A 230,686-nucleotide genomic window follows, 5' to 3' on the forward strand; every position below is an offset into this window, starting at 1 on the left:
ATCATATCTAGTCAAAGCAACGGCCAAATCCGTTTTAGTACACTGACCGTTATTATTCAGAAGCTCTTTAATTATGACTGGCTGGTAAACTTCAGTCATTGACATTTTATTTAACAAGAATTCACTTAATTTTGAACTCATAATTACTCCTCGCTGATTTGATTCACTATAAGTTATTACATTTAGCTGACTCTGACATAAGATAAAAATAAATCAATCATTACCTTTCTTAATTACTGGTCTTACAATTGACACTTTAGATTTACCAATATCCTTTTCAGATAATATTATTGGTTCTATATTTTCAATCTTTTCTAGCTCTGTGATTAACTGCTCAAAAAGGTGATCGTGATATTTAGATTCCTCTACATGATCTTTTATATTTAGCTTTTCCTTCAATTTAGAATAAATATCTTTATTTACTGATATTGTTATTCTTTTATTATTGAACTTTAACTTTCTTATTCTAGATAGATAATTATCCCAAATACTTTTATCTAGTGTTCTTAAAAGAGGTGTAACCCGGTTAAAAATATTTTTTAACCCAGTTATATTTTCTTCTAATTCATTTTCTAATGATTCATTCTGGGTTTCTAATGATATAAATTTTTCAATTAAATCGTTTATGTTATTTTTTTTTGATTTTGAGTATTTTGATATTATTTCTTTTGTATTGATTATTTCAATTTTTAACTCTGGCTCAATGTTCTTATTGTATAATTCATTATGTGAAATGTACCATTCCCAAATTTTAATGCTCTTTCTATTCATTATAAAACTCCAATTTCATTATTATATTTTTTCGTTCTGGAACTTTTATGTGTTTCTTTTCGTTTCGGAACGAATGAGGTTAAGTTTAGTTCTGGAACGGTTTTTGTCAAGTGTCTTTTAGTTACGATTATTTGCAAAGGTGACGAAACAGTGCCTGTAATCTTAATAATTTAAATCTGTAAAAAGTAAGTCCACATTAAAGGTTAGGACTAAACATGAAAGATACAGATGAATTGCTCAATGATAACATCAGGTTAGTTGGACATAATGAGGTAGGTGAACATTCGATTAGTTTATCGTTAATAGATACTGTTATTGAGTATAGTAATAAAATATATACCTATTCTATAGGTAGAAGTGAAGTTAAAGAGTTCTCAATTGATCAGTTTATTTCGAGATACGGTTATGATTATCGGGAAATTGACTGTGTTTTTTGTAGCTTAAATACCTACAAATACTTGAAAAAAGAAAATTCATTTAAGCATCCAAAGATAAATAATCTTATAAAAACTAAAGCTGAAAACAAAAAGACAGTAAAAGACTTCTGTGGTGTTGAGTCTTCAAGTCACCTTGATTTTTTTGCTATAACCTTAAATGTAAAAAAAAGGCATGTTAAAAAATTAATTAAAGAGCTTTCAAATGAAGATTTAATAGAAAAGAGATCTAAGAAAAAACATAAGTGTCGGTATTATAATCGAAAAGCTTTTAACGAAAATGAACACTTTTATATTTATTACTCTCCAAAGGGAAAGGCGCGTAATTATTTAAAGGTAAGGTGGAATCCTGCATTTACAAGTGAGAAATATCTCAGGTTTTTTTTCTCTAGGCTAAAGTCATTAGTAGGTAAGAATTATAGTGAGATAGTTAATGAGTCCTTAATTTCTAGAGTTGATTTTGCATTAGATTTTAAAGGTGATTCAGTTAAAGATACCATATTAAATATAAGTGGTTCTTCTAAGTTAAATAACTATTTTAATAGTGATTCAGTTATGGAAACAAAGATAGTTGGTGCGAGTGAGTTTAGATTGCAAGTATATAATAAATCTTTACAACAAGGATCTAATTGCTCTGATTCACTTAACAGAATTGAAGTTCAATTAAAAAGACCTAAGATAGACAAATTAAGGGTTCAGCTAAAAAACATTTGTAGTATTCTTGAAAAATCAAATAAAGTAAGGATGTATAGTATTACCGACAATAAATACTTTAGTGATGATGAAATTAATATTCTAAAATATTTAGGCGTGGTTGGATTAAGATCTACTCTTAATAATTCTAATGAGAAGAAGAGGCTATCTCGAAATCTTGCTAAGGTTGAAGTAAAAGGTTTTGGTGATAAATTAATGGGCGGATCATTAGCTGAGTTACAAAAGCTCAAAAGGCTTTTATTAAAACCTTAATACGTAATTGGAATTGTGCCAAATAGTGTGCCAAAATCTACATTTACGTTTGCTGCAATTAATATAACGTATTGATTTTTATATTTATATTTAAGTCTCCCTGTTAACTTATAGGCTGACTCACTCATTCAATAAAAAGCCCGCAGTTAACACTGCGGGCTTTTTTGTGTCTAAATTTTATTAATCTAAATAATATTTTTCCCTTGCTCTGGATCCCTTGATTGCTCTGCCTGTTCGCGTATTTCGTCGGTATCGCTGCTTACATCGTTGAGCGTTAAGGTTTGTTCGTGTGTTTCAGACCTTACCTCAGTATTTGAATCTTGCTTGGGTATTGAGTTTATAAAATCTGTACTTGAACTAGTTAATAAAATCCGTTCTCGGGCATCATCCGGCATACTAATATTTTGCTCGGTAAACTCATTGACTAATTCACGCATTATTTGAGAGCTTACTTTTAGGGGGCTGTGCTGTTGCCCATTTACCCAAAAATATAAAATAAAGTTTATGGTTGATGAGCCTAAATTCTTTATAAGTACTTGTGCTGGGGGATCGCTTAATACCGCGGCTTGTTGATTTATTATATTTAGGGCTAGCGTTTGCGCGCTGCGTATGTCGTTATCGTAACCTATACCTATTTCTACTTTACCGCGCATTTTTGGGTTGGCAGTTAAATTTTTTATGGTGTTTTTATATACTGTAGCATTAGGAATTTGAATGTGGTTTCCATCGTAGTCAACAAGCGTTGTTGCGCGGGCTGTTACTTTTTTGATAACGCCTAAACGTCCATCTACTTCAATGACGTCGTCTATTTTAAACGGGCGCTGCACACTTAAAAGTAAGCTTGCGATAAAGTTCTCAGCAATGTCTCTAAAAGCAAAGCCTAATATTAAACCTATTAAACCGGTCCCGCTCATTATAGCTACCGCAAACTCAGTGAGCCCTGCTAAACGTAAAAATAGATACAGGCCTAATAAAATGATTAAAGTGCTAATACCGCGCCTTGCGACAAGTAACACTAGTTTACTATCGGTTACAAACGAGATCGGCTTTGTGAGCAAGCGTGAAAGAGGGCCTGCTGTAAAATAGCTAATAGTGAGTAAGAGTAAACCTAGTAACAAGGTGGGTAATATTTGCGCTGTAGCGTGAACTAATTGCATGGTTTGGTCATAAAAAAATTGCCATGAAAATACATTTTCATCCATTACGGGGTTTAATGACGGTGTACTGGCAGCCGATTGCACGTCTGATGTTATTGTAGGCATTGGGTTTCTTCCGCGTTTAGTTACTTTTACTTTAACAGCAAGTTTAATACCAAACACCTTTTTTAAGTTGGCAGTTATTTTGCTTCATTAAAGTACTAATTATAGTGAGATTAAGTATGAAAAAGCCAAAAAGAGGTCAACATGCAGAGCAACCAGCTCATATTCCAATTAAAGGCTGGTGGGATATTGCAAAGCGTATTTTTGCGCGCATGAGTAAAGACAATTTATCTTTAGTGTCTGCAGGTGTGGCGTTTTATGCGCTACTTGCTATTTTTCCAGCCATTGCTGCTTTGGTTTCTATATACGCTTATTTTGCTTCACCTGTGGAGATCAGTGAGCATCTCAGGCAGTTTACATCCTTAATACCAAGTAGTTCACGTGAGCTGATTTTATCGCAAATCTCAGATCTCACACAAAGCTCTCAAACACGTTTAACCTTAGGGGCGTTAGGCACACTATTACTCACTATTTGGAGTAGCTCTAAGGGAAGCCAAGCATTAATTACAGCCTGTAATATAAGTTATCATGAATACGAAAAGCGCTCTTTCTTTAGGGCGCAGCTTGTTCGTTTTATGTTTTCGGTAGGCGCTATTTTAGTCGCTATTTTTGCGCTGTTGATTATTGGTATCTTGCCCATAGTACTCAATTTAGTGGGCCTCAAGGACAGTATTGATTTGTTGATCAAGGTTGTGTCGTGGCCAATACTGGCACTTACGTTTAATTTTGCATTAGTGCTTTTATACCGTTATGCACCGCATAGAAAAGCCGCTAAATGGCGTTGGATAACGCTTGGCTCTGTTATTGCAACCGTATTTTGGATTGTGGCATCTATTGGCTTTTCATTTTATGTATCGCGTTTTTCAAGTTATAACGAAACTTATGGATCGCTGGGTGGGGTGGTGATCATGCTTATGTGGTTATATATAAGTGCGTATATTGTAACCTTAGGTGCCGTTATTAACGCAGAGACAGAGCAGCAAACGGCGAAAGACAGCACAATCGGGCCAGAGAAAGAACTAGGTGAACGCGGCGCTTATGTTGCTGATCATCTGGGTATCAAAAACGATTAATTAACCGCTATTCTGCAGCTATTATTACTGCAAGTTGCTCTTTAAATTCTTGTGCTGCAGGGCCCAATCTATCTGCGTCGTTACACATTAAATATAAGTTAAGAGGACGCGTAGTGCCTTGTTCAAGATTAAGCACTTTGAGGGTATGATCATCAATTAGGTGAGCGACTTGATTGAACGGAAGCCACGCGTAACCTAGGTTTTGGCTCACCATATCAATTGAATTGCGTAAATGGCTGACTGTCCAACGCATATCTGCGCCTAGCCACCCTTCGTCTTGGCTAGTGTGTGTTGCAGAGTCGCGCACTACAATTTGTCGATGTTGTTTTAAATCTCGAAAGCTTAATTGATCTTCGCGCTGGTTAAGTGGGTGATTTGTATGTGCGACAGCAATAAATTCAATGTCTGTTAATTTACTGCAACTAATACCATAAATAGGAACTGATGAAATAGCTAAATCAACAACTGCATTGTTGAGTAATTCGTTGGCACCGGTTAACACGCTTTCAATTAAATCTATTTTTAGCAATGGATAAAGCTCACTTGTTTTAGCAAGCGCTTGGTACAAAATAGGTAGAGGGAATACTTCATCAACTGCTATTTTTAATGTGCTTTCTACACCTTCACTTAGTGTATTTGCGACTGATTCTATTTTATTCGCTTCTTCAATTAAAAACTCTGCGCGGCGCAATATAAGTTTCCCACTTTCAGTTAAAAACGCTTTACGACCTTTAACCTCAAGTAACTTTATTTGCAAAGCAGCTTCTAATTTTTGAACTGCATGATGAACCGTTGACTGGCTTTTGAAAACTGCGGCGCTTGCGCCTGCAAACCCGCCATGGTCCACTACGGCTTTAAACATTCGCCATTGATCTAATGTGGGTTTTGCCATTGAAATTCCTGTTAATGCTTTATTTGCCTACGTAACTTGACCGCTCAAAGCGATTATTTATTGCATAACAACAGTGGTTTAATTAAACTCAGGTTTGAGATAAGTTTATTATTCAGCAATCAGTTAACCTAGAAAGCATTACTCTTTTATTAGTGATTAGCGTCATAAAGTCATTTTTATTAAGCGGTTTAGAAAATAAATAGCCTTGTCCATAATCACAGCCAGCTTCAGTTAGTAGCTGGTACTGTAATGGTGTTTCAATGCCTTCTGCTATTACTTTTAAACCAAGCTGATGAGCCATTACAATAATTGCCTCGCAAAGCGAGAGCTCTTGGCTGTTGGCTTTAATATTATCAACAAAGCGTTTATCAATTTTTAAATAATCAGTGTCCATTTCCTGCAAGTAGGCCAGTGAAGAGTAGCCAGTACCAAAATCGTCAAGCGCCAATTGCATCCCCGATTTCACAATTTGTTTGAGGCGCTTTTGTGTAAGTTCCTCAGGGTTAACCATTAAGCCTTCCGTTATTTCTGCAACAATAGACGAGGGGGGAATTTTAGCGGCATCAAGCATGGCATACCAATCATCAATGCCACTATTAGCAGTAGATAGTTGTATGGGCGAGACGTTTATACTTATTTGAAAATCGTTATCTGTAATTTTTTTTATTTCGGCAAGCGTTTCTATTGCTTGCGAAAATACAAATTGCCCAATGGCATTAATTTGTCTTGTTTCTTCAGCAAGTGGAATAAACGCAACTGGGCTTATTAGCCCCTTTTGCGGGTGTTGCCAGCGTATTAAGCCTTCGGCCTTGTGTATATGTAAATCGTTAAGCGACACGATAGGCTGATAAAATAATTCAAACTGGTTATATTCTATTGCACAGCGCAAGTCTTTCAGTAAATGCATGCGAGCCTGTGCGTGCTCTCTCATATCCCGAGAGAAAAACTCAAAGCCATTTCGACCATTACTTTTTGCTTTATACATAGCCTGATCGGCTGCTTTTAGTAATTGCTCAGTATTTTCACCATCATCAGGTGCACAGGCAATACCCATACTGGCACTTATAAACACTTCTTCATTATCTATATGTAATGCAGACGATAAGCTTTGCAAAATATTACTAGCAATCTGGTTGATATGGCGGGTACTTTTAACCTGATTAAATACAATAACAAATTCATCGCCGCCAATTCGCGCAACAAATTCGGCATTTTTAGCTGAATTGACAATACGCTGTGACACTAGCTTTAATAAGTTGTCTCCGTAGTGGTGGCCTAAAGTGTCATTGATATCTTTAAAGTGATCAATATCTAAAAGCATGACCACAAAGGTTTCATTTTCATTCTTAGAATTAGAAAACTGTTTATTAAGTCTTTTTTTAAGCTCTAATCGATTTGGCAAATCGGTTAAATGATCAAAATGAGCTTGCCGCCAAATTGTTTTATTTGCTTGAATTTTTTCAGTTAAATCAGTAAAAATAGCGATTCGACGGGCAGGGTTATTATTTTCATCGTAAACCGTGTCTATGTTTAACCATTCAGTGAACAGCACCCCATCTTTTTTACGATTTATAATTTCACCTTGCCAACGGCCTGTCACATTTATTGATGCCCAAATTTTTTCATAAAACTCTTTTGAGTGCTCCCCTGATGAAAGTATGCGGGTAGAGTGGCCAATCACTTCGTCTTTAGAATATTGTGTTGTTTCACAAAAAGCAGGGTTTACATCAAAAATAATACCGTTGGCATCTGTAATTGCCATACTTTCACTACTATTGCCGTAAACAAGAGATGCTAAGTGAAGCGAGTCTTCATTTACTTTTCGTTGGCTGATATCACGTAGCACAAGTATTAACTCATCGTTCTTTTCAAGATGATTGATATGAGCTTCAAAGTAATGAGTGGTTATGCCTGTACTTATTTTAAAATCAAATGTGATGACATCTTTGCGAGTAGATGCTTCATTTAAAATTTGTTCAGTGATGTCGGTTGGTAAAATATCTAATAATTTTTTCGGTGATTTATTGTTAGCTGAAAATAGCGGGATAATAGTGCCACTAATATTAAGTACCTTACCTAGGTTATTTAACCTAAGGTACATATCGGGGAGAGCATTTAATAACCCCGTTAGTTCGTCGTGTTTATTTTTTAAATCGGCTTCTGTTTGCAAACGAGTCTCAGCCATTACTTCAAAGCGTGAATATAAAGCGGACAGCTCGGGACTATTAGGCTTAATTTTTTTAGTTGGCATATTGCCTTGTGCTAATAGGTCGGTTGCTTGGGCAAGTTCTTCAATGGGGTAAAAAATACTTTTCCTGATAATACGATGCCCAATAAAAGCAATAGTTAAAATAGCGCTAAAAAATAAAATAATAGTTTCTAAAAAGTGTGTATTTGCGCGAGCAATATACTTATCAGTGGGTGATGTAATGTAAATTTCTAAATTATTGTTATTAATATCGTTATAAATAGTCGCGCGATGAAAAATTTGATTGACGTTGTTTGCGTCTTTAAACATAGCCAGTGAGTTATCGCTATGTAAAAAGTCTTTGTTGTTTATTTTTTCTCCCAAAGGGAGCAATGAATTCGGGTAACTTGCCAGCACAAGGCCATTAGAGTCAGCAATAACAGCCTTAGAACCGTTTGGAAACTCGGCTTTGTTCAAGGCTATATTCCACCAGTTAAGCGCAATAACTGTAACAACAACCCCCTTCAATTGCCCTCGCTCACTAATAATAGGGGAAGCAAAGTTAACACTGGGTGCTTGAATGCTTCGATCGTATTGAAAATATCCAATTGAAAAGCTTTTATTCGCTATGGCATTTTTAAAGTATTGCCTATCACTAATAGAAACATTTTTTACTATGCCATTGGTTACACACATTAAGTTTCCGTTAGCATCTACCACACCAATGTTGGCAACGTTATTATAGAGAGAGTGTGTTTGGTGAAAATATTCAGGGCAGGTTGAAGGGAGGTTTGTGTCGTCAGCAATCGTGTTTGCTAGAAATTGAGTGAGCTGCTCAGTTTCGCTAATCATTGCGGTTTGCTGGTGGGTTAAGTGTTTTGCAATATTAACGACTCTCTCCTGGCTTTTTTCTATTGCAGCCTCACGCTCAGCCCATAGAGCTAAAAATGTCACAACGATGCCCGGAATACTAATAACAATAAGTAGTCGATAAAGTTGGCTTTTGAGAGATGAAGTTAAGATACCCTGTCCCTTTTTTGAGTAAATTTAGTGGTGATTGTAGTCAATAAATTATAAAAAAACCATATTTTATAAGTTGTTATAAAAAAATATTTCACCATTAAAAAATTCTATATAAACGAACGATTAGCTCGATATAAAGACATGGTTGTTTTATTTTTTCAGTGCTTTAATGAGTATAGATAATATTTCATATAGTGATTTAAAAAATGAATATAGCAAAAATATTAACGTCTTATGCAACACAAGATGGCGATGGTGTCAGTATAAGTCGTATACCTGGCTTCGATGGTAAATACCTTGACCCGTTTTTAATGATCGATGAGCTTAAGTCAGATAACGAAGCTGATTACATGGGTGGTTTTCCTGCACACCCGCACCGAGGTATGGAAACGTTTACTTATATCATTAAAGGTGGATTTGAGCATCAAGATCAAATGGGTAATAAAAAAGCGATCAGAGCAGGCGATGTGCAATGGATGAGCACAGGCAAAGGGGTGATCCATAGCGAAATGCCTTTAGCTGATGCCAAAGATGGACTTCATGGTTTTCAAATTTGGATCAATATGCCAAGCACAGAAAAAATGCGCGATCCAATTTACCAAGACACAACGCAACATCCGGCTCCAACGTTTAAAAATAAAAGTGGCGTAACACTGACTGCCCTTGCTGGTTCATGGCAATTTGAAGCTGTGGAATTAACATCAAGTATTCAAAAGCTTTCAGCAAATGCCGCTTTAGCTGATGTAACTTTACCTGACGGTCAGCTGTTAAAGCTAGCCCCGTTAAAACAGCAAAATGTGATGCTTTACGTACATTCTGGGTCGCTTATTACGAAAGATAATCAAACACTCAAGGCGGGTAAGTTACTAATTTTAGAGCCTGGTAGTGATATTGATATAGCAACACAACATGGCGCAGGTGTATTAATTTTAGCGGGTGATCCGCTTAAGCAACCCATTGCACATATGGGGCCATTTGTTATGACTACACAGGCCGAAATACATCAAGCCGTTCGTGATTATCAAAATGGTGAATTTGGCACACTTATTTAATTTTTGAGGAGCAAATAATGGGATTACTCGTTAATGGTCAATGGCAAGATAAATGGTATGACACAGATTCAAGCGACGGTAAGTTTGAGCGAGAGGCCGCGCAATTACGAAATTGGATCACGCCTGACGGTAGCGCAGGAAAAACGGGTGAAAGGGGGTTTAAAGCTGAGGCTGGGCGTTATCATTTATATGTTTCGTTAGCGTGCCCTTGGGCACACCGTACGCTTATTTTTCGAACTTTAAAAAAACTTGATGAGCTCATATCTGTATCGGTTGTAAGCCCCGATATGTTAGCTAATGGCTGGGAGTTTGATCAAAATAACTACAGTACCGGAGATGCCTTGTTTGCTAGTGATTACTTATATCAAGTTTACACTAAAAATAATTCTAGTTACTCAGGGCGAGTAACCGTTCCTGTATTGTGGGACAAAAAACAAAACAAGATAGTGAGTAATGAATCTGCCGATATAATACGTATGTTTAATAGTGCATTTAACGAAATAACAGGTAACAAGGACGATTACTACCCTGAATCGCTTCGCAGTGAAATAGATGAACTAAATGCATTAGTCTATCCAAATATTAATAACGGTGTATACCGAGCTGGATTTGCAACAGCAAAACACGCTTACGAGCAGGCATTTGACGATGTGTTTAATGCACTCGACAATGTTGAAAAAATATTGAGTAAAAAACGCTACCTTGTGGGCGACAAAATAACGGAAGCAGATTGGCGTTTATTTACAACGTTAATAAGGTTTGATTGTGTATACGTAGGGCATTTTAAATGCAACTTGCGCACAATTGAGAGTTACCCTTCGTTAAGCGGGTACCTAAGGGATTTATACCAAGTTGAGGGGGTTGCAAATACGGTTGATTTTTATCATATCAAACGACATTACTATTTTAGCCACACTATGATCAATCCAACCCAAATTGTACCAAAAGGGCCTAAAATTGATTATTTACAGGCGCATGGTAGAGGTTAATTAGCCAATTAACCTAAGCAGCCAGCCGTATTTTCTTATAAGGCTGGTTTCGCTTTTGCCTGACTGAACGGCAACGCCAGCTATAAATGCGCTGCTTAAGCCCACTTTGCTAGCAGCAAAACGCTTTAATCGATATACAAAAGCGGCTTGATGTTGTCGTTTTAGCTCGCTTTGTAAATCCATCTGTTTAGTCAGCGCTTTTACACACTCATCGGGGTTTTTAATTAATATATCAACTAACATATTAATATCCTTATAAGTTTAACAATTGCTTAATACTTCGAATTGTTTTGCTAAACCCTATTTTGTTGCTTAAATAAACGGTGCTTTTCCATAACCAAATCAAACACGCCACTTGCAGAAATGTCGCGGTTGCAATGCTAAGCCATACAGAACCAAATAAGTCATATATTCCATAGCCAATCGCGCCAAGCACTCCCGCCCACAACAAAACCAAACCACTGGCAAAACAGCCTAAAAATATAGAGATCAGTGCAAGCGATCTTAACGATAAGCGCCACTCAGCTTTCGCAAGTTGGTGGGTGATCTTTCCTTGAGTATGATAATCATCCTTGAGCTGTTTTGAATACGTTAAAAGTTTTGCGATGTGATCTTGCCAATCATCCTTTTGATACTGTTGATCAGTAGTTTGGTTTTGCGCTGTACCGTCCTTGGTTGTGCTTGAGTGGAAATCTTCCATCAGATCTTACTTACGACGAAACAGTGAAGTAATTAACATACCCGCTGCAAACGCAATACCTGCAGTTGCTAGGGGGTTTTCAGATGCAAAAGCACGTGTTTTAGCTGTGCACTCACTCAGTTTTTCGCGGGCAATTAACTGCTTTTCACTCAGTGCTTCAGCTGAACTTGATGCACCTTTCCTTACACTACTTTCAGCTGTTGCTGCTTTTGTAGAAAGTGCATCAACAGCATCATGAGCAGCTGATGTTGCTTTTTCTGTCAGTGGGGCATCGGTCGTTTGTGCCTTAGTGTCAGACTTAATATCTGTAGTCGTATTTTGCTTATTTGTTGCAGTAGCCATAATCAATCCTTAATGAGTAAAAGTATTTAAGTAGTGTATTGATAGAAGCAACAATCAAACCACACTATGTAATTTTCTTAATCCATTGATTTTAAGTACTATTTTGTTTTTTAGTGAACCACTTTAAATATATAATAAAAACGAAGCAGTAACTCTTACCACCAACCTAAGTAAATATTACAAAGTGGGTAAAACCCACTAAAAAATTGTAATTATTCATTGTTTATTCAGTAATCAAACCATGTAAACAAAAGGTTATTAAAGTAGATAAAAATATTTTTTTGTTTGTATCTCCACTTTTTCCCACGTAATTCAACCGCTTCGCCTGAACCCTTATTTTTTCTAGCTTAGAGACTCGTTAAAGGAGGTCAGCTTACTTGACAAAAAGGCTTGTCAAGCCCTAAACTGGAGCACTGTGGTAAAAAGTGGTTTTTAGTGGATCAAACTGGATCAGCATAGTTCATAGCTGATTAAAATAATTTAAAGCAGGCTAATTATGTTCCGTGGCGCGAGTTCACTGAGTTTGGATGATAAAGGACGTTTTGCGGTGCCGACCAAGTACCGAGAATCTCTGCTATCTGAAGATCAGGGTACAGTGATTTGCACCGTCGCGTTAAATGAGCCGTGCTTATGGTTGTATCCATTGGCTGAATGGCAAGAAATAGAAAGTCGTTTAGCTAAAATTTCCAACATGAATCCACGTGCCCGTCGAATGCAACGCATGTTGCTAGGCAATGCGACAGAGTATCAACTTGATAAAAATGGTCGAATTTTGTTAGCGCCGTCGTTGCGTGCGCATGCAGACCTTGGCAAAAAGATAATGCTAGTAGGGTTAATGAATAAATTTGAAATTTGGGATGAAGCGTGTTGGAACGAACAGATGCGCCAAGACACTGAGCTTGAAAGGCTAGGTGATTTTGAGCCTAATTCAGATTTAGATAACTTTACACTCTAACGGCACAAAAAAAAGGCAAACAATAGCTAATGACAGCGCAATTTGAACACGTATCCGTTTTGATGGACGAAACCATTGATGCCCTAGCAATTAAGCCAGACGGCATTTACATGGATGGCACATTTGGACGAGGCGGTCATTCAGGTCAAATACTTGCACGTTTAGGCGATGCAGGACGCTTACAAGCGATAGACCAAGATCCACAAGCTATAAAGTCGGCTGAAAAATTTGCTGATGATGGCCGTTTTGCTATTGCACACACTCGATTTTCAAAACTATACGATGTAGCAGAGCAAAACGATCTTATTGGTAAAGTGGATGGCATTTTATTAGATATTGGCGTGTCATCTCCACAGCTTGATGACGCTGAGCGTGGTTTTAGCTTTATGAAAGATGGCCCACTTGATATGCGTATGGATCCAACAAGTGGCCGAAGTGCTGCTCAGTGGTTAGCAGAGGCTGAGTTAGACGATATTACCCACGTGATTAAAAAGTTGGGTGAAGAAAAGTTCGGTAAGCGTATTGCACATAAAATTTTAGAAACGAGAGAGCACACACCCATTACTACCACTAAGCAGCTTGCAGATTTAGTTGATGAAGCTGTACCGGTAAAAGATAAGTTTAAGCATCCTGCAACACGCACTTTTCAGGCTATTCGTATTTATATAAACAGTGAACTTGAAGAGATTCAAACAGCATTACAGTCTGCCGTTAAAGTGCTTAAACCAGGTGGTCGCTTAGTGGTTATTTCGTTTCACTCGCTAGAGGATCGCATAGTAAAACAATTTATTCGAAAACAGAGTAAGGGAGAAGCATTACCCAGAGGTCTGCCTTTAACCGACGCACAAATAAATCAAAATCTGACGTTAAAAGCATTGGGTAAAGCTATTAAACCAAGTGTTGAAGAAGTTGCACGTAATCCGCGTTCGCGAAGCTCTGTACTTAGGATTGCTCAGAGGTTGGGATGAATACAAAAGCAAATCATCGTCAACCTCCCAATTTATTTTTCGAAATAATTAAAGGCCTGGGTGCTAATAAGCTGACCTTGGCCTTGTTGGTTACGATATTTGTTTCTGGTTTTAGCGTAGTGCAAGTTACGCATTTAGCGCGCGGGCAATTAATTGAACAAGATATGTTACTGCAAGAGCGTGATGAACTTGATTTAGAGTGGCGATACTTACTAGTTGAGGAGGAGTTTTACTCTCAACATGCGCGTATCGAAGAAGTAGCAACCTCGCAACTAAAAATGAAAAGACCGACAAGTCAGGATGAACAGGTAATTATATTAAAATGAGAAATCGAGGCAAAAAACCAGTTAACAACTTAATTACATGGCGCTTTATGCTCGTGTGCTCGGTTGTACTTTTGGTGTTTGTAACGCTCGTATCTCGTGCTGCTTATTTACAAGTAATTGAACCTGATAAAGCACGTTCAGAAAGTGATAAACGCACAGTACGTGTTGAAAAACTACACGTACAACGCGGAATGATTTTTGACCGCAATGGCAAAGAACTCGCGGTAAGTGTACCTGTTGTGAGTGTATATGCTGACCCTAAAGCGTTGCATAAATCGCTTGTATCTAAAGTTGTTAGACAAGCGCGTAAAAATGGCGAGGATAAACAAGCACTGTTAGATAATGCGGTAGAGCTAAACAAGCGCACCGCGCAGTATTACAAAAACGATTTACGTTGGCGCGAACTAGCTGATGTATTACGTATTGACCAGAAAAAAATTAACGCCCGCCTTTTAAATGATCCAAGTCGTCGCTTTGTTTATCTAAAGCGACAGGTAACCCCTGCAGTTGCTGATTATATTGGCAGCTTACGTCTTCCTGGTATTCATTTATTGGATGAGTCTAAACGTTATTATCCGGCCGGCGAAGTAACTGCGCATATTATTGGTTTTACCAACATCGATGGTAAAGGAATTGAAGGCATTGAAAAGCTCTACGAAAACGCTTTAACTGGTGAAGAAGGTCGTCGCACAATTAGAAAAGATGCTCAAGGCCGTGAAGTACAAGTGCTAGATGAGCGTGAACGTGTAGAGCCCGAAAGCATTCAACTAAGTATCGATCAACGTATTCAGGCAATTGCTTATAAAGCCGTAAAGTCAGCGGTTTTATCTTATAAGGCTACATCGGGTTCAGCCATGGTGGTTGATGTTAAAACCGGTGAAGTACTGGCCATGGTTAATAGTCCATCTTTTAATCCAAATAACTTAACCGATGCAGCTCCACATAAACGCAGAAATCGCGCTATTACTGATTTGTTCGAACCGGGTTCAACCGTTAAGCCACTGGCCATTTTAGCTGGGCTAGACTACGGCGCAATTCAAGCCGATGAACAAATAGACACCTACCCAGGTTGGATGCGTTTAGGCGGAAGTTTAGTCCAAGATACGCGTAACCATGGTGAAATGTCACTGCGAGAAATACTAAAATATTCGTCAAATATGGGGGTGACTAAAGTCACTCAGCTGGTACCAAAAGACTACCTGGTAGGTTTATTCCAAAAGGTTGGGTTCGGATCTGATTCAGGCACCGGTATGGTTGGTGAAAGCAGTGGTTTATTTTACCCAAACCGTCGTTGGTCTGATCACGAAATTGCTGCATTGTCATTTGGTTACAATATTGCTGTTAGTACTGCGCAAATGGCTCGCTTTTATGCCATGTTAGGTGCCGGAGGGGTCAATAGGCCACTCACTGTGTTAAAGCAAGATTCCGTCCCTGAAGGGGATCGTGTGTTTCAACAGCAAGATGTTGAAGCGGTAGTACACATGATGGAAAGCGTATTTGAAAGTGGCGGAACAGCACACAACGTTAAAGTTGATGGTTATCGTGCTGCAGGTAAAACGGGAACTTCTAAAAAAGCCGCAGTAGGTGGCTACGGTGATGAATATGTTGGTTATTTTGCGGGCGTGGCGCCAGCAAGTAATCCGCGTTTAGCTGTGGTAGTAATGATCAATGAACCTGGCGGTGATGTGTACTATGGAGGTGCCACTGCAGGCCCTGCATTTGCAGAAATCGTTTCTAACGCATTAAGAATATTAAACGTCGCACCCGACAAGGAAGAAGTTGCGTTCGTAAAAGGCAAAAAGAATGATGCGTGATTTAAAAACCATTTTAAAATATATCGAAATAGATGCACCCTCGCAGTTAGTTAATCATTTGCGATTGGATAGCCGAGACGTCAACCCAGGCGATGTATTTGTAGCAATAAAAGGCCATGAGTTAGATGGCGGGCAGTTTATAGCTAAAGCAATTGAAAATGGTGCAGTGGCAGTTATTGCTGATAGACTTTGCGAGTTCGAAGTTGAATTTGAGCCGCTTTACTTAGTGTCTGAGCTTGATAAAAAACTGGCTGAACTTGCAAGTCGATTTTACAACCAGCCTAGTCATAGTCTTGATTTAATTGGAGTAACTGGTACAAACGGTAAATCGACCACCACGGCTATGATTGCTCACCTAGCGCAGTACTGTAATACGCAGTCAGCAATTATTGGTACGCTAGGTTTCGGTCATCCAGAGAATTTAACGCCGCTGATAAACACCACGCCTTCGGCAGTCGATTTACAACACATCTTAAGTGACTTACATCAAGCGGATAAAAAATTGGTGGCAATGGAGGTATCGTCGCATGGTCTCGTGCAGCATCGTGTAGAACGGTGTCTGTTTAAAGCCGCTGTGTTTACTAACCTTTCTCGCGATCACTTAGATTACCATGGCGATATGGCAAGTTATGGTGATGCAAAGCTCATGCTATTTCGCGATTTTGATCCACAGCTTGTCGTACTAAATCAAGACGACAACCAAGCAGAGCAGTGGCTTGAAAAATACGATTTTAATCATTTAATTTGCTACGGACGAAAAAATTTAGCACCTAAAAATGCACAGTATGTGTACTTTTCAGATGTTGATTATTCGGCTGAAGGTATTTCGGCGCAATTATCTACAAGCTGGGGTGATATTAAGGTAAAATCGCCGCTGTTTGGTGAATTTAATCTTTATAACCTAACGGCTGCTTTAGCAACATTACTTGGTTTGGGTTATCCACTAAAACAGCTTATTGCAGGTTGCTTACAACTTCAACCTGTAGCAGGAAGAATGCAGGCATTTAGTGCTGTGGGTAAACCAACCTGTGTAGTGGATTATGCGCATACGCCAGAAGCACTTGCTTTGGCACTACAAGCGTTGCAAAAACATGTACCTGGTGGTGTTAGCTGCGTGTTTGGTTGTGGTGGTGATAGAGATAAAGGCAAGCGAGCTTTGATGGCACAAGCTGCTGAAAAAAATGCTAACAAAGTTATTATCACCAGTGATAATCCTCGCTCAGAAGAGCCTAATGCAATAATTGCAGATGTGTTGGCTGGTTTAGAGCATCCTCAAAAGGCCCATTCAGACGCCGATAGAGCACGTGCAATAAGCTATGCAATTAATAATGCGCCCTCGGATGAGGTGGTTTTAATTGCCGGTAAAGGCCATGAAAATTATCAAATTATAGGCAATGAACGTATCGACTTTTGCGATCGTCAATTTGTACAAAAACAACTAATAAAAACAGGTAGAGGGACTCAAACATGATCCCGATGGATTTTGATTGGTTAGCCAATGTACTAACAACTGATTATCAAGGTGATAATCAGCAAGTGCTTAACATAAATACAGATACTCGCACAGTATGCGAAGGTGACGTGTTTTTAGCACTGAAAGGGCCAAATTTTGATGGTCACAAATTTATCACTGAAGCAAAACAAAAAGGCGCTATAGGCGTTATCGTCGATCATAAAGTCGATGTTGATATTGCCCAGTTTGTAGTGAAAGACACACGTATTGCATTAGGAGTTATTGGCACCGCTGTTATGGCCCAAGTGGCACCTAAAACAATCGCTATTACCGGCAGTGTAGGTAAAACCACTGTAAAAGAAATGTGCGCGGCTATTTTATCTGTACATGGCGATGTGCTGGCAACAAAAGGTAATTTTAATAACGATATTGGCGTACCTCTAACGTTATTGCGTTTAGAGCCGCAGCACCGTTTTGCTGTAATAGAGCTTGGTGCAAATCATTTAGGTGAAATTGCATACACAACGGCAATGGCAAAGCCAGACGTAGCGGTAGTGTGTAACGTAGCACCAGCACATTTAGAAGGCTTTGGTAGCTTAATGGGGGTGGCCAAGGCAAAAGGCGAAATTTTTGATGGCCTAAAAGAAGATGGCGTAGCCATAATTAATTGCGATAGTGAGTTTAGTCAATATTGGCTAGATAAGCTTGAAGGACGAAATATAAAGCGTTTTTCAACGTCTGAAAAACTTGATATTTGGGCTGAAGATATAAGCTTGGATGCCAATGCTCGTGCAAGCTTTACCTTGTGTACAAAACAAAAAAAGGTACCTGTTACCCTAGCACTACCGGGCAAACACAATATTGGCAATGCGCTGATTGCTGCTGCACTGACAAGCGAGCTTGATGTAACTTTAGAAGATATTGCCAGCGCTTTGGCGACAATGGGCGATGTAAAAGGACGTGTTAACTTAATAGAAGTGTCTGATCTGCTCACCGTGGTTGATGATACTTACAATGCTAATGTTAAATCAGTTAAGGCTGCCATTGACTTACTGAGTGATATGCAAGGTCACCGTATCTTAGCGTTGGGCGATATGGGAGAGCTTGGCGAAGATGCACGTAAATACCATCAAGAAGTGGGTGAATATGCGCTTCAAAAAGGCATTGATGAGTTATTTACTTTAGGTGTGTTGAGTAAGTGTGCCAGCGATGTGTTTGAGCTGCCTAATCGTCACTTTTCAAACCGCGATCAGATGCAACAACAAATTCAAGCCACAATTAATCACGTAAATAAAAAAACAACCATCGTCGTGAAGGGATCACGCAGTTCTCGCATGGAATTATTAGTAACCGATTTAGTAAATGGCCAGCAACAAGCCATCAATGGAGTATCATAATGTTAGTTTGGCTGGCTGAGTATTTAACACAGTATTATAGTGGTTTTAATGTTTTTTCGTATTTAACACTGCGCGCTATTTTGGGTATTTTAACTGCGTTGGTTATGTCGCTTTATTTGGGGCCAAAGTTAATTCGTGGTTTGCAAAAAATGCAAATAGGGCAAACCGTGCGTGACGATGGTCCGCAATCGCATTTATCTAAATCGGGTACACCTACAATGGGTGGCTTACTTATTTTAGCGGCAATATTTACCAGTACATTATTATGGGCAGATCTCTCTAATAAGTATGTGTGGGCAACATTATTTGTAATTGGTTCTTTAGGTATTGTGGGCTTTATTGATGACTACCGTAAAGTTATTCGTAAAGATCCCAAAGGACTAATAGCTAAATGGAAGTACTTTTGGCAGTCAGTAATTGCATTAGTGGTTGCAACTGCATTGTACTTTTCAAGTACACACGCTGTTGAAACCTCATTAGTTGTTCCGTTTTTTAAAGATGTGTTGCCACAGTTAGGCTTGTTTTACATTGTTATTACTTATTTTGCATTGGTAGGAACATCAAATGCTGTAAACCTGACCGATGGCTTAGATGGTCTTGCTATTGTGCCTACTATTTTAGTGGCTGCGGCACTTGCCATTATTGCTTATCTAACAGGTAATATTAATTTTTCTGCTTATTTACATATTCCTCATTTGCCATTAGCCAGTGAGCTTGTGGTTGTATGTACTGCCATTGTTGGTGCAGGCCTTGGTTTTTTATGGTTTAACACCTACCCGGCGCAAGTATTTATGGGCGATGTAGGCTCATTAGCGTTAGGGGGCGCATTGGGTATTATTGCGGTGTTGGTCCGTCAAGAACTGCTACTTATTATTATGGGTGGGGTATTTGTAATGGAGGCGCTGTCGGTAATTTTACAAGTGGGCTCGTATAAGTTGCGCGGCCAACGAATTTTTAGAATGGCACCTATTCATCACCATTACGAATTAAAAGGTTGGCCTGAGCCACGCGTTATTGTCCGTTTTTGGATTATATCTATTGTGCTTGTTCTTGCTGGCCTTGCGACATTAAAGATAAGATAAATGCAGTATTTAAACGAGATAAAAAATAAACAAATAACAGTGCTCGGACTCGGTGTAACCGGTCTGGGCATTGTGCGTTTTTTATTATCTCATGGTTTGTCACCAAAGGTTGTCGACAGCCGGGCAAATCCACCAGGGATTGAATGGCTAAGTAATCATGCGCCTAGTTTAAACACACATTTTGGTAATTTAGATACCGCAGATCTTAATTGCAGCGATATGATTATTATCAGCCCCGGGCTTAGCTTTAAAACTCCAGCTATTGCGAGTGCTATTAATTCGGGTGTTGAAGTAATAGGTGATGTTGAGCTATTTGCGCGCATTAATACTAAGCCTGTCGTGGCAGTTACTGGCTCAAATGGCAAATCAACAGTGGTCACACTGGCGTACGAAGTGTTAAAAACTGCTGGCTTTAATGTGGCACTAGGCGGGAACATTGGTACCGCAGTGCTTGATTTATTGAGTGATGACTTTGATATATATGTTCTTGAACTTTCGAGCTTTCAATTAGATACCACAACAAGCTTAAAGTCGGTGAGTGCTACCGTATTAAATGTATCTGAAGATCATTTAGATCGTTACGACAGCTACCAAGCTTATATCGATTCAAAGCTGACTATTTACAACGGTGCCGAGTGCATTGTTGTAAATGAAGATGACAAACAAACACACCCCGTAAGTACTTACTCAGCGCCTAAGGTAAGTTTTGGTGCATCGCAAGGTGAATACCACTTAGCAGAGCACAATGGCAGTACTTACTTTACAGCTAAAAATGAGTTGCTTTTACCTGTAAATTCGTTAGCTGTTATGGGTAAACACAATTATTTAAACACGCTTGCGGTTATGGCGTTACTAAGCCCTTTTAATATTAGTAATGAGGTGTATAAAAAAGCACTTGGCCACTTTAATGGTTTAGCTCACCGCTGCCAATTTGTTGCACAGTTAGGTGGCGTTAAATATTTTAACGATTCAAAGGCAACTAATGTAGGCGCCACTATTGCAGCCATAGATAGCCTATCAACAGGCATTGAAGATCTCATTGTTATAGCAGGTGGCGATGCTAAAGGCGCTGATTTAAACCCACTTAAGCCTTACTTAAAAAAACACGTAAAAGCGCTAATTTGCTTTGGTAAAGATGCAAAAGATTTAATGGCACTAACCAGTAAAAGTCACTTAACACAGAATATGAGTGAGGCGGTTACTTTAGCAAAGCAGTTTAGTTTGCCAGGTAATGTCGTTTTACTAGCCCCTGCGTGTGCAAGTATTGATATGTACAACAACTATATGCAACGTGGCGATGACTTTGTTACGTGTGTTTTGGCAGAGCAAGTATGACTGCCTTTGCGCAAATAAAAGAGGCGTTAATACCTAAGCCATCGGCGCAGCTTTACGATGTGCCTTTGCTTTATTCAATGCTAATGCTAATTGGCGTTGGATTTATTATGGTGATGAGTGCGTCTATGCCAACGGCAGAACGCCTTTTTGATAACTCACATCATATTGCTATTCGTCACGGGATGTTTTTGGCCGTTGCGTTTGTGCTTTTTTGGATTGCTGTATGTGTGCCAATGGACTGGTGGAAGCGATCCAATGCTTATTTATTGATATTGGGCATGGTATTGCTCATTGCTGTACTAATTATTGGTCGCGAGGTTAATGGTGCCAAACGGTGGATCCCAATAGGGCCTATTGGTTTTCAAGTGGCAGAGGCTGCAAAGCTGTACTTTTTTAGTTACATAGCGGGTTACTTGGTTCGAAAGCGTGAAGAAGTACAAGAAAACATAAAAGGCTTTGCAAAGCCGATCGCGGTGTTTGCCGTGTATGCATTACTTATTTTATTACAACCTGATTTAGGCACCGTGGTGGTTATGTTTGTAACCACTGTTGGTTTATTGTTTTTAGCCGGCGCTAAGTTATGGCAGTTTTTTGTACTTATCCTGACGGGAATTGGCTTAGTTGTTTTGTTGATTATTGTAGAGCCCTATCGTATGGCACGTGTTGTCGGTTTTTTAGATCCCTGGGACGATCCATTCGGAAAAGGGTACCAGCTTGTTCAATCGTTAATGGCATATAGTCAAGGTGGTTGGTTTGGCCAAGGGTTAGGTAATAGTGTACAAAAGTTGCAATATTTACCTGAGGCACATAATGATTTTATTTTTGCGGTTATTGGCGAAGAGCTTGGTTTAGTTGGCGTGGTAAGCATTTTAATGGTGCTCGCTACTTTAGTATTTAGAGCACTATTAATTGGCCAGCAAGCCTTAAAATGCGGCAAAGAGTACGAAGGCTATTTTGCTTTTGCAATTGGTATTTGGTTTGCGTTTCAAACCATGGTTAATGTGGGCGCTAGTGCGGGAATTTTACCGACTAAAGGCCTTACGTTACCGTTTATTTCTTATGGTGGTTCTAGTTTGATGATTATGACCATAGCAACTGGAATATTATTACGCGTTGATTTTGAAACTAAAATGGCAACTAAACAAGCGACCTCAGGTGGAGGTAAACGATGAGTAAAAAGTGTGTTGTAGTCGCAGGTGGTACTGGCGGGCATATATTTCCGGGTATTGCAGTTGCTGATTATTTAAAAGAACAAGGCTGGCAGGTTACTTGGATTGGCACACCCGATAGAATGGAAGCAAGCGTTGTTCCTAAACACAATATAAATATTGATTTTATTAATGTAAAAGGTGTTCGCGGGAACGGATTAAAACGCCTCATTAAAGCACCATTCATGGTAATTAATGCAATATTGCAAGCGCGTAAAGTATTGAAACATCAATGTCCGGATGTCGTTTTAGCTATGGGAGGCTACGTCACTGGCCCAACAGGCATTGCTGCAAAAAGTTTGGGTATTCCGTTGGTTATTCATGAGCAGAATGCGGTTGCGGGTATGAGTAATAAATGGCTTTCACGATTTGCAAATCGTGTTTTGGCTGCATTCCCAAGTGCATTTGACTCGGGTAAAGCCGAACTTGTTGGCAACCCAGTGCGTCAAAGTGTAATTGATATACCAACGCGTGATGTTTCAAGCCCTATCAATATGTTGGTTGTAGGGGGATCGTTAGGGGCTCAAGTGCTTAATCAAACGCTACCCGCTGCATTTAAAGCCCTTAATAAAACCAGTGAAATAAAGGTATGGCACCAAACAGGTAAAGGGCATTTAAATGGTGTTGAGCAAGCATATAAAATGCAAAATTTTTCAAGCGACAATGTAAAGGTTGCTGAATTTATTGATGATATGGATGCAGCGTATGCTTGGGCCGATATTGTTATTTGCCGAGCAGGTGCATTAACAGTAAGTGAAATTGCAGCAGCGGGAAAAATGGCTGTATTTGTGCCGTTTCCTCATGCAGTTGACGACCATCAAACGGCTAATGCCCACTACTTGGTGAAGGCTGAGGGGGCGTTAGTTATGCAGCAAAGCGTGTTTAATGAGCAATCGATTGTTGAGCTATTAACCCTTTATTTAGTAACCCCGAGTCTAATTAATAAAATGGCTAGTAATGCAAAAAAACAAGCCATTTTAGATGCCACAGCAAGCGTAGCCGCGCACTGTGAGCAAGTATCGAATAAGAGAGCGTAAGTGAAAGAAGCATTAGTACAAAACAAAAACATACGACCTGCAATGCGTCGAATAGAAACCATCCACTTTATTGGTATTGGTGGAGCGGGTATGGGCGGTATAGCAGAAGTGCTTGCTTTTGAAGGTTACCGTATTACAGGTTCAGATATTGCGCATAGTGCAATGACAGAACGCTTAATTAAAGCCGGTGCAGAAGTATTTATTGGTCACCACGAAAATAACGTAAAAGACGCCAATGTTGTTGTAGTTTCAAGTGCAATAGATGAAACAAATCCTGAAATAATTGCCGCAAAAGCCGCAAGAATTCCCGTTGTGCGTCGTGCTGAAATGCTTGCGGAATTAATGCGTTTTCGCCATGGTATTGCCATTGCTGGTACCCATGGTAAAACCACAACGACCAGTTTAATTGCCAGTATTTATGCGCAAGCAGGGCTTGATCCTACTTTTATTATTGGTGGCTTATTGAACAGTGCGGGTAGTAACGCAAAGGTGGGCAAAAGCGATTTTTTAATAGCAGAAGCAGATGAAAGTGACGCGTCGTTTTTACATTTACAACCTATGGTATCGGTGATCACTAATATTGAAGAAGATCACATGGATACCTATGGCGGCAGCCTCGAAAAAATGAAAGACACCTATGTGGATTTCATACATAACTTACCTTTTTATGGACTGGCTGTTGTGTGTATAGATTCTCAGGTAGCTGCCGAACTTATTCCTCGCTTTGGTCGTCCTATTATTACGTATGGCGAGTCGCCTAGTGCTGATTATCGTATGAGTGATTTTAGTCAATCAGCGAACACCTGTACGTTTACAGTCACCAATAAACAAGGTGAGTGCTTAACCGCAACGCTTAATATGCCAGGTAAACACAATGCACTCAATGCAACTGCGGCGATTGCAGTAGCAAAAGATCAAAATATTGCTAATCATGCAATTTTAGAAGCCTTGCAAAAGTTTGAAGGGATTGGTCGTCGTTTTCAGCATTATGGTGAATTTGAGAACGAGCGCGGTAATGTAATGCTTGTTGATGATTACGGTCATCACCCGTCGGAAGTAGCGGCTACCATAGCGGCTGTTCGTGAAGGGTGGCCTGATAAGCGTTTGGTAATGGTTTATCAACCACATAGATTTAGCCGAACTCGTGACTTATACGAAGACTTTGTAAAAGTACTCGCTGATGTTGATCAGCTTTTGTTGCTAGATGTTTATGGTGCAGGCGAAGAACCGATTGTAGGAGCTGATAGTAAAAGTTTATGTCGAAGCCTTCGCCAACGCGGCAAAGAGCCATTGCACGTAGCGTCAAGTAAAGAGCTTGCAGGTGTATTAGCCGATAACCTACAAAATAATGACTTAGTGTTAACGCAAGGTGCGGGTAATATAGGTCAGTTAGTAAAAACATTAGCGGCGACAGGTATGTCGGTAGAAAAATTAAAGCAAGGTGAAGTATGACCCAAGTAAATGCACAATTTGGTAAAGTAGCGGTACTGCTTGGTGGAAACTCAGCAGAGCGTGAAGTGTCTTTACGATCGGGTCAGGCTGTTTTAAACGCGCTACAAAATAGTGGTGTAGATGCAATCGCATTCGACCCTCAAAATCGATCGTTATGGGAATTAAAAGAATTAAATGTAGAGCGAGTTTTTATTGCGCTGCATGGCCGAGGTGGTGAAGATGGAACCGTCCAAGGTGCATTAGAGTTTATGAACTTACCTTATACAGGTAGTAATGTACTTGGCTCGGCTTTAGCAATGGATAAAATTCGTTGTAAGCATCTGTTTAAATCTGCGGGTTTAAGCACAGCACCTTATGCCGTTGTTGATGCTAAAAAGGGTTTTGATGCACACGCCATTATGGCTGAATTTAAAAAAGTGATGGTTAAGCCCTCTCATGAAGGGTCGAGCATTGGTATGGCGCAAGCAACTACTACGCAAGAGCTTGAAGATGCATTAATAGATGCATTTAAGTTTGATAGCCAAGTGTTAGTAGAGCAGTGGGTAACCGGGCGCGAATTTACAGTGACTGTTTTAGGTGATGAAGTACAGCCCGTAATCGAAATGACAACACCGAATGGCTTTTACGATTACCAAGCAAAGTATCAATCAAACACAACACAGTATCATTGCCCAGCAAATTTATCGGCGCACGACACACAGCTTTTACAGGCTATGTCGTTAGAAGCATTTGAGTTAGTCGGTGCAAGCGGTTGGGGTCGAGTAGATGCAATGCAAGATGAGCAAGGCAATTTTTATTTATTAGAGGTCAATACCGTACCCGGAATGACAGAAAAATCATTAGTACCAATGGCAGCAAAAGCAAATGGGGCAACTTTTGAGCAATTAGTTGTTCGCATTTTGGAGCAAACGCTTTAATATGCATCCCTTTTTAGAAAAAGCTCATAAAATCAAACAGAACCTAAATTGGTCGCTGATTTTTGGCGTGAGTTTTTTTTTAGTGGTTGTTATTGGGTTAGTGCAAATTACAACGGGTGTATCTGATTGGTTAGTAAAAAACAAAGATGCGCAAATAAAGCACTTAACTGTGCAAGGACACCCTAAATACACAGATGAAACCGCGATTATAACAGCAATAAAAAAAGCGGATCTTAGTAGTTTTTTTGAGCTTGATGTAAAGCACGTGCAAAAGCTTGTACAAGATTTACCTTGGGTAGCGACAGTGTCAGTGCGAAAACAATGGCCAGATACGATTCAGGTCTATGTTGTTGAACACGAGGCGGTGGCGCATTGGAATAGTGATTTATTAATTAATCACAATGGTGAGGCTTTTCAAGCGCGCAGTGACAAATTAAGTAAAGATTTACCTCAGCTATTTGGCCCAGAGGGCAGTGAACAAGAAGCATGGATTGCCTTTAAACAGTTTGACGAAATGCTTAAAGTAAACGCGTTAACGCTTAAAAGTTTAGCGTTATCAGAGCGTTTTTCTTGGCAGCTTTGGCTTGATAGCGGGGTGCGCTTAAATTTAGGGCGCAGAGATAAAGCCAAGCGTGTGCAGCGTTTTATAGACGTGTATCCACGCATGGAATACCCAGAAAAAGCACAGATAGATGCAGTAGATTTACGGTATGATACCGGCCTTGCAGTGAGCTTTAAGCCAGTGCAAGAAGAACAATTACAAAATAAGAGTAAGGCATGACTAAGTCAGCAGAAAGAAACCTCGTGATTGGATTAGACGTTGGTACCTCGAAAGTGGTAGCCACGGTAGGTGAAATCACCGCAGATAACAAGCTCAGCATTGTGGGTGTAGGCAGCCAAGTATCTCATGGTATGGATAAAGGCGGCGTTAACGATTTGAACTTAGTGTCTGAGTCTATTCGCCGTGCGATTGACGAAGCCGAACTAATGGCCGATTGTCGAATTAGCTCAGTGTACTTGGGGATTTCTGGTAAACATATTCAATGTCAGAACGAAAGCGGTGTTGTTGCTATAAACAACACTGAAGTGACAGATGAAGATATTGAAAATGTTATTCACATTGCACGCTCTGTGCCGATATCGGCTGAGCGTAAAATGCTGCACGCATTGCCGCAAGAGTACAGTATTGATATGCAAGAAGGGATTAAAAATCCTTTAGGTATGAGCGGTGTGCGTATGGAAGCACGTGCACACATTATTACCTGCTCCAACGACATGGCTAAAAACATAGAAAAATGTGTTGAACGTTGCGGCCTTGAGGTCGACCAACTGATATTTACAGCATTAGCTTCTTGTTATTCAGTTCTTACAGACGATGAAAAAGAATTAGGCGTAGCGGTACTTGATATTGGTGGTGGTACAATGGACATCACTATTTATATTAATGGTGCGCTGCGTCATTCAGCAGTCATCCCTGTGGCGGGTAATCAGGTAACGGGAGATATTGCAAAAATATTTCGTACACCTATATCGCATGCTGAGTCACTCAAAGTACAATATGCATGTGCAAGCAGCCAATTGGCAAGCAGCGAAGACACGATAGAAGTGCCAAGTGTAGGCGGACGACCAGCAAGGTTAATGTCGCGTCATACGCTGTCAGAGGTTGTAGAGCCTCGCTTTAGAGAATTGTTTGAACTGGCGATGGAAGAAATTCGTCGTTCAGGTTTAGAAGACCAAATTGCGGCGGGTCTCGTTATAACAGGCGGGACTGCCAAAATGACTGGTGCAATAGAAGTGGCGGAAGACATTTTTCAAATGCCAGTAAGAATAGGTAAGCCAATCGGGATGGTTGGTTTAACAGACTATGTAGATGATCCTTCGTACGCAACCGCTGTTGGTTTGTTACAATACGGGCGTACTATGCAATCGATGAATGCACAAAAGTCGAAAGCAGAGGATAACAATAATTGGTGGAACCGCATTACTAAATGGTTTCAAGGCGAGTTTTAAGACTCAAGTCGGAGAGTGAACATGTTTGATATAATGGAACAACACAGCGAAGAAGCTGTAATAAAAGTAATAGGCGTGGGCGGTGGCGGCGGTAACGCTGTTGAGCACATGGTAAAACAGCAAATCGAAGGCGTACGCTTCATTGCCGCAAATACAGATGCGCAAGCACTACGCAATTCAGCCGCCGATGTAACCGTTCAACTGGGCACACAAATAACCTCTGGGTTAGGTGCGGGCGCAAACCCTGAAGTGGGCCGTGAGTCAGCTGAAGAAGATGCAGAAACTATTCGCGCTAGCCTAGAAGGTGCCGACATGGTATTTATCGCAGCCGGTATGGGCGGCGGTACAGGTACAGGTGCTGCCCCAGTGGTTGCTAAAATTGCTAAAGAACTCGGTATTTTAACCGTTGCTGTAGTAACGCGTCCTTTTGACTTTGAAGGCAAAAAGCGCGCAGCTGCCGCAGAGCAAGGTATTAACGAACTATCAGAAATTGTAGATTCACTTATTACAATTCCTAACAATAAATTACTTAAAGTTTTAGGCAAAGGCACTACACTGCTAGATGCATTTGCTAAGGCAAACGACGTGCTATTTGGCGCAGTACAAGGTATTGCAGAGTTAATTACGCGTTCTGGTTTGATCAACGTGGATTTCGCCGACGTACGTACAGTAATGTCTGCCATGGGAACTGCAATGATGGGCACAGCGTCTGCATCGGGTCCTGATCGTGCGCAAGAAGCTGCAGAAGCTGCTATTTCAAGCCCGCTTCTAGAAGATGTTGATTTAACGGGTGCTAAAGGTATCTTAGTTAACATTACTGCGGGTATGGATATTGCGATTGAGGAATTCGAAATTGTCGGTAACCACGTTAAAGCACTAGCCTCTGAGAACGCAACGGTTGTTGTGGGTGCGGTAATTGACCCTGAAATGACCGACGAGTTACGTGTAACTGTAGTTGCAACAGGTTTAGGCGGCGATCGTCGTCCACAGTTTGGTATTGTTGATAACGGTTTTAAAAAGGCATCAGGTTCTGATGTTGCGAGCACGTCTAACCAAGCAAGCAGCATGTATGTGCCTAGCTTTGCAAGCCAAGACAGCACTGATGAAGCTGCAGCTAAAGCGCAAACTGAAAGCGCAGAAAAAGCGAGTTCTAAAAGTTCAAGCAATGCAACAAGCTCGTCGTCGCAAGCGAGCAAAAAAGCAGATAAGTCAGAGGGTGGTGATTACTTTGACATCCCAGCTTTTTTACGTAAGCAAGCTGACTAACAAAAAAGCGTTATATTGCTGTTAAATTGAACGAATATTGTAAGGCGCGCGTACATATGTTACTATCCGTCGTCTAACTGTAATAAATTTAAGTGAGCGAACCTATGATTAAACAGCGTACGATTGCAGAAGTAGTCAAAGCCATAGGAATTGGACTTCATAAAGGTGAGAAGGTCACAATAACTCTCCGACCTGCGAGCGCAAATACTGGGATTGTATTTCGTCGTGTCGACCTTGATCCGGTTGTTGAATTTGAAACAACACCTGAAGCCGTTGGTGATACGCAGTTGTGTACCTGTTTAATTAACAAAGATGGTGTTCGTTTATCTACTACTGAGCACCTTATTGCTGCAGTTGCAGCAATGGGCATAGACAATCTAATTGTTGAGTTAGATAGCTCAGAAGTGCCTATTATGGATGGTAGTGCATTACCATTTATTTATTTATTACAAAAAGGCGGCATTGAAGAACAAAATGCGGCTAAACGTTTTATTCGTATCAAAGAAAAAGTACGTATAGAAGAAGGTGATAAATGGGCCGAAGTAGAACCATACGACGGTTTTCACATCGACTTTGAAATTGCCTTTGATCACCCGGCTATCAATGAGAGTCGCCAGCGTGTTGGTTTAGACATAACCGCGCAGAGCTTTACAGAAGAAATTAGCCGGGCTCGTACGTTTGGTTTTATGAAAGACATTGAATACATGCATGCTAATAACCTTGCACTAGGTGGCAGCATGGACAGTGCAGTAGTGCTCGACGAGTTTAAAGTACTAAACCCAAATGGTTTACGCTACAGCGATGAGTTTGTTAAGCACAAAATACTAGACTGTGTAGGTGACATGTTTATGACAGGCCACAATATTTTAGGCAAGGTCACTGCGTTTAAGTCGGGCCACGACTTAAACAACAAGTTACTTCGTAAAGTTATGGCAACTGAGTCAGCATGGGAGTGGGCAACATTTGAAACGCCTGTAACGATGCCTGCACCCGGTCTTGAGTTAGCAACTGCCTAACCAAGCATTTAAAATACACACTTAAAACAGTTCCAAAAAATGACGCTTATTAGCGTCATTTTTTTGATTTGCACTTATCCTTTAAAGTAGTAAATTTTAAAAATTAAATGTCTAATATGGCTTGTAACTGTTCTAATTTAGTTATTGTGTAAGTGGGGGATATTCCCTCTGGCAATTGTTCGCCAGGGTGTTGTAACCAACACGTATCAATGCCTACATTATTACCGCCGAGTATGTCGCTTGATGCGGTATCACCTACCATTAATATTTGGCTTTTATTTGGGTTGCCCATCAGCTCAAAGGTATGTTCAAAAATAGCTTTGTTAGGTTTTGCTATACCTACAAGTTCAGATATAACCAACCACTCAAACATATCTTTCAAACCAGTATGCTCCAAACGAATTGTTTGTAGGCGGGCAAAGCCATTAGTAATAATGCCCAACCTAGCGTGGGGTTTTAATTTATTAAGTAACTCTATAGCACCTGGTAATGGCTCACAAATTTGCGCCATTGCATCTAAAAATGCACCGTTCAACTCTTTAGCTGGCACATTCAATTTTGCTGACCATTCGTTAAAGCGGGTTACTTGTAGGTAATCAGCACTAATCGCACCATTTTGATAATCAACCCACAGTTGTTTGTTGGTTTTTTGATAGTGAATGTAATCGTCTTGCGTAAAGTTAACGCCGTAATTTTTAAACATACGGGTCATACCGGCTAAAATATCAAACCTAAATAAAGTTTCGTCTGCATCAAACAACACGTAGCTGTATTTCATTCAATTTCCTGTTTTTTATGTGCGATAAAGGTTGCTATGTAAAAAGGGGGCCATGGCCAAGGTAAGCGCTTGGGTATAGGTGCTTTCGCGTGTTGCATGGTTATTTGTAAGCAGGCCTATGGCGCCGCCTTTTTGTTTTATGTTAGTTGTATTAAATGCTTTATCCATTACATCGCCGAGCTCTTCGCCATTAAGCAGGGCTTTAAAAAGTATATTGGGTAATGGAAGGTTGCTACTACGTCCTACAACTTGCTCTGTGGCGTTATCAATAACAACATAGGCAAAGGTCGCTGCACCATAACTAAATTGCTCTGCACCGCCTTCCATTGCCACGTAGTAATCGGCTTGATGATGCTTTTTGCAATAGTTAACGCGGTTTTGCGCGCCAATGCGTGTTTCGTCTTCACCAATAGGTTGTTCAGGCACGTTTGAAGGGGCGTCAACACCTAGGCAATCAATGGTGTTATTTGGAAAGTACATAGTAAAAATGTGCTTTGCTGCATTTATTTTTACAGGGTTTTTAGACCCAACTATAACTTTTAACAAAGATGACATGCTGATCTCGTATTAAGTAAAATCAGCAGTGTACGTTAGTTCTGTTAAACAAAAAAGAGTACAAAAGCCATAATGCTAAATAGGTAAATCAAGCGGAGCGAGGTTTTCTAATGCACGCTTTTTCAAAATAATATCTTTAATAAGTGGCGTTAATACTAGCTCCATTGCAAGGCCCATTTTACCGCCAGGTACTACAAGCGTATTAATACGCGACATAAAGCTGCCTTCAATCATTCTTAAGTAATAGGGGAAATCAACATCTTCAATGCCTCTAAAGCGGATCACAACGAAGCTTTCATCAAGTGAAGGAATATCTTTTGCACTAAATGGGTTTGAGGTGTCTACGGTCGGGACGCGCTGAAAGTTAATATGGGTTCGTGAAAACTGAGGTGTAATATGATTTATGTAATCGTCCATACTACGCACAATTGACCCCATCACGGCTTCGCGAGAGTGGCCACGCTCTGAAGTATCGCGTATTAGCTTTTGTATCCACTCAAGGTTAATAATAGGCACCATGCCTATGAGTAAATCAACATGTTTGGCTACATCTACATCTTGGTCAACAACTCCGCCATGCAAGCCTTCGTAGAATAAAATGTCGGTATTATTATCAAGGTCTTGCCAGGGAGTAAATGTACCAGGCAGTTGGTTATAAGGGACCGCTTCATCAAAGGTGTGCAAGTACCGGCGTAATTTTCCTTGGCCGGTTTCACCATAGTTACTAAATAACGATTCAAGCGCCCCAAAGTCGTTAGCTTCTCGGCCAAAGTAACTAATGTGTTTACTTTCTTGTTGGGCTTCGCGTATTTTTTTGTCCATTTCGGGGCGCGTGTAACGATGAAAGCTATCACCTTCAATGAATGCTGCATGGATATTAAGGCTACGGAAAATATGCTTAATAGCATTAGTTGTGGTTGTAGTACCCGCACCTGATGAACCAGTAATTGCAATGATAGGATTTTTAGCTGACATGTTAATTCTCTTTTTTAGGACCAAGCTACATAACCAGACTCAATTTAACACTTTTTTAAGTCATTTGGGTATCTTACGTGTTGACTGACTAAGCTCGAGTGACGCCATCAGCAAATAACGTTATCATGAGGTGCTTAAAATTAAAACGAGAGAAAGCATGAAACTTTTAAAACCATTACTTAGCTTCTTTTCATTAAGTGCGATAGCCGTAGGTTATGCACATGCTAACATGCCCAAAAGCCAAATATTACTTGCCGAATTAAATACGCCATATGGTGTTCAAGTGACCATAGTAAGCGACAAAACAAGTTATAATAATCAGCCTTACTTAATTAACAACGATTTATATTTTACCCATGAGGTTATAACTAATAACCAAAGCCAAACCGATATTGCTCATTACAATTTAACAACGCGTGAAATAACTAACTTAACAAATACGCCTGTGAGTGAGTATTCGCCAACATTAATGCTTAATAAAACGAGCTTGTCAGCCATAGTCGTAGAAGCCGATTCAAAACAAAAGTTGTGGCAATATCCACTTGATACGCAAAGCCCGCCTAGTCGTATTTTTGATTGGATTGAACCTATTGGCTACCATGCTTGGGGTATAAATAACGATTTAGTGATGTTTATTTTAGGTCAGCCGCATACGCTTCAATATACCTCAGTAGACGCTGCTAAAGGTGAAATAGCCGCCAGTGATATTTCTCGCACACTGATTTATAACCATAACGCAGCGACGTTTTTATTTAGTTACACCAAAAGCGATGAACATATTTTAGCGAGCTTTAATCCTCAAAATAAACACGTAGACGATTTATTAAGGCTGCCCTCTCAGGTGCAAGATTTTATTTTAAAAGATGATAAAACAATTGCCTATGCCATTAAAAACCGTGTTTATCAGCGTAAACTAGATGGGAGTAATGAGGTATCGCAATGGCTTGATTTAAGCACATACTGTGAAACTAATATCACTCGAATGAGTTACAACAACGATAAGCTAGCATTTGTATGCGACGTAACACAATAAAGTAAGACTTCATATCGCGTATGCGATAAGGTTATACGCAAATTAACGGATAGGGATAAACATGGCGTACAGTGCAGATGAGTTAACAGAGCAACTTATAAAATTACAATGCAGAAGTAATTTTAAAATTAAAAACATTGCAGAATACATGTTAGTTAATTCAAAAGAGGCCTTTTACACTCACAGTGAAAGCGGTAAAGGCAAAATAGTAATTCGCCCTGCGTTTGAAGTATTCAGTGATGACTTTAACGATATAGATGGCGTAACTCGCGCACAAGGGTATTTTCATAGCAGTGAGATGACTCGCTTCCCAACGCGAATATATAAAAGCGCTCAACCAATTCATTATGGCGTGGCATTTAAAATAAACTCAGAGCAAGCTGCAAAAGATTTTATTGCTAAATTGACGATGATCATTGGCAATTAATCTATACTTTACTCAAGAGACTAATTATTAGTTCAGCCCTAAAAATGTAAAGCCGCTAAGTGAATACTTAGCGGCTTTTTATTACTTAATTAAACAGGTTTATTTGCTGTTTAAGAAGCTATTGACCGAATCAAGCTCGCGGTTTTTTAGTGCTATACAATCAAGTGTACTTTCTTCTAGTTTACTCAATGTACGGCTGTACCCAGGTACGTCTGAGATTTTATAGTTAAAGAAGTTTTGAGTGGTTGCTAAGCTTTTGGCATCACAGCCTACAGTTGTAAAGTACGGTAAGTTAGGAATAAAAAACGGCGGTAAACTTGCTGTTACTTTATCGTAATTATTATAAACCCAATCTATGAATAATGCTTGGCGCTCTTCTGTGTAACTTTGCCCAGATAAAATAGTACGCATATCAGATGCGGTTACTTCATCAGTTAAGCTGTAAGCGAGCACTGTATTTTGTAACTCAGACTCACCAAAAAAGCCCATTGCCGCTAGCATGTTAGTGCGCACTTGTGGATCTTTAGTCGTTTTAAATGTTGTCATGAATTGATTAAGCAAGGCTTTATCACCATGAAAAGCAGCAAGTCTCAAATAAACACTCGCTAAGTATGGATCTACTTTTTGTGGATTAGTTAAATACACTTGCGTTTGTTCTTTGGCTTTATTGATTACGTTTTGGTCCTCGCCATCAAAACCTAAGCGAGATATAACGGCTGCACGAAGTTGTGACACGGCACCATCTTCGTCAATTTTTGCCTCTAAACCATACTTTTTAGCTGCAGGGGTAACCGCATCACGTATAAACGCAGGCCATAGGTCTTTATTGCTCTCATCTTTGAACGTACGTTGCTGCGATACCAAGTAACCCAGCGCCGTATTTGCTACGCGAGGGTGGCCGTCGCTCACAAAAACTTCAAGTGTTTGCATTAATTTAGCGGCAGAGATAACACCGGCTTTAAGCAGTGCATCGGTTGCCGATAATAATGCTAAGCGTTCACGGTCAGTTAGTACCGTTGGTGCGTTTTCAATTAATGCGTTAAATTGCGCGTCGTCCATTACCCAGCGATAGTAGCCAAGAGCGCCTTGGTCAGGGTAAATCCACTCTGGTGCAAAGTCTAAATCAAGTGTTTGGCTTTGCTTGTTAAGTAAAATACTGGCTGTTTTAACTTTGTCGCCTGCACCGTATTTAATCGTTACTGGCACATTCCAAAGCTGTGCTGGCGCATCAACACCAGCATTTACAAAGCGGCTTTGTGAAATAGTTACTTTTTTACCTTGTTGCTTAACATTTACAAGAGGGAAAGAAGATTGCTCAATAAATGATTTTAAAACACTGGCTACATCTTTGTTTGACGCTTTACCCAGTGCCTGCCATAAATCAGCCGCTTCTGCATTTTTATAAGAGAAGTCTTTTAAGTAACGTTGAATTCCTTTTTGGAACGCCTCTTCGCCAATCCAATTTTCAACCATTGCCAGTACTGAGCTGCCTTTACTGTATGCAAGGCCTAAACCGTCCATAATGTCAGCTTCAGTTTTAATTGGCTTACGAATCGGCTTAGTGCTCAAGCGGGCGTCTAATGCCATTACGTTGTTTTGCGGTAAGTCTAAATGTGATTCAAACTCAGGATTTAGCTGCTTGGTCATTTTAGCTGCCATCCAGCTTGCAAACGCCTCGTTTAACCACAAGTCATTCCACCATTTCATGGTGACCAAGTTACCGTACCATTGGTGAGCAAGCTCGTGAGCAATAATAGAGACGTTACGTTGTTTTTTACTGCGTGTTGCCGCGGCTAAATCAACTAACAAAATATCTTCGCGGTAGGTTACTAAGCCTGAATTTTCCATTGCACCAAATGGGAATTCAGGTACGGCAACCGAATCGAGCTTTTTATATACATAAGGAATACCAAAGTACTCTTCTAATGCTGCAAGTACGCGCGGCATATTATCTTTTGCGTATTCGGCTAAATGAATTTTACCTTGAGGAGTGATAACACGTCCAGGAATTGGCATACCTTCTATGTCTATTTCTTCAAACGGACCAACTGCCATTGCTACTAAATATGATGGAATAGGCGGTGTTTTATCAAAAAAGTGCGTTGTCATATCACCATTTGTTGTTGTTTTTAGTTCTGGTGTATTGGCATATACTTTTTGTGAGCTAGGGGCCGTTATTGTTAACTGAAAAGGAATTTTATAGCTTGGTTCATCAAAAACAGGAAAGGCACGACGTGCATCACTCATTTCAAATTGGGTAAATAGGTAAGGCGTACCTTGATCTAAGGTTTTGTATAAGCCCACACTTTGGCGATTGTAGGGTGCCGAAAAATCAATTTTAAGCGTGTATTTACCCGGTTGGATTTTTTCATCACAGCTAAATTTCACTTTACCTGTTTTAAGCATTTCGTTACTTAGGTCACAGTTTTCTTTACCCAACAGTTGTGCCACTTTAACAGCGTAATCAACACCATTGAGCTCAATATAATGGGTTGGTTTTAATACTTCTAATGCAATTTCAGTCATTCCTGAAAATGTATCTTGGCTAGGGTCGAGTGTTAGCGATACATGTTGAGAACTTGGTTTTGCGAGTTTTTCTATAACGAATTCGTTAGCGTGTGCAGCATTCATTGCTAGCGCAACGCTCACTGTTAAGAGGCTTTTAAGAAACATAATGATCCCTTGTTTATTGTTAGAAACGCCCAGATTTTATGGGTACAGTTTATCCTACCAGCTTTTGTGGAGCGCGTAATTGATTTAAGAAGTCGCTTTGAATGTAAATAGTAACAAAGTTTGTCAGTGACTTTCGCGAGATAAAAAACGTTGCCAATGTAGTTGAGTATTTATAATGCGTACTTGTTGAATAACCGTATTTAATAAGTTGATGTCATCAAACTGGCTGTTTGAGTACTCGTTAAAACCCATTAAATAATTAAATGCGTTTTTAGAGTCAGCTTGTAGCGCATAAATACGAACTTGTTGTTCAAAGTTAAGACGCAGGCTACTTATGGCCGTTTTCATACCGAGTTGGTCAACGTTGGGGATATCACATTTTTGTAAGTAGCCGGCACGCTCACCTTCACCTGAAAACCAAATACGCACTTTTTCACTGTATCTGCCGGTTTTAGCCGGAAGATCAAACATAAGCCGTTGATAATTTTTTGATTTTATAAATTCAATATACTCATTAAATCCGGCATTAATCAATGCATTGTGTACAGGGACTAAACGCGGCTTTATTTTACCGTGAGTATGGAAGTTAAAACATAAAATATCATTATGAATACAAAGGTCATCAAGGGTCAAACAGCCAATTTCATCACTGTAAGCACCACTGTAGTAGGCTATTAGTGGCAGCCAAAAATGCCAATGTTTTGCTTGTTCACGGGGGAGTCGAAAATCACCGTATATATATCCATTATAAAGAGTGTGCAGTTCCATGGCTGAAAAAGAGCGGCGACCAAGATGGGTTTTCAACGTAATACCTTGAAAATAATAAGATGTTTTATTTTATACCCAACTAGCATTGGATGCTAGTTGGGCTACCAGGCTTTTATGTCCTGTGTGTAAACTATTATTCACTCAATGCGCGAGCTAAGCCGGTCGGTTCAATCTCTACACATACTTGGTCATCATTCCAATTAATGCCAACTAATGCGTCATCTTCATTTAAGTCTTCAACCCATGCATCTAAAAATTCATCAAGGCTAATTTCTACTGGGCTGTAATCTTTCCATTCTTCTTTACACTGCGCTTTAGCCGCTTCTTCACTTTCCCAAAGCAGTAAAACATCAGTGTCGTCAAATTGGTTTGAGTCGCACACTACAAAGCCATTATCTTCTGCGCCCAGTGCCCAAATGACTTCGCTAACACGTACTTTTTCTACGAAGTTAACTAGTTGTGATTCAATTTCAATATCGCTCATGTGTTTACCTTATTAAGTTAGTGACGAGGATTAGTTTCTATTGCTGATTGACGTTCGCTAAATTGCGCATGAAATACAACAAGTTCACTGTACTGACTAAAGTCAGTTAATTCACGAAAGCTAATCCAATCAAGCAGGCAGTATAAACTGATGTTGAGGTATTCACAGCTTTTAAATTCTTCATCGTTTAAATGGTTGCTTAAAAAGCTTAATGTTTGCTCTATTCGCTCATTTTGAAGATTAAAAAATAATGCATCGCTTTGAGTATCTAAGCCCGAGCGTTTACATAACAACATTTCAACTAGTGAGTCGTTACAGGCATTAATAGTGGTGAGAAGGTGTTCTTGTGGCCACGTTAGTTTTGCTTGGTCTGTTTTGTCTAATAAGTAGCGTATTATTTAGTTTGAGTCGCTCAGTGTTAAATCATCATCAATTAAAATAGGGATTTTTCGCGCAGGGTTTTTACTGGCCATTTTTGGGCGGTCTTGCTCAGAAAATATATCTAAGCTTACAAGTTCAATATGACAGTTATTTTGCATAGCCCACATTCTAATTCGGCGAACATACGGTGATGGGACAGAACCAATTAATTGCATAATCACTCCAAAAAAAAGCCGCTAATGCGGCTTTTATTAAACGTTAATAGCAGTAAAGCTCAATTTATTCTGAACGGCTTGTAACTTCAAGTAAATGATAACCAAATTGTGTTTGCACAGGGCCTTGTACTTGGTTAATAGGTGCAGAAAATACCACCTTGTCAAACTCTGGTACCATCATACCCGGGCCAAACTCACCAAGGGCGCCGCCGTCTTGCCCTGATGGGCAATTAGAATGTGCTTTTGCTAATTCAGCAAAGTCTTCGCCTTGTTCAATTTTTGTTTTTAAGTCTAAACATTGTGCTTCGCTGTCTACCAAAATGTGTCGTGCGCTTGCCACTGTCATAAAATCTCCTGAGTATAAGTGGTGTTTTTTTAACCTAGTGTATTGCCATACTAGTTAGTTTCAACAAATTGTACCAGTATAAATTTAGATTTTAGACAGCGAATTTCCTACTGCCTTAATCATTTTTGGTGAATCTGGTTTAACTTTACTGTTAAATCGTAAAATTGTTTTACGATCAGCAGATACTAAATATTTGTAAAAGTTCCAATTTGGCGAACTTGTTTGCTCATTTAAATGCTTAAATATAGGGTTTGCATCACTGCCTCTTACTTCGCTGGTGGCGAACATAGGGAAGGTAACCCCATAATTAATAAAACAGACTTTAGCCGTTTCTTTTTCGTTATCTTCTTCTTGAAAAAAATCATCAGAAGGAAAACCTAGGACTACTAGTCCCTCGTCTTTGTATGTTTTGTGTAGTTTTTCTAAGCTTTCAAACTGAGGGGTAAAACCACAGTTACTGGCAGTATTAACAATTAATAGCGGTTTATTTTTGAATTCGCATAGGTTTATTGATTCTTTAGAGCGCAGCTTTCGAATATCAACGTTGGTAAAATCGTCACAGGTGTGTGCCTCAATAGGTTCATTGTTTGGCAGTGTTTGTGCTGTAACCGCACTATTTATCAATAAAGAAGATAACCCTATTATTATTCTTTTTAGCATTATATTACCTAACTATCCGATTGTTTGATTGGCTGATCATACGCTAATATGGAGAAAATTGATCAACCACTTAAATTAACTATGACAACTCGCTTAGCTACTATTGACGATCTTAATGAAATTGTTGCCATTTATAATGAAACCATAGAAGGGCGAATGGTAACGGCAGATACCGAAGAAGTAACCGTTGAAGAAAAAAAAGATTGGTTTAATAGTCATACCCCAAATCGCCCAATTTATGTTTACTGTGAAAACAATACCGTTCTTGCGTGGGTGAGCTATAAATCGTTTTACGGACGCCCAGCTTACGATGGAACTGTAGAAATGAGTATTTACATAACTAAAAATGCACAAGGTAAAGGCCTTGGTAAAATGTTAATGCAGTTTGCCCAAGTTGAGGCTAAAAAACTTAAAATCAATGTGCTACTTGGTTTTATTTTTAGCCATAATTTGCCAAGTATTAAGCTATTTAAGCACTTTGGTTTTGATGTGTGGGGCGAGTTACCAAACGTTGCTGTTATGGATAATAACTTATACAGCCTAACAATATTTGGTAAGCATTTAGAATAAGTTACAACAATTAATTGGTCATATTTGTTTACAAATAACATACAAGGAATGTGTGTTATTTAGGCATTTTTATACTACGCTAATAACATATAAATTTAATTGATTTAAAGTGTAGTTTAATGGAAAGAAAAATATTAATCATAGACAGTAGCACCATCATAGCAATGAGGGTAAAAGTACTCTTAGAGCTTATAGGGTGTCATGTTGAGTTGATCCATTTTTCTATGCTTGAAATGTACACTCATGCCAACAGCTTCGATTTAGTTGTTATATCTCATGGCGTTCCGGTAAGCCCTGTAAAGCCTATAATCGATAAACTATCTCACGGGCGGTTATTACTTCTAGCTCCAAAAACAGAAAATACTGAGCAGCTAACTGCATTTGCAGGCCTTAATAAAATAGTGCCTGAGGCAACGGTTGTTTACCCTTTTTTTTCTAATAAAGAGATCACCTCTCTTTTAGAGAGCTTATTAGAATTAGACTCAAGCCATATGTTGCAGCTACCCACTATTTTGCTGGTAGATCACATTCAAGAGCGACTTGAGAACATGCAAAGCAATTTGCTTGGTGCTCATATAAAAACCTTCACTGCAAGTAATTTGACTGACGCTCTTGGCATTGCACAAGACAATAAAATTGACATTTTAATAAGTGACTTTAGCTTAGGTGATGTCACCGGGTTACAGATATTTTCAAAGCTAAAAGCGAGGCAACCCAATACAAGGTGCTTACTTTTTACCTCTCGGCCTGACCAAGTTTCAATGATAGAAGCTATTCGCCAAGGTGTAGAAGATGTTCTTATTAAACCACTTAATGAAAATATTTTACTGCAATCAGTGCACAAGCTTTGGCAAACCGAATTATTAAAACGCCGAAATGCCGAGTTAGTTGACCGACTTCAAGAAACTGTCGATGCATTAATAGAAAAAGACAGTCTGCTGCAAGTTATTTATAAACACACCCCTGACGCGATCATGCTATTTGAACGCAGTGGCCAAATTATTGAAGCAAATGACGCATGTCTTAAGTTGTTGGGTCTACCCTTTAGTGAGCTGGCAGGGAGATCATTATTTGATTTCTTAGATGATGACTCTGTTGCTGGGATCAGAGATAAAATTTCAACATTAAACAGTAATCGCCAGTTTAGTTATGATTTACGCCTCCCCATTCAGAGTGGTGGCACAGTCCCACTATTTGGATCTTTTAATGAAATAGACCACCATGGCGAAATTGCATTAGCAGTAATTTTTAAAAATGTGACGCATTTAAAGCAAAAAGAAGAACTACTTCAAGAAGCAAAAGGCTTACTTGAAGAAGAAGTTAAAGCCCGTACATCGCAGTTAGAGCATGCTAAAAACGTAGCTGAAGCGGCAAATTTAAGTAAATCAGACTTTTTAGCTAATATGTCGCATGAGCTACGAACGCCTATGCACTCAATTTTAAGTTTTGCTCGCTTTGGGCTAGACAAATTAGAAGCGGGTGATTTTGAAAGAGAAAAGCTATTAAAGTATTTGTCACGCATTGAATGCAGCGGCGATAGGCTACTATCGTTACTAAACAACCTGCTAGATTTATCAAAGCTTGATGTTGGTAAATTTCCATTTAATCCGCGCCCGCATAATTTTGAAAGCATTATTAAAACCAGTATTGATGATGTGTCGGGCACGGCTATGGAAAAACAAATTAATATTATTTTTCCGGCGCCAGATTCAGCAGTCATTGCGCAATGTGATGAAGAGCAAATTAATCAGTTATTACGCAATGTATTGGGTAATGCATTAAAGTTTAGCGAACCGAAAAGCAATATTACGATCACGCTTGCTACAAATGATGAATATGCTGAAATAAAAGTCATTGATAGCGGTATTGGTATTCCTGAAGATGAGCTTGATCATATTTTCACAAAGTTTGTGCAAAGCAGTAAAACAAACAGTGGTGCAGGTGGTACTGGATTAGGGTTGGCACTTTGCAGAGAGTTTGTATCGTTACACCAAGGTCACATTAATGCCTATAATAATGCCTGCGGCGGTGCCACAGTGCATATAAAACTACCACTCAAAATAAATTTAGAAGAACACCTAGTTAACGAATAAAAGTACGCTAAAACAGTAGGTTGCTTTTTTAAGTGATTTATTTTCGAATTTAAAAGGATGATTTAGTTATGGCTTTAACAAAAATACTAGCAGTAGATGACGAGCCTTTTAATCTTGAAATAATAGAAGAGATTTTAGAGGAACTGGATTTTGAGCTGAAGCTCGCTACCAGTGGCCCTGAATGCTTGGATATGGTTGAAGATTATATGCCGCAGGTTATTTTACTTGATGTAAGCATGCCGCAAATGAGTGGTTACGAAGTATGTAAAATGCTTAAATCTAACCCCAATACAGCACATATTATTGTTATGTTTGTATCAGCAAGAGGAACGGTAGAGGAGCGAATGGAAGGCTACTCAGTCGGTGCTGAAGATTACATTGTAAAACCGTTTGGACACGACGAGCTTAGGTCTAAATTAAAGAATCTAAATCAAGTATTAGTCGAAAAACAAAGCCTGGAAAAACAAGTGGAAGTGGCCACATCTACCGCTTTTAACGCGATGGCTAACAGCAGTGAAATGGGGCAAATAGTTAACTATGTCGAAAATATTGCGCTAATTACTAATCCAGATGATCTAGCAAAAGCACTCATTGATTGCCTGCAATCGTTTGATCTTCAGAGCAACGTAGAATTTAGATACGACTCTATTGTTAAGCATTATGCTTTGCATGGAGTGTGCTCGCCTATTGTTATTGAGTTGTTTGAAATGCTTAAAAATAAGGGGCGGCTACATGAATTTTCGCAGCGTTTATTGGTTAATTATGAACTAATAAGTTTACTTATTTTAAATATGCCAGGACATGATCCAGATAAACACGGCAGAATACGTGACCACGTTTGTTTTATAGTAAGTGTTACAGAGCAGCAGTTACGCGCCATAATAACTAAAAATTTATTAGATGCGCAGCAAGTAAAACTTAATGCAGTGGCAAGTACTGTGCACACCAAGTTTCATGGTTTGATAGATTTACTAAATGAAAGCCGAATAAATAATGAACAGGTGTTTAAAAAGCTACAAGAAGACCTTGAAGTAAGAATTCCAACGATGGGGTTAGATGAAGACCAAGAAATTTTTATCTATAAAAAAGTAGATGAAACAATTCAAAATTCAGTTGCCCGCGAGGAGTCTGTTGTTCAAGTAAAAGAAGCGTTTGCAGATATTGAAAAAGAACTTTCAATTTTACTAAACCACAGTCAATAATGTGAGCTTTTGCGGATTAAGGTTTGTTAAAGCTTGGTCTTTTTAATCACTGCGTAAGATTTGTAACTAAGCGGGCTCTACATTACTTAGGTAGCAAATAGGTTACTGTAATTTAAACCCTTATAAAACCAACAGACCTTGAGGCTACCATAAGTTTTATGCATCTCGTGGTAAGCCTTTTTCTACAATCCTAATCAGCCTTTGCGTTTTTCTAAGTGAGGGTTGTTTATTGTTTTGCTGCTTCAGGGCCCACTCAATATGCTCTTTTACTAGGTCACTACAACCATCTATTTTTTGCTCTAGTGCATCAATAATATCTGGGGCAAAGTTTGCATTACCTAAACCAACCGCTAAATTACGTAACCAACGTTCGTGACCAATTCGGCGGATCGGACTCCCTTCGGTATTTTTTAAAAATGTTTCTTCATCCCAGCTAAATAGCGCTAGCAAGTCTTTGTCTTTTAGCTGCGTGCGCGGGTGAAAGTCTTGTTCGTCGGTGATTTGTCCATAACGGTTCCATGGGCACACTAGTTGGCAGTCGTCGCAGCCGTAAACACGATTGCCTAATAAAGATCTATACTGCTCAGGGATAGGCCCTTGGTGCTCTATTGTCAGATATGAAATACATTTTCGCGCATCAACCACATAGGGTTCTACAATTGCACCTGTAGGGCATAATGTTATACAGGCAACGCATTTTCCACAGCCTTCAAAGGTGTTTTCACTATCAATAGGCAAAGGTAAGTCAATAAACAGCTCGCCTAAAAAAAACCATGACCCTGCTTCTTTATTTATAAGTAACGAATGTTTACCGCGCCAACCTAGCCCCGCTTTTTCTGCCAATTGGCGCTCTAGAACAGGGGCTGAATCAACAAAGGGCCTAAAACCATATTCACCCACTTCTTGTTCTATTTTTTGACCTAACTTTTTTAATCGGTTACGTATTAATTTATGGTAATCACGACCAAGTGCATAACGGCTAATATACGCTTTTTGTTTATTTTTTAATGTTTTAGCAAAGCCTGCATCAGGTGGGAGGTAGTTCATTTTTACTGATATGACTCGCTGTGTACCAGGTATGAGTTCAGCTGGTCGTGCGCGCTTCATGCCGTGTGTTGCCATATAATCCATTGAGCCATGAAAGCCGGCATCAAGCCAGCGTTGAAGCTGTTGCTCATGCTTACTCAAATCTATATCGGTAATGCCCACTTCGCTAAAGCCAAGTTCTTTTCCCCATGCTTTTATTTGCTGGGCTAATTTAGGGTAGTCAGGAGTTAGGTTACTCACACATTTTCACGCACGTTAAATAATCGCCCAGTAATTTACCATATTTACAGGGCGGTGTTGAGTTTAGCGCGTTAATGTAGCGCAAACTAAAGCACAAAGCGCTTTAATTGCTGCTGAGTTTGCATGCTTAACTCTTGTGATAATTGGCTATCGGCAAGGGCGGTGTCTATTTGTTGTTTGGCTTGCTCACCAAGCTCAACAATTTGCTCTACCGATTGATGGGTTAAATTTTGCGTATCTTCTAGTAAATGCACGGCGCTGGCAATTTGCTGTAATTGCTGTTGATTACTCTCAAATTCGTTAAGCATTTTACTAAAACCATCTGAGGTTGCACTTATTGAATTTTGTGCATTTTTAGAGTGGCTAATCAGCTGCTCTGACTCTTTGTTGGTTTCACTGACCAAATCATTCATTTGATTAATAAAGTCACTAATTTGGCGAGTTGCACCGCTTACCTTAATTGAAAGTGTGCGTACTTCATCAGCAACAACAGCAAAACCACGTCCGGCTTCACCTGCTCGTGCAGCTTCTATTGCGGCATTAAGAGCGAGTAAGTTAGTTTGATCAGAAAATTCCTCAACCATTTTTAAAATGCTGCGAATATTTTCACTGTTTTCTTTTAACCCCTCCACTGTGCTTGCAAAACTACCTAGCATATTAGTAATTAATTGAACTTGCTCAACGAGGGTACTGAGCTCTTTATCTGAGAGTTTAACAAAGGCTAAATGTTCATTATTTACAGTGTGGACACTGTCGGTGTTGCCCACAATATTTTGCAAGCTTTGAGTAATTTGGTTGCTGGCATCAATGATGGTGTGGCTCAAGTGTATTTGCTGCTGGCTAGAGTTTTCAGTATGCTTCATCGACTCTGTAACCGCTTTATTACTTTGCGCACTTGCCTCTGCACTGGTGTAGGTTGTGTTAAGCAGTTCACCTAAATGGCTAGTGAAATCGTTATATTGGGAGCTTAACGTTTTAAATTCGTCGAATGAAAAGTGCGGGAGTTTGGCGTTTAAATTGGCATCTTGTTGATTAATTTTAATGAGCGTATCGCACATTGCTTTTACAGGACGCACAATTAAAAATCGCATATAAAAAAGGGTAAACGCAAAGCCAGCAACAATAACCAAGGTTAGCAGCCAAAAAAGACCAAGACTTTGTTGCTCACTTAAGCTGTCATAAAGCCAAAATAAAGTAATAGCCTGAAACAAAAAAACAAAACTCAAGTTACCAACAATTTTACGCGTTAAAGTAAAAAAGAACGTTTGTTCGATATAATTATAAATTTTCATTAAGCCACTCATCTTGCTTAAACCTATGTTTGAACGCTTTTACGCAGGCATTAGCAAGGTATAAGCGAATCTATTTATTAGCTTACGATAGCAAATATGCTTTGGATTGCATGGGAAAGTTGGTAAAAATTCCGTCTAAACCGTAGTCACGCATAAGTGCGATATCTTGTTGTTTATCCACAGTATAAGCGTAGATTTCTAGCCCGCGTTTTTTAGCATCATCTACAAATGCCTTGTTAATAAAGTTTTTATCTACATGCACGCTAAATGCATTTAAATCTTGGGCAAACTTAGCATAATTAATTGGAATAGAAGACGTCAATGCGCCTATTTTTAACCAAGGTAAACGTTTTTTAAGCCATTGTAATTGATGGTGATCAAACGATGACACTAAAATATTAGCACATGAAATTGTTCCCGCACTGATATTACGCTCAAGCTGGTTAGCAAACTTTTCAAGCTCAAAGGCATGTTTAAGTTCTAAATTAAGTAAGGTTTTATTATCATTCCAATCAAATAACTGCTGAAGCGTGGGTATATATTCGCCATTACCAGCATCAAGCTTTGCTAGAGTTGCGGCGTCAAACTCGCTAACTTTACCTTTACCATTAGTGGTTCGATCTAACCACGAGTCATGTATGATCATGTAATCGTCGGTGGCACTTTGAATATCAACTTCAATACCATCTACGCCAATATTCAACGCTTCTAAAATGGCACTTTTGGTGTTTTCGGGAAAGTGGCCGCTTGCGCCTCTGTGTGCAAAAATTTTCATTGTCGCGCCTTTTTAGTAATCGACCAAGTTTCAAAGCATGCCGCGCTTACAATAAGTGCGCCGCCAATAAAAGTCATTAATGTTGGGCGTTCGTGAACAATAATAATAGCCAAAATAGTACCGTACAATGGTTGTAAACACGAAATTAACCCTGCCGTTGCAGCCGATAAATGTTTTAAACTTGCCGCAAATAGCGAATGTGGTGTAGCGGTAAATATAATACCAGCAACGGCAATTAAAATAAGGTCATGGTTACTCACTTCGTACACGGGCACTTCAATAAATACGCACAGCATTAAGCTTGCCACTAAGGTTTGATAAAACATTGTTTGTGGGCCGCCATATTGGCTAAAGTAGCGTTTATGGGTAATGTTTCTAATAGAGAAAAATAACGCCGATACCACACCAGTAATAACACCGAGCGTTACATCGTCACCTAAATCAGCACTTGGCACTAATAAATAAATACCAAGTACAACTACGCCAGCACTTATTATGTCTTTTGCTTGAGGCTTATTTTTATTAAATAACGGCTCTAAAAAAACCGTCATTACTGGGTAGCTAAAAAATGCAAGCATACCAATGGTTATGCCTGCCATTTGCATCCCCGCAAAGTAAGTCACCCAGTGTAATCCCACCGCAACACCTAAAAATAGGGCAATAAAGTAGTCTTTTGGCTTATTTAGCTTTATTTTTTTTTTTCCTAATAAAAGCATTGTCAATATCGCCATACCAGCAATGGCTGTTCGGTAAACGGTAATATCCAGCGCATTTAAACCAATGAGTTTGGCAAATAGGGCCGTTCCTCCAAAAAGTAACACGGCAATATGTAAGTAAAATAAACTTTGCTGTTGTGGCTGCATTTAAACGTCATCTCCTTTTTTTAGCATGTTATCACTGGGCGAGCGTCTACAAGATGAATTTTTTGAAATATGACAAATGTCAGCAAAGTTAATGACACTTCACACTCTTATTATTTTTACGTACTGGCATAGTTACTCTACTTAATAGGAGAGCGCTATGAATAGTTTAGTTTTAATGAGTCTTGATATCAGCGAATTTTTTGATTCGCTCAATTTTACTATCACTTACATTGATTATTTTATGCTGATAAGCATTTTTGTGGTATCTATATTTATTAATAAAAATAGTGCTTTAAATAAAAATAATACACCTGAGGTATTAGCATGAGTTCGCTAAGTAGCTTTTCTCAACAAACGGATAAAACGTTTTGGAAATATGGCCATTTAATTTTTACAGGCTTTTATTTATTGCCATTAATTATTAATTTTGACCAATTTACAAAAAGCCAAATGAGTCTATGTTTAGCTTTTTATATTGCTTTTATTATTTTGTACATAAAAGCAATTAACTGCGATAACACAAAAATTACCCCCTTATTTTTAGCTTTGCTGGCCATTTGTTTTAGCGCTACATTTTTTACCTCTGGCACACCTACTTTGTATGGTTTTGTTGCCTATGTGGCAGGGTATAGTTATACCCAAAAGCAGCGGTTTTATGCTGCATTAGCCATTATAGTCGCGCTTTTTGCAAGTTCGTATTTAAGCGATATGGGAAAGCTTCAGTACTTTTTGGCTGTCGCATTAATATTATGTGCCGCCTTATTTAGTTACGGAATTGCAGCAAAAAGAGAACGCGACCATAAAAAGCGTGAGCAAGAAAGCGCAAACCAATTAGAGCAATTAGCTGCTATTGCTGAGCGAGAACGTATAGCGCGTGACCTACACGATATTTTAGGCCACTCACTTTCATCTATTGCATTAAAGGCCGAGCTGGCTAATAAGCTAAACCAAGGGGAGCGCTACGAGCAAGCTAATAACGAAATAGCCCAAGTAGCCGACCTTGCAAGGCAGCTATTAAGTGATGTGCGCAATGCCGTAAGCGACTTAAAAGAGCTCAATCTAGTAAGCCAAGTTGCACAGTTAAAACAACGGTTATTAGAGCAGGACTTTAATGTCACGTTTAACGTTGAGTTATCTGTGCTACCTGCCAAGGTAGAGGGCATTGCTAGTTTAATAATTAAAGAGTCAGTTACTAACTTATTACGCCATAGTGCAACTAAAAACTGTGTAATAACAATTAAACAAACACCCCAGCAACTACTCATTGAAGTGATAGATAATGCTCATTGCATCACACTTAAAGCAGGCAATGGTTTAAATGGGATCAAAGAGCGGGCAGAGCAAATAGGAGGCAGTGCAACGTTTACCTGTGGCGAACGCTTTACATTAAACGTAGCGCTGCCAATTTCATCTGAGGATTTACAATGATCAAAGTATATTTAGTGGAAGATCAAGCGCTAGTGCGTGACGCTGTTAGTGCATTACTTAGCCTAGATTTTAATATTGATGTAATTGGCCAAGCAAGCAACGGGCAAGAGGCCCTAAATGCTATTAATGCGCTTGATGAAGATGCGATGCCAGATATTATTTTAACCGATATAGAAATGCCTACTATGAATGGTATTGAGCTTAGCGAAAAAATAGCAACGCAATTTCCGGCTATAAAAATGGTGATCATGACCACGTTTTCACGCGCTGGATATATTAGGCGCTCGTTAAGTGCCGGTGTTAAAGGGTTCATATTAAAAGAAGCTCCGAGTGACGAGCTAATCAACGCGCTTAAAAAGGTAATGCAAGGTCAAAAGGTAATTGACCCAGAGCTTGCCATTAACGCCCTAGACGACGCCGACCCACTTACCGACAAAGAACGAAAAGCATTAAAGCTTGCAAGCGATGGCCTTAAAACGAGCGAAATAGCCACACAGTTATTTATAAGTGAAGGCACAACGCGTAACTATTTGTCAGATGCCATTGCCAAACTTAATGCAACAAACCGAATCGACGCAGCACGTATAGCTAAACAAAAAGGGTGGTTATAAACACATGTGATTAAGGTTTATAAATTTAACACAAACCCTTACTATATTAGCCATAACAATAAAGAAACGAACAGCGCTTAAAACAAGCTTAAAATGCGCTTAAAACAAGCTTAAAATGCGCTAAAAGAGGGTTAAATGGCAAACTTAATAGATTTAACAGTAAAAAACAGTGTCGCAATATTAACGATGAACACCGCAGAAAATCGACACAATCCAGCGTTTTTGGCTGAATTTAATTTACACCTTGATCATATTGAGGCTGATAAAAGCATTCATTCGGTTGTGCTCACTTCGGCAAGCGACAAAAGCTGGTCGTTGGGTATCGACCTTGAGTGGATGGCAAATCCAAGCATTTTACCAGCGGCTATTTCTGACTTTATGTTGCAAATAACACAGTTACTACAACGTATTGTTACGTTTCCTATGCCTGTTATTGCAGCCCTTAACGGACATACGTATGGTAATGGTGCTGTACTGGCTTGTGCCTGCGACTTTAGATTTATGAAGTCAGACAAAGGCTTTTTTTGCTTTCCAGAGGTTGATGTATTGGTCCCTTTTGTACCGTCTATGTTTCCTATTATTAATAAAGCGATACCGCAAACCTTTTTTAATAGGCTAGCAATGACGGGCGAACGCGTGGGCGCGCAACAACTGTTTGAAAATAACATAATAGAAGCGGTATTTAACGATAACGACGAACTACAAGCCGGCGTTTATGAGTTTGCAGCGCAGTTTAATAAAAACCGTTGGATTTACGCTCAAAACAAATCGCAAATGAATAAACACATTTTACACACTATAAAAGAAGAAGACCCTGCCTTTATCAATAACGTGAGTAAAATGTTGTACAAAAATTTGCATAAAACTAAGTAATAACTGAGTTAACGGATGCAGCTTAATCACAATGACATAATTAAGCTGCATAATTAAGCACGCATTAAGGCCCGGTACGCTAAGTTTTCTAAAACTAAATAACCGATAAATGCGCTTTGTTTAAAGATTAAGTGCTTTTACCTGTCTCATTTTACGTATATGGGTTAAAATACTTCTATAACCAACTAACAAGATAGTGAATGTCAAACCAAGATCCAAATCTCAGTCGAGAACAAGAAAAGTACGAAAACCCCGTCCCTAGCCGTGAGTTTATACTTACTCATCTTCAAGAGCGTTCAAAACCTGCTAACTACGCACAGTTATGCGAAGAACTAGCCGTGAATGACGAAGAGCGTCAAATTGCATTTAAACGTCGCCTTCGTGCCATGGAGCGCGATGGTCAGTTATATTTTAATAAATTTAAATGTTATGCACTTATTGACGAAGCCGGTTTAACCAAAGGCAAAGTAATAGGCCACAGAGACGGTTTTGGCTTTTTAGAAGTTGAAGGCGAGAACAAAGATTGGTTTATTGCCAAACATCAAATGAACATGGTGTTACATGGCGACATTGTACTAGCTAAAGGCACAAAACGTGGCTCTGGCTCAAAATGCGATGCCCGCATTATTAAAGTGCTTACCAACGAGCGCGCACCTATTGTAGGGCGTTACTTTGTTGAACATGGTGTTGCAGTTGTAGTCGCTGAAGACCCGCGTATTACGCAAGACATCATGATTTTACCTGGCAACGAAAACGGTGCCCGCCACAACCAAATGGTGCAGGTTAAAATTACTCAAAACCCTAGCCGCAATATGAACGCGGTAGGTAAAGTTGTTGACGTACTGGGTGAACATTTGGCGCCTGGTATGGAAATTGAAGTTGCCCTTCGTAATCACGATATTCCGCATGTTTGGCCAGAAGAAGTGGACGCACAAGTGGCTCACTTAGGCGAATTTGTCGAAGATGCAGACAAACAAGGCCGCGTAGATTTACGTAACTTACCGCTTGTAACCATAGATGGCGAAGACGCACGCGACTTCGATGATGCAGTGTACTGTGAGCCTAAAAAGTCAGGCGGTTGGCGTTTATGGGTTGCCATTGCTGATGTATCGCATTACGTAGGTATGAACACGCCATTAAATAAAGAAGCCATAGCACGTGGTAACTCAGTTTATTTTCCTGAGCAAGTTATTCCGATGCTGCCAAAAGTACTGTCTAACGGGTTGTGTTCACTCAATCCAAAAGTAGACCGTTTATGTATGGTTGCTGAAATGACCGTATCAGCGGCAGGTAAGTTGTCGGGTTATAAATTTTACGAAGCTGTGATGAATTCGCACGCGCGTTTAACGTACACCAAAGTCAACGCCATTTTACAAAACGACGAAAAGCTTCGCGACGAATACGCCGCCGTAGTGCCACATTTAACTGACTTACAGCAAATGTACATGGCGCTTAAATCAGCACGCCAAGAGCGCGGTGCTATTGAGTTTGAAACACTCGAAACACGCTTTGTATTTAATGCGCAGCGTAAAATAGAGTCTATTGTGCCTGTTATTCGTAACGACGCGCACAAACTTATTGAAGAATGTATGATTTTAGCCAACGTGTCAGCGGCTAAGTTACTCGAAAAGCACGAAGCCAGCGCACTTTACCGTGTGCATGACGAGCCCGACAGCGAAAAACTAGGCAACTTTACTCAGTTTTTAACTGAGCTTGGTATTCAAAGCACGTTAAGTGATGAACCAACCCCAAAAGAAATAACCCAAGTATTAGCTAAATTAGGTGAGCGCCCAGAAGCCGAGCTTATTCAAACTATGCTGTTGCGTTCAATGAAACAAGCCGTTTACCAGCCAGATAACATAGGCCACTTTGGTTTAGCGCTTTCGGCTTATGCGCACTTTACATCGCCAATTCGTCGTTACCCAGATTTAGTTGTGCATCGTGCAATTAAAGCGGTACTAAAAGCACAAGGTCAACAAACATCAGGCGCGTATGCTTATACCGACGACGAAGTAGATCAATTAGGCGAGCAGTGTTCAACCACCGAACGCCGTGCAGACGATGCAACTCGCGAAGTAGCCGATTGGCTTAAATGTGAGTTTATGCAAGACCACGTTGGCGATGAGTTTAACGGGGTTATTTCATCGGTAACTAATTTTGGTTTGTTTATACGCCTAGACGATTTACAAATTGACGGGCTTATTCATGTTACTAATTTAGGTGATGAATACTTCCAGCACGACGCTGCAAAACATACCTTAATAGGTGAGCACACACATAAAGTTTACCGCCTTGGCGATAAAGTGACAGTGCAAGTTGCCTCAGTTAGTTTAGACGATCGCCGTATAAACTTAGTGCTCAAAGGCGATGTAGCACAAGATAGATATTCACGCCGTCGTGGACCAAAAGGTAAAGCGCCAGAGAGTGTACGCTCACAGTTAAAAGCAGGCAAAGTACCGGGCAAAAAGTCAGACGACAAGCCCAAAGGTAAAAAAAAGCCAGCTAGTAAAGGCAAAGCTGCTGGTAAGTCGGCGGTTAAAGCTACCGACGGCACCACAAAGAAAAAACCGAAAAAGAAATCGGCTAAAAAGCCTAAAAGACCAGGCAAAAATGCCCGTAAACGTACAAGCCCAGGAGCATAAAATACGTGAGTAATGAATTAATTTTTGGCTTTCACTCTGTTGAAGCAATTTTAGCAAAAGAGCCTGAGCGATTTTTAGAAATTTACGCCCTTAAAGGCCGTGATGATAAACGCTTAACACCGATTATTGATGAAGCACGTAAATTTGGTATTTCAGTACAATTTATGCAGCGTAAAGCGCTTGATAACAAGTCGAAAGACGAACAGCATCAAGGTATTATTGCTAACGTAAAAGCGGCGCCAACGTACAACGAAAAAGATCTAGATGTGATCATTGCCCGTGAAGAAACCCCATTTTTATTGGTACTTGATGGCATAACCGATCCGCATAACTTAGGTGCATGCCTACGTAGTGCAGATGCGGCAGGTGTTCACGCGATTATTGTTCCTAAAGATAAGTCGGCAAAGCTTAACGGCACAGCGCGTAAAGTAGCGTGTGGCGCAGCAGAAACAGTCCCTCTTATTCAGGTTACTAACCTTGCACGTACACTTCGTGAAATTAAAGATGCGGGTGTATGGGTAGTTGGTACCGCTGGCGAAACCGACACACACGTATTTGATGCAAGCTTAACAGGCCCAATGGCCATTGTTATGGGCGCAGAAGGCGAGGGGATGCGCCGTTTAACGCGTGAGCATTGCGATGTATTGGTTAAAATTCCAATGGCAGGTTCGGTGTCTAGCTTAAATGTATCGGTTGCAACCGGTATTTGTTTATTTGAAGTATTACGCCAACGTAACGCAAACAATTAAATTGCCCTAGCTTAAAGCTTAAGCATTAAAAAAGCCGAGATTAAATAATCTCGGCTTTTTTGTATCTATTATTTGCTTAGCATATCGTAAGTAAAACGGTTCAGCTAACGAGCCGTTTTACTCAGCAATTACTTAAAAGCTATATGTGTAGCCCATTTGAATACTACGAGGCTTACCTGGCTGAATACCGCCATTAGCACGGTTAGCGATGTACGTTTTATCAAACAGGTTATCAACCGTTAAGTATACTTTTTGGTTGTCGTCGATTAAGTATTTAGCTGCTAAATCCCACACTACACGACTGTCAATTGCATTTAAGCCTGAGTCAGATAGGTCGGCATGTGAATCAGACACGTAACGTATTTGGCTGTTAACAACAAACGATGCAAACTCAGCGCCTAGCGATAAAGCAACTTGGTTTTCTGGTACGTAAGGCATTGCGTCGCCTATTTCTACTGAGCCCCAAATTTCTGAATTAAACGTGTTTTTAAACTCAGAGTCAGTGTATGTGTACGTTAATTTAACTGGGAATTGTGCTGCGTCTGTTGCAAATGTACGACCCGCACTAAATTCAAAACCCGACACTTCTACTTCACCGTAGTTGTATTGGTCGCCAATGTTCTCGTCGCTACAACCTACTGCCGCAGTACAGTTACCGTGCATATTGTCGTAATCAGAGAAAAACGCAATCACTTCACCGTTAAAGCCATCCATATTAAAGCGAGAACCAAACTCAAGGTTTACACTTTCTTCTTCTTCTTGGTCAGCATTACCCGGTGCCGCTGGAGCATAACCTTTTTGAATACCAGCAAGTAACGTTACGTTGTCGTTAAGTGTGTAAGTGGCACCTAACGATGGCACTAAAATTTCAGTATCGTTCGAAATATCTTTAGTTAAGCCATTGCTACGCGTTGGATCTGATTTAGACCATTCTTCACGTTTAATGGTAATGTCTTCGTAACGAAGGCCCGCATTAATAACTAACGCGTCTAATGTCCATTCGTCTTGAACAAATAACGTGCTTGCTTTAGCGCTGTCTACACGGTTGCTATCTGAGCCAGGAATACCTTGCGATGTTAGCGTCATGCTTAGGTCTTGATTAAGCGTGTAAGTGTCTTGCCATTGGAAACGATCCATTTCGTCTTCGTGGTAACGCACACCAACAGTAACGTAGTGATCGCCTGCAGGAATATGTAATTCAGACTGAATGCCTTTTGCTTGGTAATCACGGTTGTTAGCTTTAACACCAATACCTTCAATACCTTCGCTTGTTGGGTTTGCTTCAAAATCGCTGTATTGTTCAAGTGTGCTTGTGCCTACACTGCTTGCTTTATACCAGTTACGATGAAAATCGTTTAGGTAAGCGGTTGCAAGTAATTCGTAGCCTTCACCAAAACGATACGCGTAGTTTAGTTGGTAAGCATTGTGGCGAGTATTCATTTCATCGTTTTGTGATGCAGCGTAACGGCGATTAGGGTTTGCTTTGTAATCTTCGTCAGTTAAGCCCATATAAGTTTCGTCTGATGTTTCGTCAGAGTATTTTACTTTTAGCTCAATGTTATGCGCATCGTTTTGACCAAACGTATGGCCAAATTTTAATAGTAAATCTGTTTTTTCAAAGCCCGTATTGTCGTTGCCAACAGGAAGCTCTTTAAAGCCATCGGCGCCGTAAGTAAATACTTCAACCAAGCCAGACGTGTTGTTTTTTTCTTTACCAAAGTATGCGTGGCCTTTGTAGTAGCCATCGCTACCAAGGGCTGCATCTACCATACCTTTAGAGCTATTTGGCTCGGTTGGTAAGCTACGAGAAAGTAAGTTTAAAACACCACCTGTAGTACGAGGACCGTACTTAACAGAGGCCGCGCCTTTTAATACTTCTATTGTTTCCATACGACCCATAGTAGGGAAATAATAAGCAGAAGGTGCGGAATAAGGCGCAGGTGCGACTAATACACCATCTTCCATCACAGAAATTTTATCGTTACGGCCGGTACCAGTACCGCGCATACCAATATTAGGGCGAAGGCCGTAGCCATCTTCTTCTTGAACGTAAACACCCGGAACAGACGCTAAAACACGCGAAATATCGGTAAACTCAAATTTTTGAAGTTCTTCGTCAGAGATAAAAGTAGCCGAACCAGGAATGTCGTTTATAGCTTGCTGTGAGCCAATAACTGTAATTTGTTCAAAGCGCTGTTCTTTATCGCTGGTGTCTTTAGCCATTGCAGTGGCTGTAAAAGACAAAGCAACCGCAGTTGCAAGAGTAGATACTAAAAACTTAGTGTTCATTTTTGTCCTAATCACATTGATTTTCTGAATTGGCGTAATTTGAACACGTTAACGAATGCGAATCAATATTATTTAGTATAAAACTATTCATTTTTTTAGAACTAAAAACACAGGGTTATGCAACGTGGTTAACTTTTTTATATCTTTTGTATTGTTTTGTAATCGTGAAGCTAAGCATAAAGTTGAGTGTGTGTTTTATTAGCCTAAACGCAAGGCAATAAACTCAGCAAGCTTATCAACCGCATTTTCAGACTCACCTGAACTTTTAACCAAGCTAATACCAATGTCGCCCAGTGCAGGTAGGTATTTAGTTTGTACTTGGTAATTAAGCTCACTGGGTACGGTACTTTTTGCAAGTACTGTAATGCCAAGCCCTTCTTTTAAAGCCGCAATAAGCCCAGTTAAGTCGGCGTTACTATATACAATACGGTATTTTATGCCGGCACTTTTAAGCGCATCGGTGGCGCGGCGGCGATAAATGCATCCCTCTGGCGCGGTTACCAAGGTAACTACTTGGTTTTGTGCTTGGTTTAAGTCGCCCACCCATACCAGTTGGTCTTTCATAAAAATTGGAAATTTACTTGAGGTAAGTTGCTCGTTTAGCGCAAGAACTAGATCAAATTGGTCTTGCCTAGAAGCCGATAGCAAATGCTTACTTAAACGCGATTTAACTTCAAGTGATACCTCTGGGTAAAGCGCCACAAAGTCGCCAATAATAGAAGGGAGTATACGCGCTGCAAATTCGCTCGGTATGCCTAAGCGCACTTTTCCGGCAATGCTCTCTGAGGTAAATTGCTGCAAAATGGCGTCGTTGTATTGCATCATCTGTTTTGCCATGGGCAATAATAGTTCGCCGTACTGGTTAAGTACTTGGCGCTGACCTTGCTTTTTAAATAGTTTATAACCCAATACATCTTCTAAGCGCTTTATTTGTAAGCTTACCGCAGGTTGCGAAAGCCCTAAAAAGTCACCTGCTTTGGCAAACCCGCCTACATCTACAATCATTACAAAGGTACGTAAACTGTCGGTTGATATATTTTTCATATTTAAAATTACAATTTATGTGGCCACATATATAAGTATTATTTATCAATTGATAAATAATTACAATTTGTTGTTACAGACCCCGCGCAATATAATTTTAAGATTAAAAATACACAGGTGTTTGTTATGACTTTTAACCCAATAATGTTTGCCCGCCACAGCAACGCCAACAGCGCGGTTATTAACGCTTTGCAAGCAAATAACAGCACAGTTGTAATGGATTTTAGCGGCAGCGAAGCTTCTGTATTTTTAAGCAGTATTTTAGGCCACGATTTAACAAAATTAACGGCCAGCGGTTTAGGCTTAAAAGGCTCGCTAGACGGCGATTTCAATTCTGACTTTAGCTACGCCGTGTATTATTTCAGCGAAACTGCCTTTCGATTTGTATTACCTTACAGCGCAAGCCTTCAATTACAGTCACTTATAAACGAACAACAGCTTCGTTTTGATATTGACTACGTTATTCGTACCGACTTAACCAGCTTTACCTTAAGCGGCGAAAACGCCTTTGATACGTTAGTTGATGCCTTTAAGTTAACACCCGGTTTACGATTATCTGACGCGCAATTATGCTACGGTGCGCAAAGCGGTGAGGTATTTATTACCGCAATTGATAACAAAGATGAGCAGCATTTTGTGCTCATAGCTAAAGCGCCAGAGCTACAAAAATGGCAAAGCTATATGCAAACGCAGGGTTTTGCTGTCATGCAAAATCAGGCCGCATAACAAAACAATCAACAGGTAAACATAGCTATGTTTGCCTGTTTTTAATTTAAGCCACGCCCATTAAGGGTTAATTTAAAACGTGAAGGAATGTTATGACTTCTAAAACTGTACTACATGCTAAGCACCTAGAAGCGGGCGCAAAAATGGTTGATTTTCATGGCTGGGAAATGCCAATCAACTACGGCTCACAAATAGAAGAACATAATGCAGTGCGTAACGATGCAGGTATGTTTGACGTATCACATATGACCATTGTTGATATTGAAGGCGACCAAGCTAAAGCATTTTTACGTAAGCTTGTAGCAAACGACGTGGCTAAATTAACCGTACCGGGCAAAGCACTTTACACGGGCATGCTTAACGCGCAAGGCGGCGTAATCGACGACCTTATAATTTACTTTTTCAGCGAAACGTTTTACCGCCTAGTGGTTAACTCGGCTACGCGCGAAAAAGACTTAGCGCATTTAGCTAATGTATCGAGCGATTTTGCCGTTTCAGTGACTGAGCGCCCAGAGTTTGCAATGATTGCAGTACAAGGCCCTAACGCACGCGAAAAAACAGGCACGCTTTTAAATGCAGAGCAGCAAGCAGCAGTTGAAGGTATGAAGCCGTTTTTTGGTGTTCAAGTGGGTGATTTATTTATTGCTACAACGGGTTATACTGGCGAAGACGGTTACGAAATTGTAGTACCAAACGACCAAGCAGCCGATTTATGGCAACAACTGCTAGATGCAGGTGTAGCGCCAGCTGGTTTAGGTGCACGTGACACGCTACGTTTAGAAGCAGGTATGAACCTTTACGGCCTAGATATGGACGAAAGCGTATCGCCACTTGCTGCTAACATGGCATGGACAATTGCATGGGAACCTGAAGATCGTGACTTTATTGGCCGTGACGTACTGGTTAAACAACGCGCCGAAAAAAGCACCGACAAACTTGTTGGTTTAGTACTTGAAGAAAAAGGCGTTTTGCGTAGCGGTTCAAAAGTAATTGTTGACGGTGGGGAAGGGGTTATTACCTCAGGTACTTTCTCACCTACACTTGGTTTTAGTGTAGCCCTTGCGCGTGTACCACGTTCAACAGGCGACACAGCTCAAGTAGAAATGCGCAAAAAATTAGTTAACGTTAAAGTAGTGAAGCCTAGCTTTGTACGTAACGGTAAATCAATAATTTAAATTTGGTGTTATCACCCAATAATACCAATCATGTTGAGTTATTAACCACTTACAGCGACGGATAAATAGAGTGATAACAAGGCATTAATTTTGATATGTAGTTGTTCTACCTGAGAAATTAATAACGATGTTAGCGCTTTATTTAGACCGCTAGAGTGGTTAAATATTTAAGTTGATTGGTATCATAACCAAAGGAATATAAAAATGAGCAATATCCCTACTGAATTAAAATACGCTTCTTCACACGAGTGGGTTCGCAACGAAGGTGACGGTACCTTTACTGTAGGTATTACAGAGCACGCACAAGAACTACTTGGTGACATGGTATTTGTTGAATTGCCAGAAGTGGGCGACGAAGTAGACGCAGGCGAAGATTGCGCAGTAGCAGAGTCGGTTAAAGCGGCATCAGACATCTACGCACCAATTAGCGGCGAAATTGTTGCCATTAACGAAGAGCTAGAAGACGCACCTGAAACAGTAAACAACGACGCGTACGGTGATGGTTGGTTATTCCGTGTTAAAGCATCTGATGAGTCTGAACTAGACAACCTATTAGACGCTGAAGGTTACTCGCACACTATCGACGAAGAGTAATCACTCTTTATTGATACTTAAAAGCCCCGTTTTATGTTTGATGGGGCTTTTATGATTTTATCGCCAACTTTCCATACCATTTTGACGTTAAATCATCATATATTTTAATTAATACTAGTTACCCATTAGTATTTAGGATCATAGGAATCTAGACACATGTCAAACGCCAAATCTCTTGAGCAGTTAGAGCAAAAGCAAGATTTTATTCGCCGCCATATTGGGCCTAGCCCAGCACAAGTAAGCGATATGCTAAGTGCTTTAGAAGTATCGAGTGTACAAGAGCTGATCGATCAAACTGTACCGGCTAACATTCGCCTAGAGCAACCGCTAAGCATTGGCGAAAGCCGTACTGAAGTTGAAACACTAAGCTACTTAAAGTCAGTAGCAAGCAAAAATAAAGTTTTCAAATCGTACATTGGCCAAGGCTACCACCCAACACATGTACCGCACGTGATTTTACGTAACGTACTAGAAAATCCGGGTTGGTATACAGCGTACACGCCGTACCAGCCAGAGATTGCACAAGGGCGTTTAGAATCGTTACTAAATTTCCAAACTATGACCCTAGATTTAACAGGCCTTGATTTAGCAAGCGCGTCGTTACTTGACGAATCAACCGCTGCTGCCGAGGCAATGGGCCTAGCAAAACGTGTATCAAAAGCTAAAAAAGCCAATGCCTTTTTTATTGCCGACGACGTACACACACAAACTATTGACGTAGTAAGCACGCGTGCAGAGCAGTTTGGTTTTGAAATCATTATTGGTAAAGCGGCCGACGCCGTTAACCACGACATTTTTGGTGCATTATTCCAATACCCATCTACATCGGGCGAAATAGTAGATGTAACCGACCTAATTGCCGGCGTACAAAGCAAAAAGGCCATTGCCTGTGTTGCTGCCGACATTATGAGCTTATTACTATTAAAAGCACCGGGTAAATTAGGTGCCGACGTAGTACTAGGTTCAGCGCAGCGTTTTGGCGTACCTATGGGTTACGGCGGCCCACATGCTGCATTTTTTGCAACACGTGACGCATACAAACGTTCATTACCAGGGCGTATTATTGGTGTATCTAAAGACCGTTTAGGAAACGACGCACTGCGTATGGCTATGCAAACGCGCGAACAACACATTCGCCGCGACAAAGCTAACTCAAACATTTGTACAGCGCAGGTACTGCTTGCCAACATGGCCGCGTTTTACGCGGTGTACCACGGCCCGCAAGGCTTAAAAACTATCGCGCAGCGCATTCACCGCTTTGCTGATATTTTAGCAACTGGCTTAAAAGCTAAAGGTGTAGCACTTAAGCACAGCACGTGGTTTGATACGTTAACAGTAGTAAGCGACAACAAAAACGATGTAATAGCACGTGCCATTGCACACGGCGTTAACTTTGCTACAAACCACGACGGCGAGTACTCAATTTCGGTTTCAGAAACCACAACACGTGCCGATGTAGCTGAGCTATTTGATATTGTACTAGGTGAAGGCCATGGCCTAAGCGTAGATGCCATTGCAGCCGATATTGAAGCAAACGGTAGCGACTCTATTCCAGCAAGTTTAGTGCGTGATGACGAAGTATTAACGCATCCAAACTTTAACAGCTACCACAGCGAAACAGACATGCTTCGCTACATTAAGCGCCTTGAAAACAAAGATTTAGCGCTTAACCACTCAATGATCTCGTTAGGTTCATGTACCATGAAACTAAACGCGACCGCTGAGATGATCCCAATTACATGGCCTGAATTTGCAAACCTTCACCCATTCTGCCCGCTAGATCAAGCAGAGGGTTACCAAATAATGATTAACGAGCTGCACGACTGGCTAGTTAACATTACCGGTTACGATGCGGTTTCACTACAGCCAAACTCGGGCGCACAAGGTGAATACGCAGGCTTAATTGCCATTCGCAAATACCACGAGTCACGCGGCGATGCGCACCGTAACGTATGTTTAATCCCAAGTTCTGCGCATGGTACTAACCCTGCATCAGCGCAAATGGCCAGCATGAAAATTGTGGTGGTTAACTGTGACAAAAACGGCAACATCGACATGGCCGATTTAAAAGCGAAAGCTGAAGAAGTGTCGGAAAACTTGTCGTGTGCCATGATCACGTACCCATCTACCCACGGTGTTTACGAAGAAACAATTCGTGAACTATGTGACATTATTCATGAGCACGGCGGCCAAGTTTACATGGACGGCGCAAACATGAACGCACAAGTAGGCGTAACAAGCCCGGGCTTTATTGGTTCAGACGTATCGCACTTAAACTTACACAAAACGTTTTGTATTCCGCACGGTGGCGGCGGCCCAGGTGTAGGCCCAATTGGTGTTAAATCGCACCTTGCGCCATTTATGCCAAACCACAGCGTAATAAACGTACCAGGTACCAACATTAACAACGGTGCCGTATCAGCAGCGCCTTACGGCTCAGCGGCTATTTTACCTATTTCATGGGCTTACATTACCATGATGGGCTCAGAAGGCTTAAAACAAGCCACCGAAATGGCCATTGTGAACGCTAACTACTTAACGCATGAGCTAAGCCAGCACTTCCCAATTTTATATCGTGGACGCAACAACCGCGTTGCTCACGAATGTATTGTTGATTTACGCCCATTAAAAGAAGCGTCAGGCATTACTGAAATGGACGTCGCTAAGCGCCTACAAGATTACGGTTTCCATTCACCTACTATGTCGTTCCCAGTAGCGGGCACATTGATGATAGAGCCAACTGAGTCTGAGTCAAAAGGCGAAATAGACCGCTTTATCGAAGCAATGGTGTCAATCAAAGGCGAAATCGACAAAGTAATCTCTGGCGAATGGTCAATCGAAAACAACCCACTAGTGTTTGCACCGCATACACAAGCTGACGTGTTAGGTAACGAATGGGACCGCGCGTACGACCGTTTTTACGCAGCATTCCCAGTGCCTTCGGTAGCTAAAGACAAGTTCTGGCCAACGGTTACACGTATAGATGATGTATACGGCGACCGTAACTTAGTATGTTCATGCCCAGCGGTAGAGACTTACCGCGACTAAGAGTTGAGATTAATTTTTGAACTTTAATGGGTAGTAAGCTCCATTATAGTTTGAAAATTTATCAAAATTATAAAAGCCGTTGCAGCAATGCAACGGCTTTTTTGTGTGTTTAAACATTGTAGACGGACAGCTTGCTGGCGTGTTGGGCGCAGCCCAAAAGGTGTTTAATTGTTTTTGCGCATATTTCGATTACTTTTGGTTCATTCAGGGATTAGAAACCTTATTCAAGGTTTTATCGCGCTGGCGATAGCAGCCAAAGAGGGGCTGCCGCTGGTCCCTCTCTGGACACTCTCAGCGCCACCCGAGCATCAGGCTTAATCTTTCAAACCACAATTGATGTGAACGTAAACGCCATGAAAGCACATCCATGTGCAAGCATAACTTTCATTTCATCCATGAAATGCATTACTCTTTCAGGGCGTGATGACGGAGAAGGTCGTTAAACGTGAGAGTGGTGTTTAGTCTAGGAAAAAAATGCAAGACCCCATCTGCTCTAAGAAAAACCTAATCTACTAATTCAGTCATTGTATCAATTAGCATTTTAGTGGAATTAATGAGCTTAGTGATAGGTGCCAGTATCATCGGATTATGACCCCATGGGAACTGAGTACGATCGTCAGTTGAATAGCCAATGATTTTTTTTTGGTTGGCTGCAGCAAAACCAATTTCTACGCAAACACCTTCATCAATACTTCTCCCATCAAGTATTGCAAAAATCAATTTACTGTTAATAATAGCTTCAGTATCGCACGCCCATGTTTTATTTGAAATAAAGCCCCAGTTCGTAGTGCTTGTGATTTCTTCTTTTGCGACTAGACCGTCTCTTGGCGGATAAAAAACCTTGTATCCCAAGTTTTCAATTTGAGTTAAAAGTTTTAAGTTGAGCTCTTTTTCTCCTTGACAAAAAAATGGAGCGGCAAAGTAAATGTCGTAGTTACAATTATTTTTCACCAGCAAGCACCTCTAATTTATTATGAATATCTTGTTCATGGTATGGGTCTAAGTGGATTATTTTACTAATACATTTAACAACTTCATCTACTGAACGACCGCTAGTTGAAAGCTCAGTAATTTTCAACCCAGCGTAGAGTTTGCGAATAGTTTCCTGTTGATTTTCTAAATAATCAGGAGTTGCGTTCTCATGCCTATGTTTTGTTCTAGAAAAGAGTTCTTGGCCAGAGGCTGAGAGTAAAATAATATGACCTTTATTGAGCCTTTTTGTTGATACATGTGGTGAAATAATATTCAAATGCTCTTTTGCTCTAGAGCTTAAATTATCAATTTTAGAGAAAGCTAATGGATCTAAAGGTGAGCGGTCACTTATTATTAGGCCGCACTTTACTTTTTCAATTTTAAAATCTTTTTTTCTAAATTGATCTGAAACCCACTTATCAACACTTTGTCTTTCCTCTTGGGTTAAATCAGTATGTGGCTTAGCTAATTCATCTGGTTTACTTTCAATCCATTCACCAAACCATTTTAAGCTTTTCATTTTATTTACAGTAGTAGTTTTACCAGCGCCTACCGCTCCGGTAATGTAGTATGTAAATTTAGTATGCAACCCGTACCTGTCAGCTAACTCATCGTATGTTTCGTCTTCGATAGATAAAAGCTTTCCAAACTCAGCAAATTCATCTCCAGTTAAATGAAGTGTGACTACACCAAAAACTTCAAAGTTTATAGCTTTCTCTGTTTCCATTTCCTCTTCAGTAGGCAGTTCGTCGCAATACTTCAAATAATAGTGAACATGACCAGGGTTTATATTTGTATTTTGTCTCAATAGGTTTTTAAGTGTTGGATCATTTAAAGACAACCCAATAAATACTGAAGTGTATCTTGTTAGGTGTGAGACTAAGGTTGAATAATGATTTTGCATAGATAATATTAGTTGATCAGCAAACTCAGACTCAGTAAAAACTATATGATCGCTGTACCCTTCAACTAATTTAAGTGGAAGAAACCCATTAGGGTGATAGATTACTCCTTTACTTCTTTGATACTGCGTTGAAGGTTCCCATACGGTTTCGAAAACTTTTTCTCTGCTGTCATTTTGCTCTTGCTTATATTTTTTAGAAAGCATTCGTTCAACACAGTCATCAAAATTATAATTCACTGTTAATGGGGATTCTTTTATCACTCCTAAGAAATTAGATAAATAAGGATGCTCGTAACTCTCGTCTTCAACGTTGGAGCCAGAGTATAGATAGCGGTGTACTATTTTCAACCACTTATGTTTGGCTATGCGTTCTGAAACTATATCTATAGCATCATTCAGAGAACTTTCTTTTTTTATAAGATACTGAATCAGTCTCTGGCTCCTGATGTTAAGGTCTTTAACTTGTTCATTTGGCTGGTAGCCATCAAATTCAGGAGCTTGCTCAATTTTTGATATAAGTTCAGCCCAATTAGGTAATCTAAATGGTTTTGATACACCAGCACCTAAAAAGAGGGCTAACCTATCTGCTTTTTTTCTTTCTCTCAGATGGGAAAGTGCTTTGTAATGTCTTTTTAAAACATTTCTATCTATTGGTGACATGCTAATCCATTTTTTGATGTTAGTTATACTTATTTTTATCGCAAGATATCATAAATATAAGGAAATTTCTGATGTCAGATATTCATTTTTCTTCGCAATCACCAACAAAGAACTTAAATGGTCATCTATTAAAGAACCAAAGAGAACCAAAGGGGTCAAATCTTGACTTCATACATCAAAAGAGAACCAAAGGGGTCAAATCTTGACTTCATACATCAATGGTCTAGATTTATAGTTTACTGCTTATTGAGTGAATTGCTATGTCTAGAACCAAAGGGGTCAAATCTTGACTTCATACATCAATGGTCTAGATTTATAGTTTACTGCTTATTGAGTGAATTGCTATGTCTAGACCATTGCGAATAGAGTATGAGAATGCGTTTTATCATGTGATGAATCGTGGAAGAGGGCATGAAAATACCTTTTTGAGCGATGACGACTTTAAGTATTTTTTATATTGCATTGAGCAAGCAAGCCTTCGTTTTAATATTGAAGTGCACTCATATTGTTTAATGACTAATCATTACCACCTGTTAATAAAAACCCCCGATGCTAATTTAGGCCGAGCCATGAAGCATATTAATGGCCTTTACACTCAATACTTTAACCGAACCCATAATACAGATGGTACGCTGTTTAGAGGGCGCTACAAAGCGGTGTTGGTGGATGCTGATAATTACTTATTGCATGTTAGCCGGTATATTCATCGTAACCCAATTGAAACGAGCACCCCGTTGGTAGATGACCTTGCTAAGTACAAATGGTCTAGCTATTCAGCTTTTATTAAAAGTGGTGCGACACCTAAATGGCTAGTTAGAAATTTTATATTTTCGCTGCAAGGTAAAAAGCGTAAATATGCGGCGTACAAACAGTTTGTTGAATATAAGAGCAATGAAGAGATAAGCGCTTTTTATGGTGCTAAAAAGTTACTGTCGGTGTTAGGCTGTGAAGATTTTATTGAAAACATAAAGGGCTATATTGCAACATCAAACAGTGAAAGTAAGCTTATTAGTAAAAGGTATTCTGCGAATGATGTAATTACTTACTTAGCTAAACACTTTAATGTTGAGGTAGATGATATAGTTATGGTTAAAAAGGGGCGAAAAGAGAAAAACTTACCCCGTTGGTTTGCTATTAAATTATGCCAAGATTTAACGGGATTAGATTTGCAGGCATTAGCAAATGTTTTTAATGTTAAGCACTATTCGGCAGTATCAAAAACTGTTGGTAGATTAAATGCATTAATGGTCGAAGATAAGAAGGTTAAATTACAGTGGGAAGAGCTTCGAGATTGCTTGATGTCTGAAGTCAAGATTTGACCCCTTGTTGACTTTAGCAAATGTTTTTAATGTTAAGCACTATTCGGCAGTATCAAAAACTGTTGGTAGATTAAATGCATTAATGGTTGAAGATAAGAAGGTTAAATTACAGTGGGAAGGGCTTCGAGATTGCTTGATGTCTGAAGTCAAGATTTGACCCATTGTTGACTTATACCTTACAAATTCCCTTTTAAATAAGAGGTTACTATGGTTCGTAGAGCGCTCATTCTACTTTGCATTTTATGTTTTAATATCAGCTCGTTACATGCCAGCGAAAAGGATAAAACCATTACGTTTGCGGTTGGTCATGATCATGACAAAATGTTGATGGAGAATTACCCAATCTATCGTGCTAGTTGGCAATTTTTAAATCAAAGTTTAGCCAAACTAGGGTATAAAGTAGACGCCATTGTTTTACCTTGGGCTAGAGCGAACTATTATACTCAGTCAGGAAAAGCTGACGGTTTATTTTTAGCAGCTAATCTGCCAGGACGAGAGCAGTGGGCAGTTTTGTCAAAGCCAATTGGAGTGGGGGCGTTTGGTGCTTTTTATCATAAGGATAGAAAAGACGAAGAAAATATTATTGCGGGTGTTCGTTTAGGTGTGCACGATAAAATATTAACGGGTTATCACACTTATGAGCTGTTAGAAGTTGCCACGGCTCAACAAGGATTTAAATTACTTTTTAATCAAAAAGTAGACCGCTTGATTATGTCAGAAAGCTATGGCAAGTATTTGTTAAGCACTGAGTTGATTGAATTTAAAAACGACATATTATTTGACTCTAACGTGATTGAGAAACGTTCTATTCATGTTGCATTTGCAAAAGACATTGCTGAAAGTTTGAAAGCTATGGCGGTAGTGAATAAAGCGATTGATTTGGGTATAAGCGACGGTACATACCACGATGTTATGATTAAAAATAAAGTACCTGAAAGTATGTTTTTGTCTAGCCTTGATAAATAGTTTTTATATTTTATTTATTTTTAAGGGCAGCCTGTAGAGAGTGTTTTATTTCATATTTGTGAGTGAAAAAATGCAAAATTTGTCTTAAATAACTTCGTTTTATTATTCCGTTAAAGTAAGCGTTTGATGAAGAGGCAAATAAAAATTTCTCTCCACTTACCAATCATAAAAAGCCATATTCAGCTGGTTATAAAAAAGGGCAATAATATTGCCCTTTTTTACGCGCTTAAATTTATTTTTATAAACTATATCGCGACTAAGCTTTGCTCTAGCATTGCCTTTATTTGTTTTACTATTTTAGCTTCTGTTTCAGGTTCGAATTGTTGTATACGTGGGGTATGAATATGCCCTGTAGGTATACTTGAATTAAGCGCATCGCGTAGGCGAATACTTCTATACGATATTTCGTTAGACAGGTAACCACCGCCGCCGCCATTTACCGCAATACTATTTTTAAGCTCGCCGTACGAAGGCGCTTTATAGGTTTTTTCAAGCGTGGTGACTTCACGGTTGTCGATAACTTTATAAGGGCCTTTGGCTTGTTGCATGTAACTTACAGGCAAGCTAAATTCTACAAATTCGTTGCCCGGGAGTGGCCGGCCATTAAGTTTTGGTATTACTGGGCTTGTTTGCGTGCCGCCATACACAATATTGGCATTATCGGGGGCGGTTACACTGCGGCGTTTACCCGGGAAGTGCTCTAAGTCAAATTCTGTTCTGCCCATACTTACGGTTACTACCATGTCTACATTATTAAGTGCGTAGTAGGGGGCAAGTAGTGATTCTATTATGCCTTGATCAAAGTCTTCGTAGCGCACAGGCACCATAACGGTGTTAATTTCTGCGCTTATGCCGTTGTAATTAATAACTTGGCCGTCGAGTAATAACGCTGCAACACCTGAGGGGTTACTTTGGTTTATGTTTCTATCGAGTAAAAATGGGTCAAAGCCCGTTAGTAATATTTTTTTAGTGCTGCCTGATGAATAATCAAGATCGGTGCGGCCTCTGCTGCCTTCCTCAAGTAGGGTTAGTAAAGTATTTAGTTGAGCCTGTGTAATTGAAAACTTAGGTGATGTTGTGCGTATTACTTTGCTTGAAAGCAGGCGCGCCCAGTAAAGTGCTCGGTCGTCGTAATTATTGGTTTTTATTATGCGATGCTTGGCGCTTTCCCACAGTTCAAAGCTAAAGCGTTGTACTAATGTTTTTGCACTTTTAAAGTTGTTAAGCTCTTTAAATTGCTGCTCAAAACTTGATACTTGTGGGGTAAATGCTTTTAAAACATGTGGCATTGCCGATTGGGCTTTGTTGATGCGCTGTTCTTCAACAGTTGAAGGATTACTTAAAGCAGCGAATGAAGAGGCAATTAAGCTGGTCGCTAATAATACTTTGATCATAATATTCCTAAGATAAAGCGATTGTTTTATATGTATTTTACTATCCTATTATTGTTAACTTACAGCAACCCATTAACGTTGAATCGACTGATATTTGCTTTTTTTAATTTATTTTTTATTTACAAAGCTAATATTAAGCTTCTTTTACAGGTGAACAAAGTTAGAATATTTAATAAACTTCCTCCACTTCTAACATGTATTAAAGAAGTGGAGAATAAAAGGTTTAGGACCTTATTTATCAGCTGTCGCTTTACCATCTAGTTTATAAACTTTACCGTTTTTCATGACTAGATCAACATGCTGTAAAAGGTTTATATAACGCAATACATCACCTTTAACAGCAATAATATCTGCATATTTTCCTTCGCTTACCGTTCCCACTTTATCGTTTACTTTCATTAGCACTGATGGCCAATAAGTCGCGGCACGAATTGTATCCATTGCAGAAATATCCATTTCGTTTACCCATACAGCTAATTCGTTCCATGTGCTTTGACAGTGAAATTTGGTTGGTATTCCGCTGTCGGTACCTACCAATAAAACTACGCCAGATTCTTTTAATTGTTGAATTTTTCGTTTTAACGTGGGTTTGCGCATTGGTGTTAGTTGCATATATTCAAGCTCGCCTACATTTTTTAATGAGCCGCGAATATCATCAATAGTGCTTTTTTCTAGTCCTCGGTGCCAGCATTTATTATCTAAACGCTCAGGGTTGGCAACGGTTAAGTCATAATTCCAAAGTCCTTCTACCGTTGGGGTCCAATAAAGTGGTCCGCCGGCAATTCTGCCTTTGGCTGTGCGCTCTCTGAGTAAAGCAATCACATCATTTGGAAATTCGGGAGCTGTGGTAAGTCCTGTGTGCTCAAAATTATCCACCCCTATTTCTAAGCCTCGTCTAATTTCGTCAGGTTTATGTGAGTGAGCAACCACGACTAAATTGCGTTTATGGGCTTGGTCAACAATAGCTTGTGCTACCTCAAGTTTCATCATGTCGTGGTCAATGAGTTTGATAATATCAACACCTGCATCAGCCAATTTGTTGACCTTTTTTTTGGCATCTTCAACGTTTTTAACACCCCACCTATACAGCTCGGTACCAGGATAGGCTTCGTGTTGCAAAAAGGGACCCGAAACAAACAAGCGTGGACCTGGAATTTCACCATTCTCTATTTTATTTTTTATTGTAATGGAGTCTTTTAATGGTGCGCCTAAATCGCGGGCACTGGTGATCCCAGCTAACAATAATTGTTCAGCGCTTGCAGGCATTATTTCGCTTGTTAGTTTAGGAGTATATTCTTTATGCCAGTGCTTGTAATCAGCATGACCATTTAGCATTAAGTGTGCATGGTTTTCCCAAAGGCCAGGAAGTACATCCATGCCTTCTGTTGAGACAATTTTGTACCCCGTAGGTACAGGTAACGTATCAACTGTTCCAACTTTTTCAATGAGTCCGTTTTTTACTAATATTACGCTGTTGGCAAGTGGCTGATTACCAAAGCCATCTATCAGTCTTCCGCCTACTAATGCGGTGGGTTCAGATTGCTTTGCAGCACTTGCTATGGGTACTACTAAAATACTTAATAAAGATAAGCAGGTTAAAACTGAGAGTGCAGATCTATATAAACTTGTTGCTGTAATATTCAACATCGGTACATTCCTTTTGTTTAATTATTATCTGATAGTTATAGTTGCTCAGTTAAGATAACGTCAAAATACATAACTTAGCAAAACAAAACGTTGAACCTATAATTTAACTAAAGAGAAAGGGTTCCTAAGTGCTTGAGCAGTCCTTAAAAATGTATTGTCTTTTGCTCTGGTTTTAATAGTTATATGGGGAATCGGACACGGTCTATTGCAGGAATACGCTTACATATTCATAACGGTATTGTTTTGGGGAATTATTGGCTGGGTAAATGATAGGTAGGTTAAACCTCCTGTAACAAATGACAAGAGGCTTTATTATTAGCCTACTTAGATTGGCGCTTGTCGAGTAAGTAACGTACGGCCATTCTTGCAACGCCCGCTCCAATACCTGAGACGACTGCCCATGTTACGGCTTCTTTGATCTCTGTATTTTCACTTGGCTTGTCTTTTGGGGCGGGCTCGTTGGTAACCTTTTCCCACGATTTTTGTAAAGTTTTCCTTGTTAACATACCAGCAGAAGCTGCGGCCAAGCCTATACCTATCGTCGTAATTAGTTGTTTATTACTCATAATGTTCTCCTTTTAATACATATCAATAGGGGTTATTTATGTTTAATTTTTAAAGTAAGAATATGAGTAACAGCAAGTTACATACCGAAAGGTGACAAAGCCCTAATTAAGCCGCTATTTTAAATATAAAACCATGAGGCTGAGCTTTGTATTCATTTTTAATTTGACTAACCACGAAGCGTTTTTAACACTTTTTTGGTTAATCTTTCATTGAGCGCCATGCAAATGTTGATGCGGCTATAACAATGGCAATGGCTATTCCTAGGTAAAGGGTTTCTATTGTGCCGCCAAATTCCACTGCATGTTCTAAAAATAATATAACGAGTACAACAGAGGTGACTTGTACGAGAGTTATTTTTAAATCATGAAAGTCCTTGATATTAAAAGCGGCTAAAAATTTACTTTCTTTTGATTTAGCAGGCGATATAAACAAGCGGTATAAGCTAATGGCTATAACTTGCAAGGTAATACCTATTAAAAGTAAATCGAGTATTTTAAGTAGTTCAACTATGAGGGCTTTACCTGCTTTGGCTGAGTCGGGCAGGTCGAGAATGGTTGAAACCACTATATTAAAAACAATATTAACGCATGAAACATAAACAAGGAGCGATGATACTGCTGCGGTGATAACCGCAATGACAACTAAAAAACGGCTAGTTTGAAATATATTTTCCATGTTGCTCAACTTCATAATTAGACTAAATTTATACGAAGCATAGTATATGTTAGATCCCTAAGTTACTATTTAAACAGAGTAATAAACTTGTGAACACTTTGAATTATTTAGCTCACCTTTATTTTGCAAAGCCAACGGCTGATTCCCACTTTGGAAATTTACTAGGCGATTTTGGCGGCCATAGGCATGTGGCACAGCTGTCAGAGCCTGTAAAAAATGCGTTAAATAATCACTATCTAGTTGATAAGTTCACAGATGCACACCCCGTTGTTAAAGAGGCTAAACAGTATTTTTCGCCAGCGCGAAGGCGCTTTGCAGGCGTGGTAATAGATGTGGTGTTTGATCACTTTTTAATTACGCATTGGCAGCAGTTTAGCGAGCAACCTTTGAGTGATTTTAAACGTAACAGTTTTGGGCTTTTAAATCAGCGGTTGGCGCACATGCCACCGCGTATGCAGCGCGTAGTTACTAGCATGACTAAAAACGATTGGTTTAAAGATTACGAAACTATTAATGGTGTGGGGACTGCGCTAGACAACATTGCTAATCGTATTCGCTTTGCCAACCAATTTGCTGGCGCTGCCCAAGATATAAAACGCCATTACTACCAGTTGGATGAGGCTTTTTTAGCGTTTTTTCCACAATTAATAACGCATGTAACAGAGTTTAATGCAGAGGAGATTTAAATCTTTGTTAGTAAATATTAGGCGACTTTTTTGCTAACGCGTTTAGTCTTCTGGGCCATTTAATGTGAATTTTAGGTGTTTGCGCATGTCTTTTAAAATAACGCCTTTTTTAAGCATGGCGCCGCTTAATCGTTTTTGCCATTTTAATATGTCGGGCTCTGCGGCATCAAGGGCTTGCTGGTTTTCAAACTGAAAGCACATAAGTAACGAGCCCGGAAATAAGTGATACTCCACGTCAAACCAACATTGCAGCATACCGGGTAGTTCAGCGCGGCCTTGCTCTTCTATTTTATCGGCAACGTTAAGCACAAGCGCTTGTTGTTTTTCTTGTACTTTAGATAGTTTTTTCATTCTAGTGTTCCACTTGAGGGCATAATAATAGCCAGATTGGGTCATTATACATCAGCTTTTAGTGCCCAACACCTTAAAGCTAAGTTAATAGTTATTTTCTAATAAACATAAGCTTAAACGCAGTAACTTTACTCGTCGCTTTTAGCATGGTTAACTTGGCGAGGGTTTTATAGCGTTTGGTTAAATATGCAAACATAAGAGTCAATTTATTACGCCCAGTTTGTGTATAACAATAATAATTGCAGTCACTAAAGTGTTATTAATTAATAACTAAGTGACGTGATGATGCAAGTGATACGTACAAGTAGGCTTGCAGTTTAATAGGCGCAAGATGCTATTTTTAAGATTTAAAAAGGAAGTTGTGTTGTGAAAAATACGGTTGTTTTACTTTTAGGTATGTGGATTTTAAGTGGGTGTACGACTAACAACAACATTGAGTTTCCTGTTGTTGAAAACAACGTTGCTTATTCTAAAGTGGCGTCGCTCGGTTTTGTAAATGCTAACGAAAAAATACACTATGGCAGTGACGAATCACAATTTGCATTACTTTGGCGAGCCACGCATGCTGAACAAACTAAATCAAAGCCGTTGGTGGTATTACTGCATGGTGGTTGTTGGTTAAGTGCATACGACATAAAACATACTTATGCGTTAAGCACGGGCTTGGCACAGGCAGGGTTTAATGTATGGTCGGTGGAATATCGCCGAAGCGGCAAAAGCGGTGGCGGTTGGCCAGTTACATTTAACGATATAAAAGCCGGTATTTTAGCATCAAGTACTTACAATAGTGGTGAGTTTAAACTTAATAATGCTGTTGTTGTGGGGCACTCGGCTGGTGGGCATTTAGCGTTACTTGCGGGTGGGAAAATAAGTGAATTAAAAGGCGTAATTGGCCTTGCTCCCATTACCGATATTAAAGCCTACGCGACAGGTACTAATAGTTGTCAAAAAGTAACTAAAGATTTTATGCAAGGTATGCCAAACGATAAGCCCGAACAATACACTCAGGCCAACCCAAGCGAGCAACCCTTGCATGCGCAAAGCATAATTTTACAAGGTGCGAATGACAGCATTGTCCCGGCGTATAAGTTAGAGCAACTTAATCGGCCGGTAGATTTACTCAAAGGGGTGGGGCATTTTGATTGGATACACCCAGGTTCTGCTGCTTTTAGCACGTTAGTTGAACATTTAAACGGAATAGATAAATGAATTTTGATGATATTGTAGCGCTTGATAAAGCCGATGTACTTGCAAGCAAGCGTGATGAATTTGATTTACCCGCAAATACTATTTATTTAGACGGTAATTCGCTAGGAGCTTTACCCAAAGCGGTTAAAACCAGAGTAGCGGCAGTAGTGAGCGATCAGTGGGGGAGTCATTTAATTAGAAGCTGGAACGATCACCAATGGATTGATTTACCTACGCAGGTTGGCGAAAAAATAGCGCCCATAGTTGGTGCCGAAAAAGGCCAGATAATTTGTTGTGATTCGATTTCAATAAATTTATTTAAGCTTTTGAGCAGCGCGCTTATGTTAAACACGGGCCGTAGTAAAGTGTTATCAACGCAAGATAATTTTCCGACCGATTTATACATGGTGCAAGGCTTAAGCGACTTATTAGGCACTGATTTATGTCAATTAAAACTAGTTGAAGAGCAATGTATTGAGCAAAACTTAACTGACGACATCGCTGTATTGTTACTTACCCAAGTTAACTTTAGAACCGGTAAGCTTTTAAATATGCAAAAGCTAACAAAGCTCGCCCAGCAAAAAGGTATTTTAGTGATATGGGATTTAGCGCACAGTGCAGGTGCATTGCCGGTTGAGTTGGATAAATGCAACGTTGATTTTGCAGTCGGCTGTGGCTACAAATATTTAAATGGTGGCCCAGGGTCACCCGCCTTTTTATATGTTGCCAAGCGCCACCAAAGTACAGTTAAACAGCCATTAAGCGGTTGGATGGGGCATGCAAAACCATTTGCATTTAATGCCCATTACGAGCGGCCAGAAAGTATTAATCAGTATTTATGTGGTACGCCAAGTGTTATTGCTATGAGTGCGTTAGATGCTGCGCTTGATGTATGGGAAAACGTTAAAATAAGCGATGTGAGGGCTAAGTCGATTGCTTTAGCCGATATGTTTATTACCCTTGTGCAGTCGCATGCTAGCTTGGTTGATTTGCGCTTATGCTCTACTGAGGATTCCATCCAGCGTGGAAGCCAATTGGCTTTTTCGCATAACCAGGCATTCGCTATTTGCCAAGCATTAATAGAAAAAGGCGTTATAGCTGACTTTAGAGCGCCTAACATTTTACGGTTTGGTTTTACGCCTTTATATACCTCATTTGAAGATGTATGGAACGCAGTGAATATTTTAGTTGATGTAGTAACAACAAAGCTATACGCCGAGCCAAGGTTTAACTTACCGGGCAAAGTAACTTGATAAAGTTGGCCAATTGCTTTGGTTTATTTTGCTTAAGCAATTGGCCTTTAGCTGTACTTACAAGCTTGTTATTAACTACTGAAACTTAAAGTTTTTCATTGTATGTTGTAGGGTTGCAGTATTAAGTCGCATTTCATTAAAAATTACTTCTTGCTTACGTGCGGCTTCAACTTCGTGATTTGCGTATTCAAATACGCTTGCAGCATCCACTGCTATATTCGACGCAACTGCCGACTGTTGTTCTGCGGCTGATGATACGTTCATGGCTAAGTTTTCGAGTACTTTACTTTGTGCATGTACTTGCTCAGACACTGTCCTTGCTTGATCAAATCGCTCTAAAGTGGCTTTTGATAATTTAGAACTTACTACAATTGAGCTTACCACTTGCTCGCTAATGGTTTGTAATTCACCTAGTAAGGTCGAAATTTTTTCTGATGATTCTTTACTGTTTCCAGCAAGGCTTCTTACCTCGTCAGCAACAACGGCAAATCCTCGGCCGTGCTCGCCGGCTCTAGCGGCTTCAATTGCGGCGTTTAGTGCAAGTAAATTGGTTTGTTCAGCTATGTTACTAATTGAGTCTAAAATGGACGATATGCTGGCTACCTGCTGATCCATTTTACTCACTACTTCCTCTACATTTGACATGCCTGTAGCAAGCTCACTAATAGAGCTTTGGCTCAGTTTGTTATCTTCAATTAATAGGGTTGCTTGTTTGTTTAATTCGTCACTCGAGCTGAGTGTTTCAGAGGCTGAGCCTGCTATTTCGCGGCTTGTTGCGGCCATTTCTTCTATTGCGGTGGCTATATTACTCGCCATGGCCAATGTTTTGTTTGAATCATCAAGTACTGTTTTGGTTGCATTGCTCATATCATCGCTGAGTTTTGAGCCTGAATTGATGGAATGGTCGAGCCCCAATAACAGGTCTTTAAAAGCGAAAATAGTATTGTGAATGGCATTTGATATTTCGCCGAGTTCATCTTTACTTTTAAGCCTTATGTCTATTGTTAGGTCGCCTTTTTCGGCTTTAAGTAATAGTGACGTTAGCTGGCTCAACTCTTTTTTGAGGGTACTTAATAAATGAAAGTTTAGGTACGCTATGATAGCTAACGTAACTAAAAAGTAGGCAATAGTGAGTGTAAGCGTTGTATCGGCCGCTTCTTTTAATTCAAGGCCATCTTTATCAACCGTATTCCATTGGGTGTCTAGTAATTGTTTAATTTGAGTTATTTGCTGTGTTGCCATAGGAAACCACTCCGACGCTGCCGGCAAAGTCTTAAAGTTTGGGGAGTTTGTGCTGAGTAATGTATTTGTTATTGCATTAATTTTACGTGAGTCATCGCTTTGTATAATACTGTTAAAGCTTTGCAATTGTTGGCCTTGTAAGTTAGCTATTAAGTATTGATTGAGCAAATCTATTTCTGAATTGTATAAGGCAATATTTTGCTGCGTAACACTCGTTAATTGCTTTTTAGCTAGAGTGCCGTTTATTTTCCCTCGGTTTTGACCTAAGCGCTCTTTATAGTGAGCGAGTAAAAAAGCAATATTGAGATCTTTAGATAACACAGGGTGCTTTATTTGGCTGCTCAGGTTTGCCGCTACATCAAGTGAAATTTGGTTTAGTTTACTGTAAAACGCGAATGCACCAGGGGCTGCTTTATTATCAACTTGAGTGCGTAATGCCGCTTTTTCAGCATTGAGATCAAAAAGAATACTTAAATTTTTAGAGACCTTTGTAGAATTTTTAGTGAGTTGAGCACTTACCGACTTTAAATGCTGTATTGAAGCATCTGCTTTTTGGCGTTGCGCGAGCACTTTGTTTTTTGCTGCGTCTGAGCCACTTCCTAAAAATCCTGCTGTTAAACCGCGCTCTACAGCATGATTATGTGCCACTTTTTCAAGCGCATCGAGAAGGCTAATTAACGTTATATCTTGCTGTAGTGTTTGCGACTCTTGCCATTTATTTGTGATGTTTTGTATTAAAAGTATAAAAATAAAAACCATTAATATTATTGAGGTCAGCAAAGAGAGTTGAATAATAGATAGTCGCCCAAGTAAGCGATTCATAAGGTCAGTCCTATAGTGTATTTATCTCAGTATTTTGGCTAAGCAATGGTTGAGTAAGTAAACGGCTATTAGCTATTTAATACATAAAGCGTAGTGTAGTTTTTAATAAATTCACTTGAGTAAGCGAGTTAATTTGATGAACAACGTTGTTTGTGATGTATTTAACAGTGCTTTGTTTACAAACTATTGCAATTTTGTAAGCATTTTGGTGGTGGTTACCTTGTTATTGTTTTGTTTAAGTTGAGATAATCGTGGTGAACCAATTTAACGGACTAATTAAAATGAATAAATTTATACTTACCCCGCTTGCTATTACACTTTCTTTAACGCTTAGCGCATGTGGTGGCTCTTCATCAGAGAGTAGCTCTGGCAGCTCGTCAAGCGGTGGCAGCACAGTTCAACTTCAAACTATTGCCTTACAAACATTAACACGCGAATGCGGGGCTGATTCTGCGTATCAAGCAGATGTTGTTTTTCATAGTGATGATGGCGATGCTATCGGTTCTGTTAAAACCGATGCAGAAGGTAAATTTTCAGGTGAGTTACCCTCAGGTACAAAACATGTATCAGTACTAGGTGATGTGTTTGATGAAGAAGACGGCGGTTATAAGCAAATTATCACTGAGCTTGATATTGAAAATAGAACTAATTTAGGCACCTTTTATTTTAATGACTTCACAGGTGATTGTGGATGTACTGAATATAGTGTTGATACAACAGCGCTAAGCACGATTTCGTCTGATTACACAATATATCAATCACAAGGTAATGAAGTTTCAGGGTCTGTAAATATTTGCCCGAATGATAACAAGCTTTATTTAACGGCGCTTTCTAGGTACTCAGTTGATGCGAAAGCTGCCGTTATTGATATACCGGTAAACTCATCAGTTATTACTCTCACGGATGAAGACTTTATTCACGACGGTGTTGAAGTTCCAGTTCAATTAGATTTTGATGCTGATTATGCTAGTACTCGAGGTTACATAGAAGCTGATAATACGTATAGGTTTGTTCAATATAGTGGCTCTGATATATCAAGCACGCTTTTTGTATTCCCAACAGTGACTGAGCATAATTTTTATGTGCAGCTTGATTTTATGTCAGACCTTATGAATGTAGAGGGTGTTGACATTGAGATTCAAAGCTATGCCCGAAGCGCAATAGACAGAAATGGTGATTATCAGCTGACCACGCTTCCGAGCGTTACTGATGATTTAGGGTTTAGTTTACTTCAATTTACTGAAAACAGTGATTCAAGCTTTGACTTTGGTAATGTTGACAACCGATTTGCTCGCACAATATGGGGTTACAGCTTTTTAGTTGATGATGCAGCAGAAAGCCGATTTGATTGGACAATAAAAGCGGGCATAAGTGGTCAAATTCCAGATCTGTCTTTTGGTAGTGTATTCCCTGAACCTACCAACGAGGTTATTTTAGAAGAGTTAACGGTATTACTTTATGGCTATGCTGGAAATGCAACCGATGCAAACAGTTATACAAAACTTTTAGATACGATTTCTGAAGGTGGGCATTTAACTAAGCCAGAGTTTAGTAACTACGTGTATACATTTGTAAGTGCTGAAATATATTAGGCTTTGCGTTTGGTTACTTTTATAAGGCCACACTTGTGGCCTTTTGCTTTTTAAATTTACTCACACTAAATTTTACCTACCAATACTTCCTTCTTCCTGCTCTTTTTTACTGCATCAATAACAATAAAAGAGCGCCTACTTTAGTTAAATTAAACTTATTATTAATAAAATGTAAAAACTGATTGTTTAAATTTAGCAATAATAAATTATTTCAAAGTAATCTAGACTGTAAATCACTCAATTGGCAAGCATATGCGGTGTTACTGAGTTTACATAACAACAGATAATTTTAGAGGAATTTATTATGAAGTATGAAGGGTATAAAACGTTCACAACATCGCAAGATGAGGGCGTACTCACCGTAACATTCGATTATGGAACAGTAAATGTGCAAGGGTTCACCATGCTTGCAGAGCTCAACAGCTTAGCTATGAGATTGGAGCGTGACCGCAGTACAAAAGTGGTTGTGTTTCAATCTGCAAATCCAGAGATTTGGGTTTGCCACTATGACACTGAGTTACTTAAAGATATGTCTCAAGAAGCGTTGTCACGCGATGATGTTAAGTTACTTGACTTGCAATCTGTTTGTGAGCGCATTAGTAAAGTACCTCAAGCAACTATTGCAAAACTAGAAGGGTTTGCACGCGGGGGCGGCCATGAACTTGCACTTGCTATGGATATGCGTTTTGCAGCTCGTGGTAAATTTAAGTTTATGCAAATGGAAGTGGGTATGGGGATTTTACCTTGTGGCGGTGGTGCATCACGTATGGCACGCCAAGCAGGGTTAGGTAGAGCACTTGAAATTATATTAAGTGCACGTGACTTTGATGCTGATGAAGCGCAAGCATATGGCACAATTAACAAAGCTCTAGAGCCAGATGAAATTAGCCCTTATGTTGATACCCTAGCAAAGCGAATTGCACAATTTCCTGCAGAATCAATTAACGCATGTAAGCAAGCTGTTTATGAATCAATAGATAAACCAATTGATGAAGCACTTAAGGCTGAGGCGTACTGGCTATATCAAGCAACTAGCAAAACACCAGCAATTAAGCGTTTTGCGGCCGCGGATGAACAAGGCTTAGAGCACGACATTGAAAACCAACGTAACTGGAATGAGTTAGTGATGAAGGTCCAGGAGATAAAGTAATAACTCATACAGTCAAATTGATTAAAGTCATACTTAATTACAATAGATAGGAGTTAGTATGTTAGGCGAAGATCATTCACTTATTAATGAATTTCCATCATATAAAGAAAAAATTATCGCGTTAAGTTCGACTAATGCGGAGTTTGGAAACGATGCAAAGCGCTATCATGAGCTTGATAAAGAAATTAGAACACTTGAGCTAGATAATGCGCCCATTGGCGATGAGGCTTTACATAAATTAAAGCAAGAGCATGCAATATTAAAAGATGCGTTATATTGCCAATTGTTGAAAGCTTAATAGTGAGTTATGAATAAACACACTATTAATACCTTAGCTGAGTATTAAATGAGTGTGGAACTGTATAATGAGCAGCCTTATGGCTGCTTATTTGTATTGGGTATAATTAAAGTACGTATTAGTTTACTGTGTGTTTTCCCAATATGGGATTTCACCATAATGCTTTATAAAAAAGTCTATAAACGCACGCACTTTTGGCGCAAGCAATCGAGAGCTTGGATATACCGCCCAAATGGCAGGGTTTGAATCCATGGGGTAGTCTTTTAATATTTGAACTAGGGTCCCTTGTGCTAATGCTTGGTGAACACACCATATTGATGAGATGGTAATGCCGGCTCCATCAATGCATGCATCTCTTATTGACTCTCCATTATCAATACGAATATTGCCTTTAACTTTAATTTTTTCAATGCCGTTTGCTGTTTTAAAATTCCAATGATCGATACCAATTAAGTTAATACAATTGTGGTTAAGAAGGTCGTGTGGTGTTTTAGGTTCTCCGTGTTCTGCTATGTAGCCTGGTGAGGCGCATATAATTCTATGGTCGCGGGCTAACTTCCTGGCTACGAGGGTTGAATCGTTAAGCTCGGCATTTCTGATAGCGATATCAAAACCACCTTCTACCATGTCTACAATACTATCACTTTGTCTTAAATCCACTTTAAGCTCAGGGTGCTGATCAACAAAAGCTTTAAGTGCGGGCACTATATGCATACGACCAAATGAGGAAGGGGCTGCAACACGAATCGTGCCTTGGGGGGTAAAAGAGCCTGCGCCTACAGCTGCTTTTGCACTATTTATAGCATTTAATATTTCTTCGGCGTGAGGTAAAAATTCACGGCCTTCCTCTGTTAATGATACTCGTCGTGTAGTGCGATGAATAAGTTTTACACCAAGCGATTCCTCAAGCTTAATAATATGCATGCTGGCGACCGGCGGCGACAGACCTAGTTCAGCGCCTGCTGAACTAATATTGTGTGTAGAGGCAACACGAACGAATAACTTGAGGTGTTCATTGTTCATTATTAAAGCCTATTATTAATGAAATTTTAAAACTGATTATTCATTTCAGTGTATTATCATATATATGGTTTGTAAATATACTCTATGCACAAACTAAATAAGGGGGTTACCATGAAAGCGATGATTATTAATGAGTTTGGCGCAAGTGATGTATTTAAAGCTGCAGATATTGCTAAACCAGTTGTAAAAGAAGGCCATGTAGTCGTTAAAGTAATGGCTACGAGTGTAAACACGGTTGATATGATGATTCGTCAAATGGGTGACGCATTAGCTCCCTTATCGCCAGCATTACCGGGTGTATTAGGTATGGATTTTGCCGGTGTTATTGATGAAGTTGGCGATGGGGTAACCGGATTTGCTGTAGGCGATGAGGTATACGGTTGCGCTGGTGGGTTGGCAGAGTTACAAGGCGCGTTAGCAGAATATATGCTGGCCGATATTAAGTTAATAGCACACAAACCCAAAACATTGTCTATGCGCGAAGCGGCAGCTATTCCTTTAGTAGGTATTACGGCTTATGAGGGCTTAATGCGCGCTTCAGTAAAGCCCGGTCAAAAAGTGTTAGTGCACGGTGGATCTGGTGGCGTTGGGCATATTGCTTTGCAGTTAGCTAAGTATTTTGGTGCTGACGTATTTGCGACAGGTGGTGGCGATAAGCAATCAGCACTAATCGAAAAACTAGGTGGCACTGCCATTAATTATAAAACGCAGAGTGTTGCCGATTATGTTAAGGCACACACTCAGGACGCGGGTTTTGATGTTGTTTACGATTCAATTGGTGGTGCAAACCTACTAAAATCGTTTGATGCTGCTGCCTTAAATGGTCATGTTGCTACTACGGTATCGTTGGCAGAAATAGATTTAACTCCTGCTCATTTTAAAGGGCTGTCGTTACATGTTGTATTTATGCTTATACCTATGCTGCACAAACATAAACGCCAGCAGCATGGTGAAATATTAGCTAAGCTTGCAACAATTATTGATGAAGGGCACCTTATGCCTGTGTTAGATAATATTGAATTTAACCTTGAGGATGCCGGTAAAGCGCATGATCGCCTTGCGAGTGGTGAAGGTATGGGAAAAGTGGTTATTTCACTATAAATTGTCGTGTTGATTTTAACCGAGCACTTATTAAATGTGCTCGTTTTTTTTGATTATTTATCGGTAAAATCACTCTATAAAGATTTACGGTTGAATAGCCGTAAATTCAATTGAGATCTATTTGTTTCGATAAAAATAATGTAGTTAAGTCTGTTATTTTTATCAGAGCTTCTTTATCTGCATGGGTCCATGATATTTTCGACCCAATACTTTCGCAGCAAATCACGCCTAGTGCTTTATTATCTTTAAAATAAATGTAGTCAAGTAGTGAGTAAATATTGTATGGCTCAAAATAGCTTTTGGTAAAGCCTTTTGTAACTTCGTGATTTCTTGCATCGGGGGCATCAAGTATTTGGTGGCTTAGTATGTAGTTAAAGTAATCTGGGTAGTCTTTTGCTGTTAATACTGAGTCAAGAATGACTTCATCGTTCTCATCAAGGCACATTAAGCAATTTATCTCAGAGTATTCTTCATTAAACAACCATAAGCTGACTCTGTTGGCCGCAGGTATTAATCTTTTTAGTTCACTGCATGTTTGTTTGAGTTTGTGTTCTCTTTTAATGCTCGGATCACTAATTTTTATTGCTAAGTCTTTTAGGTTTTCATTGTTTGGGTTGTAAACATTAAGCAAGCTGTTCAAGCTATCTTTATTAAACGGCTTAGTTAAATAACCGTCCATGCCAATATTTAGGTAATGCTCAATATCTTGTTTCATTGTGTTGGCAGTCATGGCTATTATAGGTATTGATTTGCCTTTGTCTTGCGTTCTTATGGCCTTAGTTGCTTCAACCCCATCCATTACTGGCATCTGAATATCCATAAAAATTAAATCAACGTGGTTGGTAATAAAGTAATCAACGCACTCTTTACCGTTTTCACTAAAAACCACTTTTGCATTATGTGCTTGTAACATTTTACTGACGACGATTTGATTTATTTTATTGTCTTCCGCCACTAAAATAGTACAGCCTTGTAAATTAGTTACTTCTTTGTTTTTCTTTAATAAACTGTCTAATATCGATGCTTCAAAACTTTGTTGGTAAATAAATGTAGAGCCTTCTTTTTCTTTACTGGTAAAACTGATTTTGCCATTCATTAAATGACTTAATCTATTACAAATGGAAAGGCCTAACCCTGTACCACCAAATTTACGAGAGGTAGATGAGTCAGCTTGATGAAATTCTTTAAATAAGTTTGCTTGTGCTGCTTTGTTTATGCCTATACCAGTGTCTATAACTTCAAATACTATGTTCTGTGTATTTAAAGAATGACCTTTTAGATTGATTATTAAATCAACGTGTCCAGCTTGAGTAAATTTAATTGCATTTGAGCATAGGTTATTTAATATTTGCGATATTCTTAGTGGGTCACCTTTTAATGTTTTAGCCACTTTTTTATCTATTGATACATTAAACTTTATACCTTTATCAGAGGCTTGTTTTTTTAGTGGCTCAATTACGCCATAAACAACGTCTTTAAGGTTGAAGTCGATATGCTCAATGTCTAACTTTCCGGCTTCTATTTTTGAAAAGTCTAAAATATCATTCACTATATTGGATAAAATATTGGCTGAGTTTAGAATGCTTTTTAGCGCAATATCTTTTTCATTATTACTGCTATCAGATAAGCCAAATTCGGCTAAGTTTAAAATACCATGAAGTGGGGTTCTTAGCTCATGCGACATATTAGCTAAAAATTTACCTTTTAAATCATTAGATGTATCTGCTTCAGTTTTTAGTTTTTCAAGCTCTTGATTATGAACTTTTTGCTGTTCTAATGCTTTACTTAGCTCTCTATTTTTTAGCCTTAACTCTAACTGGGCTATTACCTCTTTACCTAAAATAGTTAATGCGCTTATTTGCTTTTTGGTTAGTTTTTTGGGTTTATCACTAATTACACATAAAGTACCAATTGTACTGCCATGCGGTGTGATAAGGGGCGCGCCTGCATAAAAGCGAATGTTGGGATCGTTGGTTACTAAAGGGTTGTCGTGAAAGCGCTCATCAAGTAATGCATTTTGTATTTCAAATACTTGGTCTTGCAAAATAGCATGAGAGCAAAACGCTATATCACGCTCTGTTTCACTAGCATCAATACCGTACTTTGATTTAAACCACTGTCTTTGCGGATCGACAAGGCTTATAAGTGATATTGGTGTATCACATATATCTGAAGCTAGCTGAGTTAAATCATCAAATACTTTTTCTGCATCGGTATCTAATATTTCATACTCATATAAGGCTTTTAATCGAGACTGCTCATCTTCAGGAATTCGTGCTTTTTGCATAGTAATACCTAATGTTTATATAGCGTTACTATAGAAGTAAATTAGTAGTAATAGCAACTTTTAGCTGCAGATTACAAAAATAGATAAATACCTGTTAGCTTTATTATAGACAGCCTGCAATTAACAAGAAGTTATTGATTCATATTAAGTTAAATATAATAAGTTGAATAGTAATTTATAAATTATGACAAATTTAATGGCTCACTGTCAGTGACTAAAATGGTAAGCGCATCACCTTTTAAAATTAAAACAACCAACTATATCTTGTTTATTTTAATGGGTTTTAAATATCATAACGTGTTTTATTAGTTTGTTTGCAGCTTTGGTGAAACACTTTATTGAGTAGCTCAAGCTGTGAAACCTACTTTAAATTTTCAATTAGCGTGAGCTTTTTTTTAAAATTTAATTTTAGATGAAGGTAGCGAGCTAATGTTGCAATTAGCACCAGGGTTCCGATACAAATTTGCGTAAGCCATATTGTTGAGTGGTTGTACATTAAAACGCTCACGGCCGCTGTGATGCAAAGTGCAGCCCACAAAATGGAACAGCCTATAAGGTTTAAACGCCAATAGTTTATTTGATTAATAAGCTGCTGCTTTTTAAAAAGTAGCAAAGCATTAACATCTAAGGTATTGGATTTAATAAGTTTTTTACGTTTTAGAAATGCCCATATTGAAAACCCAATTGGTAACGGAGTTAAAATTGCGTATAACACTTGCTCAGGAGTACTAGTTGCTTCAAAAATTAATGCATAGATACAAAATAAGCTAACAAATGTGCCTGCGACTAAGTCGAACCATGCTTTGATTGATTGTTTTTTTCTTGCCGATGTAATTTGGCTAAGTAGTGCGGCAGTATCCAGTTTTGGAGTAGCATTTTTATAGTCTTTTTGCCATTGTTCTAATAGTGGATCCATAATTATTATTGCTCCATTAGCTTTTGAAGTTGCACACGTGCGCGGCTAGCGCGCTTGGCGACGTTCGCTTCGTTTATACCTAGCGTATGTGCTATTTCGGCTTGGTTAAAACCTTCTAATTGAAGAGAAATAACTTGCCTAAATTTTAATGGTAGCCGTCTCATCGCTGTCATTAAATCATACGTGTTATCGCTGTGTTGGTGAGAGTCAGTACTAACCAAGTCAAGTAAAGGGTCGCTTAAATTATGACGATCTTGGCGACGTGTTTCTTTTAAAACATGATCGACGGCACGGTTGTGTGCGACCTTGGCAATAAAGGTCTTCATACTTGAATCGCCTCTAAAGTTTTCTACTGAATGCCAAACAGCTAATGATATATCTTGCAGTAGGTCCTCTCTAAGTGCTTGGTCTGCTTCATGTGTTGCAGCAATACGCGCCATTAAAGGTGCGTATTGCAGTAGTACCTCATGAATATGATCCTTTTTACTCACTATGCTTCCTTGTGTTTTATGAATATATTGCTGTAAGCAATATAGCTTATACACATGAGTATAGGACCCGTAATAATTGCACTTAATAAAAAAGTGTAAGGAGCTAATAATAGGCTTAAGAAAGAAATCAGCGCAATTAAACACATTGGTTTAAACGCATAGAAAAAAGCATTGAGGCTACTTTTTAATGCTTGCAGTACATTTTTATCACCTAGTAAAACACAATAGCTTGCAAAGCTGACTGGCAGTGTAACAGGAATAATCGACGCAAAAATAATACCCAGTTGCCATTGAGACACTTCAGTAGGCTGCGAAAACAAAAGTAAATTGATGCCATCATTTCCTAGTAAAAGCTTTGCTACAAATAACTGAATAAAAAAAGCAGATGCTAAAATTGCTGAAAGCGGAATCATACTTAGCCAGTTTTTAGCTTTAAAAATCGACTTTAATGAAAATACTTTTTGAGTGGCCAAGTGATGAATTACTATTACAGCGCTACTGCCTACAAAAGTGGCGACCCATTTAGAGGCTAGCATGCCATAAGGGGCGGGTAGTATTTGAAAAATACCTTCAATAATTAAAGGAAGCAGTAAAAATAAAAAAAGCTTTACAGGTGCGCGTTTAAATAGTGAAAAACCGTCTTGAAACCATTTATTAGCTTTACTAGCGGGTAAATTATGTAGTGAGCTTACTGTTAATGTACTCATTGTTACTCTCCTTTTGATTGTTATGTTATTAGTCGATAACAATGAGAATAACCTGACATTTTATTTTTCATTAAAGTAAAAAATATTTTTAAACATAAAAATAAATTTAGATTAGCTCGCACCACAAGCAGGGTGTAAATCAAGTACCTCAGTAACTACTTGACCGAATAAAGCTTGTTCTTGCTCAGATAAATTAATAGTTGGGTCAAACTTCATGGTGTCGGCGGGTTGTGAAGTAATTATTTCTGAAAAAGTCATGGCTGTTAATACATTGCCTGCGTAAGAGGCATGGTTACCATCATCCATATGTAGTTTTGCATTTGGCATTAACACTAAAAACCTGTTCCAAACAAGGCCAATGGGAGCCACGCAGCTAGGTTGTTTAGCGCTTATTGATAAGTGTAAGTCGTATACACGCAGGCCCTCTTCAGGGTTGCCTCTTTGTGGATGTTCTGGGAATAAAATAGGTGTAATGTTGTGTGTTTTGGCTGATGAAATTAAATGCTCAGCGGCATCGGTAGAGTACGTTGTTAAACCAGACTGAGAGTATTTTTGGCCTTGAAAAATAGCATGGCTTAGGTTGTTGTTTTTAAGCTTGTCTACATTTGCCCTAATACTCACAATATTATCTAAAAAAGGTCCCGATACGGTGGTTGTATGAACTGATTTATCTGGGTATTGGTTTTCGATTATATGCTCAATGATCCGCCCTAACTGACTGCTGTGACTATTGCCATAAATAATAATGTTGTAATTATCTTCGGTAGTGTTTTGCGTAATTGGAGTAAGACTTACACTTGTATTTGATTGCGGAACTTTGGTATTACTGCTGCCTGAGCCACAGGCTGATAAAAATATTAAAGAAAAAAACCAAAATTGTTTAGGGTATTTAAAATTCAGCATGCCAATTTGTACCAATAATAAGAACTATTTACTGATATTAGTAGGTCGATTCATATGCCGCAAGTTCTTGCACGGTTCAAATATCTTAGTGATATTTTGTTTTATGATTTAAACAAAAAGCCCAGCAAAAATGCTGGGCTGAGGTATTTACGTAATAAACGCATTATTGCGTTAATTCACCAGTAGATGACTCGATGTGTGCTCTTACAAACCATTGAAACTGCTCAAGGTCAGCAAGTTGGCTTACTAGCATATCTTCAGATACTGGATCTAAATCTGATACCGTTTCGATGGCTTTACGGTGATCGGCATTAATGCCGTTGTACACCTTATCTAACGCGCCTAAATGCTCGGTAACAAGTCCTTTACCTAGTGAATATTCGTTCCATGTACGACGGTCTACAATTGACTTAGGTGTACCTACTGGTACGCCGCCTAAAGTGGCAATACGCTCGGCTATTGTATCTGTCATTTCACGCACAGCTTCAACCTGCGGGTCTAGCATTTCATGTACACCTATAAAATTAGGGCCAACAACATTCCAATGAATATGTTTTAGTGTTAATTGAAGGTCTATAAGTGCAACCATACGGTTTTCTAGGGCTGCGATAGTTTTATCAGCTGATTCATTACTCATACCTGGTGCAGTAAATTTAGCTTGCTTATTTGTGTTACTCATAACTTCTCCTACTTAACTATTTAATATTTTTATGTAGATCCTTTACATAATAAATACGTGATAATTATATAAAGCAATCAATATGCCGGAAGTTAAATTTAATAAAGTTATTTAAATTCAATGGTTTGTATTTTGTTTTTTTTGATTTTTTTTTAACAGTATGAGGTGGTTATGAAAAGTCTGCATTTTTTTGTAAAATTTGCAGACCAAACAGATTTGTTGAAACTAAACTAAAATATTTTTAACGGGTGTATTCATGTGCCTTTAATAACTCAAGCGGTATTACTTCAAGCGACATCTTATTTGTGGCCTCCAGTATTACTGGCGGCGCAAGGTTTGCTTGTTGCGCATGAAGCCACCTTATCGCGCATAAACACCACTTATCACCCGCTTTTAAGCCTTTAAAATCGTAAAGTGGATTGGGCGTTATTAGGTCATTACCTTGTGACTTCGAAAACTGTAAAAATTCCTCGGTCATAACTGCACACACACTATGATTACCGCGATCAGAATCCGGTACATAGCAAAAACCCTCGCGAGTATACCCGCCATTTCCGCAACATAACTGTAACCGCGTATCGAGAACGTTAAATTGGTTTGCCATTAGGTGCCTTAAGTGACTGTGTTTAATAAAATAACAATAACCTTATCAGGCACTAAAAAGTATAGCTACTAAAGTAAGGATGTTTGATTACAACTTTTTAAGAAATCGAGATACTTTAATGGAGAGTAGGGTGGAAAAGTATGATTTGTGCCACAAGATAGATTAACTAGATTGTGGCACAAGTTAAGTTAAAGTTTGTTTATTATTCGTATTTTCTGGCTTTTTTAGTTTTGATTACTGCAATGTATGCATGCCAGCTTGCGTAGCTAAGTAGTGGCATAATTACAATAAACCCAACAGCACCAGTTACAAACCCAAGCGCAACCAGCAGAAAAATACATATTGACCAAACAACCATCGGCGCAAAGTTATTTTTCACGGCGTTAATAGATGAAACTATAGCTGTCATTATGTCCACACGTCTTTCCATCATTATTTGTGGTGTGAAAGCCGATACAGAGAAAACAGACACAAGTAAAACCCCACCTGCAATTGTCCCGAGCGTTAAAAATGCTGACAGTTCTTCAAATGTTGGGTTAGCGTAGTTAGGGTACAAAGCGTGAACAAGAGCGGCAATGCGCATCCATGCTATCATTATTACAAGTAATAATATTGCAAAGCCCCATTCACCAACAGGATTTCTAAACATTGATTTTAGTGAATGTTTTAACGTTGGTTTGTGACCTTTTTCAAGTTCCCATGCTACGTCGTATAGGCCAGCTGCAAAAGCGGGTCCAATTAATACAAACGCAACGGTGGCGGGTAATATTACAAATACGCTTTGTGCAAAAAATGCAGAGTAAATAATAGCAGCAGGAATAATACTAAACACTAGGCCATAAATCACAGTGAGTAATGGTGCGCTGGTCATATCTTTAAACGCAAGTGCCAACCAATGAAAAGCAGCGAACGTATCTACTTTGTTGCATTCTATACAGCGGGCAAATTCGGTATTTTTATCAATTGTTTTTGTTGTAGGCATAAGTGGAGCTCCTCTATAAAGCCTCTATTTAGGTTTAGGTCATAAATGCTTTATTTACAAATATTAAACATAGATACGGAGCTAAAATTAAAATTGTTCACTAAATAAACGCTGTATATTTATTAGTCGCGGGTATTTCATAATAAAAATTGCACAAGGGGATTACGCAAATCAATATTAATAAGGTGCTACTTTACCTGCGGCAGGTTAAGTAGCTAAAGAATATTCAGCCCAAACTTATTGCTAAATACTTTATTTCATCACCACTTATTTGTGGTAAAAAATAAATGTCATTGTATTTAAAATACTGCTGAGAATTTATAGTAATAGGCTCAGCTGAGGTTGGTAACTCATCATAAATTTGTCCCAAACTGTAATCGTAAGCATTGCCTATTTTAATTGCTTTGTTGCGCTGTATTATTGGTTTATCAACGACTTTATAGCCTCCTCTATCAGCAATATAGTAAACATTTTGATAAGTATAATACGTGGATTTGTGGTGCTTAATACGCGAATAATGCCTTGGAAGCTTTTTAATTCGTAGCCCATGAGGTGGCATTACAGTATGGTAGCCTTTTTTAGCTTTTCGGTAATAAATACCGTCATTAAAACTAAACGAAATTCCATTAAACCAGATAGAAGTACTTTTTCTAGGTAAGTGCCTTATATATTTATTTTCTTTGTAATAGCGTGGTTTATATCTATTAGTTAGGTAGTTATATTTATGGTTGTCGTAACGTAAGTGTTTACGCTTGTCTTGCTTCTTTTTTTGTTTGTTTTTTTCTTTTTTGCGGTCTTGACGCTTTTCTTTTTTTTGCTCTATTCGTAGCGTTTTTTCATAGCGGCGTTCATCGCGCTTATATTCAATGCGTTTAGGATTTTCGCGCTTATAGTTTATATGGTTTTCTCGCTCGTTGGGTGCTGAAATAGCTGGGCTTGAAAGCGCGCCAATGGCAATTATGCCCGGTAGTAAAAAGGAAAGTTTCATAGTGTGCCTCGTTTATGTTGTTACATAACTAGACTTAATATTACCCCTTGAAACTGAACATTAACTGACCTACTTACTTTTTGGCGTTCCCTTTACAATGCTTTACGTAGACCACACAGTTTCTTACCGTTTATTACAATTTTAAACAGGGCGCTTTAAATAATAATGCGTATGCGATGATAAAGAGAATAGGATAAATTTAAAGGCTGGCTTTTTGAGCCAAACTATTAAAATTTAGATGATTTTAATAGTTTGTTCGTTATTGTTTAGCTGTGGTTAACTAATCTCATCAAGTAAATGCATTACGCGTTCGCTGGCAGCTTCCATTTTATGAATATGCTTAATTGCAGATTCTTTATCGCCATTTTGAATAGAGCGCAGAGCCGCAACACCATTTTTATGCACTTCACTATGTGGGTTTTCTAATTGTTTAAACGCATTGGTGTGTTTAAATTCAGCAGATTGTTCTGAACTATACCACTGACCTAATCGGCACATTGTGTGATCGCTAAAGTCATTAATCGATTTATTACTTTGGCCATTTGCAACAGCATATACGTCACCTTTCCACACAACATGGTCAAGTTTAACGGTTTGTATAAATGACAAGGTCGCTGCTTGAGATATTGTGTTTTTCATATTGTTGCAAAAATCAATAATTGAAGTGTAATCGGTATTGAGTGCATCAAAATTGTCACTTAAGTGCGAACTATTTTCTTTAATACCTTCCACAGAGACCACTGTTTCGTCTGTTTTATTGATTATTTCTTTTACAAGGTCAGCTACTTCTTGCGCCGATTTATTTGTGTTTGTTGCCAATACTCTTACTTCGTCTGCTACAACGCTAAAGCCTCGACCTGCTTCACCAGCTCGTGCAGCTTCAATAGCAGCATTTAGTGCTAGTAAATTGGTTTGATCAGATATTTTACTAATGGTCGAAACAAACGTGCTAATTTTTCCAGCCATGCTGGCTAAGCCTGAAATGTTTTCAGTCATGCTACCCATTTTGTTTGTCATTAAATCCATTTCTTTAACAATATGATTGAGTGAACTATTTGATTTTTCGAGCAGGGTATTAATTTTATCGCTTACTTTGTTTTCTTCATCAATTTTGGTGTAAGAGCCCAGTACGGTTTGTCTTATTTCATCAATTTGATTAACACCATTAATTGAACTCGATAGTAAAGAGTGAGTGAAACTATGATCTTCATTACTATTAGGGTTGTTAAGCTCTTCAATGAGTGATGTATTTTCACTAATTAACGATGTATTTTTATTGCGTAAACTCTCAATTTCTTTTTTTAGTTGGTCATTTTCGTTTTTCAATATCGAGTAGGTTGAACTTAAAACAAACATATTTAGACCTTGATTTTTAAATAATAATTTACATTTAGTTATCATTATAGAGGTAAAATTTTATTGAGCCTATATTTATCATCACTGTTTTCCTTAAATAAGCCCATACGGTGAAAAATGTTCTGTTAGTTTTCATCGTGTATCATTAAATTCAAAATTCTTGTTCAAAGGCTGCTTTTATAAAGTCCGTAAAAATGTGACTAGGTCGGCTTGTTCTTGCTTGGTTAAATTAAGCTTAATAAGCAGGTTGGTGGTTTTAGGGAAATGCGGGTCGTTTAGTTGGTTTTTCCGTGGCTTTGGTCTAGCCCCACCATGGTTATACATACTCACAATGCCTGCTAAATCTTCAAATAAGCCATTGTGCATCCACGGAAATGTTTGCATTAAGCCTAGTAAAGAGGGGGTTCTAAATTGCCCTATGTGATCAGGGTTATTTGTGGCATCAAAGCGGCCTTTATCTTCAAAGTGTCGACCATAGTAATGCAGCCCAGTGCCATGAAATTGATTGTCACTCAGTAGTGCACCGTTATGGCAGGTCATGCATTTAGCTTTAGTTCTAAATAGGTGCAGGCCATTTAGCTCACTATCGCTTAAGCTACTAATTGCGTGTTGTGGGTTTTTATTAAGCTGCGTTAAAAACGTTTTATAGCGACTATTTGGCGCGGCTAATGTTCGCTCAAACGCAACTAAGGCTTTTGCCATTTGCTTTGAAGTTAGGGTATTACTGTTAAAAGCACTTTGAATAAATACATTGTAGCTTTTATCTTTATTTACCCGCGCTAAGGCTACTTGGGGGTCTAGGTCCATTTCAATTGGATTTGCTATGGGCATAAGTGCTTGCTGCTCTGCAGTATTTGCGCGGCCATCCCAAAAAAAGCTTTGCCATTGATCAATACCAAAAATAGCAGGGGTGTTACGTGTGCCTATTTGCTCATCAATACCCACTGCGGTTGTGCGGCCATCATGAAAGCCTTTATCACGCTCATGGCAGGTAGCGCAGCTAACGGTATTATTACGCGAGAGCTGTACATCATGAAAAAGCTTGTCACCTAAAGCAACATGCTCATGTTTTGGCGATGCTACAGGCAAAAGCGACATGGGCTCAACGCTTCTGCCATCACTAGTTTGAATAGTAGGCCAATGTGCTTGGCCTTTGCTATACAAAGCACGCAAGCCTTCATTGTTTAAAGCTTTAGAATCAGCTGTAAATAATAACACAGCAAGGGCTACAAAAATAACTTTAATCATATTTGTAGCTCAATTCTAACCAAAATACTCGACCAGGCTCAATACCTGATGCGCCCTCTGCAACTGTATATGTTCTCTTATTTAATAAATTGGAAATATCAGCTCGTAACTCTAAGGTTTGGCTATTGGTCAGTTTATGTTTGTATTTTAAACTTAGGTTTAGCATTGTCCTGGCACGTATAGTCTGTTCCTGGTAAACATCAAATAGAGTGGAAACAACTGGGCAGCTAGCACAGACATCCCCTATATCAATACTTTCGCTCCCTCCTGTACTTACAGCTGTATCGTAGCTACCTGAATATGAGATATTTAATCCAGTGCTAAATGAATCGACCCAATCTACGTTCCAGCCAAAGGCTGCTGTGATAGGTGATCCAAAATTAGTTCGTATCTGAGATAGTTGACTTAATGTGACCAGTGAACCTTCATCTTTTGCATTAACATAGTAAACGAGTTCATCAAGAGGGGTGTTATCTACGGTTGCATTATAATTGTCATTTGATACTTCGTTCTCGGCATACGACGTATTTGCCCATACAGAATGGGCACCAAATTGTGCGCTCCATGCTAGTGAAATACGTTCTGAACTTCCCGTTCCTTCGTTACTAATATCAATATAAGTGTACCCATCAAGATCGGTTTCGTCTGAAGTCGTGCGAGAAAACTGCTGATGTTTTTTACGCTTTACGTATTTTAAAGAAATATTACCCATTGTTTCAAATGCGTGAGCGATACCCAGTGCAAACTCATCATCGTAAGGGGTATCCACGTCATTAAATCGATATTTAAAGCTGCCAGTGTAATTTGAATTTAACCAGCTTTGTAAGTAGCCACTTTCGATAGGCCTATATTGTAGATAAGAAAATTTTTGTTGTTCTTTAATTTTATAACTGATAATGGCAGAGTCGTAATATCGGTTTAGGCCGCCACTGATAATGGTTTTTTGATTATCAAATACGTCGTACCCTATTGAAATTCGCGGTGCTACATCATGGTTTTGCAAAAAGTCATCATAGCTGTAGCGCATGCCTAAATTTACATCAAGTTTACCGTACTTGATGTGGTCGGTAATGTAGAGTGCATTGCGATTTAAATTTACATCTATGTATTCAGCAGGGCTAACAGTTCGGCCATTAAAAAATTGCGCAGTAGTAGTTATATTATTACTGTATGCGGTGACGTGCTCCGAGTTGTTAAAGTCAATCTCCCCACCTAATTGCTCAGCTAATTCTTCTATAGGGATGAGAGTTTCAAGTGCCTGACAATCAAGTGAATAACCACTGCAATTAAGGGGTGTAGTAGCACTAGACCATATAACAGGCGAACTGTAGTTATAGCCATCTTGAAAACGCTCACGCTCTATTTGCTGATATTTAATTTCTGCACCAGCCACAACAGAGTGCGTTAATCCTAAAAATTTAAAAGTTTCTAGGTTAAATGTATTTTTCCAATTGGTGGTGAATTGGCGGTTATCTAACGCCCCATAACCACCTTGGCGTGAAAAGCGTTCGTCTGCATCGCCTTGGTTAGCGTATTGTCCCCAGTCTTTTCCTTTTGTTTGTAGCCAATTATAAAAATGCGCTGGGCCGTCACGGCTACTATCACTTATGTTTAAGCTTAAATTACTTGCCCATGTTACATATTTAAAATCTTGCTTTAATTGTATTGCGCTACCATAAGCGCCACCTTCTAACTGATAATCACTATCAAGTGCATCAGTAATAAAACCATTCACCTCATAGGGAGAATAGATCATACTTATCGTAAAATTATCAACCCAGCCGTTCTTATAACCATATTTAAATATAGCGTTAATGTTACGGCGGCTTTGGGTTTTTGTTTGCCCCAGTGATAAGTCACTTATATCACTATTAAGGTAATTTAAACTAAACATTACACCGTGGCGTTTATTAAGTTGTTTTTTACCGCTCAATGAATAGCTTATTTTTTCGTATACTGGAGCCTCTAATTCAGCTTCATCTGTACTGCTTTGCTCAGTTTCATCGTCGGCTTGAATATAATGATAATCAGCCCAATCACTGTGATTACCGCGTACAGTAAAGCTAAAACTATCTTTGCCAAATGTTTCTTTTGTTTTGGTATCAACAACACCGCCAGAAAAACCACCAAATTCAGCCGGAATATTATGATCGTACACAGTGATTGATTCGACTACATCAGAGTTCACATTCATACTTTGCACACCGCCTGACACATCATTGCTTGATGATGTTAAGCGGCTACTACTGGCGGGATCAATACGATTATTGTAGTTCATACCATCAAGTGAAAAACCTGTTTGCCAAGGCTGGGCACCTGAGATGGATATTTCTGGAGCACTGATCTCTGCTAGGCTTTCAATGCTGAACGCCTCATTGCTTAATTGTACGCCTGGTAAAAGTGCAATTAGCTCATTTATGTCGCCATTTCCTTTGGCTGTTACATCAATAAAACTGCGGTCTAAATACGAACGACCAATAACTTCAGGAACTTCTATCCCTATAAATTGGCCTTTGACTTCAATGTGTTCGATAGCTTCACATAAACTTTTTTTTTCATCAGTGAGTGTGCTGCAATCTTCAGGTGGGGGAGGAGTCTGTTTTTGCTCGGTCGCACCATATGAATTATGGGCAAGCAAAAACAGACACGCATAAATATAACGTGTCTGCATTTTTTTCTCTTATTTAGTTGCCAATTGGAGTGCTGTCTTCGCTATCAGCAATACCATCGTTATCAGCATCTTCATCGGCTGTTAAACCCGAAGCGGCAATATCTTCATCAGTTACGTTTGCTAAGAAGAAGTTAGGAAGCCCATCGTTATCAGTATCAACACTGGCAACACGGTTATCCCTAAAGTCATCTTTGCTTGCAATTAATTCAGCCATTGTGGTGTAAAGGTCAAGTTGGTCGGCTTCACCATTTACCTCGTTAGTGACAAGCGCTGTCGCTTGCTCGTATTCGCCAAGTAAGGTATGCGCTTCGACTAAATCTTCCATGGCATCAATAATGACAGTATCGGCTTGTGTTAAAATAAGCGTTTCAATATCAGCGATAAGTGCTGAGGTTTGTGTTTTCACACTACTGTAAGTGCTGGCAAAGTCAGTAATACTGCCGGCGTTAGCCCCCATGCTAGAAAGCATGCTGTAACGTTCCCAAAAGCCAGTTGCAGACGGACTAAGTAGTATTGTTTCGTTTTTTAGTGATTCGAGTACTTCAAGAAGTTGGTCGCTTGTTAATGTACTTAAACTTTCGTTTACTTCAGTTATTGCATTATTAAATGTAGTTAAGGCTAAGTCGGTAAAGCCTGCATTTATTAAATAACCTAATGTTTCTAAGCGGTATTCAAATCGGTCTTCAATATCTTCTAGTGCACTAATTTTACTTAGTAATTGCGTATTTATTGCGGGGATTTCGTCAGTTAAGCCTGCGCGGTCAAGTGATACCATTACATTGCTATGCACAGTAATTGCAGAAGTGTCGGTTAAAGTTCGTAATGTGCCTGTATTTAGTTTATTTAACATGGTTAAACAGCGATTTGCGGCAGCAGCAGTATCTGAGCCGACTTCTCTACTAATGGTGACTAGTAAACCACAGCCTTTATAGCCAGCTAAGAAAGAAGCAGATGACTCTGCACTTATGTACTCATCAGATGAAATAAACTCACCCGCATACGTTAATACCTCTTTCGCTTGTTCGGTATACCCGTACTGATATAAAATTTGCGCTGTGCCTGCGTTGTTGTCTGTTTCGACTAAACTTCTGAAAAATTCGTTATAATCACCTTCCTCAGTAAAAAAGGTAAAGGCCTCATCGGCTGCATCGGCCACTGAAGAGCCCGACATAATGCTTTTAGCTACGCTAAAGCTATACATAATTTGATTAGCACCACTGATATCAAAATCAGATGAAAGTAAGGCAAACGCAGGATTTTCTTCGAGGTCATAAAGGCCTTCAAGTAATCCGGCCAGAGTTTGTAGTGGATAGGTATAAGTACCTAAATTGGCCTCAGTGTATTCTGAAGCAGCAAAGTCATAGTTGCTATCTATGCCCGTTACACCATAAAACGACAGCGCTAGGTTTACGTATTCTCGAGCTAGCTCAAGCGAGTTTGCGCGAAATAAAACCTCTGCTGCCCATGCGGTATAAAGCGCTTTTAGTCTTTGTGTTTTTTTACCTTTAAATTCGCCGGTTTTTTGAATTTGGTAACCGGTGTTACTTGAAATATTTACTAGCGCAGTAGCAAACGTTTGTGCTGTGAGTTGATTGGCATCAGTTGGGTTGGCAGCATATACCTCTAATGCACCTTCGGCTGCATTTTTAAACGCTGTTTGAAAGTAACCATATGTTTTTGTGTACTCTTCTTCACGTACAATCTCTGCGTAGCTGTTAATGGTATTTAGCAGGGTTTCTGCTTCATCGGTTTGGCCAACATCCATATAGTCATTTACTAAACCAAGTAACCAAGACGCATCGCTACTATTTATATTTTCAAACCCTTTTTCAGCTAAATACTGGTTGTAAGCAGCTAAAGCACGTGAGCGATATTGCGCACCTTGTTCTATTTCGTTGATATTATCTAAAGCAACGGCAACATCTTGTAGGCCACTAGCCAGTGCCGTTTGCTCGTTAATCAGTAATAAATAATCTTCGGCGGTATCTAAAAATCCAGCACGTGCATAAGCGGCAGCTTGCGCTTGGTAAACGGTATAGCGTGAAATTTCATCGTTAATGCTTTCGTTTACAATATCGGCTTGTTTTAAGTGTGATTTACTAGAGCTGTAGTAAAAATTACGTTTGTCTTCATTTGTTACATAAGAAGGGCTTAGTGTAATGCTGGCCGTAATTGGTTCATCAATTACGCCATCGGTGTAGCTAATTTCGAACACTTCATTAACTGAACTTAATGTTTGCGCTTCAAAGGTAAACTCGCCCGTGCTTTCGTTTATTGTAATTACACCATTTTCAGGGGAGGTTACCAGCGTAAATGTTATTTCATCTCCATCGGCATCAACTACATTAATAGTCCCCTCTGTTGTTGATGATGAGGTAACAAATACGTTTGTTGTTTGTAATATCGGCGTATCATTAACATTTTCGACCGTAAAGTTAAGCGTTACATTTGAACTAAGAGAACCATCGCTAGCTGAAATTGAAGCACTATCGCTACCAAAGAAGTCGGCATTAGGTGTGTAAGTAAACTCACCATTTGCTTCTACCGCTATAGTCCCATTACTTGGCGCGTTTGCTAATGTGTAGCTAAGTGCCTCGTCGTCGGTTGCCGTTACTTGAGCAGTAAATGAAGTGTCTTCGTTTACAGTAAAATTTAAATTAGGTTGTGCAAATTGTGGAGCTGTGTTGCCAGAGCCACCACCACAGCCCGCTAAAGCAAGGGCGCATAATATTGGGGTATATTTAATAAACGTGTTCATTATTGTTAATATATAAAGTTAATGATGTTGCGAATGATAACGCATATCAATTAGATTTAAAAGTGTGATTTGTATTTGTATTATAAATAGTGAGTATTCAATTGAGGTTAAAAGTGCGCCTAAAAAGCAAAACCCTGCGCTTAACAGGGTTTATATTGCAAATAAGAGAGCGTTACTAAAATAAGGGGGGATGTAACCAATTATCTAGTTAAGATCGTTAATAATAAGAAGAGGGAAGTTTTTAGCTGAACGCGGCTGCCATTTACCAAAATCAATATTGCGAACTTTGAAATACTCAAGCACTTTAGGTGAATACGTCCAGCCACGGGCGCGCTGTTTTGTGGCTGCGCTGCGTAAACTTGCGCCAAGCCCCACCGTTAGTAGATCGTGATTTACATTTAGCTTTTTATAAAAGGCTTTTTCGCGCAGGCTTGCTTTATTTATCACCTCATCGTAATGAGCACGTAAAGTTTGCCACTTTTGGCTTTTTTGCGGCTCTTTTAAATGTTTAACCATGGCGTCAATATCGCTATCTAACCATTTTGCTGAGGCTGCATCACCATGCCAACCAATAATTGTATTGGGCTCAATTGTAGTAGGGTGCCCGGCAAATAACACATAATTAGCACACGATGAAAAACAAAACTGTTTTATATTTACGGTTAACTTATAAGCCAATATTAGTTCGGCTAAATCCATTCCTAAGTCAATATTTCCGCCGCCGCTGGTAATAGTAAAGGTATTAATTGTGGGGTTGATTTTTAAAATCTCAGCTGCTGTATTGTTATTTTGTTTATTGATTTCGCCACTGTATATAATGGTTTTATCACTTAAGGTTACTTGAGCCTGCAATAACGTGGGGAGTATTAAAAAAAGGGTAAAAATTAATTTATGCATATGAGTTTTAAATGAGTATTTTTGCCAAAGGCTACGTAATTTGGCTAAACGTGGCAAATACTAATTTGGCTAAAGTAGTTAACACCTTTTGACCACTCTTAACTTTGCCCTAATAAACTATCTGTAATGATGTAAATTAGGCACAGTTAAATGGTTTATTTTAAAAAGCGGCTTTACGTAGTGAACGTTAAGCCGCTTTTTATGATTATTAGTAGGGCGTATTCCTTATAATACCAATCTGCAATAATACTTAATCATTTTGAGGGGCTAAACGTGTCGCTATCTGCGTTAAAAAACTCTCATTTACGACTGTATGGATGCAGAAGGTAGAGCAATGCATGAGCAATTGCCGAGAACAACTAAATAGCCAATTTTTTGCCTAGCTATCACCACGGTTTTCCATCCTCAAAATAGATCACTTAATTAAGCATATTGGCTTTGCCATAACTTTGCTGGGTATTTATGCGCCATAAATAAATCATCAATTTGCGCTTGTAGCTTAGGGTACATGGTATCTAAAGTGCTGTCGCCATAATCAAAATAAACCTTTTGGTTACTTAGCTTTGCGATGTTGTTGGCAATGTACTGTTTAAATTGTGCAAATACTTCGTCGTCGTGGCTAAAAATACCTGGCCAATGGGTCGACATACTAATAGCATCCGCAAATTCGTTAGGGTAATTAAGTAGTGTGTACCACGATATAAGCCCACCCATGCTAGAGCCACCAATATAACGGTACTGCGCGCCTTTTTTTACGTTGTAGTTAGACTCAATGTAAGGAATAACTTCTTTAACTAAAAAACGTGAGTAGTTATCTGAGTAAACGTAAGAGGCAAATAGTTTATGGCCTGGCTATTTTTCTAACTGGGAAAGGGCATTTTGCTTTTGCTTGCTTAAGGACTCAAACGGTTTTTGCGGGTAGTATTCGCTGTGGCGGTTTTCTACGGCGTTAGGAATGCCGACCACAATAAATGGACGCACTTTTCCTTGCTCTATTAATGTGCCGGCTACTTCATCTACGCGCCATTCTTGCTTGTTCCATGTGCTGTTGGCATCAAATAGCATGCGGCCATCGTGCATGTAGAGCACATCGTAGGTGGTGTTTTTGTTGTAACCTGGTGGTAGCCAAACATTTAAAAAACGGTTTTTTACAAACTGTGATTCTATATTGTCGATTACTTCAATGTGTCCTTTGCTTACTTGCACGTTAGCTGTGCTTGCATAGCAGGTATGCACTACAAATATTGATAAGCTAAACAGTAAAGCAATTAATTTCATGGTGGCGCCTTAGCATACAAAAAGTACACTATTACAATCTATCATTGTTAATACAATGTGAATACGTATGCACTGGTTAGGGGGGCGTAAATGTAAAAGCCACTTTTTTATTAATTATAAAGTGGCTTTGTTTGGTTGGACTAACGCATAGTAAGTTGTTGATTTATTTCTTCAAAAATACTCGCGTCGTCTATGGTTGAAGGGATTTGTAGTTCGTCGCCATCTATAAGTTGACGTAAATTTTTACGTAGTATTTTTCCGGAACGAGTTTTAGGTAAGCGCTCTACGCTAACTATATTTTTTAAACATGCAATGGCGCCAATTTGATTACGTACGGAGGCAACAAGTGCTTTTTCGACTTCTTGGCTTGACCCTGTGAAGTCATTTTTAAGTACAATCATGCCCATTGGAAGCTGGCCTTTTAGTGGATCGTTTACACCAAATACAGCGCATTCGGCAACCGCAGGATGAGCCGCTACAATTTCTTCCATTTCGCCGGTAGAAAGCCTGTGGCCTGCAACATTTATAACGTCATCAGTGCGGCCCATTATGAATAAGTAGCCGTCTTCATCTATATAACCGCCATCGCCAGAGAGGTAGTAGCCCTTGTATTCACTTAAATAACTGGCTTTAAATCGGGCTTTATCTTGCCAAATAGTGGGTAAGCATCCGGGCGGTAAAGGAAGCTTTATAACTACAGCCCCTTGTTCGTTAGCGGCGCATTCATTACCGTTCATGTCGAGTATACGAACATCAAACCCGGGTGTTGGTACGGTTGAGCTGCCTGGTTTGGTTGTTAATGTTTCTATTCCTATTGGATTACAGGCAATCGCCCAGCCTGTTTCGGTTTGCCACCAATGATCGAGTACCGGAAGTTGAGTTTTCTCTTTTAGCCATTGATAAGTGGGTGGATCGAGGCGTTCGCCTGCTAAAAATAACCGTTTTAAGCTAGAGGTATTATATTTTTTAAAGCCTTCAGCATTAGGATCTTCTTTTTTAATGGCTCTAAATGCTGTGGGTGCGCTAAATAACGCACTCACTTTATATTCTTCAACTACACGCCAAAAAGCGCTGGCATCGGGAGTGCGAACAGGTTTTCCTTCATACAAAACGGTTGCACACCGGTACATTAGTGGTGCATACACAATATAAGAGTGCCCAACTACCCAGCCAATATCTGATGCCGCCCAAAACACCTCACCAGGCTCCATACCATAAACTGTTTTCATGCTGTAGTTCATTGCAACGGCGTGCCCGCCATTTTCACGCACAACGCCTTTTGGAGTACCTGTGGTACCTGATGTATATAAAATATAAAGCGGGTCGTCACCATTTACTGGTATTGGGTCGGCTGCTTGTGCTGTTTGCATGGCATGCGTCCAATCTATATCGCGCAGTTTCACCATGGTTGCAGTGACCTGTTCACGCTGGTAAATAATACAGTGATTTATTTTGTGATTGGCAAGTTCTATGGCGTTATCAATCAGTGGTTTGTATTCAATGATGCTATCGACCTCTACACCGCAAGAAGCACTAAGTATCAGTTTAGGTTTAGCATCGTCGATACGCACAGCTAGTTCGTGCGCAGCAAAGCCGCCAAACACCACTGAGTGTATAGCGCCCAAGCGAGCACAAGCTAACATACCAATAACAGCTTGTGGGATCATAGGCATGTAAATCACTACGCGGTCACCTTTTTGTACACCGTATGATTTCATTACACCTGCAAACTTAGCCACTTGATGTTGTAGTTGGTTGTAAGTATAAATTTGCTTTGTATTGGTGACAGGTGAGTCGTAAATCAGTGCAGTTTGTTCGCCAAAGCCTGCAATAATATGCTGGTCTAGGGCTAAAAAGCTGCTATTTAGTTGTCCATCACTAAACCAATGGTAAAGGCCGTCGTTATCTTTTGTGTAGGCTTGTTTTGGCGTTTTATACCAGGGTATGTTTTTGCTTTGTTCAAGCCAAAACTGAGCTGGATTTTGCTTAAAGGTAGTGTATTGCTGGTTATAAAGGCCTGGCATAACTGGCTCCTAAAACTAATATGTGTGAGAGACCTTACAAAAGGTAGGCTTTTTTATCCGTGTAGGCTATTCGACCTTGGTCGGCTAAAAGTTAATCACATGGTTAGTATGCGTTGCAGTAAGTTTGACAAATAAAGACGCGCGGCTCAGCATTGCCTTATATTTGTAAAGGGTTAATTGTATGAGTAACGAAGTGAGAGTAGGCGTGGCGGTTATTATTATGCGCCAAAACACTATTTTATTAGGTGAGCGTATTGGTGCACATGGTGCAAATACATGGGCAACACCCGGCGGGCATTTAGAGTTTGGCGAGGCAGTTGAGCAATGTGCAATACGCGAGGTATGTGAGGAAACAGGGTTAAATGTAAGTAAAATAACTAAGCTTGATTTTACTAACGATATTTTCAGTGCTGAAAATAAACACTACATTACATTATATGTAAAAGCAGAGTATGAAGGTGGTGAGCCAACTCTTAACGAGCCTGATAAATGTATTCAGTGGCGCTGGTGTGATATTAATAATTTACCTTCGCCACTGTTTACATCACTTAAAAATTACTTAGCTACAGCAACTCTCACGGTTTAGTTGATGGGCTTAATACTAATTTTTTAAAGCTCACTTGTGCGTAATCGCCATTTTGCTTGTCGAGTGCCCATTCGCCTGTACCTAAGCAGCCAGGGTACCAAATACCTTTAGATGATTTAGTGCTACATTGGTTATAAGCACCGGCTTTAAAATAGTGCCAGTCGGCAGCATAACCATGTGGATGATCTTTATAATCCACCTTGCCATATGCATCAACATTGTTCCCTAAGTTAATTGAGTAATTAACGTCTTTTTTACCCTGTGCGGTAAAGGTTAGGTGCATTACATTTCCATGCACGTTCACGGTGTAGCTAAACTCATCACCTAGTGCAATACCTAAAGCCGCTGGGTCATCTGGGTTTTCCCAGGTGTTTCCCCATACTGGGTAGGTAATGTCTGTACGGTTAGGATCTGTTTTTGGTAAGTTACGCTCGTAGTTCCAAAAAACGGAGCCTTTTTTATGACCTGGCCATTTTTTATAGTAAATTTTTAGCGGTTCGTTGCCCCACCCATAACCCAGTTTTGTATCAATTAATGCTTGGTCTTTACCTGCATGAATTTGCCCAACAACAACAGAGTAAGCTGCTTTTTTATTAGGATCTGTAGCTCGAAGTGCTACATGATCAACCTTCAACGTGGCTTCCATTTTTCCACCTACAGAGCCAAAACGCTCTGAAAGGGGATGGACAGCCAATGCAAAATTATTTTTTGAGTTTTTTGTTTTAATTTTGGTATTTGACCCGCGGATCATTTGTCTTAATTCACTACGTGTATTGGTAGAGTTGGCGCTGGTAAGTGCTTTATTTGGCGAGGTAAATACCATATAGCCTTGCTCATCAAGATAGAAAAAATCAGGGTGAGCGTAAGTTTGAATTTCTTCAACGTCGATTGTATCTATTTTTCCATCGTTGTTTAAATCGACCGGTACGTTTATTTTCCATTGCGATAAATCAAATTTTGACGCAGGGACTGCTGCATTATTTTCAACTTTAGTATTTGTACTAGCGCAGCCCATAAATAATAAAGGAGTAACAGCGGCAAGTACTGCGAGTTTAAAAGTAGATGTGTATTTTTTCATGGTTGTCTCTGTGTGATGATTTTAAAAGTAAACGATATTAACTTCGCTTAGCTTTAATTTAACATACCAATTTAAAATATCAACATTACCAATTCTTGGTTTTTATTATTTCAAATAAGATTATTGGTTATACCAATGTGTTTTTTTGCTGTTTTTTGCGCTTTTTATTTAAGTGTTTACGCTGCGCTTTTTTTATGTGCTTAGTTAGCCACTTTGTCATTTTAGGCATTAGCTCAGGGGCAAAATTATGGCCCATACCAGGGACTACTCTTAGCTTGGCCTTTTTTATAAGTGCGGCTGTATTTTTACCTGCATTAAGCGGAATAACCACATCGTCACTGCCATGAATTACGAGTGTTGGGGTTTTAATTTTACGTATTAAATGTTGCCTGTTTTTACTTGCGGCCATTGCAACTAATTGGCGTTTATAACCATTGGGATTGTATGAACGCTTAACTATTTGCGTTGCATGGTGGCGAAGTGTGTCTTCTGTTTGAGGGTAAGCAGGGCTGCCAATTAGTTGGTTCAGCTTAATGTTGTAATTTATTGCTTCATCAAGATTTGGCGTTTTAGGCCTTAATTTTGCTAGTTTTATAAATACACCAATGCTCTTAGCACTTAGCCTTGGTAGGCTAGAGCTCGACATAATTGTTGTTAAACTGAGTACCTTTTTTTTATGTTGCGCTGCGATTAACTGGGCAATCATCCCACCCATAGATGCGCCAACAAAGTGGGCTTTTTTTATTTTAAGTGCGCACATAAGTGCTAAAACATCGTTTGCCATATCATCGAGTAAGTAGGGAGTTTTAGTCGGGATGGAGAGCCGTTTACTTAACCACGATTTAAATAAACTTGCAGGCGGTGCGTGATCACAATGAGTTGACAGACCACTATCGCGATTATCAAATCGAATTACCCTAAAACCGTTTTTAACTAAACCATAATATAACGTGTCTGGCCATACGGTCATTTGAGCGCCAAGCCCCATTATTAGAATGATTGGCGGAGATTTTTTATTGCCTTCGTCTTGATAATGAAGCGTTATACCGTGAGGTGTTTTAATTGTGCGCATAGCCAAGAGGTGTAGTTAGCTTTGCTAAATTGTAGCGAGTATTTATTACAACTTATTTGCAGTATTAGGCAGTGGCAGTTGCCATTTATTTAAAATAGCATTGTATTCGCCACTTTGTTTAATTGCTTCAAGAGCGTCTGATAGTGTATTGGCTGTTTGCGCGTCGAGCATTTTATTCGCCGCAAAATAAAGCGTAGAAGGGAAATCTTCTAGGTGGATCCGCTTAGTGATAAGGCTTGGATCTAACCCCGACATTTTTAGTTCGTTATTAAGGGTGAGTGTATTCATTAATACAAAATCAATACGCTTTTTATACAGCATTTGCCACAGTTGTTGATAGTAGCTCACTAGCACTAAATTTTTGTCTTCTGTAAAGCCCATTTGCTGTAAATATTTAGCACTGGAGTAACCGCGAATTGTGCCTATTTTATAAAACTTAGTGTGGTTTAAGTGTGTTGCCTCTGCTTTACTACTTTTTAAGCTAACTACGTAGGCGTCGGTAAAATATACGTCGCCTAACCATTTAAAGTTATTTGTGCGTGTTGGGGTTTTTAACAAAGAAAGTAAAATAGTGTTTGGGTTGCTTTCAAGCTCGTGAAATGCGCGCGCCATGGGCATTATTTCAAATGAAGCACTTAACGTTGTGTTTTTTAAAACTGCTTTGGCTAAATCCACAAGCGCGCCATCGGCTTGGCCGTTTTCATTTTTAAAATGATATGGGTGTAGGTCTTCTGCAATAAAGTTAAGTGTACTCGTTGCATTTACCGCGGTACAAAACATTAACATAAAGGCGATAATTACAACACGAGGGTGCATAAAACAATCTTTTATAACTAATATGCTTCGAGTTTAAAGAATGTTGACTGAAATATAAACTTAAATGTTTAATAAAAGTAAATAAGTGTGGCTTATTTATCTTTCGAGGTTAAATTTACATCAGTAAGCTTGGTACTTAGGCAAGGTAGAGCCTTTTTAATGTGGTTACGTGTGTTTAGTTTTAAAGTATTCGAGTGGACTGCATGAGTACCAGCGTTTAAAAGCACGATTAAAAGAGCTTTGGTCTTTAAATCCGAGTGCTAAAGCCAACTGCGCTAAATTGGGTTTATTGCATAACTCATTTATACGTCGTTTTCGCTCGGTTTCAAGAAGAAGTAAAAATGTTGTTTCTTGTGATTTTAAATGTCGCTGCAAGGTCCTTGGGGTCATGCTTAAGGCATTTGCAGTGCGTGCTAACGTACAATGTTGTAAATCGAGCTTTGCCATTAAAATTTGACTAACATTTTCAGACATATTTTGCTGGCTAGTAAAAAGACTTAATTGCTGATCAGATACCTGCTTAAGTGCTAAATGTATAGCAGCATTATCGGTTTTAAAGTTTAGGCTTAAGTAACTACTCGGAAAACAAATTTCGTTGTGTTTAGCATGAGTTAAAATTGGGCAATTAAACCATGTTGTTAGCGTATTTATTTGCTCATGAGTGTAGTGATATTTAAAGCTTACTTGGGTTGGTGATAATTCGGTCTTGAGTAATTGGCGCACCACACTCACCCAAGCTGTCATGTTTCTTAACACTACTTGTTCATTGCAGTGGGCATGGGGAAACCAGCGTATAGTGGCTAGGTTTTTGTGTTGTTCAAATTGTGCTTGACCTATATCTGCCACCAAACGGTCGTAATTTAAAAGTGCTTGTATCGCGTTACCTAACCCATTACTCGATTCTACTAAATATCCCAAAACGCCATAGTCAGCGGTGCGAATATGTTGGCCCAGCCGAAACCCAAATAAAGGGTCTTTAAGTGTTTTTTGACCATAATCAAGCAATGAATTATAGCTTTTAAGCGTTATGCGTGGTGACAGCTGTTGTGTTGCACGATTACTGTATTCGTTAAAGTTAATTGCTTTTAAAGCAGCTGCGCTATTTAATCCTCGGCTTTGTAGGTAGTCAAGAATACTCGAAAAGTAATGATCGGCAAGAGTTTGCATTTGTCGCCTAAAGCTAAAAAATGGTCGTGTAAGAGCAAGTTTGCCACGTTAAATTTTATTATGCTATAGGTCCTATTTTTAGTAGTAGTAGCTTATGGTTTCTGTAAATTTAAAATGTACTTTACTTGCTCCACCAGAGAAAGTGGCTGCTGTATTACTTGAACATGCCTATTTAGGACGTTTTTTTAATGCCCAATTTTCACAATTAAAATCACATAATAAAGGTGAAATGAAAGGTGGAGCAGGTGCCATAAGGCAAGTTAAAACCCCGCTTGCTATTTTTAGTGAACAAATTATAAGTGCCAGCAATAAGTATATTTGCTATCGCATAATGGGTGATAAGCCGGTGGCCAATCATCAAGGAGACATATATTTAACTCCCATTGAGCATGAAGGTAATACAGCTACAGTGCTCAGGTATTGCATTACTTTTAAGCCACCATGGTGGATCCCAAGTAGCCTGATTAAGTTATTTGTTAGACATGACATTTCGCAAGCGCTTAATAAACTAGCGCGGTATTTTAAGGAGCATAATGTATGACCATTGAGATGATTTTACTCGCGCTTAGTCCTGTTTTTTTAGTGTTTGTTAGTGTTGAATTTATTAAATACAGGCGTTTTTACGATATAAAAGACAGCATGGCGAATACGGCCTTGGCGTTATTGCATCAAGCTGCCGATGCGCTTTCTTTAATATTACTGATGCCATTATTTAATTGGTTGTATGAATATCGCGTGTTTGATATTGAGCTGTCGGTACTTGGTGTTTTTTTCGCCTTTATTTTGCAAGACTTTTTATATTATTGGTTTCATAGGGCGTCGCATCACATTCATTGGTTGTGGGCTGCACATGTCGTGCATCATAGCTCTACAAAAATGAATTTTACAACGGCATTTAGGCAAAGTTTAATGTACCCCTTAGCCGGTATGTGGGTATTTTGGTTGCCTATGATTTTAATCGGCTTTAACCCTATAACTGTGCTTAGCGTTGTTGCGTTAAATTTGGCGTATCAGTTTTTTGTGCATACACAGGTAGTAAATAAGCTTGGGTGGTTTGAATTTATATTTAATACACCGTCACATCATCGGGTTCATCATGCTATTAATCGGGGCTACTTAGATAAAAACTTTGCTGGCGTACTTATAATTTGGGATAAGTTATTTGGTACCTTTGTAGAAGAAGATAAAAACCAGCCGTGTAAGTATGGCATTGTGGGGCAGCTAAATAGCAATAATCCAATCACTATTACATTTCATCAATGGTGGTACTTAATTAAGCTAACTTACACAACTAAAGGATTTGAAGCTAAGTTAAAAGTTTTGTTTGGTTACCCAACTAGCTCGCAAAAGAAGAATGATAATAGCGTGAAGTATAAAAGTTAAGAGGGGTTATCCACTCTTAACTTTGTTGTCTAAGGAAAGAAACTATTGTGCAGTAGTAATAACCGTATCAATTAAATGTACCACGCCATTACTTGTGTATATGTCGGTGGTTGTTACATTGCTTCCTGCAACTTGTAATGACGTTGCAGATAAACTCACCTGCCACCAAATGTTGCCAACACCTTGACCGTTTTCATCACCAGGGGCCGTGTCGCCAGAGTAGGTATACAGTGGACGACCGAGGTACGCTACCTGCATAGTGCTATCTGCGCGAGCAATAAGTGATAAACCTGGGGTGTTTTCGGTGGAATCAGCGGTGCCTAACACAGGTGGCCACGTTGTTGCACAGGTATCTTCACATACGCTCATCGACTCGCCTAAGTCGTTGTCAAAAACGTAAACTGTTTTACCCGGTGTTGTATCAGCCATGCCTGTTACTAAACGCGCATTGTCTGCATCGTATGCAACACTGTCTGTTTCAGCGTTAGTGGTGTTAGTAAAGTCGACAATATTTACACTTAGCATATTTTCAGCAAGGGTGGTGACCATTTTACCATTAGCTGCAAATGCATCCGTGCTGCCTACTTGAACGCCTAATACGTGCTGTGTTAATACGCCGGTTAATGCATCTTTATCGGCTAGTAGCGCGTTTAAGGTGTCGGTTGGGATTTTGCTGAATGCGGCGTTTGTTGGAGCAAATACGGTGAACGATTTTGTTGTATCGTTAAACGTATCAACCAAGTCGGCAGCTTGTAGGGCAGTAACTAATGTTGAAAGAGCGTCTGTTTCTGTCGCAACGGTGGCAATTGTTTTAGTAGGTGTACCTACTTCAGTGGGTGGCATAATTACCTTATTGAGCACATGAATTACACCATTATCAGCTGTTACATTTGCAGTGGTTACTGCCGAGTCGTTGATGAATAATGCGCTATCTACATATGAAAGGGCAGCCATATCGCCATTTGCCATTTCAACTTTATTGTTTTCGCTATTTGCAATGGCGACTGCTGCGTCAGACAAAACACTTGCGTCGGCAACTACATGGTAAAGTAAAATATCGCGAAGGGTATCAGTGTCTGCAAGTAGCGCATCAATGGTGTCTTGCCCAAGCGCTGCAAAAGCATCATCGGTAGGAGCAAATACCGTAAAAGTATTAGTAGGATTTGCGACTAACGTGTCCAAGCCAGTTGCACCGAGCGCAGCAATTAATGTTGTAAAGTTACCATTTTCGCTGGCAACGTCGGCAATTGTACCAAAGCTTTCAGGTAGTGTTACATCAGCCACAATGACCGAATCTATTACATGAATCACTCCGTTGGTTGTAGCAATATCTTTAACCACAATATTGGCACCACCAAACATAAGCATGTCTGTTTCAGTATTAATTGTAATTGGAAGAGAGTTGCCTAGCAGCGTTTCTGCAGATTGACCATTTAATGACATAGCCGTTACCGAATCAACCGCGCCCGTTAAAACATGCTGCTTTAAGATGTCGGCTAGTACCTCTGGGTTTGCTAAAAGTGTGTTAATCATTTTGCTACCAACAGCATCAAAAGCTGCATCTGTAGGTGCAAAAACGGTGAACTGCGCTGACTCATCGCTCAATGCCGATGTTAAACCCGCAGCGTCTAATGCGGCAAGTAAGGTAGTGAAGTCGCCTGCTTGATTCGCTGTTTCTACAATATTAGCGGTAGGAGCTGATTCAGCAGTGGCAATAGGCATAAGTACTGCGTCTATCACATGGATAATGCCATTGTCTGTTGTAATATCAGTCATGGTTACTGTGCTTGTATTAATTAACAAACTCTCGCCGCTTAATGATAATGCAACTTTTCCGCCGTTTACCGTGTCGACGGTCGTACCTGCAAGGCCTATAGCTGCTTCTGCGTTAACACTTCCTGATACAACGTGGTAGGTTAATATTGAGCTTAGTGTATCTGTGTCGGCTAGTAGGTCATTTATTGTGTCTTCGCCGAGGAGTGCAAAGGCATCATCTGTTGGTGCAAAAACAGTAAATTCTTGACTCGTATCGGCAAGTGTATCGTCCAAGCCTGTTGCCTCTAGCGCTGCAACTAGGGTAGTAAAGTTACCCGCATTTCTTGCTACATCAACAATGGTTGAAGATGCTTCGGGTTCAACTTGTACTGGTATGTTATCGTCATCATCGTCACTACAACCTTGTGCTAATAACAAGGGAAGTGTTATGAGGCATACCTTCAGTAATTTGTTCATGACCTGATCCTTCTGTGTGAGATGTAATTAACAATCTCGTAACGTTACGGGAGTACTTTTACAAGAGATCAGATTTATTTGAGTGTTTTTTAAACTTCTGAATTTTAAATTTGAAAGGTATTCGTATTATTTATTACTTTTTACTACGTGGTGCCCCAAATAAAATAAATATATGACAAGCACATACAGATAAAAATGCACTTATACCTAGTGCTCCACCATAGTTACTTATTTTAGGGACTAAATATTCAAATAGAATCGCAAAAATCACTGCAGCGCAGGTTATTGTATACAAACCAAAACGCTTAGGTGCACTCATACCAATAAACGTACCACCAAAAAAAATGGCACTGTAAAGCTCGGGGTGTAAATTAAAACCATAAAAAATGCAGTAAGCAATTATAGATAAACTCGAAGAGGCGCTAATAGCGCTAAAAAGCCTATGTTTGGCGAGTAAAAATGTTAATAAAGCGCCAAAAAATGCAATTGCCGGGTATTCTATTGTCATACAAATATTCCTTTTGCTAGCGCAAAGACAGCAACGCTTACAAATGCAATACTCCCTAACTTCCCTCCAAAGCCAGAAAATAAATTTAAAGTAAGTACATACAAACAAGCACCTAAGAGTGAAATAAAACCCAGTTCCCAGTAACTGTTAATTAAACTAGAAGAACACATACCAGCAAAACTTCCTGCGTAAATAGCAGCGTTTGGATGAATATTAAGAGACTTTGGAAAAGAAATAAAAGAACCAAAAAGGCCAACCATAGAGGCAGCAATAACAGCAGGAAAATTAAATTCAGTATGCATCACAAAGCACAGCAAACAGCCTGAAAAAAAAGCACCGAATTTTATAAAGAAAAATTTAAGCATAGCTAGTCAGTTTAAAGTAACCGGGGAGTGTTTAACAGCAGCGCTTAACATTGCGGGCAAATAGTTAAAAAGATCATATGAAATGTATGAAGGCTTAAATATGCTCAAAAAAAGTGTTTTGTGTAATATAAATTACAATTTATGTATAATATAGAAAACTTATTAAAGATTAAGAAATAACCAAAGGTAATTTATGTCTAATTGTTTGCATTTGGCAATTCCGGCCGGCGACTTAGAAGTAGCTAAAACATTTTATTGTGACGTACTCGGTTGTAAAACCGGTAATAGTGAAGAGGGTCGTTGGGTAGATATCGACTTTTGGGGTAACGAGCTTACATTACACCAAAGCGTTGAACGATTACCTACTGTTCGCCATGATGTAGATATGGGGGCAGTTGCGGTTCCTCATTTTGGTATTCACTTATCTGAGGATGAATTTAACAATTTAAAAAAACGTATAGAAGACGCTGGTTTAGAATACCTAGATAAGCCATATCGTCGATTCATTGGCGACGAATTTGAGCAAGAGACATTTTTTATCGAAGATACTAATGGCAACGTGCTCGAAATGAAGACCATGGTTAACCCCGAGGTTTTATTTAAAAAAGTATAACTTTTATAAAAAGCCACTTTTTAGTGGTTTTTTTATTTGTAAAATTTGACGATTTTATAAATCGACTAACGTAAGTGGTGTTGCTTTTCTTTTTAGTTTTTCATGGTACATAGCAGCATCGCCAGCTTTTAAAAGGTCATCAATATTTCTAGGTGGATCACTAAATACAGCACTACCAACACTCGCTTTTATGGCTAATTGTTCAGTATTATGATCAATAAAGAGTTTGGCTAATTCTGTTTTAAAAAAATGAACTTTTGGACTTACCTGAGCCTTAGTATAAAAGTGCGCTAGCACTACAAATTCATCACCTCCTAAACGTCCTATGGCATCGTTACTGCGCACAATAGCTTTTAAATGGTGAGCAACTTTACACAGTGCTTGGTCTCCAACGGCGTGACCGTGAGTGTCATTTATTTGTTTAAAGTCATCTAAATCTATATAAATTAAACAGAGCACACCGCCACTTTTTATATGATGTTCTATTAAATTTGCCGATTTTTTACACCATCCCCTGCGGTTTAGAATACCGCAAAGGTGATCATAATCGGCTTCGGTTTCGGCGCGTTTTTTTGCAATCCTCATCCGACTAATACGCCTTGAAACCGCCACAGCGAGTAAAAACGACTCTACAGCAAAAGCTATAATTAACCCGTAGCGACGCATAAATGGACTTTCGTCTATTAATAATATTCTAAAAACCATACTGACAAATACAAAGCTTAAAGCAATAAACACCAGCGTTGCTTCACGAATGCCTTTGCGTGCTTGTAAAGCGGAAAGCGCAAAAACACACCCTACAATACAAAGCGTTACATAGCCTGTAGCTTTACTTGAAAGAGCCCATACTTGAGGGGTTTTAAACAGTATTTGTAAAACGCTAAATAACATGACAACTACAGCTAAACACTTTAAGGCAGTATCTACTTTTGGCCAGCTTGTTTTGATTTGTAAAAGAGCGCAAATAAACCATGTCGCGCTTAGAACACATAGGCCAATAAATAAAAGGTATATATTAAATAAACTGCTGCTGTGCTGCGAGGTTAAAAATAAATACAGCTGCCCTTCTTGCATAAGAATAAAGCCACCAATACAAAAAATGTATAAGCTGTAGAGCTTAAATGTATCGTCGTTAAGGCGGCTCCCCATAATTAATACATACAATATAAGCGTTATACACAAGCCGTAAAACAGCCCTAAAATTAGGTTTTGTTGTTGGCTTTTTTGTATAAATACAGGCATTGGTTGCCACTTAAATACCGGGCGAAACTCGACTGGAGAATACAAAGTTAATAGGGCGGTTGTTGCACCTGAGTCGATAAAATAAGCTGGTTTGTTGTATCTAATTGGATTGTGTATTTCATCGTTTTGACGCCACTCAAAGCGCTCAAGGGTAGAGCGGTTAAAGCTAAGAACACCAGCTTGCTGTAACTGGCAATTTACAGCGTATTGAACTCTGCCAGACTGAATTTTTAGTCTTAAAGGCGTTTGTTTATTTAATGTGTTTACTGAAGTGATTTGTGGACTAATTTGGTTAATTTCACAATGTTGATTTGCAAATGCAGACTTATTAAATAAAAGATTAGAAAAAACAAAAATAACACCTAACAGCAAATACCTTTTTAGTTGCGTTTTAAGAGTGTTAGGTAGGAAAAGTGCATTAAACTTTTTGTAAGCCATAGGCGCAAGATAAAAATACTACATAATTTTATATTAGCAGAGCCCACTCATTTAGCTATTTAATTGAGGTACGACCTCGCTTGGTGTTTTATTAAAGTGGCGCTTAAACTCACGGCTAAACTGCGAGGGGCTGGTGTAACCTACCTTCAATGCGGCCTCATTTGCTTTACTACCGTTGTTTGTAATGAGTTCTTTTGCTTTTGCTAAGCGTACTTTTTTTAAGTATTGCAATGGCGATTCAAAGGTCACTTGTTTAAAGGCGCGATGAAATGACGACACACTCATGTTTACCTCTTCAGCTAAGCCTTCAACAGTAATTTGATCTGCATAGTTTTTATGCATAGTAGACAGTGTGCGTGCTATTCGGGCGTAGTGCCCATCGTGCATGGCAAGGCCAATTAAAGTATGGCCCTGAGGACCACAAAGTACACGGTATACCAATTCTTTAATTATATCTTCACCAAAAATATCGGCTTCTAGCGGGCTATTTAGTGCGCTTAATAAACGATGAGTTACTTGCTCCATAGCACCATCTACTTTTGCTGATTGCACACCGCTCATTTGCCCAGAAGTAAACGGCGTATGTTCGCCCATTTGGTTTACTAACTTATGTAATGTTGCTGGGTTAATATCAACAACTACGCCCATTACAGGTAGGCCATTATCAGTAAAGGCTTCGCATTCAAGTGGTACGGGTACACCTAAAACCAGGTAGTCGCCAGCACCATATTTTATTTGATGATCAGGGAAATGAATTATTTTATGCCCTTGGCCAACTAAAATAATACCAGAGTTGTAAATGAGTGGCTGACGAGGTGAACTTTTACTCGCACGATGAAAGTAAACCCCGGGAATAATCGTTTTCTTAACGCCCTCAAAATTGAGCAAATCATTGTGCTCGGCGTATTGCTGCAACATGCTGGCTATAGTGGGCATTAAAAAACCTTTTATCGTACAAATTTTGCGTAAAATAACAATGTTGGCAGTATTAGGCAAACTTTAGGCATTTATTAGGCTTTTTTAATGTTTGTTTTGCCACTAATATGCACTCATTGGAATTTAGCTTAGTGAGTAACTAAGCATTTTATTCAGGGCGTGTTGATCTTTGATGGTTGAATTTGCAGCAGTATGTTTGGTTTTTAGGCAAGGCAGAGCCTATGAAGTGTGGTTACTCCCCATAAATAGGCGATAACGCAGCATAAATGCCAAACATGCGCTGCCCTTCGGGTTCTGCCTAGGGGCGATAAACTCTTTGTTACTCGGTTTTTACTTAGCCCACTAGGTTACAAACCTCGCGCCGCGATTTAATCGCCCCTAGATTGAACAAATTTCAATCCGCAAAGATCAACACGCCCTAGTATTTAACCGTTACCTAGGAGCAAAATAATGAAATTTAGCTACGTAAACCCAACACTTATTCAGTTCGGCCAACAGCAAATTGCATCAGTAACCGATTTGATCGCAAAAGATCAAAAAGTATTAGTAGTGTACGGCGGCGGTTCTATTAAAAAGAACGGCGTGTACGACCAAGTTGCAGCGGCACTTGAAGGTTTTGATTGGGTAGAGTTCTCAGGTGTTGGTGCCAATCCAACAATTGAAGTGTTAGACCAAGCAGTAAAAATTTGTAAAGAACAAAATATCGACTTTGTATTAGGTGTAGGCGGTGGCTCTGTAATTGACGGCGTTAAATACATTGCAGCGTCGGCAGTTTATGATGGCGAAGGTTGGGATATCCCTACTGGTAAGCATACTATTACTAGCGCATTACCAATCGGTGCAATATTAACATTACCTGCAACGGGTTCTGAGTCTAATCAAAATTCAGTTGTGAGCAAAGAAGCAACGAAGCAAAAACTACCGTTTGCATCACCAAAAGTGCTACCAAAGTTCGCGATTATGGACCCTGATGTAATGAAAACATTACCGCAGCGCCAACTTGTGAATGGTTTAGTAGATGCATGGGTTCATACGTGTGAGCAGTACCTAACATTCCCTGAAACAGCATTGGTTCAAGAAGGTTACGCAGAGGCACTTTTAAGAACGCTTAAAACGCTGGGCGATAACTTTGAAAACCAAGGCGATGCATGGCGTGCAAACCTTATGTGGGCAGCAAACCAAGCACTTAATGGTTTAATTGGTTCTGGTGTATCGCAAGATTGGGCAACACACATGATTGGCCATGAGCTTACAGCTGCTTACGGTGTTGATCATGCACGTTCACTGGCTATTGTTCAGCCTTCTTTACTACGTAACCAATTTGCAGTTAAAAAAGCGAAGCTAGAGCAAATGGGTAAAAACGTATTTGGTCTTGCGCAATCGGATGATTTAGCAGAGCAAACAATTCAAGCAATTGAAGCGTTTTACCACAGCTTAGATGTAGCCACTGTGCTTACTGAACATGGCAGTGACAAAGCAGCTGCAGTAGAAAACGTACTTGCTAAGCTTGAAGCTCACGGCATGGTAGCCCTTGGTGAAAACCAAGCAATTACACTTACACAAAGCCGCGAAATTTTAGAGCAAGCAATTGCTTAAGCGCTAAAAGTAATACAAAACTAAAAGCCGCTAGCGTTTACGTTAGCGGCTTTTTTATGCATAAAATAAATTAAAAACACTGTGTTTATAATTAACCAATAATATCGGTATTAATGTTTTAAAATGATGATAGTAAACTGTGTTCATCGGTTAGCAAAACTAACACCTTATAAATTTACACAGGATAAAAACTCATGACACTACTACAAAAAATATTAAACTCTAAAGCAGGCGCAGCAGCACTTATTTTACGTGTACCAGTCGGTTTAATTTTAGCAGCGCACGGCGCGCAAAAATTATTTGCTTGGTTTGGCGGTTACGGCCTTGAAGGCACAGGGCAGTGGATGGCAAGTATTGGCTTAGAGCCAGGTTACTGGTTAGCTTTAATGGCAGGCAGCGCTGAATTTTTTGGCGGCATTGCATTAGCACTTGGTTTATTAACACGCCCAGCAGCCGTAGTTACTGCGTTTACAATGTTGATTGCAATATTTAGTGTACACATTAACAATGGTTTATTTATGGCTAACAACGGTTACGAGTACGCACTTACGTTATTAGTTGCAACTGCAGCGCTTGCTATTCAAGGTGCAGGTAGCTTTTCGGTTGATAGTGTTATTGCTAAAAAACTAGCTGATAAATAACGTTTATAGTTAAAAAAATAGCGGCTAATTTAGCCGCTATTTTTGTATGGATTAAGCATTATTTTACTTAACCGAAAAAGTTAAAGAGTAGTTGTGCTGTGTTTGCTCAAGTAAATATTCTTTATGGGTACTTGGGCTCCACGAATCATCGCCGCCAACCCCCATATGTTGATGATCAATATGGACATGTAAGCAATCATCAGCTACTAGCTCATTGGTGTGCTTTGCTTGCGTTAACATGCTTTGAGAGTATTCACTGGCGGCAAATAAAAACGCACCGGTTACGGTCAAATTATTAATGCTAAGTAATTGGCAATCACTACGCACGCCGTTATCGGTTGGGAATATATACGGTGTATGTAGCTCATTATGTTGCGCGCTGTAATAACCTAAACGCGCAGCCGCTTTGCGATCTGGGTAGTTTTCAAATGGCCCTAAACCAAGCCAATTTACTTGTGTATCGCTTTGTTTATTAAGCGTTGTACTTAACCCTATGCGTGGCATGGGTGGCAAAGTGTCGTTGAGTTGTACATCAACATTTAAGTTAATTTCACCTGTATTATTAAGTGTATAAAGCCAAGTTGTTTTTGCTTGTACTGCGCCATTAAATTCATAACTAAACACACAGGTAATACGTATATCTTTGTTTGATTGCACGACTTCAAACAAGCGACATGTGCGCTGCCACTTGCCAATACCCGCTCTTAGCCAGCGCGCTTCCCATGCGTTAGGGTCTAGATTGTCTACTTCGCTTACGCCTATGTCGTTATCAAGCGGGGCGCGGTAAAAATTATCAACTAGTGGACTTTTAATAACGTGGGTTTGATTGTGTAGCCATTGCTCAATAAGGCCTGATTGGCTATTAAACACGAGTTTAAAGGTATCGCCTTCAATACTTAGCTGTGTATCGGTCTCACCAATATTTAGTGTGCCATGTGCTGAAGCGTTTAGAGTGGGCTTAAATGTATCAGCGCTTAAACTTTGGCTATTTATAAGTTTAAATTGCTCGGTGTTTAATACATGCTCGGCACTTGCAAAGCTTGAGTCGTTAAGCAGTGCTACATCTAAATTAAGGTGATATTGCGCACCGGCTTTAAACACCGTTTTTGTATTAACAGTTAGCGTTTGCGTACTTTGCGGGGCAATATTAATGATTTGCTCGCCTTGCTCTATACATTGGCCATTTTCTATTAACTGCCAAACCAGTTTTTCGTTATCGGTTGCCCTAAATACATAATCACTAAATACATCAACGGTATAGTGGTTTTGAGTTTGCTCGCGCAGCGTAAATTGTAAATGTTGTTGGCTGTATTTAGCTTCAAACAGGCTAGGGTGCGGCGTACGATCTGGAAATAATAAGCCGTTTATACAAAATTGGCGGTCGTTTAGTTCATCACCAAAATCGCCACCGTAAGCCCAATAATGCTTACCGTTTTCATCAGTTTTAGATAAACCTTGGTCTACCCAATCCCAAATAAAGCCACCTTGCAGGCGCGGGTACTCTCTAAATGCTTGCCAGTAATCGTCAAAGCTACCTAGGCTGTTACCCATTGCGTGTGCGTACTCACATAAAATGAGAGGACGGGTTTCGCCTGGTAGGCTTAGCCACTTTTTAATAGAGTATTTAGGTACTGCGTCATCGGCAAGGTGGGTATCTACACGGGCATACATAGGGCAAATAATATCGGTTGCGGTGGTATTTGCGCCGCCACCTTCGTATTGCACTGGACGCGATGTGTCAAAGCTTTTTGACCAACCGTACATAGCATCGTGGTTGGCACCGTGCCCGCATTCGTTCCCCAGTGACCAAATAAGAATAGAGGCGTGGTTTTTATCGCGCTCAACCATTTGTGTATAGCGCGACATAAATGCACCAGCCCACTGCGGATCGCTTGCAAGCCTACCCATAGGAAACATACCGTGGGTTTCTATATTGGCCTCGTCCACTACGTATAAACCTAGCTCGTCGCACAGCTCGTAAAAACGCGGGTGGTTAGGGTAGTGAGCAGTACGTACAGCATTAAAGTTATTTTGCTTCATTAGCTTAATATCTTCAATCATGTCGGCGGTGCTCACTGTGTGGCCGTTTTCAGGGTGATGTTCGTGGCGGTTAACACCGCGAATTAGTAGCGGTTTGCCGTTTAAGCAAAGCTGCCCGTTAAGCATTTCTACTTTTCTAAAACCAATGTTGTAGGCTTCTGCATCTACGGTTCTGCCTTGCTCATCTAACAGGCTTACAACGCAGCGGTATAAGGTCGGGGTTTCAGCGGTCCATTTTTTAGGGCTTTGTATATCAATTGTTTGAAATACGACATCGCTCCAACCGCCTTTTTCATCAACGCGTTTATTGTTAGTGCTTTGTATTTGTGGCTCACACAGTGCATGTTTACCATCAAAAACCTGTACTGCTACTTGGTAGTTATTTGGCGCATCTATTGCGGTTTTTATATGCAAAGTCGCATCGCGGTAGCATGCGTCTAAATCTGGGGTTATAAATACATCGCGTAATTGGTGTTGCGGTTTAGTAAGTAAATTAACATCGCGGAATATACCACTTAGCCACCACATGTCTTGATCTTCTAAGTAACTGCCATCGCTCCAGCGAATGACCATAACCGCAATGCGGTTGGCGCCAGCCACTAAGAGTTCGCTTAAATCAAATTCGCTTGGTAAGCGGCTATCTTGCGAGTAGCCCACCCATTGACCGTTACACCAAAGGTGAAACGCCGAGTTTACGCCTTCAAAAATAATATGGTTTCGCTGAGCTAATTGATCCGCCGTAATAGTAAACTCAGTGCGGTAGCAACCCGTTGGGTTATCGCTAGGAACAAAAGGCGGGTTTACGGCAAAGGGGTATTTAACATTGCAATAAATAGGTTTATCAAAGCCGTGTAATTGCCAGTTAGAAGGCACAGGAATACTTTGCCAGTCGCTGTCGAGTGTTTCACTTAGTAATGACTCATCAACCGCTTCGGGCTTATCAAATAATTTAAAATTCCATTGGCCGTTTAAACTTTGTTTTTGTGATTGCGTGTTTGTACGGGCATGGTCAACGCTTTTAAAACCATTAAGTGGGCTGTGCGCTTTTACTTGATTAACTTGCACCGAAATTGGGTTTTCCCAATCGCGGCGGTTAATTATGTGCTGTAGTGAGTTCATTAGTGTCCCATTGCATGTTTGGCAATTATAGTGGCTTAAATATAGCTAAAATAATACGTTGAGGTTATGCTTAAAGCTCTCTTTTATTTATCCAAAACTATCATTTTAAATTATGCGCAACACCATTAAAGATGTACTCGATATTGGCCCAGAGTGTACAGAGCGGTTTATTGATTTAAACACGCTTTCGCAAATGCCAAGCCTTGAAATAGAGCTGGCAGGTTGCTCAAATTTACTGGGTGATTATTGTGTTGCGCGTACTAACCCGCTTGAACACACTTTGTTTTATACTTTGGGTGGTCAGGGCACGCTTAAAACTATTAATAACCTATACCCATTAATCGAAAATAGCTTAGCTATATTGCCAGCACGGCAAAGTTTTGAGGTTCAAATAGCAAGCGAAAAGTGGGATGTGATTTGGCTAAATCTTGCAAATACCAAGCGTTGGCAGCATTTAAATTTAGCGCACGCGAAGGTATTAACTAATCAGCAGCTAGGGCCATTACATTTAGCAATGGAGCTTTTATACAGCGAAGGAAATGCGACTTTGCGTGAAGGCGTAATGCCTATTTTAAGTCATTACTTAAATACTACGCTTCAAAGCGAGCCACAAATAGGCGGGCAAAACAGATTAACCAGCTTGTTTTTAGAGGTAGAAGAGCGCCTGCAATTTGATTGGACAATAGAGGCTATGTGCAAACAAGTACATTACTCAGCACCGCATTTACACCGGTTATGTCAGGCACAATTTGGCAAAAGCCCTATGCAGCAGCTTATTTATTTACGTATTAAACGGGCTAAAAACTTGCTTTTAAATACCCGCTGGCCAGTCGCCCATATTGCCGCTTACGTGGGGTACCCTAATATATTTAATTTTTCAAAACGGTTTAAAAAATCAGTGGGCGTGTCACCCACTGAGTTTAGAAAAAAGTTTGTTTAAACATTTTAATTATATTGAAACAGGTTATCCCAGCGCTCATCCAAAATAGTTTTTGCATGGTCTAGGCTTATAGCGCTATACACATCGTTAGTGCAGGTTACTAAGCGCATTCGGGTGAGCTTTTCAAGCGCATCGCTAATTTCAAAGTCGAGTTCGCATTTATACTTTGTTTTAAACCACGCCTCTATTTGCTCATCAAGCATTTGTGCGCTTAAGCCACTTTTAGATTTTAATAAAAACGTATAGGCAAGCAGAGCTTCTTTTATGTCTTCTTCTTCGGCGGCGTCTATAAGGGTATGAAAAACACCAGCGTTGTTATCAAGATTTTTAAAGTAAAGGTTATCACTAAGGGCTTTCATAAATTTAATTTTACGGTTTTTAAATTTACTCCACTCTTTAAAAATAAAGCTGCCAAATACTCCCATGCCAATGGCAAAGGTAATAAAGTGTTGCTGGGTCATTTCTACGGCTTTATCTGTAAAGCCCCCCCAGAAAGCAAACAAAGCAAATAATAATAATATTGATGCGCCTAGCTTTGTAATTAAAACCACGGCACCGCCAATTAAAGCCGATGAGCCAATAATCACCTTATCAATAGGGCGCATACGTACTTCGCTATTAGGAAATAGCATTTCAAGGTCGGCTTTTGGTACATTTTGAAACAGCTTAACGATGGTCGAGCTTGGCTCAAACCCTAAAGGCGTTTTATTTTTAGCGTCAAAGTGGGCTTTATCTTTAAAACGAATAAACACCGCAACGCGGTCGTAATTAGTAAAGTGCAGTGGCTTTTTACGAAGCCCCCAAAAGCTGGTTATGGTTTCAGTGAGCTGCGACTCGCCGCGGCGATAAAAAACCACTTCTTCAAAGTCGTCAAACTCCACCTCAAGGCGCACTTTAAAAAGTGACTCTTCGTTGAGCGCATCTTGTAAATCTTGATTCGTAATTACTTCAAAGTTAGCGGCGTTTAAAACTTTAGCAAAATCTTTTGCAAATTCGCGTTGGCATTGGGCTTTTTGATTGTTTGATACCGGCGCTAAAGAGCGTGTATCGCTATTAGGATCAAAGGGGGCGTAGTTATTTTTAAGCGATTCAAGTGTTGCGTGGTAATCGTAATGGATAAGGCTTGCTAATAAATCACAAAACTGTTTAAACGAGGTTTGTTGTGTGTTGTTTTCAAGCTCATTGCTACACATTTCAATAATGTCTTGCTTGCGAAAGGGAATAAAACGCGCATTTTGCATAAATTTTTAACTACTTAAATAGGGCTTAACGTTATTAACACATAGTAAAATATTCTTATAAATATTGCTATTTTGTTAACCTATTAAGTGGGTATTGTTTATATCAAGTTTTAATAGTTTCAGGGTGTATTAACTTAACTGTGTCATTATTACTATGTAAATACAGGATAATTAAGCATAGGGCAGGAGTTAATTGTGGCTTTACAAAAAAAATTAAAACAAAAAACACGTAATTTTATAGAGTCTAAACATATGCTCAGCGGCATTACGGTTGCGTCGTTTTTAGAATCCACAATTGTCCCTATTCCTTTAGAAGCGGTTATGGTGCCACTTATGCAGGCACAACGAGAAAAACTATGGTTGATTGCATTAATGGCTACGCTGGGCTGTGTTGTCGGGGCATTATTTGGTTATGCCCTTGGCTACTATTTATTTGATGCAGTTGGGGATTGGGTGATCAGTGCTTTTTCAAGCCCTGAACAGTTCGAAAATGTAAAACAAAAAATGGACAACCAAGGTTTTTGGTTTGTTATTACTTTAGGAATAGTACCTATTCCATTTCAAATAGCGATGCTTGCAGCAGGCGCTACCAAATATTCACTTGGCCTGTTTTTATTGGCCAGCGCAATTGCTCGTTCAATTCGTTACTTTGGACTTGCTATTGTTGTGTTTTATGCAGGAAATCAAGCTGAACGTATAATTAGTAAGCATAAAGTTAAAGCTATGATTAGTTTAACTATTTTGGTTTTACTGGGGTGGGGGATCAGTACCTTACTTTAAGGCTAAATTTGTAAGGTGTGTTATAGTTATTAAAGATGATTTATAAACTCAAGTGTAATCTATTTATATGATGAATGTTGAAACTGTCAGTCTTAAGTTGACCCGCTTTACTCGTATAACGCGGTTAAATAAATTACTTATGTTTGCGCTGCTAGTATTTATAGTGGTATTCACCATTTATAACTTCACTTATTTTCCTCTGTTAGGTGCAAAAAAAAGCATCCCTGACTTTGCCAGTGAGCTCATCAATCTTATTGTCATAATGACTGTTTTTTGGGTTGTGCAGTGTTCCAAATTAGCTAAAAAAGCCTACCAGTATGTCACCATTGGTTTAATGTTATGGATAGTGGGAATGACGGCCGATGTGCTTGACGAACTTGTTGTTCAGCCTGCGTGGGTTAACTTGTATATAAAAGATTTTTGCATTTCTGTAGGGGTCGTTATTACGGCTTATGGCTTATTTAAAACCATGTTGTTTATGCAAAAAATGCACAATAGGCTAGCCCAAGAGTTTATAATTGATGATCTCACCCAAGTTTACAATCGGCGATGTTTTTACGAATACGTTGAAAACGAAACCGATGAATCTTACGCGGTAATCATTATCGATATTGATCACTTTAAATCTATTAACGATACCTATGGTCATAGCAAGGGCGACAAGGTGCTTAAAGCTTTTGCTAGCAAAATAGACGCTCTGTTTGAAGATGGCAATATTTTTGCGCGTATTGGAGGTGAGGAGTTTGCAGGCTACCTACCAAATTGCACTCTAGAACAAATGCAGGCGTTTGCTGAGTCGGTGTTAGCGAGTGCTCGTACTATTGAGGTTACCGATAAGCTTTATACTAGTGCAAGTGTTGGGGTAGCTAAACGCTTTAAAAATGAATCATTTGATAGCGTAATGAAACGCGCAGACCAAGCTTTATACAAAGCTAAAAACAATGGCCGGAATCAATTTGAAATCGCAGCAAAGCCGTAAATAGCGGGTCCTTATTATTTGCACATTTGCTACACTTTTTTACGTTTTCGTAAATAAATGTCAGCTTAGGTAATGCTTTGTAAAGCATGAAATTAAATTAAAATGCAAAGGTCGTAGAGGGGATATTAATAATAAGGAATCCCCTTGATGACCAACTCTCTTTTAAAAGTGGCTTTACCTCTTAGTTTACTTGGTGTTTTATCTGGCTGTGGCTCTGATGATAGTGCAAGCTCTACAGGCTATATTCAAATGTATAATGGCTCGTACAACAGCCCTTATACGCGCTTATTTGTTGAAGAAACAGAACGTTCAGGTGCCGACTTTGCCGACGTAACCACGCGCCATAATTACAGTACTGGCATATTTGATGTTAGCTTTGAATATTTAGACGCTAACGATAGCTACATCACTATTAGCGATCAAGAAATTTCAATTAAAGGAGATAAAACGCAATTAGTCGTTATGAGTGGCGATTTTGCAGAACCCACTTTTACTGAATTAAGTGTGCCTATTAGTAGTGACACCGGCGAGTTTAACCTTGGCTTTTTTAACATCACGGGTGAGGACACCAGCTACGATATTTATCTGGCAACAGACGATGGCGTATTTGAAAGCGCAACATTGTTTGCATCTGCACAGTACTTAAATGAATTAGATTTACAAAGTGTAGATGAAGGTTATTACACTATTTTTATTACCCCTGCGGGCAGTAGCGATGTGGTTTACGAGTCATCGTCAGTTTATTTGTATGATGAGGCAAGCTACGTAGCCATTATTCGCCCAAGTTATGCCACCGAGTTAAGTGGTATCACGCTTGATGTAGTAACCGACAATAACTATGTTACTGAACTTAAGCATCAATCTGCATTAGGTCAACTGCGTTTTATTAATACTATTGATGACTACTCACCAGTTAGTTTTAGTGTAACGCGTGGCACTACAGCAACCCCAACTAATTCAGTTTCAAGTGACAGCTATACCGACTACGTTGAGCTATTACCAAACAGTTATAGCGTGGCGATGTTTGATGAGCAAGGTAACAAGCTGGCCGATAACTTTTTAATGACCCTTGAACGTGAGCAAAGCGCGGTGGGTATTTTTTACAACGATGCAGATAATGGCTTGCGGATGATGAGTGTTGAAGAGCATTTAACACCAAGCAGTTATAGTCATACGGTGTCGGTTATTAATCTTATTGAAAGTTACGCAGGACAGTCGGTAACTGATATTGATGTGTACTTTACCCTTAACGGTGAAACTGTTGAGGACACCAGTAATGTAGTTGATGGCTTAGACCGCTACGATCAAGAAGAGCAAGTAGTCGATAACGAAATTTATACGGTGTACGCTGTTTTTGAGGATAACGGTCAGCAAATTGTACTCATTCAACAAAGCGATATGGACTTTACCCAAGAGGGAAATTACATACTCATTTTAGAGCATGATGAAACCACGGCATCGGGTTATAAAATGTCTTTAGAGCGCACAATTACAGACAGTGTTGAATAATAAAATGAGAGTTAAAAGCCTAAATACAGAGTGTATTTAGGCTTTTTATTGAACAAAATTTAACGGCTTAGTAATAATTAGGTACACTCATGGCATAATAAATAATAAGAGTGTGCCATGGATGATTTTATTGGGTTAATAGTGATAGTCATGCTGATTATTGCAACCGGTGCTTTGTGTGGATTAATTGCATTAATACAAGTAAACGGATTAAAGCAAGAAGTTGCAGTATTGAGGGCTAAAGTAACTAAATTACAAGCCTCTAAAGCAGCGTCATTTAATAATGTACAGAGTGAAGTAAAAGCCCCTGACTTTAAACCTCATGCCACTACTATAAATACCGAGCCAACTTTAGCCGTGCAAAGCGCTCCCATTGGCGCGGCAAAACAAAAGCCTGTAGCGCCTAAAAAAGCTAAACCAGCCACGCCTTCATTTATTACCACATTGTTTGAAACATTACGCACTGGCTTTGAGCAAAACTGGATGACGTGGATAGGTGCAATAGCACTTGCCTTTGGTGGCATATTTTTAGCTAAGTATAGTTTAGAGGCAGGGCTTTTATCACCCGTAATGAGGCTTAGTTTAGGAGGCTTATTTGGTCTTGGCTTAATTAGTGTTGCAGGTTACTTACATTATAAACGTATTGTTTTTGAAGGCTTTAACAATTACATACCTGCAGCACTTGCCAGTGGTGGTTTTATTACCTGCTTTGCGTTAACGCTTTTAGCTTACAGTAGCTATCAAATGCTTAGCCCAACAACCGCGTTTATTTTGTTAGCTATTATTGCCATAAGTGCGAGTGTGATGGCATTAACACTTGGCCCATTGCTGGCAGTGCTCGGAATTATTGGTGCTTACAGTGTGCCTATTTGGGTTAATACCGGCAGTAATAATGTATTTGCGTTATTTATGTATGTGGGCTTTGTTAGTTTGTCTGCCTCGTTGGTTGCTCAAAAAGTGCAGCGAGCTTGGCTTTGGTACTTATTATGGGCAGGGCACATTGGTTGGTATTTAGTCGGTTTTATTATTATGCAGATAAAAAGCGACACACCATGGCTGTTTGGTACTTTTGCGTTACTCAGTATTATAGGGCTGATTGTCATACCGCGTTTGGGCTTTAAATTAAGAAACATTGAACATCGTCCGCACTCTTTAAAACGCCTTGTAAAAGTATTACCCGATCACCTCTTATTATTGGCTTTTATAGTCCCGTTAATTTTTACCAAGTGTATAAGCTACTACAATTTAGAATGGCAAACCATTGGTGTGTTAAGCATTGGATTGTTGTTATTTTTAGTGCTCAAAAATAGTCGCTGGGATTTATGGCAAGGGCTATCACTCGTTATTGCTACGCTAATGGTTATAAGTGCAGAGCAAACAAGTTCTTTATCCGCTTTTTTTGATGATGGATTATTTATATTCAAAAGCGAATACGGCTTAGGATTATTGCTTGGTTTTAGTTTTATGGCCTACGGGCTTTATTTTGGTAAAAAACAGGTGAAACGATTAGCGTTTCATATTAGTGCGGCGTTTAGCGTTTTTGTAATGATAAGTACCTTGTATGTACTCATTCCAAATAGCGCATTAAGTACTGCCTACCCTTTTTGGGCTTTTGTATTATTTGTTGTAGCGGCTATTTTAATTAAGTGTGCGCAGCATAATACAACGTTGTTTCAGCGATTTACTTATTGGGTAGGGGCAAATGCTAATATTACCTTAGCTATCACCATGCTATTAAGCGACAGCGGTTTAACCATTGCATTAGCAATTCAAGTACTGTTAATTAGTGTGCTTATAAAACGTTTTAATGTGCCTATGCCGCATTGGCCAATTAAGGCGTTAGTGGCTGCATTATTACTGCGTTTAACGCTCACGCCATGGACACCAAGTTACGAAGCGCTTACATTATTTGGCTTGCACTGGAGCATTATTGTATATCCGCTGTGTACCGCATTATTTTTTGCCGCCGCTAAATGCTATAAAACATCACAATTAAAAGTGTGGTTAGAAGGGGCCGCTCTTCATTGTTTTGCGTTATTTATTACTACCGAAACCAGTTACCAGCTAGTAGGGCATTACCCACAATTTGACTCGCTTAGTTTTTATGAGCAAGTATTACTTACGTGTAATTGGCTTGCGCTGGGCTGTGTTTATTTGCATCGCGCACGTGTTGCGGGGAGCTTAGCAAAACTGTATCAAATTGCAGGGTGTGTATTAGCAGGCGGGGCGGGTTTTATTTCAGTTAAAACAATACTCGACGATAACCCGTTATTAACCTCTATCAATATTGGTGAACTCCCTGTACTAAATTGGCTGTTTTTGCTTTGGTTAGTACCTGCAGGCTTAACGGTGTGGTTATATTCACTTATAAAATCTATAAACGCTAAGGTAGCGCCGTTTGTACTGGGTGTGGCAGGTTTACTTGGCTTAATTGCTATTAATAGTTTTATTCGCCAATACTGGCAAGGGCCTTATATTTATCTATCAAAAGGAGCCACTAATGAAGAGCTGTATAGCTACTCTATTATTTGGCTAATACTAGGCGCCGGTACGGTTATATTAGGGCACCTTAAAAACCAGTTACTCATTCAAAAAATAGGCTTAGGGTTACTTGCAGCGGTAATTGTAAAAGTGTTTTTAATTGATATGGCTAATTTAACTGGGCTGTTAAAAGCGTTTTCGTTTATTGGTTTAGGGCTCTCTTTAGTGGGGTTGAGTTGGTTATTTCAAAAGCTTAGAAGCCGCTCAAAAGTTATATAATATTGATATTTTATAAAGCAAAGCCCAGTAAATATACTGGGCTTTGCTTACTCAGCTCTGAGTAACTAACAAAATTAAGTACTGTGATTAAGCAGTGCTTTTAACTTTCCTGGTTTAATAGGTTTACTTAAGTAATGAATATTAGCCGCTTTGGTTTCTTGTTTTAGCTCGGTGTCGCGCACTGCGGTAATTAAAATAGCCGGAATATCGCCTTGCCATATTTCTCTAAGCGTTTTAATTAAAGTGATGCCATCGCACTCATTGCCTAACTGGTAGTCCATTAAAATAACATCGGGTGCGCTATGTGCTTTAGCATGCGACATTACACTTTCTACATTATCGAACAGGGTATAATTGGCTTGCCACTTTTTAAGTAAACTTGCCATGGCTGCTAGGTTTTCTGGATCGTCGTCAACGGCAATAATATTTATTGCTGTGCGGTTTTCTATTAGGTTACTCGCTGCACTTTTTTGCTGTACAAACTGGGCGTCGCCGTAAGGTACGTCAATACTAAAGCGGCTTCCTTTATTTGGTACAGAATGCACGCTTAGCGGCAAGCTAAGCAGGTCGGCCATACGCTTTACTACCCCAAGGCCTAGCCCAACACCTTTGTTATCGCCCGACTCGACACGGTAAAAATCATTAAATATTTTGGCTTGTTCAACGTCGCTAATACCAGGCCCTGTATCCCAAACTTCAATCCGTAAGCTGTGTTTTCGGTTTCTACATGCAACTACTACACGGCCCGAATCTGTATATTTAACAGCATTAGACACTAAGTTTTGGATAATTCGGCGAAGGTAGGTAATGTCGCTATGTACAACTTGCGCCTTAGATCGCACGGTGAGCTTAAGGCCTTTATCGCTTGATAAAATAGCGTACTCACTTTTTAGCGGCGCTAAAATGTCTTCAATGTAAAAGTGGCGCGGTGTGGGGGTCATTGCGCCTTGTTCTAGTTTGGCTATTTCAAGCAAGGCTGACATTAAATGTACAGTTGAATCGAGGCTGTCGCCAAGCTTGTTAAAGTTATTAGCATTAGTGGCATCAAGCTGTTTGTCGTCAATGGCAGCAAGGTATAAACGTGCAGCATTAAGCGGTTGTAAAATATCGTGGCTAGCGAGTGCTAAAAAACGTGTTTTACTGTCGTTTGCTTGTTCTGCCTCTTTTTTTGCTAAAGTGAGTGCTTCCTCCGTTTGTACTCGGCTATCTATTTGCGCTTGTAAGTCTTTATTTATTGTTTGTACTTCTTGGGTTCGGGCCTCAATACGGTTTTCTAGATCCATATTGATTTCTTCAAGCGCATTTTGCGTGCTTATGTGAGTTGTGATATCGGAAAAGCTCGTTACAAACCCGCCATCAGGTAGCGGATTACCTATCATCTCAAACACTTGGCCATTACGGCGATGACGAATAAAGTGATGAGAGCTGCCGTTTTTTAAATGCTGCACACGTTTTTCTATTTGGCGTTCTATTTCGCCAGGCCCACATTCACCGCGTTTAGCGTTATACCTAATAATATCTTCTATAGGTTGGCCAACTTCTAAAAAACCCTCAGGGTAGTTAAACATGGCACTGTAGCGCTTATTCCATGCCACGAGCTTTAAGTTTTTATCAACAACCGAAATTCCATGGCTTAAGTTTTCTAAAGAGGTAAATAATAGGTTTTGGTTAAATTGCAGCGCTTGTGTGGTTTCATCAAAAAAGTTAACAACCTCTTCAAATGCCATACGTTTTCCCGACGATACCGTATGAATAAGGGCTTGTGCAGATGACGCACCTAAAACACCGGTTAACGCGCGCTCGCAATAGGCAATAAATTCGGGCTCTGGGTGGGCGTTGTTGTCGTTTAAATGATGTGCAAGTGCATAATGTGCCAAAATCTGTTGGCTGCGTTGTATGCCCAAAAAGGTTTGCAGTAATATTTTAAAGTCGTAAACCGTGGCTTTAACATTTTTGTTTAAGCGGCGCGATAAAATGGCCTGATCTTTTGGGTTTACAAATGCTGCGGCCTGAATTTTGTCAATAAGACGCTCTTCAGCTCCCAATGAAAAGCTAATGTAGCAGCCAATATTTGCAAATAATGCTATTAGTGTTCCTCGGGTTATTAATGTTTGCTGTAGTTCACTATTCAACGTATTACCGGCGTCTAAAATGGGGAGCATTAAAAACAGCACCCAGCAAGTTATACCGGCTAAAAGGCCTGCATACACGCCATAGGCATGGCCTTTTCGCCAGTATAACCCCCCCACTATTGAGGGCAATAATTGAGTAACCAACGAAAAGGCAACTAAGCCCATACTGGCCAGTGCGCTGCTATGGCCAAACCATTGCTGATAAAAGTAAGCCAAAATTAAAATACCGGCAATGGTAAAGCGCCTAACTAATAAAATTTGTGCTTTATAGCTGGTGGTAATTAAATTTCGCTTAAACTTTCGGCGCAGTATTAATGGCAGTACAACATCGTTAGAGATCATGGTACTTAGGGTCAGTGTTGCAACCACAATCATGGCCGTTGCAGCCGATAAGCCACCAATAAATACAAAGGTCGTTAAAAAGGCGTTGTCGTTAATTAATGGCAGTGCCAGTACAAAGCTATCTGGCGAATAGCCAATACCAATGCTTGGGTGAATAGCGGCAGTGGCTATAGGTAAAATCATTGCTGCGGTTAGCAATAAATAAAGCGGAAACGCCCAGCGAGCGGTGTTTAAATGGCGCTTATTTTGATTGTCGACCACGGTTACATGAAACTGGCGTGGTAAACAAATAATAGCCGCCGCTGCCATGAGCGATTGGCCAATAAAGTTAAAACTAAAAAAGTTAAAGTTGCTCCAGTGCGACCAAGCAGATTCAGTCAACTGGGACGATGTAGCCTCGGGTAGATTAAACAACGTATAAATTGCTAGCCCTGCCACAGCCATTAATGCAAAAAGCTTGATTAAAGATTCGAATGCAACAGCGAGCATTAACCCAGAGCGATATTCGGTTACGTCTACTTTGCGGGTGCCAAAAAATATTGCAAATAATGCCATGATGAGTGTGGCAGAAAGTGCCAGCATATCGCCTGATATTTTATTGCTGTTTTGCAATAGCAAAAAGCTAGTGCTTAGGGCTTTAAGTTGTAACGCAATGTAGGGGATTGTTGCCAGCAGGGCAATAAGAGTAACCATAATAGCGGTGGTTTGGCGTTTGCCATACCGCGCTGAAATGAAGTCAGCAATGGTGGTAATGTTTTGTTTTTTACTCACCAAAACGAGTTTACGCAAAAATCCTTGCCCGAAAAAAAACAATAAGGCAGGCCCCAGTAAAATAGGTAAGTAGCTCCAACTGCTGGTGGCCGCGGTACCTACTGAGCCGTAATAGGTCCAAGAGGTACAGTAAATACCAATTGCAAACGAATACACAAAAGGGTGATGACTAATACGCTTCGCCAAAGGCGTGGTTTTATCACCCCAGTTAGCGAGCCAAAACAGTACCCCTATATACCCTAACGCAACAATTATCAGAACGGCAGTCATGTTGTTATTAACCCTTATTATTTTTAAATGCCCCTCAACCCAAGAGGCCATTACACAATACCAGAACTGAACTTAAGTGTGAGGGCTGATTTTATATTGTTTAATAAAACTTAAATTTATCTTACTGAATAATAACAATAAAAAATAAAGTCGGCCGCGTATTAGACTAATGTCGCATTTGTGAGTTGCTCGGTAAATAGGCAACAAACATAGCAGGTGCTATGAATGTAACATGCTGATATTAAATAAAAAGAACAGCTTTCATCAAGCAGGTTAAATACAGTTTACGTAAACGTTAATTAGCTGTTACGACTATGGTCTCAATTCAATATGTGAGCTGCGTTGCTAAATTGATTAGCGAAGATAAAAAACCACCCATCGCGATACTGCGGTGCTTAAAGGGGAAAATAAAAATGGCTTTTAAAGACGAAGAACAAGCAAAAGCTTATTGGGCAGAAAACATTTCACTACTGTTTAAACTACTAGCAGTGTGGTTTGTGGTCTCATTTGGCTTTGGCATATTACTGGTTGATGTACTTAATGAAGTACGTTTTTTTGGGTTTAAACTTGGCTTCTGGTTCTCCCAGCAAGGCGCGATTTACACCTTTGTTGCTTTGATTTTTGTGTACGTTTTCAAAATGAATACGTTAGATAAAAAATACGGCGTAGACGAATAGGAGCTAAGCAATGGATGTTCAAACACTCACATTTATAATTGTCGGTTTAAGCTTTGCGCTTTATATCGGCATTGCAATTTGGGCCCGTGCGGGTTCAACTAACGAATTTTACGTAGCGGGCGGCGGCGTGCCTCCACTTGCTAATGGTATGGCAACCGCAGCCGACTGGATGAGCGCCGCGTCATTTATTTCTATGGCAGGCATTATTTCGTTCGCAGGGTATGATGGCGGCGTTTACTTAATGGGGTGGACAGGCGGCTATGTATTGCTCGCTATGTGTTTAGCGCCTTACTTACGTAAATTTGGCAAATTCACAGTACCTGACTTTATTGGCGACCGTTACTACTCGCGCACAGCACGTTTAGTCGCAATTTTATGTGCCATATTCATTTGTTTTACTTACATTGCAGGGCAAATGCGCGGCGTAGGCGTTGTGTTTTCTCGCTTTTTAGAAGTAGAAATTGAAACCGGTGTTTACATTGGCATGGTGATTGTATTCTTCTATGCGGTTCTTGGCGGCATGAAGGGCATTACCTACACGCAAGTAGCGCAGTATTGTGTACTTGTATTTGCCTACCTTGTACCGGCTATTTTTATCTCGATGATGATGACGGGTCACTTTTTCCCACAAACAGGCTTTGGTGCCACATTGAGTGACGGTTCGGGTATGTATGTGCTTGATAAGCTTGATGGGTTAAGCGCAGAACTTGGTTTTGCTCAATACACCGAAGGTTCAAAAAGTATGATTGACGTATTTGCTATTACGGGTGCATTAATGGTGGGTACTGCAGGTTTACCACATGTAATTGTTCGCTTTTTCACTGTACCACGCGTGAAAGATACGCGTATCTCAGCAGCATGGACGTTAGTATTTATTGCTATTGTTTATACTACCGCACCAGCAGTTGCTTCGTTTGCACGTGTAAACATGATTGACACAATCAATGGTAAAGACGGCAGCGGTACAGCGTATGCAGAAGCGCCAGCATGGATCAAAAACTGGGAACGCACAGGCCTAATCACGTTTAATGATAAAAATGGTGACGGCAAAATGTTCTACACAGCGGGTAAAATCGAAGATCCAAATAGCGCAAATGAAGTAAAAGTAGACCGAGATATTATGGTGTTGGCTAATCCTGAGATAGCTAATTTACCTGCATGGGTTGTTGCACTTGTAGCCGCAGGGGGGATTGCTGCAGCACTGTCGACAACAGCGGGTTTACTACTGGTTATTTCGACTTCTGTTTCGCACGATTTACTCAAACGTACTCTGAAACCCGATATAAGTGATAAACAAGAGCTACTGGCCGCACGATTAGCCGCGATGATTGCCATTGTTATATCTGCTTACTTTGGTATTAATCCGCCTGGCTTTGTAGCGTCGGTGGTGGCCTTTGCCTTTGGTTTAGCCGCGGCGAGTTTCTTCCCAGCAATTATCATGGGAATATTCTCTAAAACAATGAACAGAGAAGGCGCTATTGCAGGCATGATAACGGGTATTGGTTTTACCGCTGCGTATATTATCTTCTTTAAATTTGTGAGCCCAGAGCTTAACAGCCCAGAGAACTGGTTCTTATGTATTTCGCCTGAAGGTATAGGTTTAGTCGGTATGGTAATTAACTTTGTTGTTGCTGCCGTAGTACTGAAATTCACTCAACCAACACCTGTTGAAATACAAGAAATGGTAGAAGGTATTCGTAATCCTAAAGGGTCGGCAGAAGCGCACGCGCATTAAGACAACTTATATGTAAAGTACCAAAAGCCCGACTTTAGTCGGGCTTTTTATTTGTATAAATAATGAGTACATTGGTGCTGTGTATACTTTTTAGTGAGTGTAACAATGAGTGTAGAACAACAAGAAGTGGCCCAATATGTTTATCTTCAGGCGCCATTTAGTATGCTTGATAGCAGTGCTTGCGACTATTTTGTAAATCATCTCGATGTTATTTATTTAACGCGAGAAAATCAGGCGCAGTGGCTGCAAAGTGAACACCCAAAGCTTTTTTTAATTCGTTCAGGCCTTTACGATTTAGTTGATGCAAAAGGCAATGTGGTGACGCGTTTAGCGCAAGGTGATTATTTTGGTTTTCCTTCGCTTTTAACTGGCGAGGCCATTCAAAATAAATTGGCAGTTCAAAAAGAGGGCATAGTGTATATGCTCAACCAAGAACATTTTGATTTTTTACGCCGAGAGTACAAACCGTTTGAGCAATATTTTGTAAGAGCTCACGCAAACCGTTTACTCTCATCACATTATAAAAGTAAAAACGACAGTTGGTCAGAGCGCAGAATATCTGAACTCATGACCCGCACAGCCATTACACTTTCGCCCGATGCGAGTATTCGCCAAAGCGCTAAAAAAATGAAAGAGCACGGTGTATCGTCAATCATGGTTATTCAACATGCCCATTTAGTTGGCGTGGTAACAGACCGCGATTTGCGTAATCGTGTGCTTGCCGACGAAGTAGACCCACAAGATGCTGTTAGTAGTATAATGACCACAAATCCTAAATTTATATTTGAAAACAACCGCGTGTTTTCTGCACTGCATTTAATGCTCAAATATAATATTCACCACTTGCCAGTCCTTGATGAAAGCCATAATCCTATAGGTATGCTTACTAGCACTGATTTATTGCGCCAACAAAAAAGTGACCCTGTGCAACTCATTGGCCGCATTTATAAAGCGCATAACGTGACCGATTTAAAACGTTACGCCAAAGAAGTACCCGATTTACTTAAGAGCTTTTCTCATAATATCGACGATATTTCACTTATTGGTAAACTACTAAGTGGATTAACCGATGCGCTAACATCGCGCTTGATCAGGTTATTTCAAGAAGATCATGGTGCAGCGCCAACCAGTTTTAGCTTTATATGTTTTGGTTCACAGGCACGAGAAGAGCAAACGCTGCACTCGGATCAAGATAACGGCCTACTGCTTCCCAACGATTTAACCCAAGAACAACATGCTTATTTTAAAAAAATGGGAGAGTTTGTTTGTGAGCATTTAGTTGAATGCGGTATTAGGCGTTGCCCTGGTAACATTATGGCAAGTAGTGATTTATGCCGCATGAGCGTAAACGATTGGTCGGAGCGTTTTTTTAAATGGATAAAAAGCCCAACTCCCGAAGCCATGCTTAACTGTAAAATATTTTTTGATTTACGTTTCATTGAAGGATCAAATTCGTTATACACCGCATTTTGTGAGCAATTAGTGCGTATATCGCGAAACGATTTATTTTATGCTGCCATGGCGACCGATATAAATAACAACAGTGTGCCCATAGGGTTGTTTAACAAGTTTAAAACACAAAAAGATGACAACAACCATAAATACATAGACTTGAAAAAACGCGGTGTGGTGATTATTAACGACATTGTGCGTTTATACGCATTAAAAGCCGGTATCAAACGTGCTAACACTCAAGAGCGCCTAGAAGCATTATTAAAGTATAACCTCATCAATAAAGACGATATTTACAACTTAAAAGACTGTTGGCGTTTTTTAACCCAACTGCGCTTAAGTACACAAATAAATGAAGAGGGGCTCCCAAGTAACTGCATAAACCCTAACAAGTTAAACTCATTAGAGCGTCATCAGCTTAAAGAGGCTTTTTATCTGGTAAAACAAGCACAGCAAGGCGCGGCGTTTAAATTTGCGCGAGGCAGTTTGTGAGGCTCTCATGGTAAAAACGCTACTTACGCGGTATATAAAACGCCGTCAACTACTGGCACAAAATGCATTATCGCAGCGCTATTTAGTGATTGATTTAGAGCTTACGGGGCTTGACCCAAAACAGCACGAAATAGTATCGGTTGCATGGGTTGTGATTGATAATCAATGTATAAAAATGAGTGAGTCGCAGCATTTTATTAATAAAGACGTAAAAAGCCTAGAACAAAGCCCTGTTTTTCATGGCATTAGTAACGAGGCCATTACTAATGGGCGTAGCTTAAACAGTATTTTAAAAAGCTTAAGTGCCCATTTTAACGATTGTATTTTAGTGTTCCATAATGCAGCTCTTGATTGGGGGTTTTTAAAAGTTGCTTTAAAACAAGCTAATATAACCACCCGCCCTAAACTAATACTCGACACCCTCCACATAGAAAAAAAGCGGCTACTTAACCAACCAACTGAAATAAAACAAGACGATTTAACCCTAAACGCATGCCGCACTCGCTATGAGTTACCAAGCTATCATTGCCATCATGCGCTTACCGATGCACAAGCGACAGCTGAGCTGTTTTTAGCCCAATGTCATCAAATAAGTTGTGGTAAAAAGCTAAAAGTAGGTGAGCTGACGTAGGTTGGCTGAAGGCGGGGGGATGCCGCGCGAGATAAACTCCCGCTTACAATAAAGAGCAGTTTACTTTTATAGTTATTAGTATGACTATAGGTACAGTTATATCGTCATTATTTAACTGATTACTCCAAGTTACTCCAAGGAACGAATATGAAACTTATTATTACTATTTTTCTACTCTTTTCACCACTTATCACTTTTGCTAATTCAAGCGTGCCTGCTAATCGTCATATTGCAATGCAGGGTACTGCAGAGGTATTAGCAAAGCCCGATATGGCTCAAGTTTCTTTTGAAGTAATAAGCTTTAAGGACAAATCACTTGATGCTAAACGTGATGTTGATAACCGAGTGAATTTGTTACTTAAAGGGTTAAGCAAGTATGGTGTTAAGGAGACTGATGTTTCTGCTTCGAGCCTGTTAACTCATAATGATGACGATATGTTTAATGTTGAGAGTGGTACAGCAATTAATGCAGGGTATGTAGCAACAAGAACACTTAAAGTAACATTAAGAGATATTGAAAAAGTGAACGATTTTATCGATTTTGCACTAAGTGTAAAAATTAATGAAGTGACGAATATTGAGCTTATGTCTTCAAAAGCTGCGCAATTAGAAGCTGAAGCAACACAAGGCGCAATAGAAAACGCTATAGTTAAAGCAAGCGAACTTGCTAAAGCATTTGGGGCAGAACTTGGACAAATTTACAGTATTAATTCAAATTTTAACCGTTCAAGTTATGGTTATGGCGCAGATAGTTTTGAGCGAATAGTTGTGACCGGCTCTAAAGTTACTAGAAATCCATTCGAGCAAGGTAGATACCTGCAAGAAACGATTACATTTAAATCATCTATAAACGTGGTGTTTGATTTAGAGATAAAATAACAATTAGGGTAGGAGGCATTAGAGTAATGGAATTAAATTATTTTTATATTGGGTTTGGTATCATTGTATTACTGAACGTCATCGTTAGTGTTCTTCTGATAAAGCGCGATGATTTAGAGGTGTTTCAAAAAGTAGTGCAAGTAATATTGGTTTGGTTAATTCCGTTTTTTGCTGCGGTTGGCTTATGGTTATTTTATCGCTCACAGGATAAGCCCAAAAGTCCGCCTAAAAGCTTTGGTGGAGGAACATCTTCTGGTACGAGCACATACAACGGCAGCGGGCTATGAACAAGTTTTAATGTGAGTGATAGGGGGTTATTTTAAACGTTAATTTAAAGTTTCTGATCGCCCCCTCTTATAATCAGGCGCAAGGTCGATTACAATACAACCATCTAAAAGGCACATAGCCTTTATCTGCACGCTAAAAGAGTGGATTTTATATTTCATGGCAATCAAACTTGCAATTAATGGTTTTGGTCGTATTGGTCGAAATATTGTCCGCGCGTTATACGAGTCAGGTTTGAGCAACGAGATTAAAATTGTTGCGATTAACGAACTTGCTGACCCTGAAGCTATTGCTCATTTATTAAAATACGACACGTCCCACGGTCGTTTTTCTTTTCCTGTAAAACTTGGTGAAGACACCATTAGTGTGGCAGGCGATACCATTGCACTTTTTTGTGAAGAAAACCCAGTAGAGTTACCTTGGCAAACCCTTGATGTAGACGTTGTACTTGAATGTACCGGTGTTTATCACTCGCGTGAGCATGCACAATTACACATTACCGCTGGTGCTAAAAAGGTGTTGTTTTCGCATCCGGCTGATAACGACGTAGATGCCACTATTGTTTACGGCATAAACGACGATGAGCTTAAAAGCGAGCACACTATTGTATCTAACGGCTCGTGTACTACTAACTGTGTAGTGCCAGTTATAAAGGTTTTAGATGATGCGTTTGGTATTGAGTCGGGTGCTATTACCACTATTCATGCATCGATGAACGATCAACAAGTGATTGACGCGTACCATCATGATTTACGCCGTACCCGCGCTGCGAGTCAGTCTATTATTCCGGTAGATACAAAACTTGCGCGTGGTATAGACCGCATATTACCTAAATTTGAAGGCCGCTTTGAAGCCATTGCTGTGCGTGTACCAACAATTAATGTTACTGCGATGGATTTAAGTGTAACGGTTAACGCCGATGTTGATTTAAATGCAGTAAATAATGCACTCAAAGCACAAGCGAAAGACCGCTTAGAAGGTATTTTAAGTTACACCGAAGAGCCGCTTGTATCGGTTGATTTTAATCACGACCCACATTCTTGTATTATTGATGGCACACAGACACGTGTTAGTCACAAACGGCTGATAAAGTTACTTGTTTGGTGTGATAATGAGTGGGGATTTGCAAACCGTATGCTCGACACTGCGCGTGCGATGGTTGCAGTAACTCAGTAACTTTTTATATTACTATAATAATTTAAAACGTATTTTTCAGGTTCAGTATCGTTAACTAAGGAGATATTCATGTCGGTCATAAAAATGGCAGATTTAGATTTAAACGGCAAACGCGTATTAATTCGTGAAGATTTAAATGTACCAGTTAAAGCAGGTAAAGTGACGTCAGATGCGCGTATTCGCGCTGCACTACCTACTATTAAATTAGCGCTTGAGAAAGGTGCTAAAGTAATGGTTATGTCACACCTAGGCCGTCCTACGGAAGGGGAATACGATGAAGAATACTCGCTTGCCCCTGTAGCTGACTATTTAAACGATGCCTTAGAGCAAACAGTACGTCTTGAAAAAGACTACTTAAATGGCGTAGATGTAGCTGATAACGAAGTGGTTGTATTTGAAAACGTGCGCTTTAACAAAGGCGAGAAGAAAAACGATGAAACGTTATCAAAACAACTTGCAGCATTATGTGATGTATACGTAATGGATGCCTTTGGTACAGCTCACCGCGCACAAGCCTCTACGCATGGCGTTGGCTTATTTGCAGATGTAGCCTGTGCTGGCCCATTACTATCTGCTGAACTTGAAGCACTAGGCAAAGCACTTGATAACCCAGCTCGCCCATTAGTGGCTATTGTGGGTGGTTCAAAAGTTTCAACTAAACTAACAGTATTAGACTCGCTTTCTAAAATTGTAGATCAGCTAGTAACAGGCGGCGGGATTGCGAATACCTTTATTGCAGCTGCAGGCAACCCGGTAGGTAAATCACTTTTTGAAGCTGATTTAATGGATGAAGCAAATCGTCTATGTGCAGCAGCTAAAGCAAACGATGGTGAAATTCCAGTTCCTACCGATGTAGTTGTAGGTAATGAGTTTTCAGAGTCAGCAGTTGCTACGCTTAAAGATGTAAGCGAAGTGACTAGTGACGATATGATTTTTGATATTGGCCCAGATACTGCCAGCCAACTTGCTAAAATTATTGCAAATGCTGGCACGGTGGTATGGAATGGTCCTGTAGGTGTATTTGAGTTCGATCAGTTTGGTAACGGCACACGTGCTATTGCTCAAGCAATTGCTAACTCAAAGGCATTTTCAATTGCGGGTGGCGGTGATACCTTAGCTGCAATTGATAAATACGGCATTGCCGATAAAGTTTCTTACATTTCTACCGGTGGTGGTGCGTTCTTAGAGTTTTTAGAAGGCAAAAAACTCCCAGCAGTGGAGATGCTAGAGTCGCGCGCTAAATAAATTTATTTAGCCGTGTAAGGTGAGGGGAAACCCTCGCCGACAATTAGTTATTAAATACCTCTCACCCTAATTTAATAACTGATTTTGACGGAACTTTGCTGCTGAGCAGTGATTTTTCGTGGTGTTATTAAAACGCCAAACTAACATATCCGTTCAAACTAGATGGCAGTGAAATGCTGTCGATAAATTGGAGAATACCCAATGGCTTTAATCAGTATGCGACAACTTTTAGATCATGCAGCTGAGCATGGTTACGGCGTACCCGCTTTTAACGTGAATAACCAAGAGCAAATGCGCGCAATAATGGAAGCGGCTGACAAAACAAACAGCCCAGTAATCGTTCAAGGATCAGCGGGCGCACGTGCTTACGCCGGTGCACCATTTATTCGCCATATGATTTTAGCAGCCGTTGAAGAGTGGCCACATATCCCCGTAGTAATGCATCAAGATCACGGCACCTCACCGGGTGTTTGTCAGCGTTCAATCCAACTTGGTTTTTCATCAGTAATGATGGATGGCTCGTTAATGAGTGATGGTAAAACGCCTTCAAGCTATGAATACAACGTTGAAGTTACTCGCGAAACCGTTGCTATGGCACATGCCTGTGGCGTATCGGTTGAGGGCGAGTTAGGTGTATTAGGTTCACTTGAAACAGGTGAAGCCGGTGAAGAAGATGGTGTTGGCGCAGAGGGTAAATTAACGACCGACCAAATGCTAACTGACCCTGAAGAAGCAGCAGACTTTGTAAATAAAACCCATGTTGATGCCCTTGCTATTGCATGTGGTACATCGCACGGGGCTTACAAATTTACACGCCCACCAACGGATGATATTTTAGCAATTGATCGTATTAAAGCGATTCACGCTCGAATTCCAAACACGCACTTAGTAATGCATGGATCGTCGTCTGTACCACAAGAATGGTTAGAGATCATAAACCAGTACGGTGGCGAGATTCCTGAAACCTACGGTGTGCCAGTTGAGCAAATTGTTGAAGGTATTAAGCACGGTGTTCGTAAGGTAAATATTGATACCGATTTACGTTTAGCGTCTACAGGTGCTATTCGTCGTCATTTGGCGCTTAACCCATCTAACTTTGATCCACGTAAATATCTAGCAGAAGCCACAAAAGCGATGACAGAGATTTGTGTTGCGCGTTACAACTCGTTTGGAACGGCAGGGCAGGCAGGTAAAATTAAACCAATTTCTCTAGATGACATGCATCTTAAGTACTTAAGCGGCGAGTTAGCACCACAGATCAAATAATCGACCGATTAAACTGATCAATGTATAAAGGCCAGTAATAGTATTGCTGGCTTTTTTATTACCTGCCTATAGCAGATCATTCAATTACCAACTGTGTTATTAGGGATCACTCATTTACTAACACAGGCTTTTTGGGATCATTACTTTACTAAGTTAATTAAATTTTTCTTTTTATTTAGCAGTAAAAGTAATCAGATCTTTTTTAATTTGCACAAACAATCAACAGCTTAACTTTTTGAGTAGGTAGAGCGTTGATCTCAAAATTGATCACCTTGGTAAAAATCTGATCTTTGAAGTTAAGCTTAGTAAAATCAAGATCTATTCAAACCTGAGTAATTGCAAACATAGGCAGACTTAGTAAAGTAATGATCTCAGTATTCGATCATATTAAAAAGTTAGTTTTGCAAAGTGCTAACACGAGGGTTTATCTAGTTTTTTGTTACCTACATAGATGTAGGTGAGTGGCGTGAGCAGGACGCGGAAGCTTTACCTAGTTTACCTATTCTTCTATGTATGTAAGCCACTAGAATAACGCAGAAGCAGTTATCGAGCCCACTAGGTTACAAACCTCGCACCGCGATTAAATAGCCCTAGTTTGAACGAATTTTAATGCGCAAAGAACAACAGACCCTAATAACGTTAATCAATTTTAAAATATATAAATTTGTGACAGGAATGAGGTTTTTATTATTAATTTGGCTTTTTTTTACCCCGATTTTAATTTACACGTTACACTTTCATAAAAATGTAATACTTAGTCATAATAATGAAAACTTATTCGATAGCTTAAGAGATAAATTGGAATGTCACGTAAAGTACTAGTCGTAGACGACGAAGCGCCTATCAGAGAGATGCTTGTTTTTGTATTAGAGCAAAATGGATTTCAGGCAATTGAAGCCGAAGATTATGATTCTGCTATTGCTGCAATGGTTGAGCCTTACCCCGATATGGTATTGCTTGATTGGATGTTGCCTGGCGGAAGCGGTATTCAAATTGCTAAAAAGTTTAAGCAAAACGAACACACGCGCCAAATACCTATTATTATGCTTACAGCCCGCGGCGAAGAAGAAGACAAAGTACGTGGCTTAGAAGTAGGCGCTGATGATTACGTGACTAAACCGTTTTCGCCAAAAGAATTAATGGCGCGTATTAAAGCGGTTATTCGCCGTGTGTCACCAACGTCTTTAGAAGAAGCTATTGAAGTGCATGGCTTGCGTTTAGACCCAATTTCTCACCGCGTTACCTCTGAAGGTAATGAGCTTGATATGGGGCCAACAGAATTCAGGCTCCTTCACTTTTTTATGACTCATCCTGAACGGGTTTACAGCCGTGAACAATTGTTAGATCATGTGTGGGGAACCAATGTGTATGTTGAAGATCGCACTGTTGATGTTCACATTCGCCGTTTACGCAAAGCAATTGGCCCATTAGGACACGATCGTCTGGTTCAAACCGTTCGTGGTGCAGGGTATCGTTTTTCAAGTAAACTATAACCTACTTCATCACCAGATTAGTTTTATACGTGTATGACTACTTTAAGGTAAAGTGAGTGTATGTATCGAGTTGTTAATAAACAGGCGTTAATTAAACGCCTGTTTATCTATTTTTTGCCCTTACTATTAATTGGTGTGCTTGTTGGCGCACCTTTTTTGCTTTTATTTTTAGGCTCTTTTTCACTTCTTGTTTGGCATTATCATCAATTATACCGTTTGAGCGATTGGCTTTTAAATCAGCGTAGTTTCAACCCGCCTGAAGGAGAAGGGGCATGGGAACAGGTGTTTGAAGGTATTTACCATCTGCAACACCGTAACCGTAAAAAACGAAATGAACTGGCCGATTTAATTAGGCGATTTCGTGATGGGGCCGAAGCGGTACCCGATGCCGTTATTGTGCTTCAAAACGATTTAAGCATTGTGTGGTGTAATCAACTGGCGCTTAAAGTGTTAGGACTTCAGTGGCCAACCGATCATGGACAACGTCTTGATAACTTAATACGCGAACCTAAGTTTGCAAAATATATGCACAAGGGGAATTTTGACGAAGCACTAGAGCTTGATAACGGTCATGCTATTGAACAAGTACTTGAGTTTAGGGTAATGCCTTATGCAACCACACAGCTAATGGTTGTGGTGCGCGACGTAACCCGTTTAAAGCAGCTTGAACAAATGCGTAAAGACTTTGTTGCCAATGTATCGCATGAGCTGCGTACGCCGCTTACGGTGGTTACAGGTTACCTTGAAATGATGGACAGCGATAACTTACCGCCCCCAGCAATGTGGAATAAAGCACAAACGACCATGCTTGAGCAGTGTAAACGCATGGATAGCTTGGTAAGCCAGTTATTATCTCTTTCCCGCATAGAAGGCTCACGCCGACAAGATAAAGATAAAGCCATTAATGTGCCCCAGTTACTGGGTTATATTCAAACTGAGGCCCAGTCAATCAACCAAGATAAAGGTCACGAATTAATATTTGATATAGATAGCACACTAGACATTAAAGGCTCTGAAGATGAACTACGCAGTGCGTTTTCTAACCTAGTATTTAATGCTATTCATTACACTAAACCAGGTGGGAAAATACAAGTTAGTTGGCTTCGTAAAAATAATATAGCTTGTTTTACTGTTATTGATAACGGTGATGGTATTGCTGCAGAGCATATTAACCGACTTACTGAGCGCTTTTATCGTGTTGATAAAGCACGAAGCAGAACCACCGGTGGCTCAGGTTTAGGGTTAGCAATTACAAAGCATGTATTAACACGACACGATAGTAAATTAAATATTACGAGTGAAGTGGGTAAAGGCTCTTGTTTTTCTTTCTATTTTTCAACAGATAAGATTGTTGATTTGATAAATAAACAACAAGATTCAGTAAAGTCATAAAAGTGTCATTTAAGAGTCATATCATTGTCATGTACTCGCTTTAGAGTGAGCAGCAGTTAGAAAATGGGACGAACAAATCGGAGAACCCACATGAAATTTAAAAACTTAGTTGCCGCAATGGGTGTGGCTGTTACAACTTTCGTATCTGCTCAAGCAGTGGCTTTAGATCAAGACATTCCTGAATATCAAAAAATCAGCGGCGTATCAGGCAACTTTTCATCAGTAGGTTCTGACACTTTAGCTAACATGATGACTTTTTGGGCTGAAGAGTACAAACGTATTTACCCAAATGTAAACATTCAAATTCAAGCGGCAGGTTCTTCTACAGCACCTCCAGCATTAACCGAAGGTACAGCTAACCTTGGTCCAATGAGCCGTGCAATGAAATCAAAAGAAATCGAAGCGTTTGAAAAACGTTACGGTTACAAACCAACGGCAGTTCGCGTAGCTATTGATGCACTTGCTGTTTACGTACATAAAGATAACCCAATCGAAGGTCTTCGTATTGACCAAGTTGATGCTATTTTCTCATCAACTCGTAAATGTGGTGCGCCAGAGCAAGTTAACCGTTGGAGCGATGTGGGCCTTGAAGGTAGCTGGGCAGCTCGTGATATTCAATTATACGGACGTAACTCTGTATCGGGCACTTACGGTTACTTTAAGAAAAAAGCACTGTGTAAAGGTGACTTCCGCAACAATGTAAACGAGCAACCGGGTTCTGCGTCTGTAGTACAATCAATTTCGTCTTCATTAAATGCAATTGGTTACTCAGGTATTGGTTACAAAACGTCAGGTGTACGTACAGTTCCATTATCTAAAAAAGGTACTAACTTTGTTGATGCAACACTTGATAACGTTGCGCAAGGCAAATACCCACTTTCTCGCTTTTTATACGTATATGTTAATAAGCACCCAAATAAAGCCTTGTCTCCAATGGAAGCTGAATTCTTAAAAATGATTCTTTCAAAAGACGGTCAACAAATTGTAGAAAAAGACGGTTATGTGCCTCTTTCTGCAAAGTTAGTTGAAGTAGAGCTTAAAAAGCTAGGTTTAAAATAATAAATCCAAGCAATAAAAAAACCGCTCATTGAGCGGTTTTTTTGTGTCTAAAATTTTAAGCTTGGGGGAATTAAATACCACCTAACTTTTCAGCGCGTGCTTTACATTGATTGTATGTTTCTACACATTTTGCAGAGCACACTTGTTGCTTAAGACCTTCAGCCGTTGTTTGCTGATCACAGGTGCTTTCACAGCGAAAATTTTGTTGAGCACATTGGTTCATCTCAGCATTTTCAACGTGATTCTGACAACCCGCTAAAACAAAAAAAGTGAGGGCAACTACGCTTGTTTTTATTAATATATGCATTTTTAATCCTTAAAGTGAGCTCAATAAATTAAATATCGACCTGCATGTTGTCAATTAATCTAACAGAGCCTAAAAAGGCTGCGGCTAAAATAACAAAATGGTTATCATCGAGTGTAGCAGTTTTTAAGGTATCTCGTTGAGCTATCTCAAAATAGTCTGGTTTTAAGCCAGCTTGCTCTAGGCTTTGTTTAGCGCGAGTTTTAAGCGCGGTGAAATCTTTATTGCCTTGCTTAAGCTGCTCGGCACAATGGGTTAGCGCTTTAAATAAAGCGGTGGCTGTTATTTTTTGCTCGTCTGATAAGTAGCCATTACGTGAACTCATTGCCAAACCAGATATTTCACGCATGGTAGGTACGCCAATAATTTCAACTGGTATAGATAGATCGCGAGTCATCGTTTTAATCACTTGAAGTTGCTGAAAGTCTTTTTCACCAAAGCAAGCGTAGTCAGGTTGCACCAAGTTAAATAGCTTAGTAACAACCGTAGCTACGCCTTTAAAATGCCCAGGGCGCGAACCGCCACAGTACCCAAGTGACACGCCAGGCACGTCAACAAAGCTCTGCTCGCCAAGCCCATTTGGGTAAATTGTGTCTACGCTTGGGGTAAATACTATATCAGTGCCTAACTCTGCAAGGCCTTGTTTATCTTCTGATAATGTACGGGGATAATTATCTAAATCTTCGTTAGCACCAAACTGCATCGGGTTTACAAAAATACTAACAACCACTTTATCGGCTACGTTTTTTGCTTTTTCAACGAGTGAAAAGTGTCCTCGATGTAAGTTGCCCATTGTTGGCACAAACGCCACACTTAAGCCTGCTTGTCGCCAGGCTTTAATTTGACTACGTAGTGATTTAATTTCAGTAATTGACTGCATTATTTAAACTCATGTTCAGCGCTTGGAAAAGCGCCACTTTTTACATCAGAACAATACTTTTGAACAGCCGCTGGCATGTTGCCAGTTTCTAATAAAAAGTTTTTTGAAAATTTTGGAATATAACCTGCCGAAATACCGACTAGGTCGTGCATTACTAATATTTGACCGTCGGTCACATTACCAGCACCAATGCCTATGGTTGGAATACTAAGCGCATCAGTAATGCGCTTTGCCAATGCACTCGGGATACACTCAAGTACTAATAATTGTGCGCCAGCAGCTTCTAATGCTTTTGCATCATCAATCATTTTTTGTGCTTTGTCTTCTTCGCGACCTTGGATTTTAAAGCCGCCAAATACATGCACAGATTGAGGGGTAAGGCCTAAGTGCCCACACACAGGAATACCTTGTTGAGTAAGCGCTTTAATACTGTCGTAAAGCCATTCGCCACCTTCAAGCTTTACCATGTTTGCACCAGCGCGCATAAGTTCTGCGGCATTTTTACAGGTGTCGTTAACGCTTGAATATGTCATAAATGGCATGTCGGCAATAACAAATAATTCACGGCTTCCTGCACGTACACAGCGAGTATGATAAGCAATATCCTGGTTGGTTACGCCAAGGGTGTCATCACCGCCTTGTAGCACCATACCCAACGAGTCACCGACTAAAATAACGTCAACGCCATTATCATGAAATAACTTTGCAAAGCTCGCATCGTAAGCGGTTAATGCCGTGATTTTGTTATTTTCTGCTTTCATTTTATTTAAAGTAGAAACGGTTATTTTAGACATAATATTCCTCGCAGGCATAAGCCTAGGTTAATTACAGAGGTAATTGTTGTAAGTCGTTGAGCGGTAAATTAGTTGCAATGGTTTTTAGTGCAATTCCGCCAGGTAAAATAAGTTCAGGCGCAAGTTCAAGCAACGGATACACAACAAACTCGCGCTCATTCAAGCCATAATGGGGCACAGTCAAGCGTGCGGTATTAATAATTTTATTGCCAAACAAAAGCGTGTCTATGTCTAGCGTTCGTGGACCCCAACGTTCGGCTTTTCTTACACGGCCATGCTTAAGTTCTATTTCTTGAGTTAAATCAAGTAGCTGTTCTGGTTCAAGGTGGGTATTAATACAGGCAACAGCGTTAATATAGTCTGGCTGGTCTTGTGGCCCCATGGGCTTACTTGCGTAATAATGAGACACGCTTACAAGCTCGCTATGCGGCAGATTTTTAAGTGCCGCAACCGCATTATCAAGCTGCTTTTTAGGTGAGTTTAAGTTTGCACCTAATCCTAAATAAACACAGTTCATGTTATTACTCTGCTTGCTTTCTTGGTGCGCGGCGACGAGAACGTTTACGCGGTTTTGGACCACCTTGATGACCTAAGTTTTTAACCATGTCTTTTTGACCGTTAATATCTTGGCTAAGGTATTGAGTCCACCACTGTGCAAGTTCTTCATGCTCAGTTTCACCCGCATCTACGCGCAACAATAAAAAGTCGTAAGCGGCTTTAAAGCGTGGTTGTTGCGTTAACCTGTATGCACGTTGGCCTGCACGTTTATCTAGACGATGTTGAATGTGCCAAATATCGCGAGCACCCAGTGTAAAGCGTTTGGGTACAGCAATATGTTGGGCACTTTCGCTGAGTACTTTATTCATTGCTTGTGCAAAGGCATCGTATTCGCTAAGTTGTTCTTCTGCTTGAAGCTTTTTGGTTATTGCTAAAAGCGGGAACCACAGTAGTGCGGCAAAAATAAATGCAGGTGTTACTTTTTTATCAGCATTTATGCGTTTGTCGGTATTTTGAAACATTTGCTGAACAAAGGTATGCTCTAGCCCATTAGGGTTAGCTTCTAAAATTTTATCAAGCGCAGGAAATAATGCACGGAAAAGCCCGTATTGGCGAAGCATTAAAAAGTTAGCTTCGGCTTTACCGTTTAAAAACAGTTTTAGCACTTCTTCAAACAAACGCGCCGGCGGAATATTATCAAGTAAGCTGGCAAGCTCGCTAATCGGTTTTTCGCTATTAGGCGCAATGCTCATATCAAGCTTTGTTGCAAATCGTATAGCGCGTAACATACGCACTGGATCTTCACGGTATCGTGTTTCGGGATCGCCAATAAGCTCTATTTGTTTTGCTTTAATAGCGGCCAAACCATTGGCGTAATCGTGAATGCTAAAGTCGTTAATTGAGTAATACAAAGCATTAATTGAAAAATCGCGGCGCTCGGCATCTTCTTCAATGCTACCAAATACGTTGTCGCGTAATAATTGCCCTTCAGTACTTGATTGGCTTATTTGGTTTTTAGACTCAGGCGCTTCGTGATGGCCACGCATGGTTGCCACTTCAATAATTTCGCGGCCAAAAACAATGTGCGCTAAACGAAAGCGGCGACCAATTAATCGGCAGTTCCTAAATAGCTTTTTAACTTGGTCGGGTGTTGCGTTAGTGACTACATCAAAGTCTTTAGGTTGTTGGCCTAACAATATATCGCGAATACAACCACCAACCAGGTAGGCATCGTAGCCACCGTCTTTTAATCGGTATAACACTTTGATTGCATTTGGGCTAAATTGTTTACGAGAAATACCATGCTCACCGCGTGTGATTACTAATGGTTCGCTGCTTACAGAGGCATTTTCAGCACTCGTATTTGGGCCGATTATCTGTCGGCAAAATTGAAAAAGCTTGGAAATAATAATCCGTCTCCTAGAAGGTGTTGATTGGCATGTCATCGCAATCAAAAACAACCGCAAATAGTGGTATTAAACCCCAATACTTACTGTCTTACTCAATTAGCATATATTTAGGCGGCTATCATATACCAGCAGGGTTTAAAAATTAAGTTGATGTGTTGAAATTAAGCTGTTTTTCGCGATTTTATTTACATAGTTTAGTAAATTAGTTGACTTGAGTTGTTTGCTACTGAGAAATTTGTATTTCAGCAACTTTAGGTACTTGCTTTAACTCAAAGGTATTTACACCCCATTCAACCAGCTGCTCGGTGGTTAAATCCATTAAATCAGCATGAGTTGGCAAGCCTAAAAATTCAAAGGCACTTATTAATGCGGGTTTTGGCTCTATTTTACTAATTGCAGGGGCGTAGTTTTGTTTAGATAGTTTAAAGCCCGGCTTGGCAACGGCTAAAGGTAAGTGGGCAAACTCAGGGATAGGATGATTGAGCTGCTCAAATAAACTGATTTGTCGTGCTGTGGGTTCTATTAAATCGGCGCCTCTAACAATGCGATTTATGCCTTGATCAATATCGTCAACAACAACCACTAATTGGTAGGCAAATAAGCCATCACTTCGTTTTATTATGTAATCTTCGTGGGCCAGCTCACTACAAACATTGATATCACCTTGAATCAGATCGTTAAAATATGTGGTTGCATGGCATTGTGTTAAACGAAGTGCGCCTGAATCGGTTGAGTGCCCAAGATTTTTACACTGGCCTTGATAAATTCCACCCAATGCTTTTATTTGTTTTCGGCTACATTGGCAGGCATAAACACATTTTTGATTTTCAAGTGAGCTGACGACGTCTTGGTATAAATCGAGCCGTTTGGTTTGATAAACAACCGGTTCATCCCAGTGGAGGCAATAGGCTTGTAAGGTATTTAGGATATCGGTGTCGGCATCTTTTACCACTCGAGTGGTGTCTATATCTTCGATACGGACGAGCCAAGACCCTTTATTTGATTTTGCATCAAGGTAGCTGCCTACAGCCGCAACAAGTGAGCCAAAATGAAGTGGCCCAGAAGGAGACGGTGCAAAACGACCGCGATAGTTGCGCATAGGCGCAGTAACGGCTGCAGGTGACATGCTAATTAATGAGGTTAATTAGCCGCGTCCAGCTTGTTTTTCTTTAATTTCTGCAAGTGTTTTACAGTCTACGCATAAATCAGCAGTTGGTCGCGCTTCTAAGCGGCGAATACCAATTTCGATTCCACAAGACTCACAAAAGCCAAAATCATCTTCTTTAATTAAAATAATTGTTTTTTCAATTTTTTTAATTAATTTGCGTTCGCGGTCACGAGTGCGAAGTTCTAAAGAGAACTCTTCTTCTTGTGCAGCGCGGTCAACTGGGTCAGGAAAGTTAGCAGCTTCGTCTTGCATATGCGACTTTGTACGATCAACTTCGTTACGTAAATCGTTACGCCAAGTTTCTAAAATCGTTTTGAAATGAGCACGTTGTGCTTCATTCATATACTCTTCGCCTGGTTTTTCTTGGTATGGTTCTAAACCGGCTTGAGCCAATAAACCATGTTTCTTTTGGTCTGGCATAACTCTCTCCTAAATCCTTAATTTAATGCCTCAGCATTAGCCGGCGGTATAAATAACAGAAACTTATACCCTAGGCAAATTTATTTTTAATTATACGAATTAGCTTCAACCATGCTTTGCGAGTAAAAAGTGCGTTAATGATGGTGCTTAATTAACTAACTTACTGGTTTATAAAACTTGCCTTTACATATGGGCAAAATTTTAAAAAACAAGGCTAACTCTGGAATTGATTTTTATTGCATCAATCATTTTCATCGCGTTGTTTGTTCTAATTACCTGATGTAATTGTTTGGTTATACATTACTTTATAAATGCTATTTTTTTATGAAGCACCACTTCATTCTCACAAATGAGTGCTTTATACACTACTACTTCAACACCGCTAGCAATGGCTTTTTGTAAAAGTTGTGCGTATTTTTCATCGATATGCGCTGCTGCGCTCACTGCATTTATACCTTCATGTAAAACAGCGAACAGTAGTACGGCGCGATGGCCTTGTTCGACCACTTCAATGAGCTCGCGAAGGTGTTTTTGTCCACGTAATGTTTGTGCATCAGGAAAATAGCCTTGGCCGCTATGCGGTTCATCTTGGCTTAGCAAGGTGACTGATTTAACTTCAACGTAGCAGTTTTTAGTATTTGGGCTTGTGAGTAAAAAGTCGATGCGACTGTTTTCACTGCCATATTTAACTTCACTTTGAAGTTGCTCATAGCCAGTTAGTTCATTAATTACATTATGATTAATTGCTTCTTCTACCACTTTATTAGCGACCGCTGTATTAACACATATAAGGTGCCCTAAATCATTTTGGGTCAGCTCTAATGAATGTGGATACTTTCGTTTTACGTTATCGCTTGTTGAATAAAAAGCAGTAAAGCCTGGCTCAGCGCAGCCTGTCATTTTTCCTGTGTTAGCACAATACGCGGTAAACTCAGCGCCATCACCGAGTTTTAAATCAGCCAAAAACCGCTTGTAGCGTTTAATTAATGTGGCCGATTGCAATGCTGGTGTGTACTTCATGGTATGTCCAATGTGGTTAATAGTGTGATGAGTGTTATTTATCTCAAGCTGTTGGGAACTTAGGCGCACTATAGTAAACTCAACAGCACATTTAAGTGCAAGGATATTCTAACATGAGTGAAAAATTTGTTGTTCAACTAAGCGAACACGCAGCACCGAGTCATTGGGGCGAAAGCGCAACGTTGTCATTTAACGAACGTGGTGCAACCGTTCATTTATCTGAGCAAGAAACATTAAAAAATGTTCAAAAAGCAGCGCGTACTATTGCCAATCAAGGCGTTAAACACGTTGAACTTGCGGGCGATACATGGTGCACAGAAAGTCAATGGGCTTTTTATCAAGGTTTTGTCACACCTAAACTATTAAATGGTGTTGAGTTTGTTGATAACGCACAATCTGATCTGCAAGAACTTGCGCATTTAAAAAGCTCAGCAACGTGGGCGCGTGAAATGGTTAACGGCACTGCAGACGATATTTACCCTGAAAGCCTTGCAGAAAAAGCCGCTGAGTTTATTCAATCACTGGCCCCTGAGCACGTAAGCTACCAAATAATTAAAGGCGATGCGTTATTAGAGCAACAATGGATTGGTATTCATGCTGTTGGTCGTGGGAGTGTTCGCCCACCGGTATTGTTAGAGCTTGATTACAACCCTACAGGCGACGATAACGCACCAGTCAGTGCAGCCCTTGTGGGTAAAGGTATTACGTTTGATTCGGGCGGTTATTCAATTAAGTCAAGCGAAGGCATGCTAGGGATGAAGTGTGATATGGGCGGTGCTGCAACAGTAACGGCTGGTTTAGCACTTGCTATTAATCGTGGTATTGAAAAGCGTATTAAATTATTTTTATGTTGTGCTGAGAACTTAATTTCTGGCCACGCTTACAAATTAGGCGACATTCTTACTTACAAAAATGGCACAACCGTTGAAATTGTAAACACGGATGCAGAAGGGCGTTTAGTGCTTGCCGATGGCCTAATGGCTGCTGGCGAAACGGGCGCACCTTTAATTATTGACGCAGCAACATTAACAGGCGCTGCATTGGTTGCTGTTGGCCAAGAATATAATGCGTTGTTTGCACTTGATAAAGAGCTGGCACGCGAAGTTGAAGGCTTTGCTTCTCAAGAAATGGAAGCCGCTTGGCCATTACCACTTGAAAAGTGGCACCAACAAAACTGTCCATCACCTTATGCTGACACGGCTAATAGCCGCGCGCAAAAAGGTGGCGGCTATGGCGGTGCATCAAATGCTGCAGGCTTCTTATCACGCTTTGTACCAAACGATGGCAAAGGTTGGGTACACATTGACTTAGCGGCTGCATTTAACATGGGTAGCACAAGTCAGTGGGCTGCCGGCGCAACAACACAGGGTATGCGTACAGTTGCTCGTACGCTGCTTGAAAAAGCGTAACGCTAAAAAATACGCTATTGAGAGAAATTAGGCACCGTTTGGTGCCTTTTTTGATCCACAAGCAAGCAATTTTATTTAATTTACGGTAAAATCCCTCGCCAATACCTGTTTGAGTGACTAATTTGGTTTTACTCTAAACTACACTCAAATATTATATCCACCACTGGGGTTTCTAACTATGTCAGATAAGTGCTATATCACAGCTCAACAGTTACTTGAAGATTCATTCCGCGTAGCGGCACAAGTATACAAAGACGGCTTTCGTCCTGATTTTATTATAGGTATTTGGCGAGGTGGTGCACCGATTGGTATTGCGGTTCAAGAATATTACGATTACAAAGGCATTGAAACTGACCATATTGCAGTGCGTACATCGTCTTATTACGGTATTGGCCAACAATCAAAAGAAATTAAAGTACATGGTTTACATTACATTGTAGAAAACGCCAATGCGGGTGATTCACTGCTTATTGTTGACGATGTATTTGACTCAGGACGCAGTATTGTTGCGTTAAAGGAAAAGCTTTCAGAGCTAATGCGCTTAAACTTACCGCGCGATATTCGAATTGCTTGCCCATACTACAAACCAAAAAATTCAAAAGTAGATACCGTACCTGACTACTACATTCATGAGTCGGAAGAGTGGTTAGTATTCCCGCATGAGTTATCGGGTTTAACACCGGATGAAATTATTGAAGGTAAATCTGACTTAGTAAAAATTCACGACATTTTACTAGAAGACTAATACACATAACACACTTAATATACATTTAGCCTTATGAACTGATTATTCGTTTTTAGGGCAATAAAAAAGGCCTTAATTGGCCTTTTTTATTGCGTGTTTAAAGCTGTGCAAAGCTATCTACATATTCACTAAGCATTGGAATGTCGACCGCTTGTAAACCTGTTGTGCTTCTTTGCACTAGGCCCTTTTCGACTAATTCTGTCACAACACGCCTGTAAGCTCGCTCAGTGGTCGCAAAGCGTTCAGCCTCAGCGTTAACCGTTGGGTAGGCTCTAAGCAGTGTAGGGTTATTGTTCTCGGCTCTCAGTAAGCAGTCTTTGGCTATGTTATAGCTAAGTGGCAGTAATAACTTATCTAAGTTGATTTTTTGGTTTTCTTGAAATTTAGCAGCAATAGTTTGTGCCGTGTATAAGCTAAGCTCTGGTTTTTCGAGCAATAATGCACGCCAGTGTCTTAATTCAATCAGGTTGTAAGTTACATCGCTAAAGCAGGTTACCGTATAAATACACGGATTGTTGTTGAGCGCTTCTATTTCGCCTATGAGGGTATTATTACAATCCAGTTGTCCTAGCAGCAGGCGTCGTCCGTTTCCTACGTCATAACTAAATGACACAGTGCCGCTGCGAACAAGCACAAGCTTGCTTAAAGGCTGATCTTGATGGATCAGCACTTCTTTTTTTGATTGTTGATAACTACTACCGGCAAAGGTGAGTAATTGTTCAACAAGATAACTAGAAAAATGGTATTGAAACATCAATATGCTCTTCGGACATTTGTCCTATTTATTATGTTTTAATGACGGTAGCATTAACACATTAAGAATTTACGCTAACTTGCTACTAATACTTTTAGCTTTGCTATGGGTATTATTTTACCTTCATTTCCCGTGTAATGATTTAAGAATTTGTTGGTTTTTTTGCCGGCAAACTTTTTCAGGTTTTTAAGCAAGTTAGCTTTTTATTTACGTATGTCACTTCGCTTAATTATTAATATAAGAGAGCTACTCTCTTAATAGCCAATTATTTTCAAACTCTAAATAACGCTCATAATTAAGCAAAGTGCTATTACTTTGCAATACTTACAACTGTAATAAGTTAGCATTAGTGTAATGCTAACCCAAAGGTTAGGAGAGAACAATTGAGTTGGGAATATTTAGGCTATATTGCGTCAGCTTTATTGGTTGCATCACTCACTATGACCGATGTAGTAAAGCTTCGTTGGTACAACATGTTAGGGTGTATTGTGTTTACGGCTTATGGCGTAGCTATTGGTGCTGTTCCCGTTGTTTTTACCAACGCGCTACTGGCATTGGTTAACTTGTATCACATTGTAAAATTATATCGCCAGCCAAAAGTTGATCAGCCCGAGGCACAGCAGCCAAAAAGTTAAATGACATGGTTTGTATTAAAAAAGGGTTAACTTGCGTTAACCCTCTTTTTGTTTATTTAGCTGCGCTCTCTTTGTTATCGAATCGCTTCATACCGGCAATCCATGTTTGTAGTACTTGAGTTTTGTAAATATCTTCAACGGGTACTTTAAAATAATCTTTATCCACTAAAATAAAGTCGGCCCATTTACCTTGCTCTAAGCTCCCTATTTTAAACTCTTGATGGGCGGCATAAGCTCCGCCAAGCGTAAAGGCACGTAGTGCATCTTCGCGGCTCAGTACTTCGCTTGGACGCCAGCCGTTTTCAGGCTGTTTGTTATGATCCATTCGTGTAATTGCTGAATATAAACCATCAAACGGATTTGCAAGCTCTACAGGGTAGTCAGAGCCCGCAGCAACCACTGAACCTTGTTGTAAAAATGTTTGCCATGCGTATGCAAAGCTAAGTTGCTTTTCAGTCAGGCGCTGCTCGGCCATATGCATGTCAGATGTTGCATGTACAGGTTGCATTGATGGGATAATTTTTAGTGCTTTAAATCGAGGAATATCGTCTGGCGTTACTATTTGTGCGTGCTCAATTCGGTTGCGCAGTAAAATACCGCCTGTTTTTTTAAACACATTTTCGTAAGCGTCTAAAACCACACGATTGGCTTTGTCACCAATGGCATGGGTGTTGGCGGTAAAGCCATTTTTAAAGCTTTGCGTAAATAGTGCTTCGAGTTTCTCTTGGGTTTCAAGCATTAACCCATGATGGCCAGCACGGTCGGCATAATCTTCAATAAGCGCTGCGCCACGCGAGCCTAATGCACCATCGGCATACACTTTAACACTACGAATTTCCATAAAATCATAGTTATCGTGATATGGCCCCGCTTTTAACATCGCTGGTAAATCTGGGCTAGCACCGCTTAGCATTGCCACAATACGTAAAGGTAAATTGCCTTGTTCACCGCGCTCTTTGTACACTTCCCATGTGGCTTTATCTATCCCAGCATCGTGAGTAGAGGTAATACCTAAACTTAATAAATGCTTACCTGCGGCATCGAGTGAGTTGCTAATATCTTGTTTTGAAGGGGCTGGCATGTGCTGAACAATTAACGATTCAGCTTTATCAACAAAAATACCGGTAGGGTTACCAAATTCATCTTTAATTATCTCACCGCCTTTTGGCGATTTTGTGTCGGCGTTAATGCCTGCAAGTTCAAGCGCTTTTGAGTTAACCCAAATTGCATGGCTATCAACACGAGATAGAACAACCGGACGATCGCTTACCACTTTGTCTAAATCTTTAGCGCTAGGGAAGCGTGTATCTGGCCATAACTCTTGGTTCCAGCCACGGCCGATGATCCAACCTTGTTTACCTTGCGCAAATTGCTTTAATTTATTTGTAACGTCATCAACCGACTTCGCACCGCGTACATCTAACTGCGATAAGTTATCGCCTAGCCCAATAACATGGCCGTGGGCATCAATTAAGCCGGGTAGTAAGGTGTTGCCTTTCGCGTCTATTAGCTTGGCATCTGGAAAGCTTTCTTTGAGTGTGTCGCCGCCTACTTTAACGACCTTGCCATCTTTTATAACCAAAGTGCTAAATTGTTGAAGCTCGCCTTTTTGCATTTTGCCTTTATAAAGCGGGGTATAACCATTGGCATTATAAATAACTTTGGTTTGCGCAATCGCAAAGCTAGACCCTGCACAGAGACTGGCAAGTATAAGTGGTTTAAGTAAATTTTTGAGTAACATAGTGCACTGATTTGTTATTTTTAGTGCAATAACACTAGCAAACCCTTTTTTAGAATACCAATAGGATGCGATAAGCTCGTAAAATAGACAGTTAAAGCTAAGCTAGCTGCTTAGCTATTAAATTAATTGCCTAAAACGTTAGGTTAAAAAGGTTAATTAAATTTGTGCTACTTGCTGGCATATAAATGGTATTCACTCAGTGTTAGCCGACCGTCTTTATCTTGGTCGTAACTTACAAATTTAGACCACAAGGCTGGGTCTATTGAAGCTTCAGAGCGAGTTAAAAATCCATCTTTATTTCTGTCTATTTTTTTAAATTGGTTATTAATGCTGTCACTGATGGCAAAACTTGATGCGCTAAATACAAGTAGAGCGCATAAAATAAAAAAGTGTATGGGATTCATTAAAATACTCAGTAAAGATTGTTAGTAAGGTAATTTTTAAATTCAATTAATGAAATTTGTTTATCTTGATTTTTATCCCACATTATAAACGTGCTAAGTAACTGGGGCTGGCGTTCTAGTTCGTTATGAGTAAGGTAACCGTTTTTATCTGTATCGAGGTGATCAAAGCGCTGTTTTACATCAAGTGCAGAAGCATTAAAACTTAAAAGCAACGCTATGGTGGTTACAAAGTAACGTATCTTCATGGTAGTCCTTCCAAAAGGGTAATTAAGTTGTATTGAATAATGAGTTATTACGCTTAATTAGATAAAGCACTTGCCATAATTTAACTCCCAACATTAAATCCTTTTACACATTCCCTCAGGGATTATGGCAAATGCTTTAGTACACTTTACAAGTTAAAAGCTTAAGCAAAACTTAATCTGTTATGGCTTAAAGTTTTCAAACTCTGCTTTAGAGATCATCTCGTTGTTGTCTTCGTCTAAATCGGTAAACTGTCTAAGTAGCTCTTTATCCTGCTTAGCTTCAACAAACGAGATACTTCCGTCCATGTTTGTATCTAAGTGTGCAAATCGCACGGCCGAAGGAGAAGCTAATACCGTTGCACTGATAGCTAAAAATAATAATAAAAAAGCAGCAATAAGTTGTTTCATAATTTCATTCCTTTTGAAGTTAATTTATTGAATAAATTTTCTGAATTCATTTAGCGACAACTGACCATTTTGGTCTGTGTCTATTTGTGCAAAGTTTTCCTTAAGCACGGCGTCCATTTTTGCCTCGGCTTCGCTTAACAGGCCGTCGCTGTCCTTATCTAGTTCATTAAACGTAGCGTCAACGTCCATAGCGTATGCGCCTGTATTCACAAAACCCAACGCAAGTAATGTTGAAAAAACCAAAGTGTTAATGTTCATGTGTATTTCCCTATTAAATTTATTTGTTACACCCATTACAAAAAGGGTGCCAAATTTTATTTTTATTTACTTTCAATGAGTTGTGTTTTTTAGTTTGGGTTTGTAGGTAAAAATTACACTGACTGTGTGTAATTTTGTGTAAATACAGCAACAGGGTTGAAGGTATTTTTTGTGATCTTAGTTAAATCAATCAGTTGTGCTGTTGCTGTTTAGCAACAAAATGGCGATTTAAAATGAATATGGTTCAGCATGTGTATAGGCGGTATTGATAATAATAGGCGCGTTATTTACTTACAGAGTTTACTGCAATGGCTGCAACGTTTGCTAAACATTACAATGCAATGCTTAATTGGCGCCCTAATTTAATAGGGCAGTTTGCGTTAAGCATGCTGCTGTCGTTATTGCCACTGTCTATTGTGGTTATTGTGTTTTTAAATGCGTTAAACAAGCAGCTAGCAACCACCCAGCAAATTGTGAGTAATCATTACCAGCTCACAAAATCGTTCGCTAATTTAAAGCAAGACCTTAATAGCCTTGAGCGCGCAACAAGGCAAAATTGGGTGTTAAAAAGTGATGCGCTCAACGCCCTCATTGTTGATAAATGGCAATCGTCTGTGCAGAGCATAAATGAACTCAAACACATTAATGCAAACCCAGACTACATATACCAATGGACACAGCTTTTAACTATTTTGCAAACAGCACAACACCAGCTCGTTGAGAAAAAACAGCAAAAAGCAGAGCTCTTCTTACCCATAAGCGAGTCAATTACAGAGCTCACAGTGTGGCTCAAAAATAAAAACGAAGCGCAAATAACCCATAACCAAAACGAGCTAGCCAGCCTACAAGCGTCGTTTATAAATTGGCTAGTGGCACTTATTCCTCTTACTTTATTGGTTGGCGGCGGCTTTTTATGGCGTATAAGTTTGCGCTTAAAAGGGCTTACTAGGGTTATTGATAAGCTCGGGCAGGGTGATTGGCACCAAAAGATAGCAGTAAAAGGCTCGTCAGAGTTAGTCGAACTCGGAGAAAAACTACAGTGGGTACAAACTCAGCTGTATATGCTTGAGCAACAAAAGGATACGTTTTTACGCCACGTAACACACGAACTTAAAACACCACTTGCCTCTATGGTTGAAGGAACCGATTTACTCACCGATGAAATTGTTGGCCCTATTAATAACGAACAAAAAGCGGTGCTTACCCTTATAACTCAATCTACGGTGCGCCTTCGCATGATGATAGATAGCCTACTCAGTTATAACGCTATTAGAGCAACGATAAACAGCTCAAGCGAGGTTAATATTGATCATTTAATTAAAAAAATTAATGGTCATTTTGAGCATCGTCTAACGGCCCGAAAGCAATGTATTCAGTGGAAAAACTCTGTTTCAAGCACTGTCCTTGCGCTTCCTAATGAACTAATAGAAATGATGCTAATTCAGTTAATTTCAAATAGCTTAAAATTTTCTGATGATGACCAAGGTGTGATTGTAAATTTAAAATGCGAGCAACATCAGCTGTGTTTGGAGGTGGCCGATAATGGCTGTGGCATTAAAGAGCACGAAATAAAGCATATTTTTAGTGCGTTTTATCAAGGTAAACATGAGCAAAGCATTACCTTACAAGGCAGTGGTTTGGGCCTAACAATAGTAAAAGAGACGGTTGAGCAGCTACAAGGCACATTAAGTGTTGAGAAAAATAAACCACACGGTTGCCGTTTTTTAATAAAAATACCAATCAGTAAAAATTTAGGAGTTAATTAACAATGCGCATACTCACTATTTTATGTGTGCTTGCAGGTAGCCTAATTGTATCGGGTTGTGAGCTTAATGATGGCACGCAAGCGCTGGGCGATACTAAAATATCAAATACTAAAAACGTATCTCCTAGCCCCAAGCCAATGCCTAAATTAGCCCCTGTTTACCCCTCCGCTGAGCGGGTTATAGCGCTGCATGCAAATCAATGCGGCGGGTTTACATTGCCACCAACAAAGCGGTCATTTAAAGGTGAAAATGAGCTAAAAGCATTTTTTAAATTTATGTGCTTAAACGTAAGTACCGACCCAAATACAGTAATGACCAAGTTACTTAAACTCGACCTAGCCTATTTTTGGCCTGATGATATAAAACAGTACTTATGGCTGCAAAAACAGCAAATCACCTTACAAATAAACGCGCAAAAAGAGCAGCAAGCACTTAATAACCAAATGCAGAAAACCCTGTCGTCGCTGGCAGATATAGAGCAGCAGCTATTACTTCGCGAAGACACTAAGGAGCAGTAACCATGACCACAAATAGCCCGCACCAAGCAAAAGTGTTATTAGTTGACGACGATGCAAGTTTATTAAAGTTACTTGCTATTCGTATTGAATCAAAAGGCTATCAAGTAACAACTTGTGAAAGTGGCTTAGCAGCACTACAAATTTTAAAAAGCCACGTGTTTGATGCCGTCATTACCGACTTACGAATGGATGAAATGGACGGCATGGCGCTGCATCGTCAACTGCAAAGTCGATACCCTGCATTACCAGTAATTATGATGACGGCGCATGGCTCTATTCCTGATGCGGTTGAAGCCACTAAACAAGGTATTTTTGCTTTTATTACTAAACCGGTCGATAAAGACGAGCTATTCGATAGCCTTGCAAATGCAATAGACATTCACGGTGTAAATACCGATGAAGCCCCATCAAAAAGTAATATAGTAACGCGCAGTGGTGCCATGTTGCACTTGCTTGAACAAGTTAAGTTACTTGGGCCTACTCAAGTTAATGTGCTTATTTCGGGGGCCAGTGGAACGGGAAAGGAATTACTAGCGCAAGCTATTCACCAGCATAGCCAAGTAAGTAACGGACCCTTTGTGGCTATAAATTGTGGTGCTGTACCAGGGGAACTTTTAGAGTCTGAATTATTTGGCCACAAAAAAGGATCGTTTACTGGTGCTGTAAAAGATCACCAAGGTTTATTTCAGCAAGCGCAGGGCGGTACATTATTTTTAGATGAAATTGGCGATATGCCCCTTAACTTACAAGTAAAGCTACTGCGTGTGCTACAAGAAAAAACCATTCGCCCAGTGGGTTTTCAAGAAGAGATCCCAATTGATGTGCGTATTGTATCGGCAACTCACAAAAACTTGCCCGAAGCCATTAAAAACCAACAGTTTAGAGAAGATTTATACTACCGCCTAAATGTGGTTAATTTAAAATTACCACCACTGTGTGAACGCCGTGAAGATATAAGCCTCTTGGCCCAATACTTTAGCGCAAGTATCGCTAAACGCATGAACCAAAATGAAAAACACTTTGCTAATGATGCCATGCACGCATTGGTACGTTATGATTGGCCAGGAAATATTCGTCAGTTACAAAACGTTGTTGAACAAGTGGTAGCCTTAACACCGGGCGAGGTTATTTCAGCGCATTTAGTGTTAGCCGCACTCGATAGCAACGAAAAAAGCGTAGAGCCACTCTCATTAAACGACGCTAAAAAAGAATTTGAACGTGATTACGTTATTAATACGCTAAAAATGGCCGGCGGCAACGTAGCAGAAGGCGCCAAACTTGCTAAGCGTAATCGTTCAGACTTTTATAAACTCATTAAAAAACACAATATTGATGTTGAGAGTTTGGCGTAAAAAACATTAAAGGAATCTTCATGCAGTTATTTATGGTGTATTTAGGCGGGCGAATTCAAGGTTGCCACATAGAAATGCACGACATTCGGTTTGTGGTTGGGCAAAACATAGAGCAAACCTACACCAAATTAAAAAGCCAATGGGTTGGCGATAAAAACAGCGTACACATGGATAGTTTTATGGCTGTTAATAATATTGATGGCTACAAAGTAGAAGTGGTAGACGACTATGTTGAACAAAATAAGCAGCTTTATTTTGTAAATTTAGGCGCTTACAGAAGCGACTCAATGGCGGAGCAACACGACTTTGCATTGTATGTAGCAAGCAGCAGTGAAGAGGCAAAGCAGCGCGCTAAACACGATTTGCTCGCAGGCCTGAGCCATATACATAAAGACGACTTACACGACGTAGACGATTGCTTTGCAATAGACTTGCTCGACAGTCAATTAACTATAAAGCTTACTCCAAGCGGGCTTTCTCAGCCTATAAAACCGGATTGGTTTGGTTACCATGTTTTATAAGTAAGTAACCTGAACTTTGAATAATAAAGCTATCTCACGCTGCTATTTTTCTTGTTCGTTTTGCTCATCTTTTTCACTGTTCGATGCCAGCTTAAAGGCTACAATAACCAAGCCAAACATAGCGAACGGCAGAGCTGCTAACATGTATTCAACCATGTTGCTGTCTTGAAAATTAGCTTGCAATAAAAAGTGACCCGCTACACACATAACAATAACGACCAACAAAATTGGCAGCAGCATAAGTTCTTTTTTTGATGAATGATTTTTCATTGAATAATTGCTTAAACAAAAAATGATGCGCTATTGTAATGAGCTTACATATGCTTGGCAAACAGCAGCGCTTTTAATGATATGATTGCTATAAATGAAGTTTGTAAATCAGTGTGGAAACAACGTGAAAAGTAGCTTAAAAAACGTTTACCTAGTTGGCGGGGCAGTACGCGACAAACTGCTAAACATTGCATCAAAAGATAACGATTATGTGGTTATTGGCGAAACGCCAAGTACCATGGAATCGCTTGGTTTTTTACCAATAGGTAGCGACTTTCCTGTTTATTTACACCCCAAAACAAAAGAAGAGTACGCATTAGGGCGTACCGAGCGAAAAAGCGGTAAAGGCTATACTGGCTTTGTTGTAGACGCCAGCCCTAGCGTAACACTCGAAGAAGACTTAGCAAGGCGCGACTTAACCATAAACTCTATGGCGCTTGACGAAAGCGGTAAAATTATTGACCCCTTTAATGGGCAACACGATTTACAAAATAAAATACTGCGCCACACCACACACGCATTTGTAGAAGATCCGGTACGAGTGTTACGCATTGCGCGATTTTTAGCACGTTATGGCAGTGATTGGCAAATCCACCCAAGTACCTATGCGTTAATGCGAGAGCTTAAAAATAAAGGTGAGCTTAACCATTTAGTGCCCGAACGCGTATGGCTAGAAACCGAAAAAGCGCTTGGCGAAAAGTACCCCGAGCTTTATTTTCAAGCATTAGATGGGCTGGGCATTTTTCCAGAAATTGAACAAATGAAAAATGTACCACAACCTGCCAATCATCACCCTGAAGGCGATGTATTTGTGCATACAATGTTGGTGCTTAGGCGTGCGGCCGACTTAAATGTTAATTTAGAAACCCGCTTTGCTGCGCTTACACACGATTTTGGTAAAGCCCTTAGCTATAAAATACGCGGCAATTTACGCGGTCATGAACGCGAAGGTGTAGCGGTAGTCGAGTCATTTTGTAATCGTTTAAAAGTGCCTAATCGCTTTCGTGATATTGGCATGCTTACCAGCGATAACCACACTTTATGCCATACGATTGATCAGCTTAGGCCGCAAACTATTCATAAATTAATTGTCACTAATTTAAATGGGTTGGTGCACCCTGAGCGCTTTTTAGCCTTTACTCAAGCCTGCCAATGTGACGCGCAAGGGCGCGGAGAAACACTGGTTAATAAGCCTTACCCGCAGGCAATTAAGCTGCGCGCCATTCATAGTAAATTACAGCAAATGGATAAAAAGCACATAGTGCAACAGGCACTTAAAAGTGGTAAAAAAGGCCCAGAAATAGGCGAAGCGGTAAAGCTGGCAGAAATAAACTGTATCAAAGCGTTTTTAAGCGGTGAGCCAAGTACAGCAAATTAATTTGTGTAGATTAAATTAAGTACCGCGATATGCCTTGCACCTCAAGGCGCGGTACTTTTTAAAGGTCGTTTACCTGAGTATTCTGTGGTTTATTTGCCTCAGGCTCAGCATTTTTATCTGATTTATATAAACTAAAAATAAAGTCGAGCTCTTCTCGTTCAAGTGATGGGGTCACGGCAAATCCTACTGCTTAATGTGTTAATATAGCCCCAGAGTATGTGAACGCGACTGAATTAAAAGTGAATAGTTACAAAGAAAGGTGACTGTTTATTTCCTCACTGTTTATTAGCGCATTACTTTTTTGTTCAATATTACTGAACTCTACCATTTTAGGGCACTTTTACATTTAGAATATTTAAATGCGATATAACTATTTGTTTACATGCGCTTACTAGCTGGCTACATTAGATTGATTGTAATATTTGGACATGTGCCGGCTTATAAAGCGGCATATGTCGAATACAAAGTTGTTAGGCATATATTCAGTTGAGGTGTTTGGTTCTAGAGGAAGTTCACAATTTTAAATCGTAAAACACTTATTTTCTTTGTCGTTCTGATTACTAGTTTTGCTAGTAAATTGTATGCTGAAACAATCTCTGTATCACACTGTAAATATATTACGGGAAAAGAAGATATACTCTTCTTAAATGTCCCTATTAAAGAAGATATTGATGCAATATTTTACTGTCCTACTTCTGAAAAGAAAAAATTAACTCTTCACAATGTTGCACTAGTCGTATCTGCTCCGATCAAAACCCCACGCGGGAACTGTCAAATTACAAAGTATGCCTTAGGAAAAGAGGATTCAACTGATAAATATCTTTGGTCATCTGTAATTGGTAATGCTTGCCCTCGAATAAATGAAAATGAATATGTGTCACTGTATTACCTTCCTAGTGAATATAATAAAGATCTGTTTTTTTATAATTTAACGAACTTCATATCAAAATTAAACGCCAATGAATTTGAATTAATTAACCGAATTCCATTTTACTCTTTATGGTTTTGTTCGGACTGTAAGGAGTTTATAAATGCAGTTCCTAATTCAAAGTTTGTTGTTAATAGCGTAGGTTCAAGTATTAACGATCCATTTAGTATTTTTGTATCATCTAAAGAAAGCCCACATATCCGTTGGATATTACATCTTTCTGTTGAAAATACGGGTTTATTTATAAACAATATTGTAAAGTATGTTGAGTATTAAATATGCCTAAAAAACTAATAAATAAGGACAAAAAACAGTTGGTTGTTTTCGTTCCTGAACATTTTAGCCAACAATTTTTTGCCCATTATTAGGGCGTAAAATTAATAGAGAGTCTATGTCTGTTATCCGTAGTTCAGTTTTTCAAATTATTTTTAAATCGATATTTTTACTACTATTTAACTTTATCGGATTCTTTCTGATTTACGCAGGTGCTCTTTTATTAGTTAGTGAGAACAATATTTCGTTATCGCTAATTGAACAACTTTTGGCGCTAATTCTAGCTTTGTTTACAACATCTACTTTTGCTTGGTGGATGGTAACCAGTTTTCGTCAATACGAAATCAAAATAGACAGTAAATTAATCTTACTCAAAGGGTTATCGGGCTGGAAAAAAATTGATGAAACTATTTTACTTTCCGATATTGATGGTGCTGAGATAGGAACCGACTTAGCTCTATTTAAGGGAGAAAAGCTGGTGGTGAAACTTTCAATGGTTTCTATAGCATTTGAAAAAGATTCTCTTAACAAAAATATAAAAAATATTGTCTTTGAATTGAAATAACAAAAATATAAAGAGTAATTTAACAAAGGCTAAATATCAGCGGGCTGTTCGCCTCGCTTCATTTTAGCCAACCATTTTAAGCCAATTTTACATATAAAAATTAGGAAATACTATGGTTCGCCAATCACGTAAATTTAGAATATTTGCTGCAATAATTACCATCCCATTATTTGCGGTGTTTTTATTTGGGTACAGTTTTATTATCTTTATGTATGCTGATGGGTTAAGCAACATTAAGCACTACTTGTTACTTGGTTTAGGTTTTATTGGTATTCTCTTGTGGGCAAAAATGTCCGTGAATATGATTAAAGACATAAGATTGATAAAGGTGTAATAACAAGGAAGGTATGCGTTCAATTCAATTTTTAGGTTTATTGACATCAATAGTGTCATTTTTGTGTTTGTTTTGGGCCTTAGCTCCGCTTTCGCCTGACAGTAGCGCTTCAGCAGAAGGTGCTATTGGCTTGTTTTTAATGTTTTTTGTAGCGCCACTTTTTGGTTTTTCAGCCTTGTTGTTAATTCCTTCATCTATCGCACTATTTAATACCAAGTTAAGAAAGAGTACTTATTTTTATGGTAAGTTTTGGTATGGTGTTTGGGGCCTTAATGGTTTGATATCTGTAGGGTATGTATTTGTAATTTTATATATTGGTTATATTTACTTAACTTTAAAAGTCAGTAACTAGCACTGGTATTAAACTTCAGAGCATAACGTTTATGTTTTTATGCCCGTTTACCCACTATTTTTCTGCTTTGCTAGTCGTTTTACTAATGATTTGTAATCAGCTGGTATTAAGCTCTTTGGTTTAATTGAGTCTTATTAGTTCCCCCTGCTAGAGCAGGTTAAAACTAATGAAGACTAAAAATCATTCAACTAATTTGCTAACGGCAAACTTACTGTAAAAGTGACCCCATTATTTTGTGTGTTATTTTGCGCACTTACACTGCCTTTATGGTAATCGCACACTAGCCTTACAATATAAAGGCCTAATCCTAAATGCGGTTGCTGCTGCATGTGTTGGCTGCGCACAGACACCATAGAATCAAATATATGCTCGCTTAACCCTTCGGGTAATAATGGGCCTGCGTTACTTACACTAAGAACTGCTTGTGTATCTTTGCTTTGTAACGTTACTTTAATTGCGGTATTAGCTTGGCTAAACTCTAATGCGTTATTAATGAGTTTATCAAGCAGCTGTGCTATGAACTCTGGTGCGCCTTGCATAGGCAATGAATTTGGGCATATATCCAGCGTAAATAATTGCTTATGGTAAGTGAGTAAATACCCTTGCATGCAGCCGTTAACAACAGAGCGTAGGTCAAATGGTTCGGGGTCATTGCTTTGAATGCTTTGCTCAAGGCGAGTAGCCTCACTCATGGTAGTAATTATTTTACCTAGGCGCTCTACGCCTTCACTGGCGCGATCAAGGTATTTTTGGCTAAGCTCGGTTTGCTTTAAACTTTGTAAGTTTTCAAGAGAAGAGCGTACTACCGCAACCGGCGTACGTAGTTCGTGAGATAAACGCGACGACATATTTTCTAAATAGTCGGTATAGCCGCCCAATCGGCTTACAATATTTGCAAAGCTACGCGACAGGTCGCCAATTTCATCATTAGAATCACTGTAACTAATACTGCCTGTAACACGCCCTTGTGCATCTATTGCTTGCTCTGCGGTATCGCGAAGGCGCCTGATACGGCTCGATATTCGTGATGCAAAAAAGAATAAAGTCACAGTCCCTATCAGCATGACGGCTAAAATAACGTTAAATAACTTTTCGAGCGATTTATTACGAAGCGTGCGAACACCGTTGGTGGTTTCTTCTGCTATTACTGCACCAATAACGTTGTCTTCAATCCAAATAGGGTAGGCCGCTGATAAAATAACGGCTTTGCTATCGGGGGTGAGCCGCCAAGACGATGCAGGTTGGCCTTTTAGTGCATTGGCTAAATGACTGCCTTGCATAGATGCTACGTCGTGTAGGGTATCTATAAATTCGTTTTCAGGGCGGGTTAAAATTTTATAATAAAGTGGGTGCAAATAGGTTTGCTCAAAACGTTGCCATGCATTTTGAGGCGGCTGATTTTTAAGGCCATCTGCCCATACACCATCAGCGTTTTGAATGGTGCCCGATTGTGCAAGCACGCGGTGGTGATTGTCTACGACCCATATACGGCTGCCGCTGTGGCCCATTCCTTTTAAAATTCGGCTAATTTCTGGTGAAGGCACTAGCACCGAGCCTAAATCGCTTGGGTTATTTAAGTTAGAGGTCGACATAACGTTAGTTAACTCGTTTAAGCTATCGGTATCTACAATAGCAAAACCCAGTTTGTTTCCTAGCATGGCTAACGGAAAGCGCAGTTCAACGGTGTAACCTGTTTGGGTGCGTTTAAAATAGCCCTGAATTTTTGTAAATGGCGCTTTGGTGTTTGCATTAAATGCATTAACCCAGCCGTCTTGCCTAGGGGCTATGATATACGTATTAAACTGGCCATCAGGGGTTTTTAAACCAATTTTTAAATGGTCGTTATTAGTGATGCTTAAGCTGTTTTTAGCACGATAAATAAGTGTGTTGTCGGTCACATTAAAAACGGCGTATAAGTAGTTATCAAATTTACCTACCATGTGGTCGAATGATAAATCGCTGGCTTGGTGGTTTTTATTGGTTTTTTGTAAATAGCGTTTATCGTAATGCCAGAACAACGCTTTGTAGGGTTCCCAGTCGGTTAGTTTGCCATCGAGCTGAATAGGGTTTTTTAGGTTATAGGCGTATAAATCGCGGCCTTTTATTACTTGGTCTAGAAAGTTGGTTTGCTCGTCAAATAAAGCAGGACGTTCGTGCAGAGCAGTGGCAAGTGCACGCGTTGTGCCTACGAGGGTTTTTTCTTGGCCTTGGCGTAAAAACTTTTCCATTTCCCACACATATTCGTAACCTAGCCATGGCAGTAAAAATAAAAAACAAGAAAGCACAATAAACTTACTGCGCAGGCCAAATCTAAGCATTAATGTTGCTCCCACCTATAACCCATGCCATACACGGTATCGATACAGTCAAACTGCGAGTCAAGGGCGATAAACTTTTTACGAATGCGTTTTACGTGGGAGGTTATGGTGCTGTCGTCCACATATATTTTTGCATCGCTCATTAAATCGTTACGGCTTTTAACATGGCCCGGGCGCTGCGCCAGTGAATGTAGCATCCAAAACTCGGTCACGGTTAAATCCACTAATTGCTGCTGCCAAAACACTTGCATGCGTTGCGTGTCGAGCACCAGCTGCCCGCGGGTTATAAGTGCATTGGCATCGGCGGGTTGTTCAAGAGCTTCCATTCTGCGAAACAATGCGCCTATTCGGGCAGCTAAATGAGCCAAGCTAATGTCTTTTGTTAGGTAGTCGTCGGCGCCCATACGCAGGCCGCAAACTGTGTCTATTTCGCTATCGCGTGCGGTTAAAAAAATAATAGGGAGCGTTTTAGATAAAGTACGCAGGGTTTGGCATAGTAAAAAACCGCCATCAATTTCGTGGCCAAGGCCTATATCAACAATGGCTAAATCGGGGAGTGCGTCTTTAAATGCATTTTCTGCTGTTATGCGGTCGCTGTAACCACTTACCTGATAGCCCTGTGCGCCTAACATTTCCATGTAGTTTTCGCGGATTGCGGTTTCATCTTCAATGATGGCTATTTTTTTCATTTTACACACCCCTATTTATTATAAAGCGCACTATATCGAAGTTTTTTAGCTATGTACGGTTAAAAAGGCAATTGCCATTTTTTTGCCACAATTGCTCAGCGGTTTGCCATTTTTGATCCCCTTTGTTGCCACTTGAGGTTGTTTTAATACATCTATCGAAACAAAACATCACAAAGTTAACATCAATTTTAAGGATCATATTATGAAGAAGGCATTAATCGCGCTAACGCTTGTTGCTAGTTTTTCTGCACCGGCATTGTCAGCAACTTCTAAGCACTCGCCCTCAAAAGAAGCAACCCAAGAAACTGCAATAGGTTTAGGTGCAGGCGCGATTTTTGGGGGTGTGGTTGGTGGACCAATTGGCGCATTTATAGGCGCATTTGCTGGTGGATTAATAGGGGATGCAAAGGTTGCTGACAACAAAATTAACGAGCAGCAACGCGCCTTGGCAGTAATGAAACAAAAAACTAAAGATTACCAACATGTGCTTAATCATAACAATCTGTTAGAGCAGCAGTTAGAGGTCCTTGCACAGCAAAATGAGCAGTTAACACAATCTCAAATTAATAACCTGCTTGCGATGACCGTTCAATTTAAAACGGGTTCAAGCGCAATAGCCCCCCACTTCGCTAAACAGCTCGACCAGTTAGTTGTGCTTTTAAACAACCAACCTCAATTAGCGCTTGATTTAAGTGGCTTTGCCGACCAACGAGGAGATGAACAGGCTAATTTTTTACTGTCTAAAAAACGTGTAAATGCAGTGCAAAGTTATTTAATAAAACACGGCGTTAGCCACACACGTTTAAGCGCGCAAGCCTTTGGTGAGCAACACACACTGGCAAACAGTAATACCCTAGAAGATAACTTTTTTGACCGTCGAGTAACGCTGACTACCCGTTCACTAACATCTGTAAATGGCCAAACGGCGAGTAACTAACTTTAGCGTTCGATGGAGTGATTTTATGTTGAGTAACCCAACCAAAATGCTTGTTAAGGCAAGCATTTTTATATTCATGGCTATATCGCTATTAGCAAGCAAAAGTAGCTATGCGCAATCGCCAAAGCTTGAACTAACCGACACCTTAGGTAAGCCCGTTAGCCCAGCTATTATATTAAAAAGCGACGCACAAATGACTGTAACAGGGTTAATTAACCATGTTGTTGTCAAGCAAACTTATCAAAACGAAAACCCGTTTGCGGTGAATGCGCGTTATGTATTTCCCTTACCCGACGAAAGTGCAGTACATGCCATGACAATGCGTATAGGTGAGCGAGTCATCAAAGGCCAAATTGATAAAAAAATAGAGGCTGAAAAAAAATACGCACACGCTCAAAAGGCAGGGAAACAGGCCGCACTTGTGCGTCAACAACGGGCAAATATGTTTGTCACTAATGTGTCAAATATTGGTCCTGGTGAGCAGGTGGTTATTGAGCTTGAGTATCAAGAAATTATTAGTTACCGCAGTGGCACTTTTGCCATTCGTTTTCCTACCACCATTACGCCACGTTACCACGCAATTAGCGGTGAAGTTGAGTTTAATGAGCAAAACCAAGCTCCCGTCAATACTGCACCAAGCGGCTGGTTAAGCCCTGTTTACAGTATACAAAGCGCGGCGTATAACGATGACGACGAACCTAGTAGTAAATTTAGTTTAAATATAGATATAGACGTTGGGTTAGAGTTGGTGGATATAAACTCTAAATTTCATAACGTAGATATTCATAACCCTGCATTTGGCCAATACACCGTTGCATTAAACGAGCAAAATGCCATAAACCGCGACTTTGTTCTTGAGTTTAAACCGCTGCAAAAAGAAAGCGCGCAAGCTGCCTTTTTTACCCAGCAGTTTGACAATGGCGACCGATACGGACTTGCTATGCTAATGCCGCCTGCTGATCACTTTACGCAAACTCAACGCTTACCCCGAGAAATGGTATTTGTAGTAGATACCTCAGGCTCAATGCATGGGCAGTCTATTGAGCAGGCAAAAAAAGCGTTATTTTATGCGCTGTCTTTACTCGATAGCGACGACAGCTTTAACATTATTGGTTTTGATAACGTGGTTACCCCCATGAGCGATAGTCCTCTTATTGCTAGCGACTTTAACTTACGCCGCGCTGAGCGCTTTATTTACAGCCTAGAGGCCGATGGCGGCACAGAAATACAAGGTGCGCTTGATGCGGTGCTTGATGGCAGTACTTTTGATGGTTTTGTACGCCAAGTGGTGTTTTTAACCGATGGTAGTGTAAGTAATGAAGCCGCTTTATTTAAAAATATTCAGGATAAATTAGGTGATAGCCGATTATTTACGGTAGGAATTGGCAGTGCACCCAATAGCTTTTTTATGCGCCGCGCAGCCGATATAGGCAAAGGGTCATTTACCTTTATTGGTAGCACACATGAAGTACAGCCTAAAATGCAGCAGTTATTTGATAAGCTCGCCCACCCAGCCATTACCGAGCTAGCTTTGAGCGATGAAAACGGGAACCGTTTAGATTTTTGGCCATCACCCTTACCTGATTTATATTTTGGCGAGCCTATCATGGTCGCTATAAAACTTAATGATGTTAAAAGTGTGATACTTACAGGGCAAACAGCACAAGGGCCACTTAACATTAAACTTAGCGCGCAAAATAGCCCTCAAGCCAAAGGCATAGCAAAACTGTGGGCGCGTCAAAAAATTAAGTCACTACTTTTATATAACGAGCAAAGTAGTGTTAAAGACGAGGTGCAAAAATTAGCTTTAACGCATCAGCTTTTAAGTCCATTTACTGCGTTTATTGCCATTGAACACACTCAAATTAAAGACGTTGCAGATCAAACTGCTCAAGCCGCTAACCAAGTGCCGCAAGGAATGGAAATGCGTTTGCCGCAAACCGATGGTCAAAGTAGGCTGCATTTAATGCTAGGTTGTATGTTACTTATGGTGTTTGGTGCTCTTAAATTAAAAAGACGCGTTAAAACATGAAAAAGTGGTTAAGTGCAGGGCTATTAATTGCTGGGCTCAGCTTGTTTGGCCACGGTGTGTATATGCAAGCAAAGGCATGGTTTGCGCAGGTACTTATTGAGCATGCGTGGCAGCAAGCGCTTGCAGAGCCTGGTAAAAAAGTAAAACCGTGGTTTTATGCTGACAGTTTTGTAACCGCGCAGCTTCAATTTCCATCGCATAATAAAACGTTAAGTGTGCTCGGTGGTGCGAGTGGTCGAAATTTAGCATTTGCACCAAGCCATTTTTTGCCCGCGGGGGAATTGGGTGATCGCCAAAAGGGAGCGTTAATAGCAGGTCATAACGACACCCACTTTGCGTTTTTACAGCACGCCAAAGTGGGTGAACAGTTTACTATGCAGTTACAAAGCGGGGAGTTACAGCAATATAAAGTCACGGCGGTTGATATAATTCATCAATCGCAGCATGACTTTTTACGCACACCGGGGCTTTATTTACTTACCTGTTATCCCTTTGATGCATTAGCGTCGGGCACCGATTTGAGGTTATTGGTATCGGCAGAAATATCTTCACCGGATTCACTAAGTGGTATATCAACAACAAGCTCTTGATGGCGCTGGCTAACCATAACGCCAATAAATACCACAAAAATACTAAGCCACTGCCAAAGTGTAAGTACTTCTCCCAAAATAATAGCCGATAAAATAAGTGTAAATATGGGAATTAAATTTGAATACGCCGCCGCAGTAAGCACCGATACTTTACTAATGGCATAGTTGTACATACCGTAGCCGCCTAAAGTAACGCAAGAGCCTAAATATAAAATACTCATAAGTGCTGTTAGGTCGTGTTGATTTTCGCTGGGTAGTTCAATAAAAAATAAAAAGGGTGCAAAAAACAAACTTCCGCTAATGCCTTGTAATGCAATTAAAGTCAGTGGTGAATACCGGTTTGCTAAGTGTTTAATGCTAACGGTATAAAAAGCAGCGCACACCATAGCCATTAGCTCTAAAAAGTTACCTAATATAGGGTTAGGCGCTTGTTCTGAGCTAGGAGATAGAAGCGTAAGTAAAATACTGCCGCCAATACATAGCGTAAAGCCCACCACAATGGCTTTACTTATGTATTCTTTAAGCATGAAAAACGCTAAAAACGCCACTATTATTGGCAAGCACGACACAATAACACCCGCCTGAGATGCCGATGTATATTCCATTGCGTGGCCTTCAAATAAAAAGTACAAGCAAGGCTCAGCAAGCGACATGCCGACTAAATACTTCCAATCACCTTTTTGGTATTCAAAACGAATAACATAACGCCATAAGCACAATGAAATAACGAGCGTAGTAAGCATACGTAAAAATATCACTAATGCCGGATCGTAAATGGCAATGGCGTATTTAAGCGCTATAAACGAACTGCCCCATAAAAAAGTGGCAACAATTAAACATAAACTGGCAGGCATAAGACTTAATTTAAACGATAAAATATAGCGCGATCCTAGCATGAAAATTTTTAACTTGTTCAAAAATACCGAGCTGGTATAAGTTAAATCATAATAAAATTTTAATAGCTAAAAACAATGCAAAGGGAACAGATAATAGTAGTAAAGTTAGGTACGAGCGTACTAACTGGTGGCACCGATAAACTAGATAAAGCCCATATGGTTGAGTTAGTTCGCCAATGCTGTGAGCTTAAAAAGCAAGGGCATCAGGTTGTTATGGTATCCAGCGGTGCCGTAGCTGCAGGCCGTGAGCAACTATTAAAACCCTGTGGTACGAGCTTAGTGAATAAACAAATGTTAGCCGCAATAGGGCAGGGCCAACTTATTCATATATGGCAAAGTTTATTTGCCTTGTATGGCGTAAACGTAGGGCAAATGCTGTTAACACGCGCTGATGTTGATGACAGAGAACGCTATTTAAATGCTCGAGATACCTTAACTGCCTTACTAAGCTACGATGTAGTGCCTATTATTAATGAAAATGACGCCGTTGCGACAAGCGAAATAAAAGTAGGTGACAACGATAACCTATCGGCCTTGGTGGCTATATTAGCTAATGCAGACAAATTGCTATTACTTACCGATCAAGACGGTTTGTTTACCAGCGATCCGCGCATCAATGCCGATGCAAAGCTTATTGACGAAGTAGCTCACATAAATGATGAACTGCGTCAACTTGCTGGTGGCAGTGGTACTAACTTAGGCACTGGCGGTATGGCAACAAAGCTGCAAGCGGCTGATATAGCAAGGCGTGCAGGCGTTGAAGTTATTATTGCCAAAGGCGCTGGCAGCAACGTTATTTTAAAATGCATGAGTGAGCAATTACCGGGCACGCGCTTTTTAAAATTAACGGCGCCTAAAGATGGTCGCAAAAAATGGTTATTAGCCGGGCCTAAAAGTAATGGGCAAATAGCAATAGACGCAGGCGCTATTAGTGCGCTGCAAAATAATGGGGCAAGTTTACTGGCCAAAGGGGTCACTAGTGCCTTTGGGGATTTTGAACGTGGGGACTTAATAGATTTGATTGATACAAATAACCAAGTAATTGCGCGCGGTTTAACCCGCTTTAGTCGCTCGGAGGTTAATAAAATTAAAGGCGCACATTCAAATAATATTGCTCAGTTGCTTAGTTATGACGCTGGTTCAGAAGTATTGCATAGAGACGACTTGGTACTACTTTAATGCTTAACTAAAAAGAATGAATTTTAATTAACTGTCTAATTGTTTAGTAAAGTTATAGATTACGTCTACACTGGTTAAAAATTATTCAAAACTGGGTGTGGCAATGCAAGCCAATTCATGTGGCCACGAGTGGGTAGTCGAACTCACTTGTCAGGAAGACGAAAGCCATTTAGATTCGGCTTTAATAGACGTGCTAGGTGACTTACTAAGCGAAAATAATTTTGCGATTTACATAAATAAGCACGTTACTTTGAAAGCCCCACCTCTGCTTTTAAACACTCAAAGCAACTTAACATACTTAGAGCCCAGTCAAGCCCAATTAATACTCAATAAAGCAACGCCTAGTAAAACAAGAGTTATTCATACGACTGATGATGTAACAACATACATCCCAGTTAATCATAGCGATACTATTCTGGGTGTTTTAATTATTAAAACCAAGCAGTTAATAACCGATAGAATAAGTGCATTAGCTATGTACATTTTAAATGTATACGCGAATCAATTATGGATTTTGCATAAGTCGCGCTTAGACCCTTTAACGGGGCTTTTAAATCGTCAAACCTTTGACAAAAAAGTAATGGAAATAGTCACCGGCAATGGTTTTTTATTACCCCGAGAGCAAGTACATAAAAAACGCTGTTGGTATTTAGCCATTGTTGACATTGATTTATTTAAAAATGTTAACGATACATTTGGCCATGTAGTTGGCGACGGTGTTATTGCACAAGTTGCTAAACTCATAAAAAATAATTTTAGAATTGAAGATTATGCTTTTAGATACGGAGGGGAAGAGTTTGCAATCGTATTTCAGTCGCAAACAAATACGGATGCACTTAATGCGCTAACTCGTTTACAACAGCGGGTGGCCAGCCATGATTTTGAGCACATACAGCAGTTAACAATTAGTATTGGCTTTTTAAAGCTGCAGAGCGCTGATACCGTTTCAAGCATAGTAAACCAAGCCGACATGGCGTTATATCACTCAAAAAAAACAGGACGGAATAAGGTGACATCATGTCACGAGCTTACGCTCAGCGAACAAGTCAGGGTTTCTCATTAGTATTGAGCTTTTTTGATTGTAAATTTGTGCTAAAATCTGGCTCCTTAAATTGTTGTAGTCAGAGTATTAAGCATGAAATTCGTTCGTTGGTTTTTAGGTTGTATAATTTTATTCTTTAATTTTATATTTACTCCTCGTAGTAAAAAGCGTGCAAGCGACGAGCAAGCCAAGCTTGATCTGCAAACCTCTCATTTTAAACTTTATCAATTTAAAGCATGCCCGTTTTGTGTGAAAGTACGCCGTGCTATTAAGCGCGAAGGCTTGAACATAGAAACACGCGATGCAAAAGACAATGAGCAGTATCGACAAGAGTTATTAGAGCAAGGTGGCAAAGTTAAAGTGCCTTGCTTACGTATAGAGCAAAATGGCCAAACTCAATGGCTTTACGAATCTAACGATATTATTGCGTACTTAAATAAAGTAGCTGCTTAAACGTAACCATATAATTTTTATCTCACTTATTTAAAGAGACATTACCATGACAATCCGTACTCGTGTTGCCCCGTCACCAACAGGTGACCCGCATCTTGGCACAGCTTACATTGCTTTATTTAACTACTGTTTTGCTAAACAGCAAGGCGGCGAGTTTGTTCTTCGTATTGAAGATACCGACCAAGTGCGCAGCACACCAGAATCAGAGCAAGCTATTATGGATAGCCTGCGTTGGTTAGGCCTCGAGTGGGATCATGGTCCTGATGTAGGTGGTGATTTTGGCCCATACCGTCAGTCTGAGCGTAGCGATTTATATAAAAAATACGCGCACCAGCTCGTTGAGCAAGGTAAAGCGTTTTACTGTTTTGCAACAAGCGAAGAGCTTGACCAAATGCGCGAAGAGCAAATGGCTGAGGGTCTGCGTCCTAAATACGACGGTCGTGGTTTAAACCACACAGAAGATGAAATTAAAGCTAACCTAGCTGCAGGTAAGCCTTACGTTATCCGTATGAAAATTCCAAGCGAAGGGACCTTTAAGTTCAACGACTACCTACGCGACGAAATTGAGATCCCGTGGGAAAACGTAGACATGCAAGTGCTATTAAAAGCCGATGGCTTCCCAACGTATTTCTTAGCAAATGTGGTAGACGATCACCACATGCAAATTAGCCATATTTTCCGTGGTGAAGAGTGGATTAACTCAGCACCTAAACTATTAAAGCTTTACGAAGATTTTGGTTGGGAAGCGCCAGTACTTGGGCACCTGCCATTATTACGTAACCCAGATAAGTCAAAGCTTTCTAAGCGTAAAAACCCTACAAGTATCAATTACTACAAAGAAATGGGTTACTTACCAGAAGCGGTACTTAACTACTTAGGCCGCATGGGCTGGTCAATGCCAGATGAGCGAGAAAAGTTCACACTTGATGAAATGATCGAACACTTTGACATGAAGCGTGTATCGCTTGGTGGCCCAGTATTTGACGTAGATAAGTTAAGCTGGTTAAACGGCACGTGGATCCGCGAAAGCCTAACCGACGAAGAGCTTGTACAGCGCTTTGTTGATTGGAAGTTTAACGGCGAAATGCTAGCTAAAGTATTACCAGAAGCTAAAACGCGTATTAATACGCTGTCGGATATGGTTGATTTAGCAGGTCATTTTGTAGGTGGTATTCCAACTTACGACCCAGCACTGTTAACGGCGGGCAAAGCCGATGAAAATGTAATACGCCAAGCACTACAATTTTTTGTATGGCAATTAGAAGGCTTACGTAGCTTTGATAAGCCAGCTATTTTTGCCATTGCAAAAGAGGTTGCCACATTCCACGAGCTAAAAATTAAAGACTTTTTAGAGCCAATATTTGTAGCAATCACGGGTAAAACGTCATCGACGTCGGTACTTGATGCAATGGAAATTTTAGGCTCTGACTTATCACGTGCGCGTTTACGTGTAGCACTCGCTCATTTAGGTATTTCTAAAAAGCAGGCTAAAAATATTGAGCGTGCGTACCGCACATACCCAAGCGCATAACCTTTAGTCATACTTTATAAAAAGCCGAGCTTATTAAATAAGCTCGGCTTTTTTGTTTTAGGGAGCCAGTGTTAATTAGTTCTAGTATTACTGCATTTATTCCAAATCGTAAGCTTGACCCTTACAAGTAACCGAAATGTCGCAATAAGATTGAGGAGTTTCTCTACAAGAATTAATAGTAAAGGCATTACCGCCTCTGCGCATTGCATCCACTTTAAGTGAATCAATGGCACTTGATTTAGCGCGATTGTAACTAACGTTACTGTTTGCACCACGGCCATCTCCATTACAGCTCTCGCCTTCAATTCGGCCTAATAATGAAGCACCGCTTTCATGGGCTTGTTGGTCACTATAAAATTGATGCAGATCTCTTTTATTTACATAAGTACCAATTTCATCACCTAAAACATCGTTGTTTATATTGGTATGGTAAGTAACGCCAGAACACCCAGTAAGTGCAGTTAGCACACAGGTTACAGCAAAAATACGCAGCATAATGATTAATCCCTTAGTTATTGTTGGCTTAAGAACAAATTATCAATAAAAACAAAAGCAAGCAAAACAAAAACAAAAGTAAGTTGTATCATTTTGTAAGTGATTCGACCTCTCTTTAAATTTTTTCTGGTAGTATGGGTAAGTTATAAGCAGTTTAAGCAGTGAACAAACTATGTTAAGTCCTTACTTTCAGCAGCACGCTGATTATGTTTCTATCTCTCGTGAGCAAGGGTGTCGTTTCGCAAAGTGCGTTGCAGATGATTACAATCCACTTCATGATAAAGATGCCAAAAAGTTTTGCGCGCCAGGAGACTTACTTTTTTCTTTAGTGTTAGACCGCTACGGTATAAGTGAGCGAATGGAGTTTACCTTTGCTGGCATGGTTGACGAAAATACCAAACTTAACTTCCCACAAGGGGATGATGAGTTTGATGTAACCAACGGCGATAAAGTAATTTTAAAGGTAAAACGCGAAGGCAAAACCAGCAAATGCCCAACACTTACAAATAGCCTAATAAAAAACTATGTTGAGTTTTCTGGTGCGGCATTCCCACATGTCATTATTCCGTTAATGGGCAAGCAAGAGGTAATGATTAACCCAGCGCGCCCTATGGTTATTTACGAGTCGATGATTATTAATCTTGATAACATTGAGATTAAAGCACCAACGCTTGAGTTTGCTGAGCCAAGCTTTGAATATACAGGTAAACGCGGCAAAATTACTCTGCGCTTTAACCTATTAGAAAACGGCGAAAAAGTTGGTTTTGGTGAAAAGCACATGGTGGTGTCTGGTATTCGTGAATACTGCCAAGCAACGGTTGATGACTTAATCGCATTTTATAATGAGCGAAAAGCGACCTTAAAACCAGTTTAAAATCAGCATTTAAATGAGGCGCTATTGATAGCGCCTTTTTTATTGCTAAAGCTCAGGTATAATGGCGCTCTTTGTTATTTTAAAGCTAAGCCTATGTCTGCTACATCATTTTCATCACTTAATCTCGACCCGTTATTATTAACAGCGATTGAGCAAAATAATTACACTACGCCAACCGCAATTCAGATTAAAACTATTCCGCCAATTCTCGCGGGCAACGATGTAATGGGCAGCGCGCAAACTGGCACAGGTAAAACAGCTGCCTTTGTATTGCCACTACTACATAAGCTTTTAAATACACCTAAAAAAGATGAGCCAGGTATTGCCCGAGTGGTCATTTTAACGCCTACGCGTGAGCTTGCTCAGCAAGTGTTTGCCAGCTTTGAAAAGTACGCACAAGGCACTAACATTCAGGGCGCTCTAGCTTATGGCGGCGCAAGTATTGGCCCACAAATTAAAGCACTGAAAACGGCGCAAGTGATAGTGGCAACACCAGGGCGTTTGCTCGATCATATAGTTAAAGGCAGTGTGGTGCTTTCAAGTGTTGATTCATTAGTATTTGATGAAGCTGACCGCATGCTCGACATGGGCTTTATTGATGAAATAAAACGTATTTTGCGCCACATTCCAGGCGATCGCCAAACCTTATTGTTCTCAGCCACATTCGATGACAGCGTGTTTGAGCTAAGTAAAAAACTACTTAAAAACCCCGAGCTGATTGAAGTTGATAAACGTAACTCAGCCGCCGTTGAAGTAGAGCAAATTATTTACGCTGTTGATGAAGACCGTAAGCGCGAGCTGGTATCGCACATGATTGGCATGAAAAATTGGCGCCAAGTACTTATATTTACGCGCACCAAACAAATGGCCGATAAGCTTGCCAAAGAAATGTGTAAAGACGGTTTAAAAACCGAATCCATTCATGGCGATAAATCGCAAGGCGCGCGCGACCGTGCACTACAAAACTTTAAAGAAGGCACTACACGCGTATTAGTTGCCACTGATGTAGCTGCCCGTGGTTTAGATATTCCGGCGCTTAAATACGTAATTAACTTTGAATTGCCATACATAGCTGAAGATTATGTCCACCGCATAGGCCGTACGGGTCGCGCAGGCGAGCAAGGCCTTGCAATGTCGCTTGTAAGTATTGACGAGCAATGGTTACTTGAAGAAATTGAAGTACTGCTTGATACGCGTTTAGCACCACAATGGTTAGAAGGTTACGAGCCTGACTTAAACAAAGCCCCTAAAGATAACCGAAAAAACACCAATAAAGCGCGTAAAGATCGTGACAAAAAGCGTATTACAGGTAAAAGGGCACCAAGCAGACGACGAAAATAATAGCCAATAGCATGGGGCAGTTAATGCCCCATTTAGTGATAAAAAATTAGTTTTTAAATAGTATTTAGCAATTTTATACACATCCGCTGCGCTTATTTTAATGGTCTCTTTTACATAAAGCGGCTAAATAAATACCCCCCCTTTAAATAGCAATACTTTGTAAGTGTTTTTTCTTCTTACAAATGTGCATTATTACAGTTTAAATCTATACTTAATCTACGACTAATAGATTGGTAGAGCGATGAAAGGTATTATTTTTACTGAATTTTTACAAATGGTCGAAAGCACATTTTCACCTGCCGTTGCCGATCAAATTATTGAACAAAACGAACTGGATTCCAATGGGATTTACACCAGCGTTGGTAACTATAACAAGCAAGAGCTTTTAAAATTAGTGACTTCGTTGAGCAACATTGTCGATATTCCAGTAGATGTACTGGTTAAAGAGTACGGAAAATATCTGTTAACGCGCTTCTTAGTTTACTATCCACAGTTTTTTGAAAACCTCACTACCACGTTTGATTTTTTAGATACCATAGATAGACACGTGCATGTAGAAGTTGAAAAATTGTACACCGACGTTGAGTTACCTAGTTTTCAAACCAAGCGATTAAGTGATACTCAAATGCAGATGGTTTACCATTCGAGTAATCCCTTTGCAGTGCTCGCTGAGGGGTTAATAGAAGGTGCAGCCGAGCATTTTAAGGAAAATATCAGCATACGCAGCGATATCAGTGACGATCATCAAGTTGCTACATTTAACTTAACTCTGGTCGGTTAAATATGGATATAGCTCTTTTACAGCGCAGATTAGAACGAGAGCGTTTGGCACGAAAAGAAGCTGAAAAACTACTTGAAGCCAAATCGTTACAGCTTTACGAAGCCAATAAGGTACTCAAAGGTGCGGCTGAAAATTTGGAGCAGGAGGTTGCTAACAGAACTCACGACCTTGAACTGGCTAAACAAGATGCAGAAGCTGCGAATGAGGCTAAATCAGACTTTTTAGCAAACATGAGCCATGAGATTCGCACCCCGATGAATGCCATAATAGGCATGGCTTATTTGGCTTTAGATACTGAGCTTTCGGAAAAACAGCGCGACTATGTTGAAAAAATTCATTATTCGGCAGAGTCTTTATTAGGAATAATTAATGATATTTTAGACTTTTCAAAGGTTGAAGCGGGTAAAATAGAGCTAGAACAAAAAGAATTCAATTTTAATACCTTCCTAGAAAATCTTGTAAATATTATTAGCACGCTAGCATCACAAAGAAAAATTGAAGTGGTGTTTGATATTGACCCCTTACTGCCTGACTTTTTTATTGGTGATGCATTAAGACTCAACCAAGTACTATTAAATCTGTTAAATAATGCACTTAAATTTTCAACACGGGGTAAGGTTATATTAGCTGTAAAACTAGTTCAGAAAGTAGATAGTTATTGCAGTGTTGCTTTCTCTATTTCAGATAACGGCATTGGGATGACCCAAGCACAAGTTGACTCACTATTTAAACCTTTTACTCAGGCTGACGTATCGACAACCCGAAAGTTTGGTGGAACGGGGCTTGGTTTGGTAATAAGCAAAACATTGGTCGAACTAATGCAGGGCGATATTACAGTAAACAGCAAATTAAATAAGGGGAGCTGCTTTAGTTTTACTATTCCACTCAATTATTCGACTAAGCAAAATGAGTTTGACATATCACATATTAGAGCCAAGCGAGCACTTGTTATTGAGAGTTCAGATAGTCAGTTAACATCATTACAAACGCTGCTTTTAGGTTTTGAAGTAAAATTTGACACTGTAAATAACATCAACCAAGTATTAGACCGGCTAGGTATGCTACATGATTACGATTTTATATTTATAGATTGGCGAACGTTAAATTTAAATCATGATAGTGCTGCGCAGTCTTTGCGCAATAAGCTTAAATTAAATGCAAAAAAGCTAATTGTAATAGCGCCTTGTGAAAATAAAGCGCTAAACGAAAGCCTACTAGGGTTTGGTAATAACACTTATAAAGTACTCATAAAACCAATAATTAAAAGTACTTTGCATAACGTACTTTTACAAATTATGCATATAAAAACACTAAAAAAACCAGAATCACAAGAGAGCTTAAATACACAAAACACACTACAAAAACTGCAAGGCATTCATATTTTATTGGTTGAAGATAACCCGCTCAATCAACAAGTAGCAACACAAATACTGCGTAAAAATGGCTTAATTGTTGATATTGCTAACGATGGCCTTGAGGCATTAGATGCGCTAAAACATAAAACTTACGATGGTGTGTTAATGGACTGCCAAATGCCTAGAATGGATGGTTATACGGCAGCCACAGAAATAAAAAAACAAGCAAAGTTTAAAAATTTACCCATTATTGCAATGACTGCTAATACAAGAGAAACGGATTTATTAAAGGCGCAAGATTGCGGTATGGATGGCTATATTTCAAAGCCCATTAAGGTTGAAAGTATGTTTGAAGTAATAGCAAAGTGGGTGTGTATTTAATTTTTGTTTTTGAGTTGTTTACTAAATAAGTTAGTGAGACAAAAAAGGCAAGCATTAGCTTGCCAAGAAGGGTGTAAATTAGTTTAACTTTATGCTATTTGTTTCTCAGCTAGGTTGAGCTCCATAGTTGCTTTTAATAAACGGTATAGGTTAATTGATGCGTCAATTTCTTCTTTACGGTTTGTTAAGCTTTCAATGTTTAAACCCAGTGGCACGTCTAAGTGCGCACAGCTTTTTAAAATTGAATCGAGATTTTCGCGGCAAATACGCACCGATTCACTCAAGGTGTTGTCTGCGTCAAGCATGCGCCATTTGGTCGCCTCTGGTACTGAAATACCCAACCACTGCATAAACTCTAGGGTTTTATCACCGCCACATGGTGTAAACGTGAGTATAATACGTTTTGGTGTAACGCCTTGTGCCTTGCAGGTACGCGCGTAACTTGTTATTAAATCAATAGTAGCTTGAGCATTATAAACCGCTTGCGATATAAAAAATTGGCAACCTTGTGTTGTTTTTTCTATTAAGCGTTCGTGTTCATTGCGCTTGCTTGCATGTCGCTCTGCAATGGTTACGCCTCCTAAAAAGAAGTCATCACTTTGCTCAGCTAATGTTTTATAAGCGTCAGGTAGGCTTAGTTTAATATCACCTTCCGACGATGGGCTACCCACTAAAACGACATTTTTTAAATCAAACTCGTTTTTAGTTTCATCTAGCCACTCTTTAAATTCAGCCTCACCGCGTTGCGCTACGCTTTTGTAGGTAATTACATCTAGGCGTGATAAGTCTTTTAGCAACTTACTGTACTCACGCGGATCAACCGTTTGTTTAAATGGAAACGGACGAGCCTGATTAGTACGGCTGCTCTCATCTTGAATATCGTAAATTACAACACCGTCGTATTCGATTTCGTGTAAGCGGCCTAATAGTTTTTCTGCAATGGTTTTTAACTGCGCTTTATCAGTGCCTATTTTGGGTGGCGTTGTACCAATAAGATAAACACCTTGATTAGTGTCCTCAATTTTCTCTTGAAGTGATAAAGCCATAATCCTCATTCCAGCTCAATGGTTGATGGATTAAATATAGCAGCCATTTAGACGTCTAGATAGATTTTTTAAGTGAAAGTTTTTCAAGCAACGTGAGGATTATTCATACAAAGGAGTTCCTAAATTAAGTGCAAGACATAGTTGTTTACATAATAAAGCGACTGAGGGCTCTTATATTCATTGGCTTTGGGGCATAATTAGTAGTGAAATTGTAAATATTTTGACAACAACTTTGCTCAATTTACTAAAGGACAATTATGAAATTTAAATTATTAGCAACAAGCCTTGCGGTATCACTCGCTTTAACTGGCTGTGCAATGCAAAAAAATGAAACGACGCAAACAGCAAAACAAGAACAAATAAAAAAAGCTGATGACCGTGTTTTTTCACAAGATTACCTAATTGAAGAGCTTGAGAATGGCTTACGTGTAATGGTTGTAAAAACGGATTACCCTGATGTCGTTTCGCTGCAAATACCGGTTTCTGTTGGCTCGCGTAATGAAGTAGAAGCGGGTAAAACTGGTTTTGCTCATTTTTTTGAACATATGGTATTTAAAGGCTCTAAAAAATTTCCGCAAGACGAATACACCGCCATATTCAAAAATGCAGGGGTTGATAACCGTGCATACACTACCAACGATTACACTAACTACCATTTAAACTTTTCAAAGCAGCACCTTGATAAAGTACTTGAGATTGAAGCTGATATTTTCCAAAACTTAACCTACACCGAAGAGCAATTTAGAACCGAAGCATTGACGGTAAAAGGTGAGTACTTAAAAAATAACGCCAGCCCAATTCGTAAGTTATTAAGTGCTGTGCGTGCAGAGGCTTTTGAAAAACACACTTATAAACACACCACAATGGGCTTTTTTGAAGACATAGAAGCCATGCCAGACCAAATGGCTTACGGTAAAGAGTTTTTTGATAAGTTTTATAAGCCAGAATATGTATCGCTAGTTATTGTGGGTGATGTTGACCCAAAAGCCACAATGGCAATGGTTAAAAAACACTGGGGTGGTTGGGAAAAAGGCAATTACGTTGCCGATATTAAAGCTGAGCCAAAACAGCAAGCTCCTAAGTATTTGCATGAACAAAATAAAGCCTTGCCGGGGCATTGGCTATTGGTATCGTATAAGGGGGCTGCGTGGGAACCCGCTAAAAAAGACAGAGCTGCACTTGATTTAATCTCGCAGCTTTATTTTTCAAGTAACTCAGATTTATATCAAGAGCTCGTTGTTGATAAACAAATAGCGAGTCAAATGTTTACTTATAATCCAGAAACCAAAGATCCAGGCTTACTGCATGTATTTGTAAAAGTAGAAAACGCTGATGATTTAGCAAAAGCGCGTGATGCAATTAACCGCACTTATGCAAAAGCCAGAACAGAGTTGGTCGATGCACAAAAATTAAGTGACTTAAAGTCTAACCTTAAATATGGCTTTATTAATGGTTTAGATTCTTCGCAAGCAATTGCATCAACCCTTGCAAGTTACATGCATTTTGAACGCGATCCTGAAGTAATTAACCAGCTTTATAAGTCGGCCGACAACATCACAGCAGAAGATATTAAAGCGGTTGCTAATAAATACTTTGTAGATAACACGCGTACTACCGTGACTATGTCGGCACTTGATAAAGCACCGGGGTTTGCAGAAGAGGCGAGTTTAAGTGCAGTAGTTGCAAAACTTGAACAAGCCCCAGAGGCACCTGTATTTAAAGTGCTTGATAAAACCAATAGCTCGCCGCTGATTGATGTAAACTTTTTATTTAATACAGGGGCAGCTGCTGATCCTCAAGGTAAAAAAGGTGTAGCTGCGCTTACCGCCGCAATGCTTGCTCAAGGTGGTTCGCAAAGTACCAGCTACAAAGAAATCCAAAAAGCGCTTTATCCGCTTGCGGGTAGCTTTGGTTACCAAATAGATAAAGAAATGCTGTCGTTCCAGGGGCGTATTCATAAAGATAACGCTGAAACTTGGTATGCACTTATCAGCGAGCAACTACTTAACCCAGGTTTTAGAGACGATGACTTTAAACGCCTTAAAAAAGAAATGATCGACGGTATTAAGTCTGGCTTAAAAGCATCTAATGATGAAGAGCTAGGTAAAGAAGTGCTTTACAGTACGCTTTATAAAGGCCACCCATACGAGAGCTACAACTATGGTGATATTTCAGACTTAGAAGCACTTACTCTTGATGATGTAAAAGCATTTTACAACACAGAGCTTACCCAATCTAAACTAACATTGGGTTTAATTGGCGCTGTGCCTAACGCGCTTAAAGCCGAAATGATGAGCGATTTAGCAACCCTACCTAAAGGCGAGCAAAGCCGTTTAAGTATCCCTGATGCACCAGAACTTAAAGGTCATCATGCTACTATTGTTGAAAAATCGGCGCAATCTACTGCGGTATCGTTTGGTTTCCCTATTGATACTATTCGTAGCAGCGAAGATTGGACAGCACTTTGGCTTGTGCGCTCATACTTTGGTGAGCATCGTAGTTCTAACTCATACTTGTATGAGCGAATTCGTCAAACACGCGGTATGAATTACGGTGATTATTCGTACATAGAATACTTCCCACGTGGTATGTTTCAAACTAAACCAGATGCAAATTTAGGACGCTCTGAGCAAATATTCCAAATTTGGTTACGCCCACTGCGCTCTAATAACGATGCACACTTTGCAACACGTACCGCATTGTATGAGCTGGATAAGCTTATTAAAAATGGCTTAACCGAAAAAGACTTTGAGGCAACACGTAATTTTTTAATTAACTACGTGCCGCAGCTTGTAGCAAGTCAAAACCGTCAGTTAGGTTATGCATTGGATAGCGAATTTTATAACACGGATTCGTTTGTGAAATACGTGACAAGTAAGCTTGAAAAGCTAACGCTTGGTGATGTTAATCGCGTAATTAAAGATAATCTGCAAACTGATAACGTGCAGTATGTGTTTATTACCGGTGACGGCGAAGACATGAAAAAACGTTTAGCGTCAGAGCAAACCTCGCCAATGGTTTACAACACAGAAAAACCAGCAGAGCTTGTTGCAGAAGATAAAATTATTGCCGATTATAAATTAGCCATTGAGGCTAACAACATCGAAGTAGTAAAAGTGGACAGTGTTTTTAAATAAAACATTAAACGAAAACTACTTGTAGATAATGAAAAACCCCACGTTTGGGGCTTTTTTATAGCATTGAGCCAACCTTTATCCCTAACCCTAAAAGTATTATTGCGCTTGCTATGGCTATTAAAGTAATGTGGCCTCGTCGTTCTTTTAGTTTATATTTCGACATTTTTTGCTACCTTAACTCATTATAAAAAATACAGTGATCATCCCTAATATAAAGCTGATGACTGACGACAATGCTAAAATTGAGGTTATATTTTGTGTGCTTAAAGCTGGATTAACAGCAGAAGAGTTAGTGTCATCTTCAAGTTTAATTAATTCACCTTGACGTACTTCTAATACTGCACATAAAGCCATCGTTGTTTCTTTTGATGCAGTCCCTTCTTTTTCAACGCGCTGGATGGTGCGTAAGCTTAAGCCGCATGCATCAGCAAGTTGCTGTTGTGTCCAGTTGAGTGTTTGCCTCAAGGTTTTTACTGTTTTGGGATTAAGCTGCATTTTAAAACTCCCCTAGCAAGAGTTCTAAAATAGTGATTAGCAAGTAGCCACCAACTAGCCCTCCAAAAAAGCACCCTGCAATGACTTTGACCGAAGCTCTAGGGGAGTTATTAAGCAGAGACGATTTCTGGTAACTTTTTATAAACTGACCATTCTTATAAAGTGAGCATTCTAATCGGCCTGTTAAAATATTGCGCATTTCAAATATGACTTCAAAATCATCTTTACCATGTTTAAATAAGTGGCCGCTAGCAATCTTTTGGTTTCGTTTGTCACTGACTAATTCATCGTTTATAAATACTTCTTCTTTACCGGTAAAGTAACTTCCAAAGCAGGCTATCTGATTATCACCATCTTGAAAGTAAAATTTATAGCCGAGTTTTTTAGTATTTAATATGTCGTTTTTCATCATCGTTATCCTTGTTGAGTTGATGATGCTAATTTAGCGTTTATTATTATTTTTTACGCCGTCAGGAGTATGCCAGCAAACAGTTTGGCATATGACACTGTGTAAGTCATGTATGTTTAATTACTGATTTTAATATGTTTTATTTACTTTTTGATCTGATTGAAAATTAGTGTTGCTGTCACATCATATTTAATCATTGGTTAGGTAAATAAAAAAATTAAAGAAAAGTGCGTATTTATTTTTGTCAAAAAAACGCTAAGTACATATACTTTATGACGATTATTCTAATAAATCTGAAGGTAAGCGTGCTAGATGATAAATTATTTTTAAAGTTGGTATTGGATACCATGCCAGAACAGGTTGTCGTAATAAACAAAGAAGGAGATATCGTTTTTATAAATAAGGGATGGCAAAACTTTGGTGAAGAAAATGACTGCTCATGCGGTGCTTGGGAAAAAGAAAATTATTTATTTACCTGTAAAAAAGCAGCAGACAATGGTGACGAAATAGGCGTAAGGGCATTGGAAGGAATTAATGCTGTCATTAACGAACAGCAAGACGATTTATATTTAGAATACCCATGTCATAGTGATGATGAAAAACGCTGGTTTATGATGCGTGTTGTACCATTTAAACTTAATACCGATTTTTACTATGTAATTACGCATCAAAATATTACAGAGCGAAAACTCGCTGAAGAAGAAGTTCAGCAACTGGCAAATATTGATGGATTAACCGATATATTTAATCGAGGTTATTTTGATAGCTTTTTAGAGCAAGAGTGGAATAGGTGCAAGCGTTTAAATATGCCCCTTTCATTAGCAATCATTGATTTAGACGATTTTAAATTACTAAACGACACTTATGGTCATCAACAAGGTGATGAGTGTTTAAAGCAAGTTGCGGCAATTCTTGAGCAATATACAAAAAGACCTAGTGATATTTGTGCTCGTTTTGGCGGGGAGGAGTTTGCACTTGTTTATGGCAACACAAGCTCTGAACAAGCAACCACGGTTATTAACGCTATTGTAGAGCAGCTAAAACAGCTTAACATTTGTAACGAACTGTCTTTACCCAGCAAAACACTTACAGTCAGTATTGGTTTGGCAAGTGTTGTTCCCTGTAGTGATTACACGATAGAAAGTATGATTAAAGAGGCTGATGACTTATTGTACAAAGCAAAAGCCACAGGTAAAAACTTATTATGTGTGGCCGATTTAACAGTGGTTGACTAAATGATAAGTTGTTATGAGTTATGCTTTGTTATACCTAATAACCAGAACAAATAACTAAGGCGTTAACACTTAGAGCTTTAAATCCGTTAGACTTGACCAAAGGCTCTTTTTTATATCAATTTAAGGCAGTTCAGTATTATGCGTCATGAAATTTGGCAACAGCTTCGAAGTGAAGCAAATGAAGTCGTCACTCGCGAACCTCTTTTGGCAAGTCACGTGTATTCATGTATTTTGAATCATGAGTGCTTGGGTTCGGCGTTAAGCTTTATTGTTGCTAATAAATTGGCGGATGCAGTTGTATCGGCATTCACTATTCGCGAATTATTCGATCAATCATTTGTAAAATGTGACCGTATGCTGTCTTTTGTTGCAGAAGACATAAAAGCTGTGAAAGATAGAGACCCTGCCGCTGAAACCTACCTCACTGTTATTTTAAACTTAAAGGGTTTTCATGCTATTCAGGCTCACCGATTAGCTAATTGCCTATGGCAACAGAATCGTAAAGAACTGGCGCGCTTTATCCAAAGTCGAACTTCTGAAGTGTTTGGCGTAGATATTCATCCAGCCTGTAAAGTTGGTAAAGGCATCATGTTTGACCACGCAACGGGTATTGTCATCGGTGAAACGGCAGTTATTGAAGATAATGTATCAATACTGCAATCGGTAACGCTTGGTGGTACTGGTAACGAGCAAGGCGACCGTCATCCTAAAATTAGAGCTGGTGTGCTTATTGGTGCAGGTGCTAAGGTGCTGGGTAATATTGAGGTAGGCGAGGGCGCGCGTATTGGCGCAGGATCAGTCGTTTTAACCGCGGTGCCGCCACATACCACCGCTGTCGGCGTACCGGCTAAAATTATTGGCAGACCGGATTGTCCGTGTCCTGCACAAAGTATGAACCAAAACTTTTTAGCGACACCAGAGCCTGAAAACGAATCCCATACCAGCGCTATGCTTTAACATGTAAGTAAAATAAAACTTAAAGGGAATTAAAATGAACAAGAATAGCTTATTAACTTTAGGGGTTGGGTTTATTGCTGGTGTAGGTTTGACTTGGGGCTATTTTAACTTAGTCCCAAATGATTTAGAGGCAGCTCAGACACAGCAAATTAATACTCTTTTGCAAAAAAAACATGCCCAGCAATCTAAAAGCAATGAAGAAACACCAAATAAAGTGATACCAGCTGTTACTGAAGAGGTCGTTAGTTTAGAACAAAATGAAAATACAACCTCCACTGCTTTAGAACCTCAAGAAATTGATGAGCTCCCCCTAGAAGAACAAGTTACACAACTTAAGCTGCAATTAGCTAAGCAAAAGTCGTTAATGGAAAATGTGGTGAAGCAGTTGCGTGCCCCAAATGATGTTGAAGCCGCTTTACAGGCTCAGTTTGATGAACAACAACGTAATGAAGAATGGGCTTATCAAACTGAAACCGCATTGCAGGATTTTTTACTTACCGCAGATTTAACCTCAATGCCTGATATTGTGAGCGCAGAATGTAAGTCATCGGTTTGTAAATTTAAACTAGCAGCGCCAACGGGTAACGATATATTCGATCATACCCATTGGCGAGAGCTTAACGATAAGTTAATGAAGCAAGAGTTTTGGTTACAGTTTAAAAGAACAACCTCCACCTCGAGCGACAGTGAATTAACTCTATTAATGACAACAGAGCTTTAACTGAAAGCGTATTTTATGATGCTGTTGATTTTATTATGCCATCGCCAAGCTCTGTAATTAACACATCGCCTGTTTTAATTTGGCCCACCGATTTAACTACTTTCCCCTGTGGTGTTTTAGTGATGCTGTAGCCACGCGCTAGAACATTAAGGGGGCTTACTGAGTCGAGCTTACTTGCTTGTAATGCTAGGTTATTATTGGCTTGCTGTAATTGCTGTTGAATAGCCTGGTTTAACCTTGCTTGTAACTGCGACAGTTGATGTGAAGCTTGCGCTAGCTTTTTATCCGGTGATTGGCGCATTAAGCGCGGTGTTAAACTGTTTAGATTACGTTCTTGTTGGTATAAACGCTGCAGCATAGCTTGTTGCAAAGCAATGCTTAGCTCGTCTAATCGTTGCGCCTTTTGATTGAGCTGATTGCGCGGATGGCACAAGTTAAGACGATGCTGTAATTGCGTAGCAAGCGCGCGCTTATCAGCAATATCGTGTTTAAAGGCATTGCTTAAACGGTTAATGAGTTGCGTTACTTTGTTATGTAGCTCTTGCGTGTTAGGGCTTACAAGCTCAGCAGCCGCTGATGGCGTCGCAGCGCGAACATCGGCAACGTAATCGCTAATGGTTGTGTCTATCTCGTGGCCTACCGCACTGACTATGGGTAATTCACTTTGATAAATAGCACGCGCAAGTTGTTCGTGGTTAAAACACCATAAATCTTCAAGTGAACCGCCGCCGCGTCCTAAAATAAGTGCGTCTACTTCATTACGTGCATTAGCTAATTCTATTTGATTAATTAAATGCACATGGGCTTCTTTGCCCTGCACCATAGCAGGGTAAATGATAACTTCTAATTGCGGCGCACGGCGTTTAAGTACGGTTAAAATATCTTTTATGGCAGCGCCGGTTGCTGAGGTAACCACACCAATACGGTTTATATTTTGCGGCAATGTTTTTTTGTAGGCAGAGCTAAATAAGCCCTCTGCGGCTAGGCGCATTTTTAATGCATCAAACTCTTGTTTAAGTTGGCCCTCACCTGCGGGTTCCATATGCTCAACAATAAGCTGATAATCACCGCGTGGTTCGTAAAGTGACACGCGTGCCTTTACGGTAACTTGTGCGCCATTTGCAGGGCGGTAACTTTGGCTTCGGTTGTTACCTCGCCACATAGCGGCTTTAATTTGTGCTTTGTCATCTTTTAACGAAAAATACCAATGCCCAGATGCTGGCGCAATAAAATTAGAAATTTCGCCAGTCAGCACTAATGAAGCAAAGCCTTGCTCTAATACTGTTCTGATCTCTCTATTAAGGCGCGAAACGGTATAAACCGTCTGCGAAGGCTTCGAAAACATAAAAAACAACCTAAAACTATTTATGAGGCAAGTTTATCATAAATATTTGCGAAATATTATTTACGAATGCCAACAACGCTGTTAAAATTTGGCCGCAATTCCTTATCTTAGATCCACATGTGAGAAGTTGCCAAAATGCTTAGAATTGCTAAAGAAGCTCTTACCTTTGATGACGTACTTTTAGTACCTGGTCATTCTACTGTTTTGCCACACACGGCAAATATTTCAACTCGCTTAACGCGTGGTATCAAACTTAACTTGCCGCTTATTTCAGCATCTATGGATACTGTTACAGAAGCTCGTTTAGCTATTGCCCTTGCGCAAGAAGGTGGTCTTGGTTTTATTCATAAAAACATGACTATTGAAGAACAAGCGAAAAACGTACGTAAAGTTAAAACCTACGAAGCGGGTATTGTGTCTTACCCGGTAACAGTGACTGCTGATTTAACAATTGCAGATGCTATGGACCTTGCTGAAGAAAAAGGGTTTTCAGGCTTTCCAGTTACCGACCCAGAAAACACCTTAGTAGGTATTGTTACGAGTCGCGATATGCGTTTTGAAACAAAACTTGAACAGCCAATTTCGACTGTTATGACTAAAAAAGAAAAGCTTGTTACCGTTAAGGAAGGCGCAGCTCGCGAAGAAATTTTAGGCCTAATGCATGAGCATCGTATTGAGAAGATTTTAGTTGTTGATGATGCGTTTAAACTTAAGGGCATGATCACCGTAAAAGATTACCAAAAAGCGCAAGATAAACCACATGCATGTAAAGACGAGTTAGGTCGTTTACGTGTAGGTGCTGCTGTAGGTGTTGGCGCCGGTACTGATGAGCGTATTGCTGCACTAGTTGAAGCGGGTGTTGATGTATTACTTATTGACACTTCTCATGGCCACTCTCAAGGTGTAATTGACCGTGTATCGCAAACTCGCCAGGCTTATCCAGACCTTCAAATTGTAGCGGGTAATGTTGCAACTGCTGAAGGAGCAATAGCGCTTGCTGATGCAGGTGTTGATGCAGTAAAAGTAGGTATCGGCCCAGGTTCAATTTGTACAACGCGTATTGTTACTGGTTGTGGTGTACCACAAATTACGGCTATTTCTGATGCAGTTGATGGTTTAAAAGGTCGCGACATTCCAGTAATTGCTGATGGCGGTATTCGTTTCTCAGGTGACATCGTAAAAGCGCTTGTTGCAGGTGCATCGTGTGTGATGGTGGGCTCAATGCTTGCTGGTACTGAAGAGGCGCCTGGTGAAGTAGAACTATACCAAGGGCGTTACTACAAATCATACCGTGGTATGGGCAGCTTAGGCGCGATGGACCAAAAAGAAGGTTCATCGGATCGTTACTTCCAAAAATCAAACGAAGCAGACAAGTTGGTACCTGAAGGTATTGAAGGTCGCGTAGCTTATAAAGGGCCAATTGCGACTATTATTCACCAGCAGGTAGGCGGTCTTCGTAGTGCAATGGGCTTAACGGGTTGTGCAACTATTGAAGAGCTTAATACAAAACCTCAGTTTGTACGTGTTACATCTGCAGGTATGGGTGAGTCGCACGTACATGATGTGCAAATTACCAAAGAAGCACCAAATTACCGCTTAGGTTAAGCGCGTAATTAATAATTTATTGGGCTTGCTTTGCAAGCCCTCTTTTTAGTCGTTTATATAAATACCAATTGCATTAATAAAGTGGTCAATTATTGCGACAGATAAATGGCTCAATAACGAGGCAAAAATTTCGATTTTTAGTTTCTTCTAAATAAGAAGTTTTTAACGTGGTTAGTGAGTTATTTAGCCTGCAAGAATTAGTAATGTTTAATAAAATTGGTATTCAAAGCGGCATTTAGCATTAGCATCTACTTTACGAGATACTCCATGAGCAAAGATATTCACGATTCACGAATTCTCATTTTAGACTTTGGTTCACAATACACGCAATTAATCGCGCGCCGTATACGCGAAATTGGTGTTTACTGTGAGCTGTGGGCATGGGATGTGACTGAAGAGCAAATCCGCGAGTTTAACCCACAAGGTATCATTCTTTCTGGTGGCCCAGAATCAACAACACTTGAAAACAGCCCGCGCGCTCCTGAGTATGTGTTTAATGCAGGCGTTCCTGTATTAGGCATTTGTTACGGTATGCAAACAATGGCAACTCAACTTGGCGGCAGCGTTCACAGCTCTGACAAAAAAGAATTTGGTTACGCGCAAGTTGAAAAGGTCGGCAATTGTGCATTGTTTGATGCAATTGAAGATCATATTACCGATGGCGGCAACGGCGTTTTAGACGTATGGATGAGCCACGGCGATAAAGTTATGGAAGTACCAGCAAGCTTTAGCACAACAGCTAAAACACCAACGTGTCCGCATGCTGCTATGTCTAATGAAGAAAAACGTTTTTACGGCGTACAGTTTCACCCAGAAGTAACGCACACTCATCAAGGGCAACGTTTACTAGAGCGCTTTGCAATTGATATTTGTGGTTGTGAAAAACTGTGGACTCCAGCAAAAATTATTGATGATGCCATTGAGCGTATCAAAGACACTGTTGGCGATGATGAAGTTATTTTAGGCTTATCAGGTGGTGTTGATTCATCGGTTGTGGCTATGCTTATTCATCGTGCTATTGGTGAGCGACTAACCTGTGTATTTGTTGATAACGGGCTGCTTCGTTTAAACGAAGGTCAGCAAGTAATGGATATGTTTGGCAATAAATTTGGCTTAAACATTGTAAAAGTAGATGCTGAAGATCAGTTTTTAAATGATTTAGCTGGTAAATCAGATCCAGAAGATAAACGTAAGGCTATTGGCCACACGTTTATTAATGTATTTGATGAGCAAGCTAAAAAGCTTAAAAACGCAAAATGGTTAGGTCAAGGTACTATTTACCCTGACGTAATTGAATCAGCAGCTTCAGCGACTGGTAAAGCGCACGTTATTAAATCTCACCACAATGTGGGCGGATTACCAGATGACATGAAAATGGGCCTAGTTGAGCCACTTCGTGAGTTATTTAAAGATGAAGTACGTAAAATTGGTTTAGAGCTAGGTTTACCGTACGACATGCTTTACCGCCACCCGTTCCCTGGACCAGGTTTAGGTGTACGTGTACTAGGTGAAATTAAAAAAGAGTACTGTGATTTATTACGTCGTGCTGATGCTATCTTCATTGAAGAGCTACACAAAGCCGAGCTTTACCATAAAGTTAGCCAAGCGTTTACCGTGTTCTTACCGGTTAAATCGGTAGGGGTTATGGGTGATGCACGTAAATACGATTGGGTTGTTTCACTTCGTTGTGTTGAAACTATCGACTTTATGACTGCGCGTTGGTCACATTTACCCTATGAGTTTTTAGGTGTGGTTTCTAACCGTATCATTAACGAGATAGATGGTATTTCACGTGTAGTTTACGATATTTCAGGTAAGCCACCTGCAACTATTGAATGGGAATAACTTACCCTGCATTAAGTTTGGTAAATTAAACTGATAAAAAACGGTGAATTAGCATGCTAATTCACCGTTTTGCTTATTAAAAAAGCAGTTGAACTAAATGTGTGATTTTTCTCTTTACCTTTAGCGAAACTTCTCTATAATTCGTCGTCATTGCAGGGGCGTAGTTCCAATTGGTAGAACAGCGGTCTCCAAAACCGACGGTTGGGAGTTCGAATCTCTCCGCCCCTGCCATTTCTTCTTTACATCGTATTTATTAATTCTTATATTATCTTACTTACTAATTTCATCGAGTCGTTATGCATTCAAGGTACGCAGCTGTTTTTGGTATTGAAAACCTCGAACTAAATACTCATTTTTTACCTGCCAGCTCTGAAAATCCTATAAGTAATGTGGAAAATGAATTAACACCTGTTTTATTTGAATCCCTTGAGCTTTCTAGCTCATTACTTGCAGATATTCATCGTGCAGCAGTGCCTGTAGCTATAAATAGCGTGGTTAAAGGTGAGCACATGCAATTAACGGGTGATCAGCTCGAATTACCATCCTCACAACTTAACGCAACCCAAAAACGGGCTTTGTGGGCTTTAATAAGTGAACACCTTGATAAACTTTAAACCTGTAAATAACGATGCTGTAGAGATGCTGATGGCTATCGAAAAGGCATGCCACAGTCATCCTTGGACTTTAAAAACAATGAGTTCATGTATTGGTGGACGTTATTTTAATTTAGCCGCCTTTGATGGTGATGTACTCGTTGGTTTTTACATTGGTGAAAAAGCGGGGCCTGATTTTACGCTTATGGATATATGCGTGACGCCCGAGCATCAAGGTAAGGGGATTGCTAAGCAGCTATTGAGTAAATTTATAGAGTACGGTGAACAGCAAAATGCAGAGAATTTATTTTTAGAAGTACGCGAGTCAAATACACGCGCAATTAAGCTTTATGAGCAGGCCGGATTTATAGAGATGTCGGTACGAAAGAATTATTACCCAAGTGACGATGCAACTAAAAACGGCTTTGAAGATGCCATTTTAATGGGTATGGCATTAAGCTTAGGGTTTATGTGATATTTAGTTGCGGGCAGCTAACGGTTTTATTTTGAGTTAATTGCCTGCTGTATTGCCACTATTACTGAGTTTATAATTTCATCTCTTTGTGATTTATCGTTACTTTTTAGGTTTTCTTCAAGGTCGCCTGCGCTTTTGTAAATAGCATCAAAGTTAAAACATCCTGCGCTGCCTTTAACACTATGTGCTACTGCTTTTAGGCTTTCCCAATCTTGCGTGTGATGCAACGTTTTTATTTGCTTCAAATAATCAGGTAAATTAGCTAAGTAATTATTAGATATTTGCTGAAATTTTTCACTTTTCAACAAATCATCCCACTTATTTTGATTATCTTTTTCAAGATGCAAGTAGCTAACAAGTACGTTTTCGAGCGCATCTTTGTCTATTGGTTTTCCTAGAGCTTTGTCGCAGCCAGCCTCAATATAGGTGCCAATATCGTGATTCATTACGTTTGCGGTAAGCGCAATAATAGGACCGTCGTACGCAGCATGTCGCAGCATTTTAGTGGCTTCAAGCCCACCCATAACAGGCATTTGCATATCCATAATAATTAGCTGATAGTCGTTTACTAGTGCCATTTCTACGGCTTGTGCACCATTATTTGCTATATCAGGCTCAAGCCCCCAAGTTTGCAAAAGCAACTTAATGAGTAACTGATTATCTGGGTTATCTTCGGCTACCAAAATATTTGCGTCAAAGCTGTTAGTAGCAAATGATAAAAGAGGGTCTTTTTCAGGAGTTAATTGTGAATGCTCTTCAAGGAGCTCAAGCGCTGGTGTTTTGCCTGTTAAGTGGCAAGCAGCACTAATAGAAAATTTACTTCCTTCGCCGACTTCGCTTTCTAGTTTTATGTTGCCGCCAAGTAATTGTGCAAGGTTTTTAGATATGCATAATCCTAATCCTGTACCACCAAAGCGTCGCGTGGTTGTCGCATCTGCTTGTTCAAATGGCTTAAATACACGAGAAATTTGATGCTCAGACATACCAATACCGGTATCGGTGATTACAAATTCAATAAGGTTGCTTTTAGCATGATAATGTACACAAATAGTGACATGCCCTTGCTCTGTAAATTTAACAGCGTTGTTTGCTACATTGATTAAAATTTGCTTTAAGCGTGTTACATCCGTGTATATAGTTTGCGGTATTGGTAAGTCAAAAATAATATTAAGTTCTAAACGCTTTTCTTGAGCCAACGGCGTTATGATTGATTCAATATCATGAATTAACTGTACAACGCTCACTGAGGTTTGCTCGACAGCTAACTTTTCAGCCTCAATTTTAGATAAATCCAAAATATTGTTAATTAGTTCAAGTAAGTGCTTTGAATTTCGTAAAATAGTACTTAAATGTTGTTTGTCGTTTACTATTTTATCGTTATGTAGCAACTGCTCCGTAAAGCCCATAATAGCGGTGAGAGGGGTTCGTATTTCATGGCTCATGTTTGCTAAAAAACGGCTTTTAAGTTGGTTAGCTTGCTCTGCTTGAGTAATGGCGAGTTCAAGTTGGCTGTTCATTGACTCAAGCGCTTGAGTTCGGCTTTCTACCTTGTCTTCTAGATGGTGTTTGTATTCTTCGAGCTGTTGCTGATAATGCCTAATTTGATTAACCATGTGATTAAAGTCGTTAAACAATATGCCCACTTCGTCATCGGTATGAGCAGGTAAGCTTACCGCTAAGTCTCCGTCACCGACTCTGTGGCTGGCTGCACCTAACAGTTCTATTGGGTTTAACAATAAGTTACGTACAACAACAAATATTAAAATGGGTAACGAGATCACTGAAATAATAACAATTAGACCTGTAATTAAACTAATTGCCTTGCCCGACTGGTGAAGCACCGCTTTGGGGATCGTTGATACGTAATAGTAACCACCGCTCATTTGTACGGCAAAAATCATACGTTCTATTTTATCTATACTCGACAGCTCAATAGTAGAAAGTGTGCCGATGTCAGCTAAATCATGAACCTTGTTAAGTTCGTATTCGCTAATATATTGGCCACGTAAATTATAGTTAGAGCTAAATAATATTTTACCGTCTTTGGTCAGTAACAAATTAAGCGTGTTGTTATAGGGCGCTTCTAAAATACTGGTATTTAAAATTGAAGGTTCAACATTTACAACAATAAAGCCCAGTTGTTGAGGACGCTTTAGGTAATAACCCACGCTGTCGATTCGCTGAACAAAATATAAGCTAGTGGTGCCGTCGGGTTTTTGAACCATAAACTGCTGTTGGCTTAAATTACTTTGTATAACCTGATTAAAAAAGGGGTAGTTTTTAGGCGCTATCGTTAAATTATTTGAATGATAGGCGTCACTCTTACCGCTAGCCGACACTAAATTTATGCTAATAATATCAGGGTAGGCTTCATTATAACTGGCAAATACATCCATTAGAGCGCCAAGCCTACGTGTATAATTTCCGTCTGAAAGAGCGTCATTAGCTAAAAAGTCGTTAAGTACCGGAGAACGAGATAGTAACTTAGTCGTAGAGTGAAAAGAGTCTATGTAGTTAAACGCTTTTTGTTGCTGCTGCTCAACAAAGCGGCTCATGATCAAATCAGCTTGTTTTTGAGTTGAGTTCGTTACATTAGTTAACGTAAAGCCACCTAAAAATAGCAGGGGCAATATAACAAGCGGAGTTATATACCATAATAATCTAATGCTTAACTTACTGGTTTTCATTAACTAACTAATATCCTTTACGCAATCTTTTTATAGTATGCGTTACAAGTTTATTAAACAAGCCTGCGATTTACTCATCGTTAAAATATACACTTTAGTTAGAGATATACGCTCCAATATACAGAGGTTTTAATTACTTAATTAGTCGATAGTTTGTATTTAGGCAGCGTCTTATTACAAACAAAATGGCTTAAGCTCAAATATTAATAAAAAAGATCAGTTAATAACTAACCATTGATTGTTTAAAGGGTCAAGATCAGCGAAAATAGTCTTTAATTACGATTAACATAACGGATCGCAAACGAGGTGCTAATTTGCTCTTTGTTTTGGTGTGTTGAGGTTTCGAGGTTTAGTTATTTTAGCCTTTAAACGTCTGCACACTTCATAGTGACATTATCCGTATTTAAACTATAAGAACTTTTTAATGGCAGACCAAAACCTCCTTAGCGAAATAAGTAAACGACGTACCTTCGCAATCATCTCGCATCCGGATGCGGGTAAAACCACCATCACCGAAAAAGTACTATTGTTCGGACAAGCGATTCAAAAAGCCGGCACTGTAAAAGGCCGTGGCTCTAATCAGCATGCAAAGTCTGACTGGATGGAAATGGAAAAGGAGCGTGGTATATCGGTTACGACCTCTGTTATGCAATTTCCGTATAACAATGCGCTGGTTAATTTACTTGATACTCCTGGACACGAAGACTTCTCAGAAGATACTTACCGCACGCTGACTGCGGTAGATTCGTGCTTAATGGTTATTGATGCCGCAAAAGGTGTAGAAGAACGTACTCGTAAACTGATGGAAGTTACGCGCCTACGTACTACCCCTATTGTTACCTTTATGAATAAGTGTGACCGTGATATTCGTGACCCAATGGAGCTCCTTGATGAAGTAGAAACAGAGCTAAACATTGCCTGTGCGCCTATTACATGGCCAATTGGTTGTGGTAAAGAGTTTAAAGGTGTTTACCATATTCATAACGACGAAGCGGTTTTATATAAAACAGGCCAAGGCCATACTATTCAAGAAGTACGTACAGTAAAAGGCCTTGATAACCCAGAGCTTGATACTGCTATTGGTGAAGAACTCGCAGAGCAACTACGTGAAGAGTTAGAGCTTGTAATTGGTGCTTCAAACGAATTTGACCTTGAACTATTTTTAGCGGGTGAACTTTCGCCAGTGTACTTTGGTACAGCCCTAGGTAACTTTGGTGTTGACCACGTGCTTGATGGTTTAACGCAGTGGGCGCCTACGCCATTACCGCGTGAAACAGAAGACCGCCAAGTCGTTGCATCAGAAGAAAACTTTACTGGTTTTGTATTTAAAATACAGGCCAACATGGACCCTAAACACCGTGACCGTATTGCCTTTATGCGTATTGTGTCGGGTAAATACAGCCAAGGCATGAAAATGAACCATGTACGCCTTGGTAAACAAGTCAGTATTTCTGATGCGGTAACGTTTATGGCGGGCGATCGTGAGCGTGCAGCAGATGCATTCGCGGGCGACATTATAGGCCTACATAACCACGGTACAATTCAAATTGGCGATACCTTTACGCAAGGCGAAAAGCTTAAATTTAGCGGTATTCCTAACTTTGCGCCTGAACTGTTTCGTCGCATTCGTTTGCGCGATCCGCTTAAGCAAAAGCAGCTATTAAAAGGCCTAGTACAGCTTTCTGAAGAAGGTGCAGTACAAGTATTTAGACCGCTTATTAATAACGACTTAATTGTAGGCGCGGTAGGTGTACTACAGTTTGACGTAGTTGTAGCGCGCTTAAAAGCTGAGTACAACGTAGATGCTATTTACGAAGGTGTAAACGTAAATACAGCGCGCTGGGTAAGCTCAACTGACGTTAAAAAGTTTGAAGAGTTTAAACGCAAGTGCGAAAGCAACTTAGCGCTTGATGGTGGCGATAACCTAACTTACATAGCACCGAGCCGTGTAAACCTTAATTTATCAACAGAGCGTTACCCAGAAGTAACCTTTAACCATACGCGCGAAAACTAGAATCAACTGACTACAGTCAACTGAAAGCCTGCTTAGGCGGGCTTACAAAGGTAAATAATATAATGAACATTCGTACTATTTTAGTAGAAAAAGCCATTGCCGCCATGACCGCAGCTGGCCTACCTGAAGATACAAACCCAGCGGTTACACAAAGCACACGCCCACAGTTTGGTGATTACCAAATTAATGGTGCAATGGGCGCCGCTAAAAAAATGAAAAGCAACCCACGTGAGCTTGCGAAAAAAATTATTGATAACCTAGATGTAAGCGACATTGCTGAAAAAACAGAAATTGCTGGCCCTGGTTTTATAAATATTCATTTAAAGCCTGAGTTTTTAGCCAAAAGCGTAGAAGCGGCTAACAGAGATGCAAAGCTTGCCGTAAACGAGCACGCTAACCCGCAAACTGTTGTGGTAGATTACTCATCGCCAAACCTTGCAAAAGAAATGCACGTAGGCCATTTACGTTCAACCATTATTGGTGATGCCATTGTACGCGCACTAGAATTTAGAGGCGATAAAGTCATTCGTCAAAACCACATGGGCGATTGGGGCACACAATTTGGTATGCTGATTGCACATTTAGAAGATCAAATTAGCCAAGGCGTAGACTTAGAGTCGGTAGCGCTTGCTGATTTAGAAACGTTTTACCGCGACGCTAAAAAACGCTTTGACGATGAAGAAGGCTTTGCCGATAAAGCCCGTGATTACGTCGTTAAACTACAAGGCGGCGATGCGCACTGTGAAAAACTATGGAAATTATTTATAGCAACCTCAGTTAAGCACTCTGAAGAAGTTTACAAACGTCTAAATGTAACGCTTACTCAAGCTGATATTATGGCTGAAAGTGCCTATAACAGCGAGCTTAACGATATTATTAGCTTATTAAAAGATAAAAACATTGCTGTAGAGTCGCAAGGCGCACAAGTGGTGTTTTTAGATGAGCTTGCAAATAAAGATGGCGAGCCATCTGCGTTTATCGTGCAAAAATCAGGCGGTGGCTTTTTATATGCAACCACCGATTTAGCCGCATGTGATTACCGCTCAAATAAATTGGGTGCTGAACGTATTTTAATATTTGTTGATGCACGCCAGAGCCTTCACTTTAACCAAGTAGAGCTTACAGCACGTAAAGCAGGCCTTTTACGCGATGAAACAAGCTACGAGTTTTGCCCGTTTGGCACCATGATGGGCGCCGATGGTAAACCCTTTAAAACCCGTACAGGTGGCACTGTTAAACTTGCTGATTTACTTGAAGAGTCAATCAGCCGTGCAGCAACAAAACTAGCTGAGCGTGAATCCGGTTTATCGGATCATGATCGCAGCGAAATTGCGCGTAAAGTAGGTATTGGCGCAGTTAAATATGCTGATCTTTCTAAGCACCGTACCAGTGATTACATATTTAACTGGGACAGCATGTTAAGCTTTGAAGGCGCTACAGCACCTTACTTACAATATGCTTATACTCGCGTACGTAGTATTTTCCGTAAATCAGGTGTCGATGCCGCTTCGCTAAATGCTGATGTAGCCATCGCTGAGCCGCAAGAAAAAGCACTCGCACTTAAACTACTTCAGCTTGAAGAAGTGCTTGATTTAATGATCTCTGAGGCCACTCCGCACGTATTATGTGGTTACTTATACGAGCTAGCCAGCTTATACATGACATTCTACGAAGCTTGCCCGGTACTTAAAGAAGGCGTAGAGCCAAGCGTTCGTGACAGCCGTTTAGTGTTGTGTAATTTAGTGGCAGATACGTTAAAAATAGGATTGGATTTGTTAGGCATTGAAGTTATGGAGCAAATGTAATCACCGTCGTATTTTAACCTAATACTGCGTTATCCACCCCGACTTACCCTAATTACATACAAACCGTATGCTCATAGGGATAAGTAGGGTTGGATGCCTTGTCTTAGGCTAAACTACTTAGGTGAACGTCTGCTGTGTGAAGTTCACTTTATCAGCACTTCTACACTTGCAGGTGATTTTAGGCTTTACTTGACGAGCTCTTGTAAGTTAATCAATTTTGTAGCTGATAGCTGATAGCTGATAGCTGATAGCTGATAGCTGATAGCTGATAGCTGATAGCTGATAGCTGATAGCTGATAGCACCGTAGGTTGGGTAGAGTGAAACGAAACCCATCACTAAACTAACATTAAACAAAACACTTTTATTTTTGTTCTTATAACGATTAATTGCCTGACCTTACTTACCCACATACGCTTTAATAAACAGAGAAGGATTTGTTTATGAAACTCGAAGATATCCGCCGTGAATACCTACAAGACGCGCTAAGCGAAGATACGTTGCAAGATGACCCATTTAAACAATTTGAAACGTGGCTTGAGCATGCTGTGGGCAGTAATATTCCAGACCCAACGGCCATGGTTGTGGCAACGGTTGATGAAACCGGGCAGCCTTCGCAACGTATTGTGCTGTTAAAACACCTTGATGATAACGGGTTTGTGTTTTTTACTAATACAGGCTCTCGAAAAGCACAAGAGCTAAAAGGTAATAACAAAATATCGTTGCATTTTCCATGGCACCATATGGAGCGCCAAGTAATTGTGTACGGCGAGGCTAAACCGTTACCTACATCTGCCGTGGCAAAATACTTTTTATCGCGCCCTAAAGAAAGCCAATTAGCAGCATGGGCGTCGCAACAAAGCAGGCCCGTGTCGTCGCGAAAAGTACTTATGGCAACCTTTGCGAATATGAAAAGCAAGTTTGCCAAAGGTGAAATTCCATTGCCAGATTTTTGGGGGGGGTACTGTGTAGTGCCTACTAAAATTGAGTTTTGGCAAGGCGGCGCTCACCGTCTACACGACCGCTTTATGTACCAGCGCCAAGATGATAATAGCTGGCAAATAACACGCTTAAACCCTTAAGCGGTTTACGCTATGAAATTTATAGACTCCCACTGCCACCTTGATTTTACTGAGTTTGACGCAGAGCGCGAATCACTTATAAAAGCGTGTGTGGCAAAGGGCGTAGAGCGCTTTATTGTGCCGGGTATTAGTTTGGCGCAATCTAAACAGTTAATTGAGTTTAAAAGTAAATACCCACAAGTGCATATAGCCGCAGGGCTTCATCCTTACTTTTTAGCTGATCATAAAGAGTCTCATCTTGCGCAGCTGTTTGATTTTGCAAAAGCAAATATTAACCAGCTTGGGGCAATAGGTGAGTGTGGGCTTGATAGAAGTATTGAAGACCTTACAAAGCAAACGTGGTTATTTGAGCAGCAAATAACTATTGCTAATGAGTTAAATTTGCCACTTATTATCCACCATAGGCAAAGCCATGATTTAATTGCGCAATCGTTTAAACGTTGTAAGCCAAAATATGGTGGGGTGATACATGCGTTTTCGGGGTCACTACAGCAAGCGCACTATTATATTAAACAGGGCTTTAAACTAGGTGTAGGTGGGGTTATAACTTACGAGCGTGCATTAAAAACCCGTAATGTTATTGCTCAAATTGAGCCACAGCATTTAGTGCTCGAAACCGACTCGCCCTCAATGCCACTGAGCGGGCATCAAGGTGAAATTAATACGCCGCTACATATTCCAAATGTATTCAACGTACTATGTAGTTTAAAACAATGTAGTGACAAAAAGGCGCTTGCTAAAGCGCTTTATGATTCTTGCTCAGAGGTTTTTTGCATATAGCGGTTTACCTGCCAACGTTTTAAACCACGCCCCAATTGCCAAGTAAAAATACACGCAATAACCAGCATTAATAAAACTTGCCTACCTAAATCGTGAAAATGACTGTGGCTGTTCGATATAGCTGCACGCGTTAGATACGTTACAGACACAAAGCCAATAGGACGGTCATCATCACTTATAACAGGCTCTACAAAAGGGGTTTTTAGTTTACTTATTCCTGGAGTCGACTCTGGAAGTTGACCTAAAATGTGGTGCGACTGCCAATTATCGCTACTGGCAACTAAAATGCCTTGATGATCATAAATGGTAGCCGAAAGTACAAATTCGTCTTTAGCTATATCGTTACATATCGCATTTAGTTCGGGTTTGTTTTTTTCTATCAGTGGCGTTTTAACATTTAATGCCATAAATTGGGTTAAACTTTTTGCCGTGTTATCGGCGCTATCGTACAACAATTGATGACTTTGAAAGCTACTATTTACACCAACCCAGCTAAGCAATACAAAACAGCCCGCAGCTAGCAATAACCGCAAGAGTCGCTTTTTTTGTGATGCTGATATTGGATTTTTTAGATGGTTATTTTTCATAGTCACCGTATATGCTGCTGACAGAATTTTGATTTGATGTTACAACTACTACTATAACCTTAAACTGACCCTGATGGCGAATTTAGCACTATTTTCATCAACTTTTTTAAATCAGGTAAATAAAAATAAACACGGAGATCCCATGTCGCAAATCAGCATGGCACAGCTTATTTCACAGCAATCATTATCAATGTTAACGCTTAACCAATGGTTTGCTCATAAAAATGGGGTTTTTACGCTGTTTGACGGTGTACCAAATACACAAGACGGGTTATTTAGCATTGCGTTTGCAGGTGATTTTAATGCAACGAGTATAGATACATTCATTCAGTTTTTAGCTCACCATGGGCAAACGGTTACTGCGCTTTGCCAATACCAACCTGACTTAGGGTTATCACCAGCACTGTGCTTTTATACTCAAAATACAATGCAATCTATCAACCCACTAACGCTTAAAGCGTTTTCAGAAACACTAGAATGTCAACTAGTACAAATTAATACCCCGCCTAACCTATACGAGCCAGGCTTGCTAGTGATGGATATGGATTCAACAGCGATTACTATTGAATGCATCGATGAAATAGCGCGCTTAGCAAATGTTTATGATGATGTAGCATCCGTAACTGCACTTGCCATGGCGGGTAAACTTGATTTTAGTGAAAGCTTAAATCAACGAGTAGCTAAGCTTAAAGGTATTGAAAAAAGCCTTATAGATGAGTTAAAAAGTACCTTACCACTTATGCCAGGCATAAAAGCTTTATGCCAAGTATTAAAACATCACAATTGGTATTTAGCTATTGCCTCTGGTGGTTTTGTACCATTTGCAGAGCGTGTTCAGCAGCTTATTGATTTAGACGAAGTACATGCAAATGTGCTTGAATTCGAAGACGATAAGCTAACAGGTAAAGTGTTAGGTACTATTGTAGATGCACAGCAAAAGGCAATTATTTTAGAGTCCTTGCAGGCTAAGTTAGGTCTCAAAACAACACAAACCGTGGCGATTGGCGATGGCGCTAACGACCTTGTTATGATGGCAAAAGCTGGCCTTGGTGTTGCAGTACATGGTAAACCTAAGGTTGTTGGACAAGCGCAAGCCGCTATTTGTAAAGGCTCGTTATTACAGTTACTTTATATGTTAGCTATTCCGCTAGGTAAAAAGTAATAGTGACTGTTAAACCGCTTAGCGAGAGCGGTTTAACCAAATCAGTTTCCTGCGTCCCATTTGGTCAACCTTTTGTTGATCGAACTCAAAATGGCTCAACGCTTCTTCGGTAATATCAACCACATCACCTACACCTGTTACAGACCATAAAGCTTCTTCTAACTCTTTGGCTTTATGCAGAGCGTATTGGCTAACATAGCTAAGCTCGTTAGAGAGGTAGTCAGTATCTGGGCGACCGGTACGTGAAATATATAAACGCATAACAAATATAATTTCGGATTTAATCCCTTTGCTAATTTGTTCGTTAAAACTGCTGTAATCTTCACCGAGTATGCACTGACTTTGGATTGCATCGGTGGCTTTATCTTTACGGGGATCAAAATTGATTGCGAGCGTAAACGCAAGCGGTGGGTCTTGCCTGCTGCGATCTTTTATATTTGGCGTGATCACATTTAAAATTTGCTCGTCTGTTAATATACTCGATACATCTGTTTTATTACTAAGTAAGCCAAAGTTTTGCAAAAGTACATGCAGCGGGTTTGAATAAAGACCGTACCCAATTGCGCCCACTTTAAAATGTGCCGCTTCTTTATGTAAATACAGCGGGAATTGGCAAACACTTTTAGTGACCATGTTTCTTAATGCGGTTGAAAGCCCTTCTATTTTAGGCGCTTCTTCGCTTGCTTTTAATTTATTTTTGTTATTTTCAATTAACTGCGTAAAAAAGCTAACGCCTGCATGAGGTAAATCAGCCACTCTATTTGCTTTTAAATTAACGGTGGTCAGTGATTTACTAATGGCCATAACTTCATACTTGAGCTCGCCCAATTTATGTTTTTTAGTTATTTTTTGTAACTCAGGAAATGTTAAAAGGACGATATCGCCTTTTTTAAAGTTAACAGGCTGATCGCACTCTAGCTGCAGTCCCATAACTGAAAAATCACGAGTATGTCCGTTAAGCACCGTATCATTTATATGCAATTTAACGTCGGTTTTATATAAATAGCGCTTATGAGAACGTAAATTTACATACTCGAGCGCAACAATGTCTAAATAGGGAGCTGTTTTATGCTTTGCATGACCAAAAAGCTTAAGCTGATTAACAAGTGCCTTATCGTAAGTTCGCGCTTTATAATGAGCTTGCTCAACACTGTTACCTATACTGGTTAGCACCACAATATATTTTACGTCTTTTACTAGTCCTTCAACACGTGGGGAGGGCGGCTTATTGAGTTTTTCAATATTACTGCCCGCAGAGTTAGGCAGTGAAAGCGGTATGTATGCATCATCAGGATGACTTGGCATTATTTGAATTTTAAAACACTGCCAGCTTTCTTTTTGGCTACCAAATCCCAAGAATAAATCACGAAGTTTTGGGTTTTTATTAAGTTCGGTTCGTGTTGCAGAGTAAAAATAAACTTTCCCTGATGAGACGTGAGTAAATGTATACAGGTAATCTTCTTTTACTGCGGTTGTTTGTGTTAATAGTTCCGACACACGTTTGTGGTTAAGTATGTTATATAAACAAGGTACACTTTTTTCATCGGTAAAATAACGCTGAATAAAAATATTGTTTTCAGTGGTTAAGCTTAAGCTAGGATAATACTGGTCATCTTTTTTACTTAAAAACACATACAACGAAGTAACTCGAGGTATGTAATATTGCTCATACCCCTTAGATACAACGGCATCAAGCGTGTTATCTAAATTAACTTTGTAGCGGCGTTTATTTCCGTGGATAAAGCTTTCTAAAAAGTTATCAAAGGCTTCATTATTCTCAACATAAGTTCGCTTTAAGCGAATATGGTTGAATTCACGTGAAATATTCTCAACGGCAACCACTTCATATTGAATACCATTTTTTAAACCTAGTTCAAAGTCTTGCTCTAGGCCCACCAAACGCATTGCTATTAGTTGGCCTTTTCTAATTATATTTCGCTTTGCAAGCTTAATTTTACAGCCACTCAAAGAGATATCAGAGGTACTTGCCTTAATATTTTTGTTATCGTTATATTCAATTGTTACTTTAATTGAATAATTCATTCTTTCTTCTGCGCGGCTTTCGTAAGATGCAAACTTTATTACATTGGTATTTAGTAAATCTTCTTGCTCTTGCTTATTCCCTTTTTCGGCGGCTTCTTTTTGCATTACACGGTGATTATTTTCCGTATTCATAACCGCTTCATAGACAGCAAGCGTGTATTCGCCATGCTGTTTTAGAGCATTTTCAAACACTTCAATAGCCGTTTCATCCATAAAGTGCTGTTTACCGTTGTGTTCGTAAGGTTTTACTTGCCCTGTAACTAAACCACGTAGATCGATAAAGCGCGCAACAGGCTGAGAAAGGCGCGACATTTCCATTTTAATCAAAAACTGCTCAGGCTTTGTAAGCTCTGCTGTTTTTGATTTAAAAATTAGGTCAAACTTAGCGTTGCCTAAATATTGTTTTAGCTCATTCACGAGGGACTCGTGTTTGAGCATGATGTCATCAGCCATTTATAAAACCATCACCGTCTCTTTGAAAAGTAGGTATACTATTAAATCCATTTATTAGAAATTCAATAAACGTAAATCATGCTATGTTATTAATATAGGTACGATTTTTTGAGTAACTACAATTTAGTCTTTGTTATTATGTGTTATGCGCCATTTTATTGGCAAGTTACTTTTATTCAATTTTAAAGCAAAAACTGTGCCCTAAGATATATAAAAGCAAAACAGTTAATTAGGTAATGATTGTGGCTTAAGAAATTTCCACAGGCAAGCTATGTTGCTATGTAAATAGGTGAAATGGCAAAATAACAACAAAACAATACGTATTTTTAAATTCAATGATTAATAAATAAGGTTATTAATGGCTAAAGCGGCAAAAGTAGAGTTTGTTTGTACAGAGTGTGGCATGAATTACCAACGTTGGCAGGGACAATGTCGCTGCGGTGCTTGGAACACATTAGCTGAATTTAAACCCTCAGCAGGGCAAAGCAAAAAAACTGCAGCAAGAGCAAGTGTTGGCGGCTATGCCGGCGGAGTTGGTGGTGGTTCTAAAAAAATTAATGATATTGCGACCGTTGAAGCCGAAAAACAACTCACTGATATAGGCGAGCTGGATCGTGTGTTAAGTGGTGGTGTTACTACGGGCTCGGTAAATATTATTTCGGGCGATCCGGGTGCGGGTAAAACAACGCTTTTATCTGACTTAGTCGCAAGAATGTCAAAGCGTATGCCATCTCTATACTGTACAGCAGAAGAGTCTTTGTCGCAGTTTAAAAATCGCGTTAACCGCTTAAAGCTAGACTATGACGCCGACGAGCTTTATTTACTCTCAGAAACTAGCGTTGAAACCATTATTGAAGAGCTCGATAAAAATAAAATTAAGTTTGCAGTTATTGACTCTATTCAGGCTGTTGTTACCGATACAGCAAATGGTAGTCCGGGCTCACCTTCACAAGTTAAAAGCGCAGCTCAAGCGCTTACCCAGTATTGTAAGCAAAATGACGTGACTATGTTTATTATTGCTCATGTGAATAAAAACAATGAAATAGCAGGCCCGCAAACCTTAGTACACATTGTTGACGCGCTATTACACATAGACACTAATGATGGACAAATTCGTACCTTACGTGCCAATAAAAACCGTTTTGGTGATATTGATACGGTCGGTATTTTTAAAATGTGTGAACGCGGAATGTTAAGTGTAGACAACCCAAGTGAGATATTTTTGTCGGGGTCGACAACTGACTCTCCGGGTTCGTCTATTACCTGTATCCGTAAAGGTAATCGTAATTTATTACTAGAAATACAATGCTTAACAACAGAAACCGAAGCTGAATTTCCACAGCGCGTCTGTGTGGGTTTAAATATGAACCGAATAAAAATGCTTACCGGTATTTTACGCAAGCATACAAAAACTAAAATATTTCATGACACCTTTTTTAATATTGTAGGTGGTTTAAAAATTGATGAGTCAGAAACTTGCATAGATTTAGCGCTCGTTACCGCACTGCTTAGTAGCTTGAATGAATTTGTTGTACCACGCACAACGTGTATTATGGGCGAGCTTAGCTTAAATGGCGATGTCCGCCCAATAGACAGCGGTGTACCTCGAGTCAAAGAAGCTGCGCAGCATGGCTTTACAGAAATATTTATCCCGTTTCGTAATTACCATAAATCAATGGAAGGCTTAGGCGCTAAAATAACTCCAGTAAAAACGGTACATGAGTTATTGAGCCTAATTAATTAACGCTTACAGCGGTTGCTATGCAATGTTACTCTTAAGCAAGTACAATTTTTATAAAAAATAAAATAAGGAAATAACATGAAAAAATTAATAATAGCAGCAGCGATTATTGCCGCAGGTGTTGGCGGCGTTAGCTATGCTAACTATGTTGCAACCCAAGAGGTTCGTGCTGAAGTAGACAAGCAGCTGGCCATGGTGAGTGAGCAAACGGGTGCAACATTTAAATATGCTGGCTTATCAGCAAGTGTTATTTCAAAAAGTGTTGAAATTACAAACATGGAAGTAATAAGCCCTGAGGGCGAGAGTGTTGCCAACGTTCAAAGTATTGAAGTTAAAGGCTACGAAACTGATAAAATTTCACCGCATACATCGCTTGATGTAAAAAATCTGACACTGAGTAAAGACTTTATTGCCACACTGCCAGCTGACACAAACGCAATATTAGCGTCAGCAAGTTACAACCTGCATTCATCTTTAGATTATAATGAAGAGTCGGGTGAGAGCGATATGGTTGTTAAGCTCAATGCTAAAGATGTGATTAGTTTTAATATGGATATAGGATTAGCTAATTCTAAACCGCTTATGGATACGTCGCTTGCTATGAGCAAAGAGCAAAAGCAAGCGGGCGATACCCCTCTAACTTATGAGCAGCAGCTGCAACAACAAACACGTATGATGCAAGCAATGAGCAAACTTGAACCACGTAACGCAAGCTTTGTCATAAATAACCAAGGGAAACTTAAAGAGTTATTTGAAAGTGAGCTTTCAAAGCAAGGTATGACTATTGAGCAAATGCAAACAATGCTAGCCCAGCAGTTAGAGCAAGCGCCTATTACGGAAGAAATTGCTAGTGCGTTAACAAGCTTTGCAAGCGGTTTAAATTCGTTAACTGTTTCAGCAAAGCTACCTGAAGGCCAAACTATGATGGAAGTTAACCAGCAGTTAATGATGCTAGCTGGTAAGCCAGAAGAACTGGTTAAGTTTATAAATTTAGAAGTTAAGGGCGACTAATCACGATAAGTTGCTAAATCATAATTTAAAAAGCCGCACTTGTTTAATCAAATGCGGCTTTTATTATAGATAATGTTTAGTGAAGAATACGCGCTCTAATTGTTCCTTCTACTGCACTTAGCTCTTTTAGTGCTACTTCAGAGTGGTCGGTATCAACGTCAATAACCACATAGCCAATTGCTTCATCAGTTTGTAAGTACTGAGCCGCTATATTGATACCGTGCTGCGCAAACGCTTGGTTAATTTGCGTAAGTACACCAGGGCGGTTGTGATGAACGTGTAACAAGCGGCTGCGGTTAGCAAGCTCTGGCAGAGATACCTCAGGGAAGTTAACAGCCGTAATTGTTGAGCCGTTATCTGAATATTTAGCTAATTTACCAGCCACTTCAATACCAATATTTTCTTGGGCTTCTTGTGTTGAACCACCAATATGCGGGGTTAAAACAACGTTATCGAAGTCACGTAGTGGCGAGATAAACTCTTCATCGTTAGATTTAGGTTCAACGGGGAAAACATCGATTGCTGCACCGCTTAGCTTTTTCTCAGTAAGTGCTTCTGCAAGGGCGTCAATATCAACAACCGTGCCGCGCGAGGCGTTAATTAAAATGGCGCCTTGTTTCATTACAGCAAGTTCAGCTGAACCAATTAAGTTTTTAGTTTGCGGTGTTTCTGGCACGTGCAAACTAATTACGTCAGATCGCTGAAGTAGTTGAGTAAGGTTATGCACTTGTTTTGCATTACCGAGTGTTAGCTTATCTTCAATGTCGTAAAACTCGACGTTCATACCAATGTTTTCAGCCATGATACCGAGTTGAGTACCAATATGGCCATAGCCAATAATACCCAAGGTTTTACCACGAGCTTCAAACGAGCCTGTTGCTGTTTTTAACCACTCACCACGGTGAGCCGCAGCATTGCGCTCAGGGATCCCGCGTAGTAAAAGCAAAATTTCGCCAAGTACTAGCTCTGCAACAGAGCGAGTATTAGAAAATGGGGCGTTAAATACTGCAATGCCACGTTCGCGAGCACTATTTAAGTCAACTTGGTTAGTACCAATACAAAAACAACCTATAGCAATTAGCTTTTCTGCTGCATTTAAAACAGCTTCATTAATATGAGTTCGAGAACGCAGACCTACAAAGTGCGCGTCTTTTATACGCTCTTTTAGCTCGTTTTCAGGCAGCGATGTTTTAACGTAGTCTATATTGCTGTAACCATTTCGTTTTAGCGTTTCAACTGCGCTTTGGTGCACACCTTCAAGCAAGAGAATTTTAATTTTGTCTTTTGCTAACGATACCTTACTCATAACCTCATCCTATTTAATTTGAGGCCCATTTATAGTGCCGATAATTACTTTATCAGCACCACGCATCGCAAATAGGCCATTGGTAACTACGCCAACAATTTGATTTATATCTGTTTCAAGTTGTTTAGCATTGGTAATATTTAAATTATATACGTCTAAAATAACGTTACCGTTATCGGTAACTACACCTTGGCGATAGACTGGATCGCCGCCTAATTTCAATAATTCACGTGCTACGTAGCTGCGCGCCATTGGAATAACTTCAACTGGAAGTGGGAAGTCACCCAATGTGTCTACTAGTTTTGTGTCGTCAACAATACACACAAACTGCTTAGCAACTGCAGCCACAATTTTTTCACGGGTAAGTGCTGCACCACCGCCTTTGATCATTTCGTTTAGGGCGTTAATTTCATCCGCGCCGTCTACGTAAACATCGAGTGCATCTACCTCGTTTAGCTCAAATACTTCAATGCCGAGTTCTTTTAAACGTGCAGTTGAGGCTTCAGAGCTTGATACAGCGCCTACCAAGGTATCTTTAACGGTGCCAAGGGCATCAATAAAGTGATTAACGGTTGAGCCTGTGCCTACACCTACGATGGTGTTTTCTTTTACAAACTCGAGTGCAGCCCATGCGGCTGCTTTTTTTAATTCATCTTGTGTCATTATTTTGTGCTCTTGTATGTCAAACGTGTGCTGCAAGCATGTGAATAATCACATCACCAGCAGTAATTTTTGCTCGGTGTTATTATAGTTTTAAGTGGTACGTCCCAAGATTCTACTGGTAATAAATCCACTTTTTGGCACTCATGTGCAAGGCCTATAAGTTGCGGTTTTTGCCAGTTTTCATCATGTAAACGAGCCAACGTTCTATCGTAAAACCCACCTCCCATTCCTAAGCGATTACCTTGGTTATCGAATGCAACTAACGGCATAAGTAAATAGTCAAGCTTGGGTAAAGGGCATATTTGACTGCAATTTAGCTTAGGTTCAAAGATACCATAGCGATTTGCCCTCATGGGTGAGTTTTTCTCATAGCGCTGAAACAATAAGGTGGCGCCATTAAATGGGTGTATTACTGGTAGGTAAATAACGTGATTTAAGCTCCATAATTCTTTAATTAACAAGGAGGTATCAAGTTCCCCGTCATTACTTAAATAAATGGCGATATGCTGGCTTTTAGCTGTTTTTTTTGATTTTAAGTATTGAATAAAATTCATACTTAATGATTGAGATGCTAAATTTTGCTGTTCACTAGACAGATTATTACGTAATTCGCGAATGGATTTTCTTATTTGGGCGCGTGATTCGCTCATTTTTTAAACTTACTACTTAGTTAAAAAGAAACCAGATCAGGAAATGCCAAGTACACCGCAAGTATAATAAGCAACGTAACAACCGTAGCAATTAACGAATAAAGCAATGCATTACTGCGTTTTTTAGGCTGGGTTATTAGCTCATCTTCAAGCAATAGCTCTTCATCTTGCCATTCGTCTTCATCTACTTCAGGGTTTTTTGTTTGGTTTTCGGGTAGGCGCTGTTCTAAGTCTTCGAGTTTTTCTTCTAACCTAATTAAGCTGCTAGTTATGTAGTCTAACGCATCAAAAATGCGTTCATCTCGCTGGCTATCACTTACCGTTTGAGTGGCTTTTTCTGTACTTGTTGATACCGCTTGAAGTTTACTTTTAATGCCCAAACCCACAAGTAGCTTAGCTTGTTTTAACGCTTTGTTTTTATCGCTAGGCGCAAATAAAGGCTTACCATTAAAAAATAAGGCTACTTTTTCTTCTGAGATCTTTAGTTTTGCCGCTAGGTTTGTACACGCTGTTTTTGTGTCAACGTTATCAGCGAGTCCAGCAAACATAACGCGAAAATTATCGGTCATTTAAATATCCCTAAAGCTTTATAATTTAATGAGTATATACCTAAAGTATAAAAAAGTTCGAGGACCAATTAATAGTTATTTGTATAACCATAAATTAGCAGTGTTAAACAAAATAAGAAGCTATAAAAAACGGCCCTTAAAAGGACCGTTTTTTTATTGCTTTGGTCTTAAAGACCTGAAGCTGCGCGAAGTGCTTCAGCTTTATCTGTGCGTTCCCACGGGAATTCGTCACGGCCAAAATGGCCGTAAGCTGCAGTAGGAAGGTAGATAGGGCGCTCTAAATCAAGCATTTGAATTAAGCCGTATGGGCGTAAGTCAAAATGTTCACGAATTAGTTCGATTAAACGTGCTTCTTCTAACTTACCAGTTCCAAACGTTTCAACACTGATTGAAGTAGGCTCTGCAACACCAATTGCGTAAGATACTTGTAATTCACACTTGTCAGCAAGGCCAGCAGCCACTACGTTTTTAGCCACGTAACGTGCAGCGTATGCAGCTGAGCGGTCAACTTTTGATGGATCTTTACCAGAGAAAGCACCACCACCGTGACGTGCCATACCACCGTAGGTATCTACGATGATTTTACGACCAGTTAAACCACAGTCACCCATTGGGCCACCAATTACAAAGCGACCTGTTGGGTTAATGAAAAATTTAGTTGCGCTTGTGATTAATTCAGCAGGAAGTACTGGCTTGATGATTGTTTCCATCACTGCTTCAACTAAGTCATTTTGTGAGATATCTTCGCTGTGCTGAGTTGACAGAACAACTGCGTCAATACCAACTGGCTTGCCATTTTCGTATGCAAAAGTAACTTGAGATTTTGCATCTGGACGTAACCAGTTAAGCTCGCCGCTTTTACGTACTTGCGCTTGACGTTGAACTAAACGGTGAGAATACGTGATAGGTGCAGGCATTAATACTTCTGTTTCGTTACATGCGTAACCAAACATTAAACCTTGGTCACCAGCGCCTTGTTCTTCTGGGCTAGTGCGGTCAACGCCTTGGTTAATATCAGGAGACTGTTTACCAATTGTGTTTAAAATTGCACACGAGTCTGCATCAAAACCCATGTCTGAATGCGTGTAGCCAATTTCACGTACTGTTTTACGTGTAATCTCTTCTATATCAACCCATGCGCTAGTCGTGATTTCACCACCAACCATAACCATACCAGTTTTCACGTATGTTTCGCACGCAACGCGGGCATGAGAGTCTTGCTCTAGGATAGCATCAAGAACCGCATCAGAGATTTGGTCGGCGATTTTATCCGGATGACCTTCAGAAACAGATTCAGAAGTAAATAAATGTTTTGCCATTGTATTTCTGCTCACAAATATTGCGCTTCACAAACGTCGGTATTAGCGCTAAAAAATTAAGGGGCGTATTTTATCTAAAACAAAACATCTTGCATAGTGTTTTTACGCCTAGACGTCTAAATAAAATTAGTTATGACATTATGGTCTTAAAAAATATTCATAATACCTCATTTTTATAGGGTTTTTAATTGCACACAGCCCCCACAATAAGTAAGAATGGTCGCAATAACAGTGCTCATATAATTTGAGTACATAAACGAACACATAAATACCCGCGCAAATACATATATAAGGTAGGAGAATTCATGCCATCTCGCAAAGAACTTGCAAATGCTATTCGCGTCTTGTCAATGGACGCAGTACAAAAGGCCAAATCTGGTCACCCTGGAGCCCCTATGGGCATGGCTGATATCGCAGAAGTATTATGGCGCGATTATCTAAAACATAATCCATCAAATCCAGAGTGGGCAGACCGAGATCGATTTATTCTTTCAAACGGCCACGGTTCAATGCTTATCTATTCTTTATTGCACTTAAGTGGTTATGATTTACCGCTGGACGAAATTAAAAACTTCCGTCAAATGCACTCTAAAACACCAGGTCACCCAGAATATGGTTATGCGCCAGGTATCGAGACTACTACGGGCCCATTAGGTCAAGGGATCACAAATGCGGTAGGTATGGCAATTGCTGAAAAAGCGCTTGCGGCACAATTTAACCGTGAAGGACACGACATTGTCGATCACCATACCTACGCATTTATGGGCGACGGTTGTTTAATGGAAGGTATTTCGCATGAAGCCTGTTCACTTGCCGGCACATTAAGCCTAGGTAAGCTAGTTGCTTTTTGGGACGACAACGGTATTTCTATTGATGGTGAAGTTGAAGGTTGGTTTAGCGATGACACACCAGCACGTTTTAAAGCGTATGGTTGGCACGTAATAAGCGGCGTTGATGGTCACGACAGCGATGCGGTAAGTGCTGCGATAGCAGAAGCAAAAAGCGTTACTGATAAACCAACGCTAATTTGTTGTAAAACAATTATTGGTTACGGTTCACCTAATAAATCAGGTAGCCACGACTGTCACGGTGCACCACTTGGCGATGACGAAATTAAAGCGTCTCGTGAGTTTTTAGGTTGGACAGGCGATGCCTTTGAAATTCCTGAAGACATTTACGCACAGTGGGATGGAAAGGCCAAAGGTCAAGAGCTTGAATCAAGCTGGGACGAAAAGTTTGCAGCCTATGCAAAAGCACACCCAGAGCTTGCCGCTGAATACAAACGCCGTACAAATTCAGATTTACCTGCGGATTGGGCTGAAAAGTCTCAAGCGTACATTGAAGAGTTACAAGCAAACCCAGCGAACCCAGCGTCACGCAAAGCGTCACAAAATGCATTAAATGCATTTGGCCCATTATTACCAGAATTTATGGGGGGCTCTGCCGATTTAGCCGGCTCAAACTTAACAATTTGGGATGGCTCTAAAGGCCTAACTGCTGACGATGCAAGCGGAAACTACGTTTACTACGGTGTGCGTGAGTTTGGTATGTCGGCCATTATGAATGGTATTGCGCTTCATAAAGGGTTTATTCCATATGGTGCAACGTTCTTAATGTTTATGGAGTACGCACGCAACGCAGTGCGTATGGCTGCATTAATGAAGCAACCAAGCATTTTTGTATACACGCACGATTCTATTGGTTTGGGTGAAGATGGTCCAACTCACCAACCAGTAGAGCAAATTGCCAGCATGCGTTTAACGCCTAACTTATACAATTGGCGCCCATGTGACCAAGTTGAGTCGGCAATTGCATGGCAACAAGCTATTGAACGTAAAGACGGTCCTACATCGTTAATATTTACACGCCAAGGCTTAGAGCAACAAGCGCGTGACGCACAACAATTAAGCGATGTTAAAAAGGGTGGTTACATTCTAAGCTGTGATGGCAACCCTGAGCTAATTATTATTGCAACAGGCTCTGAAGTGCAATTGGCACAAGATTCAGCTACTGAATTACGCAGCCAAGGTAAAAAGGTACGTGTTGTATCTATGCCATGTACTGATGCGTTTGAAGATCAATCGCCTGAGTACAAAGAAAGCGTATTACCAGCAAGCGTTTCACGCCGCGTAGCGGTAGAAGCGGGTATTGCAGATTACTGGTATAAATACGTAGGCTTAAATGGCGCAGTAGTGGGTATGACTACTTTTGGTGAGTCTGCACCAGCTAACGAGCTATTTGAGCACTTTGGCTTCACAGTAGAAAACATTGTAAGTAAAGCAAAGGCACTTTTTAATCGTTTTGATTAAGTAAGTTAAGCAATTTAAGAACCCGCATATATTTGCGGGTTTTTTTATGCCTTATATGAAACAACTTCACCTTACCCCGTATCGCTTTTCTTGCAAGAAAGTGAGCTATCAGGCAAGGTAGTGCGATAAAATTTATGAATCATAATATTTAAATTAATAGCAGGAGCTAAAATGTCTCAGTATGAAAATGTAAGTGTAGTTAAAAAAGCAAACGTGTATTTTGACGGTAAAGTATCGAGCCGTACGGTTGTGTTTAGCGATGGAACAACTAAAACATTAGGCTTTATGCAGCCGGGTGAATTTGTATTTGATACCAGTAAAAAAGAACTCATGGAGTTGTTAGGTGGTCAGTGGGATATTTTATTACCAGGCGAGAGTGAGTGGAAAACATTTAACGCGGGCGAATCGTTTAATGTAGATGCTAACGTAAGCTTTAAAGTAAAAGTAACAGACTTTGCCGATTACTGCTGCTCTTACACAGACTAAACGTTAGACGTCTGAAAGCCCATACTTTATGGGCTTTGCATAAAGTTTGCGCAACCTATGATTTAAATCAGATAAACGAGTAAATAAACCTCAAAAATCTCTCTTTTTTCCTTGTGTTAATCTAAATAGCCCCCAATACTATTTATGAGGTAACAAATAAAAGGATACCCTATGAAAATTAATCTTTCTGGTCACCATGTTGAAGTTACTGACTCTATTAGAGAGCACATCAACGAAAAATTTTCTAAAATTGAGAGCCATTTTCCATCACTTATTTCTCTCGATATGATCTTGTCTAAAGAGCATCATAAAATCCAAGCAGAAATTAGCACTAATTACGAAGGTGCGCGAATATCAGTAAAAGGGGAAAACGAAGTAATGTACCCAGCTATTGCAAGCGCAGCTAAAAAACTCGATGCAGCACTAAAACATCGAAAAGGCCAAATAAAAGCAAACTTACACGAAAAGCCTGTTAGTACAACACCAGAAATAGCACATGAGATCATCCAAGAGATGGATCTTAAATAAACGGTCAAAATGTTACATAAAAAAGAGCCTTTAGGCTCTTTTTTATTGCCTGTAATTTAGGTAAGTTATTCGCTCTTGCAGATTATTAATTGAATAAATTAGTAAAAAGAGCGCATAACACACACAATTTGAGAAATTAATGCAACAAACACAAGCAATATGGAAATCTCGCATAGGCGCCCTTGGCCCGGGTATTTTAATGGCCACCGCCGCAATTGGAGGCTCACACTTAGTTGCATCAACTCAAGCAGGCGCATTATTTGGTTGGCAACTTTTTTGGCTTATATTGGCGGTAAACGTATTAAAATACCCTTTTTTTCGTTTTGGTATGGAATACACCTTAACCACTAAGAATAGCTTAGTAGAAGGCTATAAAAACAAAGGGCCCGTTTATTTTTATAGCTTTATAGGGCTTAACATACTTGCTGCCATAGTAAATACCGCTGGTGTATTACTACTCACAGCAAGTTTACTGCATTATGCGTTGCCAATAGTGATAGAAGTAACGCTACTGTGTTGGATATTGCTCGGTGTTTGCTTAGTCATATTATTGTTAGGGCACTTTAAAGCGCTCGACAGCGTTGCTAAAGGCATAATGGGGCTATTAACGTTAGCTACAGTTATTGCACTGGTTATTGCGTTTAGTAATGGCCCAATGGCGCCAGCTGATTATGTTGGCCCATCACCTTACGAGCTGGCTATGCTAAGCTTTATGGTCGCGTTAATGGGCTGGATGCCAGCACCAATAGAAATATCGGCGCTTAGCTCGCTTTGGCTAAAAGAAAAACAAGCCCAGCTAACAGTCACTAAAAGCCAAGGCTTGTTTGATTTTAACGTAGGGTATTGGTTAACAGCGTGCTTAGCATTAGTATTTTTTAGTTTAGGAGTCCTTGTGCAATACGGGCAAAGCAGCAATATAGAACTTGGCGGTGTTGCTTTTGCTAAACAGCTCATTGATATGTACGCACTCACAATAGGCGAGTGGGCAAGGCCGCTTGTATCAGCTATTGCCTTTTTATGTATGTTTGGCACCACACTCACCGTGCTTGACGGCTACGCACGCACACTTAACGAATCACACAAATTACTTGGTTTTAAGCAATCAAAACACAGCTTAAATAGTTGGCTTGTACTACAAGCACTAGCTGGCATGGCCGTTATTTTATTTTTTAAATCAGCCCTTGGCCCCATGCTTACCTTTGCCATGACACTTGCTTTTGTAACCACCCCCGTTTTTGCATGGCTTAACTTTAGCCTTGTACGCTCAGAGCCCGCCATTAAACACAGCGTGCTATTACGCAGCTTAACGTGGTTAGGGCTAGTGTATTTAGTCGGTTTTGCTGCTGCGTTTGTTGTGTGGAAACTAGCAGCTTAAATTTCGCTATTTACTTAAGGGCTTTACTTAAGTGCATTAGTTAAAGCCCTAAAGCATAAAATTTAAATGAGGCATAAATGGATATTAGAACAGGTGAGCTTTCAAACCCACACGTTATAAAGTTACTACAAGCGCATCATAACGATATGCTAAAGCACTCACCTGTTGAGAGCGTACATGCACTTGATGTGAGTAAACTCACTCAACTCGATGTAACCTTTTATAGCTTATGGGTTGATAAAATTAAGCTTTAAATAAGCAGTTTTGCTTCTATGTTCTCCTCTTATCAATAAGGTTCATAGATTAATCTGTATCCAATAACTGAAAGCTGGGAGCTTGTACAGATACAAACAATGTCGTTCCGTTATCCTGTTCTATAAAATGCTAAAAACTCTCAAATTCATTTTAATATTAAAAATTTATGTTTATATAGCAAATAGTTCTAAAGTACGTTTTTAGAGAGGTGCAAGGCTATTCACTGAGATCCAAGGTTATTCGCAGGAACGGTATTGTTGTAACTGTTGTAACGGTCGGTTATATTCTTTTACACGGTAAATATTTAAACAAATTAACATTTGTACATTTGGATACCGCTTGGTAGTAAAGCAATACTACTACTTTTCCACGCCAGGAGACGTAATATGATTACATACAATGAAGAAGATTGGCCAATATAGCCTTTCACTAGTTTTAAAGAAAAGAGCCTAAATGGCTCTTTTTTTGTTCTAAGGAATGAATAAGTGAGTAAGCGTGATTCAATGAAAAGTATTTTTATTCTTTGGTTTATAGTGGCTCCTGTTGCAGGAATTTACTTTATATCAAAGATGGACCCTAAACTCTTTCCAAGCGGAGCTGTTTTGCTCTCTGCTTTACTGGGCTTATCAGCAGCATTAGCAGGAATGTTTTACCAACGCCAAACAGCGAAAGAAAAAAATACATTAGATTTTCAACAAAAGCTTAAAGATGATAAAGATTATTTAGCGCATGTGGTTGTATTAGGTGGAATAATACATAGCCTTGAAAGAAAGCAGACACTCTTAGAGCTTGCAAAGCCTGAAAACTCTAATGACTCTAGGGTTATGTCTATACGTTATGTTTTAAATACTTGGGAACAAGCGGCAAATGCTATTAGGCATAAGTTGTATGATGAAGAATTTTTGTACTCCTCACATAAATCTTCTGTTATAGATCTTAGCCTACACTTAAGACCGTTTATTAGAGCACGCCAAAAGAAAAATATTTCTCTTTATTCTGACTTTAGCCTATTGGCATTAAAGTGGACTATCAAAAGAGATAGTTTTGAATCACAACAAACAAAAAAAGAATTGAAGCGTATATTCAGACAACTTGATAAAGTTAAGTCAGGAAAAATAAACCCGACACAAAAATAAACCCGACACAAAAATAAACCTACCTTAACTCGGTAAGTCGGCTTGTTTCTAATAAATTTATCATTTACTGTCGGATGGTGTGGCTTCGTCACTTATCCAACTTACGCCTAAAGTAACGTTGAAAAGGTTGGTTAAGCCGAAGTCGCCACTCAACAATGTTATAGGCTCACGCCCGAAGCTCTGCTGCCAGCGCTGAGCCGAGGTAAATTAATATCTAGCTCAGCTCTTTTATTGCTCTGCTTATCCCGTCTAAACTCAGGGCGTACATGCGGTTGTTCATTAACTCTTTTATAAAGCCAATTGATTGATAATACGGCCAGTGTTCAACGGGTTGTGGGTTGAGCCAGGCGACTTTATCAAAGTGATTTGTTATACGTTGCAACCATGCACTGCCGGGCTCTTCGTTGTAATGCTCTACCGAGCCGCCCGGGTAGGCTATTTCGTATGGGCCCATAGTGGCATCACCCACAAATATTACTTTATAGTCGCTGGTAAATTTATTAATCAGCGTCATGGTGTCAACAACGTTTGAATGGCGGCGCGCATTGTCTTGCCAAACGTGTTCGTATAAACAGTTATGAAAGTAGTAAAACTCTAGGTGTTTAAATTCACCGTGGGCGGCGCTAAATAGCTCTTCGCAGGTATGAATGTAGTCATCCATTGAGCCGCCAATATCAAATAGCATCAATACTTTTACGGCATTATGGCGTTCGGGTGCCATTTTTACATCTAGCATGCCGCCTTGCTTTGCTGTCGCGCGAATGGTCTCGTTTAAATCTAGGGTGTCGCTTGCGCCAGTACGGGCAAATTTACGTAGTTTTTTAAGGGCGAGTTTAATAGTGCGCGAGCCAATTTCTCTGTCGGTATCGAGGTTACGGTATTCGCGTTTATCCCACACTTTTACTGCTTGACGGTTGCGGTTACCGTCTTGCCCTATACGCACGCCTTCTGGGTTATAGCCGTAGGCACCAAAAGGCGATGTGCCGCCAGTGCCGACCCACTTATTGCCGCCAGCATGGCGTTTTTGTTGCTCTTGTAAACGCTCTTTTAGGGTTTTCATGAGCTCGTCGAGCCCGCTCATGGCTTTTAGTTGGGCTTTTTCTTCATCGCTTAGGTGCTTTTCAAACTCTTTACGCAACCAATCTTCAGGTAGGTTGTGTTGCTGCTTTAAGCTCTCGAGTAGGTCTAAGTCGGCAATACCGCTAAAGTAGTCGCTAAAGGCTTTATCGAACCTATCAAAATGGGTTTCGTCTTTTACCATTATAGTGCGCGCTAAATGGTAAAAGGCGTCTACGTCGGCAAATATAACGCCTTTTTTTAAGGCGTTAATTAAATCGAGCAGTTCACGCAGGCTTACCGGTAAGCGGTATTCACGCAGTTTGAAAAAAAACTGTACTAGCATGTTAGCGACGGCTCATAAACGCGAGTTTTTCGATTAGGCTTATGTCTTGCTCGTTTTTAAGTAGCGCGCCAAACATTGGCATTAAACCGCCTTTTTGTGCTTTGTCGTGCAGTGTTTTTGCGTCTATGTCTTCTGCCATTAAAAGCTTTAACCAATCGAGTAATTCGCTGGTGGAGGGCTTCTTTTTCAGGCCATTGGCTTCACGTAAGTTAAAAAATACCTCTAGCGCTTGGCGTACTAAATCTTGTTTAACATTGGGGTAGTGTACGTCAATAATTTGCTGCATTTCGTCACTACTTGGAAAATCAATATAATGAAAAAAGCAGCGGCGTAAAAAGGCATCTGGCAATTCTTTTTCATTGTTTGAAGTGATGATCACAATAGGGCGCTCTTTGGCTACAATGCGCTCGTTGGTTTCGTAAACATGAAACTCCATTTTATCGAGTTCAAGTAGTAAATCGTTTGGAAACTCAATATCGGCTTTATCTATTTCATCAATTAAAAGTACAGGGCGCTTACCATTAAGCTCGGCATAGGTAAACGCTTGCCACAGTTTACCTTTAACAATGTAGTTGCCAATGTTGTGTACGCGTTCGTCACCGAGTTGGCTGTCGCGTAGGCGCGATACGGCATCGTATTCGTACAAACCTTGCTGCGCTTTGGTGGTCGATTTAATGTGCCACTGAATAAGCTCGGTATCTAAACTTTTTGCAAGCTCTTCGGCCAGCATGGTTTTACCCGTGCCTGGTTCACCTTTAATTAATAATGGTTTTTCGAGCATAATGGCGGCATTTACAGCCTGTTTTAGCGAGCTGCTTGCGATGTAATTGTCAGTAGAATTAAATTGCACGGTTTACCCTTGTCTGGTCTGAGCAGTATTGAATGGGCTTATAATGCCACAGTTAATCTGCAGGTCCAAGGTAGGCAAAACGAGGTATAGTTTTACCCTCTTTTTCAACGGTTTCTAAAAACATACTAAGTGGCCGTGCCCAAATACCAAATTCACCGTACAAGGCCTGGTAAATAACTAGCTGCTCGTCTGTTTCGCTATGGGTTGCTTGATATAAAACTTTGTACTGCGGGCCTTTGTAGTGTTGATATAAACCTGATTTGAGTGAAATTGGTTTTATTGCTGTAGTCATGTTTTGATCTCTTGTATAATTTGCGTTTGCACTTTGAATGCTAACTAATTTGCCAATATTATGAACTATATTTCGTTAGATGATTACAAAAAGGCGTGGGTTTTTCGCCATAAAGACATTCCGGTATCAAGTGATGACGCAGCTAAAATAAAACCAATGAGCGACGAGCGCGCGGCTGTGCTTTGGAGCACAATGGTAAGCCGGGAGTTTGACCACCCCGATTTTTTTGATGACAGCATGTGGTGCGGCCAAGATAAAAGCTTTAGTGGTGAAGTTAACTGGGAAGCTGCTTGGGAAAATGGCGATGCTTTACCACCTCAAGAAATTTTAGAATTTTTAGGATGGGAAGCAAATACCACGGTGTATTTTTGTATGGCACGCGACAATATTATTGAGACGTCGTTTGATGTATTTAAACGTAATTGGCAAAATTTTATGTTTTTAGCCGATGGCAGTTTACTGATTGGTAAAAAGCGCAACAGTGTTGTGCAATTTTTAGAGTCGGGTAAAGCTAAGTTAGGTGAAAAGCCAAGCGCTTAATTTATTATGCATGCTTAAAAACTATTCAGTACTGTGTTATAAAACAGTTATCTGAATGTTTTTGAGTAGAACAATTGGTCGCGAAAAATCAGTCACTTGGTGAACAGCAGCAAGTTGAAATTTGGCAAACTGATGCGCAAAAAGCGCTTTATGCGCAGTTGTGCAATGCATTTTATCAGCGAGAAGTTCAGCGCTTAGTTGCTGAGCCTAATGCCGATAAGCTGCGTAGGCAGTTAAAAAGTTTGCCTTATTACATTGAACGAGCTGCATCGCTTGTAGTAAACGGGCATTCACCTTTTACGCTTGATGCACAAAATGGCTCGTGGCTTGAAAAACAAAAAGCAACACCACCCGATGTAAATAAACAAGCCAATGAACTTTTTTTTCATGCACATGCCAAAGTGGGGCTGATTGTTCCTGTTGTGGTAAACCAGTATGACAAGTTGCTTCTTAGAATAGACAGCATTGATCAGGTGTCTGAAAATAAGTTGCATTGCAACGAACTAGGGTGGTTTGATTTTTTAGGTGAGAGCCTTGAAGAACAAAATGCGCAATTAATTAAACCGAGTAAAATAAGTTTAGCAGCAGCATGTTGTGGCCACCAATGGCAGTTTTCAAAGCGCAGTATTCCGCGTGTATTATCATTACGTGAAATGCTACTGGCAGGGAATATTAATTGGCGCAATATAAAACGCCCATTAGCTTAGTTAAGCTAAAATTTTTAAATTATTAAATAAGGAGTGTTAAATGCGTGTTTTTCAAGTTTGCTTACTGTGCTTAGCACTGTTTGTTCAATACAGGTTATGGTTTGGTCAAAATGGTGTGCAAGACTACTCGCGCTTAAAAGGCGCGGTGGCAACCCACCAAGACACGAACGAAAAGCTAATAAAACGTAATAAAGTGCTTAAAGCCGATATAGAAGATTTAAAACTTGGCCTTGAAGGCATTGAAGAACGTGCTCGCAACGAATTAGGAATGATTAAACCGGACGAAACATTTATTCGTGTTTTACCGGGTAACCAATATGAGAAATAAACAAACCATAGTCGCGATTGTACCCGCAGCGGGTGTAGGCAGCAGAATGCAGCACAATGCACCTAAACAATATATACAGTTAGCGGGTAAAACAATTTTAGAACACACCCTAACTAAACTATCTCAATTACCACAACTACAAGCTATTGTTGTTGCCCTCAGTGATACAGATCCATACTTTGACGACTTACCACTAACAGATGCTCGTATTGTCCGAGCTACTGGTGGAAAAGAGCGAGCTGACTCAGTGCTAAATAGTTTGTTATTTTTAGCACCTAACCCACCAGATTGGGTATTAGTGCACGATGCAGCGCGCCCGCTGGTAGATATAACAGATATAGAGCGCCTGATTAATGAGTGCCTTAGTGCAAATGAAGGCGGGATTTTAGCCAGTAAAGTAAAAGATACCATTAAACGTGGCGGTACACACTCAAAGCAAACCGTACCAAGAGATGACTTATGGCAAGCGCTCACGCCTCAATTTTTTAAGTACAATGATCTTAAAGATGCGCTACAAAATGCGTTACAAAATGGCGCAACTATTACTGACGAAGCCAGTGCTATTGAGTGGGTAAACAAACCGGTAAAACTGATAGCGGGTCGTAGCGATAATATTAAAATAACCACGCCAGAAGACTTAGCTTTGGCGGGGTTTTTATTAAATAAACAACAAAACGAGAGCGCAGTATGATACGAATTGGCCATGGTTTTGACGTTCATAAATTTGGCGGCGAAGGCCCGTTAACTATTTGTGGTGAAAAAATTGATTACCCGCAAGGCTTTTTAGCACATTCTGATGGCGATGTAGCTATTCATGCATTATGTGATGCTATTTTAGGTTCACTTGCTATGGGGGATATTGGTAAGCACTTTCCTGATACAGCGAGCGAATATGAAAATATAGACAGCCGTATTTTGCTTCGTCATGTTGTTAAATTAGCTAAAAACCAAGGTTATGTTTTAGGTAATGGCGATGTAACTATTGTGGCACAAGCACCAAAAATGCTACCGCACATACAGGCTATGCGCGTAAATTTAGCCAGCGATTTAAACTGCGATCTTAGCCAAATAAATGTTAAAGCTACCACAACCGAAAAGCTCGGTTTTGAAGGGCGCAAAGAGGGTATTTCTAGTCATGCAGTGGTTATTATGAGTAAAGAACCTACGAGTACAACAAACGCATGAGCGACTTAAATTATTTATACGGTGCGCCACTTTCTAAAGCTGATTTTAAAACCATTGCTGAAGACTTTATGGTGGATGAAGAGCTGGGTATTGAGTTTACTGGTAGTGGTGAGCATGTATGCTTGCAGGTGGTTAAAAAGGGCGAAAATACACAATACGTGGCTAAAATTATCGCTCAAAAGGCCGGGGTATCGCCCCGTGAAGTAAGTTATGCAGGCATGAAAGATCGCCATGGTGTGTGTAGCCAATGGTTTAGTGTAAAAGTGCCAATTAAAAAGCACATAGATTTTACAGAGCTGAACAGCGAGAGTATTTTTGTAGTATCTCAGCAGCGCCATGAGCGAAAGCTACGAACGGGTTGCCACAAAGGCAATAAATTTACCATTACCCTTCGTAATGTAACCGAGCCGCTTGATATATTATGCCGCATAAACGCGGTTCGCGCAGGTGTACCTAATTATTTTGGCGAGCAGCGTTTTGGTCGCGATGGTCATAATTTAGTGATGGCCGAAAAAATGTTTGCTGGCGAGCGTATTCGCGATAAGAAGTTACGCGGTATTATTATTTCAGCTGCGCGTTCACATATTTTTAATCAGCTTGTAAGTTTACGTGTAAAAGAGCACGGTCTGGCTAAAACGATGCATCGCGAAGTGTTTATGCTCAGTGGTAGTAATGCGTTTTTTGAAGATGCGATTAATGACGAAAACATAGAACGTTTAGCTTCTGGCGATATAGTTATGTCGGCACCAATGGCTGGTAAAAGTGATAAAGGGTTAACTGAGCAAGAAAAAATATGGCTTAAACCGTATCAAGCATGGTGCGATGGCTTAGGTGAGTTAGGGCTTAAAAATGAGCGCAGAATGTTGCGTTTGATTCCTGATAGTTTAGCTGTAGAAACG

Annotated in this window: 207 protein-coding genes, 1 tRNA gene and 3 pseudogenes (2 of these 211 running past the window's edge); 117 read left to right on the plus strand and 94 right to left on the minus strand. The window is 39.8% G+C overall.

Annotated elements, in window-relative coordinates; all coding sequences use genetic code 11:
- Both AC27I2_RS01305 and AC27I2_RS01310 read right to left on the minus strand, forming a co-directional pair.
- Window positions 1-141, minus strand: the beginning of a protein-coding gene (locus AC27I2_RS01305; RefSeq protein WP_487203306.1) for an HNH endonuclease. 777 nt of this gene lie to the left of the window's left edge; 141 of the gene's 918 nt are visible here — the first part of the coding sequence; its start codon is at window positions 139-141; its stop codon lies beyond the left edge, outside the window.
- A 72-nt stretch (window positions 142-213) separates the two neighbouring features.
- Complete coding sequence (locus AC27I2_RS01310) at window positions 214-771, minus strand: hypothetical protein (protein ID WP_487203307.1); 558 nt, start codon at window positions 769-771, stop codon at window positions 214-216.
- 215 nt (window positions 772-986) lie between these two features.
- Between AC27I2_RS01310 and AC27I2_RS01315 the strand changes: the two genes are divergently transcribed.
- Window positions 987-2,171, plus strand: coding sequence for a hypothetical protein (locus AC27I2_RS01315; RefSeq protein ID WP_487203308.1), 1,185 nt, complete (start codon window positions 987-989; stop codon window positions 2,169-2,171).
- Window positions 2,172-2,356: 185 nt separating this feature from the next.
- On the opposite strand, the gene AC27I2_RS01320 is transcribed toward AC27I2_RS01315, so the two are convergent.
- Window positions 2,357-3,373, minus strand: a complete 1,017-nt coding sequence (locus AC27I2_RS01320) for a mechanosensitive ion channel family protein (protein WP_487203595.1) — start codon at window positions 3,371-3,373, stop codon at window positions 2,357-2,359.
- A gap of 176 nt (window positions 3,374-3,549) precedes the next feature.
- On the opposite strand from AC27I2_RS01320, the gene AC27I2_RS01325 reads away from it, so the two are divergent.
- Window positions 3,550-4,503, plus strand: coding sequence for a YihY/virulence factor BrkB family protein (locus tag AC27I2_RS01325; protein WP_219421359.1), 954 nt, complete (start codon window positions 3,550-3,552; stop codon window positions 4,501-4,503).
- A 7-nt stretch (window positions 4,504-4,510) separates the two neighbouring features.
- Here AC27I2_RS01325 and AC27I2_RS01330 read toward each other — a convergent pair whose 3' ends face one another.
- Together AC27I2_RS01330 and AC27I2_RS01335 are read right to left on the minus strand one after the other, a co-directional pair.
- Entirely contained in the window at window positions 4,511-5,395 is an 885-nt protein-coding gene (locus tag AC27I2_RS01330) for a LysR family transcriptional regulator (RefSeq protein ID WP_487203309.1), read from the minus strand.
- Between the two features lie 112 nt (window positions 5,396-5,507).
- Window positions 5,508-8,537, minus strand: coding sequence for a bifunctional diguanylate cyclase/phosphodiesterase (locus tag AC27I2_RS01335; RefSeq protein WP_487203310.1), 3,030 nt, complete (start codon window positions 8,535-8,537; stop codon window positions 5,508-5,510).
- A gap of 275 nt (window positions 8,538-8,812) precedes the next feature.
- Here AC27I2_RS01335 and AC27I2_RS01340 point away from each other — a divergent pair, with 275 nt between their 5' ends.
- Window positions 8,813-9,658 (plus strand): pirin family protein, encoded by an 846-nt coding sequence (locus AC27I2_RS01340; protein WP_487203311.1) that lies wholly within the window; start codon window positions 8,813-8,815, stop codon window positions 9,656-9,658.
- 17 nt (window positions 9,659-9,675) lie between these two features.
- Entirely contained in the window at window positions 9,676-10,647 is a 972-nt protein-coding gene (locus AC27I2_RS01345) for a glutathione S-transferase family protein (protein ID WP_487203312.1), read from the plus strand.
- Here the strand turns inward: AC27I2_RS01345 and AC27I2_RS01350 are convergent, their stop codons facing one another.
- Genes AC27I2_RS01350 through AC27I2_RS01360 form a run of 3 tightly spaced genes read right to left on the minus strand, consistent with a single transcriptional unit; the run spans window position 10,648 to window position 11,689 of the window.
- Window positions 10,648-10,890 carry a hypothetical protein gene (locus AC27I2_RS01350; protein WP_487203313.1) on the minus strand — a complete coding sequence of 81 codons (243 nt, stop codon included), beginning with the start codon at window positions 10,888-10,890 and terminating at the stop codon, window positions 10,648-10,650. It lies immediately after the preceding gene.
- A gap of 10 nt (window positions 10,891-10,900) precedes the next feature.
- A complete protein-coding gene (locus tag AC27I2_RS01355; RefSeq protein WP_487203314.1) occupies window positions 10,901-11,347 on the minus strand; it encodes a hypothetical protein in 447 nt (148 codons plus the stop codon).
- 6 nt (window positions 11,348-11,353) lie between these two features.
- Window positions 11,354-11,689, minus strand: a complete 336-nt coding sequence (locus AC27I2_RS01360) for a hypothetical protein (protein WP_058403224.1) — start codon at window positions 11,687-11,689, stop codon at window positions 11,354-11,356.
- A gap of 496 nt (window positions 11,690-12,185) precedes the next feature.
- Between AC27I2_RS01360 and mraZ the strand changes: the two genes are divergently transcribed.
- The 16 genes from mraZ to lpxC all read left to right on the plus strand — a co-directional run bounded on the left by mraZ (window position 12,186) and on the right by lpxC (window position 29,925).
- Window positions 12,186-12,644 carry a division/cell wall cluster transcriptional repressor MraZ gene (mraZ, locus tag AC27I2_RS01365; RefSeq protein WP_487203315.1) on the plus strand — a complete coding sequence of 153 codons (459 nt, stop codon included), beginning with the start codon at window positions 12,186-12,188 and terminating at the stop codon, window positions 12,642-12,644.
- A 29-nt stretch (window positions 12,645-12,673) separates the two neighbouring features.
- On the plus strand, window positions 12,674-13,612 hold the full coding sequence (rsmH, locus tag AC27I2_RS01370) for a 16S rRNA (cytosine(1402)-N(4))-methyltransferase RsmH (protein ID WP_487203316.1): 939 nt from the start codon (window positions 12,674-12,676) through the stop codon (window positions 13,610-13,612).
- On the plus strand, window positions 13,609-13,938 hold the full coding sequence (gene ftsL, locus AC27I2_RS01375; protein WP_058403222.1) for a cell division protein FtsL: 330 nt from the start codon (window positions 13,609-13,611) through the stop codon (window positions 13,936-13,938). The genes rsmH and ftsL overlap by 4 nt, the downstream gene beginning before the upstream one ends.
- Window positions 13,935-15,752, plus strand: coding sequence for a penicillin-binding transpeptidase domain-containing protein (locus AC27I2_RS01380; RefSeq protein WP_058403221.1), 1,818 nt, complete (start codon window positions 13,935-13,937; stop codon window positions 15,750-15,752). The genes ftsL and AC27I2_RS01380 overlap by 4 nt, the downstream gene beginning before the upstream one ends.
- Window positions 15,745-17,223 (plus strand): UDP-N-acetylmuramoyl-L-alanyl-D-glutamate--2,6-diaminopimelate ligase, encoded by a 1,479-nt coding sequence (gene murE, locus AC27I2_RS01385; protein ID WP_487203596.1) that lies wholly within the window; start codon window positions 15,745-15,747, stop codon window positions 17,221-17,223. Before AC27I2_RS01380 ends, murE begins: the two co-directional genes overlap by 8 nt.
- Window positions 17,220-18,602 carry a UDP-N-acetylmuramoyl-tripeptide--D-alanyl-D-alanine ligase gene (locus AC27I2_RS01390; RefSeq protein WP_058403220.1) on the plus strand — a complete coding sequence of 461 codons (1,383 nt, stop codon included), beginning with the start codon at window positions 17,220-17,222 and terminating at the stop codon, window positions 18,600-18,602. Before murE ends, AC27I2_RS01390 begins: the two co-directional genes overlap by 4 nt.
- A complete protein-coding gene (mraY, locus tag AC27I2_RS01395) occupies window positions 18,602-19,684 on the plus strand; it encodes a phospho-N-acetylmuramoyl-pentapeptide-transferase (RefSeq protein ID WP_138529586.1) in 1,083 nt (360 codons plus the stop codon). Before AC27I2_RS01390 ends, mraY begins: the two co-directional genes overlap by 1 nt.
- A complete protein-coding gene (murD, locus tag AC27I2_RS01400; protein WP_487203317.1) occupies window positions 19,685-21,019 on the plus strand; it encodes a UDP-N-acetylmuramoyl-L-alanine--D-glutamate ligase in 1,335 nt (444 codons plus the stop codon).
- Window positions 21,016-22,191, plus strand: coding sequence for a cell division protein FtsW (ftsW, locus tag AC27I2_RS01405; RefSeq protein ID WP_058403217.1), 1,176 nt, complete (start codon window positions 21,016-21,018; stop codon window positions 22,189-22,191). The genes murD and ftsW overlap by 4 nt, the downstream gene beginning before the upstream one ends.
- On the plus strand, window positions 22,188-23,264 hold the full coding sequence (gene murG / locus AC27I2_RS01410; protein ID WP_487203318.1) for an undecaprenyldiphospho-muramoylpentapeptide beta-N-acetylglucosaminyltransferase: 1,077 nt from the start codon (window positions 22,188-22,190) through the stop codon (window positions 23,262-23,264). Before ftsW ends, murG begins: the two co-directional genes overlap by 4 nt.
- Window positions 23,265-24,716 carry a UDP-N-acetylmuramate--L-alanine ligase gene (gene murC, locus AC27I2_RS01415; protein WP_487203319.1) on the plus strand — a complete coding sequence of 484 codons (1,452 nt, stop codon included), beginning with the start codon at window positions 23,265-23,267 and terminating at the stop codon, window positions 24,714-24,716.
- Complete coding sequence (locus AC27I2_RS01420) at window positions 24,713-25,633, plus strand: D-alanine--D-alanine ligase (RefSeq protein WP_487203320.1); 921 nt, start codon at window positions 24,713-24,715, stop codon at window positions 25,631-25,633. The genes murC and AC27I2_RS01420 overlap by 4 nt, the downstream gene beginning before the upstream one ends.
- A gap of 1 nt (window position 25,634) precedes the next feature.
- The gene (locus AC27I2_RS01425; protein WP_138529599.1) at window positions 25,635-26,414 is read left to right on the plus strand and encodes a cell division protein FtsQ/DivIB; all 780 of its coding nucleotides are present in this window, start codon (window positions 25,635-25,637) and stop codon (window positions 26,412-26,414) included.
- Window positions 26,411-27,643, plus strand: a complete 1,233-nt coding sequence (gene ftsA / locus AC27I2_RS01430; RefSeq protein WP_138529601.1) for a cell division protein FtsA — start codon at window positions 26,411-26,413, stop codon at window positions 27,641-27,643. Before AC27I2_RS01425 ends, ftsA begins: the two co-directional genes overlap by 4 nt.
- 21 nt (window positions 27,644-27,664) lie before the next feature.
- Window positions 27,665-28,909 carry a cell division protein FtsZ gene (gene ftsZ / locus AC27I2_RS01435; protein WP_219421372.1) on the plus strand — a complete coding sequence of 415 codons (1,245 nt, stop codon included), beginning with the start codon at window positions 27,665-27,667 and terminating at the stop codon, window positions 28,907-28,909.
- Window positions 28,910-29,013: 104 nt separating this feature from the next.
- Window positions 29,014-29,925 (plus strand): UDP-3-O-acyl-N-acetylglucosamine deacetylase, encoded by a 912-nt coding sequence (gene lpxC / locus AC27I2_RS01440; protein ID WP_008126813.1) that lies wholly within the window; start codon window positions 29,014-29,016, stop codon window positions 29,923-29,925.
- A 103-nt stretch (window positions 29,926-30,028) separates the two neighbouring features.
- Here lpxC and yjjG read toward each other — a convergent pair whose 3' ends face one another.
- From yjjG to AC27I2_RS01455, 3 genes are all read right to left on the minus strand, one after another.
- Entirely contained in the window at window positions 30,029-30,703 is a 675-nt protein-coding gene (yjjG, locus tag AC27I2_RS01445; protein WP_487203321.1) for a pyrimidine 5'-nucleotidase, read from the minus strand.
- Window positions 30,704-30,718: 15 nt separating this feature from the next.
- Window positions 30,719-31,258, minus strand: coding sequence for an inosine/xanthosine triphosphatase (gene yjjX, locus AC27I2_RS01450; RefSeq protein WP_058403210.1), 540 nt, complete (start codon window positions 31,256-31,258; stop codon window positions 30,719-30,721).
- Window positions 31,259-31,333: 75 nt separating this feature from the next.
- The gene (locus AC27I2_RS01455) at window positions 31,334-32,233 is read right to left on the minus strand and encodes a phosphoribulokinase (protein ID WP_058403209.1); all 900 of its coding nucleotides are present in this window, start codon (window positions 32,231-32,233) and stop codon (window positions 31,334-31,336) included.
- A 157-nt stretch (window positions 32,234-32,390) separates the two neighbouring features.
- On the opposite strand from AC27I2_RS01455, the gene AC27I2_RS01460 reads away from it, so the two are divergent.
- Both AC27I2_RS01460 and AC27I2_RS01465 read left to right on the plus strand, forming a co-directional pair.
- Window positions 32,391-33,266, plus strand: a complete 876-nt coding sequence (locus tag AC27I2_RS01460; protein ID WP_487203322.1) for a hypothetical protein — start codon at window positions 32,391-32,393, stop codon at window positions 33,264-33,266.
- Window positions 33,267-33,327: 61 nt separating this feature from the next.
- Window positions 33,328-33,693: a hypothetical protein gene (locus tag AC27I2_RS01465; RefSeq protein ID WP_006794078.1), complete on the plus strand. Its 366-nt coding sequence runs from the start codon at window positions 33,328-33,330 to the stop codon at window positions 33,691-33,693.
- Window positions 33,694-33,792: 99 nt separating this feature from the next.
- Here the strand turns inward: AC27I2_RS01465 and AC27I2_RS01470 are convergent, their stop codons facing one another.
- The 6 genes and pseudogenes from AC27I2_RS01470 to AC27I2_RS01495 all read right to left on the minus strand — a co-directional run bounded on the left by AC27I2_RS01470 (window position 33,793) and on the right by AC27I2_RS01495 (window position 39,220).
- Window positions 33,793-36,366 carry a M1 family metallopeptidase gene (locus tag AC27I2_RS01470; RefSeq protein ID WP_487203323.1) on the minus strand — a complete coding sequence of 858 codons (2,574 nt, stop codon included), beginning with the start codon at window positions 36,364-36,366 and terminating at the stop codon, window positions 33,793-33,795.
- A 123-nt stretch (window positions 36,367-36,489) separates the two neighbouring features.
- Entirely contained in the window at window positions 36,490-37,170 is a 681-nt protein-coding gene (locus tag AC27I2_RS01475; RefSeq protein ID WP_138529607.1) for a site-specific integrase, read from the minus strand.
- A 97-nt stretch (window positions 37,171-37,267) separates the two neighbouring features.
- The gene (locus AC27I2_RS01480) at window positions 37,268-37,618 is read right to left on the minus strand and encodes a DUF2750 domain-containing protein (protein WP_058403205.1); all 351 of its coding nucleotides are present in this window, start codon (window positions 37,616-37,618) and stop codon (window positions 37,268-37,270) included.
- Window positions 37,619-37,635: 17 nt separating this feature from the next.
- Window positions 37,636-38,214: pseudogene (locus AC27I2_RS01485) on the minus strand (glutathione S-transferase family protein).
- 64 nt (window positions 38,215-38,278) lie between these two features.
- Window positions 38,279-38,560 carry a peptidylprolyl isomerase gene (locus tag AC27I2_RS01490; protein ID WP_002958009.1) on the minus strand — a complete coding sequence of 94 codons (282 nt, stop codon included), beginning with the start codon at window positions 38,558-38,560 and terminating at the stop codon, window positions 38,279-38,281.
- A gap of 84 nt (window positions 38,561-38,644) precedes the next feature.
- A complete protein-coding gene (locus AC27I2_RS01495; protein ID WP_487203324.1) occupies window positions 38,645-39,220 on the minus strand; it encodes a glutathione peroxidase in 576 nt (191 codons plus the stop codon).
- Window positions 39,221-39,301: 81 nt separating this feature from the next.
- Here AC27I2_RS01495 and AC27I2_RS01500 point away from each other — a divergent pair, with 81 nt between their 5' ends.
- The 3 genes from AC27I2_RS01500 to AC27I2_RS01510 all read left to right on the plus strand — a co-directional run bounded on the left by AC27I2_RS01500 (window position 39,302) and on the right by AC27I2_RS01510 (window position 43,085).
- Window positions 39,302-39,790: a GNAT family N-acetyltransferase gene (locus tag AC27I2_RS01500; protein WP_487203597.1), complete on the plus strand. Its 489-nt coding sequence runs from the start codon at window positions 39,302-39,304 to the stop codon at window positions 39,788-39,790.
- A gap of 119 nt (window positions 39,791-39,909) precedes the next feature.
- A complete protein-coding gene (locus tag AC27I2_RS01505) occupies window positions 39,910-41,883 on the plus strand; it encodes an ATP-binding protein (protein WP_487203325.1) in 1,974 nt (657 codons plus the stop codon).
- Window positions 41,884-41,951: 68 nt separating this feature from the next.
- Window positions 41,952-43,085: a response regulator gene (locus tag AC27I2_RS01510; RefSeq protein WP_058403201.1), complete on the plus strand. Its 1,134-nt coding sequence runs from the start codon at window positions 41,952-41,954 to the stop codon at window positions 43,083-43,085.
- A 156-nt stretch (window positions 43,086-43,241) separates the two neighbouring features.
- On the opposite strand, the gene queG is transcribed toward AC27I2_RS01510, so the two are convergent.
- The 4 genes from queG to AC27I2_RS01530 form a co-directional block, all read right to left on the minus strand.
- A complete protein-coding gene (gene queG / locus AC27I2_RS01515) occupies window positions 43,242-44,372 on the minus strand; it encodes a tRNA epoxyqueuosine(34) reductase QueG (protein ID WP_058403200.1) in 1,131 nt (376 codons plus the stop codon).
- Window positions 44,373-44,458: 86 nt separating this feature from the next.
- The gene (locus AC27I2_RS01520) at window positions 44,459-45,676 is read right to left on the minus strand and encodes a methyl-accepting chemotaxis protein (protein WP_138529610.1); all 1,218 of its coding nucleotides are present in this window, start codon (window positions 45,674-45,676) and stop codon (window positions 44,459-44,461) included.
- A 70-nt stretch (window positions 45,677-45,746) separates the two neighbouring features.
- On the minus strand, window positions 45,747-46,439 hold the full coding sequence (locus AC27I2_RS01525) for a glycerophosphodiester phosphodiesterase (RefSeq protein ID WP_058403198.1): 693 nt from the start codon (window positions 46,437-46,439) through the stop codon (window positions 45,747-45,749).
- Window positions 46,436-47,302: a DMT family transporter gene (locus tag AC27I2_RS01530; protein WP_487203326.1), complete on the minus strand. Its 867-nt coding sequence runs from the start codon at window positions 47,300-47,302 to the stop codon at window positions 46,436-46,438. The genes AC27I2_RS01525 and AC27I2_RS01530 overlap by 4 nt, the downstream gene beginning before the upstream one ends.
- Window positions 47,303-47,459: 157 nt before the next feature.
- Here AC27I2_RS01530 and AC27I2_RS01535 point away from each other — a divergent pair, with 157 nt between their 5' ends.
- From AC27I2_RS01535 to rlmB, 6 genes are all read left to right on the plus strand, one after another.
- The gene (locus AC27I2_RS01535; protein ID WP_201020850.1) at window positions 47,460-47,630 is read left to right on the plus strand and encodes a hypothetical protein; all 171 of its coding nucleotides are present in this window, start codon (window positions 47,460-47,462) and stop codon (window positions 47,628-47,630) included.
- A complete protein-coding gene (locus AC27I2_RS01540) occupies window positions 47,627-48,730 on the plus strand; it encodes a sensor histidine kinase (protein ID WP_487203327.1) in 1,104 nt (367 codons plus the stop codon). The genes AC27I2_RS01535 and AC27I2_RS01540 overlap by 4 nt, the downstream gene beginning before the upstream one ends.
- The gene (locus AC27I2_RS01545) at window positions 48,727-49,341 is read left to right on the plus strand and encodes a response regulator transcription factor (RefSeq protein WP_487203328.1); all 615 of its coding nucleotides are present in this window, start codon (window positions 48,727-48,729) and stop codon (window positions 49,339-49,341) included. The genes AC27I2_RS01540 and AC27I2_RS01545 overlap by 4 nt, the downstream gene beginning before the upstream one ends.
- A 135-nt stretch (window positions 49,342-49,476) precedes the next feature.
- On the plus strand, window positions 49,477-50,214 hold the full coding sequence (locus AC27I2_RS01550) for an enoyl-CoA hydratase/isomerase family protein (RefSeq protein WP_058403194.1): 738 nt from the start codon (window positions 49,477-49,479) through the stop codon (window positions 50,212-50,214).
- Between the two features lie 200 nt (window positions 50,215-50,414).
- A complete protein-coding gene (rnr, locus tag AC27I2_RS01555) occupies window positions 50,415-52,856 on the plus strand; it encodes a ribonuclease R (RefSeq protein WP_487203329.1) in 2,442 nt (813 codons plus the stop codon).
- A 5-nt stretch (window positions 52,857-52,861) separates the two neighbouring features.
- Window positions 52,862-53,605 carry a 23S rRNA (guanosine(2251)-2'-O)-methyltransferase RlmB gene (rlmB, locus tag AC27I2_RS01560; RefSeq protein ID WP_006794097.1) on the plus strand — a complete coding sequence of 248 codons (744 nt, stop codon included), beginning with the start codon at window positions 52,862-52,864 and terminating at the stop codon, window positions 53,603-53,605.
- A 132-nt stretch (window positions 53,606-53,737) separates the two neighbouring features.
- Here rlmB and AC27I2_RS01565 read toward each other — a convergent pair whose 3' ends face one another.
- Together AC27I2_RS01565 and AC27I2_RS01570 are read right to left on the minus strand one after the other, a co-directional pair.
- The gene (locus tag AC27I2_RS01565) at window positions 53,738-55,894 is read right to left on the minus strand and encodes a TonB-dependent receptor family protein (protein WP_487203330.1); all 2,157 of its coding nucleotides are present in this window, start codon (window positions 55,892-55,894) and stop codon (window positions 53,738-53,740) included.
- A gap of 198 nt (window positions 55,895-56,092) precedes the next feature.
- Entirely contained in the window at window positions 56,093-56,938 is an 846-nt protein-coding gene (locus AC27I2_RS01570) for a LysR family transcriptional regulator (RefSeq protein ID WP_487203331.1), read from the minus strand.
- A 126-nt stretch (window positions 56,939-57,064) separates the two neighbouring features.
- Here AC27I2_RS01570 and AC27I2_RS01575 point away from each other — a divergent pair, with 126 nt between their 5' ends.
- The 4 genes from AC27I2_RS01575 (at window position 57,065) to gcvP (ending at window position 62,481) form a co-directional block, all read left to right on the plus strand.
- Window positions 57,065-57,664, plus strand: coding sequence for a hypothetical protein (locus AC27I2_RS01575; RefSeq protein ID WP_487203332.1), 600 nt, complete (start codon window positions 57,065-57,067; stop codon window positions 57,662-57,664).
- Between the two features lie 92 nt (window positions 57,665-57,756).
- Window positions 57,757-58,839 (plus strand): glycine cleavage system aminomethyltransferase GcvT, encoded by a 1,083-nt coding sequence (gene gcvT / locus AC27I2_RS01580; protein WP_487203333.1) that lies wholly within the window; start codon window positions 57,757-57,759, stop codon window positions 58,837-58,839.
- Between the two features lie 204 nt (window positions 58,840-59,043).
- Window positions 59,044-59,433 (plus strand): glycine cleavage system protein GcvH, encoded by a 390-nt coding sequence (gcvH, locus tag AC27I2_RS01585; protein WP_058403188.1) that lies wholly within the window; start codon window positions 59,044-59,046, stop codon window positions 59,431-59,433.
- Between the two features lie 156 nt (window positions 59,434-59,589).
- Window positions 59,590-62,481, plus strand: coding sequence for an aminomethyl-transferring glycine dehydrogenase (gcvP, locus tag AC27I2_RS01590; RefSeq protein WP_487203334.1), 2,892 nt, complete (start codon window positions 59,590-59,592; stop codon window positions 62,479-62,481).
- Window positions 62,482-62,985: 504 nt separating this feature from the next.
- Here the strand turns inward: gcvP and AC27I2_RS01595 are convergent.
- Window positions 62,986-63,432: a nucleoside 2-deoxyribosyltransferase gene (locus tag AC27I2_RS01595; RefSeq protein ID WP_487203335.1), complete on the minus strand. Its 447-nt coding sequence runs from the start codon at window positions 63,430-63,432 to the stop codon at window positions 62,986-62,988.
- Window positions 63,422-65,017, minus strand: coding sequence for an SIR2 family protein (locus AC27I2_RS01600; protein WP_487203336.1), 1,596 nt, complete (start codon window positions 65,015-65,017; stop codon window positions 63,422-63,424). Before AC27I2_RS01600 ends, AC27I2_RS01595 begins: the two co-directional genes overlap by 11 nt.
- A 344-nt stretch (window positions 65,018-65,361) precedes the next feature.
- Here AC27I2_RS01600 and AC27I2_RS01605 point away from each other — a divergent pair, with 344 nt between their 5' ends.
- Together AC27I2_RS01605 and AC27I2_RS01610 are read left to right on the plus strand one after the other, a co-directional pair.
- Window positions 65,362-66,336, plus strand: a complete 975-nt coding sequence (locus AC27I2_RS01605) for a transposase (protein ID WP_487203337.1) — start codon at window positions 65,362-65,364, stop codon at window positions 66,334-66,336.
- Window positions 66,337-66,543: 207 nt separating this feature from the next.
- Complete coding sequence (locus AC27I2_RS01610) at window positions 66,544-67,302, plus strand: substrate-binding periplasmic protein (RefSeq protein ID WP_487203338.1); 759 nt, start codon at window positions 66,544-66,546, stop codon at window positions 67,300-67,302.
- Window positions 67,303-67,547: 245 nt separating this feature from the next.
- On the opposite strand, the gene AC27I2_RS01615 is transcribed toward AC27I2_RS01610, so the two are convergent.
- The 4 genes from AC27I2_RS01615 to AC27I2_RS01630 all read right to left on the minus strand — a co-directional run bounded on the left by AC27I2_RS01615 (window position 67,548) and on the right by AC27I2_RS01630 (window position 71,585).
- Window positions 67,548-68,696 carry a hypothetical protein gene (locus tag AC27I2_RS01615; RefSeq protein ID WP_487203339.1) on the minus strand — a complete coding sequence of 383 codons (1,149 nt, stop codon included), beginning with the start codon at window positions 68,694-68,696 and terminating at the stop codon, window positions 67,548-67,550.
- A gap of 231 nt (window positions 68,697-68,927) precedes the next feature.
- On the minus strand, window positions 68,928-70,343 hold the full coding sequence (locus tag AC27I2_RS01620; RefSeq protein WP_487203340.1) for an amidohydrolase family protein: 1,416 nt from the start codon (window positions 70,341-70,343) through the stop codon (window positions 68,928-68,930).
- A 320-nt stretch (window positions 70,344-70,663) separates the two neighbouring features.
- Window positions 70,664-70,909, minus strand: a complete 246-nt coding sequence (locus tag AC27I2_RS01625; protein WP_058403152.1) for a DUF4235 domain-containing protein — start codon at window positions 70,907-70,909, stop codon at window positions 70,664-70,666.
- Window positions 70,910-71,108: 199 nt separating this feature from the next.
- Window positions 71,109-71,585 (minus strand): YqhA family protein, encoded by a 477-nt coding sequence (locus tag AC27I2_RS01630; protein ID WP_138527838.1) that lies wholly within the window; start codon window positions 71,583-71,585, stop codon window positions 71,109-71,111.
- A 98-nt stretch (window positions 71,586-71,683) separates the two neighbouring features.
- Here AC27I2_RS01630 and AC27I2_RS01635 point away from each other — a divergent pair, with 98 nt between their 5' ends.
- The gene (locus AC27I2_RS01635) at window positions 71,684-72,271 is read left to right on the plus strand and encodes an acyl carrier protein phosphodiesterase (protein WP_487203598.1); all 588 of its coding nucleotides are present in this window, start codon (window positions 71,684-71,686) and stop codon (window positions 72,269-72,271) included.
- Window positions 72,272-72,313: 42 nt separating this feature from the next.
- Here AC27I2_RS01635 and AC27I2_RS01640 read toward each other — a convergent pair whose 3' ends face one another.
- Window positions 72,314-72,622: a hypothetical protein gene (locus tag AC27I2_RS01640; RefSeq protein WP_487203341.1), complete on the minus strand. Its 309-nt coding sequence runs from the start codon at window positions 72,620-72,622 to the stop codon at window positions 72,314-72,316.
- A gap of 366 nt (window positions 72,623-72,988) precedes the next feature.
- Here AC27I2_RS01640 and AC27I2_RS01645 point away from each other — a divergent pair, with 366 nt between their 5' ends.
- Together AC27I2_RS01645 and kynU are read left to right on the plus strand one after the other, a co-directional pair.
- A complete protein-coding gene (locus AC27I2_RS01645; protein ID WP_487203342.1) occupies window positions 72,989-73,831 on the plus strand; it encodes an alpha/beta hydrolase family protein in 843 nt (280 codons plus the stop codon).
- Window positions 73,828-75,063 carry a kynureninase gene (gene kynU / locus AC27I2_RS01650; protein WP_487203343.1) on the plus strand — a complete coding sequence of 412 codons (1,236 nt, stop codon included), beginning with the start codon at window positions 73,828-73,830 and terminating at the stop codon, window positions 75,061-75,063. The genes AC27I2_RS01645 and kynU overlap by 4 nt, the downstream gene beginning before the upstream one ends.
- A gap of 75 nt (window positions 75,064-75,138) precedes the next feature.
- On the opposite strand, the gene AC27I2_RS01655 is transcribed toward kynU, so the two are convergent.
- Complete coding sequence (locus AC27I2_RS01655; RefSeq protein ID WP_487203344.1) at window positions 75,139-77,127, minus strand: methyl-accepting chemotaxis protein; 1,989 nt, start codon at window positions 77,125-77,127, stop codon at window positions 75,139-75,141.
- Window positions 77,128-77,408: 281 nt separating this feature from the next.
- Between AC27I2_RS01655 and AC27I2_RS01660 the strand changes: the two genes are divergently transcribed.
- From AC27I2_RS01660 to AC27I2_RS01670, 3 genes are all read left to right on the plus strand, one after another.
- Window positions 77,409-78,719: a hypothetical protein gene (locus AC27I2_RS01660; RefSeq protein ID WP_487203345.1), complete on the plus strand. Its 1,311-nt coding sequence runs from the start codon at window positions 77,409-77,411 to the stop codon at window positions 78,717-78,719.
- A gap of 304 nt (window positions 78,720-79,023) precedes the next feature.
- On the plus strand, window positions 79,024-79,869 hold the full coding sequence (locus AC27I2_RS01665) for an enoyl-CoA hydratase/isomerase family protein (protein ID WP_487203346.1): 846 nt from the start codon (window positions 79,024-79,026) through the stop codon (window positions 79,867-79,869).
- A gap of 58 nt (window positions 79,870-79,927) precedes the next feature.
- Complete coding sequence (locus tag AC27I2_RS01670) at window positions 79,928-80,167, plus strand: HP1242/YdcH family protein (RefSeq protein ID WP_487203347.1); 240 nt, start codon at window positions 79,928-79,930, stop codon at window positions 80,165-80,167.
- 123 nt (window positions 80,168-80,290) lie between these two features.
- Here AC27I2_RS01670 and AC27I2_RS01675 read toward each other — a convergent pair whose 3' ends face one another.
- Window positions 80,291-81,190, minus strand: coding sequence for a LysR family transcriptional regulator (locus AC27I2_RS01675; RefSeq protein WP_487203348.1), 900 nt, complete (start codon window positions 81,188-81,190; stop codon window positions 80,291-80,293).
- A 111-nt stretch (window positions 81,191-81,301) separates the two neighbouring features.
- On the opposite strand from AC27I2_RS01675, the gene AC27I2_RS01680 reads away from it, so the two are divergent.
- On the plus strand, window positions 81,302-82,291 hold the full coding sequence (locus AC27I2_RS01680; RefSeq protein ID WP_487203349.1) for a zinc-dependent alcohol dehydrogenase family protein: 990 nt from the start codon (window positions 81,302-81,304) through the stop codon (window positions 82,289-82,291).
- Between the two features lie 106 nt (window positions 82,292-82,397).
- Here AC27I2_RS01680 and AC27I2_RS01685 read toward each other — a convergent pair whose 3' ends face one another.
- The 16 genes and pseudogenes from AC27I2_RS01685 to AC27I2_RS01760 all read right to left on the minus strand — a co-directional run bounded on the left by AC27I2_RS01685 (window position 82,398) and on the right by AC27I2_RS01760 (window position 103,080).
- Entirely contained in the window at window positions 82,398-84,578 is a 2,181-nt protein-coding gene (locus AC27I2_RS01685; RefSeq protein WP_487203350.1) for a GAF domain-containing hybrid sensor histidine kinase/response regulator, read from the minus strand.
- Window positions 84,579-84,939: 361 nt separating this feature from the next.
- Window positions 84,940-85,494, minus strand: a complete 555-nt coding sequence (locus tag AC27I2_RS01690) for a hypothetical protein (protein WP_487203351.1) — start codon at window positions 85,492-85,494, stop codon at window positions 84,940-84,942.
- Window positions 85,495-85,499: 5 nt separating this feature from the next.
- On the minus strand, window positions 85,500-85,985 hold the full coding sequence (locus AC27I2_RS01695; RefSeq protein ID WP_487203352.1) for an RNA polymerase sigma factor: 486 nt from the start codon (window positions 85,983-85,985) through the stop codon (window positions 85,500-85,502).
- Entirely contained in the window at window positions 85,985-86,692 is a 708-nt protein-coding gene (locus tag AC27I2_RS01700; protein WP_487203353.1) for a hypothetical protein, read from the minus strand. The genes AC27I2_RS01695 and AC27I2_RS01700 overlap by 1 nt, the downstream gene beginning before the upstream one ends.
- A gap of 111 nt (window positions 86,693-86,803) precedes the next feature.
- Window positions 86,804-87,595 carry a hypothetical protein gene (locus AC27I2_RS01705; RefSeq protein WP_219421404.1) on the minus strand — a complete coding sequence of 264 codons (792 nt, stop codon included), beginning with the start codon at window positions 87,593-87,595 and terminating at the stop codon, window positions 86,804-86,806.
- A 163-nt stretch (window positions 87,596-87,758) separates the two neighbouring features.
- Window positions 87,759-88,274: a DNA starvation/stationary phase protection protein Dps gene (gene dps / locus AC27I2_RS01710; RefSeq protein ID WP_058403135.1), complete on the minus strand. Its 516-nt coding sequence runs from the start codon at window positions 88,272-88,274 to the stop codon at window positions 87,759-87,761.
- A gap of 241 nt (window positions 88,275-88,515) precedes the next feature.
- Window positions 88,516-88,878 (minus strand): DUF2237 family protein, encoded by a 363-nt coding sequence (locus tag AC27I2_RS01715; protein WP_487203354.1) that lies wholly within the window; start codon window positions 88,876-88,878, stop codon window positions 88,516-88,518.
- A 202-nt stretch (window positions 88,879-89,080) separates the two neighbouring features.
- Entirely contained in the window at window positions 89,081-89,860 is a 780-nt protein-coding gene (locus tag AC27I2_RS01720) for a DUF2189 domain-containing protein (RefSeq protein ID WP_058403133.1), read from the minus strand.
- A 226-nt stretch (window positions 89,861-90,086) separates the two neighbouring features.
- Window positions 90,087-90,848, minus strand: a complete 762-nt coding sequence (locus tag AC27I2_RS01725; protein ID WP_487203355.1) for a DUF6515 family protein — start codon at window positions 90,846-90,848, stop codon at window positions 90,087-90,089.
- Between the two features lie 276 nt (window positions 90,849-91,124).
- Window positions 91,125-92,204 (minus strand): methyl-accepting chemotaxis protein, encoded by a 1,080-nt coding sequence (locus AC27I2_RS01730; RefSeq protein ID WP_487203356.1) that lies wholly within the window; start codon window positions 92,202-92,204, stop codon window positions 91,125-91,127.
- 177 nt (window positions 92,205-92,381) lie between these two features.
- Window positions 92,382-93,452: a cytochrome-c peroxidase gene (locus tag AC27I2_RS01735; protein WP_487203357.1), complete on the minus strand. Its 1,071-nt coding sequence runs from the start codon at window positions 93,450-93,452 to the stop codon at window positions 92,382-92,384.
- Window positions 93,445-96,123 (minus strand): TonB-dependent receptor, encoded by a 2,679-nt coding sequence (locus tag AC27I2_RS01740; protein ID WP_487203358.1) that lies wholly within the window; start codon window positions 96,121-96,123, stop codon window positions 93,445-93,447. The genes AC27I2_RS01735 and AC27I2_RS01740 overlap by 8 nt, the downstream gene beginning before the upstream one ends.
- A 13-nt stretch (window positions 96,124-96,136) precedes the next feature.
- The gene (locus AC27I2_RS01745) at window positions 96,137-98,881 is read right to left on the minus strand and encodes an Ig-like domain-containing protein (RefSeq protein ID WP_487203359.1); all 2,745 of its coding nucleotides are present in this window, start codon (window positions 98,879-98,881) and stop codon (window positions 96,137-96,139) included.
- 204 nt (window positions 98,882-99,085) lie between these two features.
- Window positions 99,086-99,778, minus strand: coding sequence for a hypothetical protein (locus tag AC27I2_RS01750; RefSeq protein ID WP_257903497.1), 693 nt, complete (start codon window positions 99,776-99,778; stop codon window positions 99,086-99,088).
- A 423-nt stretch (window positions 99,779-100,201) separates the two neighbouring features.
- Window positions 100,202-101,056 (minus strand): annotated as a pseudogene (locus tag AC27I2_RS01755) (alpha/beta hydrolase).
- 140 nt (window positions 101,057-101,196) lie between these two features.
- On the minus strand, window positions 101,197-103,080 hold the full coding sequence (locus AC27I2_RS01760) for a propionyl-CoA synthetase (RefSeq protein ID WP_487203360.1): 1,884 nt from the start codon (window positions 103,078-103,080) through the stop codon (window positions 101,197-101,199).
- A 181-nt stretch (window positions 103,081-103,261) separates the two neighbouring features.
- Here AC27I2_RS01760 and AC27I2_RS01765 point away from each other — a divergent pair, with 181 nt between their 5' ends.
- Window positions 103,262-103,666 carry a nucleotide triphosphate diphosphatase NUDT15 gene (locus AC27I2_RS01765; RefSeq protein ID WP_219421420.1) on the plus strand — a complete coding sequence of 135 codons (405 nt, stop codon included), beginning with the start codon at window positions 103,262-103,264 and terminating at the stop codon, window positions 103,664-103,666.
- On the opposite strand, the gene AC27I2_RS01770 is transcribed toward AC27I2_RS01765, so the two are convergent.
- The 4 genes from AC27I2_RS01770 to AC27I2_RS01785 all read right to left on the minus strand — a co-directional run bounded on the left by AC27I2_RS01770 (window position 103,656) and on the right by AC27I2_RS01785 (window position 107,799).
- Window positions 103,656-104,744, minus strand: a complete 1,089-nt coding sequence (locus AC27I2_RS01770; protein ID WP_487203361.1) for a polysaccharide lyase family 7 protein — start codon at window positions 104,742-104,744, stop codon at window positions 103,656-103,658. The two genes, AC27I2_RS01765 and AC27I2_RS01770, sit on opposite strands and share 11 nt — an antisense overlap.
- Window positions 104,745-104,871: 127 nt before the next feature.
- A complete protein-coding gene (locus tag AC27I2_RS01775) occupies window positions 104,872-105,816 on the minus strand; it encodes an alpha/beta fold hydrolase (RefSeq protein ID WP_058403126.1) in 945 nt (314 codons plus the stop codon).
- Window positions 105,817-105,861: 45 nt separating this feature from the next.
- Window positions 105,862-106,632: a substrate-binding periplasmic protein gene (locus tag AC27I2_RS01780; protein ID WP_487203362.1), complete on the minus strand. Its 771-nt coding sequence runs from the start codon at window positions 106,630-106,632 to the stop codon at window positions 105,862-105,864.
- A gap of 165 nt (window positions 106,633-106,797) precedes the next feature.
- A complete protein-coding gene (locus AC27I2_RS01785; protein ID WP_487203363.1) occupies window positions 106,798-107,799 on the minus strand; it encodes an AraC family transcriptional regulator in 1,002 nt (333 codons plus the stop codon).
- Between the two features lie 94 nt (window positions 107,800-107,893).
- Here AC27I2_RS01785 and AC27I2_RS01790 point away from each other — a divergent pair, with 94 nt between their 5' ends.
- Window positions 107,894-108,340 (plus strand): SRPBCC family protein, encoded by a 447-nt coding sequence (locus tag AC27I2_RS01790; protein ID WP_487203364.1) that lies wholly within the window; start codon window positions 107,894-107,896, stop codon window positions 108,338-108,340.
- Entirely contained in the window at window positions 108,337-109,182 is an 846-nt protein-coding gene (locus tag AC27I2_RS01795) for a sterol desaturase family protein (RefSeq protein WP_487203365.1), read from the plus strand. The genes AC27I2_RS01790 and AC27I2_RS01795 overlap by 4 nt, the downstream gene beginning before the upstream one ends.
- Before the next feature lie 42 nt (window positions 109,183-109,224).
- On the opposite strand, the gene AC27I2_RS01800 is transcribed toward AC27I2_RS01795, so the two are convergent.
- The 3 genes from AC27I2_RS01800 to AC27I2_RS01810 form a co-directional block, all read right to left on the minus strand.
- Window positions 109,225-111,414, minus strand: coding sequence for a fasciclin domain-containing protein (locus tag AC27I2_RS01800; protein ID WP_487203366.1), 2,190 nt, complete (start codon window positions 111,412-111,414; stop codon window positions 109,225-109,227).
- Between the two features lie 133 nt (window positions 111,415-111,547).
- Window positions 111,548-111,922 carry a hypothetical protein gene (locus AC27I2_RS01805; RefSeq protein WP_058403120.1) on the minus strand — a complete coding sequence of 125 codons (375 nt, stop codon included), beginning with the start codon at window positions 111,920-111,922 and terminating at the stop codon, window positions 111,548-111,550.
- Window positions 111,919-112,287 (minus strand): hypothetical protein, encoded by a 369-nt coding sequence (locus AC27I2_RS01810; protein WP_487203367.1) that lies wholly within the window; start codon window positions 112,285-112,287, stop codon window positions 111,919-111,921. The genes AC27I2_RS01805 and AC27I2_RS01810 overlap by 4 nt, the downstream gene beginning before the upstream one ends.
- A 193-nt stretch (window positions 112,288-112,480) precedes the next feature.
- On the opposite strand from AC27I2_RS01810, the gene AC27I2_RS01815 reads away from it, so the two are divergent.
- A complete protein-coding gene (locus AC27I2_RS01815; protein WP_006791832.1) occupies window positions 112,481-112,900 on the plus strand; it encodes a VOC family protein in 420 nt (139 codons plus the stop codon).
- Window positions 112,901-112,954: 54 nt separating this feature from the next.
- Here AC27I2_RS01815 and AC27I2_RS01820 read toward each other — a convergent pair whose 3' ends face one another.
- Window positions 112,955-114,580, minus strand: coding sequence for a sensor domain-containing diguanylate cyclase (locus AC27I2_RS01820; protein ID WP_487203368.1), 1,626 nt, complete (start codon window positions 114,578-114,580; stop codon window positions 112,955-112,957).
- A gap of 51 nt (window positions 114,581-114,631) precedes the next feature.
- A complete protein-coding gene (locus tag AC27I2_RS01825; RefSeq protein ID WP_487203369.1) occupies window positions 114,632-115,516 on the minus strand; it encodes an AraC family transcriptional regulator in 885 nt (294 codons plus the stop codon).
- Between the two features lie 450 nt (window positions 115,517-115,966).
- Here AC27I2_RS01825 and AC27I2_RS01830 point away from each other — a divergent pair, with 450 nt between their 5' ends.
- Both AC27I2_RS01830 and AC27I2_RS01835 read left to right on the plus strand, forming a co-directional pair.
- On the plus strand, window positions 115,967-117,112 hold the full coding sequence (locus AC27I2_RS01830; protein WP_487203370.1) for an iron-containing alcohol dehydrogenase: 1,146 nt from the start codon (window positions 115,967-115,969) through the stop codon (window positions 117,110-117,112).
- 194 nt (window positions 117,113-117,306) lie between these two features.
- Complete coding sequence (locus AC27I2_RS01835) at window positions 117,307-117,753, plus strand: DoxX family protein (protein WP_138527806.1); 447 nt, start codon at window positions 117,307-117,309, stop codon at window positions 117,751-117,753.
- Between the two features lie 63 nt (window positions 117,754-117,816).
- Here AC27I2_RS01835 and AC27I2_RS01840 read toward each other — a convergent pair whose 3' ends face one another.
- On the minus strand, window positions 117,817-120,912 hold the full coding sequence (locus tag AC27I2_RS01840; RefSeq protein ID WP_487203371.1) for a beta-galactosidase: 3,096 nt from the start codon (window positions 120,910-120,912) through the stop codon (window positions 117,817-117,819).
- Between the two features lie 112 nt (window positions 120,913-121,024).
- Between AC27I2_RS01840 and AC27I2_RS01845 the strand changes: the two genes are divergently transcribed.
- Window positions 121,025-121,852 carry a helix-turn-helix transcriptional regulator gene (locus AC27I2_RS01845; RefSeq protein WP_487203372.1) on the plus strand — a complete coding sequence of 276 codons (828 nt, stop codon included), beginning with the start codon at window positions 121,025-121,027 and terminating at the stop codon, window positions 121,850-121,852.
- Between the two features lie 5 nt (window positions 121,853-121,857).
- Here AC27I2_RS01845 and AC27I2_RS01850 read toward each other — a convergent pair whose 3' ends face one another.
- Window positions 121,858-123,093: a TMEM143 family protein gene (locus AC27I2_RS01850; RefSeq protein ID WP_487203373.1), complete on the minus strand. Its 1,236-nt coding sequence runs from the start codon at window positions 123,091-123,093 to the stop codon at window positions 121,858-121,860.
- A gap of 195 nt (window positions 123,094-123,288) precedes the next feature.
- On the opposite strand from AC27I2_RS01850, the gene AC27I2_RS01855 reads away from it, so the two are divergent.
- The 4 genes from AC27I2_RS01855 (at window position 123,289) to AC27I2_RS01870 (ending at window position 129,121) form a co-directional block, all read left to right on the plus strand.
- A complete protein-coding gene (locus AC27I2_RS01855) occupies window positions 123,289-123,873 on the plus strand; it encodes a YqaA family protein (protein WP_487203374.1) in 585 nt (194 codons plus the stop codon).
- Window positions 123,874-123,943: 70 nt separating this feature from the next.
- Entirely contained in the window at window positions 123,944-124,852 is a 909-nt protein-coding gene (locus tag AC27I2_RS01860) for a GGDEF domain-containing protein (RefSeq protein ID WP_138527836.1), read from the plus strand.
- Between the two features lie 147 nt (window positions 124,853-124,999).
- Entirely contained in the window at window positions 125,000-126,361 is a 1,362-nt protein-coding gene (locus AC27I2_RS01865; protein ID WP_487203375.1) for a hypothetical protein, read from the plus strand.
- A 117-nt stretch (window positions 126,362-126,478) separates the two neighbouring features.
- A complete protein-coding gene (locus AC27I2_RS01870; protein WP_487203376.1) occupies window positions 126,479-129,121 on the plus strand; it encodes a DUF2339 domain-containing protein in 2,643 nt (880 codons plus the stop codon).
- A 74-nt stretch (window positions 129,122-129,195) separates the two neighbouring features.
- Here the strand turns inward: AC27I2_RS01870 and AC27I2_RS01875 are convergent, their stop codons facing one another.
- Complete coding sequence (locus AC27I2_RS01875; protein ID WP_487203377.1) at window positions 129,196-132,636, minus strand: PAS domain-containing hybrid sensor histidine kinase/response regulator; 3,441 nt, start codon at window positions 132,634-132,636, stop codon at window positions 129,196-129,198.
- A gap of 413 nt (window positions 132,637-133,049) precedes the next feature.
- Here AC27I2_RS01875 and AC27I2_RS01880 point away from each other — a divergent pair, with 413 nt between their 5' ends.
- From AC27I2_RS01880 to AC27I2_RS01935, 12 genes are all read left to right on the plus strand, one after another.
- Window positions 133,050-133,313: a DUF4212 domain-containing protein gene (locus AC27I2_RS01880; protein WP_004586074.1), complete on the plus strand. Its 264-nt coding sequence runs from the start codon at window positions 133,050-133,052 to the stop codon at window positions 133,311-133,313.
- Between the two features lie 10 nt (window positions 133,314-133,323).
- Window positions 133,324-135,048: a sodium:solute symporter family protein gene (locus AC27I2_RS01885; protein WP_487203378.1), complete on the plus strand. Its 1,725-nt coding sequence runs from the start codon at window positions 133,324-133,326 to the stop codon at window positions 135,046-135,048.
- A 105-nt stretch (window positions 135,049-135,153) separates the two neighbouring features.
- On the plus strand, window positions 135,154-136,992 hold the full coding sequence (locus AC27I2_RS01890) for a DUF294 nucleotidyltransferase-like domain-containing protein (RefSeq protein ID WP_058403107.1): 1,839 nt from the start codon (window positions 135,154-135,156) through the stop codon (window positions 136,990-136,992).
- A gap of 7 nt (window positions 136,993-136,999) precedes the next feature.
- Window positions 137,000-137,623, plus strand: a complete 624-nt coding sequence (locus AC27I2_RS01895) for a 3'-5' exonuclease (RefSeq protein ID WP_487203379.1) — start codon at window positions 137,000-137,002, stop codon at window positions 137,621-137,623.
- A 147-nt stretch (window positions 137,624-137,770) separates the two neighbouring features.
- Complete coding sequence (locus AC27I2_RS01900; RefSeq protein ID WP_138527788.1) at window positions 137,771-138,502, plus strand: SIMPL domain-containing protein; 732 nt, start codon at window positions 137,771-137,773, stop codon at window positions 138,500-138,502.
- Window positions 138,503-138,528: 26 nt separating this feature from the next.
- Window positions 138,529-138,789 (plus strand): hypothetical protein, encoded by a 261-nt coding sequence (locus tag AC27I2_RS01905; protein ID WP_138527786.1) that lies wholly within the window; start codon window positions 138,529-138,531, stop codon window positions 138,787-138,789.
- 157 nt (window positions 138,790-138,946) lie between these two features.
- Entirely contained in the window at window positions 138,947-139,963 is a 1,017-nt protein-coding gene (gene epd, locus AC27I2_RS01910) for an erythrose-4-phosphate dehydrogenase (protein WP_138527784.1), read from the plus strand.
- Window positions 139,964-140,032: 69 nt separating this feature from the next.
- The gene (locus AC27I2_RS01915) at window positions 140,033-141,208 is read left to right on the plus strand and encodes a phosphoglycerate kinase (RefSeq protein ID WP_138527782.1); all 1,176 of its coding nucleotides are present in this window, start codon (window positions 140,033-140,035) and stop codon (window positions 141,206-141,208) included.
- A 201-nt stretch (window positions 141,209-141,409) separates the two neighbouring features.
- On the plus strand, window positions 141,410-142,474 hold the full coding sequence (fba, locus tag AC27I2_RS01920) for a class II fructose-bisphosphate aldolase (protein WP_058403101.1): 1,065 nt from the start codon (window positions 141,410-141,412) through the stop codon (window positions 142,472-142,474).
- A gap of 803 nt (window positions 142,475-143,277) precedes the next feature.
- A complete protein-coding gene (gene phoB, locus AC27I2_RS01925) occupies window positions 143,278-143,967 on the plus strand; it encodes a phosphate regulon transcriptional regulator PhoB (RefSeq protein WP_006791869.1) in 690 nt (229 codons plus the stop codon).
- 60 nt (window positions 143,968-144,027) lie between these two features.
- Complete coding sequence (gene phoR / locus AC27I2_RS01930) at window positions 144,028-145,359, plus strand: phosphate regulon sensor histidine kinase PhoR (RefSeq protein ID WP_487203380.1); 1,332 nt, start codon at window positions 144,028-144,030, stop codon at window positions 145,357-145,359.
- A gap of 90 nt (window positions 145,360-145,449) precedes the next feature.
- A complete protein-coding gene (locus tag AC27I2_RS01935) occupies window positions 145,450-146,418 on the plus strand; it encodes a PstS family phosphate ABC transporter substrate-binding protein (protein ID WP_058403099.1) in 969 nt (322 codons plus the stop codon).
- Between the two features lie 70 nt (window positions 146,419-146,488).
- On the opposite strand, the gene AC27I2_RS01940 is transcribed toward AC27I2_RS01935, so the two are convergent.
- The 8 genes from AC27I2_RS01940 to sfsA form a co-directional block, all read right to left on the minus strand.
- Window positions 146,489-146,725, minus strand: coding sequence for a hypothetical protein (locus AC27I2_RS01940; RefSeq protein WP_058403098.1), 237 nt, complete (start codon window positions 146,723-146,725; stop codon window positions 146,489-146,491).
- Between the two features lie 28 nt (window positions 146,726-146,753).
- Entirely contained in the window at window positions 146,754-147,602 is an 849-nt protein-coding gene (panC, locus tag AC27I2_RS01945) for a pantoate--beta-alanine ligase (protein WP_058403097.1), read from the minus strand.
- Window positions 147,602-148,396, minus strand: a complete 795-nt coding sequence (gene panB / locus AC27I2_RS01950; protein ID WP_487203381.1) for a 3-methyl-2-oxobutanoate hydroxymethyltransferase — start codon at window positions 148,394-148,396, stop codon at window positions 147,602-147,604. The genes panC and panB overlap by 1 nt, the downstream gene beginning before the upstream one ends.
- Before the next feature lie 31 nt (window positions 148,397-148,427).
- Window positions 148,428-148,913: a 2-amino-4-hydroxy-6-hydroxymethyldihydropteridine diphosphokinase gene (gene folK, locus AC27I2_RS01955; RefSeq protein WP_487203382.1), complete on the minus strand. Its 486-nt coding sequence runs from the start codon at window positions 148,911-148,913 to the stop codon at window positions 148,428-148,430.
- Window positions 148,914-148,917: 4 nt separating this feature from the next.
- Window positions 148,918-150,339: a polynucleotide adenylyltransferase PcnB gene (gene pcnB, locus AC27I2_RS01960; RefSeq protein WP_487203599.1), complete on the minus strand. Its 1,422-nt coding sequence runs from the start codon at window positions 150,337-150,339 to the stop codon at window positions 148,918-148,920.
- 187 nt (window positions 150,340-150,526) lie between these two features.
- A complete protein-coding gene (gene gluQRS / locus AC27I2_RS01965; protein WP_487203383.1) occupies window positions 150,527-151,429 on the minus strand; it encodes a tRNA glutamyl-Q(34) synthetase GluQRS in 903 nt (300 codons plus the stop codon).
- A gap of 18 nt (window positions 151,430-151,447) precedes the next feature.
- Window positions 151,448-151,891 (minus strand): RNA polymerase-binding protein DksA, encoded by a 444-nt coding sequence (gene dksA / locus AC27I2_RS01970; protein ID WP_006791878.1) that lies wholly within the window; start codon window positions 151,889-151,891, stop codon window positions 151,448-151,450.
- 300 nt (window positions 151,892-152,191) lie between these two features.
- Window positions 152,192-152,911: a DNA/RNA nuclease SfsA gene (gene sfsA, locus AC27I2_RS01975; protein WP_487203384.1), complete on the minus strand. Its 720-nt coding sequence runs from the start codon at window positions 152,909-152,911 to the stop codon at window positions 152,192-152,194.
- A 113-nt stretch (window positions 152,912-153,024) separates the two neighbouring features.
- Here sfsA and pepB point away from each other — a divergent pair, with 113 nt between their 5' ends.
- Together pepB and AC27I2_RS01985 are read left to right on the plus strand one after the other, a co-directional pair.
- Window positions 153,025-154,320 carry an aminopeptidase PepB gene (gene pepB / locus AC27I2_RS01980; RefSeq protein WP_138527772.1) on the plus strand — a complete coding sequence of 432 codons (1,296 nt, stop codon included), beginning with the start codon at window positions 153,025-153,027 and terminating at the stop codon, window positions 154,318-154,320.
- Between the two features lie 178 nt (window positions 154,321-154,498).
- Complete coding sequence (locus AC27I2_RS01985; RefSeq protein WP_006791881.1) at window positions 154,499-155,065, plus strand: phosphoribosyltransferase; 567 nt, start codon at window positions 154,499-154,501, stop codon at window positions 155,063-155,065.
- A gap of 97 nt (window positions 155,066-155,162) precedes the next feature.
- Here AC27I2_RS01985 and AC27I2_RS01990 read toward each other — a convergent pair whose 3' ends face one another.
- On the minus strand, window positions 155,163-155,819 hold the full coding sequence (locus tag AC27I2_RS01990) for a Crp/Fnr family transcriptional regulator (RefSeq protein ID WP_008130963.1): 657 nt from the start codon (window positions 155,817-155,819) through the stop codon (window positions 155,163-155,165).
- A gap of 383 nt (window positions 155,820-156,202) precedes the next feature.
- On the opposite strand from AC27I2_RS01990, the gene AC27I2_RS01995 reads away from it, so the two are divergent.
- Window positions 156,203-156,454, plus strand: coding sequence for a YgjV family protein (locus AC27I2_RS01995; RefSeq protein ID WP_058403091.1), 252 nt, complete (start codon window positions 156,203-156,205; stop codon window positions 156,452-156,454).
- 52 nt (window positions 156,455-156,506) lie between these two features.
- Here AC27I2_RS01995 and AC27I2_RS02000 read toward each other — a convergent pair whose 3' ends face one another.
- From AC27I2_RS02000 to AC27I2_RS02020, 5 genes are all read right to left on the minus strand, one after another.
- Window positions 156,507-158,195, minus strand: a complete 1,689-nt coding sequence (locus AC27I2_RS02000; protein ID WP_487203385.1) for an amidohydrolase — start codon at window positions 158,193-158,195, stop codon at window positions 156,507-156,509.
- A gap of 167 nt (window positions 158,196-158,362) precedes the next feature.
- A complete protein-coding gene (locus tag AC27I2_RS02005; RefSeq protein WP_058403089.1) occupies window positions 158,363-158,599 on the minus strand; it encodes a calcium-binding protein in 237 nt (78 codons plus the stop codon).
- An 8-nt stretch (window positions 158,600-158,607) separates the two neighbouring features.
- On the minus strand, window positions 158,608-158,844 hold the full coding sequence (locus AC27I2_RS02010; protein WP_058403088.1) for an EF-hand domain-containing protein: 237 nt from the start codon (window positions 158,842-158,844) through the stop codon (window positions 158,608-158,610).
- A gap of 180 nt (window positions 158,845-159,024) precedes the next feature.
- Window positions 159,025-159,252 carry an EF-hand domain-containing protein gene (locus AC27I2_RS02015; RefSeq protein WP_058550820.1) on the minus strand — a complete coding sequence of 76 codons (228 nt, stop codon included), beginning with the start codon at window positions 159,250-159,252 and terminating at the stop codon, window positions 159,025-159,027.
- A gap of 24 nt (window positions 159,253-159,276) precedes the next feature.
- Window positions 159,277-159,510, minus strand: a complete 234-nt coding sequence (locus AC27I2_RS02020) for an EF-hand domain-containing protein (protein WP_487203386.1) — start codon at window positions 159,508-159,510, stop codon at window positions 159,277-159,279.
- A 308-nt stretch (window positions 159,511-159,818) separates the two neighbouring features.
- Between AC27I2_RS02020 and AC27I2_RS02025 the strand changes: the two genes are divergently transcribed.
- From AC27I2_RS02025 to AC27I2_RS02040, 4 genes are read left to right on the plus strand one after another with little or no spacing between them, the layout of a single operon-like run.
- Entirely contained in the window at window positions 159,819-161,276 is a 1,458-nt protein-coding gene (locus AC27I2_RS02025; RefSeq protein ID WP_487203387.1) for a HAMP domain-containing sensor histidine kinase, read from the plus strand.
- Between the two features lie 2 nt (window positions 161,277-161,278).
- Entirely contained in the window at window positions 161,279-161,794 is a 516-nt protein-coding gene (locus AC27I2_RS02030; RefSeq protein WP_058403084.1) for a hypothetical protein, read from the plus strand.
- A 2-nt stretch (window positions 161,795-161,796) separates the two neighbouring features.
- Entirely contained in the window at window positions 161,797-163,146 is a 1,350-nt protein-coding gene (locus tag AC27I2_RS02035) for a sigma 54-interacting transcriptional regulator (RefSeq protein ID WP_487203388.1), read from the plus strand.
- A 20-nt stretch (window positions 163,147-163,166) separates the two neighbouring features.
- On the plus strand, window positions 163,167-163,667 hold the full coding sequence (locus AC27I2_RS02040; RefSeq protein WP_058550825.1) for a DUF1543 domain-containing protein: 501 nt from the start codon (window positions 163,167-163,169) through the stop codon (window positions 163,665-163,667).
- Window positions 163,668-163,709: 42 nt separating this feature from the next.
- Here AC27I2_RS02040 and AC27I2_RS02045 read toward each other — a convergent pair whose 3' ends face one another.
- Entirely contained in the window at window positions 163,710-163,937 is a 228-nt protein-coding gene (locus AC27I2_RS02045; RefSeq protein WP_058403081.1) for a hypothetical protein, read from the minus strand.
- Window positions 163,938-164,061: 124 nt separating this feature from the next.
- Here AC27I2_RS02045 and AC27I2_RS02050 point away from each other — a divergent pair, with 124 nt between their 5' ends.
- The 4 genes from AC27I2_RS02050 to AC27I2_RS02065 all read left to right on the plus strand — a co-directional run bounded on the left by AC27I2_RS02050 (window position 164,062) and on the right by AC27I2_RS02065 (window position 167,767).
- A complete protein-coding gene (locus AC27I2_RS02050) occupies window positions 164,062-165,315 on the plus strand; it encodes a multifunctional CCA addition/repair protein (protein WP_487203389.1) in 1,254 nt (417 codons plus the stop codon).
- Window positions 165,316-165,892: 577 nt separating this feature from the next.
- A complete protein-coding gene (locus AC27I2_RS02055; RefSeq protein WP_487203390.1) occupies window positions 165,893-166,519 on the plus strand; it encodes a hypothetical protein in 627 nt (208 codons plus the stop codon).
- A 115-nt stretch (window positions 166,520-166,634) separates the two neighbouring features.
- A complete protein-coding gene (locus AC27I2_RS02060) occupies window positions 166,635-167,081 on the plus strand; it encodes a hypothetical protein (RefSeq protein WP_487203391.1) in 447 nt (148 codons plus the stop codon).
- Window positions 167,082-167,428: 347 nt separating this feature from the next.
- Complete coding sequence (locus tag AC27I2_RS02065) at window positions 167,429-167,767, plus strand: hypothetical protein (RefSeq protein ID WP_058403076.1); 339 nt, start codon at window positions 167,429-167,431, stop codon at window positions 167,765-167,767.
- 188 nt (window positions 167,768-167,955) lie between these two features.
- Here the strand turns inward: AC27I2_RS02065 and pdsS are convergent, their stop codons facing one another.
- Complete coding sequence (pdsS, locus tag AC27I2_RS02070; RefSeq protein ID WP_487203392.1) at window positions 167,956-170,085, minus strand: proteobacterial dedicated sortase system histidine kinase; 2,130 nt, start codon at window positions 170,083-170,085, stop codon at window positions 167,956-167,958.
- On the minus strand, window positions 170,085-170,774 hold the full coding sequence (gene pdsR / locus AC27I2_RS02075) for a proteobacterial dedicated sortase system response regulator (protein WP_058403074.1): 690 nt from the start codon (window positions 170,772-170,774) through the stop codon (window positions 170,085-170,087). Before pdsR ends, pdsS begins: the two co-directional genes overlap by 1 nt.
- A gap of 202 nt (window positions 170,775-170,976) precedes the next feature.
- Between pdsR and pdsO the strand changes: the two genes are divergently transcribed.
- The 3 genes from pdsO to AC27I2_RS02090 are packed head-to-tail and all read left to right on the plus strand — an operon-like array spanning window position 170,977 to window position 174,333.
- Window positions 170,977-171,711 carry a sortase-associated OmpA-like protein PdsO gene (pdsO, locus tag AC27I2_RS02080; RefSeq protein ID WP_487203393.1) on the plus strand — a complete coding sequence of 245 codons (735 nt, stop codon included), beginning with the start codon at window positions 170,977-170,979 and terminating at the stop codon, window positions 171,709-171,711.
- 25 nt (window positions 171,712-171,736) lie between these two features.
- Complete coding sequence (locus AC27I2_RS02085; RefSeq protein WP_487203394.1) at window positions 171,737-173,743, plus strand: marine proteobacterial sortase target protein; 2,007 nt, start codon at window positions 171,737-171,739, stop codon at window positions 173,741-173,743.
- A complete protein-coding gene (locus AC27I2_RS02090) occupies window positions 173,740-174,333 on the plus strand; it encodes a class GN sortase (protein WP_487203395.1) in 594 nt (197 codons plus the stop codon). Before AC27I2_RS02085 ends, AC27I2_RS02090 begins: the two co-directional genes overlap by 4 nt.
- Here the strand turns inward: AC27I2_RS02090 and AC27I2_RS02095 are convergent.
- Window positions 174,228-175,187 carry a DMT family transporter gene (locus AC27I2_RS02095; protein WP_487203600.1) on the minus strand — a complete coding sequence of 320 codons (960 nt, stop codon included), beginning with the start codon at window positions 175,185-175,187 and terminating at the stop codon, window positions 174,228-174,230. The two genes, AC27I2_RS02090 and AC27I2_RS02095, sit on opposite strands and share 106 nt — an antisense overlap.
- Window positions 175,188-175,304: 117 nt before the next feature.
- Here AC27I2_RS02095 and proB point away from each other — a divergent pair, with 117 nt between their 5' ends.
- The 4 genes from proB to gltX all read left to right on the plus strand — a co-directional run bounded on the left by proB (window position 175,305) and on the right by gltX (window position 179,434).
- The gene (gene proB / locus AC27I2_RS02100; RefSeq protein ID WP_487203396.1) at window positions 175,305-176,408 is read left to right on the plus strand and encodes a glutamate 5-kinase; all 1,104 of its coding nucleotides are present in this window, start codon (window positions 175,305-175,307) and stop codon (window positions 176,406-176,408) included.
- 103 nt (window positions 176,409-176,511) lie between these two features.
- On the plus strand, window positions 176,512-177,471 hold the full coding sequence (locus AC27I2_RS02105) for a GGDEF domain-containing protein (protein WP_487203397.1): 960 nt from the start codon (window positions 176,512-176,514) through the stop codon (window positions 177,469-177,471).
- 72 nt (window positions 177,472-177,543) lie between these two features.
- Window positions 177,544-177,903: a glutaredoxin family protein gene (locus tag AC27I2_RS02110; protein WP_058403067.1), complete on the plus strand. Its 360-nt coding sequence runs from the start codon at window positions 177,544-177,546 to the stop codon at window positions 177,901-177,903.
- Between the two features lie 46 nt (window positions 177,904-177,949).
- Window positions 177,950-179,434, plus strand: coding sequence for a glutamate--tRNA ligase (gene gltX / locus AC27I2_RS02115; RefSeq protein ID WP_487203398.1), 1,485 nt, complete (start codon window positions 177,950-177,952; stop codon window positions 179,432-179,434).
- Window positions 179,435-179,530: 96 nt separating this feature from the next.
- On the opposite strand, the gene AC27I2_RS02120 is transcribed toward gltX, so the two are convergent.
- Entirely contained in the window at window positions 179,531-179,929 is a 399-nt protein-coding gene (locus AC27I2_RS02120) for a hypothetical protein (protein ID WP_487203399.1), read from the minus strand.
- 172 nt (window positions 179,930-180,101) lie between these two features.
- Between AC27I2_RS02120 and AC27I2_RS02125 the strand changes: the two genes are divergently transcribed.
- From AC27I2_RS02125 to AC27I2_RS02140, 4 genes are all read left to right on the plus strand, one after another.
- Entirely contained in the window at window positions 180,102-180,803 is a 702-nt protein-coding gene (locus AC27I2_RS02125) for a DUF3581 domain-containing protein (protein WP_039036485.1), read from the plus strand.
- 93 nt (window positions 180,804-180,896) lie between these two features.
- On the plus strand, window positions 180,897-182,144 hold the full coding sequence (locus AC27I2_RS02130; protein ID WP_410899653.1) for a DEAD/DEAH box helicase: 1,248 nt from the start codon (window positions 180,897-180,899) through the stop codon (window positions 182,142-182,144).
- A 241-nt stretch (window positions 182,145-182,385) separates the two neighbouring features.
- Window positions 182,386-182,925, plus strand: a complete 540-nt coding sequence (locus AC27I2_RS02135; RefSeq protein ID WP_487203400.1) for a heme NO-binding domain-containing protein — start codon at window positions 182,386-182,388, stop codon at window positions 182,923-182,925.
- 2 nt (window positions 182,926-182,927) lie between these two features.
- Complete coding sequence (locus AC27I2_RS02140; protein ID WP_487203401.1) at window positions 182,928-184,661, plus strand: response regulator; 1,734 nt, start codon at window positions 182,928-182,930, stop codon at window positions 184,659-184,661.
- An 89-nt stretch (window positions 184,662-184,750) separates the two neighbouring features.
- Here AC27I2_RS02140 and AC27I2_RS02145 read toward each other — a convergent pair whose 3' ends face one another.
- Window positions 184,751-185,707 (minus strand): methylenetetrahydrofolate reductase, encoded by a 957-nt coding sequence (locus AC27I2_RS02145; protein ID WP_487203402.1) that lies wholly within the window; start codon window positions 185,705-185,707, stop codon window positions 184,751-184,753.
- Window positions 185,708-185,964: 257 nt separating this feature from the next.
- On the opposite strand from AC27I2_RS02145, the gene AC27I2_RS02150 reads away from it, so the two are divergent.
- Window positions 185,965-188,844, plus strand: coding sequence for a M16 family metallopeptidase (locus AC27I2_RS02150; protein WP_487203403.1), 2,880 nt, complete (start codon window positions 185,965-185,967; stop codon window positions 188,842-188,844).
- 174 nt (window positions 188,845-189,018) lie between these two features.
- On the opposite strand, the gene AC27I2_RS02155 is transcribed toward AC27I2_RS02150, so the two are convergent.
- Window positions 189,019-189,339, minus strand: a complete 321-nt coding sequence (locus AC27I2_RS02155) for a helix-turn-helix domain-containing protein (RefSeq protein WP_487203404.1) — start codon at window positions 189,337-189,339, stop codon at window positions 189,019-189,021.
- Between the two features lies 1 nt (window position 189,340).
- On the minus strand, window positions 189,341-189,748 hold the full coding sequence (locus tag AC27I2_RS02160; RefSeq protein ID WP_487203601.1) for a hypothetical protein: 408 nt from the start codon (window positions 189,746-189,748) through the stop codon (window positions 189,341-189,343).
- A 272-nt stretch (window positions 189,749-190,020) separates the two neighbouring features.
- Between AC27I2_RS02160 and AC27I2_RS02165 the strand changes: the two genes are divergently transcribed.
- From AC27I2_RS02165 to AC27I2_RS02175, 3 genes are all read left to right on the plus strand, one after another.
- A complete protein-coding gene (locus AC27I2_RS02165) occupies window positions 190,021-190,983 on the plus strand; it encodes a GGDEF domain-containing protein (protein WP_487203405.1) in 963 nt (320 codons plus the stop codon).
- A 138-nt stretch (window positions 190,984-191,121) separates the two neighbouring features.
- Window positions 191,122-191,940, plus strand: coding sequence for a serine O-acetyltransferase (gene cysE / locus AC27I2_RS02170; RefSeq protein WP_058403059.1), 819 nt, complete (start codon window positions 191,122-191,124; stop codon window positions 191,938-191,940).
- Window positions 191,941-191,974: 34 nt separating this feature from the next.
- A complete protein-coding gene (locus AC27I2_RS02175) occupies window positions 191,975-192,661 on the plus strand; it encodes a hypothetical protein (RefSeq protein ID WP_487203406.1) in 687 nt (228 codons plus the stop codon).
- Between the two features lie 13 nt (window positions 192,662-192,674).
- Here the strand turns inward: AC27I2_RS02175 and xseA are convergent, their stop codons facing one another.
- Window positions 192,675-194,006 carry an exodeoxyribonuclease VII large subunit gene (gene xseA, locus AC27I2_RS02180; protein ID WP_487203407.1) on the minus strand — a complete coding sequence of 444 codons (1,332 nt, stop codon included), beginning with the start codon at window positions 194,004-194,006 and terminating at the stop codon, window positions 192,675-192,677.
- 135 nt (window positions 194,007-194,141) lie between these two features.
- Between xseA and guaB the strand changes: the two genes are divergently transcribed.
- The 5 genes from guaB (at window position 194,142) to rimI (ending at window position 198,524) form a co-directional block, all read left to right on the plus strand.
- Window positions 194,142-195,611, plus strand: a complete 1,470-nt coding sequence (gene guaB, locus AC27I2_RS02185; protein WP_058550849.1) for an IMP dehydrogenase — start codon at window positions 194,142-194,144, stop codon at window positions 195,609-195,611.
- 267 nt (window positions 195,612-195,878) lie between these two features.
- Window positions 195,879-197,456: a glutamine-hydrolyzing GMP synthase gene (guaA, locus tag AC27I2_RS02190; protein WP_058403056.1), complete on the plus strand. Its 1,578-nt coding sequence runs from the start codon at window positions 195,879-195,881 to the stop codon at window positions 197,454-197,456.
- 154 nt (window positions 197,457-197,610) lie between these two features.
- Window positions 197,611-197,687, plus strand: a tRNA-Trp gene (locus AC27I2_RS02195).
- 65 nt (window positions 197,688-197,752) lie between these two features.
- Window positions 197,753-198,070, plus strand: a complete 318-nt coding sequence (locus tag AC27I2_RS02200) for a hypothetical protein (RefSeq protein WP_058403055.1) — start codon at window positions 197,753-197,755, stop codon at window positions 198,068-198,070.
- Window positions 198,057-198,524 (plus strand): ribosomal protein S18-alanine N-acetyltransferase, encoded by a 468-nt coding sequence (rimI, locus tag AC27I2_RS02205; protein ID WP_487203602.1) that lies wholly within the window; start codon window positions 198,057-198,059, stop codon window positions 198,522-198,524. The genes AC27I2_RS02200 and rimI overlap by 14 nt, the downstream gene beginning before the upstream one ends.
- A gap of 26 nt (window positions 198,525-198,550) precedes the next feature.
- On the opposite strand, the gene AC27I2_RS02210 is transcribed toward rimI, so the two are convergent.
- A complete protein-coding gene (locus tag AC27I2_RS02210; RefSeq protein WP_058403053.1) occupies window positions 198,551-201,211 on the minus strand; it encodes an ATP-binding protein in 2,661 nt (886 codons plus the stop codon).
- Between the two features lie 424 nt (window positions 201,212-201,635).
- On the opposite strand from AC27I2_RS02210, the gene prfC reads away from it, so the two are divergent.
- The 4 genes from prfC (at window position 201,636) to AC27I2_RS02230 (ending at window position 206,890) form a co-directional block, all read left to right on the plus strand.
- Window positions 201,636-203,225 (plus strand): peptide chain release factor 3, encoded by a 1,590-nt coding sequence (gene prfC / locus AC27I2_RS02215; protein WP_058403052.1) that lies wholly within the window; start codon window positions 201,636-201,638, stop codon window positions 203,223-203,225.
- A 62-nt stretch (window positions 203,226-203,287) separates the two neighbouring features.
- The gene (gene argS, locus AC27I2_RS02220) at window positions 203,288-205,030 is read left to right on the plus strand and encodes an arginine--tRNA ligase (RefSeq protein ID WP_138531051.1); all 1,743 of its coding nucleotides are present in this window, start codon (window positions 203,288-203,290) and stop codon (window positions 205,028-205,030) included.
- 441 nt (window positions 205,031-205,471) lie between these two features.
- The gene (gene pdxH, locus AC27I2_RS02225) at window positions 205,472-206,110 is read left to right on the plus strand and encodes a pyridoxamine 5'-phosphate oxidase (protein ID WP_487203408.1); all 639 of its coding nucleotides are present in this window, start codon (window positions 205,472-205,474) and stop codon (window positions 206,108-206,110) included.
- A gap of 12 nt (window positions 206,111-206,122) precedes the next feature.
- On the plus strand, window positions 206,123-206,890 hold the full coding sequence (locus AC27I2_RS02230; protein ID WP_487203409.1) for a TatD family hydrolase: 768 nt from the start codon (window positions 206,123-206,125) through the stop codon (window positions 206,888-206,890).
- On the opposite strand, the gene AC27I2_RS02235 is transcribed toward AC27I2_RS02230, so the two are convergent.
- Entirely contained in the window at window positions 206,857-207,477 is a 621-nt protein-coding gene (locus tag AC27I2_RS02235) for an AhpA/YtjB family protein (RefSeq protein ID WP_487203410.1), read from the minus strand. The two genes, AC27I2_RS02230 and AC27I2_RS02235, sit on opposite strands and share 34 nt — an antisense overlap.
- Window positions 207,478-207,619: 142 nt before the next feature.
- On the opposite strand from AC27I2_RS02235, the gene serB reads away from it, so the two are divergent.
- Window positions 207,620-208,639, plus strand: coding sequence for a phosphoserine phosphatase SerB (gene serB / locus AC27I2_RS02240; protein WP_487203411.1), 1,020 nt, complete (start codon window positions 207,620-207,622; stop codon window positions 208,637-208,639).
- A gap of 18 nt (window positions 208,640-208,657) precedes the next feature.
- On the opposite strand, the gene AC27I2_RS02245 is transcribed toward serB, so the two are convergent.
- Window positions 208,658-211,135 (minus strand): PilZ domain-containing protein, encoded by a 2,478-nt coding sequence (locus tag AC27I2_RS02245; protein WP_487203412.1) that lies wholly within the window; start codon window positions 211,133-211,135, stop codon window positions 208,658-208,660.
- A gap of 358 nt (window positions 211,136-211,493) precedes the next feature.
- On the opposite strand from AC27I2_RS02245, the gene radA reads away from it, so the two are divergent.
- Both radA and AC27I2_RS02255 read left to right on the plus strand, forming a co-directional pair.
- The gene (gene radA / locus AC27I2_RS02250; protein ID WP_058403046.1) at window positions 211,494-212,879 is read left to right on the plus strand and encodes a DNA repair protein RadA; all 1,386 of its coding nucleotides are present in this window, start codon (window positions 211,494-211,496) and stop codon (window positions 212,877-212,879) included.
- Window positions 212,880-212,954: 75 nt separating this feature from the next.
- Window positions 212,955-213,887: a hypothetical protein gene (locus AC27I2_RS02255; protein WP_138528891.1), complete on the plus strand. Its 933-nt coding sequence runs from the start codon at window positions 212,955-212,957 to the stop codon at window positions 213,885-213,887.
- 76 nt (window positions 213,888-213,963) lie between these two features.
- On the opposite strand, the gene serA is transcribed toward AC27I2_RS02255, so the two are convergent.
- The 5 genes from serA to metK form a co-directional block, all read right to left on the minus strand.
- The gene (gene serA / locus AC27I2_RS02260) at window positions 213,964-215,193 is read right to left on the minus strand and encodes a phosphoglycerate dehydrogenase (RefSeq protein ID WP_487203413.1); all 1,230 of its coding nucleotides are present in this window, start codon (window positions 215,191-215,193) and stop codon (window positions 213,964-213,966) included.
- A gap of 9 nt (window positions 215,194-215,202) precedes the next feature.
- On the minus strand, window positions 215,203-215,856 hold the full coding sequence (gene rpiA / locus AC27I2_RS02265; RefSeq protein WP_487203414.1) for a ribose-5-phosphate isomerase RpiA: 654 nt from the start codon (window positions 215,854-215,856) through the stop codon (window positions 215,203-215,205).
- 53 nt (window positions 215,857-215,909) lie between these two features.
- Window positions 215,910-216,506: a 5-formyltetrahydrofolate cyclo-ligase gene (locus tag AC27I2_RS02270; RefSeq protein ID WP_487203415.1), complete on the minus strand. Its 597-nt coding sequence runs from the start codon at window positions 216,504-216,506 to the stop codon at window positions 215,910-215,912.
- Between the two features lie 20 nt (window positions 216,507-216,526).
- Window positions 216,527-217,075, minus strand: coding sequence for a hypothetical protein (locus AC27I2_RS02275; protein ID WP_138528887.1), 549 nt, complete (start codon window positions 217,073-217,075; stop codon window positions 216,527-216,529).
- A gap of 167 nt (window positions 217,076-217,242) precedes the next feature.
- Complete coding sequence (metK, locus tag AC27I2_RS02280) at window positions 217,243-218,394, minus strand: methionine adenosyltransferase (protein WP_058403040.1); 1,152 nt, start codon at window positions 218,392-218,394, stop codon at window positions 217,243-217,245.
- Between the two features lie 305 nt (window positions 218,395-218,699).
- On the opposite strand from metK, the gene tkt reads away from it, so the two are divergent.
- The 6 genes and pseudogenes from tkt (at window position 218,700) to AC27I2_RS02310 (ending at window position 224,483) form a co-directional block, all read left to right on the plus strand.
- Window positions 218,700-220,703 carry a transketolase gene (tkt, locus tag AC27I2_RS02285; protein WP_487203416.1) on the plus strand — a complete coding sequence of 668 codons (2,004 nt, stop codon included), beginning with the start codon at window positions 218,700-218,702 and terminating at the stop codon, window positions 220,701-220,703.
- 171 nt (window positions 220,704-220,874) lie between these two features.
- Entirely contained in the window at window positions 220,875-221,189 is a 315-nt protein-coding gene (gene ppnP / locus AC27I2_RS02290; RefSeq protein WP_487203417.1) for a pyrimidine/purine nucleoside phosphorylase, read from the plus strand.
- Between the two features lie 171 nt (window positions 221,190-221,360).
- Window positions 221,361-221,717, plus strand: a complete 357-nt coding sequence (hpf, locus tag AC27I2_RS02295) for a ribosome hibernation-promoting factor, HPF/YfiA family (RefSeq protein ID WP_058403037.1) — start codon at window positions 221,361-221,363, stop codon at window positions 221,715-221,717.
- 139 nt (window positions 221,718-221,856) lie between these two features.
- Window positions 221,857-223,092: an NRAMP family divalent metal transporter gene (locus AC27I2_RS02300; protein WP_058403036.1), complete on the plus strand. Its 1,236-nt coding sequence runs from the start codon at window positions 221,857-221,859 to the stop codon at window positions 223,090-223,092.
- Window positions 223,093-223,169: 77 nt separating this feature from the next.
- A pseudogene (locus AC27I2_RS02305) lies at window positions 223,170-223,331 on the plus strand (GNAT family N-acetyltransferase); the annotation flags it as partial.
- A gap of 501 nt (window positions 223,332-223,832) precedes the next feature.
- Window positions 223,833-224,483: a DUF4760 domain-containing protein gene (locus AC27I2_RS02310; protein WP_182695081.1), complete on the plus strand. Its 651-nt coding sequence runs from the start codon at window positions 223,833-223,835 to the stop codon at window positions 224,481-224,483.
- Between the two features lie 214 nt (window positions 224,484-224,697).
- Here the strand turns inward: AC27I2_RS02310 and AC27I2_RS02315 are convergent, their stop codons facing one another.
- The 3 genes from AC27I2_RS02315 to AC27I2_RS02325 are packed head-to-tail and all read right to left on the minus strand — an operon-like array spanning window position 224,698 to window position 227,027.
- Window positions 224,698-225,885 (minus strand): vWA domain-containing protein, encoded by a 1,188-nt coding sequence (locus AC27I2_RS02315; RefSeq protein ID WP_487203418.1) that lies wholly within the window; start codon window positions 225,883-225,885, stop codon window positions 224,698-224,700.
- Between the two features lies 1 nt (window position 225,886).
- Window positions 225,887-226,735 carry an AAA family ATPase gene (locus tag AC27I2_RS02320; protein WP_058403033.1) on the minus strand — a complete coding sequence of 283 codons (849 nt, stop codon included), beginning with the start codon at window positions 226,733-226,735 and terminating at the stop codon, window positions 225,887-225,889.
- A 52-nt stretch (window positions 226,736-226,787) separates the two neighbouring features.
- Window positions 226,788-227,027 (minus strand): DUF1653 domain-containing protein, encoded by a 240-nt coding sequence (locus AC27I2_RS02325; RefSeq protein ID WP_058403032.1) that lies wholly within the window; start codon window positions 227,025-227,027, stop codon window positions 226,788-226,790.
- Window positions 227,028-227,087: 60 nt separating this feature from the next.
- On the opposite strand from AC27I2_RS02325, the gene AC27I2_RS02330 reads away from it, so the two are divergent.
- The 6 genes from AC27I2_RS02330 to truD form a co-directional block, all read left to right on the plus strand.
- On the plus strand, window positions 227,088-227,567 hold the full coding sequence (locus AC27I2_RS02330) for a DUF2947 domain-containing protein (protein WP_058403031.1): 480 nt from the start codon (window positions 227,088-227,090) through the stop codon (window positions 227,565-227,567).
- 74 nt (window positions 227,568-227,641) lie between these two features.
- On the plus strand, window positions 227,642-228,274 hold the full coding sequence (locus tag AC27I2_RS02335) for a hypothetical protein (protein ID WP_058403030.1): 633 nt from the start codon (window positions 227,642-227,644) through the stop codon (window positions 228,272-228,274).
- A gap of 40 nt (window positions 228,275-228,314) precedes the next feature.
- On the plus strand, window positions 228,315-228,602 hold the full coding sequence (ftsB, locus tag AC27I2_RS02340) for a cell division protein FtsB (protein ID WP_006791955.1): 288 nt from the start codon (window positions 228,315-228,317) through the stop codon (window positions 228,600-228,602).
- Window positions 228,592-229,293: a 2-C-methyl-D-erythritol 4-phosphate cytidylyltransferase gene (gene ispD / locus AC27I2_RS02345; RefSeq protein WP_058403029.1), complete on the plus strand. Its 702-nt coding sequence runs from the start codon at window positions 228,592-228,594 to the stop codon at window positions 229,291-229,293. Before ftsB ends, ispD begins: the two co-directional genes overlap by 11 nt.
- The gene (gene ispF, locus AC27I2_RS02350; protein ID WP_058403028.1) at window positions 229,290-229,787 is read left to right on the plus strand and encodes a 2-C-methyl-D-erythritol 2,4-cyclodiphosphate synthase; all 498 of its coding nucleotides are present in this window, start codon (window positions 229,290-229,292) and stop codon (window positions 229,785-229,787) included. Before ispD ends, ispF begins: the two co-directional genes overlap by 4 nt.
- Window positions 229,784-230,686, plus strand: the 5' portion of a protein-coding gene (gene truD, locus AC27I2_RS02355) for a tRNA pseudouridine(13) synthase TruD (RefSeq protein ID WP_058403027.1). The gene runs 150 nt beyond the window's last position; 903 of the gene's 1,053 nt are visible here — the first part of the coding sequence; its start codon is at window positions 229,784-229,786; its stop codon lies beyond the right edge, outside the window. Before ispF ends, truD begins: the two co-directional genes overlap by 4 nt.

It is taken from the genome of Pseudoalteromonas sp. NH0006-46 (genome assembly GCF_057547735.1).

Bases quoted from the DNA above. Each gene is read 5' to 3' on its own strand.
- AC27I2_RS02160 (WP_487203601.1), bottom strand. From the start codon at position 189,748: ATGAAAAACGACATATTAAATACTAAAAAACTCGGCTATAAATTTTAC.
- AC27I2_RS01480 (WP_058403205.1), bottom strand. From the start codon at position 37,618: ATGAGCGATATTGAAATTGAATCACAACTAGTTAACTTCGTAGAAAAA.
- AC27I2_RS01770 (WP_487203361.1), bottom strand. From the start codon at position 104,744: ATGAAAAAATACACATCTACTTTTAAACTCGCAGTACTTGCCGCTGTT.
- AC27I2_RS01465 (WP_006794078.1), top strand. From the start codon at position 33,328: ATGGCGTACAGTGCAGATGAGTTAACAGAGCAACTTATAAAATTACAA.
- AC27I2_RS01840 (WP_487203371.1), bottom strand. From the start codon at position 120,912: ATGAACTCACTACAGCACATAATTAACCGCCGCGATTGGGAAAACCCA.
- AC27I2_RS02200 (WP_058403055.1), top strand. From the start codon at position 197,753: ATGCATTCAAGGTACGCAGCTGTTTTTGGTATTGAAAACCTCGAACTA.
- AC27I2_RS01490 (WP_002958009.1), bottom strand. From the start codon at position 38,560: ATGACAGTGGCAAGCGCACGACACATTTTGGTAGACAGCGAAGCACAA.
- AC27I2_RS01700 (WP_487203353.1), bottom strand. From the start codon at position 86,692: ATGAGTACATTAACAGTAAGCTCACTACATAATTTACCCGCTAGTAAA.
- AC27I2_RS01905 (WP_138527786.1), top strand. From the start codon at position 138,529: ATGGAATTAAATTATTTTTATATTGGGTTTGGTATCATTGTATTACTG.
- ftsW (WP_058403217.1), top strand. From the start codon at position 21,016: ATGACTGCCTTTGCGCAAATAAAAGAGGCGTTAATACCTAAGCCATCG.
- AC27I2_RS01630 (WP_138527838.1), bottom strand. From the start codon at position 71,585: ATGGAAAATATATTTCAAACTAGCCGTTTTTTAGTTGTCATTGCGGTT.
- AC27I2_RS01725 (WP_487203355.1), bottom strand. From the start codon at position 90,848: ATGAAACTTTCCTTTTTACTACCGGGCATAATTGCCATTGGCGCGCTT.
- ftsZ (WP_219421372.1), top strand. From the start codon at position 27,665: ATGTTTGATATAATGGAACAACACAGCGAAGAAGCTGTAATAAAAGTA.
- AC27I2_RS02110 (WP_058403067.1), top strand. From the start codon at position 177,544: ATGAAATTCGTTCGTTGGTTTTTAGGTTGTATAATTTTATTCTTTAAT.
- AC27I2_RS01785 (WP_487203363.1), bottom strand. From the start codon at position 107,799: ATGCAAACTCTTGCCGATCATTACTTTTCGAGTATTCTTGACTACCTA.
- AC27I2_RS01685 (WP_487203350.1), bottom strand. From the start codon at position 84,578: ATGCAAAAAGCACGAATTCCTGAAGATGAGCAGTCTCGATTAAAAGCC.
- AC27I2_RS02230 (WP_487203409.1), top strand. From the start codon at position 206,123: ATGAAATTTATAGACTCCCACTGCCACCTTGATTTTACTGAGTTTGAC.
- AC27I2_RS01890 (WP_058403107.1), top strand. From the start codon at position 135,154: ATGAGTGTAGAACAACAAGAAGTGGCCCAATATGTTTATCTTCAGGCG.
- AC27I2_RS02140 (WP_487203401.1), top strand. From the start codon at position 182,928: ATGGATATAGCTCTTTTACAGCGCAGATTAGAACGAGAGCGTTTGGCA.
- folK (WP_487203382.1), bottom strand. From the start codon at position 148,913: ATGAACTGTGTTTATTTAGGATTAGGTGCAAACTTAAACTCACCTAAA.
- guaB (WP_058550849.1), top strand. From the start codon at position 194,142: ATGCTTAGAATTGCTAAAGAAGCTCTTACCTTTGATGACGTACTTTTA.
- AC27I2_RS02130 (WP_410899653.1), top strand. From the start codon at position 180,897: ATGTCTGCTACATCATTTTCATCACTTAATCTCGACCCGTTATTATTA.
- murG (WP_487203318.1), top strand. From the start codon at position 22,188: ATGAGTAAAAAGTGTGTTGTAGTCGCAGGTGGTACTGGCGGGCATATA.
- ispD (WP_058403029.1), top strand. From the start codon at position 228,592: ATGAGAAATAAACAAACCATAGTCGCGATTGTACCCGCAGCGGGTGTA.
- AC27I2_RS01615 (WP_487203339.1), bottom strand. From the start codon at position 68,696: ATGATCAAAGTATTATTAGCGACCAGCTTAATTGCCTCTTCATTCGCT.
- AC27I2_RS01830 (WP_487203370.1), top strand. From the start codon at position 115,967: ATGAAATTTAGCTACGTAAACCCAACACTTATTCAGTTCGGCCAACAG.
- AC27I2_RS01545 (WP_487203328.1), top strand. From the start codon at position 48,727: ATGATCAAAGTATATTTAGTGGAAGATCAAGCGCTAGTGCGTGACGCT.
- AC27I2_RS01790 (WP_487203364.1), top strand. From the start codon at position 107,894: ATGGTTTCTGTAAATTTAAAATGTACTTTACTTGCTCCACCAGAGAAA.
- AC27I2_RS01815 (WP_006791832.1), top strand. From the start codon at position 112,481: ATGTCTAATTGTTTGCATTTGGCAATTCCGGCCGGCGACTTAGAAGTA.
- AC27I2_RS01780 (WP_487203362.1), bottom strand. From the start codon at position 106,632: ATGCACCCTCGTGTTGTAATTATCGCCTTTATGTTAATGTTTTGTACC.
- yjjX (WP_058403210.1), bottom strand. From the start codon at position 31,258: ATGTCATCTTTGTTAAAAGTTATAGTTGGGTCTAAAAACCCTGTAAAA.
- gltX (WP_487203398.1), top strand. From the start codon at position 177,950: ATGACAATCCGTACTCGTGTTGCCCCGTCACCAACAGGTGACCCGCAT.
- AC27I2_RS01315 (WP_487203308.1), top strand. From the start codon at position 987: ATGAAAGATACAGATGAATTGCTCAATGATAACATCAGGTTAGTTGGA.
- AC27I2_RS01735 (WP_487203357.1), bottom strand. From the start codon at position 93,452: ATGATTAAAGTTATTTTTGTAGCCCTTGCTGTGTTATTATTTACAGCT.
- tkt (WP_487203416.1), top strand. From the start codon at position 218,700: ATGCCATCTCGCAAAGAACTTGCAAATGCTATTCGCGTCTTGTCAATG.
- cysE (WP_058403059.1), top strand. From the start codon at position 191,122: ATGCGTCATGAAATTTGGCAACAGCTTCGAAGTGAAGCAAATGAAGTC.
- AC27I2_RS01810 (WP_487203367.1), bottom strand. From the start codon at position 112,287: ATGCTTAAATTTTTCTTTATAAAATTCGGTGCTTTTTTTTCAGGCTGT.
- AC27I2_RS01670 (WP_487203347.1), top strand. From the start codon at position 79,928: ATGTTAGGCGAAGATCATTCACTTATTAATGAATTTCCATCATATAAA.
- ispF (WP_058403028.1), top strand. From the start codon at position 229,290: ATGATACGAATTGGCCATGGTTTTGACGTTCATAAATTTGGCGGCGAA.
- dksA (WP_006791878.1), bottom strand. From the start codon at position 151,891: ATGCCAGACCAAAAGAAACATGGTTTATTGGCTCAAGCCGGTTTAGAA.
- AC27I2_RS02150 (WP_487203403.1), top strand. From the start codon at position 185,965: ATGAAATTTAAATTATTAGCAACAAGCCTTGCGGTATCACTCGCTTTA.
- AC27I2_RS02125 (WP_039036485.1), top strand. From the start codon at position 180,102: ATGTTAAGTCCTTACTTTCAGCAGCACGCTGATTATGTTTCTATCTCT.
- AC27I2_RS01330 (WP_487203309.1), bottom strand. From the start codon at position 5,395: ATGGCAAAACCCACATTAGATCAATGGCGAATGTTTAAAGCCGTAGTG.
- AC27I2_RS01865 (WP_487203375.1), top strand. From the start codon at position 125,000: ATGACCAACTCTCTTTTAAAAGTGGCTTTACCTCTTAGTTTACTTGGT.
- proB (WP_487203396.1), top strand. From the start codon at position 175,305: ATGCAAAGGGAACAGATAATAGTAGTAAAGTTAGGTACGAGCGTACTA.
- AC27I2_RS01765 (WP_219421420.1), top strand. From the start codon at position 103,262: ATGAGTAACGAAGTGAGAGTAGGCGTGGCGGTTATTATTATGCGCCAA.
- AC27I2_RS01535 (WP_201020850.1), top strand. From the start codon at position 47,460: ATGAATAGTTTAGTTTTAATGAGTCTTGATATCAGCGAATTTTTTGAT.
- AC27I2_RS02155 (WP_487203404.1), bottom strand. From the start codon at position 189,339: ATGCAGCTTAATCCCAAAACAGTAAAAACCTTGAGGCAAACACTCAAC.
- AC27I2_RS01990 (WP_008130963.1), bottom strand. From the start codon at position 155,819: ATGTTTCAATACCATTTTTCTAGTTATCTTGTTGAACAATTACTCACC.
- rsmH (WP_487203316.1), top strand. From the start codon at position 12,674: ATGACAGCGCAATTTGAACACGTATCCGTTTTGATGGACGAAACCATT.
- AC27I2_RS02035 (WP_487203388.1), top strand. From the start codon at position 161,797: ATGACCACAAATAGCCCGCACCAAGCAAAAGTGTTATTAGTTGACGAC.
- AC27I2_RS02135 (WP_487203400.1), top strand. From the start codon at position 182,386: ATGAAAGGTATTATTTTTACTGAATTTTTACAAATGGTCGAAAGCACA.
- AC27I2_RS01565 (WP_487203330.1), bottom strand. From the start codon at position 55,894: ATGAACACTAAGTTTTTAGTATCTACTCTTGCAACTGCGGTTGCTTTG.
- guaA (WP_058403056.1), top strand. From the start codon at position 195,879: ATGAGCAAAGATATTCACGATTCACGAATTCTCATTTTAGACTTTGGT.
- AC27I2_RS01530 (WP_487203326.1), bottom strand. From the start codon at position 47,302: ATGCAGCCACAACAGCAAAGTTTATTTTACTTACATATTGCCGTGTTA.
- AC27I2_RS01570 (WP_487203331.1), bottom strand. From the start codon at position 56,938: ATGAAAAATATATCAACCGACAGTTTACGTACCTTTGTAATGATTGTA.
- AC27I2_RS01720 (WP_058403133.1), bottom strand. From the start codon at position 89,860: ATGCCTACAACAAAAACAATTGATAAAAATACCGAATTTGCCCGCTGT.
- AC27I2_RS01885 (WP_487203378.1), top strand. From the start codon at position 133,324: ATGGATGTTCAAACACTCACATTTATAATTGTCGGTTTAAGCTTTGCG.
- AC27I2_RS02030 (WP_058403084.1), top strand. From the start codon at position 161,279: ATGCGCATACTCACTATTTTATGTGTGCTTGCAGGTAGCCTAATTGTA.
- AC27I2_RS02210 (WP_058403053.1), bottom strand. From the start codon at position 201,211: ATGAAAACCAGTAAGTTAAGCATTAGATTATTATGGTATATAACTCCG.
- AC27I2_RS02010 (WP_058403088.1), bottom strand. From the start codon at position 158,844: ATGAAGATACGTTACTTTGTAACCACCATAGCGTTGCTTTTAAGTTTT.
- AC27I2_RS01575 (WP_487203332.1), top strand. From the start codon at position 57,065: ATGACTTTTAACCCAATAATGTTTGCCCGCCACAGCAACGCCAACAGC.
- serA (WP_487203413.1), bottom strand. From the start codon at position 215,193: ATGAGTAAGGTATCGTTAGCAAAAGACAAAATTAAAATTCTCTTGCTT.
- AC27I2_RS01605 (WP_487203337.1), top strand. From the start codon at position 65,362: ATGTCTAGACCATTGCGAATAGAGTATGAGAATGCGTTTTATCATGTG.
- AC27I2_RS01795 (WP_487203365.1), top strand. From the start codon at position 108,337: ATGACCATTGAGATGATTTTACTCGCGCTTAGTCCTGTTTTTTTAGTG.
- AC27I2_RS01800 (WP_487203366.1), bottom strand. From the start codon at position 111,414: ATGAACAAATTACTGAAGGTATGCCTCATAACACTTCCCTTGTTATTA.
- AC27I2_RS01525 (WP_058403198.1), bottom strand. From the start codon at position 46,439: ATGAAAATTTTTGCACACAGAGGCGCAAGCGGCCACTTTCCCGAAAAC.
- AC27I2_RS01320 (WP_487203595.1), bottom strand. From the start codon at position 3,373: ATGGATGAAAATGTATTTTCATGGCAATTTTTTTATGACCAAACCATG.
- ftsB (WP_006791955.1), top strand. From the start codon at position 228,315: ATGCGTGTTTTTCAAGTTTGCTTACTGTGCTTAGCACTGTTTGTTCAA.
- ftsA (WP_138529601.1), top strand. From the start codon at position 26,411: ATGACTAAGTCAGCAGAAAGAAACCTCGTGATTGGATTAGACGTTGGT.
- AC27I2_RS01460 (WP_487203322.1), top strand. From the start codon at position 32,391: ATGAAACTTTTAAAACCATTACTTAGCTTCTTTTCATTAAGTGCGATA.
- AC27I2_RS02300 (WP_058403036.1), top strand. From the start codon at position 221,857: ATGCAACAAACACAAGCAATATGGAAATCTCGCATAGGCGCCCTTGGC.
- AC27I2_RS01510 (WP_058403201.1), top strand. From the start codon at position 41,952: ATGGCTTTAACAAAAATACTAGCAGTAGATGACGAGCCTTTTAATCTT.
- phoR (WP_487203380.1), top strand. From the start codon at position 144,028: ATGTATCGAGTTGTTAATAAACAGGCGTTAATTAAACGCCTGTTTATC.
- yjjG (WP_487203321.1), bottom strand. From the start codon at position 30,703: ATGAAATACAGCTACGTGTTGTTTGATGCAGACGAAACTTTATTTAGG.
- panC (WP_058403097.1), bottom strand. From the start codon at position 147,602: ATGCAGTCAATTACTGAAATTAAATCACTACGTAGTCAAATTAAAGCC.
- AC27I2_RS02275 (WP_138528887.1), bottom strand. From the start codon at position 217,075: ATGACCGATAATTTTCGCGTTATGTTTGCTGGACTCGCTGATAACGTT.
- AC27I2_RS01745 (WP_487203359.1), bottom strand. From the start codon at position 98,881: ATGAACACGTTTATTAAATATACCCCAATATTATGCGCCCTTGCTTTA.
- AC27I2_RS02025 (WP_487203387.1), top strand. From the start codon at position 159,819: ATGGCTGCAACGTTTGCTAAACATTACAATGCAATGCTTAATTGGCGC.
- AC27I2_RS02255 (WP_138528891.1), top strand. From the start codon at position 212,955: ATGAAAAAATTAATAATAGCAGCAGCGATTATTGCCGCAGGTGTTGGC.
- AC27I2_RS01550 (WP_058403194.1), top strand. From the start codon at position 49,477: ATGGCAAACTTAATAGATTTAACAGTAAAAAACAGTGTCGCAATATTA.
- mraY (WP_138529586.1), top strand. From the start codon at position 18,602: ATGTTAGTTTGGCTGGCTGAGTATTTAACACAGTATTATAGTGGTTTT.
- serB (WP_487203411.1), top strand. From the start codon at position 207,620: ATGTCGCAAATCAGCATGGCACAGCTTATTTCACAGCAATCATTATCA.
- AC27I2_RS01380 (WP_058403221.1), top strand. From the start codon at position 13,935: ATGAGAAATCGAGGCAAAAAACCAGTTAACAACTTAATTACATGGCGC.
- AC27I2_RS02000 (WP_487203385.1), bottom strand. From the start codon at position 158,195: ATGTTACTCAAAAATTTACTTAAACCACTTATACTTGCCAGTCTCTGT.
- AC27I2_RS01935 (WP_058403099.1), top strand. From the start codon at position 145,450: ATGAAATTTAAAAACTTAGTTGCCGCAATGGGTGTGGCTGTTACAACT.
- AC27I2_RS01715 (WP_487203354.1), bottom strand. From the start codon at position 88,878: ATGGCAAACCAATTTAACGTTCTCGATACGCGGTTACAGTTATGTTGC.
- AC27I2_RS01625 (WP_058403152.1), bottom strand. From the start codon at position 70,909: ATGAGTAATAAACAACTAATTACGACGATAGGTATAGGCTTGGCCGCA.
- pepB (WP_138527772.1), top strand. From the start codon at position 153,025: ATGAGTGAAAAATTTGTTGTTCAACTAAGCGAACACGCAGCACCGAGT.
- xseA (WP_487203407.1), bottom strand. From the start codon at position 194,006: ATGTTTTCGAAGCCTTCGCAGACGGTTTATACCGTTTCGCGCCTTAAT.
- AC27I2_RS01915 (WP_138527782.1), top strand. From the start codon at position 140,033: ATGTCGGTCATAAAAATGGCAGATTTAGATTTAAACGGCAAACGCGTA.
- AC27I2_RS01495 (WP_487203324.1), bottom strand. From the start codon at position 39,220: ATGCTAAAAAGAATAATAATAGGGTTATCTTCTTTATTGATAAATAGT.
- pdsO (WP_487203393.1), top strand. From the start codon at position 170,977: ATGAAGAAGGCATTAATCGCGCTAACGCTTGTTGCTAGTTTTTCTGCA.
- AC27I2_RS02005 (WP_058403089.1), bottom strand. From the start codon at position 158,599: ATGAATCCCATACACTTTTTTATTTTATGCGCTCTACTTGTATTTAGC.
- AC27I2_RS01520 (WP_138529610.1), bottom strand. From the start codon at position 45,676: ATGAGTGGCTTAATGAAAATTTATAATTATATCGAACAAACGTTCTTT.
- AC27I2_RS01825 (WP_487203369.1), bottom strand. From the start codon at position 115,516: ATGCCCACTATAGCCAGCATGTTGCAGCAATACGCCGAGCACAATGAT.
- AC27I2_RS01640 (WP_487203341.1), bottom strand. From the start codon at position 72,622: ATGAAAAAACTATCTAAAGTACAAGAAAAACAACAAGCGCTTGTGCTT.
- lpxC (WP_008126813.1), top strand. From the start codon at position 29,014: ATGATTAAACAGCGTACGATTGCAGAAGTAGTCAAAGCCATAGGAATT.
- AC27I2_RS01355 (WP_487203314.1), bottom strand. From the start codon at position 11,347: ATGGAAGATTTCCACTCAAGCACAACCAAGGACGGTACAGCGCAAAAC.
- fba (WP_058403101.1), top strand. From the start codon at position 141,410: ATGGCTTTAATCAGTATGCGACAACTTTTAGATCATGCAGCTGAGCAT.
- AC27I2_RS01540 (WP_487203327.1), top strand. From the start codon at position 47,627: ATGAGTTCGCTAAGTAGCTTTTCTCAACAAACGGATAAAACGTTTTGG.
- AC27I2_RS02040 (WP_058550825.1), top strand. From the start codon at position 163,167: ATGCAGTTATTTATGGTGTATTTAGGCGGGCGAATTCAAGGTTGCCAC.
- AC27I2_RS01705 (WP_219421404.1), bottom strand. From the start codon at position 87,595: ATGCTGAATTTTAAATACCCTAAACAATTTTGGTTTTTTTCTTTAATA.
- kynU (WP_487203343.1), top strand. From the start codon at position 73,828: ATGAATTTTGATGATATTGTAGCGCTTGATAAAGCCGATGTACTTGCA.
- argS (WP_138531051.1), top strand. From the start codon at position 203,288: ATGAACATTCGTACTATTTTAGTAGAAAAAGCCATTGCCGCCATGACC.
- AC27I2_RS01470 (WP_487203323.1), bottom strand. From the start codon at position 36,366: ATGTTTCTTAAAAGCCTCTTAACAGTGAGCGTTGCGCTAGCAATGAAT.
- AC27I2_RS01940 (WP_058403098.1), bottom strand. From the start codon at position 146,725: ATGCATATATTAATAAAAACAAGCGTAGTTGCCCTCACTTTTTTTGTT.
- AC27I2_RS01390 (WP_058403220.1), top strand. From the start codon at position 17,220: ATGATCCCGATGGATTTTGATTGGTTAGCCAATGTACTAACAACTGAT.
- AC27I2_RS01420 (WP_487203320.1), top strand. From the start codon at position 24,713: ATGACCCAAGTAAATGCACAATTTGGTAAAGTAGCGGTACTGCTTGGT.
- AC27I2_RS02105 (WP_487203397.1), top strand. From the start codon at position 176,512: ATGCAAGCCAATTCATGTGGCCACGAGTGGGTAGTCGAACTCACTTGT.
- AC27I2_RS02315 (WP_487203418.1), bottom strand. From the start codon at position 225,885: ATGCTAGTACAGTTTTTTTTCAAACTGCGTGAATACCGCTTACCGGTA.
- pdsR (WP_058403074.1), bottom strand. From the start codon at position 170,774: ATGAAAAAAATAGCCATCATTGAAGATGAAACCGCAATCCGCGAAAAC.
- AC27I2_RS02120 (WP_487203399.1), bottom strand. From the start codon at position 179,929: ATGCTGCGTATTTTTGCTGTAACCTGTGTGCTAACTGCACTTACTGGG.
- AC27I2_RS01870 (WP_487203376.1), top strand. From the start codon at position 126,479: ATGGATGATTTTATTGGGTTAATAGTGATAGTCATGCTGATTATTGCA.
- AC27I2_RS01345 (WP_487203312.1), top strand. From the start codon at position 9,676: ATGGGATTACTCGTTAATGGTCAATGGCAAGATAAATGGTATGACACA.
- AC27I2_RS02020 (WP_487203386.1), bottom strand. From the start codon at position 159,510: ATGAACATTAACACTTTGGTTTTTTCAACATTACTTGCGTTGGGTTTT.
- AC27I2_RS01680 (WP_487203349.1), top strand. From the start codon at position 81,302: ATGAAAGCGATGATTATTAATGAGTTTGGCGCAAGTGATGTATTTAAA.
- AC27I2_RS01620 (WP_487203340.1), bottom strand. From the start codon at position 70,343: ATGTTGAATATTACAGCAACAAGTTTATATAGATCTGCACTCTCAGTT.
- AC27I2_RS01820 (WP_487203368.1), bottom strand. From the start codon at position 114,580: ATGGCTTACAAAAAGTTTAATGCACTTTTCCTACCTAACACTCTTAAA.
- AC27I2_RS01340 (WP_487203311.1), top strand. From the start codon at position 8,813: ATGAATATAGCAAAAATATTAACGTCTTATGCAACACAAGATGGCGAT.
- AC27I2_RS02145 (WP_487203402.1), bottom strand. From the start codon at position 185,707: ATGGCTTTATCACTTCAAGAGAAAATTGAGGACACTAATCAAGGTGTT.
- AC27I2_RS02065 (WP_058403076.1), top strand. From the start codon at position 167,429: ATGCGTTCAATTCAATTTTTAGGTTTATTGACATCAATAGTGTCATTT.
- hpf (WP_058403037.1), top strand. From the start codon at position 221,361: ATGAAAATTAATCTTTCTGGTCACCATGTTGAAGTTACTGACTCTATT.
- AC27I2_RS01845 (WP_487203372.1), top strand. From the start codon at position 121,025: ATGCGCAACACCATTAAAGATGTACTCGATATTGGCCCAGAGTGTACA.
- AC27I2_RS01900 (WP_138527788.1), top strand. From the start codon at position 137,771: ATGAAACTTATTATTACTATTTTTCTACTCTTTTCACCACTTATCACT.
- AC27I2_RS01760 (WP_487203360.1), bottom strand. From the start codon at position 103,080: ATGCCAGGCCTTTATAACCAGCAATACACTACCTTTAAGCAAAATCCA.
- sfsA (WP_487203384.1), bottom strand. From the start codon at position 152,911: ATGAAGTACACACCAGCATTGCAATCGGCCACATTAATTAAACGCTAC.
- pdsS (WP_487203392.1), bottom strand. From the start codon at position 170,085: ATGCTTAGATTTGGCCTGCGCAGTAAGTTTATTGTGCTTTCTTGTTTT.
- pdxH (WP_487203408.1), top strand. From the start codon at position 205,472: ATGAAACTCGAAGATATCCGCCGTGAATACCTACAAGACGCGCTAAGC.
- AC27I2_RS02325 (WP_058403032.1), bottom strand. From the start codon at position 227,027: ATGACTACAGCAATAAAACCAATTTCACTCAAATCAGGTTTATATCAA.
- AC27I2_RS01835 (WP_138527806.1), top strand. From the start codon at position 117,307: ATGACACTACTACAAAAAATATTAAACTCTAAAGCAGGCGCAGCAGCA.
- gcvT (WP_487203333.1), top strand. From the start codon at position 57,757: ATGACTTCTAAAACTGTACTACATGCTAAGCACCTAGAAGCGGGCGCA.
- dps (WP_058403135.1), bottom strand. From the start codon at position 88,274: ATGAGTAACACAAATAAGCAAGCTAAATTTACTGCACCAGGTATGAGT.
- AC27I2_RS01850 (WP_487203373.1), bottom strand. From the start codon at position 123,093: ATGCAAAATGCGCGTTTTATTCCCTTTCGCAAGCAAGACATTATTGAA.
- ftsL (WP_058403222.1), top strand. From the start codon at position 13,609: ATGAATACAAAAGCAAATCATCGTCAACCTCCCAATTTATTTTTCGAA.
- murE (WP_487203596.1), top strand. From the start codon at position 15,745: ATGCGTGATTTAAAAACCATTTTAAAATATATCGAAATAGATGCACCC.
- AC27I2_RS01425 (WP_138529599.1), top strand. From the start codon at position 25,635: ATGCATCCCTTTTTAGAAAAAGCTCATAAAATCAAACAGAACCTAAAT.
- AC27I2_RS01350 (WP_487203313.1), bottom strand. From the start codon at position 10,890: ATGTTAGTTGATATATTAATTAAAAACCCCGATGAGTGTGTAAAAGCG.
- AC27I2_RS01325 (WP_219421359.1), top strand. From the start codon at position 3,550: ATGAAAAAGCCAAAAAGAGGTCAACATGCAGAGCAACCAGCTCATATT.
- AC27I2_RS01675 (WP_487203348.1), bottom strand. From the start codon at position 81,190: ATGAACAATGAACACCTCAAGTTATTCGTTCGTGTTGCCTCTACACAC.
- AC27I2_RS01805 (WP_058403120.1), bottom strand. From the start codon at position 111,922: ATGACAATAGAATACCCGGCAATTGCATTTTTTGGCGCTTTATTAACA.
- AC27I2_RS02045 (WP_058403081.1), bottom strand. From the start codon at position 163,937: ATGAAAAATCATTCATCAAAAAAAGAACTTATGCTGCTGCCAATTTTG.
- rpiA (WP_487203414.1), bottom strand. From the start codon at position 215,856: ATGACACAAGATGAATTAAAAAAAGCAGCCGCATGGGCTGCACTCGAG.
- AC27I2_RS01500 (WP_487203597.1), top strand. From the start codon at position 39,302: ATGACAACTCGCTTAGCTACTATTGACGATCTTAATGAAATTGTTGCC.
- radA (WP_058403046.1), top strand. From the start codon at position 211,494: ATGGCTAAAGCGGCAAAAGTAGAGTTTGTTTGTACAGAGTGTGGCATG.
- AC27I2_RS01660 (WP_487203345.1), top strand. From the start codon at position 77,409: ATGAATAAATTTATACTTACCCCGCTTGCTATTACACTTTCTTTAACG.
- AC27I2_RS01775 (WP_058403126.1), bottom strand. From the start codon at position 105,816: ATGCGCACAATTAAAACACCTCACGGTATAACGCTTCATTATCAAGAC.
- AC27I2_RS01310 (WP_487203307.1), bottom strand. From the start codon at position 771: ATGAATAGAAAGAGCATTAAAATTTGGGAATGGTACATTTCACATAAT.
- AC27I2_RS02270 (WP_487203415.1), bottom strand. From the start codon at position 216,506: ATGAGCGAATCACGCGCCCAAATAAGAAAATCCATTCGCGAATTACGT.
- epd (WP_138527784.1), top strand. From the start codon at position 138,947: ATGGCAATCAAACTTGCAATTAATGGTTTTGGTCGTATTGGTCGAAAT.
- AC27I2_RS02015 (WP_058550820.1), bottom strand. From the start codon at position 159,252: ATGAAACAACTTATTGCTGCTTTTTTATTATTATTTTTAGCTATCAGT.
- AC27I2_RS01600 (WP_487203336.1), bottom strand. From the start codon at position 65,017: ATGTCACCAATAGATAGAAATGTTTTAAAAAGACATTACAAAGCACTT.
- AC27I2_RS01455 (WP_058403209.1), bottom strand. From the start codon at position 32,233: ATGTCAGCTAAAAATCCTATCATTGCAATTACTGGTTCATCAGGTGCG.
- mraZ (WP_487203315.1), top strand. From the start codon at position 12,186: ATGTTCCGTGGCGCGAGTTCACTGAGTTTGGATGATAAAGGACGTTTT.
- AC27I2_RS01895 (WP_487203379.1), top strand. From the start codon at position 137,000: ATGGTAAAAACGCTACTTACGCGGTATATAAAACGCCGTCAACTACTG.
- AC27I2_RS01730 (WP_487203356.1), bottom strand. From the start codon at position 92,204: ATGTTTGTTTTAAGTTCAACCTACTCGATATTGAAAAACGAAAATGAC.
- rnr (WP_487203329.1), top strand. From the start codon at position 50,415: ATGTCAAACCAAGATCCAAATCTCAGTCGAGAACAAGAAAAGTACGAA.
- gluQRS (WP_487203383.1), bottom strand. From the start codon at position 151,429: ATGTCACCTGCAGCCGTTACTGCGCCTATGCGCAACTATCGCGGTCGT.
- phoB (WP_006791869.1), top strand. From the start codon at position 143,278: ATGTCACGTAAAGTACTAGTCGTAGACGACGAAGCGCCTATCAGAGAG.
- gcvP (WP_487203334.1), top strand. From the start codon at position 59,590: ATGTCAAACGCCAAATCTCTTGAGCAGTTAGAGCAAAAGCAAGATTTT.
- gcvH (WP_058403188.1), top strand. From the start codon at position 59,044: ATGAGCAATATCCCTACTGAATTAAAATACGCTTCTTCACACGAGTGG.
- AC27I2_RS02085 (WP_487203394.1), top strand. From the start codon at position 171,737: ATGTTGAGTAACCCAACCAAAATGCTTGTTAAGGCAAGCATTTTTATA.
- AC27I2_RS02245 (WP_487203412.1), bottom strand. From the start codon at position 211,135: ATGGCTGATGACATCATGCTCAAACACGAGTCCCTCGTGAATGAGCTA.
- AC27I2_RS02165 (WP_487203405.1), top strand. From the start codon at position 190,021: ATGACGATTATTCTAATAAATCTGAAGGTAAGCGTGCTAGATGATAAA.
- metK (WP_058403040.1), bottom strand. From the start codon at position 218,394: ATGGCAAAACATTTATTTACTTCTGAATCTGTTTCTGAAGGTCATCCG.
- AC27I2_RS01860 (WP_138527836.1), top strand. From the start codon at position 123,944: ATGAATGTTGAAACTGTCAGTCTTAAGTTGACCCGCTTTACTCGTATA.
- AC27I2_RS01360 (WP_058403224.1), bottom strand. From the start codon at position 11,689: ATGGCTACTGCAACAAATAAGCAAAATACGACTACAGATATTAAGTCT.
- panB (WP_487203381.1), bottom strand. From the start codon at position 148,396: ATGTCTAAAATAACCGTTTCTACTTTAAATAAAATGAAAGCAGAAAAT.
- AC27I2_RS01875 (WP_487203377.1), bottom strand. From the start codon at position 132,636: ATGACTGCCGTTCTGATAATTGTTGCGTTAGGGTATATAGGGGTACTG.
- murD (WP_487203317.1), top strand. From the start codon at position 19,685: ATGCAGTATTTAAACGAGATAAAAAATAAACAAATAACAGTGCTCGGA.
- AC27I2_RS01505 (WP_487203325.1), top strand. From the start codon at position 39,910: ATGGAAAGAAAAATATTAATCATAGACAGTAGCACCATCATAGCAATG.
- AC27I2_RS02175 (WP_487203406.1), top strand. From the start codon at position 191,975: ATGAACAAGAATAGCTTATTAACTTTAGGGGTTGGGTTTATTGCTGGT.
- AC27I2_RS02060 (WP_487203391.1), top strand. From the start codon at position 166,635: ATGTCTGTTATCCGTAGTTCAGTTTTTCAAATTATTTTTAAATCGATA.
- AC27I2_RS02330 (WP_058403031.1), top strand. From the start codon at position 227,088: ATGAACTATATTTCGTTAGATGATTACAAAAAGGCGTGGGTTTTTCGC.
- AC27I2_RS01750 (WP_257903497.1), bottom strand. From the start codon at position 99,778: ATGCATAAATTAATTTTTACCCTTTTTTTAATACTCCCCACGTTATTG.
- AC27I2_RS01665 (WP_487203346.1), top strand. From the start codon at position 79,024: ATGAAGTATGAAGGGTATAAAACGTTCACAACATCGCAAGATGAGGGC.
- AC27I2_RS02235 (WP_487203410.1), bottom strand. From the start codon at position 207,477: ATGAAAAATAACCATCTAAAAAATCCAATATCAGCATCACAAAAAAAG.
- AC27I2_RS01610 (WP_487203338.1), top strand. From the start codon at position 66,544: ATGGTTCGTAGAGCGCTCATTCTACTTTGCATTTTATGTTTTAATATC.
- ppnP (WP_487203417.1), top strand. From the start codon at position 220,875: ATGTCTCAGTATGAAAATGTAAGTGTAGTTAAAAAAGCAAACGTGTAT.
- AC27I2_RS02090 (WP_487203395.1), top strand. From the start codon at position 173,740: ATGAAAAAGTGGTTAAGTGCAGGGCTATTAATTGCTGGGCTCAGCTTG.
- AC27I2_RS01880 (WP_004586074.1), top strand. From the start codon at position 133,050: ATGGCTTTTAAAGACGAAGAACAAGCAAAAGCTTATTGGGCAGAAAAC.
- pcnB (WP_487203599.1), bottom strand. From the start codon at position 150,339: ATGACATGCCAATCAACACCTTCTAGGAGACGGATTATTATTTCCAAG.
- prfC (WP_058403052.1), top strand. From the start codon at position 201,636: ATGGCAGACCAAAACCTCCTTAGCGAAATAAGTAAACGACGTACCTTC.
- AC27I2_RS01985 (WP_006791881.1), top strand. From the start codon at position 154,499: ATGTCAGATAAGTGCTATATCACAGCTCAACAGTTACTTGAAGATTCA.
- AC27I2_RS01690 (WP_487203351.1), bottom strand. From the start codon at position 85,494: ATGGATCCACTATTAGAACAATGGCAAAAAGACTATAAAAATGCTACT.
- AC27I2_RS01655 (WP_487203344.1), bottom strand. From the start codon at position 77,127: ATGAATCGCTTACTTGGGCGACTATCTATTATTCAACTCTCTTTGCTG.
- AC27I2_RS02095 (WP_487203600.1), bottom strand. From the start codon at position 175,187: ATGCCTGCCAGTTTATGTTTAATTGTTGCCACTTTTTTATGGGGCAGT.
- AC27I2_RS01740 (WP_487203358.1), bottom strand. From the start codon at position 96,123: ATGCAGACACGTTATATTTATGCGTGTCTGTTTTTGCTTGCCCATAAT.